203 protein-coding genes, 1 tRNA gene and 2 pseudogenes (2 of these 206 running past the window's edge) are annotated in these 230,686 nt (G+C 64.9%); 116 read left to right on the plus strand and 90 right to left on the minus strand.

Annotation, left to right across the window (positions count from 1 at the left end; genetic code table 11):
• The 7 genes from GFS60_RS18340 to GFS60_RS18370 all read left to right on the plus strand — a co-directional run.
• Positions 1-472, plus strand: partial view of a hypothetical protein gene (locus GFS60_RS18340; protein WP_159927326.1) — the end only. Its footprint begins 647 nt before the window's first position; the window shows 472 of its 1,119 coding nt (coding positions 648-1,119); its start codon lies beyond the left edge, outside the window; it ends in the stop codon at positions 470-472.
• 12 nt (positions 473-484) lie between these two features.
• Entirely contained in the window at positions 485-1,705 is a 1,221-nt protein-coding gene (locus GFS60_RS18345; protein WP_201453399.1) for an HpcH/HpaI aldolase/citrate lyase family protein, read from the plus strand.
• The gene (locus tag GFS60_RS18350; RefSeq protein WP_159923377.1) at positions 1,702-2,985 is read left to right on the plus strand and encodes a phosphoribosyltransferase family protein; all 1,284 of its coding nucleotides are present in this window, start codon (positions 1,702-1,704) and stop codon (positions 2,983-2,985) included. The genes GFS60_RS18345 and GFS60_RS18350 overlap by 4 nt, the downstream gene beginning before the upstream one ends.
• On the plus strand, positions 2,982-4,106 hold the full coding sequence (locus GFS60_RS18355) for a cysteine protease StiP family protein (protein ID WP_159923379.1): 1,125 nt from the start codon (positions 2,982-2,984) through the stop codon (positions 4,104-4,106). Before GFS60_RS18350 ends, GFS60_RS18355 begins: the two co-directional genes overlap by 4 nt.
• Entirely contained in the window at positions 4,103-5,011 is a 909-nt protein-coding gene (locus tag GFS60_RS18360) for an HAD family hydrolase (protein WP_159923381.1), read from the plus strand. Before GFS60_RS18355 ends, GFS60_RS18360 begins: the two co-directional genes overlap by 4 nt.
• A gap of 63 nt (positions 5,012-5,074) precedes the next feature.
• Entirely contained in the window at positions 5,075-6,304 is a 1,230-nt protein-coding gene (locus GFS60_RS18365) for a TerD family protein (protein WP_159923383.1), read from the plus strand.
• Between the two features lie 9 nt (positions 6,305-6,313).
• On the plus strand, positions 6,314-7,873 hold the full coding sequence (locus tag GFS60_RS18370; RefSeq protein WP_159923385.1) for a TerD family protein: 1,560 nt from the start codon (positions 6,314-6,316) through the stop codon (positions 7,871-7,873).
• A gap of 3 nt (positions 7,874-7,876) precedes the next feature.
• On the opposite strand, the gene GFS60_RS18375 is transcribed toward GFS60_RS18370, so the two are convergent.
• The 3 genes from GFS60_RS18375 to GFS60_RS18385 form a co-directional block, all read right to left on the minus strand.
• Complete coding sequence (locus tag GFS60_RS18375; protein WP_159923387.1) at positions 7,877-9,283, minus strand: ABC1 kinase family protein; 1,407 nt, start codon at positions 9,281-9,283, stop codon at positions 7,877-7,879.
• Positions 9,284-9,399: 116 nt separating this feature from the next.
• Entirely contained in the window at positions 9,400-10,254 is an 855-nt protein-coding gene (locus GFS60_RS18380) for an LLM class F420-dependent oxidoreductase (RefSeq protein WP_159923389.1), read from the minus strand.
• A gap of 58 nt (positions 10,255-10,312) precedes the next feature.
• Entirely contained in the window at positions 10,313-10,633 is a 321-nt protein-coding gene (locus tag GFS60_RS18385) for a GYD domain-containing protein (RefSeq protein WP_159923391.1), read from the minus strand.
• Positions 10,634-10,715: 82 nt separating this feature from the next.
• Between GFS60_RS18385 and GFS60_RS18390 the strand changes: the two genes are divergently transcribed.
• On the plus strand, positions 10,716-11,555 hold the full coding sequence (locus GFS60_RS18390; RefSeq protein WP_159923393.1) for a DUF72 domain-containing protein: 840 nt from the start codon (positions 10,716-10,718) through the stop codon (positions 11,553-11,555).
• 42 nt (positions 11,556-11,597) lie between these two features.
• Complete coding sequence (locus tag GFS60_RS18395) at positions 11,598-12,071, plus strand: hypothetical protein (RefSeq protein ID WP_159923395.1); 474 nt, start codon at positions 11,598-11,600, stop codon at positions 12,069-12,071.
• A 4-nt stretch (positions 12,072-12,075) separates the two neighbouring features.
• On the opposite strand, the gene GFS60_RS18400 is transcribed toward GFS60_RS18395, so the two are convergent.
• Positions 12,076-12,591, minus strand: coding sequence for a MarR family winged helix-turn-helix transcriptional regulator (locus GFS60_RS18400; RefSeq protein ID WP_374432977.1), 516 nt, complete (start codon positions 12,589-12,591; stop codon positions 12,076-12,078).
• Positions 12,592-12,666: 75 nt separating this feature from the next.
• Here GFS60_RS18400 and GFS60_RS18405 point away from each other — a divergent pair, with 75 nt between their 5' ends.
• The 3 genes from GFS60_RS18405 to GFS60_RS18415 all read left to right on the plus strand — a co-directional run bounded on the left by GFS60_RS18405 (position 12,667) and on the right by GFS60_RS18415 (position 16,399).
• Complete coding sequence (locus GFS60_RS18405) at positions 12,667-14,091, plus strand: FUSC family protein (RefSeq protein ID WP_159923399.1); 1,425 nt, start codon at positions 12,667-12,669, stop codon at positions 14,089-14,091.
• A 496-nt stretch (positions 14,092-14,587) separates the two neighbouring features.
• Positions 14,588-15,256, plus strand: a complete 669-nt coding sequence (locus GFS60_RS18410) for a SanA/YdcF family protein (protein WP_159923401.1) — start codon at positions 14,588-14,590, stop codon at positions 15,254-15,256.
• A gap of 63 nt (positions 15,257-15,319) precedes the next feature.
• Positions 15,320-16,399 carry a VIT1/CCC1 transporter family protein gene (locus GFS60_RS18415; protein ID WP_159923403.1) on the plus strand — a complete coding sequence of 360 codons (1,080 nt, stop codon included), beginning with the start codon at positions 15,320-15,322 and terminating at the stop codon, positions 16,397-16,399.
• Here the strand turns inward: GFS60_RS18415 and GFS60_RS18420 are convergent.
• Positions 16,363-17,016 carry a TetR/AcrR family transcriptional regulator gene (locus GFS60_RS18420; protein ID WP_159923405.1) on the minus strand — a complete coding sequence of 218 codons (654 nt, stop codon included), beginning with the start codon at positions 17,014-17,016 and terminating at the stop codon, positions 16,363-16,365. The two genes, GFS60_RS18415 and GFS60_RS18420, sit on opposite strands and share 37 nt — an antisense overlap.
• Before the next feature lie 60 nt (positions 17,017-17,076).
• Here GFS60_RS18420 and GFS60_RS18425 point away from each other — a divergent pair, with 60 nt between their 5' ends.
• Entirely contained in the window at positions 17,077-17,772 is a 696-nt protein-coding gene (locus GFS60_RS18425) for an enoyl-CoA hydratase-related protein (protein ID WP_159923407.1), read from the plus strand.
• Between the two features lie 165 nt (positions 17,773-17,937).
• Positions 17,938-19,413: a DUF4185 domain-containing protein gene (locus tag GFS60_RS18430; protein WP_159923409.1), complete on the plus strand. Its 1,476-nt coding sequence runs from the start codon at positions 17,938-17,940 to the stop codon at positions 19,411-19,413.
• A 58-nt stretch (positions 19,414-19,471) separates the two neighbouring features.
• Here the strand turns inward: GFS60_RS18430 and GFS60_RS18435 are convergent, their stop codons facing one another.
• From GFS60_RS18435 to GFS60_RS18445, 3 genes are all read right to left on the minus strand, one after another.
• A complete protein-coding gene (locus tag GFS60_RS18435) occupies positions 19,472-20,683 on the minus strand; it encodes an SfnB family sulfur acquisition oxidoreductase (RefSeq protein ID WP_159923411.1) in 1,212 nt (403 codons plus the stop codon).
• 90 nt (positions 20,684-20,773) lie between these two features.
• A complete protein-coding gene (locus GFS60_RS18440) occupies positions 20,774-21,997 on the minus strand; it encodes an acyl-CoA dehydrogenase family protein (protein WP_159923413.1) in 1,224 nt (407 codons plus the stop codon).
• Entirely contained in the window at positions 21,994-23,259 is a 1,266-nt protein-coding gene (locus tag GFS60_RS18445) for an acyl-CoA dehydrogenase family protein (protein ID WP_159923415.1), read from the minus strand. Before GFS60_RS18445 ends, GFS60_RS18440 begins: the two co-directional genes overlap by 4 nt.
• A gap of 100 nt (positions 23,260-23,359) precedes the next feature.
• On the opposite strand from GFS60_RS18445, the gene sfnG reads away from it, so the two are divergent.
• A complete protein-coding gene (gene sfnG / locus GFS60_RS18450) occupies positions 23,360-24,481 on the plus strand; it encodes a dimethylsulfone monooxygenase SfnG (protein WP_159923417.1) in 1,122 nt (373 codons plus the stop codon).
• Between the two features lie 68 nt (positions 24,482-24,549).
• On the opposite strand, the gene GFS60_RS18455 is transcribed toward sfnG, so the two are convergent.
• The 3 genes from GFS60_RS18455 to GFS60_RS18465 form a co-directional block, all read right to left on the minus strand.
• Complete coding sequence (locus tag GFS60_RS18455) at positions 24,550-26,199, minus strand: FAD-binding dehydrogenase (protein ID WP_159923419.1); 1,650 nt, start codon at positions 26,197-26,199, stop codon at positions 24,550-24,552.
• Positions 26,196-26,903: a TetR/AcrR family transcriptional regulator gene (locus GFS60_RS18460; RefSeq protein ID WP_159923421.1), complete on the minus strand. Its 708-nt coding sequence runs from the start codon at positions 26,901-26,903 to the stop codon at positions 26,196-26,198. The genes GFS60_RS18455 and GFS60_RS18460 overlap by 4 nt, the downstream gene beginning before the upstream one ends.
• A 108-nt stretch (positions 26,904-27,011) precedes the next feature.
• On the minus strand, positions 27,012-28,337 hold the full coding sequence (locus GFS60_RS18465) for an MFS transporter (RefSeq protein WP_159923423.1): 1,326 nt from the start codon (positions 28,335-28,337) through the stop codon (positions 27,012-27,014).
• A gap of 131 nt (positions 28,338-28,468) precedes the next feature.
• Here GFS60_RS18465 and GFS60_RS18470 point away from each other — a divergent pair, with 131 nt between their 5' ends.
• Complete coding sequence (locus GFS60_RS18470) at positions 28,469-29,638, plus strand: LLM class flavin-dependent oxidoreductase (protein WP_159923425.1); 1,170 nt, start codon at positions 28,469-28,471, stop codon at positions 29,636-29,638.
• 92 nt (positions 29,639-29,730) lie between these two features.
• Positions 29,731-30,146 (plus strand): annotated as a pseudogene (locus tag GFS60_RS18480) (VOC family protein).
• On the opposite strand, the gene GFS60_RS18485 reads toward GFS60_RS18480, so the two are convergent.
• The gene (locus GFS60_RS18485; RefSeq protein WP_159923427.1) at positions 30,066-30,581 is read right to left on the minus strand and encodes a CGNR zinc finger domain-containing protein; all 516 of its coding nucleotides are present in this window, start codon (positions 30,579-30,581) and stop codon (positions 30,066-30,068) included. The pseudogene GFS60_RS18480 and the gene GFS60_RS18485 sit on opposite strands and share 81 nt — an antisense overlap.
• Positions 30,582-30,844: 263 nt before the next feature.
• Between GFS60_RS18485 and GFS60_RS18490 the strand changes: the two genes are divergently transcribed.
• From GFS60_RS18490 to GFS60_RS18505, 4 genes are read left to right on the plus strand one after another with little or no spacing between them, the layout of a single operon-like run.
• Positions 30,845-32,695, plus strand: a complete 1,851-nt coding sequence (locus GFS60_RS18490; RefSeq protein ID WP_159923429.1) for a hypothetical protein — start codon at positions 30,845-30,847, stop codon at positions 32,693-32,695.
• Positions 32,692-32,907, plus strand: coding sequence for a hypothetical protein (locus tag GFS60_RS18495; protein ID WP_159923431.1), 216 nt, complete (start codon positions 32,692-32,694; stop codon positions 32,905-32,907). Before GFS60_RS18490 ends, GFS60_RS18495 begins: the two co-directional genes overlap by 4 nt.
• On the plus strand, positions 32,908-33,321 hold the full coding sequence (locus GFS60_RS18500) for a hypothetical protein (RefSeq protein WP_159923433.1): 414 nt from the start codon (positions 32,908-32,910) through the stop codon (positions 33,319-33,321).
• Positions 33,318-34,652, plus strand: coding sequence for a hypothetical protein (locus GFS60_RS18505; RefSeq protein ID WP_159923435.1), 1,335 nt, complete (start codon positions 33,318-33,320; stop codon positions 34,650-34,652). The genes GFS60_RS18500 and GFS60_RS18505 overlap by 4 nt, the downstream gene beginning before the upstream one ends.
• A 24-nt stretch (positions 34,653-34,676) precedes the next feature.
• Here the strand turns inward: GFS60_RS18505 and GFS60_RS18510 are convergent, their stop codons facing one another.
• Complete coding sequence (locus tag GFS60_RS18510) at positions 34,677-35,483, minus strand: family 1 encapsulin nanocompartment shell protein (RefSeq protein WP_159923437.1); 807 nt, start codon at positions 35,481-35,483, stop codon at positions 34,677-34,679.
• Entirely contained in the window at positions 35,480-36,532 is a 1,053-nt protein-coding gene (locus GFS60_RS18515) for a Dyp-type peroxidase (protein WP_159923439.1), read from the minus strand. The genes GFS60_RS18510 and GFS60_RS18515 overlap by 4 nt, the downstream gene beginning before the upstream one ends.
• A gap of 152 nt (positions 36,533-36,684) precedes the next feature.
• On the opposite strand from GFS60_RS18515, the gene GFS60_RS18520 reads away from it, so the two are divergent.
• Entirely contained in the window at positions 36,685-37,110 is a 426-nt protein-coding gene (locus tag GFS60_RS18520) for a pyridoxamine 5'-phosphate oxidase family protein (protein ID WP_159923441.1), read from the plus strand.
• Between the two features lie 27 nt (positions 37,111-37,137).
• Here the strand turns inward: GFS60_RS18520 and GFS60_RS18525 are convergent, their stop codons facing one another.
• Complete coding sequence (locus GFS60_RS18525; RefSeq protein ID WP_159923443.1) at positions 37,138-37,902, minus strand: maleylpyruvate isomerase family mycothiol-dependent enzyme; 765 nt, start codon at positions 37,900-37,902, stop codon at positions 37,138-37,140.
• A 191-nt stretch (positions 37,903-38,093) separates the two neighbouring features.
• On the opposite strand from GFS60_RS18525, the gene GFS60_RS18530 reads away from it, so the two are divergent.
• The 12 genes from GFS60_RS18530 (at position 38,094) to GFS60_RS18585 (ending at position 52,983) form a co-directional block, all read left to right on the plus strand.
• Complete coding sequence (locus tag GFS60_RS18530) at positions 38,094-38,609, plus strand: DoxX family protein (RefSeq protein WP_159923445.1); 516 nt, start codon at positions 38,094-38,096, stop codon at positions 38,607-38,609.
• 196 nt (positions 38,610-38,805) lie between these two features.
• Positions 38,806-39,423: a GTP cyclohydrolase I FolE gene (folE, locus tag GFS60_RS18535; RefSeq protein ID WP_159923447.1), complete on the plus strand. Its 618-nt coding sequence runs from the start codon at positions 38,806-38,808 to the stop codon at positions 39,421-39,423.
• 82 nt (positions 39,424-39,505) lie between these two features.
• Positions 39,506-41,008, plus strand: a complete 1,503-nt coding sequence (locus GFS60_RS18540; RefSeq protein WP_268962617.1) for an MFS transporter — start codon at positions 39,506-39,508, stop codon at positions 41,006-41,008.
• A gap of 146 nt (positions 41,009-41,154) precedes the next feature.
• Entirely contained in the window at positions 41,155-44,418 is a 3,264-nt protein-coding gene (locus GFS60_RS18545; protein WP_159923451.1) for a protein kinase domain-containing protein, read from the plus strand.
• 262 nt (positions 44,419-44,680) lie between these two features.
• Positions 44,681-45,808: an amidohydrolase family protein gene (locus tag GFS60_RS18550; protein ID WP_159923453.1), complete on the plus strand. Its 1,128-nt coding sequence runs from the start codon at positions 44,681-44,683 to the stop codon at positions 45,806-45,808.
• A 917-nt stretch (positions 45,809-46,725) separates the two neighbouring features.
• The gene (locus GFS60_RS18555; protein ID WP_159923455.1) at positions 46,726-47,898 is read left to right on the plus strand and encodes a thiolase family protein; all 1,173 of its coding nucleotides are present in this window, start codon (positions 46,726-46,728) and stop codon (positions 47,896-47,898) included.
• A gap of 410 nt (positions 47,899-48,308) precedes the next feature.
• A complete protein-coding gene (locus tag GFS60_RS18560) occupies positions 48,309-48,848 on the plus strand; it encodes a PaaI family thioesterase (RefSeq protein ID WP_236603195.1) in 540 nt (179 codons plus the stop codon).
• A gap of 27 nt (positions 48,849-48,875) precedes the next feature.
• Positions 48,876-49,271 (plus strand): Zn-ribbon domain-containing OB-fold protein, encoded by a 396-nt coding sequence (locus GFS60_RS18565; RefSeq protein WP_159923457.1) that lies wholly within the window; start codon positions 48,876-48,878, stop codon positions 49,269-49,271.
• On the plus strand, positions 49,271-50,416 hold the full coding sequence (locus GFS60_RS18570; RefSeq protein ID WP_159923459.1) for a thiolase family protein: 1,146 nt from the start codon (positions 49,271-49,273) through the stop codon (positions 50,414-50,416). Before GFS60_RS18565 ends, GFS60_RS18570 begins: the two co-directional genes overlap by 1 nt.
• Positions 50,417-50,670: 254 nt before the next feature.
• Positions 50,671-51,795, plus strand: coding sequence for an acyl-CoA dehydrogenase family protein (locus tag GFS60_RS18575; RefSeq protein WP_236603196.1), 1,125 nt, complete (start codon positions 50,671-50,673; stop codon positions 51,793-51,795).
• A 5-nt stretch (positions 51,796-51,800) separates the two neighbouring features.
• Positions 51,801-52,259 carry a MaoC family dehydratase gene (locus tag GFS60_RS18580; protein WP_201453400.1) on the plus strand — a complete coding sequence of 153 codons (459 nt, stop codon included), beginning with the start codon at positions 51,801-51,803 and terminating at the stop codon, positions 52,257-52,259.
• 7 nt (positions 52,260-52,266) lie between these two features.
• Positions 52,267-52,983, plus strand: a complete 717-nt coding sequence (locus GFS60_RS18585) for an SDR family NAD(P)-dependent oxidoreductase (RefSeq protein WP_159923463.1) — start codon at positions 52,267-52,269, stop codon at positions 52,981-52,983.
• 719 nt (positions 52,984-53,702) lie between these two features.
• Here GFS60_RS18585 and GFS60_RS18590 read toward each other — a convergent pair.
• The 5 genes from GFS60_RS18590 to GFS60_RS18610 form a co-directional block, all read right to left on the minus strand.
• A complete protein-coding gene (locus GFS60_RS18590; RefSeq protein ID WP_159923465.1) occupies positions 53,703-54,566 on the minus strand; it encodes an acyl-CoA thioesterase in 864 nt (287 codons plus the stop codon).
• An 82-nt stretch (positions 54,567-54,648) separates the two neighbouring features.
• On the minus strand, positions 54,649-55,797 hold the full coding sequence (locus GFS60_RS18595) for an acyl-CoA dehydrogenase family protein (protein ID WP_159923467.1): 1,149 nt from the start codon (positions 55,795-55,797) through the stop codon (positions 54,649-54,651).
• A 103-nt stretch (positions 55,798-55,900) separates the two neighbouring features.
• On the minus strand, positions 55,901-56,959 hold the full coding sequence (locus GFS60_RS18600; RefSeq protein ID WP_159923469.1) for an acyl-CoA dehydrogenase family protein: 1,059 nt from the start codon (positions 56,957-56,959) through the stop codon (positions 55,901-55,903).
• Positions 56,956-58,110 (minus strand): acyl-CoA dehydrogenase family protein, encoded by a 1,155-nt coding sequence (locus GFS60_RS18605; RefSeq protein ID WP_159923471.1) that lies wholly within the window; start codon positions 58,108-58,110, stop codon positions 56,956-56,958. Before GFS60_RS18605 ends, GFS60_RS18600 begins: the two co-directional genes overlap by 4 nt.
• Before the next feature lie 86 nt (positions 58,111-58,196).
• On the minus strand, positions 58,197-59,405 hold the full coding sequence (locus GFS60_RS18610; RefSeq protein WP_159923473.1) for an amidohydrolase family protein: 1,209 nt from the start codon (positions 59,403-59,405) through the stop codon (positions 58,197-58,199).
• Positions 59,406-59,771: 366 nt separating this feature from the next.
• Between GFS60_RS18610 and GFS60_RS18615 the strand changes: the two genes are divergently transcribed.
• Entirely contained in the window at positions 59,772-59,945 is a 174-nt protein-coding gene (locus GFS60_RS18615) for a hypothetical protein (RefSeq protein WP_159923475.1), read from the plus strand.
• Between the two features lie 27 nt (positions 59,946-59,972).
• Here GFS60_RS18615 and GFS60_RS18620 read toward each other — a convergent pair whose 3' ends face one another.
• The 5 genes from GFS60_RS18620 to GFS60_RS18640 all read right to left on the minus strand — a co-directional run bounded on the left by GFS60_RS18620 (position 59,973) and on the right by GFS60_RS18640 (position 65,646).
• Entirely contained in the window at positions 59,973-60,569 is a 597-nt protein-coding gene (locus GFS60_RS18620) for a TetR family transcriptional regulator (RefSeq protein WP_159923477.1), read from the minus strand.
• A gap of 94 nt (positions 60,570-60,663) precedes the next feature.
• Positions 60,664-62,130: a class I adenylate-forming enzyme family protein gene (locus GFS60_RS18625; protein ID WP_159923479.1), complete on the minus strand. Its 1,467-nt coding sequence runs from the start codon at positions 62,128-62,130 to the stop codon at positions 60,664-60,666.
• A complete protein-coding gene (locus GFS60_RS18630; protein ID WP_159923481.1) occupies positions 62,127-63,023 on the minus strand; it encodes an enoyl-CoA hydratase in 897 nt (298 codons plus the stop codon). Before GFS60_RS18630 ends, GFS60_RS18625 begins: the two co-directional genes overlap by 4 nt.
• Positions 63,024-63,175: 152 nt before the next feature.
• Positions 63,176-64,408 (minus strand): CaiB/BaiF CoA transferase family protein, encoded by a 1,233-nt coding sequence (locus tag GFS60_RS18635; RefSeq protein ID WP_159923483.1) that lies wholly within the window; start codon positions 64,406-64,408, stop codon positions 63,176-63,178.
• Positions 64,405-65,646: an acyl-CoA dehydrogenase family protein gene (locus tag GFS60_RS18640; protein WP_159923485.1), complete on the minus strand. Its 1,242-nt coding sequence runs from the start codon at positions 65,644-65,646 to the stop codon at positions 64,405-64,407. Before GFS60_RS18640 ends, GFS60_RS18635 begins: the two co-directional genes overlap by 4 nt.
• Before the next feature lie 105 nt (positions 65,647-65,751).
• Here GFS60_RS18640 and GFS60_RS18645 point away from each other — a divergent pair, with 105 nt between their 5' ends.
• From GFS60_RS18645 to GFS60_RS18690, 10 genes are all read left to right on the plus strand, one after another.
• Positions 65,752-66,543, plus strand: a complete 792-nt coding sequence (locus GFS60_RS18645) for an enoyl-CoA hydratase/isomerase family protein (protein ID WP_159923487.1) — start codon at positions 65,752-65,754, stop codon at positions 66,541-66,543.
• Positions 66,544-66,630: 87 nt separating this feature from the next.
• Positions 66,631-67,518 carry an amidohydrolase family protein gene (locus tag GFS60_RS18650; RefSeq protein WP_159923489.1) on the plus strand — a complete coding sequence of 296 codons (888 nt, stop codon included), beginning with the start codon at positions 66,631-66,633 and terminating at the stop codon, positions 67,516-67,518.
• 37 nt (positions 67,519-67,555) lie between these two features.
• Complete coding sequence (locus tag GFS60_RS18655) at positions 67,556-68,743, plus strand: acyl-CoA dehydrogenase family protein (protein WP_159923491.1); 1,188 nt, start codon at positions 67,556-67,558, stop codon at positions 68,741-68,743.
• Between the two features lie 128 nt (positions 68,744-68,871).
• On the plus strand, positions 68,872-69,672 hold the full coding sequence (locus tag GFS60_RS18660; RefSeq protein WP_159923493.1) for an enoyl-CoA hydratase/isomerase family protein: 801 nt from the start codon (positions 68,872-68,874) through the stop codon (positions 69,670-69,672).
• An 89-nt stretch (positions 69,673-69,761) separates the two neighbouring features.
• Positions 69,762-71,375, plus strand: coding sequence for a class I adenylate-forming enzyme family protein (locus GFS60_RS18665; protein WP_159923495.1), 1,614 nt, complete (start codon positions 69,762-69,764; stop codon positions 71,373-71,375).
• A 167-nt stretch (positions 71,376-71,542) separates the two neighbouring features.
• Positions 71,543-72,307, plus strand: a complete 765-nt coding sequence (locus GFS60_RS18670; protein ID WP_159923497.1) for an SDR family NAD(P)-dependent oxidoreductase — start codon at positions 71,543-71,545, stop codon at positions 72,305-72,307.
• 39 nt (positions 72,308-72,346) lie between these two features.
• On the plus strand, positions 72,347-73,606 hold the full coding sequence (locus tag GFS60_RS18675; protein ID WP_159923499.1) for an acetyl-CoA C-acetyltransferase: 1,260 nt from the start codon (positions 72,347-72,349) through the stop codon (positions 73,604-73,606).
• A 187-nt stretch (positions 73,607-73,793) separates the two neighbouring features.
• Positions 73,794-74,543: a FadR/GntR family transcriptional regulator gene (locus GFS60_RS18680; protein ID WP_159923501.1), complete on the plus strand. Its 750-nt coding sequence runs from the start codon at positions 73,794-73,796 to the stop codon at positions 74,541-74,543.
• Between the two features lie 302 nt (positions 74,544-74,845).
• A complete protein-coding gene (locus tag GFS60_RS18685; RefSeq protein ID WP_159923503.1) occupies positions 74,846-75,745 on the plus strand; it encodes an SDR family NAD(P)-dependent oxidoreductase in 900 nt (299 codons plus the stop codon).
• A gap of 2 nt (positions 75,746-75,747) precedes the next feature.
• Complete coding sequence (locus GFS60_RS18690) at positions 75,748-76,593, plus strand: enoyl-CoA hydratase-related protein (RefSeq protein ID WP_236603197.1); 846 nt, start codon at positions 75,748-75,750, stop codon at positions 76,591-76,593.
• A 122-nt stretch (positions 76,594-76,715) separates the two neighbouring features.
• Here the strand turns inward: GFS60_RS18690 and GFS60_RS18695 are convergent, their stop codons facing one another.
• From GFS60_RS18695 to GFS60_RS18750, 12 genes are all read right to left on the minus strand, one after another.
• Positions 76,716-77,681 (minus strand): PDR/VanB family oxidoreductase, encoded by a 966-nt coding sequence (locus tag GFS60_RS18695; RefSeq protein WP_159923507.1) that lies wholly within the window; start codon positions 77,679-77,681, stop codon positions 76,716-76,718.
• A gap of 433 nt (positions 77,682-78,114) precedes the next feature.
• Positions 78,115-79,107, minus strand: a complete 993-nt coding sequence (locus GFS60_RS18700) for an NAD(P)H-dependent flavin oxidoreductase (protein ID WP_159923509.1) — start codon at positions 79,105-79,107, stop codon at positions 78,115-78,117.
• A 37-nt stretch (positions 79,108-79,144) separates the two neighbouring features.
• The gene (locus GFS60_RS18705) at positions 79,145-79,903 is read right to left on the minus strand and encodes an enoyl-CoA hydratase/isomerase family protein (RefSeq protein ID WP_159923511.1); all 759 of its coding nucleotides are present in this window, start codon (positions 79,901-79,903) and stop codon (positions 79,145-79,147) included.
• A 4-nt stretch (positions 79,904-79,907) separates the two neighbouring features.
• Positions 79,908-81,188, minus strand: a complete 1,281-nt coding sequence (locus GFS60_RS39175) for a cytochrome P450 (protein WP_236603198.1) — start codon at positions 81,186-81,188, stop codon at positions 79,908-79,910.
• Positions 81,185-81,907, minus strand: a complete 723-nt coding sequence (locus GFS60_RS18715; protein ID WP_159923513.1) for an enoyl-CoA hydratase-related protein — start codon at positions 81,905-81,907, stop codon at positions 81,185-81,187. The genes GFS60_RS39175 and GFS60_RS18715 overlap by 4 nt, the downstream gene beginning before the upstream one ends.
• Positions 81,907-82,710 carry an SDR family NAD(P)-dependent oxidoreductase gene (locus tag GFS60_RS18720; protein ID WP_159923515.1) on the minus strand — a complete coding sequence of 268 codons (804 nt, stop codon included), beginning with the start codon at positions 82,708-82,710 and terminating at the stop codon, positions 81,907-81,909. The genes GFS60_RS18715 and GFS60_RS18720 overlap by 1 nt, the downstream gene beginning before the upstream one ends.
• Before the next feature lie 75 nt (positions 82,711-82,785).
• Positions 82,786-83,565, minus strand: coding sequence for an SDR family NAD(P)-dependent oxidoreductase (locus tag GFS60_RS18725; protein WP_374435841.1), 780 nt, complete (start codon positions 83,563-83,565; stop codon positions 82,786-82,788).
• Positions 83,566-83,822: 257 nt separating this feature from the next.
• Positions 83,823-84,578, minus strand: a complete 756-nt coding sequence (locus GFS60_RS18730) for an SDR family NAD(P)-dependent oxidoreductase (protein WP_159923517.1) — start codon at positions 84,576-84,578, stop codon at positions 83,823-83,825.
• 229 nt (positions 84,579-84,807) lie between these two features.
• Complete coding sequence (locus GFS60_RS18735) at positions 84,808-85,596, minus strand: SDR family oxidoreductase (protein ID WP_159923519.1); 789 nt, start codon at positions 85,594-85,596, stop codon at positions 84,808-84,810.
• 120 nt (positions 85,597-85,716) lie between these two features.
• On the minus strand, positions 85,717-86,820 hold the full coding sequence (locus GFS60_RS18740; RefSeq protein WP_159923521.1) for a Rieske 2Fe-2S domain-containing protein: 1,104 nt from the start codon (positions 86,818-86,820) through the stop codon (positions 85,717-85,719).
• Positions 86,821-86,893: 73 nt separating this feature from the next.
• On the minus strand, positions 86,894-88,540 hold the full coding sequence (locus GFS60_RS18745) for a class I adenylate-forming enzyme family protein (RefSeq protein WP_159923523.1): 1,647 nt from the start codon (positions 88,538-88,540) through the stop codon (positions 86,894-86,896).
• Between the two features lie 42 nt (positions 88,541-88,582).
• Positions 88,583-89,980, minus strand: coding sequence for an MFS transporter (locus GFS60_RS18750; RefSeq protein ID WP_159923525.1), 1,398 nt, complete (start codon positions 89,978-89,980; stop codon positions 88,583-88,585).
• Between the two features lie 231 nt (positions 89,981-90,211).
• Between GFS60_RS18750 and GFS60_RS18755 the strand changes: the two genes are divergently transcribed.
• Positions 90,212-91,357 carry a CaiB/BaiF CoA transferase family protein gene (locus GFS60_RS18755; protein WP_159923527.1) on the plus strand — a complete coding sequence of 382 codons (1,146 nt, stop codon included), beginning with the start codon at positions 90,212-90,214 and terminating at the stop codon, positions 91,355-91,357.
• Positions 91,341-92,078 (plus strand): TetR/AcrR family transcriptional regulator, encoded by a 738-nt coding sequence (locus GFS60_RS18760; RefSeq protein WP_236603199.1) that lies wholly within the window; start codon positions 91,341-91,343, stop codon positions 92,076-92,078. The genes GFS60_RS18755 and GFS60_RS18760 overlap by 17 nt, the downstream gene beginning before the upstream one ends.
• A gap of 26 nt (positions 92,079-92,104) precedes the next feature.
• Here GFS60_RS18760 and GFS60_RS18765 read toward each other — a convergent pair whose 3' ends face one another.
• Positions 92,105-93,073, minus strand: a complete 969-nt coding sequence (locus tag GFS60_RS18765; protein WP_159923531.1) for an alpha/beta fold hydrolase — start codon at positions 93,071-93,073, stop codon at positions 92,105-92,107.
• A gap of 508 nt (positions 93,074-93,581) precedes the next feature.
• Between GFS60_RS18765 and GFS60_RS18770 the strand changes: the two genes are divergently transcribed.
• Together GFS60_RS18770 and GFS60_RS18775 are read left to right on the plus strand one after the other, a co-directional pair.
• Positions 93,582-94,610, plus strand: coding sequence for a ferredoxin--NADP reductase (locus tag GFS60_RS18770; RefSeq protein ID WP_236603200.1), 1,029 nt, complete (start codon positions 93,582-93,584; stop codon positions 94,608-94,610).
• Between the two features lie 33 nt (positions 94,611-94,643).
• The gene (locus tag GFS60_RS18775; protein ID WP_159923535.1) at positions 94,644-95,255 is read left to right on the plus strand and encodes a TetR/AcrR family transcriptional regulator; all 612 of its coding nucleotides are present in this window, start codon (positions 94,644-94,646) and stop codon (positions 95,253-95,255) included.
• Positions 95,256-95,333: 78 nt separating this feature from the next.
• On the opposite strand, the gene GFS60_RS18780 is transcribed toward GFS60_RS18775, so the two are convergent.
• Positions 95,334-95,990: a TetR family transcriptional regulator gene (locus GFS60_RS18780; RefSeq protein WP_159923537.1), complete on the minus strand. Its 657-nt coding sequence runs from the start codon at positions 95,988-95,990 to the stop codon at positions 95,334-95,336.
• Positions 95,991-96,218: 228 nt separating this feature from the next.
• Here GFS60_RS18780 and GFS60_RS18785 point away from each other — a divergent pair, with 228 nt between their 5' ends.
• The 6 genes from GFS60_RS18785 (at position 96,219) to GFS60_RS38640 (ending at position 103,861) form a co-directional block, all read left to right on the plus strand.
• Positions 96,219-97,247, plus strand: coding sequence for a phosphotransferase family protein (locus GFS60_RS18785; RefSeq protein WP_159923539.1), 1,029 nt, complete (start codon positions 96,219-96,221; stop codon positions 97,245-97,247).
• A 1-nt stretch (position 97,248) separates the two neighbouring features.
• Positions 97,249-98,004 (plus strand): SDR family NAD(P)-dependent oxidoreductase, encoded by a 756-nt coding sequence (locus GFS60_RS18790; protein ID WP_159923541.1) that lies wholly within the window; start codon positions 97,249-97,251, stop codon positions 98,002-98,004.
• 17 nt (positions 98,005-98,021) lie between these two features.
• On the plus strand, positions 98,022-99,338 hold the full coding sequence (locus GFS60_RS18795) for an acyl-CoA dehydrogenase family protein (RefSeq protein ID WP_159923543.1): 1,317 nt from the start codon (positions 98,022-98,024) through the stop codon (positions 99,336-99,338).
• Between the two features lie 456 nt (positions 99,339-99,794).
• Positions 99,795-100,133, plus strand: coding sequence for a hypothetical protein (locus GFS60_RS18800; RefSeq protein WP_159923545.1), 339 nt, complete (start codon positions 99,795-99,797; stop codon positions 100,131-100,133).
• 485 nt (positions 100,134-100,618) lie between these two features.
• Positions 100,619-103,000 (plus strand): AMP-binding protein, encoded by a 2,382-nt coding sequence (locus tag GFS60_RS40130; RefSeq protein WP_159923547.1) that lies wholly within the window; start codon positions 100,619-100,621, stop codon positions 102,998-103,000.
• 537 nt (positions 103,001-103,537) lie between these two features.
• Complete coding sequence (locus GFS60_RS38640; protein ID WP_442972165.1) at positions 103,538-103,861, plus strand: ATP-binding protein; 324 nt, start codon at positions 103,538-103,540, stop codon at positions 103,859-103,861.
• A gap of 134 nt (positions 103,862-103,995) precedes the next feature.
• Here the strand turns inward: GFS60_RS38640 and GFS60_RS18815 are convergent, their stop codons facing one another.
• The 5 genes from GFS60_RS18815 to GFS60_RS18835 form a co-directional block, all read right to left on the minus strand.
• On the minus strand, positions 103,996-104,688 hold the full coding sequence (locus GFS60_RS18815) for a hypothetical protein (RefSeq protein WP_159923549.1): 693 nt from the start codon (positions 104,686-104,688) through the stop codon (positions 103,996-103,998).
• Positions 104,685-106,037: a phenylacetate--CoA ligase family protein gene (locus tag GFS60_RS18820; protein WP_236603201.1), complete on the minus strand. Its 1,353-nt coding sequence runs from the start codon at positions 106,035-106,037 to the stop codon at positions 104,685-104,687. The genes GFS60_RS18815 and GFS60_RS18820 overlap by 4 nt, the downstream gene beginning before the upstream one ends.
• A 663-nt stretch (positions 106,038-106,700) precedes the next feature.
• Positions 106,701-107,441, minus strand: coding sequence for an SDR family NAD(P)-dependent oxidoreductase (locus GFS60_RS18825; protein ID WP_159923551.1), 741 nt, complete (start codon positions 107,439-107,441; stop codon positions 106,701-106,703).
• 132 nt (positions 107,442-107,573) lie between these two features.
• Positions 107,574-108,473, minus strand: coding sequence for an SDR family NAD(P)-dependent oxidoreductase (locus GFS60_RS18830; RefSeq protein WP_159923553.1), 900 nt, complete (start codon positions 108,471-108,473; stop codon positions 107,574-107,576).
• Between the two features lie 127 nt (positions 108,474-108,600).
• Positions 108,601-109,518 carry an NmrA family NAD(P)-binding protein gene (locus GFS60_RS18835; protein WP_159923555.1) on the minus strand — a complete coding sequence of 306 codons (918 nt, stop codon included), beginning with the start codon at positions 109,516-109,518 and terminating at the stop codon, positions 108,601-108,603.
• 462 nt (positions 109,519-109,980) lie between these two features.
• Between GFS60_RS18835 and GFS60_RS18840 the strand changes: the two genes are divergently transcribed.
• From GFS60_RS18840 to GFS60_RS18910, 15 genes are all read left to right on the plus strand, one after another.
• Positions 109,981-111,120: an acyl-CoA dehydrogenase family protein gene (locus GFS60_RS18840; protein ID WP_159923557.1), complete on the plus strand. Its 1,140-nt coding sequence runs from the start codon at positions 109,981-109,983 to the stop codon at positions 111,118-111,120.
• A 154-nt stretch (positions 111,121-111,274) separates the two neighbouring features.
• Positions 111,275-111,859 carry a TetR/AcrR family transcriptional regulator C-terminal domain-containing protein gene (locus GFS60_RS18845; RefSeq protein WP_236603202.1) on the plus strand — a complete coding sequence of 195 codons (585 nt, stop codon included), beginning with the start codon at positions 111,275-111,277 and terminating at the stop codon, positions 111,857-111,859.
• Between the two features lie 510 nt (positions 111,860-112,369).
• The gene (locus GFS60_RS18850) at positions 112,370-113,530 is read left to right on the plus strand and encodes a thiolase family protein (protein WP_159923559.1); all 1,161 of its coding nucleotides are present in this window, start codon (positions 112,370-112,372) and stop codon (positions 113,528-113,530) included.
• A gap of 14 nt (positions 113,531-113,544) precedes the next feature.
• Positions 113,545-113,931, plus strand: coding sequence for a Zn-ribbon domain-containing OB-fold protein (locus tag GFS60_RS18855; protein WP_250776999.1), 387 nt, complete (start codon positions 113,545-113,547; stop codon positions 113,929-113,931).
• 1 nt (position 113,932) lies between these two features.
• Positions 113,933-115,486 (plus strand): AMP-binding protein, encoded by a 1,554-nt coding sequence (locus GFS60_RS18860; RefSeq protein WP_159923563.1) that lies wholly within the window; start codon positions 113,933-113,935, stop codon positions 115,484-115,486.
• 213 nt (positions 115,487-115,699) lie between these two features.
• Positions 115,700-116,749: an MFS transporter gene (locus GFS60_RS18865; protein WP_159923565.1), complete on the plus strand. Its 1,050-nt coding sequence runs from the start codon at positions 115,700-115,702 to the stop codon at positions 116,747-116,749.
• Positions 116,658-117,971, plus strand: a complete 1,314-nt coding sequence (locus tag GFS60_RS18870; RefSeq protein WP_159923567.1) for an IS256 family transposase — start codon at positions 116,658-116,660, stop codon at positions 117,969-117,971. Before GFS60_RS18865 ends, GFS60_RS18870 begins: the two co-directional genes overlap by 92 nt.
• Positions 117,880-118,662: an MFS transporter gene (locus tag GFS60_RS18875; RefSeq protein WP_268962519.1), complete on the plus strand. Its 783-nt coding sequence runs from the start codon at positions 117,880-117,882 to the stop codon at positions 118,660-118,662. Before GFS60_RS18870 ends, GFS60_RS18875 begins: the two co-directional genes overlap by 92 nt.
• A 198-nt stretch (positions 118,663-118,860) precedes the next feature.
• Positions 118,861-119,214: a YybH family protein gene (locus tag GFS60_RS18880; protein WP_159923571.1), complete on the plus strand. Its 354-nt coding sequence runs from the start codon at positions 118,861-118,863 to the stop codon at positions 119,212-119,214.
• Between the two features lie 557 nt (positions 119,215-119,771).
• Entirely contained in the window at positions 119,772-121,313 is a 1,542-nt protein-coding gene (locus GFS60_RS18885) for a Re/Si-specific NAD(P)(+) transhydrogenase subunit alpha (protein ID WP_159927343.1), read from the plus strand.
• 8 nt (positions 121,314-121,321) lie between these two features.
• Positions 121,322-122,737 (plus strand): Re/Si-specific NAD(P)(+) transhydrogenase subunit beta, encoded by a 1,416-nt coding sequence (pntB, locus tag GFS60_RS18890; protein WP_159923573.1) that lies wholly within the window; start codon positions 121,322-121,324, stop codon positions 122,735-122,737.
• Positions 122,738-123,735: 998 nt separating this feature from the next.
• Positions 123,736-124,683 carry an ABC transporter permease gene (locus tag GFS60_RS18895; protein ID WP_159923575.1) on the plus strand — a complete coding sequence of 316 codons (948 nt, stop codon included), beginning with the start codon at positions 123,736-123,738 and terminating at the stop codon, positions 124,681-124,683.
• The gene (locus GFS60_RS18900; RefSeq protein ID WP_159923577.1) at positions 124,683-126,662 is read left to right on the plus strand and encodes a dipeptide/oligopeptide/nickel ABC transporter permease/ATP-binding protein; all 1,980 of its coding nucleotides are present in this window, start codon (positions 124,683-124,685) and stop codon (positions 126,660-126,662) included. Before GFS60_RS18895 ends, GFS60_RS18900 begins: the two co-directional genes overlap by 1 nt.
• Positions 126,659-127,708, plus strand: a complete 1,050-nt coding sequence (locus tag GFS60_RS18905) for an ABC transporter ATP-binding protein (protein WP_159923579.1) — start codon at positions 126,659-126,661, stop codon at positions 127,706-127,708. Before GFS60_RS18900 ends, GFS60_RS18905 begins: the two co-directional genes overlap by 4 nt.
• Before the next feature lie 295 nt (positions 127,709-128,003).
• A complete protein-coding gene (locus tag GFS60_RS18910; protein ID WP_159923581.1) occupies positions 128,004-129,572 on the plus strand; it encodes an ABC transporter substrate-binding protein in 1,569 nt (522 codons plus the stop codon).
• Positions 129,573-129,821: 249 nt separating this feature from the next.
• On the opposite strand, the gene GFS60_RS18915 is transcribed toward GFS60_RS18910, so the two are convergent.
• The gene (locus GFS60_RS18915) at positions 129,822-133,316 is read right to left on the minus strand and encodes a serine/threonine-protein kinase (protein WP_159923583.1); all 3,495 of its coding nucleotides are present in this window, start codon (positions 133,314-133,316) and stop codon (positions 129,822-129,824) included.
• A 144-nt stretch (positions 133,317-133,460) separates the two neighbouring features.
• Between GFS60_RS18915 and GFS60_RS18920 the strand changes: the two genes are divergently transcribed.
• Positions 133,461-134,132: a cyclase family protein gene (locus GFS60_RS18920; RefSeq protein ID WP_159923585.1), complete on the plus strand. Its 672-nt coding sequence runs from the start codon at positions 133,461-133,463 to the stop codon at positions 134,130-134,132.
• Between the two features lie 41 nt (positions 134,133-134,173).
• Here GFS60_RS18920 and GFS60_RS18925 read toward each other — a convergent pair whose 3' ends face one another.
• The 3 genes from GFS60_RS18925 to shbA all read right to left on the minus strand — a co-directional run bounded on the left by GFS60_RS18925 (position 134,174) and on the right by shbA (position 136,217).
• Positions 134,174-134,464, minus strand: coding sequence for a ubiquitin-like small modifier protein 1 (locus tag GFS60_RS18925; RefSeq protein WP_159923587.1), 291 nt, complete (start codon positions 134,462-134,464; stop codon positions 134,174-134,176).
• Positions 134,461-135,564 carry a WD40/YVTN/BNR-like repeat-containing protein gene (locus tag GFS60_RS18930; protein WP_159923589.1) on the minus strand — a complete coding sequence of 368 codons (1,104 nt, stop codon included), beginning with the start codon at positions 135,562-135,564 and terminating at the stop codon, positions 134,461-134,463. The genes GFS60_RS18925 and GFS60_RS18930 overlap by 4 nt, the downstream gene beginning before the upstream one ends.
• A gap of 62 nt (positions 135,565-135,626) precedes the next feature.
• Positions 135,627-136,217, minus strand: coding sequence for an RNA polymerase sigma factor ShbA (gene shbA / locus GFS60_RS18935; RefSeq protein ID WP_159923591.1), 591 nt, complete (start codon positions 136,215-136,217; stop codon positions 135,627-135,629).
• Positions 136,218-136,393: 176 nt separating this feature from the next.
• On the opposite strand from shbA, the gene GFS60_RS18940 reads away from it, so the two are divergent.
• Positions 136,394-137,581, plus strand: a complete 1,188-nt coding sequence (locus GFS60_RS18940) for an ATP-binding protein (RefSeq protein ID WP_159927345.1) — start codon at positions 136,394-136,396, stop codon at positions 137,579-137,581.
• Positions 137,582-137,659: 78 nt separating this feature from the next.
• On the opposite strand, the gene GFS60_RS18945 is transcribed toward GFS60_RS18940, so the two are convergent.
• A complete protein-coding gene (locus GFS60_RS18945) occupies positions 137,660-138,088 on the minus strand; it encodes a CBS domain-containing protein (protein WP_159927347.1) in 429 nt (142 codons plus the stop codon).
• A 241-nt stretch (positions 138,089-138,329) separates the two neighbouring features.
• Here GFS60_RS18945 and GFS60_RS18950 point away from each other — a divergent pair, with 241 nt between their 5' ends.
• Entirely contained in the window at positions 138,330-139,016 is a 687-nt protein-coding gene (locus GFS60_RS18950) for a M50 family metallopeptidase (RefSeq protein ID WP_236603514.1), read from the plus strand.
• A gap of 16 nt (positions 139,017-139,032) precedes the next feature.
• On the opposite strand, the gene GFS60_RS18955 is transcribed toward GFS60_RS18950, so the two are convergent.
• Positions 139,033-140,040, minus strand: a complete 1,008-nt coding sequence (locus GFS60_RS18955; RefSeq protein ID WP_109333855.1) for an NAD(P)H-dependent glycerol-3-phosphate dehydrogenase — start codon at positions 140,038-140,040, stop codon at positions 139,033-139,035.
• A gap of 128 nt (positions 140,041-140,168) precedes the next feature.
• On the opposite strand from GFS60_RS18955, the gene GFS60_RS18960 reads away from it, so the two are divergent.
• Positions 140,169-141,773: an FMN-binding glutamate synthase family protein gene (locus tag GFS60_RS18960; protein ID WP_159923595.1), complete on the plus strand. Its 1,605-nt coding sequence runs from the start codon at positions 140,169-140,171 to the stop codon at positions 141,771-141,773.
• Here the strand turns inward: GFS60_RS18960 and nhaA are convergent.
• The 3 genes from nhaA to GFS60_RS18975 all read right to left on the minus strand — a co-directional run bounded on the left by nhaA (position 141,764) and on the right by GFS60_RS18975 (position 146,795).
• Entirely contained in the window at positions 141,764-143,065 is a 1,302-nt protein-coding gene (nhaA, locus tag GFS60_RS18965; protein WP_159923597.1) for a Na+/H+ antiporter NhaA, read from the minus strand. The genes GFS60_RS18960 and nhaA overlap by 10 nt on opposite strands.
• Positions 143,066-143,151: 86 nt before the next feature.
• Positions 143,152-143,979, minus strand: coding sequence for a class I SAM-dependent methyltransferase (locus GFS60_RS18970; RefSeq protein WP_159923599.1), 828 nt, complete (start codon positions 143,977-143,979; stop codon positions 143,152-143,154).
• Between the two features lie 116 nt (positions 143,980-144,095).
• Positions 144,096-146,795 carry a helix-turn-helix transcriptional regulator gene (locus GFS60_RS18975; protein WP_159923601.1) on the minus strand — a complete coding sequence of 900 codons (2,700 nt, stop codon included), beginning with the start codon at positions 146,793-146,795 and terminating at the stop codon, positions 144,096-144,098.
• A 123-nt stretch (positions 146,796-146,918) separates the two neighbouring features.
• On the opposite strand from GFS60_RS18975, the gene GFS60_RS18980 reads away from it, so the two are divergent.
• Both GFS60_RS18980 and GFS60_RS18985 read left to right on the plus strand, forming a co-directional pair.
• The gene (locus GFS60_RS18980; protein ID WP_159923603.1) at positions 146,919-148,853 is read left to right on the plus strand and encodes a 2-oxoacid:acceptor oxidoreductase subunit alpha; all 1,935 of its coding nucleotides are present in this window, start codon (positions 146,919-146,921) and stop codon (positions 148,851-148,853) included.
• Positions 148,854-148,858: 5 nt separating this feature from the next.
• Positions 148,859-149,923, plus strand: a complete 1,065-nt coding sequence (locus tag GFS60_RS18985; protein ID WP_159927349.1) for a 2-oxoacid:ferredoxin oxidoreductase subunit beta — start codon at positions 148,859-148,861, stop codon at positions 149,921-149,923.
• On the opposite strand, the gene GFS60_RS18990 is transcribed toward GFS60_RS18985, so the two are convergent.
• The 7 genes and pseudogenes from GFS60_RS18990 to GFS60_RS19020 form a co-directional block, all read right to left on the minus strand.
• Entirely contained in the window at positions 149,920-151,257 is a 1,338-nt protein-coding gene (locus tag GFS60_RS18990; RefSeq protein WP_159923605.1) for an MFS transporter, read from the minus strand. The two genes, GFS60_RS18985 and GFS60_RS18990, sit on opposite strands and share 4 nt — an antisense overlap.
• Before the next feature lie 74 nt (positions 151,258-151,331).
• Positions 151,332-152,126 carry a 1,6-dihydroxycyclohexa-2,4-diene-1-carboxylate dehydrogenase gene (locus GFS60_RS18995; RefSeq protein WP_159923607.1) on the minus strand — a complete coding sequence of 265 codons (795 nt, stop codon included), beginning with the start codon at positions 152,124-152,126 and terminating at the stop codon, positions 151,332-151,334.
• 14 nt (positions 152,127-152,140) lie between these two features.
• Positions 152,141-153,283 (minus strand): annotated as a pseudogene (gene benC, locus GFS60_RS19000) (benzoate 1,2-dioxygenase electron transfer component BenC); the annotation flags it as partial.
• Between the two features lie 37 nt (positions 153,284-153,320).
• Complete coding sequence (gene benB, locus GFS60_RS19005; RefSeq protein WP_159923609.1) at positions 153,321-153,830, minus strand: benzoate 1,2-dioxygenase small subunit; 510 nt, start codon at positions 153,828-153,830, stop codon at positions 153,321-153,323.
• Positions 153,831-153,844: 14 nt separating this feature from the next.
• The gene (benA, locus tag GFS60_RS19010) at positions 153,845-155,227 is read right to left on the minus strand and encodes a benzoate 1,2-dioxygenase large subunit (RefSeq protein ID WP_159923611.1); all 1,383 of its coding nucleotides are present in this window, start codon (positions 155,225-155,227) and stop codon (positions 153,845-153,847) included.
• A 171-nt stretch (positions 155,228-155,398) separates the two neighbouring features.
• Complete coding sequence (locus GFS60_RS19015; RefSeq protein WP_159923613.1) at positions 155,399-156,406, minus strand: 2Fe-2S iron-sulfur cluster-binding protein; 1,008 nt, start codon at positions 156,404-156,406, stop codon at positions 155,399-155,401.
• A gap of 2 nt (positions 156,407-156,408) precedes the next feature.
• Positions 156,409-157,620 (minus strand): cytochrome P450, encoded by a 1,212-nt coding sequence (locus tag GFS60_RS19020; RefSeq protein WP_159923615.1) that lies wholly within the window; start codon positions 157,618-157,620, stop codon positions 156,409-156,411.
• 211 nt (positions 157,621-157,831) lie between these two features.
• Between GFS60_RS19020 and GFS60_RS19025 the strand changes: the two genes are divergently transcribed.
• Positions 157,832-158,773, plus strand: coding sequence for an AraC family transcriptional regulator (locus GFS60_RS19025; RefSeq protein WP_159923617.1), 942 nt, complete (start codon positions 157,832-157,834; stop codon positions 158,771-158,773).
• Positions 158,774-158,793: 20 nt separating this feature from the next.
• Here the strand turns inward: GFS60_RS19025 and GFS60_RS19030 are convergent, their stop codons facing one another.
• Both GFS60_RS19030 and GFS60_RS19035 read right to left on the minus strand, forming a co-directional pair.
• On the minus strand, positions 158,794-160,410 hold the full coding sequence (locus GFS60_RS19030; RefSeq protein WP_159923619.1) for a 4-hydroxyphenylacetate 3-hydroxylase family protein: 1,617 nt from the start codon (positions 160,408-160,410) through the stop codon (positions 158,794-158,796).
• Between the two features lie 29 nt (positions 160,411-160,439).
• Complete coding sequence (locus tag GFS60_RS19035) at positions 160,440-161,000, minus strand: flavin reductase family protein (protein WP_159923621.1); 561 nt, start codon at positions 160,998-161,000, stop codon at positions 160,440-160,442.
• Between the two features lie 165 nt (positions 161,001-161,165).
• Here GFS60_RS19035 and GFS60_RS19040 point away from each other — a divergent pair, with 165 nt between their 5' ends.
• Positions 161,166-162,104 carry an AraC family transcriptional regulator gene (locus GFS60_RS19040; RefSeq protein ID WP_159923623.1) on the plus strand — a complete coding sequence of 313 codons (939 nt, stop codon included), beginning with the start codon at positions 161,166-161,168 and terminating at the stop codon, positions 162,102-162,104.
• A 30-nt stretch (positions 162,105-162,134) separates the two neighbouring features.
• On the opposite strand, the gene GFS60_RS19045 is transcribed toward GFS60_RS19040, so the two are convergent.
• A complete protein-coding gene (locus tag GFS60_RS19045; protein ID WP_159923625.1) occupies positions 162,135-163,082 on the minus strand; it encodes an acyl-CoA thioesterase in 948 nt (315 codons plus the stop codon).
• 229 nt (positions 163,083-163,311) lie between these two features.
• Here GFS60_RS19045 and GFS60_RS19050 point away from each other — a divergent pair, with 229 nt between their 5' ends.
• Positions 163,312-163,800, plus strand: a complete 489-nt coding sequence (locus GFS60_RS19050; protein ID WP_159923627.1) for a dioxygenase family protein — start codon at positions 163,312-163,314, stop codon at positions 163,798-163,800.
• 14 nt (positions 163,801-163,814) lie between these two features.
• Here the strand turns inward: GFS60_RS19050 and GFS60_RS19055 are convergent, their stop codons facing one another.
• The gene (locus GFS60_RS19055) at positions 163,815-164,585 is read right to left on the minus strand and encodes an IclR family transcriptional regulator domain-containing protein (RefSeq protein ID WP_159923629.1); all 771 of its coding nucleotides are present in this window, start codon (positions 164,583-164,585) and stop codon (positions 163,815-163,817) included.
• Positions 164,586-164,793: 208 nt separating this feature from the next.
• On the opposite strand from GFS60_RS19055, the gene catA reads away from it, so the two are divergent.
• Genes catA through catC form a run of 3 tightly spaced genes read left to right on the plus strand, consistent with a single transcriptional unit; the run spans position 164,794 to position 167,084 of the window.
• Positions 164,794-165,636 (plus strand): catechol 1,2-dioxygenase, encoded by an 843-nt coding sequence (catA, locus tag GFS60_RS19060; RefSeq protein WP_159923631.1) that lies wholly within the window; start codon positions 164,794-164,796, stop codon positions 165,634-165,636.
• 29 nt (positions 165,637-165,665) lie between these two features.
• Entirely contained in the window at positions 165,666-166,787 is a 1,122-nt protein-coding gene (locus GFS60_RS19065; RefSeq protein ID WP_159923633.1) for a muconate/chloromuconate family cycloisomerase, read from the plus strand.
• Positions 166,788-166,802: 15 nt separating this feature from the next.
• Positions 166,803-167,084 carry a muconolactone Delta-isomerase gene (gene catC / locus GFS60_RS19070; protein ID WP_109333824.1) on the plus strand — a complete coding sequence of 94 codons (282 nt, stop codon included), beginning with the start codon at positions 166,803-166,805 and terminating at the stop codon, positions 167,082-167,084.
• 70 nt (positions 167,085-167,154) lie between these two features.
• Here catC and GFS60_RS19075 read toward each other — a convergent pair whose 3' ends face one another.
• Positions 167,155-168,345, minus strand: coding sequence for an ROK family transcriptional regulator (locus GFS60_RS19075; RefSeq protein ID WP_159923635.1), 1,191 nt, complete (start codon positions 168,343-168,345; stop codon positions 167,155-167,157).
• 151 nt (positions 168,346-168,496) lie between these two features.
• On the opposite strand from GFS60_RS19075, the gene zwf reads away from it, so the two are divergent.
• The 5 genes from zwf to GFS60_RS19100 all read left to right on the plus strand — a co-directional run bounded on the left by zwf (position 168,497) and on the right by GFS60_RS19100 (position 175,316).
• Positions 168,497-169,993, plus strand: a complete 1,497-nt coding sequence (gene zwf, locus GFS60_RS19080) for a glucose-6-phosphate dehydrogenase (protein ID WP_159923637.1) — start codon at positions 168,497-168,499, stop codon at positions 169,991-169,993.
• Complete coding sequence (gene edd / locus GFS60_RS19085) at positions 169,990-171,843, plus strand: phosphogluconate dehydratase (protein ID WP_159923639.1); 1,854 nt, start codon at positions 169,990-169,992, stop codon at positions 171,841-171,843. The genes zwf and edd overlap by 4 nt, the downstream gene beginning before the upstream one ends.
• 12 nt (positions 171,844-171,855) lie before the next feature.
• Entirely contained in the window at positions 171,856-172,482 is a 627-nt protein-coding gene (eda, locus tag GFS60_RS19090; protein WP_159923641.1) for a bifunctional 4-hydroxy-2-oxoglutarate aldolase/2-dehydro-3-deoxy-phosphogluconate aldolase, read from the plus strand.
• 29 nt (positions 172,483-172,511) lie between these two features.
• Entirely contained in the window at positions 172,512-173,690 is a 1,179-nt protein-coding gene (locus tag GFS60_RS19095) for an ROK family transcriptional regulator (RefSeq protein ID WP_159923643.1), read from the plus strand.
• 171 nt (positions 173,691-173,861) lie between these two features.
• Positions 173,862-175,316, plus strand: coding sequence for a sugar porter family MFS transporter (locus tag GFS60_RS19100; protein ID WP_159923645.1), 1,455 nt, complete (start codon positions 173,862-173,864; stop codon positions 175,314-175,316).
• Between the two features lie 17 nt (positions 175,317-175,333).
• Here the strand turns inward: GFS60_RS19100 and GFS60_RS19105 are convergent, their stop codons facing one another.
• A complete protein-coding gene (locus GFS60_RS19105) occupies positions 175,334-176,059 on the minus strand; it encodes a FadR/GntR family transcriptional regulator (RefSeq protein ID WP_109333811.1) in 726 nt (241 codons plus the stop codon).
• 168 nt (positions 176,060-176,227) lie between these two features.
• Here GFS60_RS19105 and GFS60_RS19110 point away from each other — a divergent pair, with 168 nt between their 5' ends.
• Entirely contained in the window at positions 176,228-177,622 is a 1,395-nt protein-coding gene (locus GFS60_RS19110; protein WP_159923647.1) for a GntP family permease, read from the plus strand.
• Positions 177,623-177,633: 11 nt separating this feature from the next.
• A complete protein-coding gene (locus tag GFS60_RS19115; RefSeq protein WP_159923649.1) occupies positions 177,634-178,158 on the plus strand; it encodes a gluconokinase in 525 nt (174 codons plus the stop codon).
• A 31-nt stretch (positions 178,159-178,189) separates the two neighbouring features.
• On the opposite strand, the gene GFS60_RS19120 is transcribed toward GFS60_RS19115, so the two are convergent.
• Positions 178,190-179,614, minus strand: a complete 1,425-nt coding sequence (locus GFS60_RS19120; RefSeq protein ID WP_236603203.1) for an MFS transporter — start codon at positions 179,612-179,614, stop codon at positions 178,190-178,192.
• 208 nt (positions 179,615-179,822) lie between these two features.
• Between GFS60_RS19120 and GFS60_RS19125 the strand changes: the two genes are divergently transcribed.
• Positions 179,823-180,095 carry a MarR family transcriptional regulator gene (locus GFS60_RS19125; protein ID WP_236603204.1) on the plus strand — a complete coding sequence of 91 codons (273 nt, stop codon included), beginning with the start codon at positions 179,823-179,825 and terminating at the stop codon, positions 180,093-180,095.
• 3 nt (positions 180,096-180,098) lie between these two features.
• Here the strand turns inward: GFS60_RS19125 and GFS60_RS19130 are convergent, their stop codons facing one another.
• The 13 genes from GFS60_RS19130 to GFS60_RS19190 all read right to left on the minus strand — a co-directional run bounded on the left by GFS60_RS19130 (position 180,099) and on the right by GFS60_RS19190 (position 191,322).
• Positions 180,099-180,902 (minus strand): transglutaminase-like domain-containing protein, encoded by an 804-nt coding sequence (locus GFS60_RS19130; RefSeq protein ID WP_159923653.1) that lies wholly within the window; start codon positions 180,900-180,902, stop codon positions 180,099-180,101.
• 61 nt (positions 180,903-180,963) lie between these two features.
• On the minus strand, positions 180,964-181,803 hold the full coding sequence (locus GFS60_RS19135; RefSeq protein WP_159923654.1) for an alpha/beta hydrolase: 840 nt from the start codon (positions 181,801-181,803) through the stop codon (positions 180,964-180,966).
• An 87-nt stretch (positions 181,804-181,890) separates the two neighbouring features.
• Positions 181,891-183,504, minus strand: coding sequence for a phytoene desaturase family protein (locus GFS60_RS19140; RefSeq protein ID WP_159923656.1), 1,614 nt, complete (start codon positions 183,502-183,504; stop codon positions 181,891-181,893).
• An 83-nt stretch (positions 183,505-183,587) separates the two neighbouring features.
• Positions 183,588-184,805 (minus strand): cytochrome P450, encoded by a 1,218-nt coding sequence (locus tag GFS60_RS19145; protein WP_159923658.1) that lies wholly within the window; start codon positions 184,803-184,805, stop codon positions 183,588-183,590.
• Between the two features lie 115 nt (positions 184,806-184,920).
• A tRNA-Met gene (locus GFS60_RS19150) sits at positions 184,921-184,997 on the minus strand.
• A gap of 61 nt (positions 184,998-185,058) precedes the next feature.
• Complete coding sequence (locus tag GFS60_RS19155) at positions 185,059-185,697, minus strand: LON peptidase substrate-binding domain-containing protein (RefSeq protein WP_159923660.1); 639 nt, start codon at positions 185,695-185,697, stop codon at positions 185,059-185,061.
• A complete protein-coding gene (locus tag GFS60_RS19160; protein WP_159923662.1) occupies positions 185,697-186,170 on the minus strand; it encodes a DUF309 domain-containing protein in 474 nt (157 codons plus the stop codon). The genes GFS60_RS19155 and GFS60_RS19160 overlap by 1 nt, the downstream gene beginning before the upstream one ends.
• A 16-nt stretch (positions 186,171-186,186) precedes the next feature.
• The gene (locus GFS60_RS19165) at positions 186,187-186,948 is read right to left on the minus strand and encodes an ESX secretion-associated protein EspG (protein WP_159923664.1); all 762 of its coding nucleotides are present in this window, start codon (positions 186,946-186,948) and stop codon (positions 186,187-186,189) included.
• The gene (locus tag GFS60_RS19170; protein WP_159923666.1) at positions 186,945-188,294 is read right to left on the minus strand and encodes a hypothetical protein; all 1,350 of its coding nucleotides are present in this window, start codon (positions 188,292-188,294) and stop codon (positions 186,945-186,947) included. The genes GFS60_RS19165 and GFS60_RS19170 overlap by 4 nt, the downstream gene beginning before the upstream one ends.
• 3 nt (positions 188,295-188,297) lie before the next feature.
• The gene (locus tag GFS60_RS19175; RefSeq protein WP_159923668.1) at positions 188,298-188,888 is read right to left on the minus strand and encodes a DUF3558 domain-containing protein; all 591 of its coding nucleotides are present in this window, start codon (positions 188,886-188,888) and stop codon (positions 188,298-188,300) included.
• Positions 188,885-189,226, minus strand: a complete 342-nt coding sequence (locus GFS60_RS19180) for a hypothetical protein (RefSeq protein WP_159923670.1) — start codon at positions 189,224-189,226, stop codon at positions 188,885-188,887. The genes GFS60_RS19175 and GFS60_RS19180 overlap by 4 nt, the downstream gene beginning before the upstream one ends.
• Before the next feature lie 94 nt (positions 189,227-189,320).
• Positions 189,321-190,646: an HNH endonuclease gene (locus GFS60_RS19185; RefSeq protein WP_159923672.1), complete on the minus strand. Its 1,326-nt coding sequence runs from the start codon at positions 190,644-190,646 to the stop codon at positions 189,321-189,323.
• A 76-nt stretch (positions 190,647-190,722) separates the two neighbouring features.
• Positions 190,723-191,322: a TetR/AcrR family transcriptional regulator gene (locus GFS60_RS19190; protein WP_201453401.1), complete on the minus strand. Its 600-nt coding sequence runs from the start codon at positions 191,320-191,322 to the stop codon at positions 190,723-190,725.
• A 139-nt stretch (positions 191,323-191,461) separates the two neighbouring features.
• On the opposite strand from GFS60_RS19190, the gene GFS60_RS19195 reads away from it, so the two are divergent.
• The 7 genes from GFS60_RS19195 (at position 191,462) to GFS60_RS19225 (ending at position 198,086) form a co-directional block, all read left to right on the plus strand.
• A complete protein-coding gene (locus GFS60_RS19195) occupies positions 191,462-192,607 on the plus strand; it encodes an acyl-CoA dehydrogenase family protein (RefSeq protein WP_159923676.1) in 1,146 nt (381 codons plus the stop codon).
• A gap of 40 nt (positions 192,608-192,647) precedes the next feature.
• Positions 192,648-193,409, plus strand: coding sequence for an SDR family NAD(P)-dependent oxidoreductase (locus tag GFS60_RS19200; protein WP_159923678.1), 762 nt, complete (start codon positions 192,648-192,650; stop codon positions 193,407-193,409).
• 44 nt (positions 193,410-193,453) lie between these two features.
• The gene (locus tag GFS60_RS19205; protein WP_109333772.1) at positions 193,454-194,149 is read left to right on the plus strand and encodes a TetR/AcrR family transcriptional regulator; all 696 of its coding nucleotides are present in this window, start codon (positions 193,454-193,456) and stop codon (positions 194,147-194,149) included.
• A gap of 115 nt (positions 194,150-194,264) precedes the next feature.
• Complete coding sequence (locus GFS60_RS19210; protein WP_159923680.1) at positions 194,265-195,074, plus strand: SDR family oxidoreductase; 810 nt, start codon at positions 194,265-194,267, stop codon at positions 195,072-195,074.
• Positions 195,075-195,096: 22 nt separating this feature from the next.
• On the plus strand, positions 195,097-196,338 hold the full coding sequence (locus GFS60_RS19215; RefSeq protein ID WP_159923682.1) for an acyl-CoA dehydrogenase family protein: 1,242 nt from the start codon (positions 195,097-195,099) through the stop codon (positions 196,336-196,338).
• Positions 196,335-197,093 carry a 3-oxoacyl-ACP reductase FabG gene (gene fabG / locus GFS60_RS19220; RefSeq protein ID WP_159923685.1) on the plus strand — a complete coding sequence of 253 codons (759 nt, stop codon included), beginning with the start codon at positions 196,335-196,337 and terminating at the stop codon, positions 197,091-197,093. The genes GFS60_RS19215 and fabG overlap by 4 nt, the downstream gene beginning before the upstream one ends.
• Positions 197,094-197,096: 3 nt before the next feature.
• A complete protein-coding gene (locus GFS60_RS19225) occupies positions 197,097-198,086 on the plus strand; it encodes an NADPH:quinone oxidoreductase family protein (protein ID WP_109333764.1) in 990 nt (329 codons plus the stop codon).
• On the opposite strand, the gene GFS60_RS19230 is transcribed toward GFS60_RS19225, so the two are convergent.
• The gene (locus tag GFS60_RS19230; protein ID WP_159923687.1) at positions 198,083-198,550 is read right to left on the minus strand and encodes an SRPBCC family protein; all 468 of its coding nucleotides are present in this window, start codon (positions 198,548-198,550) and stop codon (positions 198,083-198,085) included. The genes GFS60_RS19225 and GFS60_RS19230 overlap by 4 nt on opposite strands.
• Before the next feature lie 214 nt (positions 198,551-198,764).
• Here GFS60_RS19230 and GFS60_RS19235 point away from each other — a divergent pair, with 214 nt between their 5' ends.
• The 5 genes from GFS60_RS19235 to GFS60_RS19255 all read left to right on the plus strand — a co-directional run bounded on the left by GFS60_RS19235 (position 198,765) and on the right by GFS60_RS19255 (position 203,601).
• Positions 198,765-199,892: an NDMA-dependent alcohol dehydrogenase gene (locus GFS60_RS19235; protein ID WP_159923689.1), complete on the plus strand. Its 1,128-nt coding sequence runs from the start codon at positions 198,765-198,767 to the stop codon at positions 199,890-199,892.
• Between the two features lie 23 nt (positions 199,893-199,915).
• Positions 199,916-200,536, plus strand: coding sequence for a TetR/AcrR family transcriptional regulator (locus GFS60_RS19240; RefSeq protein WP_159923691.1), 621 nt, complete (start codon positions 199,916-199,918; stop codon positions 200,534-200,536).
• 97 nt (positions 200,537-200,633) lie between these two features.
• Entirely contained in the window at positions 200,634-201,845 is a 1,212-nt protein-coding gene (locus tag GFS60_RS19245) for an acyl-CoA dehydrogenase family protein (protein ID WP_159923693.1), read from the plus strand.
• Entirely contained in the window at positions 201,842-202,867 is a 1,026-nt protein-coding gene (locus tag GFS60_RS19250; RefSeq protein ID WP_159923695.1) for a phosphotransferase family protein, read from the plus strand. Before GFS60_RS19245 ends, GFS60_RS19250 begins: the two co-directional genes overlap by 4 nt.
• Complete coding sequence (locus tag GFS60_RS19255; RefSeq protein WP_159923696.1) at positions 202,864-203,601, plus strand: SDR family NAD(P)-dependent oxidoreductase; 738 nt, start codon at positions 202,864-202,866, stop codon at positions 203,599-203,601. Before GFS60_RS19250 ends, GFS60_RS19255 begins: the two co-directional genes overlap by 4 nt.
• Before the next feature lie 7 nt (positions 203,602-203,608).
• Here GFS60_RS19255 and GFS60_RS19260 read toward each other — a convergent pair whose 3' ends face one another.
• Entirely contained in the window at positions 203,609-204,163 is a 555-nt protein-coding gene (locus GFS60_RS19260) for a ribulose 1,5-bisphosphate carboxylase large subunit (RefSeq protein ID WP_159923697.1), read from the minus strand.
• 137 nt (positions 204,164-204,300) lie between these two features.
• Here GFS60_RS19260 and GFS60_RS19265 point away from each other — a divergent pair, with 137 nt between their 5' ends.
• Genes GFS60_RS19265 through GFS60_RS19280 form a run of 4 tightly spaced genes read left to right on the plus strand, consistent with a single transcriptional unit; the run spans position 204,301 to position 206,763 of the window.
• The gene (locus GFS60_RS19265) at positions 204,301-204,813 is read left to right on the plus strand and encodes a methylated-DNA--[protein]-cysteine S-methyltransferase (protein ID WP_159923698.1); all 513 of its coding nucleotides are present in this window, start codon (positions 204,301-204,303) and stop codon (positions 204,811-204,813) included.
• Positions 204,804-205,310 (plus strand): RNA polymerase sigma factor, encoded by a 507-nt coding sequence (locus GFS60_RS19270; RefSeq protein WP_159923699.1) that lies wholly within the window; start codon positions 204,804-204,806, stop codon positions 205,308-205,310. Before GFS60_RS19265 ends, GFS60_RS19270 begins: the two co-directional genes overlap by 10 nt.
• Positions 205,307-205,912 carry a methylated-DNA--[protein]-cysteine S-methyltransferase gene (locus tag GFS60_RS19275; RefSeq protein WP_159923700.1) on the plus strand — a complete coding sequence of 202 codons (606 nt, stop codon included), beginning with the start codon at positions 205,307-205,309 and terminating at the stop codon, positions 205,910-205,912. Before GFS60_RS19270 ends, GFS60_RS19275 begins: the two co-directional genes overlap by 4 nt.
• The gene (locus GFS60_RS19280) at positions 205,909-206,763 is read left to right on the plus strand and encodes a DNA-3-methyladenine glycosylase family protein (protein WP_159923701.1); all 855 of its coding nucleotides are present in this window, start codon (positions 205,909-205,911) and stop codon (positions 206,761-206,763) included. Before GFS60_RS19275 ends, GFS60_RS19280 begins: the two co-directional genes overlap by 4 nt.
• Before the next feature lie 18 nt (positions 206,764-206,781).
• Here GFS60_RS19280 and GFS60_RS19285 read toward each other — a convergent pair whose 3' ends face one another.
• Complete coding sequence (locus tag GFS60_RS19285) at positions 206,782-209,010, minus strand: MMPL family transporter (protein ID WP_159923702.1); 2,229 nt, start codon at positions 209,008-209,010, stop codon at positions 206,782-206,784.
• A gap of 82 nt (positions 209,011-209,092) precedes the next feature.
• Entirely contained in the window at positions 209,093-210,637 is a 1,545-nt protein-coding gene (locus GFS60_RS19290) for a bifunctional 3'-5' exonuclease/DNA polymerase (RefSeq protein ID WP_159923703.1), read from the minus strand.
• Between the two features lie 119 nt (positions 210,638-210,756).
• On the opposite strand from GFS60_RS19290, the gene GFS60_RS19295 reads away from it, so the two are divergent.
• Complete coding sequence (locus GFS60_RS19295) at positions 210,757-210,966, plus strand: hypothetical protein (RefSeq protein WP_159923704.1); 210 nt, start codon at positions 210,757-210,759, stop codon at positions 210,964-210,966.
• A gap of 1 nt (position 210,967) precedes the next feature.
• Here GFS60_RS19295 and GFS60_RS19300 read toward each other — a convergent pair whose 3' ends face one another.
• The 3 genes from GFS60_RS19300 to GFS60_RS19310 all read right to left on the minus strand — a co-directional run bounded on the left by GFS60_RS19300 (position 210,968) and on the right by GFS60_RS19310 (position 213,450).
• Positions 210,968-212,311 (minus strand): YhgE/Pip domain-containing protein, encoded by a 1,344-nt coding sequence (locus GFS60_RS19300; RefSeq protein WP_159923705.1) that lies wholly within the window; start codon positions 212,309-212,311, stop codon positions 210,968-210,970.
• Between the two features lie 63 nt (positions 212,312-212,374).
• The gene (locus GFS60_RS19305) at positions 212,375-213,211 is read right to left on the minus strand and encodes a siderophore-interacting protein (RefSeq protein ID WP_159923706.1); all 837 of its coding nucleotides are present in this window, start codon (positions 213,209-213,211) and stop codon (positions 212,375-212,377) included.
• A complete protein-coding gene (locus GFS60_RS19310; RefSeq protein WP_159923707.1) occupies positions 213,208-213,450 on the minus strand; it encodes a phosphopantetheine-binding protein in 243 nt (80 codons plus the stop codon). The genes GFS60_RS19305 and GFS60_RS19310 overlap by 4 nt, the downstream gene beginning before the upstream one ends.
• A gap of 152 nt (positions 213,451-213,602) precedes the next feature.
• On the opposite strand from GFS60_RS19310, the gene entS reads away from it, so the two are divergent.
• The gene (gene entS, locus GFS60_RS19315; RefSeq protein ID WP_159927351.1) at positions 213,603-214,862 is read left to right on the plus strand and encodes an enterobactin transporter EntS; all 1,260 of its coding nucleotides are present in this window, start codon (positions 213,603-213,605) and stop codon (positions 214,860-214,862) included.
• Between the two features lie 13 nt (positions 214,863-214,875).
• Here entS and GFS60_RS19320 read toward each other — a convergent pair whose 3' ends face one another.
• Genes GFS60_RS19320 through GFS60_RS19330 form a run of 3 tightly spaced genes read right to left on the minus strand, consistent with a single transcriptional unit; the run spans position 214,876 to position 223,695 of the window.
• Positions 214,876-215,940, minus strand: a complete 1,065-nt coding sequence (locus GFS60_RS19320; RefSeq protein WP_159923708.1) for an iron-siderophore ABC transporter substrate-binding protein — start codon at positions 215,938-215,940, stop codon at positions 214,876-214,878.
• A complete protein-coding gene (locus GFS60_RS19325; protein WP_159923709.1) occupies positions 215,937-222,989 on the minus strand; it encodes an amino acid adenylation domain-containing protein in 7,053 nt (2,350 codons plus the stop codon). The genes GFS60_RS19320 and GFS60_RS19325 overlap by 4 nt, the downstream gene beginning before the upstream one ends.
• Positions 222,990-223,047: 58 nt before the next feature.
• Positions 223,048-223,695, minus strand: a complete 648-nt coding sequence (locus tag GFS60_RS19330) for an isochorismatase family protein (protein ID WP_109333727.1) — start codon at positions 223,693-223,695, stop codon at positions 223,048-223,050.
• Positions 223,696-223,892: 197 nt separating this feature from the next.
• Here GFS60_RS19330 and GFS60_RS19335 point away from each other — a divergent pair, with 197 nt between their 5' ends.
• From GFS60_RS19335 to GFS60_RS19370, 8 genes are all read left to right on the plus strand, one after another.
• Positions 223,893-224,489, plus strand: coding sequence for a DUF4178 domain-containing protein (locus tag GFS60_RS19335; RefSeq protein WP_109333725.1), 597 nt, complete (start codon positions 223,893-223,895; stop codon positions 224,487-224,489).
• Entirely contained in the window at positions 224,486-224,992 is a 507-nt protein-coding gene (locus tag GFS60_RS19340) for a DUF2617 family protein (RefSeq protein WP_159923710.1), read from the plus strand. The genes GFS60_RS19335 and GFS60_RS19340 overlap by 4 nt, the downstream gene beginning before the upstream one ends.
• A complete protein-coding gene (locus GFS60_RS19345; RefSeq protein ID WP_201453403.1) occupies positions 224,989-225,402 on the plus strand; it encodes a DUF4247 domain-containing protein in 414 nt (137 codons plus the stop codon). Before GFS60_RS19340 ends, GFS60_RS19345 begins: the two co-directional genes overlap by 4 nt.
• Positions 225,403-225,430: 28 nt before the next feature.
• The gene (locus GFS60_RS19350; RefSeq protein ID WP_159923712.1) at positions 225,431-225,901 is read left to right on the plus strand and encodes a DUF350 domain-containing protein; all 471 of its coding nucleotides are present in this window, start codon (positions 225,431-225,433) and stop codon (positions 225,899-225,901) included.
• A 4-nt stretch (positions 225,902-225,905) separates the two neighbouring features.
• Entirely contained in the window at positions 225,906-227,471 is a 1,566-nt protein-coding gene (locus tag GFS60_RS19355; RefSeq protein ID WP_159923714.1) for a polyamine aminopropyltransferase, read from the plus strand.
• Between the two features lie 150 nt (positions 227,472-227,621).
• Positions 227,622-228,821 (plus strand): DDE-type integrase/transposase/recombinase, encoded by a 1,200-nt coding sequence (locus GFS60_RS19360; RefSeq protein ID WP_236603167.1) that lies wholly within the window; start codon positions 227,622-227,624, stop codon positions 228,819-228,821.
• Between the two features lie 163 nt (positions 228,822-228,984).
• Positions 228,985-229,539 carry a MarR family winged helix-turn-helix transcriptional regulator gene (locus GFS60_RS19365; protein WP_159923716.1) on the plus strand — a complete coding sequence of 185 codons (555 nt, stop codon included), beginning with the start codon at positions 228,985-228,987 and terminating at the stop codon, positions 229,537-229,539.
• Between the two features lie 94 nt (positions 229,540-229,633).
• A protein-coding gene (locus GFS60_RS19370; RefSeq protein WP_159923718.1) for a homogentisate 1,2-dioxygenase crosses the window boundary here: on the plus strand, positions 229,634-230,686 show its 5' portion. It continues 147 nt past the right edge of the window; the window shows 1,053 of its 1,200 coding nt (coding positions 1-1,053); the start codon lies at positions 229,634-229,636; the stop codon falls past the right edge of the window.

A 230,686-nucleotide genomic window follows, 5' to 3' on the forward strand; every position in this document is an offset into this window, starting at 1 on the left:
CAACGCGAGAAGTTCGGCGGATCTCGTCCGCAACGAGCAGGACAGTCGCCTGCAGATCGAACAGGCCGAGGCCGATCTGCAGAAGGCGCGTGAGGCCCTGACCGCGGGCAACCCGGAAGGCGCGCTCGAGTTGACGAGCGCGGCGCGGACTCATCTGGCGGATGCCGAGGCGAAGGTGGACGGTGTCACCGACCGGTTGCGACTACTGCGGCATGTCCGCGAGAATCCGCGTGCGAAAGAGAACGAGATCAGATTTCGCCTGCGCGATGCCCAGATGTTGGCTGTCAATCGCGGGCTCGTGCGGGAATGGGGGTCGGTCCTCGACGCCCAGCTCGAGCGGATCGACCGGATCGCAGGGACACTGACGGGCAGGCACCCCGACTACTGGGCGTACATCACCCAGCTCGATGCGGTGTCGGCGTTCATTGCCGAGGTGGTTCAGAAGATGAGAGGACATACAGCGCAGCGATGACATGGGGGGACGATGAGTATTAGCGAACAGACCGCGGCAGGCGCCGTGACACCGGGTACCACGATGCCGCGGGTACGGCACTTTCACCACCTCGACTCACAGACCCACGAACGGTTGTTCCTGCACGCTCCGCAGTCGCTGGAACCGGACGAGGACAGGGTGGTGCTGGCCGTCGCCCTCGGTGCAACGTTGTACGTGCCGGCCACGCGGTCCGACCTGGCGGACATCGTGCTTCGCCGGTCCGCGGAGGGCGTGTGCTCGATGGTGCTCGACCTCGAGGACGCCGTTGCCGACGATCAAGTGGAGTTCGCGCTGCTCAATGCCGTCGACGCGCTCGACAGGCTGGCCGCTTCGGGTGGTGCCCGGCTGCAGCTGTTCGTGCGGGTGCGGGCGGCCGCGGATCTTCGGCGCATCGCCGAGCTGCTGACCACGGGCGCGGAGGTCCTCACCGGCTTCGTGATACCGAAGTTCGGGAGCGTCACCGGCCGCGAATTCCTCGACGAGCTGGCCGCCGCGTCCGATCGTCTCGGCAAGCACCTGTACGCGATGCCCGTGCTCGAATCGCCGGAACTGGTACACCGTGAGACCCGTGACCACGAACTCGCGCGTATCGGCGAGTTGCTGGCCGAGCGCCGCGATCAGATCCTCGCGGTGCGGGTCGGGGCCACCGACATGTGCGGCACCTTCGGGATCAGACGTGACCGCGACCTGACGATCTACGACGTCCGGGTGGTGGCCGACGCGATCGCCGCCATCGTCAACTACCTCGGGCGCAGCGATCACACCGGGCACGTCATCACCGGACCGGTGTGGGAGTACTTCGCCGATCACGAGCGGATGTTCCGGCCCACGCTGCGCGCCACTCCGTTCGAGGAACACGACGAGGTGCGGTTCCGTCAGCAATTGGTGAGCCGTGATCTCGACGGTCTGCTCCGCGAAATCGCCCTCGACCGGGCCAACGGTATCCAGGGCAAAACGGTCATCCATCCCACCCACGTGGCCGCCGTACATGCCCTGTCCGCGGTCACACACGAGGAGTACCACGACGCTCTCGACATTCTCGGCGCCGACGGCGTCGGCGGGGTGCGCGCCTCGGGATACCGCAACAAGATGAACGAGATGCGCCCTCATCGCAATTGGGCCGAGAAGACGCTCGTCCGAGCCAAAGTGTTCGGCGTGACAAACGAGGGGATCACATTCGTGGATCTGTTGACTGCTCTGGCCGTCCGATGACGTCATCGACCTCGCTACGCGAGCTACCCTGGGCCACCGAGCATCTCGGGCTGACGCTCACCCACGTCGATTCGGCGGTCGGGCTCACCGTTCCCGAGCTGATCGAGCCGGGGCTGCGCCGCAACCCGCGCCGTGCGCACCTGCTCGTCTCGACGGTCCTCGGCAAGCACCTGCCCACCGAACCCGGGGTCGTGATCTCCGCGGGCAACACCCTCGGTGACCTGGTTGCCGAGGTGCTCGGTTCGGACGCCGACCCGGTGGTGCTCGGGTTCGCCGAGACCGCGACCGGCCTCGGGCACTGTGTCGCCGCCCGGCTGCACGCCCGGTGCTACCTGCACTCGACTCGTCGTGACGTCCCGCAGGTGGTGACGTTCGCCGGGTTCGAGGAAGGGCACTCCCACGCCACCAGCCACCAGCTGCAACCGACCAGCGCCGAATTGTTCGCCAACGACCTGCCACTCGTCCTCGTCGACGACGAGATTTCCACGGGGGCCACCGCCGTCGACGCGATACGTGCACTGCACCGGCACAACCCGCGCAGCCGGTACGTGGTGGCGTCGCTCGTCGACATGCGTACCTCGGAGCATCGCGACGCCATGGACGTCGCCGCGGCGGAGTTGGATGTCCGGATCGACAGTGTCAGCTTGGCGCAGGGCCGCACCGAGCTCCCGGACGGGCTGGTGGAGTCCGTCACCGCTCTTCCCGACCCGGTGCTCAACGGAGTCGCCGAACGGGCGGGAACGGTCGAGCGCATCGACCTGGACTGGCCCACAACGGTTCCCGACGGAGGGCGTCACGGATTCCTGCGCGAAGACGTTGCCGCCTTCGATCACGCTGTCGGATCCGTGGCTGCCGCACTCGGTGATCGTCTCGATTCTCGGCGCCCCGTGATCGTCGTCGGGCACGAGGAGTTGATGTATCTGCCGCTGAGGGTTGCGGAAGCGCTCTCGGCATCCGGCCATCGCGTGCGATACCAGACGACGACGCGGTCGCCGGCGTACGTGCTGAACGAGGCCGGATATCCACTGCGCCGTGGATTCCGCTTCACCGCACCCGAATCCGGTGAGGAACAGCCCAGATTCCTGTACAACGCCCAGTGGCCGGACGAAGATGCCGTGGTGGTCGTGATGGTCGACGCGCCGGCCGATACCGACCGGCTCACTTCCGAAGGCGGCCTGCTCGACGTGCTCACCGCATCGGGCACCGACGTGGTGCTCGCCGTGGTGTCGGGAGCCGACCCCGCCCGGCTACGGGCCGCACGAGAAGGTGTGTCGTCGTGACGGGCCCGACCGGACCCGGCCCGTTGACCGGACCCGCATTCGGGTCGTACGCCGCCGAAGAGGTGGCGTGGCTCCTCAAAGACCTCTCCCACGTGAACCTCGAGGCGGACGTGGCCGAGCGGGAACGGCGCATCCAGGCGGGTGACGCCCACTACGCCGAAACCCTGCCGATCGAGTATCAGCCGGATGCCGAATACCGCGAGCTGTTCGAGAAGGTCCTGCAGGACAGTGCCATCCGGCTTGCAAGGGCGGTGGGGACCGTGACCGAACTGGTCCTGGCCGAACGAGGCCGGGACATCACCCTCGTATCGCTGGCGCGCGCCGGGACCCCGGTGGGCGTGTTGATGCGGCGGTGGGCGCGCGAGGTTGCCGGAGTGACGCTGCCCCACTACGCCGTCTCGATCGTCCGGGACCGCGGTATCGATGCGACCGCCCTCGACTATATTGCGGCGCATCATGATTCCCGCAACGTGGTGTTCGTGGACGGCTGGACGGGTAAGGGCGCCATCGCGCGCGAGCTGTCGCAGGCGCTCACCGAGTACCGCGACGCCGGGGGCGCCGTTTTCGACGACGACCTCGCCGTCCTCGCCGACCCCGGGCATTGCGTACGCACGTTCGGCACCCGCGACGATTTCCTCATCGCCTCCGCCTGCCTCAACTCGACGGTCTCCGGACTGGTGTCGCGCACGGTCCTCAACGACACCCTGATCGGGCCGGGCGACTTCCACGGCGCCAAGTTCTACGCCCACCTCGCGGGTGAGGACGTGTCCAATCATCTCCTCGACGCTGTCTCCGCCGCTTTCGCCGATGTGCGCGAACACGTTCCCGGTGACGTGGAGAAGCTGCTCCGCGGGGACAGGACACCGACCTGGGACGGCTGGAAGTCCGTCGAGGCAATCCGCGAGCAGTACGGAATTTCCACCGTCAACTTCGTCAAACCGGGAGTCGGCGAGACCACCCGGGTGCTGCTGCGACGGGTGCCGTGGCGTGTACTCGTTCGCGACCTCGACGCGCCTGAGCACGCGCACATTCGACTGCTCGCCGCGGCGCGCTCGGTTCCGGTGGAGGAAGTGCCGGATCTGGCGTATTCGTGCATGGGCCTCATCAAGGATGTGACATGAGCAGGCAGGACACGAAAAGTTCGGGCAGGACGGCGCTGATCGCCACCGACCTCGACCGGACCATGATTTATTCGCGTACCGCGATGGAGCTCGGTACGGCCGAGTCCGACGTGACGTCCACGCCGGACGCCGAGGACGTGTTGTGCGTCGAAGTGTACGACGGAAAACCGTTGTCGTACGTCACCTCCGCCGCCGAGGCCATGCTGAGGAAGCTCACCGCTTCGGCGGTGGTGGTCCCCACGACGACGAGAACCATCGTGCAGTTCCAGCGGATCGAGTTGCCCGGCGCGCCGTGGCGGTATGCCATCACCACGAACGGCGGGAACATCCTGGTCGACGGGGTACCCGACGAGCAGTGGCGCACCGGTGTCGAGACCGCGCTCGCAGCCGGCGGCGCCTCACTCGAGGAGGTCGGGGCCGAACTGGGTCGCCGGATCGACGACAGCTGGGTCCGCACTTTCCGCGTCGCCGACGAGTTGTTTTCCTACCTGGTGGTGGATCCCGAAGCGATGCCGTCGGGATTCGTCGAGGAGTGGGACGAATGGTGTGTGGCGCGGGGATGGGGGGCGTCGCAGCAGGGTCGCAAGATCTACACGATGCCGAACGCGGTCTGTAAGAGCCTCGCGGTCGCAGAGGTTCGTTCGCGGCTGATCGACGACGGGGTGCTTCCGCCGGATGCACCCGTTCTCGCAGCCGGTGACGGTGCGCTCGACGCCAACATGCTCAGCGCCGCCGACGCCGCGATCCGCCCACGCCACGGAGAACTCGAATTGGCGAACTGGCAGCATCCGACGCTGTCGATCACCGAGAGCAGCGGTATCGCCGCTGGTGAGGAGATTCTCCGCTGGATGTCGGCGCGCGTCGCCCACGGTGCGGCGACGACGTCTGTCGCCTCTCTTTTGTAGGTTGGTAGGCAAACCGGTCGAACGGGACGAACCCGACGCTCCCCACAGTGAAGGAATCACGCAGTGTCCACTCCGCTTTCCAAGGGTCAGAACGGCCCACTGAGCGTCAACGAGGTCGTCGTCTCTCTCGAACTGACGGCCGCCGCAGATCTGTCCGCACTTCTCGTGACCGAATCGGGGAAGGTGCGCTCCGACGCCGACTTCGTCTTCTTCAACCAGCCGAGCGGTCCGGGCGTCCAGCTGGTTCCGGGACCTGCCGGTCAGGCGGCCTCGCTGAAGGTGGCGCTCGGGTCGGTGCCCGCCGACATCGAGCAGGTGCGTGCGGTGATCACCCTCGACGACACGAACAGTAACTTCGGCCGATTCGCACCGCCGACCGCTCGGGTGGCTGATGGGTCAGGTAACCCGTTGTACGAGTACAAGATCGAGGGCCTGAACTCCGAGTCGATCGTGATCGCCCTCGAACTGTATCGGCGTCAGGGTGCCTGGAAGGTGCGGGCCGTGGGCCAGGGATACGCCGGCGGATTCGCGGCACTCGTCACCGACCACGGCGTGTCCGTCGACGACGCGCCCGCACCTGCACCCACACCGCCTCCGGCCGCACCGACACCGCCTCCGGCGCAGGCAGCTCCCACTCCGCCTCCGGCGCAGGCAGCTCCCACTCCGCCCCCGGCTGCGCCGGCCGCCCCGGCCGAGGTCAGTCTCACCAAGTCGCGGCCGGTCAGCCTCACCAAGGGGCAGAAGGTCACTCTCCGCAAGGAGGGGGGCGTCGCGCTCACGTACATCCAGATGGGCCTCGGCTGGGACCCGGTCGAGAAGCGTGGAATGTTCGGCAGCCGTTCCGCAGACGTCGATCTCGACGCGTCGGCAGTGCTGTTCGCCGACAACAACCTCGTCGACGTTGCCTACTACGGACAGTTGGCCTCCAAGGACGGTTCGATCCGGCACCAGGGTGACAACCTCACCGGGGAGGGCGCCGGCGACGACGAGGTGATCATGGTGGATCTCACCCGCATCCCGCCGCACGTGTCCAGCATCGTCTTCATCGTGACCTCCTACCGGGGGCACACCTTCGAACAGGTGAAGAACGCTTTCTGCCGGTTGGTCGACAGCACCTCGCAGGCGGAGCTCGCCCGGTTCACCCTGCAGGGCGGCATGCCGTTCACCGGGATGGTGATGGCCAAGGTGTACCGCGTCGGCGGCGAATGGAAACTCCAGGCGATCGGTGAGGGCATTCAGGCCAAGCACGCCGGTGAAGCGGCTCCGCAACTCACCCGCTTCCTCGGCATCTAGGGCAGGGCGGTGACGATTCACCTCGCGGCCGGCCAGAACACGGTGCTGCCTTCGCATTCGGTGCGTTTCCAGGCGGTGAATGCGAGTCCGATCGACGTGTCGGTGCTCGTGGTCGACGGGAACCTGCGCGCGCTCTCGTCCGATCACTTCGTGTTCTACAACGCTCGATGCGCGGCCGGCGTGACTCTCGACGACGGCAACGTGATTCGGCTGGATCTCGGCGGGGTGGACGGCACCGCTTCGGCGGTGCTCTGTGTGGTGAGTGTGGACCCGACGGCCGACGAGGGAACACCTCTCCCTCGTAGCGGTTTGTCGGCCACACTCTCCGACGAGCAGGGCGCTCCGCTGGTCGCTTTCGAGGTGCCGCTCGTCGGCAGCGAGACGGCGGCGATCTGCCTCGAGCTCTATCGCCGCGGCGACGAGTGGAAGGTGCGGGCCGTCGGGCAGGGCTACGACGGCGGCCTGGCGGAGCTGCTCACCCGGCACGGGGTCGAGGTGGACGAGCCGAAGCCGACAGTCCCTGCCCCTGCGCCTGCCGGGCCTGCCGCCGTGCCCCTCGACCCAGCCCACTCGTTCGAGCGGGCGTGGATGATCTTCGAGGATGCAGCTCGCTCTGCCGCCTCCTTCCGGGCATCCCGCGACTATGCCCAGGCCCGGCTGGACGATGAGCTGTCGGCGTCGGTGGCCGACCAGTCCACGAGAAACAGCCCCGCCGCGGCGGGATTGCAGGCCCGAGCCCAGGAGCGTCACGACGCGCTCCTCGCCGAGGCCCAGTCGAAATTCGCGGGTGAGACAACGCAGCTGGCCGAGGAACTCCGCGTCATCGACCCGCTGCTGCCGCGCTCGCTGGCCACCTTCGAATCGACCTCGTGGTCGGCTCGGGACGCGAGCAGGGCGATGACCGACGGTCTGCGGCTCGGCGAATTGTCCGCACCCGATCTCGGCGACCTGCGGGTGCCGTTCTGTGTGCACTATCCGCTGGCTCGCCCGCTGTGGATCGTCGGGGACTCGGCGGAGGCCGCGCCGGTCGTCGCCGCACTGGCGGTACGCATGCTGGTGGCATCCGCCGCGGCAACGCCCACACTCGAAGTCGTGGACCTCAGCGGTTCGTTGCGCGCTCTCACCGAGCCTCTCACCGCGCTGCTGGCTGCCCCGGTGGTGACTACCGCCGCCGACATCTCGGCACGGCTCGCCCCACTCTCGGACAGCGTCGACCTTGCAGAAATGGCCGCCCGCAACGGAATCGCGGATACAAGGCCGTCCCCGCGGCTGGTAATCCTCAACGATTTCCCGCACGGCTACGGAGCCGAGGATGCTGCGCGCATCGTCCATCTGGCCGACCACGGTCCTGCAGTGGGAACGTCCCTGATCATCGTCGGCGACGACAGTGCGGCGGAGACGGACCCCGGTGTCGCGGTGCTCGAGCGAATCGCGCAACAGGTTCCGTCGTCGGGGGTTCTCACCGTGTCCGACCCGTGGACGGGCAACCAGTGGATCCTCACGCCCGACCGGCTTCCCGCCGATCCGCTCCAGCGTGCATCGGTGCTCGAGTCGCTCACCGGGCGGTAACCCTTACTCGTCCGGTAGCTCGATCCCGAGTTCCCGCGACTTCGCGGCGACCGCGTCGGGAAACACGTTGCGGAACAAGAACAGGTCTTGCCCGAGAACCCACCCGGGCGCGAGTTCCGTCGCGTAGCGCTCGAAGTAGCCCAGCTGCTTGCCGAACAGCACCAACTCCTCGGGGCTCGCGACACCCCACTTCTTGCCGATCCCGACCAACGCCATGATCAGTTCGCTGAGGCGCAGTTCGCCGAGGTCACGCCCGAGGAGGGGCGCGAGGGCGGCCGCTACCTGCAGGCCGACCTCCTCGTCGGTCGCAGGGTTGTCCGTCACATATCCCAGGCTCCGGATACCGCGGGCCATCCGGGAGAAGTCGCCGTCGATCAGCGTCGCATAGAACATGTCGCGGAGAATCTGACGCCACGACTCCGGGAGCTCCCCGACGATGCCGAAGTCGAGCATCGCGATACGGCCGTCGTCGAGCACCCACAAATTGCCTGCGTGCACGTCGCCGTGGAAGGGCCCGTGGACGATGACCGATTCGAGCCAGACCTTCACGCCCCGACGGATCAGCATCCGGGTGTCCATGTGTGCGAGGTCGGGGAAACGGTCGAGGGGCAGTCCGTACATGCGTTCCATGCAGATCACGTGGGGACCGCAGTAGTCCCAGTACACCTCAGGGGTAGTGACCCCTTTGTTGTCCCCGAACGCCCCGATGTTGGTACGGAATCGGGCCTGGCGATCGGCCTCGACTGCGCTGTTGAGCTCCGTCATCGTGGCAGCGTGCAGGTCGCGGATGATGGCTGTGGCGTTGGCGATGCGGAAGAACTCGAAGAGCCGCTCGAGGATTCGCGCTCCCCAGTACGCGGTGCGCAGATCCACCACCATGCGGCGGAAGATGTCGGGGCGCTGAACCTTGATGACCGCTTCCCGGCCGTCGTGCAGAACGCAGGCGTGGACCTGCGCAACGGAGGCGGCGGCGAGGGGGATGTCCTCGAACGCGGCGAACAGTGCGTCCACCGGATGCCCCAGGTCTTGCTCGATGACCCTGCGTGCTTCGGCAGCGGGTACCGGTGGGACGTCGTCGAGACATCGCAGGCACGCGTTGGCCAGCGGGGCGGGGAACACCCCGGACGACGACGCCATCAATTGCCCGACCTTCACGAAGGTAGGTCCGAGCACCTCGAACCCGTCGACCAACCCTTCCGACGCCGCGTCCGCGAGGGTGCGGCCGCGGCGACCGAAGGGCCAGCTGGCGACGGAGAACAGCACGTAGGCCACGACGACGACGCCGATGACCACCGCTCGCCACAGTTCCGCGCCGCGAAACCGGTCGAGGGTGACGGCGTCGACGGTCAAGGCTGCTTCGGGCGGTCCCGAGGCGTAGGGGCCGACTGGACGTGCCGTTGGCTCTTGCACAGTTCCTACCTTGCGTTCAGTCCTGGCTGCCGTTCAGTGGGGACCCTACCCCGACCGATGAGCCGGACTTCTGCCGGTATGCGGGACGTGCTGTCACACTATTTCGTTAGCACAAGTCAGATCCCCAGCGCGGTCGCGAGTTCGCGAAGCGAGGGAACCGGATCGTCCCCGGCCGGCAGCACCTGAATAGCGACGTGGTCGGCACCGGCATCGAGGTGTTCGCGCAGGCGTCCGGCGATGTATTCCGTCTCCCCGTGAGCCACCAGGGCGTCGATCAGGTCGTCACTGCCGCCGTCGGCGATTTGCTCCTGGGTGTACCCGAGCCGTTCGAGGTTGCTCACGTAGTTGCGCAGGTGCAGGTAGGGGTTGTCGACGGCGGCGCGTCCGATGGGGCGGGCCCGCGCGGTATCGGTGTCGAGAACGACCTTCTGCTCGGGCGCGAGTATCGGACCTGTGCCGAGGAGTTCGCGGGCCTCGCGGGTGTGTTGAGGAGTGGTCAGATACGGGTGGGCGCCGGCGCTGCGTGCCGCCGACAGCTCCAGCACCTTCGGGCCGAGTGCGGCCAGAACCCGGCGATCGGCCGGCACTCCGGCTTCGTCGAGGACGTCCAGGTAGCTCACCAGAGAGGAGTACGGCTTGCTGTAGTTCAGTCCCGGCTGTTCGGGATGGCCGACGCCGATCCCCAGGAGGAAACGCCCGGCATGACGCTTTTCGAGGCGGTGGAACGATTCCGCGACCTCTTCGGCGGGCGCAGTCCAGATGTTGGTGATGCCGGTGGCCACGGTGATCGTGGACGTGGCGTCGAGCAGGCGCTCCGCCACCTCGAGGTCGGCCGGCGGAGACCCGCCGATCCAGATGGCGCCGTAGCCTGCCTTCTCGATTGCAGCGCCCACCTCGGGCTGTAAACCGCCCGCGTGTCGCCATACGCCGAACTGTCCGAGCTGCGGGGTATTCGCTGTGGTCTCTGTCATGTGGCGTGCAACCTCCCCTGTTCGTCATTCATTCCGGCGACTCGTACTCGGCAGACCGTCAGCTTCCCGGTGCGCGATAGTCGGCCTCACGCCGTACGGCGTCGTCGATCTGTTCGGGCGTCAACAGCATGACCGACTCCGACCGTGCGGCACCGGATGCGGCGGTACGGATGCCGAGAGCGGCGGCCGCGACTTCGTCGGGTACGTCGCCGATGACGAACAGATCTTGTCCGCCGAGCGCGAAGTAGCAGGATTCTACTGTCCCGCCGATGCTTTCGACCATCCGTGTGATCGCCTCGCGTCGGGCGGTGCCACCCTCGGTGAGGAGGCCTTGCGCGCCTTCGGATGAGTACGTGACCTGCCAGAGGTATTTCGGCATGGGGCCTCCTCGGTTGTGGTCCGTCCCATGCTTCTCCCCGGGAGCGATCGCGCGCAAGGGGCAACGCCGTTAGTGTCGTGATATGGCGCAGGCCCGAATAGGTATCTCCGGTTGGACGTATCCGGGCTGGCGTGGTGATTTCTATCCGGAGGGACTGGCTCACCGGAAGGAATTGTCCTATGCGGCGGGGCGTTTGACGTCCATCGAGATCAACGGGTCGTTCTATTCGTTGCAACGACCCACCAGCTACGCGAAGTGGCGGAGCGAGACACCGGAGAACTTCGTGTTCGCGGTCAAGGGTGGCCGCTACATCACCCACATGAAGCGGCTGGTGAATGCGGAGAGCGCAATGGTTAACTTCTTTGCCTCGGGTGTGCTCGCGCTCGGACCCAAGCTCGGGCCGTTCTTGTGGCAGCTCCCGCCGACACTCGCCTTCGACGAGTCGAGCCTGGCCGCCTTCTTCGACCAGCTTCCGCGTACTACCGCGGAGGCGGCGGCGCTCGCGGCTCACCACGACGAGAAGCTGTCCGGCGATCGAGTTCTGCTCGAGACCGATGCCGACCGCCCGCTACGCCACGCGCTCGAGGTTCGCCACCACAGCTTCGACACGGCGGAGGCGACCGAACTGCTCCGTGCCCACGACATCGCCTTCGTGGTGGCCGACACTGCGGGCCGATATCCGTTGGTGGAGGCGACCACCAGCACCTTCGTCTACATCCGGTTGCATGGCGACAAGGAGCTTTACGCAAGCGGTTACGACGACGAGGCGCTGGACGGGTGGGCACGCAAGATCGAGCGGTGGATGGAGCAGGGGCTCGATGTCTTCGTGTACTTCGACAACGACATGAAAGGGTATGCACCGTTCGATGCGCTCCGGCTGATCGACCGCGTGCGGGGGAATGGAGGTGTCGGGCCGCCGTGAGAGGGTGATGGCGCACTTCTCCCGGAGAAAGAGGATCACCCGATGTGGCCTACACACTGGCCGACGGTCGCCCGCGACATTGCCGAAGCGGTCGACACCGCACTCGCCGCTGCTCGCTCGTCGGACGCGGCAGCGCTGACCGAAGCAGCGGCGAAGCTGGACGGGGCACCGCCGGAACAGGTTCGGGTAGTGCTGGCAGCCGTCGTCCGGGAACTGCTCGAGACACTCCACCCCGACGGCCTGACCGGCGAAGATGTGCAAGACGTGCTCGGCCGCTGCGCTCGCGCGGCCGTGCTCTGGTTCCCCGCCGTCCCGGTCGACGCCTTCGTCAGCGTGCTCACGGGCGCACTCGGGGTGACCGAGGTGGAGGAGAACCCGCGATCACCGGAACGCGTGTTCGAGGCGGCGGTTCTGGTGATCGCCGACCTGTCAGCCACGGCCGCAGTGCCCCCTACCGACTACCTGCGGCGGGCGCTCGACGAGATCGCCCGCGCCGAAACCGTCGAAATGCCCTGATCAGCTAGGGGTGGACTCCGGACTCGACGTTGGTGGCGATGCGGCGGAGCAGCCCGGCCAGAACTGAGCGTTCGTCCTCGTCCAGACCGTCGAGCAGCCGCCTGTCGCGCTCGATTCGTCGCGGCAACTCGGCGTCGACGAGCGCGCGCCCGGCGTCGGTCAGGTGAATCAGGACCACCCGCCCATCGCGCTCGAATGGCAGGCGTTCGACGAGGCCGAGCCTGCCGAGGCGGTCGACGTGTTTGGTGGTGGATGCGCCGCTGAGCATGGTCACAGCTGTTACTTCACTGGCCCGCAACGGCCGCCCGCTCCGGGCCAGCACACACAGCACGTCGAATTCGGGGCGGGAGACGCCGTGTTCGTCGAGCGAATGGTCCAACTGCTGCAAAGCGCGCGACCCGATGCGGGTGATCCGTCCGATCACCTCGATCGGCGAGGTATCGACCTCGGGATAGGTTTCGGCCCACTCGCGTCGGACGCGGTCGGTGAAGTCCTCGTCCGGCCGGGAAGTGCTGCTCATGACAGCCATGGTAGCGACCGACCTCACACTAGTTCACAACTATTTTGCTAGTGAAATATACGCTATTCTCGAGCAATGCAGGTTCTCCCTCGATACGTGCCCGACAGCAGTCGACTCGCGCACTGCCGCACTGCGCTGAAGCATTCGGTGGCACCCACCACCTGGCGTCGAGCGCTCGAGGTCCACCCGGTCGACGCCACCATCGCGCCGGCGATACGCGTGGGTGCGGCTACGGCACTGGTGCTGGTGCTGGGCGGACTGCTCGGGCACGGAAACCTGGCGGGACTTGGTGCGCTCGGTGCGCTGACGGCGGCGTTCGGGCGGTACGAGCCGTATCCGCAGCTCGCCCGCAAGGCCGGTTTCGTGGGGATCGCCTTGGTTGTCTACGTCGCTGCCGGCGCACTGCTCGGTGCGGCCGGCTGGGCGGTGTGGTGGCAGATCGCCCTGATGTCGGTGGCCGCGGGTGCCGCTGCCTGGCTGCTGACCGCCTTCCGGATCGCCGGCCCCGGTCCCGTCATCCTGATCTTCGCCGCCACCGCTGCAGTCGGGTATGCCAGGAATCTCTCCGACGTGGGACCGGCTGTGGCCGCTGTCGCAGGCGGAGTGGTCGTCGGGTGGCTCGCCGTCATGACGCCCTATTTCTTCCTTCCGCTCGGACCTGCGCGGCTCGCGGTGGCGAGGGCCCTCGCGGCGGTGTCGGAACTGGGTCGGAAGTGCGACGGTGCAACTCTGACCTCTGCCCGCCGGGCCGTCGATCGTGCGTGGGAGGTGCTGACACACACCGGCAGACGCCAGGACGCGCACGTCCGTCAACTCGCCGCCCTGCTCGCCGACGCGGAAACGGTGGTCGAGCGGTGGACGTCGGATCGAGACTGCGCCACCCTGCACGCCCTCGCCGAATACGAGGGCGAACTTCGCAAGGTGAAGCGCCGCAGTGTTCTTCCCGGGATCGAGGGCCCCGATCGCGAACTGCCGGCGCCCGGACGTTTCCTTCCGGACGGCACGCGCCGGCTGCGGTCACGGGACGCGGCGGTCAGTGCTGCCCGCATTGCGGTGGCAGCGCTCCTCGCCGGATGCTTCTGCCTCACTGTGGGGTTGGAGCATCCGTTGTGGGCATCGATGGGTGCGATGGCGGCCATGCAGGGCATGACTTTCAGTCAGACGGTGCAGCGCGGGATCCAGCGTTTGACCGGAAATCTGGCCGGCGCAGTCCTCGCGGCAGCATTGATCGCCGCGGCTCTGGGGTACTGGCAGACGGTGGTCGTGATCGTCGTACTGCAGACGGCGACCGAACTCGTCGTCATAAAGAATTACGGCTTCGCGTCCGTCGTGATCACCCCGATGGCATTGCTGCTCACCGGTCTGGGGTCGGCAGTCACCCCCGGTATCGCGGTCAGTCGGGTGATCGACACCCTGGTCGGGGTGGTGATCGGCGTGATCGTGTCGGCCGTGGCCATCAGTCGCACGGACGACCACCACGTGTCCCGGCCGAGTGCGTAGAACTGCGAAATACCCTTCAAGTACGCGCCGATCGGGTGTGGAATGTCTGTATGGACACAGAACAACTTCTACCGACGGATCGTCGAAGGATTGCGCGGACAGCCGTGGAGTCGCTCGGTACGCAACGCAGTGATCACGCCATCGTCCGGGTGACCTGCCCGGCCAGTCACCGCGTTGCCACCGTGTACCGAACGGACGAGGGCCCTGTGGTCGTCGCCGGGGGTGGTCCCGGGGGCCACGGATCACGCGATCGGGCGGGCACCGGACATCATGGCGATCGACCCGGCACCGACTACATCGACATGCTCGACGCCTCCAGATTCGAGGACGATCAGATTCCGGCTCGGTGCGCGTGCGGTTCCCGCACACTTTCTCGGACGGAACTTCGGCAGGCGGTCCAGTCTCACACGCACGCCGTCTCGGTTCCCTGAGGGGCCGAGCCGGGGCAGTAGAAACATCCGCGGGTCGGCGAGTCGGCCTGTGGTTGGATACCCGCATGGGGAAACGACGGTGGGTCCGCCGCATGCTCGGGGTGGGAGCGGTGGCGGGGATCCTCGCCGGAATCGTCGTGGCCGCATCGACGGTCTGGGTGTCGCGTCAGGCCACCGGGCACATCTATGACCTCGAGGATGCTCCGGCAGCTCCCGTGGTAATCGTCCTCGGTGCGCAGGTGCGTGACGGCAAGCCGATGGCGTACCTGTCCGGCCGGCTCGACGTCGCCGTCCAGCTCGTGAGGGACGGCCGCGCGCGTGCGGTCCTCGTGTCGGGTGACGCGGGCGGGAGGTCCGGCGACGAGGTCGCGGCGATGACGGAGTACCTGGTGGAGAAGGGCATCGACCGAGATGTGATCGTCGGTGACCCCTATGGGCTCGATACCTACGACACCTGTGCGCGGGCCATACGTACGTATGGTGTGACGAAGGCTCTGATTGTCACCCAGGAATTCCACGTGCCGCGGGCCGTCGCGCTGTGCCGCGACGCGGGCATCGACGCCGACGGCGTCAACGCGGGCTGCGACTGCAGTGTGTTCGCGAGGGCCAGGAACACCATCCGAGAACCACTGTCCAGGCCCAAAGCCGTGCTCGACCTGTTGTCCGGCCGGGACCCCGCGGTGGTGTCCGCTCGGGACGATGCACTCGCGAAGGCACTCGCACGCCAGGACTGACTTCCGGCGTGAGTCACATGCCGCCTCGGTATCCTTCTCACAGTCGACGATCGGAGGCTGAGCATGGTGTCCGATTCCGGTGCCAGACCGGATCCCAGTTCCCAGGACATCCGGAAATGGCGTCGCTATCTCGCCGACGAGCGCGCGGAGGCGGCGGTCTACCGGGACCTGGCAAAGCGTCGAACGGGTGAGGAACGCGCGATCCTCCTTGCACTCGCCGATGCCGAGGGTCGTCACGAAGCGCACTGGCGGACGCTCCTCGGGGAGCACGTCGGCAAGCCTGTGCGCGGTGACCTCCGGACTCGAATCCTGGGTGTCCTCGCGAGAAGATTCGGCTCGGTGTTCGTGCTCGCCCTCGCACAGCGCGCGGAGACGCGATCGCCCTATCCGACGGACGTCGACGCGACCGATGCCATGGGCGCCGACGAACGCATCCACGAAGAAGTGGTACGCGCACTGGCTGCGCGAGGACGGAATCGGCTCTCCGGCACCTTCCGTGCCGCCGTGTTCGGTGCCAACGACGGTCTGGTCAGCAATCTGGCGCTCGTGCTCGGCATCAGCGGAAGCGGCGTCTCCAATTCGATCGTTCTTTTGACCGGTCTTGCGGGTCTGCTCGCCGGCGCACTCTCGATGGGAGCAGGCGAGTACGTGTCGGTCCGATCGCAGCGCGAGCTGCTCGAGGCCTCCACGCCGGGGCGTGCCGCCCGTGAGGCGGTGGCTCTCCTCGACGTCGATGCCAACGAGCTGGCCCTCGTCTACCGGGCGCGCGGAATGTCAGTGGAGGAGGCCGAGAACCGCGCGAACGAGGTGCTGCAGACCACGCATCACCCTGAACCTGCCACCGAGAGCGTCGACCAGCACGAGGCCGTCGGCACCGGCATCGGTGCTGCCGCGGCGAGTTTCAGCTTCTTCGCCTCAGGTGCCATCATTCCGGTACTGCCGTACCTGTTCGGGCTGGAGGGCACCGCAGCGCTCCTCGTCGCTGCTGCGCTCGTCGGCGTGGCGCTGCTCGGAACTGGTGTGGTGGTCGGGCTGCTCTCGGGTGGCCCACCCGTCAAGCGGGCTCTACGCCAACTGGCAATCGGTTACGGCGCCGCGGCCGCGACCTACGTGCTGGGGATGCTGTTAGGGACGGGCAGCTGAGACTCGCCGGGACCTTGCGCGGGGACATTCGGGTCCGTCAGGACCGCGCGTACAGCGTCCGGAAGCTTCTCGCGACGACTGCGCGGCGGCTTCTTCCCCGACTGCAGATAACGCTGCACGAAACTGTGCGGAAGGTCGATGACGGCGAGCACGACGAGGTCCGACTCTCTTCGGCCTGCACGCCCGAACACGTTTCGGGTCAGTGCCGCCATGAGTGCGGCCGTGTCTCTGTCGGTGGCCTGGACCTCCGCTCGCAGCGCCGGGTCGAGATCGAGGTGCAGCACGTCCTCCCGGCGCAGGCGATCGAGTAGGAGTGTGTCCTGCGGCGTCTCGACGCAGTGGTCGTAGAACGCGAGCGCGAGCCGCACGGCCATCTCGACCGGATCACCGGCGGCGTCGCTTCCGTCGGGCCGCACCTGCTGGGTGCGCTGTACCGCCCGTAGCCACACGCGTACCAGCAACTCGTCGACGGACGCGAAGCGGTGATAGATCGAACCGGTCGGTGCACCGGCCCGGGCAGCGATCGCCGTGATGGTCGCCGCTCGGGGGCCGCGCTCGAGTATCACCTCGCGGGCGGCGTCGAGGAGGTCATCAGTGGAGAACGTCGTCCGGGCCATGTGCGCATTCTCTCAGATCGGCCGCTGGACATCTCCAGTTCTAGAATATAGTTTCTAGAAATGACTTTCTCATCGACAACTGGTCCGGCACTGAACCGGGTGGGCGACGTTCTCGTCCTGCATCTCGGCTCGGACGAGAACCGGATGAATCCCGACTGGCTCGACGCCGTCGAATCGCAGCTCGATGTCGTCGCGGCCGAGAGCGGGCCGATCGCACTCGTCACGACGGCATCCGGCAAGTTCTGGAGCAACGGGCTCGACCTGGAATGGCTGATGGCCAACGCGGATGCGATCCCCGGCTTCAGTGCACGCGTGGAGGCATTGTTCGCCCGGGTGCTGGGGCTCGGGGTACCCACGGTCGCGGCGATTCAGGGCCACGCTTTCGGTGCGGGCGCGATGTTCGCCCTCGCACACGATCAGCGCGTGATGCGTGCCGACCGCGGCTACTTCTGTTTCCCCGAGGTCGATATCCAGATCCCGTTCTCCGTCGGCATGACCGACCTCATTCGCGCAAAACTGCCCGTCCCCACCGCGAATGCGGCCATGACCACGGGCCGCCGATACAGCGGCGCCGACGCGGCGACCGCCGGCATCGTCGACCGGGTCGCCCAGGAAGACGACGTAGCCCCCGCGGCTATGGAACGGGCGACAACACTGGCGCCGAAGGCCGGCCCCACCTTGCGAACGATCAAGGAGCGCCTCTACCGCACGGCCCTGGAAGGGCTGACCCAACCGGAGGCGTCAGGTCACCAGTGAACGGATAACGACGTCCTGTAGCGACAGTCGACGCCGCGGAATGTTACCCCCGGGTATGGCGTGTGGGAATCGGTGGACGTAACCCGGCGATGCTAAGTTGCCCTCGCCAGGTGTGGCCGAGACGGACCTGCGCGCGGAAAGAGTGGACAGCGGAGGGGTTCGGGGATGTCGAAGAGATGGGTCGCGTCGTTCGCGGCGGTGGCTATCGGTTCGGGCGTGATCGTCTACTCGAATCAGAGCTCGGCCGGCGCCGAACCCGAAACGGTGTCCAACGGGGTGCCGGGTAGTGGTTCGTGCGCCAGCGATAGCACCAACGAAACCGCTTCGCTCATACCGGAAAAGCTCGAAATTCCGATCCCGTACCCGAAGATCACCACCGTTCCGTACCCGGCGCCCACCACAGAACCTACGCGTATTGCTTCACCGCCGCTGCCCGCGGACCCGTGCATGGATCCCTGCCCCGACCTCACCGACGACACCGAGCTCGATCCGGGAAACCTGTCGAGCGTGTTGAACATTCCGGATGTCAGCGTGAAATTCACGCCCTTCCACCTCGGCATTCCCGTCCCCGGCGCAGACGTGGCCTTACCGCCTCCGCCGCCGCTGGTGCATCCCGCGACCGAGGAAGCACCCCGCAGCCCCGCTCCGGCAACCCCGAAGATCGGGGACGTGACCCGGGTGGCCAAGGTGACCGGGGCCGGCTCCGTCAGCCGGACCGACAAGCGCTACCAGGTCAACGGCACCGACCTGGGCATCATGTGGGAGAGTGCGCCCGACCAGGTCGCGGTCGCCTTCGGTGACACCGTCGGCAAGGGCTTCATGCCGCCCGGTGGCCAGGGCGGCGACTGGCGCAGCAATGTCCTCGGCTTCAGTTCCGACCGCAACCTCGCAGACGGTATGAGCCTCGACAGCATGGTGCAGGACAGCCGTTGTCACGCGGCGGAACTGCTGGACAGCCGGAAACTCGACAACGTCGAGATCACGACCATTCCGACGTCGGGATTCGCGGTCGGCAACAGGCAGTACATGAGTTACATGTCGATTCGGACGTGGAACAGCATTCCCGCAACGTGGTGGACGAACTATGGCGGCATCGCCTACTCGGACGACGGCGGGTCCACGTGGACCAAGGACCCCTACGCCAAGTGGGACAACATTTTCGGCGTCACCAAATTCCAGGTGGCCTCGATGGTTCCGGTCGGCGACTTCGTCTACATGTTCGGCACCCCCAATACCCGGCTTGGTTCGATCGGCCTCGCGCGGGTTCCCGCCGATCAGGTGCTCAACAAGTCGGCCTACCAGTACTGGCAGCACGGAAACTGGACCCCGGTCGGTGGTTTCAACGAGGCCACCCCCATTGTGAACGCGCCGGCCGGCGAACTGTCCGTGCGGTACGAGGAGGCCACCGGCAAGTGGCAGATGTCCTACCTCGACACCTCCAAGGCGGCCATCGTTCTCCGGGAGTCCGATTCGCCGCAGGGTGAATGGTCGGACGGTGCCCCGATGGTCAGCGCCATGGAATATCCGGAGCTGTACGGCGGTTTCATCCACCCGTGGTCGAGCGGTGAGGATTTGTACTTCACCCTGTCGACGTGGTCCGACTACAACGTGTTCCTCATGAGGGCGAAGCTGGGCGGCTAGCGCCCGTGAGTGGCTGACGAGTCCTAAGACTCCTTAACCACTCACGAGCCCGGAGGGCCTACAGCAGCCCGTGCCGGGGCGGAATGGTCCCCGACAGCGTCCACCGGCCGATGTGCTGGATCTTCCAGCGTGTCGGGTCGTGCAGGGTGTGGGTACGCGCGTCGCGCCAGAAACGGGAGAGATTGCCCGACTCCGACGCACTGCGCGTGCCACCGAGCTCGAACAGCACGGACGAGGCCTCGAGTGACGCTCTTGCCGACGCCACCTTGGCAGCGGCCGCGTCGATCGAGGCGACGGCGGCCGTCGACTCGGTCAGGTCTCTGCGTGCGGCATCGATGCTTCGGGCCCCCTCTCGCAGCAGAGCGGTGGCCGCCCGCACCCCGAGCGACGCTTCACCGGCCAATTGGATGAGCAGGGGGTCGTCGACGGCGTCGCCGACACCGGCTTCGAAGTACGGCCGCGCCCGACGTGCCGACCGTACCGCCTCGTTCAGCGCGGCGGACGCGATGCCGGCGTCGATGGCTGCGTGCAGAATCTGCGCCTGGGCACCGTACGTGGTGGGTGCGTCGAAGATTGGGGAGAACGGCACGACGTGGGTCGCGGGCACCCGCACGGATTCGAGGGTGACCGTGCCGCTCGCGGTGGTTCTCTGACCCATGCCGTCCCAGTCGTCGACGATCGAGAGTCCCGGTGCGGTCCTCGGGACGTAGGCAACAGCTTTGGCCGGTTTTCCGGTTGCTGTGGTGGCCCCGGTAAGTGTGGCCCGTACTGCGATCCAGTCGGAGAAGAGGGCGCCGGTGCTGTAGAACTTCGTTCCGTCGACGACAAAGTCGGCGCCCTCCTCGACCAGAGTGGTGGCGTCGACGTCGATGGTCGTCGTCCCGCGCTCGCTTTGCGCATTGGCGAACTGCGCACCGGCGAGAACTTCGCTGTAGAAGAACTTGCGCTGATCGGAAGTCCCTTGAAGCCGCAACACCTCGAGGAACGTGTAGTGGCTGTGCGGGATCTGCGCAATACTCGGATCGGATTCTGCCAGAAGGCGAAACACCTCCGTAAGCGTCTCCGTTCGCGCGTCGATTCCACCGTGCTCGCGCGGGACACTCAGCGCGAGAAGGCCGGACTGTGCCAGTGCCCGAATCTGGTCGTGCGGCAGTGTCCGTTCCGCGTCACGGGCCGAGGCGTCGACGGCGAATTGTGCGGCGAGATCGGCGGCGACGGCCAGGGCCTGCGCCTCGTCGGTGATCCGGTGAGCGTTCTGGACGGCGGTCATGATCCTCCGAGTGGTCGTGACGTGCCGAGTCCGGCTACCGGATGTAGGTAGCCGGACTCGGCGATCAGTGAAACGTAGATGTGCGAGATCCTAGGTGTACCAGGTAGGTTCGGGAATCTCGCCGGTCAGGACGTAGCCGCCCACCTCGCGGCGCTTGTACGCCACGGGATCGTGCAAGGTATGCGTTCGGACGTTACGCCAGAAGATGTCCAGCCCGACACTGTTGGAGGTGGCGCGCGCACCCGTCAACTCGAAGACTCTCGTTCCGATTTCGAGGGCAACGTCGGCAGCCCGTAGTTTCGCTGCGGCAATCCGCACGGCGAGATCGCCGCGGGCCTGCTCGGTGAGGTTTTCCCGTGCGTCGTGCAGGACCGCGTCGGACTCGCGATTGACCTGATCGACGAAGGCCTCCGCCGCCCACAGCTTCGCCTGCAGGTCGCCATAGCCTTCACGCAGGTACCACTCGTCTGTGGAGAGTTCCTTGTTGTCGCCCCCGTACGGCCATGGGCGGGTGCGTGTTCGGGTGTACTCGGCGGCGGTGTCGAGGGCGCCGCGGGCGATTCCGACGTAGAAGTTGGCGAACACGATCTCGAGTGCCGGAAAGTTCAGCGTGTTGTAGACGAGGGGCTGGAACTCCTTGTCCACGAACCCTGCTGCGCCGGCCCAGTCCACCTCGACGTCATTGATTTCCACCGAACCGGAATCGGTGAGACGCTGACCGAGGTTGTCCCAGTCACCGCGGAAGACGATACCGTCCTGAGCGGTCGGAACGATGGCGAACACATGGGTGGTGGTGCCCTCGATGATGCCCTCGAGCACGGTGAGGTCGGTGGCACGTCCTCCGGTGGAGAACGATTTCACGCCGTTGTACACCAGGGTCTCGCCACGGTCGACGATGGTGAGGTCGGTGTCCCGCGGGTTGACCGCACCGCCGAAGAGGAAGTTATTGCTGGTGTACAGCTCCTCGACCGCGCCGATCTGCGGTTCGGTGCCGACGAGCCGCACGGCCCACGCCCACAGGTAGTGGTATCCGAGGAGCTGCCCGATCGAACCGTCGCCGCGGGCGATCACCCGGACCACCTGATACGCCGTCTCCCAGCGCTGTCCGCCGCCACCGAACTCGGTGGGGCCCAGGAGGGTGACCAGTCCGCTGTCCTTGAGGAGCTGGACCTCCGCGTAGGGGGCGGCTCCGACGCGGTCGCGTTCGACGGCGTCGCGGGCGAGGATGTCGCTCACCTTCTGTGCGCGGGCAATCCACTCGGCGCTCGTGGTCGGGGTCTCTGCCCAGACTGTCTCTCCCGTGGTTACTGTCATGACTGGTCTCCTGTGTCGTTCCGTGCGGTTCCGATGGCCCAGACGTAGATGGGTTCGGTTCCGTTGATTTCGTAGTCGCCGACGACCTTCGCCTTGAACACCACCGGGTTGTGGCTCGCCACGGTGCGCGCATTTCTCCAGAACCTGTCGAGGTCCCAGCCGCGGTCGACACCCGAGGCGCCGAGTGCGTCGAAAATCTTCGCCGTGGCCGGGACGACGAGGGACGTCGAGGCGACCTGTCCTTGCGCGGAGGCAATTTCGGCGGCGATGTTGGCCGCCTTCTCCTCGTCGGGGTCGCTGCCGAACGCGGCCTCGTAGGCCCATTGCGCCGGCTCCGCGGCATGAATCGCGATGGCCTCGGCTGCGTGCGCGGCAGCGGACACCTCACCCACCACCTGCTGGATCTGGGCGTCCTGAGCGTAGGTGGGTGCGTTGCCATGACTGAACGTGCGGGTGCGGGCGGCGACGCGTGCGGCAATGGCGTCCGTCGCAGCCCGGGCAATCCCGGCCAGAGTCGCCAGGTGGAACAACTGGTAGAAGGCGGTCTGATACCTGAAGCGCGTGGAGAAGTCGAAGATGTTCTCCGGCCGGACCACTGCGTTCTCGTAGGTCGACGTGCCCGAACCGGTGGTCTGTTGCCCGAAACCGTTCCAGTCGTCGCTGTGGGTCACGCCCGGTTGGCGTGCGTCGACGGCGGCGATGACGAAAGCGCCGGTGTCGGTGCGCTGCGAATACAGATCGATCCAGTCGGCGAAGATGGACCCCGTGCTGTAGTACTTGGCGCCGTTCGCGAGGAAGTGATCACCGTCGGGTGAGGGCGATACCTTGGTGTTGGCTTCCCCGAGGGCGACGTCCCCTATCTCCGTCCACGCGTTTCCCACGAGTTGGCCGTCGACGAAACGCTGCAGCCACAGGTCGCGGTCCACGCCTTCGGCCGCCACCAGACGGTCCTCGACGAATGCGAAATGGCCTCGCAAGGCCTGCGTGACATTGGAATCTGCAGCGGAGAGTTCGACGAGAAGGCGGAACAGCTGCGGAATGCTCGCGCCGAAACCGCCGTGCGACGTGGGGACCCGGACTGCGCCGAAACCAGCTCTCTTCAGGGCGTCGATCTGTTCGTAGGGAAGAACATGGTCGCGCTCGCGCTGCACCACCCCCTCGGCGATGTCGGAGAAGATGGGGCGGAATGTATTGGCGAGCGTGTTGTAGTCCGTCTCGCTTGCGATCGGGGAAGCAGCTCTTCGCTCCTGTACGGCTGTCATGTCAGCGAAGCTCACACGCCTCCGCAGGAAGGAGGAAGGGTTGCACGCGTCATGATCGGAAGGGTGGGCGCCACCGCGGTGAACAGGTTCGATCCTGGGTATGTCAACGGAACACATCGCCGATCAGATCAAGTTCGCCTACTGGGTGCCCAACGTCAGTGGCGGACTGGTCACGTCCGACATCGAACAGCGCACGAGCTGGGACTACGAATACAACAAGAAGCTCGCCCAGACGGCGGAGAACAACGGTTTCGAGTACGCACTCAGCCAGGTGCGCTACGAGGCGAGCTACGGCGCGGAGTTCCAGCACGAATCGACCAGTTTCAGTCTCGCGCTGTTGCTGGCCACCGAGCGGCTGAAGGTGATCGCGGCGGTGCACCCCGGGTTGTGGCAGCCCGCCGTACTCGCGAAGCTGGGAGCCACAGCAGATCACCTGTCGAACGGCAGGTTCGCGGTGAACGTGGTGAGCGGCTGGTTCAAAGACGAGTTCACCCACCTCGGAGAGCCCTGGCTCGAACACGACGAGCGCTACCGGCGCAGCGCCGAGTTCCTGCAAGTGCTGCGCAAGATCTGGACCGAAGACGACGTCGATTTCCGCGGGGACTTCTACCGCATCCACGACTTCACGCTGAAGCCGAAACCGTTGAACACGCCGGAACGGCCCAACCCGGAACTGTTCCAAGGCGGAAACTCTTCCGCGGCCCGGGCGAACGGAGGACGCTACGCGGATTGGTACTTCTCCAACGGCAAGGATTACGACGGTGTCACCGAGCAGATCGTGGACCTCCGCCGGCACGCGCGTGAGGCGAACCGCGAAGTGAAGTTCGGCCTCAATGGATTCATCATTGCCCGCGACACCGAAAAGGAAGCCCGCGACACCCTCCGGGAAATCATCGACAAGGCCAACAAGCCGGCCGTCGAAGGGTTCAAGTCGGCCGTCCAGCAAGCGGGTGCGTCCACCGCCGACAAATCGGGTATGTGGGCGGATTCGACATTCGAAGATTTGGTGCAGTACAACGACGGGTTTCGTACCCAGCTGATCAGCACACCCGAACAAGTCGCCGAGCGCATCGTCGAATACCGTCGCCGCGGCGTCGATCTCATTCTGGGCGGCTTCCTCCACTTCCAGGAGGAGATCGAATACTTCGGCGCCAAGATCCTGCCTCTCGTCCGCGAACTCGAGGCGGCCGAGTCGGGAAATCGGACCCTCGCCGGAGTGTAGGCGCTTCGCGCCCGTGCGCCTTTCTGGTAGCAGTAACAACCAGAAAGGCGCACGAGCGGCGGAGCCGCCTACCGGGCGAGGGCCCGGCCGGCGGCGCGCCCGGAGAAGATGCAGCCACCGAGGAAGGTGCCCTCGAGGGCGCTGTAACCGTGCACGCCGCCGCCGCCGAATCCGGCGACCTCACCCGCGGCGTAGAGGCCCTCGAACGGCGTGCCGTCGGGCTTGATGACCTGTGAGTCGAGATTGGTTTCGAGACCACCCAGTGTTTTGCGGGTGAGGAGGTGCAGCCGGACAGCGATCAGCGGGCCGTTCTCGGGGGCGAGTATCTCGTGTGGGGCGGCGACGCGAGTGATCTTGTCGGCGAGAAGGTTTCGTGCATTGTGGATAGCCATCACCTGGAAGTCTTTGCTGTAGCTGTTCTTCACCTCGCGGTCTCGGGCCACGATTTCGTGTTCGAGGTCCTCGTACTTGATCAGGGGCTGGTCGGTGAGCGCGTTCATGCCGTCGACGAGGTCGCGAAGGTTGTCGCGGACCACGAAATCGACCCCGTGCTGTTTGAATGCTTCGACCGGTCCGGGCGCACCCTTTCTCAGGCGCGCGGCGAGGAGCTTGAAATCCCGTCCGGTGATGTCGGGGTTCTGTTCGGAGCCCGACAGCGCGAACTCCTTCTCGATGATCTTCTGGTCGAGCACGAACCACGTATGGTGGTGGCCGCTGTTCATGATGTATTCCAGTGTTCCCATGGTGTCGAACCCCGGGAAGTTGGGGCTGGGCAGCCGTTTCCCGTTGGCGTCGAACCACATGGACGACGGGCCGGGAATGATCCGGATCCCGTGATTGGGCCAGATGGGGTCCCAGTTCTGGATGCCCTCGGTGTAGTGCCACATGCGGTCGCGGTTGACGATGTTGCCGCCCGCGTTCTCGGTGATCTCCAGCATTCTGCCGTCGACGTGCGCCGGGACCCCGGCGAGCATGTTCTCGGGCGCCTTGCCCAGCCGGGCAGGCCAGTTCTTCGCGACCAGTTCAGGGTTTCCGCCGATGCCGCCGGAGGTGACGACCACCGCCTGCGCCGAGAATTCGAAGTCCCCGACCGCCGTTCTCGAGCTCTTCACCCCGCGCGGCTCGGTGGACGGTTCGAGGACGGTGCCGCGCACCCCGGTGGCGGCGCCGTTGGTGACGACGATCTCGTCGACCTGATGCCGATGCTTGAATGTGACCAGCCCCCGCTGTGAGGCGGCGATGACACGGGTGAGGAAGATTTCGACGACACCCGGTCCGGTGCCCCAGGTGATGTGGAAGCGGGGCACCGAGTTGCCCTGCCCGAGTGCAGATCCCCGACCGCGCTCGGCCCATCCGACATTGGGCATCAGACGCAGGCCGAGGTCGTGCAGGTATTGGCGCTTCTCGCCGGCGGCGAACTCGACGTACGCCTGCGCCCACAGGCGGGGCCACTGGTCCTCTCGTTCGCGGTCGAAGGCGGCGGTGCCCATCCAGTCCTGGATCGCGAGCTCGTACGAGTCCTTGATACCGAGACGCCGCTGCTCGGGCGTGTCGACGAGAAACAACCCGCCGAGTGACCAGAAGGCCTGCCCGCCGAGGTTCGAGGAACTCTCCTGCTCGACCACCAGGACTTTGCGGCCCGCCTTCACCAGTTCATAGGTGGCGACGAGACCGGCCAAGCCGGCGCCGACGACGATGACATCAGCCTGTTCGGTCACGAAGACTCCTCTTGTCGGGCGGTGCGTGGTGGGGTGGTGTCGGGCCGGCTGTATGCCGTGACGACGTGGGTGAACAGGTCGACGCGCAGTTCCCGGGCGGACGCGCTGGCGTCCTCGATCAGGCACTGGACGCTGGTGCCGTCGTGTACGGCGACCAAGGCGCGGCCCAATGTTTGTGGGTCGCCGACAATGGTGCGGCCGAGTCGGCCTAGGGCACTCTCGAGGATCGGCACTATCGTGTCGAGGATCGCTTGTTCGCGCGCCGCGAGGGCCTTCTTCAAGGCGGGATTACGTAGCGCATGCGCGGTGAATTCGGCGTTGATCCGGTACCACTGGTCGTCGACGGGAACGACGTCGAGTATGAGGGCGGTACCGGCACGCACCTTCTCCGACGGCGGAAGATCGGTCAGGTCGATGTCCGACGACTCGGCTGCCAGTCGAATGTGCTCGAGCATGGCGGTGGATCGCTGCTCCCACATGGCGAAGAACATCTCGTCGAGGGAGGCGAAGTTGGAGTAGAAGGCTCCGCGCGTGTATCCGCCGCGCTCACAGATCTGCTCGACCGTCGATCGCCCGAAACCGTTCTCCGAGAACACCTCGCCGGCTGCGTCGAGCAGGCGCCGCCGAGTTTGGCCTCGCCGTTTCGTCACCCTTCTCGGCGCGTCGGTGGCATGGTGAGGGGTGGGCGCCGAAGATGTCGGCATGTTCCCTCCTCTGCGCCGGGGTCGGTGGACTCACTCGATACACTAACGTATCGAATACGCTGGTGTATCGAAGTCGGTGTACCGAGTGAGTGCCGACGGATGCCCGGGTCAGAGGTAGAGATCTTGCTTACGGATCGCAGATGTGGCAACGACGCTGACGATCGAGGTGGCGACGAGGTAGCCGCAGGCGAGCCACGGGGCGCCGCCGCCGACTGCGATGAGGGCGGTGAGGATCATCGGCGTCACACCGGAGGCGTAGATCCCGGAGAATTGATACACCACCGACAGTCCGGTGTAGCGGATCTCGGTGGGATAGAGACTTGCATAGAGAGTGCCCTGCGCTCCGTAGAACAGAGCGTGGATGATCCCGAATACCAGCACCAGCGCGACGGTGAACCAGAGCATGTTTCCCGTGCCGAACAGGCCGAAAGTCGGGAACACCGCCAGGCCGTACGCGGTAATACCGATGATGTAGATCCTTGCGGCCCCGTAGCGGTCCACCAAGAGCCCGGAGAACGGAAGCAGGGCCGCCATGACGACTGCCGCGATCGTGACGGCCAGCAGGACGGGCACTTTCGCGAAGTCCAGACTCTTCGTCGCGTAGGTGATTGCGAAAACGCCCCAAGTGTTGAACGCGGCCCCTTCACCCCAGCGCGAGAGTAATCCGAGCACAGTGTTGCGGCGGACGCGGCCGCGAAACACGTCCTTCAGCGGAGCGGAGGAACGCGTCTGCAGTTCGTGCACTTCCCGGAAGGCCGGGGTCTCCTCGACCTTCAGTCGCACGACGAAGCCGATGACGACGAGGATCAGGCTGAGCAAGAACGCGATTCGCCATCCGTACGACAGGAATTGGGCGTCGTCGAAGATCACCTGCAGGGCCGCGAAGACTCCGGTCCCCAGTGCGAGACCCAGGGCGAGGCCGATCTGCGGGATGCTCCCGAACAGCCCGCGTCGCCGCGCGGGGCTGTGCTCGACGGCGAGAAGCACGGCGCCCGCCCATTCGCCACCCAGGGCGAACCCCTGCAGAATCCGGAGCAGGAGCAACAGCACGGGGGCGAGAACACCGACCTGCTCGGCGGTCGGCAGCACGCCCATCAGGGCGGTCGCGATGCCCATGATGAACATGGTCAGCGCGAGCGTCTTCTTGCGCCCGATGCGGTCGCCGATATGGCCGAACACGACTCCACCGATCGGGCGGACCACGAAACCGACTGCGAACGTCGCGAAAGCCAACATGGTGCCGACGAAGGACGTCTGGTCGGGGAAGAAGAGTTGGTTGAAGACCAGGCTGGCGGCCGTTGCGTAGAGGAAGAAGTCGTACCACTCCACTGTCGTGCCCAGGAGGCTGGCTGCCACGACGGTGCGTAACCGCGTGCGCCGCTCGAGGTCGGACTCGGTCGACGGCGAGGAGGCGGGTTGGGAGAGCGTGGTCATGGGCCGGTGACGTTATCGGTGTCCGCCGCCGGCCTTCACCCTCCGAATCACGGTGAATGAAACCCTCCCGCCGGGGCCGCGCGGTTGATGAACTGGGCAGCGCTGCCCATCTTCGTCGACAAGGATCCCGCGTGTCTCTGCATTTCCACTGGTTCCTGCCCACCTACGGTGACTCCCGCAACTTGATGGCAGGCGGCCACGGAAGCTCGATGGCGGGGGACCGTCCCGCAACGCTGAAATACCTCAACCAGATCGGCGCAGCCGCGGAGGCGAGCGGTTTCGAATCGGTTCTCACTCCCACCGGCGCCTGGTGCGAGGACGCGTGGCTCACGACGGCGATGATGGTGGAGACCACTGAAACATTGAAGTTTCTGGTCGCATTGCGGCCAGGCTTGCTCAGCCCGACGCTCGCCGCTCAAATGGCGTCGACGTTCCAATGGCAGTCGGAGGGACGTCTGCTGCTCAATGTGGTGACCGGTGGAGAAGACCACGAGCAGCGGACGTATGGCGATTACCTCGACAAGAACCAGCGATACGCACGGTGCGGAGAGTTTCTCGACGTCATCCGGCGTCTGTGGTCGGGCAACGGTCCGGTCGACTACGCCGGCGAGTACATCCGGGTCGAGAACGCTTCGCTGCAGCGGATTCCCGATCCCGTGCCACCGATCTTCTTCGGCGGGTCGTCACCTGCGGCCGGTACCGTCGCGTCCCAGTTCGCCGACACCTACCTCACCTGGGGTGAGCCGCCCAGTGCTGTCGCCGGGAAGATCGCGTGGATCCGGGACCTCGCCGAGGTGCAGGGTCGCACGCTCGACTACGGCATCAGACTGCACGTGATCAGCCGCGACACTTCCGAGGAGGCCTGGGCCGAAGCCGACCGGCTGTTGGCAGCGCTCGATCCGGCCACGGTCGAACAGGCGCAACAGAGCCTCGCCCGCTCGGGCTCGGAGGGACAGCGACGCATGCGTGAGCTTCACGGCGGAGGCAGCGCGTATTCACAGGCGAGTGACGCGCGGAGTCTCGAGGTGGCGCCCAACCTGTGGACAGGTGTCGGACTGGTGCGGGGTGGCGCCGGCACCGCGCTGGTCGGCTCGCACGAGGAGGTCGCCGACCGCATCGCCGAATACGCGGCACTCGGACTCGACCATTTCGTGCTGTCCGGTTATCCCCACCTCGAGGAGTCGTACCGCTTCGGTGAGGGTGTGCGGCCTATTCTCGAGCGCCGCGGGCTCGTCCAGCCACGCAGCCACCGCCCGGGCGACCTGTCGGGCTCGACGGCGTTCCTGTCCTCTCGTCGGTAGGTCCTGCCAGACTGGGAGCATGACGGCGGCTGCTCGAGTTCCCGAGGAGCTTTTCCCGCACCTGCGCCGCGCCCGCGACCTCGTCGACCGCAATTACGACGCTCGGCTTCGTCGAGGGCACCGACGTCACGATGGGTGACGGGTTCCGCTGGGTGACGATCATGCACCCGGACCACCCCGAGCTCGAGGTCACCCTCATGAAGCCGGGACCGCCGCTCGACGCCGACATGGCAGAGGCGATCCGGCGCGCACTGGCGAGTGGGACGAGGGCGGCTTCGGATTGACCACCACCGACTGCCGCAAGACCTACGACGAGCTGCGCGCGAAGGGGGTCGAATTCACTCAGCCTCCGGCCGAACGCCCCTACGGGGTCGAGGCGGTGATGCGCGACAATTCGGGGCAGAGCAGTCAGCTCGCCCCAGGACGATCAGCAGCGCGACCGGTGACGGCGGACGGCGTCCCGGTTGGCGCAGCGAGGCGAGCAGTAGCGTTGCCGCCCGTTCCGTGAGGTGTCGGCATAGATCACTGTGCATTCCTCCACCGCGCACCGGCCGAGGCGGCTCATCCCTCGGCCGACGAGATGCAATGCGGTTCCGACGGCAATGAGTGCCTCGAGCACTCCGGCGAGGGAATGCTGGTCGTCGCGATAGTGCAGATGCCAGCCGTCGCCGGCGTGGTTGGTCAGACGTGGGTAGGCGGACGCCTTTGCGAGGAGGAGATTGACCTGCTCTGCGCGGTCCTGCTCGTGTGCGGCGTCCACGATGACCACCCACCGGTCGAGCACGGCGAGTACGTCGCCGAGGTCGTCCTCGGAGACCGGGAAATCGACCACGACTCCGGCCTCGATGCATCGGGCTACCAGTTCGTCGATGGTCCGGGGTCGGCGATTCGCCAGATCAGCGGCGAGTTCCACCGCATACTCGCCGTAAGGGTTGAGATGCACAATGCCATTACATCACGCTGGAGCCATGAGTGAACGGCACGAGCACGCCTGGCAGGAAGTATCGCGGCATCGGACGAGTACAGGGGTGGTGTCCTACACGGGCTGCAGTTGCGGACGTTGGCGATTAGTCCTGGTAGAGACTGCGATAGCGGCATCTACGCAGATCTACGTCTGATCGCAGAAAGGCATAGATTCGTCTACGGAACGGTGACCTCCCCGACGAGGGGCTGGCATTTTCGGCGCGGGACGCACATAATCACCACGTGAGCCAAGTTACTGTTACTTCGAGTTCACTCATCTTCGCGCAGTCTGGCGGAGAGGGTGGCGGCGCAGCGTTCGACCAGATGATTGCGATCACGGTGGCGACGGCGGTCATCACGATCGGCCTGCTGTGGATCGCGTACCTGCACCGTGCGCGGAAGATCACGTGGCTACAGTCGATTGCCGACGCCGCGGGTCGCACGCTGGACCGCCCCGCGTGGGTGGCGCTCCCGCTGTTCACCTTCGTGGGCACCATTCTCACGGCGTTCTTCGGCTTCATCTGGGACGTGAGTCTGCATATCGGACGCGGGCGTGACGACGGCCCGCTGGCGAACCCGGCGCACTACTTCATCCTCGTGGGTCTCTTCCTGCTGTTCATCACCGGCATGCTGGCGATGATCCTGCCCCGCGACGAGAATCCAGGTCCGGCCGCGCTGAAGATCACCCGCACCTGGTACGTCCCGGTCGGCGGGGTACTGGTCGCCGGGGCAGGCTTGTACGCCCTCATCGGTTTTCCGCTCGACGACGTCTGGCACCGCATCTTCGGTCAAGACGTCACGCTGTGGGGCCCCACTCACCTCATGCTGATCGGCGGAGCGGGACTGTCCCTGATCGGCGTTCTCCTCCTCGACTTCGAGGGTCGCGCCGCCAAGACGGGGGAGACGGTCGCCGACAGCCGGCTCATCTGGTTCCTCCGGTGCGGCACCTTCGGTGGTCTGATCATCGGCTTGTCCGTCTTCCAGATCGAGTACGACTTCGGTGTCGAACAGTTCCGGTTGGTCCTGCAGCCGATGATGATCGCCGGTGCTGCCGCATTCGCCCTGGTCGCTGCGCGCATCGTCCTCGGTCCTTTCGCGGCACTCGTCGCAGTCGCCGTCGCCGGAGTGGTGCGCGCCGCCACCGCGTTGATGGTGGGCCCGGTACTGGGAGCCCCGACCAACGTGTTCGAACTGTGCCTCGGCGCAGCCGTGGTCATCGAATTGCTGGCCCTCACCCCGCTGATCAAGAATCGGGTGGCGTTCGGCGCCGTGGGCGGATTCCTCGTCGCCACGGTCGGACTCTGGCTCGAATCGTTGTGGATCGACGCCATGTACCTCTACCCCTGGCCCACCAGTATGTGGCCGGAGGCACTGGCGATGGCCGTGCCCGTCGGTATCGCGGCGGGAGCCTGTGGTGCGCTGCTCGGCCGGGTGTTGCGGTCCGAGGGTTTGCCGCGTCCCGCGCTCAGCCGGACCATCGTGGTCGCCACCGTTCTGGTGATCGGCGGTGCGACCGCCAACGGCCTGATCGCCACCGTCCCGGAGAACGCCACAGCCACAGTGGTCCTCACCGACGCGGCACCCAATGGCGGCCGAATGGTCAATGCCGAGGTCACCATCGATCCGCCCGATCTGGCGAGCGACGATCCGGCCTGGGTGTCCATCCTGTCCTGGCAGGGCGGGCCCGACCTCGACAACGGTTTCACCGTGGACAACCTCGAACGCACCGGGCCGGGAACCTACCGGACCAACGAGCCCGTGCCGGTGCACGGAACGTGGAAGACTTTGCTGCGCGTGCAGGACGGGCGCACCATGACGGCGGTGCCGATCTTCCTGCCGAGCGACCCGGGGATCGGTGCCGAGGAACTGCCCGCGGAGTCGTCGTTCACCCGTGAGTTCGTCCCGGAAATCACCATCTTGCAGCGGGAGCGCAACTTCGATCATCCCAGCTGGTTGTTCGCCGCCGCCTCCCTGGTCGTGTTGGCCTGCACGCTCGCACTCGTCACCGCCCTGGCCTGGGGCGCCGGACGGATCGGCAAGTACACCCGGGGACAGGCGACCGCCGACACCCGCGAGGACGTGAACGTGACATGAGTCCGGCGAGCGACCCGAATGTCGTGTATCTCGCGGACCACTCGGTGTTGTTGGCGATTCCCGCCTTCGTTCCGGCATTCCTCGTCGTCGGTCTGGTCGTCTATCTGGCGGTCCGGGACCGTAAAGCCGAGGCAGCCGAGAATGCCGAGAACACGGAGAATGTCGAGAACACCGGCGACGAATCAACGAAGCGGAAAGAGGAGGACGTCTAGGTGATCAGGCGGTTGACCGCCGTGGTGGCGGTGTCCGCGGGTGTTCTCGTCGGAGCTTCCGGGTGCGGTACCGAAACCGAAGCCCCAGGCACCGGTACGCCGGCCAGTGAGACCTCGGCAGAGACCACACCGGACGCGGCCGAGGACAGTGTCGTGATCGACGTCCGGATCAGCCAAGGCACGGTGACTCCCACCAACGAGCGCATCGACGTCGCGGTAGGACAGACCGTGACCGTGCGCGTCGACAGCGACGCCGACGACGAACTGCACGTACATGCGGTGCCGGAGCACTCGTTCGAAATCCACCCGGGGACGGGCCAGCAGACCCAGTTCTCGGTAGAGGTTCCGGGCCAGGTCGCCTTGGAACTGCACGAGAGCGGCAAGACGGTGGCCACCCTGCTCGTGCGTCCATGACCGCTGTGCTCGCACACGGGCTCGGTGGGTCCACCGATCTTCCGATTCCCTTCACCTTTGCGCTGATCGGCGCGAGCTGGGCGCTGACCGTGTCGTTCGTCGTTCTGGCCTTCGCGTGGAAGACCCCGAAACTCGATCCCGACCGCCCCGGCCGCGCCCTCCCCGACTGGGTCACGCGGTTCGCGGACTCGCCCATCACCCGGAACGTTCTGGCGGGTGTAGCGCTCGTCCTCACCGCGTGGGTGGCTCTGGCCGCGTTCTTCGGCCCGTCGACGTCCGCGGATAATGCGTTGCCCGGTGTGTTCTACGTGCTCCTGTGGGTGGGCCTGGTCGCGGTGTCGCTGGCGTTCGACCCGATCTGGCGGGTGCTGTCCCCGGTGCGGACAGTGCATCGAATGGTGTGCGCCGCGCTCGGACGCTCACCCGGAGAACGGAACCGGCGGTACGGCGACTCCTGGGGATATCGTCCGGCGGTGGTGGGTCTGTTCGCTTTCGTGTGGCTCGAACTCGCCTATTCGGATCCGGGTTCCGTTGCCGCCGTGCGCACCTGGTGTGTGGCCTACCTCGTCGTGACGTTGGCCGGCGCTGTTTTCGCAGGGGAGCGCTGGTGCGAGCGAGGTGATCCGTTCGAGGTCTACAGCACCCTCGCATCCCGGTTGTCGCCGCTGAGCCGCAACCGCGGTGACGGCCGGATCGCCTTACGTAATCCGCTCGACCATCTGGGGTCGATGCCCGTGCGCGCCGGGTCGGTGGCGTTGATGGCGACCCTGCTGGGGTCGACGGCGTTCGACAGCTTCTCCGCCTTTCCATGGTGGCAGCGAACCCTCGACGCAGCCGGCGGACCAGTAGCCGAGACGCTGGCGCGCACCGCCGGACTGCTCGTCTTCATCGGCTTCGTCGGAGTGTCGTTCTGGGCGGCCACCAGGGCGACGGGCGGCCTACGTCCCCAACAGCGCGCCGCCCTACCCGGATTGCTCTCGCACTCGCTGATCCCGATCATCATCGGCTACGTGTTCGCCCATTACCTGACGTACCTGGTGGAGAAGGGTCAGGCGACGGTGATCCTGCTGGCCGACCCGCTGGGCCGCGGATGGAATCTGCTCGGGCTGGGCAACGCCGAGGTGGCGTACATACTGTCCGAGCACCCGTCCGCGACCGCGTCGATCAAGGTGCTCTGTGTGCTGATCGGGCACGTCCTGGGCGTTGTTGCGGCACACGACGCATCGGTGCGGATCCTGCCGCGGGGGCATCAGCTCACCGGACAGCTGGCACTGCTGCTCACTATGGTCACGTACACCTTCGGCGGGCTGTACCTGCTGTTCGGCGGCTGAAGCGCACGCTCGGCGTGGAGAGTGTCAGCGTTGGAGAACCACGGCGGCCTCGGCGGTGAGCGATGAGAACGTGAACGTCTCTTCCAGGTACAGCGTCACGTCGGTCGCGGTGTGGCTGTCGTAGCCGATGGACAGGTCGGCGCCGAGGGTCAGCTGGTTGTCACCGCCACGGGTGGAGAGCACGTACCCGCCGCGGATCGCCGGGGCCCAGATGATGTCGCCGGTGACCAGGGCGTCGAGGTGGTGGAACACCGGGTGCCCGGCGTCGCGGGTCTCGCTGACTGCCGTGTATGTGTCGGCGTCGAGCACCACCGAGTACGGTCCCTCGACACCGGCGAGACGCAACGCCGACAATGCCGAGGCCACGGCGTCGGGAACGAGCAGCGGATCTTCGGGCAAACTCAGGACGGGATTGTCGCTGGACGCGCCGATGCCGCGAATCCCGGCCTGCTCGAACCCGTCGAAGATCGACTGGTCCTCAGCGAACGCGAGGGCCTTCGCGGCGTCCTTGACGGGCTGCCAGTCGGAGTCGAGAGAGCCCCTGGCCACGTCGTCGACCTCCGCGCGACTGAGCGTGAACGGGAAACGCATTTCGACGAGGGGATGAACCTGGCGCAGCTGTGCCCGAATTCGGCTGTCGGAGGTACTGATCGGGGTGACCCGCCCGATGTTGTGGGCAGAGTAGGAGTAACCGAACGGTCCCGCGACGTCGACGACCCGTCGCCCGGCGACATGGCGCTTGAACGTACGGGCCGCCTCCTCGCTGATCTGCTGCCACGCTGCCTCCGTCACCGGGGCGAGGTTGCGGTGCAGATTGCTCGAATCACTCATTGCGATACTCCTTTGAGACCACCGATGTTCAAGGACAGGTCGTACGGGTCCGGCTGTTCGGCTTCGCCGGTGGCATTCGATGGCGCCTCGGCGCTCTCCGGCTCATCGGCGAGGGACTCGAGGACGTCCCGGCTCGGAACGAAGAACAGCGTGCCGGTGACGGCCGTGGAAAAATCGAGGATGCGGTCGTAATTTCCGGGCGGTTCGCCGAGGAACATGCGGCGCAGCATCAGTTCGGTGACGCCCGGATCCCTGGCGTAACCGATGAAGTAGGTGCCGAACTCACCGGCCGCCAGGCTGCCGAACGGCATGTTGTCGCGGAGAATCTGGTGTTCGACACCGTCATCGTCGACGATCGTGTTGAGGGCGACATGGGAGTTGCCGGGCTGTGCGTCCTCGTCCAGCTCGACATTCTCGAGCTTGGTACGCCCGATGACGCGTTCCTGCTCGGTGACGCTGAGCGACGTCCAGGCGCTCATGTCGTGCAGATACTTCTGCACGATCACGTAGCTGCCACCACGGAAATCCGGATCCTCGTCTCCGATGAGGGCGGCCTCGTCGGCGTCGGCGTCCGTGGGGTTTTCGGTGCCGTCGACGAATCCGAGGAGATCGCGGGCGTCGAAATACCGGAAGCCGGACACCTCGTCGACAACGGTGGCAGCGGACCCGAGCGCGGCGACGAGCAAGCGGCCCAGCTCGAAACAGAGGTCGGCGCGGGCAGCCTTGATGTGGAACAGAACGTCACCGGGAGTGGACGGGGCGCTGTGGACGGGTCCGGACAGGGGGAGGAAGCGGTGCAGCAGAGCCGGTTTGGCCGCTGGGCTCACCCGGTCCCAGAACTCGGACCCGATGCCCACCACACACGACAACGATCCCGACAGTTCCCGGAAACCCACGGCCTTGAGAAGACTTTCGAGGTCGGCGACGACGTCGCGGACCGTCAGCGCGTCCTCTCGCGACCCACCCGCCACCACGACGAGGAAGAGCGATGCCGCACTCGGTGGTGTGAGAACGGCTTGCGCAGCCAATCTCGGCACTGGACCCGGCATCACGGCCTCCGATCATCTCGACAACGACGCTGCACCGACCGACGGGTCCCATTCAACACCCTCGGCTGAATCCGTCGACTCGGGACCGCAGCCACGCGGAACCACAGTGCTTACCGGAACACGATGTCGGTGGGTTCCTCTACCGTCGGGATATGCCACTCTCTGCGCACGAGCGCGAACAGTTCCTGGCCGAGCCGCACATCGCGGCGCTGTCGGTGTCCGCGGGCGAGCACCGCGGACCCCTGGCAGTCCCGATCTGGTACCAGTACCACCCCGGTGGCGAAGTGTGGGTGCTCACCGGCCCCGGGTCGGAGAAGGCGCGCCTCATCGAGGCGGCCGGGCGATTCACGATGATGGTCGAACGAGTGGAACCCACCGTCCGATACGTCTCCGTCGAGGGCGCGGTGACGCGAACCGTCCCGGGAACGGACGACATGATGCGGGAGATGGCTCAGCGTTATCTCGCGCCGGAGAAGGTCGACGCCTACCTCCACTTCGCCAAGGCTCAACTCGGCGAGCAGGTTGCGATCTACCTCCGGCCCGAGCACTGGCGATCGGCAGACATGGGATCGAGCTGACTCGCTCCGGTGCCCGGGTGGAAGGCCTCAGACCTGCACGGTGTCGAGGAGGGCTTCGGCAACGGCTTCGTCGCCGAAGAGTTGGAGGCTGTCGAGCGGCCGCCGCCGCCACACTGCGAGGAGTAGTTGTTGCGCGGAGCCGCGCAACGCGACGTCGGCTTTCGTGTGTTCGGTCGTGACGGACATGCCGTCGTCGGTGAAGGCCAGCAGCCACTCGGCGTCACCGGTGTCGGTGCCGTGCATGTGTACGGTGCGGCCGAGCAGGCTTTCGGGCACCTGTCCCGCGCCGAGGAATCGTGAGGCCATGGCCTGAATCCACTCGTCGACGCCGTCGGCCGCTGCGGTGGGGTCTGCGGGTTCGGGCAGTGGCCCACCGGCCGTGTGGACGGCATCGGCGGCGTCGAAACGATGGACCGTCGCCTCGTGGGCCTGTCGGCGAACCCACCACCGCGCGGTTGCCGGTCCGACGAAGGTGGGTGCGGGCTCATCGAGATCTCGCTGCTCGAACTCGGCCATCATCGCCTCGTGAGCCGAGCGGTAGGCGTCGAGACACTCCGGTCCCCGTGGCATCTGCCGCGCCGGTCGAGCCTGGTCGAGGGCGGCTCCGGGGCCTGCCTGCATCACGGCGGTCACCCATAGGTGGACTTTGCCGGTGTGCCGGACCACGTGTTCGAGCGTCCAGCCCGGGCACGACGGTACCGGCGCGGCAAGGGCGTCGGCCGGCATCGACGCGATGCGCTGCCCTTCGGTGCGCAGGACATCGAGAAGGAGGGGCGTGCCGGGGTTCGTCATCCGCTCACGGTAATGCCCCGAGCCGTTTGGCAACGCGAAAGCACGGCCGCGCTAGAACACCGCCGGTTGTTTGGAGATGTAGTTCCGCTCCGACGCCTGAGAAACGTACGGCCGAACGTGTAGCGTAAGATTTACGCTGTAAAGTAAATGGTGGCCCTTGTCGGCACCCGGTCCCAGGGAGGGCGAAACACATGACGACTGCCATCGACGTAGGACTGTTGATCCTGAGAGTCACCGTCGGGGTGACGCTCGCCGCCCACGGCTACGCGAAGATCTTCCGTGGGGGTCGCCTGGCAGGAACTGCCCGCTGGTTCGATTCGATCGGGATGCGGCCGGGGCGGTTGCACGCACCGTTGGCGGCATTCACCGAAATCGGCGCCGGCGTACTGTTCGCCCTCGGGTTGCTCACCCCGTTGGCGGCCGCGGCGATGATCGCGCTGATGGTGGTTGCTGCCTGGACGGTGCATCGCGACAGCGGCTTCTTCATCGTCGGTAACGGGTGGGAATACAATTTCGTGTTGGCCTGCGTGGCGCTCAGTGTCGCTGTCACCGGTTCCGGCAGGCTTTCGGTGGATCATCTGATCGGCCTCGGCTCCGGGGTCGATCAGTGGTGGGGTCTGGTCATCGCCCTGGTCATCGGCCTGGGTGCGGGTGTCGGACAGGTCGCCGTGTTCTTCCGCCCTCCCGTGCCAGCGGAGGAGCGCTGAATTCCAGTTTCAGCTGTTCCGCGGGGCACGGCTCGTCCGGCGATGACACTAGCGTGCTCCGGTGTCGCGCGACCTCACACCATCTCACCTCCCGGACGCCGGTGCATGGCGGATCCGGGTCGCGTACGCCGTTCGGGCGGGCAGTCCAAATGCCTTTCCGGTGACGCCCTGTCGTTGACGTCTCGAAGGAGTCGGTATGTCGGTGAATCGCCACCCCTCTGAATCCGGAACGCTCGTGAAGGATCGAGTGTTCGACCAACCGCGTGCCGAAAGGGCGGTACGAGAACTGCTCCTGGCCGTAGGTGAAGATCCCGACCGCCCCGGGTTGATCGACACTCCCGCCCGTGTTGCCCGCTCCTATCGGGAAATGTTCGCCGGTCTTTACACCGATCCGGACGATGTTCTGAGCACCACCTTCGACGAAAGCCACCGCGAGTTGGTTCTCGTTCGGGATATTCCGATCTACTCCATGTGTGAGCATCATCTGGTCTCGTTCCACGGCCTGGCGCACGTCGGATACATCCCGGGTAGCTCCGGCCGGATCACCGGCCTCTCCAAGATCGCCCGGGTCGTCGACCTCTACGCGAAGCGACCGCAGGTGCAGGAGCGTCTCACCAGCCAGATCGCCGACGCCGTGATGCGCAAACTCAGCCCTCAGGGTGCGATCGTGGTGGTCGAGGCCGAGCACTTGTGTATGGCGATGCGCGGAATCCGCAAGCCGGGAGCGGTGACGACGACCTCGGCGGTCCGGGGGCTTCTGCAGTCCAGTGCCGCCTCGCGGTCCGAGGCGCTGAGCCTGATCCTACGCAAGTGACCGCGGTGGTATGAGTACAGTTTCGCGCGCCGGCGCAGCGGGGGAGCGGTCGAGTCGATGGCATCCGCCGGCCTCTCGAGAAGTGCAGCGGCGGCCCTCTCTCCTCGCACGTCCATCTCGGAGAAAGGCCCGTGCTGGGTCAGGCAGGCTGGTCGTCCTCGCCCTGGCATCGTGCGGCATTGCGGTCTCGCTGATGCAAACCATCGTGATGCCACTGCTGCCGGAGTTCCCGCGGCTGCTGCACACCACACCCGGCGGGGCCGTGTGGCTGGTGACGATCAACCTCATCGCCGGCGCCGTCTGTGCACCGGTTCTCGGTCGGCTCGGAGACATGTACGGCAAGCGGCGGCTGTTGCTGATCGCGCTGGCGGTGATGGCGACGGGTAGTGCCCTCGGCGCGCTTTTCAACACCTTCGCCGCAGTGTTGATCGCCCGTGCCCTGCAGGGTGCGGCGGTCGGAGCCGTACCACTCGGCATCAGCATCATGCGTGATGAACTCCCACCGAGGCGGGTGGCCGGTGGGATCGCGTTGATGAGTTCCACGCTGGGCGCAGGCGGGGCAATCGGGCTGCCCTTGACCGGTGTCGTCGCCGAACATCTGAGCTGGCATTGGCTTTTCGGTGGTGCCGCGGTGATCGGAGTGCTCGGAATGGGCGCGATCTGGACGGTGGTGCCCGAATCACCGGTCCGTTCCGGCGGCAAGTTCGACCTGCTCGGCGCCCTCGGGTTGACCGCGGCATTGGTGTGCCTGCTGCTCGCCATCACCCAGGGCAACGGATGGGGCTGGGGGAGCAGACCGGTACTCGGACTGTTCGCCGGGGCGGCAGCGCTGTTCCTGGTGTGGGGTAGTTACGAACTACGGCTCACCTCGGCAACGCGTGCGGCCGGAGTTCGGCAGCCGTTGGTGGACCTGCGCGTGTCCGCACGCCGTCCGATACTTCTGACCAACATCGCCTCGATCCTCGTCGGGTTCGCCATGTTCACGTCCTTCATGGTGAGTGCCCAGATCTTCCAGGCCCCCCTCGAGACCGGTTACGGGTACGGGATGTCGTTGACCCTCAGCGGTCTCGCGCTGCTCCCCGCCGGTCTGATGATGGTCGCGTTCTCCCCGGTGACCGCCTACCTGTCCCACCGTTGTGGTCCCCGAAGGACCTTCCTGATCGGCACCACGATCCTCATGGCCACCAATCTCGTCCGCGCCGTCACCCCACCTCATCTCGTCGTCGTGATTGTGGCGGCAACGGTGACCTCGGTCGGTGCTGCGTTCGCCTACGGCGCGATTCCTGCGATGATCATGCGCGCGGTCCCCACCACGGAAACTGCCGCGGCAAATAGCCTCAATACCTTGGCTCGGTCCCTCGGTACGTCGACGTGCAGCGCGGTCGTCGCAGCTTTGACGACCGCATCGGTGATGCACATTGCGGGAGTTGAGTACCCCACGGCCGCCGCCTACGCGGCCGTCTTCGGGATCGCCGCGGCCGCCGGGTTGCTCGCCGTCGGCATCGGCATGTTCATCCCCCGGGACGGTGACCTCCTCGTCGAGGGACCACCCGCCGCCGATGTGTGGGACTCGGCCGGAAAGTAGACATGCGCGGAGGCCCACACCGATCTCCGTCAGGGATATCCTCGAGAGGGCGCCATCGAAAGGTGAGTCCACGGGTGAATGGGCGCTGGACGTACCGTCGGGTCCAGTGTCTTATGACGTGAGCGACGGAGTGAGTAGACCGTCCGATGGGTGCAGGTGATCCGCTCGACACTCAGCGGTATCCGCCGTCGCCCGCCGCGGAGCTGGCGCGCATCGGCTTCGACGATGCCGAGGAGATCGGTCGCGGCGGTTTCGGCGTCGTCTACCGGTGCATCCAGGCGGACCTGGACCGCACGGTCGCGGTGAAGGTTCTCACCGTCGAGCTCGACGAGGAGAACCGGGCGAGGTTCTTCCGGGAGCAACAGGCGATGGGCCGGCTGACCGGTCACCCGAACATCGTGGGCATTTTGCAGGTCGGCGCCACCGACCGCGGTCGTCCCTACATCGTGATGCCGTATCACCCGCAGGATTCCCTCGAAGTGCGGATCCGTCGCCGCGGTCCGCTAACTTTGGGGGAGGCACTGCGGCTCGGGGTGAAGATGGCGGGTGCGATCGAGACGGCGCACCGACTCGGCATCCTCCATCGCGACGTCAAACCAGCGAACATCCTGCTCACCGACTACGGCGAACCCGAGTTGGCGGATTTCGGTATCGCGCACATCACCGGTGGATTCGAGACCGCCACCGGTGCGGTCACCGGGTCGCCTGCGTATACCGCGCCGGAGGTCCTCGGTGGTGATCCGCCGAGCCGGGCCGCCGACGTCTACGGCCTGGGCGCGACCCTGTTCAGTGCGCTGACCGGTCATGCCGCGTACGAGCGTCACAGCGGGGAGCAGGTGATAGCCCAGTTCCTGCGGATTACCACTCAGGAGGCGCCCGATCTGCGAGAACACGGGATCCCCGACGATGTGTCCGACACGATTGCCTGGGCGATGTTCCGGACTCCTGGTCAGCGTCCCGCCAGTGCCGCCGAGTTCGGGGAGGAACTGCGCACCCTACAACGGCAACACGGTCTGCCGGTTGACGAGATGGCCCTGCGCGAGGAGTCCGATGCTCAGGGAAACGGACGGCATGTGTCTACGCTCAGCGGGCAAGGGCCACCTTCTTCCGTGCTGGGGGCGACGGGACATTTGCCCCTGGAACTGAGCAGTTTCATCGGCCGCCGACACGAGCTGACCGAGACGAAGAACCTGCTCACCGGGTCCCGGCTCGTCACCTTGACTGGGATCGGGGGTGTAGGCAAGACGCGGCTCGCACTTCGGGTCGCGGCAGCGGTGCAACGCGACTACGCCGACGGTGTGCGCCTGGTCGAGTTGGGGGAACTGCGCGACGAGTCGGCGCTGGTCGACGCCGTCGCCGGAGCAGTGGGATTGCGGGACCACTCGACGAGGCCGCTGCGGGAGGTGCTGATCGAGTTCCTCACCCCGCGAGAACCTCTGCTGGTCCTCGACAACTGCGAACACCTGGTGGACGCCGTGGCGGAGCTGTCCAGTCTGCTGCTGCAGACCTGCCCTGGTGTGCGGATTCTCGCCACCAGCCGCGAACCTCTCGGTATCGGCGGGGAGGCGGTGTTCCGGGTCCCCCCACTGTCGGTCCCTGATCCGGAGCGGCAACCCTCGCTGCGAGGGTTGCCCAGATACGATGCGGTGACGCTGTTTACCGAGCGCGCCGCTGCCGCCGTCCCCGGATTCATGCTCACCGAGGACAATGCGGCGCCGGTGGCCGGAATCTGCCACCGCCTCGACGGGCTTCCGCTGCCGATCGAACTGGCCGCGGCTCGGTTGCGGGCGATGTCGCCCGCACAGATCCTGCAGCGGCTGACCGACCGCTACGCCCTGCTCACCCGCGGCAGCCGAGGCGCGCCGACGCGGCAGCAAACCCTACGATGGTGTATCGACTGGAGCTTCGAGTTGTGCAGCCCCGGTGAACAACTGGTCTGGCGGCGGGTAGCGGTGTTCGCGGGTAGCTTCGAACTCGACGCCGGCGAGCATGTGTGCGGCGAGGGCCTCGACCGGGACGAGCTCCTCGATACCCTGACCTCCCTGGTAGACAAGTCCATCCTCATCCGGGAAGAAACCGGGTCGGTGGTGCGGTTCCGGATGCTCGAGACCCTCCGGGCATACGGCTACGACAAACTCGTGCAGACCGGCGAGAGCAACGCATTGCGTCGCCGGCACCGGGACTGGTACGAGGCATTGGCGCTTGAATCGGAAGCCGAATGGATCAGCGCCCGCCAACTCGACTGGATCGCCCGCCTGCAGCGGGAGCAACCGAACCTGCGAGAGGCCCTCGAATTCAGCCTCGACGACAATCCCGCCGCCGGTCTGCGTACCGCTGCCGCGCTGTTTCTGTTCTGGGGAACTGAGGGCTTCTACAGCGAGGGGCGGCGCTGGCTGGGGGATCTGCTCGTCCGCCAGAGCGGCCCACCGACGCTCGAGTGGGCAAAGGGACTCTACTGCGCCAGCGTGACGGCGATCATGCAGCGCGACCTTCAGACTGGAGCGAAATTTGTCGAGGAAGGACACGCGCTCGCCGCGCACACGGATGACCCGATGATACGGGCGTTAGGTCTCTTCGCCGAAGGAACGTTGGCACTCATCAGTGGCGATCCTGACCGCGCGTGCACTCTGCTCGAAACTGCCCTGCCCACATTCAGTGAACACCCGGAGCGCACCCTCGAAGTCAGCCTGCTGTACTCGTTAGGGCTTGCCCGTGGAATGCGCGGTTTGACGGAGCAGGCGATCGAGACCCACGAACGAGCTCTTGCGATCACGGAAGCCCACGGTGAGTTGTTGTTTCGATCCCTCTCACTGTGGGCCCTAGGCATCGCCGTGTGGCGGCAGGGCGACACCGATCGCGCAGTGCGGCTGCTGAGGCAATCATTGGAGCTGACCCGGCGCATCCACAGTCCACGCGTCGCCGTGTCTTCCCTCGAAGCGCTCGCTTGGATCACCTGCGAACAACGTGACGCAACTCGGGCCGCAGTTCTGATGGGGGCCGCAGACGGGTTGGCGCAGTCGATGGGAAGTGCTGTGGTCATACATTCCAACCTACTTCTCTACCAGCAGGAATCTAGGCGGAATGCCCGGCGCAAACTGGGTGATAAAGCATTCTCAGCGGCGCACCACAAGGGTGAACAGCTCGGCTTCGACGCGGCAATCGCCTACGCCCTCCACGAGCAACCGCCCAGTAACCCGGCCCCCACCTCCGAGGCGTCGACGCGGCTGACCAAGCGGGAACGCCAAGTCGCTGATCTGATCGCCGAAGGCCTGACCAACCAGGCCATCGGCGACCGCCTGGTGATCTCCCCCCGCACCGCGCAAGGGCATGTAGAGCACATCCTGGCCAAACTGGGTTTCACCTCCCGGACACAAGTGGCAGCCTGGGTCGTGGAGCGGACGCACGATTAGCGCCGGGTAGTACGCCGTAGCTACCACAGTCCGAGGGAATTTCGGCGCCCTTGGGCGCCCGGACTCGTCCTTCGCCCGTCGATGGCAGGGAATCAACGCGAAGCCTTTACAAGACCGGTCAGATCCATTAAATTACAGTGTAAAGTAATACGCTATCCGCTCTGAGTCTCCCGCGCCCGTTCATGCGCCGCCCGCGTTCGCTGTGCGAAGGGCGGGTGTTTCACAGGACAAGGGCAGACACAACTACCTCAGGAGGTACGTAATGCCGACCAAGATATGGGCAAACTCCGCCGATTCGCATTTCCTCGAGCCTGAGGATCTTTGGCGGGATAATCTCCCGGCGCGGCTTGCCGACCTGGTTCCTCGAACTGTCAAGGATGCCGATGGTCAGTGGGAGACCGTGCACATCGATGGCATGTCGTTCCGGCGCAAGCTCCCGACGATGAAGGCTCAGGAGTTCATCGAATCGTCGATGCGCGCTCCAGGTGCTCGTGACGTGGACAAGCGGATGGCCGACCTCGATCAAGAGGGCATTTGGGCAGAACTCGTGTTCCCTTCACTCGGCATGTGGAGTTCATCGTTCAGGACCCCGGAGGTGCTGCGTGAAGCTCTGCGAGTGAGTAACGACTGGGCGTGGGAAACAATCGAGAAGCCTCACGATCGGCTGGTTGCAACTGCGCAGGTGTCGACGTTGGACGTGGGCGACGCGGTAGCTGAACTCGAGCGTGTTGCTGAGATGGGTTACCGCGCAGTCTTCTTGCCGGTCACCCCGCACCCGATGCAAAAGGACTACCACCACGAGGATTGGGAACCGTTCTGGGCTGCCGCAGAGCGGGCGCGTATCGTGATCGCGTTTCATATCGGTACTGACCCGGTCGATCTTTCGACCGGAAACACGAACGGCGAGATCAAATACCGTGGTCCGGGCGGGTTCATCCTCAACTTCACCGAAACTTCTTTCGGCGGGCAGCGGGCCGCGATGAAGATGGTCGCCAGTGGAGCGCTCGATCGTCACCCAGACCTGAAGGTTTTGGTTGCCGAGGGCGGTGCCACGTGGGTGCCGTTCATCGCAGACAGGATGGAGGAGGGCTATCGTCAACATGACTCCGCCATCCGGCACAAGCTGAAGCGCTCGGCGCGCGAAATCCTTTACTCGCAGGTTTATGCGTCTTTCCAGCATGACGCAACCGCAGTAATGGCCGCCACCCATATGGGTTACACCAATGTGTTGTGGGGTAGTGACTATCCGCATATGGAAGGCACCTACGGCCACACGCAAGAAACGCTTCACGGACTCTTCCGCGATGCCGACCCGGTGGTCAGAGAGAGGATCACGGTCGGGGCGTTCAACGAGCTGTTTCCCGGACTGCCGGCAGTTCCCGCGGCATGACAGGCGAGGCTGATATGTCCGAGAACGTCATGTACGACTCTCCGCTCGAGATGATGCAGGATGCGATCGCCGACGGCAGTTGCGACGTGCAGTCGGTCGTGCCGCTCACCGAGGGAGGGTTTCGGTGTGCGTGCTCGTGCGAGCGGTGGCAAACAGTCGCACCGACTCGCGACGAAGGGCTTCGGCTCGCCAGGTTGCACGCCAACTGAGAGTCGCGCAGATAATCCGTGCGGCCGACCGGATCGGATTCGTCGGTCCTGCTCGGTGGCGCGAGATTCAGCTCGTCGTCGAGTCGCGAAATATGACTGTCTGCGCGGACGTTGGGCCAAGCTGTAACCATACCCCGTCGAGCACGTCGGGCCCACGAAACGTTTGCCTCGTCACCACCGCTCGTTGCCGCATCGTCGCCGACGAGCGGTGGCGCGGCATCACTTTTGATGAGCAAAAACTGAATCTCGCGCAATCTTTGACCCTATTGCGGCGCTTCACTATCGGGTGTGGAGGAGGCACGTGCGAAGTACGTCGAGGTCTTCGCGATAGCCCGGTTCGCTTGCTGACGTTGGCGGTGTAGACACTCGTCACCGCTGAGGACTCTTCTGCTATGTGGATGGTGAGCGTTTCGACCAGAATCGCGGTCGGGACTTCGTGGCGAGCGTGAACCGCGCGGTGTCAGGTCGGGAGTGGCCGTTCAACTCGCGTTAGTGCCGCCTCAGCAGTGTGACAAATTGGGTTCGGCGTTTTTCGATATAGTCCGCACAGTCTGCATGGCGAGCAGCGGGTGGCCCACCGGCACCGCTCCTGACACGGCCCGCCCAGTCTGGGAGGCCGTCCTGGTTGACGCACACCCCTTTCGCTATATAGTGAACTGATTAAGCTGAAACCCGGCCGTCGATCGGCCGGCTGAGGACGGGAAAATTATGAGGGATGCAGTTGTAGTTGCGCTGGCGCGGACGCCGATTGGAAAGCGTGGGGGAGGATTGTCGGCCCTTCATGCGGTTGACACGACTGCACAGGTGTTGAACGCGCTCGTCGAACGGGCGGGAATCGACCCCTCCATCATCGAAGACGTGCACTGGGGCAATGTAATCAGCGTGGGCCAGCAGTCCGGGAACGTCGCACGAATGGGTGTGCTGGCCGCAGGCTGGCCCGAGAGCGTCCCCGGGTTCACAGTCGATCGTCAATGCGGCTCCTCACAGCAGGCCATCTCCACCGCCGCGGCAACAGTGATTGCCGGTCATGCCGACGTCGTCGTCGCGGGTGGAGTCGAGATGATGTCGAGTGTTCCGATGGGCGCGGCCACTGTGGAGGGAACAGGTGAAATGGGTGGGCCGGCGGTGCGTCGATACGCCGACGCACTTTCGGCTCCCGGATTCGGCGGACGGTTTAACCAGGGTGCCGGAGCCGAGCTGATCGCTCGCGAGTGGGGGTTGTCCCGCTCACAGCTCGACGAGTACTCCGTGCGTTCACACGAACGGGCCGCACAGGCGCAGGACAGTGGATACTTCGACGACGAGATCGTGCCTGTGAGGGTTCAAGACAATATTGTCAGCGCTGATGAAGGTATTCGACGCGGGTCGACGGTCGAGAAACTGGCGACCCTCAAGGCTCCATTTTTGGACGGGGGAGTGATCACCGCCGGTAACGCGTCACAGATCTCCGACGGTTCGGCGGCACTGCTGATCACCACTTCGGAAAAGGCTATGCAACTGGGGATCCGGCCTTTGGCACGGATCCACACTGCCGTCGTCACGGGTGACGATCCGGTCAAGATGCTGACCGGTCCGATCCCCGCGACACGACTTGTGTTGAAGCGTGCGGGATTGTCTATCGAGGATATCGATGCTTTCGAAGTCAATGAAGCTTTCGCGTCGGTTCCACTGGCGTGGCAGGCAGAGACTGGGGTGCCGGACAGTGCGCTGAACCCACTTGGAGGCGCTATCGCACTCGGGCATCCGCTCGGGGGATCAGGCGCTCGCCTGGCCGCAACGCTGATCAACCATCTCGCGCACACCGGTGGCCGATTCGGACTCCAGACCATGTGTGAGGGTGGTGGAACCGCGAACGCCACCATTTACGAGAACCTCCGATAGCAGGCGGTGCGGCGACCGCCGCAACCCGCCCGGAGACAGCTCAGTGCACACAATGCGGGCAGGACTGATGTCGCATTCCGAGTCCGCCAAGGTGTGGTGATGAGCGACCGAGTCGGGGACCGGATAGACCACAGCAGCCGGACGCACGGCATCCCGTGCGTCCGGGGCAGGTATCCCGGTTGTCGCCGCACTCACCGGCAGGTGAGCCTTGGCTCCTGCGCCGCCCTCGCATCGGTGCTCGTCAGCGCACTCGAGCACATCTAGCTGCTTCTTGCTTCACTGGCCAGTTGTAGCCCCGAGATTATCCGATTGTTTCCGGTCTCCAAGAGGCTCCCTCGGTTATGGCCTACTTTCCGTATCTCCACGCTGCACTTGAATCGGTGCGGCGTCTCAGCGTCGAAAGGGGCCTTGTGTCCACGACCGGCCGGAACAATGTCGAACAGCCGCCAGCATCGGTGGACCAGAGCGATCCATCCTCACCGTTCTATGCGCCAACTTCGCCTGGCGGAATGAGCCTGTGCCACGGGTGCCGTCGGTTGAATCGCTGCAGGCTCGGGATCGAGAGCGAACAACTCAACGAGACCGGTGCCGTGATCAGCCGTGTGGTGTGTCCCCCGACCGAAGAAGGAGGTCCGAAGGTCGCGCATGGCGGGTGGACGGCTGCGGTCATGGACGAACTGGCTGGGCACACGCTGACGATGAACGCAGAATTTGCAGTCACGGGGACGCTGACTGTCAGGTTCGTTCGTCCGGTGCCAATTGGTTGGCAGCTGATTGGTCGGGCGTGGATCACCGAACGCGAGGGCAGAAGGGTGTTCATCAAGGCGACCCTGGAGCTCGAGAGTTCAGAGACGATCGTGGCGGAGGCCGACGCCATCATGATCAAACGTCCAGCCACCCACTTCGAGTCGCATTACAAGTGGTTGGAAGGCCAACGGCGTATAGATTAATAGTTTAGCTGATGATACTGTTTAGACATGACGACGTTCGTAGCGCCGGCCGACTTGTTCAGGGTCGACGGTGACCGTGTGTATTTAATCGCTTCGAGGTCCGCCACGTCGGATCACCTGGTCTTTCCTGCTGAGCCCGATCAGGAAGTCGTAGAGCTGGCACCGGAAGGCCTGCTCTACACGTGGACAAGCCAGGAGTTTCCGCCTCCGTCTCCCCCGGCGCTGCCCGACGGAGAATTTCGACCATTCGGTGTGGGTTATGTGAAGTTCCCGGAGGGGCTCCTCGTCGAGGGCAGGCTGACGACGTGCAATCCCGACGAGTTGACGATCGACGGCCGTATGCGCGTTGTCGTCGTGCCTTTTGCTGGCGGTGACACCTTTGCTTTCGCTCCGGTGACGGACAGCGCAGAAGGAGAACAGTGATGGCGGCGGTATCAATCATCGGGGTGGGGATGCACCCCTTCGGGCGGTTCCCGGGTAAGTCCGCTCTCGACATGGGCGCGGAGGCCCTGCATTCGGCGCTCCGTGATGCCGGGATCTCCTGGTCTGACGTGCAGATGGGATTTGCGGGCAGTCTGGAGGTTTCCAATCCAGACTCGATCGTCGGGAAGATGGGACTCACTGGGATCCCCGTCTACGGCGTATTCAACGGCTGCGCGACGGCCAACACCTCACTCTCGATGGCAGCCAAAGCAATCGAACACGGTGAGGCCGATATCGCGGTCGCCGTCGGATTCGACAAGCATCCGAAGGGTGCCTTCTCCGCGGATCCCTCCGTGCTCGGGCTGCCGGACTGGTATGCGCAGACCGGGCTCTTCCTCACCACGCACTTTTTCGGGATGAAGATCAATCGTTACATGAGCGATTACGGCATCTCTCCGCGGACCCTCGCTCGGGTCGCCGCCAAGAACATGCGTAACGGTGAACACAACGAGATGGCATGGCGCCGGAAACCGATGTCCGAAGAGGAGATTCTGTCGGCGCGGTACCTGAATTACCCACTCACACAGTATATGTACTGCGCCCCGGACGAGGGTGCAGCCGCTATCGTGCTGTGCAGATCCGATCTGGCGCGCAAGTACGCCTCGACGCCGATTACACTGAGTGCGTCGGTTCTCAGGAGTCGGCGAGAGGGAGCGTTCGAGATGCAGAGCACCTCGCTTCCGCTGACCGGAGCGCCGAGCCCCACTGTCGATGCCTCGCGTGCAGCATTCGAGATCGCCGGAGTGGAACCGAGTGATGTCGGGGTCGCGCAACTGCAAGACACGGACGCCGGCTCCGAGATCATGCATCTGGCGGAGAACGGATTCTGCGCCGACGGCGACCAGGAGAAGCTCATCGCTGAGGGACACACCGAGATCACCGGCGTACTGCCGGTCAACACCGATGGCGGGCTGATCGCGAACGGTGAACCGATTGGTGCCTCGGGCCTCCGTCAGATCCGCGAAGTCGTCTTGCAGATGCGTGGCCAGGCCGGCACCCGTCAGATCGAGGAGGTTCCCTCGGTGGGGTACACCCACCTGTACGGTTCGCCAGGAACCGGCGCGGTCAGCATCCTGGTCCGATGAGGGCATCGCCGGTTCCGCTCTGGCGGAACCGGGACGTCGCTGGCTTGCACAGAGATCAAGTCGTGTCGGCACCCCACGAGACGCTGGTGGGATTCGAAGTGCCGATCAAGTTTCGAAGAGTCAACGGGTGACACGTCCCTCGGGGTGCCCTCGCCGCACACGCGAACGGTTCCCAGACGGAGTCGCCGACACGCGGTGCATACGCACGTGAGCACACGTCGACGAGAGCCGAAAGGGTATTCATGGGATTCACGGTGACCGCAGAACAACAGGCACTGCGCGAAGTCATGCAGGCGTTCACGACCAAGCACTCGTCCGAGGCGCAGGTGCGAGAACTGATGGGCACGACGGAGTCTTTCGACCCGGTTGCATGGTCGGCTCTGTCCGAACAGATTGGTGCTCCGGCACTGGTGATACCCGAGAAGTTCGGTGGTGCCGGATTTGGATTCGGCGAATTGGGTATCGTGCTGGAGGAGAGCGGGCGGTCCCTGCTGGCCGCGCCGCTGCTCTCGTCGAGCGTGCTGGCGACGTACACACTCCTGCTGTCGGAGGATGACGTGCTGTGCGCCGAGCTGCTGCCCGGGTTGGCAGAAGGTGCGCGACTGGGCACCCTGGCCGCCGGCGATGACGACTTGGTGATCGCCCCGAACGGACGGACCACCGCTCGACACAGCGACGACGGGTGGCGCGTGACCGGCGCGAAGGCGTACGTACTCGATGCGATGTGTGCGGACTTCGTGATCGTAGCGGCCAATACCGAATCCGGACATTCACTCTTTGTCGTCGATCTTCCACAGACGGAGGTCGACATCACTCCACTGACGGTAATGGACCAGACGAGGAGCTTCGCACGGGTGGAGCTCGGCGAGGCGCTCGCGCGTCCGTTAGGGCGCGCTGGTGCCGCGGGAGAGATCCTGGAGCGGGTTGCCGACGTCGCCTCGGTCGCGCTGGCGTGCGAGCAGGTAGGTGCGGCCGCGGAGGTATTGGAGCGAACAGTCGAGTACCTGAAGGTGCGGAACCAGTTCGGGCGCCCGATCGGCTCCTTCCAAGCACTCAAGCATCGGTGCGCGGACATGCTCGTCGAACTCGAGTCGGCGAGATCCGCAGCCACCTACGCAAGTACGGCCGTCGAGGAGAACTCTCCCGACCTTCCTCAGGCAGCGGCCATTGCGAAGACCTACTGTTCGGAGGCCTTCTACCACATCGCCGCCGAGAGTATTCAGATGCACGGCGGCATCGGGTTCACCTGGGAACATCACGCCCACCTCTACTTCAAGCGAGCGAAGGCCTCGGAGTTGCTCTTCGGGTCTCCAGCACACCATCGTGCACGACTGGAAAAACTGATCGGCCTTGTTCCGCACACGACCGCGAAAGGATAGTTCACATGCGCACATTCACCTCGATTGACGACATCTGCGCCGCAGTAGGCGACGAACTCGGCATCAGCGAGTGGATCCAGATCACCCAGGACCGCGTCGACCGATTTGCCGATGCGACCGGTGACCACCAGTGGATTCATGTCGACGTCGAACGCGCGACAGCGGAGAGCCCGTTCGGCGGCCCGATCGCACACGGCTATCTGACGCTGTCGCTGGTACCGATGCTCGGGTGGCAGATCTTCGAGATCAAAGGTTCGAAGATGGGCATCAATTACGGTTCGAACAAGGTGCGGTTCATCAACCCTGTGACAGTCGGCTCGCGCTTGTGCCTTCGTGCGAAGCTGCTATCGGCAGAAGCATTGCAGGATGGATCACTCCAGATGATCGTCGGTCAGACGATGGAGATCGAGGGGCAGGACAAGCCTGCACTCGTAGCAGAAACTGTGAGCAGGGTCGCTTTCTGAACGGCGAATGGCTAAGGACTCGAAGGGAAGACCGGTGGCGAAGCACACGGTAATCGTGTCGGGAGGCAGCGGGGGACTGGGTGTCGCTGTCGTCAGGAAACTCATCGACACCGGATGGCATGTTGTTGTGCCATGGATCGCTGAGGCGGAACTCGAACGGTTGCCGCAGTCGGAACTAATTACTCTGTGCAGGGCAGACCTGTTCGTTGAAGAGCAGGTCCGGGCCGTCATCGTTGCAGCGCAACGTAACTCAGAGGCACCGTTGAAGGCCGTCGTGAACCTGGTCGGAGGGTTTGCCATGGGCGACTTAATTGCTGATACGTCGATCGATGATTTCGACCGCATGATGCAGCTGAATCTTCGGCCACTCTACCTGCTCACGCAAGCCGCACTTCCGTCGCTGATCGAAGCGGGCGGTGGCTCGATCGTGGGAGTCTCGGCGCGTTCTGCCTTCACTCCGTTCGCGGGAGCCGCCGGCTATATCACGGCCAAAGCGGCCGTGTGGGCGTTCGTGAACGCGCTTTCTGTGGAGTATCGCGACTCCGGAGTCAGAGCCAATGTCATCGTGCCGTCGGTGATCGACACCCCCGGTAACCGTGCATCGCAACCAGAGGCCTCACGTCATGGATGGGTGTCACCCGAGCGGGTTGCCGAGACGATCGAATTCCTGGTATCCGACGCAGCGAGTTCGGTGAACGGTGCTCGAGTGCCGGTCTCCGGATAAAGCTCGGCAAAAATATGGTGGACGGCCGATGTGGCCACTCGCCGATACGTTCCGATGTCAGTCGCAAGATGTTGCCCAATTCATCGAGACCAACAATCTGGCGCTCATTCGTCTGATGCGTGAGACGAGGGACTTGCTGAGACCCGGTGGCCGCTTCATCACGATGGCGATCAGTTTCGGTCGTCTACGTCGTGAAGCGGCAATTGGGCACCCGCGTCTCGAGGTTTTCGCTGACGCGTTCGGACTCCTCCGGGGCCCGAGCCCCCTCCGTGCGTAGAGGGAAAGTGATGGCAGCCAATGGATGTGTTGGATACCGACTGGAGTCGAACTGCCGCGGAGCCATATTGGCCGAGCAAGGAATCCGCGATGCCTGCATGCGTTACTGGGCTGGAGTGGACCAGCGCAAGCCTCTCACTCGTCTCATAGGCTGGCGAGTCAGTCGACTACCCTCGGCCACGCAGGAACCGCCTCAGCCATCAGCTTTACGGTCGCTGCTGCAGGTTCACCGTCGATCGATGGCCGAAACCGGGGTGGGTCTACGGGAAGTGCCCCGTTCGATGCGAAGGCATGTCAAGTAGTTGAGGCTTGCCGGTCGAACAGTCGAACGGCACAGAAGGCCACCGTCTCCATCGCGCCGCTGGCTCCCGCTACAAAACATCTCGGAAGAGCCACTTGGATGTGCCTGTGCTCGACATCGTCGCCTGCAGCCCCACTGAGTCTCACGACACAGGGCGAATGAGGCCCTCCTGAAGTACCGAGGCCACGTGGACCCCGTCCGCGGTGTAGAACGCGCCCCGGCACAACCCCAGCCCGCCGTAGGCCGTGGGCGACACCTGGTCGTAGAGGAGCCACTCGTCGACCCTGAATGGCCGATGAAACCACACGCAGTGATCCAGGGAGGCGATCATCACGCCTGGATGAGTGGGAGGAAGGCCGTGAGGGAGGAGCGATGTAGAAAGGAATGTCAAGTCTGCGATGCAGGCCAGTAGGGCATTGTGTGTGTTCTGTCTGGAGGTAGGGAGTGGCTCGACCGCCCGCATCCATACCTGAGAGTGTGCAGTAAGACCGGTAGTGCTCGCCGGGGCGCTCGCTGGTCCCGTGGGCACGATCCGGATGTCGAGTTGCTCCCACTCGCGGTAGAACTGGGGCCACTCGTCGGGTCGATCATGGGCCAGTTCGGCTGCGCTGTGCAGGTCGTCCGGCGGCGTGGTGCTCGGGACCGGAAGCTGGTGGTCGAATCCGTCCACTTCCTCGCGATGATAGGACATGCGTGCCGAGAACAGTCGAACATCGCCCTGGTACGCGTCGACATTCCGGCTCGCGAATGAACCGCCGTCTCGTACGCGTTCGACGGCGAATCGGATCGGCCGGTCCGCGCTACCCGGACGCAGGAACTGGCACTGGACCGAGTGTGCCGGCCAGGGTTCGGACAGAGTCTGTGATGCGGCCTCCATCGCCATACCGGCTACCTGGCCACCGAACACTCGGGGAAGCCGGTAACGGGTCGGTTGGCCTTCGAAGACCGTAGGCGCGATCTGTTCGATTTCGATCAGCTCCAGCAGATCACGGTGCTTCACGGACATGAGTGCTCCTCGGGGCGTGTTGATCCACGGCGGCGGTTACGGGTGGGTTGGCGTCGGATCGCGGCCTGGGATTGCCGAGGCGTCAGTAGCCGAGTTTGCGGCCGACCAGATCGAGCATGATCTCGTTCGTGCCACCGTAGATCCTCTGGACACGCGCGTCGCGCCACAACCTGGCGATTTCGTACTCGTTCATGTAGCCGTAGCCACCATGCAGTTGGAGGCAGCGGTCGACGATCTTCCACTGGGTCTCGGTCGTCCACCACTTCGCACCGGCGGCCTCCTCGGCCGTCAACTCGCCCGAGTTCACTCGCATGATGCACTCGTCGACATAGATCTGCATAACATCGATCTCGATCTTCATCTGTGCGAGCGCGTGACGATTGATCTGGAACTTGCCGATCTCTTGGCCGAAGGCCTTGCGTTCGTGTGCGTATTCGCTGGCGAGAGCGACGGCACGGCGTGCCTGCGCGACGGCGTGGATTCCGATCGCCAGTCGTTCGGCCGGCAGGTTACGCATCAGGTGGTAGAAGCCCCGGTTCTCTTCGCCGAGGAGGTTCTCCACCGGAACTCGCACATTGTCGAAGAATAGTTCGGCGGTGTCCGCGGCCTTCTGGCCGATCTTGTCGAGATTGCGGCCGCGGGTGAAGCCCTCCATGCCGGTTTCCAGGACGATCAGACTGATGCCCTGGTGGGGCTTCTCGGCATTGGGATCGGTGCGGCAGACGACGACGACGAGGTCGGCCAGCATTCCGTTCGAGATGAACGTCTTCGCGCCGTTGACGACGAAATGGTCACCTTCGCGTCGGGCGGACGTCTTGACGTTCGCCAGATCCGATCCGGCGCCTGGTTCCGACATCGCGATCGCCGTGATGTACTCACCGGACATGTACTTGGGCAGCCAGCGCTGCTTCTGCTCATCCGTTGTCAAATCGCGGAAGTATCCGGCGAGAATGTCGTTCTGCACACCAAGGCCGATTCCGACAGAGCCGGTCGCGTGGTACTCCTCGTTGAGGATCGCGTTGAAGCGAAAATCGTCGATGTCGGAACCCCCGAACTTCTCCGGCATGTCCCACCCAATGAGGCCCAGCTTCCCGGCCTCGAGCCAGGCGTCGCGATCGGCGTAGCCACGTTCCTCCCATTCCACGGAGTGGGGTGCGCAATGGGTCTCGAAGAACGCTCGTGCGGTTGCCCGAAACTCGTCGTGTTCGGGTTCGAAAATTTTACGTTGCATCGGTTATCCCTCCGTCTGGAACTGGAACGGTGACCGCTGTGCGGTCTCGGTAATCAGCTGAATTGAGTTTCTGTTAACAGTTGTGGAAACGTCCTGCAGGGAGTCAGTGGGAAACCGCGAACTCCCACACCGACCCGTCTGAGCGCATGGCGCGACGTCCGAGGTCGGTCGACCACTCGGTCGGTGTCCCGAAATCACGGTTCCAGGACAGGGCACGAGTGGTGAAGTGCCGCAACTGGTGGTCGAGGGTGAATCCGATGGCACCGAACGCTTGGTGCACGTTGCGGCCGACTCCCACCGCGGCTCGCCCGGCCTGAATCTTTGCCACGGCTGTGGCAATCGAGGTCGTATCGGACACGAACCCGTCCTCAGCGGCGACGGTGACGGCGTGTGCGGTCGCGGCCTTCGCTGTCGTCAACAGGCCGACGGAGCGAGCGATCAGATCCTGCACCGCCTGGAACCTGCCGATCGGCCGACCGAACTGATGCCGTTCCGAGACATGAGTGATCGCGAGATCGAGGGAGCGCTCCAGCGCACCGCAGATTTGGATCGATCGAGCCCATGCTCCCCGTGTCCGCAGCTGCATGCGAAGGTCGGACGACACCGAGGTGACATCGAGGTCCCGGCCGGCGAAACGGACGACGGCGCAGTTCTCGCCGGCTAGGTCGCCGACGGGCGTGATCGTCGCACGATCCAGCGGAAGGTACCCGATGAAGTCCTTCCCGACGATCAGGATGTCCGCGGCCACCGCTGCCCACGGAACTGCAGGCAAGCGGATGTCGTCGGCGGAGATTTGCGAACGTGCCAGATCGACGCAGACGGCGGTGCTCGGAGATCCCGATGGGGTTTCGCCGAGCTCGGTGAGTAGCCAGGCGCCCAGCAGATCGGTTTCGGCGAGGGGGGCAGGAAGTGCATGGAATCCGCCGCGATCGAGCAGGATGGATGCTTCCATGAGTCCGGCGCCGCTACCGCCCGAAGACTCGGGTGTGGTCAACAGTGTCAGACCTGCCTCGCCGAGAAGGTCCCATGCGTCGACCGAAAATGGGAGGGACACAGTCGGACTGTGGAGGTGGGGCTCGACGATCGATGCGAACATGTCGTCGGCCAGTTCGCGCAACGCGTTGATTTCGTCCGCGGTGGGTACGTGCAAGGTCGATGTCATCGAAGTCCCAATCCTCGGGCGATGACCCCGCGGAGAATCTCGCTGGTGCCACCGCGAAGTGTAAAACCGGGGGAGTGCAGCAGAGCTTCGGCAAGCAGCCGGGAGATCTCGTCGTCCGACTCCAGATCAGGACGGACCTCGGGAATCAGCTCGGCGCACTCGCTCACGAGGCGTTGTTCGTAGGACGTGCCGATCTCCTTGACCACGGCCGCGCTCAGATCGGCCGACTCGTTACCGGATAGCGCACGCGCGACGGAACCGGAGAGGTGGCGCAACGTCATCAGGTCGGCGACGAGGCCGCCGAGTGTCGTCATCGCACCGCTGTTCTCGGGGTCCAGTCGGGTCGCGACACTGTCGAGTAGCGGTTGCGGTGAGAGGAACCGCTCCGGCCCACTCCGTTCGAAACCGAGTTCCGACCCGACCTGGCCCCAGCCCGAACCTATGGCGCCCACGACCATGTCATCTGGTACGAAGACGCGGTCGAGGACGACCTCGTTGAAGTGGTGCTGTCCGGTCAGTAATTTGATTGGTCTGATCTCGATGCCCGGTGAGTCGAGGGGGACGAGGAATTGGCTCAGGCCGTCGTGGCGGTGGGTCGGATCGAGTTCCGACGTACGAGCGAGGACGAAGAAGGCTTCGCTGTGGTGAGCTCCGGAAGTCCAGACCTTGGTCCCGGTGACGTGCCATCCGCCGTCAGCGCGAACGCCCCGGGTGCGAACTGCGGCCAGGTCGGAACCAGCCTCAGGTTCGCTCATTCCGATCGCGAAGTGGCAAGTGCCGTTGGCGATTCGGGTCAGATAACGCTCACGTTGGACGGTGTTCCCGTGCCGGACCAGTGCCGGGGCGACCTGCCGGTCAGCGACCCAGTGGGCGGCGACGGGGGCACCGTGGGCAAGGAGTTCCTCGGTGACGACAAAACGTTCCAGGTGGGTACGTCCCGGACCCCCGAAGTCGGTAGGGATTGTCATACCGACCCAACCCTGACGGGCGAGACGTTGGCTGAATCCGGGATCCCACGAGGAGATCCAGGAGTCCACACGGGACTCCCACCGGTATTGCTCGCGATCCGCGGCGAGGAATTCCCTGACCGCTCTGCGGAGGTCAATTGTCTCCGCAGGGAGCGGGACAACATCCGGGACTAATCCAATCATGGTCGGAACCACCTCTTGCTCGATAGGTGTTGCGCGGCGCCGTGGATTCGGGAGGGACCACGGCGCCGCGCTCGATCAGCCGACGGTCAGGCGCCGGTGAACAGTCCTATTCCGTTGTCGCGCAGGAACAGTTTTCGTCGTTCTTCTCCGAGCCCTTCGGCCTTCTGGAAGAAGTCGGCCGGTTCGCGCAGACCCTCGGCGTGTGGCCAGTCCGAACCCATGACCAAGCAGTCCACCGTGCCGAGCTTGTCGGCCATGGTGACCGTGTCGTCCTCCGGGTACGGGACTACGCGGATGTGGTTCTTGAAGATCGTGCTCGGCCGCTCGGACAGCTGGCCTCCGAGCCAGCGGCCGTTCCGTGCCATGCCGCGACTCTTGTCCATGTGCCGGATGAAGTGCGGAACCCACTCGGCTCCGAACTCGCTGACAAGGACCCTGATATTCGGGAAGCGGCCGAACAGGTTGTCGAAGATCAGGGCCGATAGGGTGTCGGTGATTGGCCGCTCGCCGTAGGTGTTCTGCCACTGCCATGCGGAGAACTGGAAGGGCGGAACCAACTTCCAACCCCAGTCTGCGGCGACATTGGCCTGATAGTAGAACTCCGAGATGTGGTACGAGACGACAATCTTCGCCTCGTTGACGCGGGCCCAGAACGGGTCGAAGTAGGGATCACCGGGGGATCGGCCGTAAGCGGGGCCGGCAGGGAGCATGATGAACCGCGCGCCCGCGTTCAGAACTCGGTCCAACTCGGCACAGGCCCGATCAAGGTCGCGCAACGACAGCAACGCAGGAGCGTGGATTGTGTCCTTGTAGCAAAAGCCCCAGTCCTCATCGATCCAACGGTTGAACGACTCGAGGTTGTCGTAGAGAACCTCCGCGTCGTCAAGGTAGGCCTCCGCGAGCAGTCCCCAGCCGCCCGGGTACATCACGGTCTTCTCGATCTGCTGCTCGGCGAGCTGGATGAGACGCTTGTCCCGGTCGCGGTACTCCGGCTGGATGGGCTCGTAGAACCGCTCGGCGTCGGTAGCGTTACCTGAAGCCCGTTGTTTGAGCATCTCGACCAGAGATCCCGGTACGTAGGCCTGTTCGAGGTCTGCTTCGAGGGCGGTGACGATGCGGTCGTTCGCAAGCAGGACCTTACGGTCGAACCCGGGTGCTTCGATCGGCCGTACCGCCGTGTGCAGCTTGTTCTTCGGCATGAAGCGTGTGAATGCGTCCGGTGCCTCGTAGGAGTGCTGGTCGAAGTCTGTCAGTAGGTAGGGGAGCTTTCCCACAGAGTTCTGGATCAGCGCCATTGCTCACCTCCGGGTGTGTCGTCTCGGCAGGACGATGTTTGGTGGAGATCTCCACCGTTGATTTGGTGGAAGAGTTCCACCGTAGATTTGGTGGAAAAGTTCCACCGATGTGAGACAGAGTATCAGTCTGAGAACTTGTCGCGCAATGGCTATACCGGTATATAATTAAGCTTATCAGCGAGGGTGTTCTGCCGGAACGCCATGACCGGTGGACGTACTTTTGGAGGTATGCACATGGAACCTAACCGAGTCGGAAGCGACTCCGTTCTTCGCCACGCGTGCAGGGATTTTCGCCCAGTGGAAGGCGGCCGAAGGCTGGCGGTGCCGCGTGCCGGCGTCCTGCCGGGCCGGCCTGCGAACGAGATTATGGCGTTCGCTCGGATGTGGTTGCCCTACGGTGGGGCTCCCGCCGACGAGATCTTCGAGCAATTCGGCATGTCGACGCGCCGCTTCCGTGAAGCGCTCTGGGCAAGTGTCCGTGCTACCGGTGCGAATTTGAGCGACCAGATAGCCCTCGCCGCCGTCTATCCGCGCGTATAGGCGCGGATCAGACCTCGCGCGTCGGGCTCACCGGCCCTCTAGGCCGCACAGACGAAGTGCGTCAGCGAACTGATCCCCGAGAATCCGTTCGATGGTGGTGTCCTCCGGGCTGGCCTGCCACGCCCAAAGGGCGGCCGCGAGGCAGGCCACGGCGAGGTTGGCGAGAAGAATATCCGTTGTGGCGGGAGACTGCTCATCGCGTTCCCGCGCGAGCTGCCGGGCGATGCCACGTTCCCACCGCAGTCGCATTCGCATGCTGCGTGCCTCGAGTTCGCGGGTGGTCATGACCAGACGTGTCAGGCGCTGTCCCTCCGAAGAATCGTCGTCGAGCAGACCGCGACCGAAGCGGGCCACCGGTGATGCCAGGGCGGCGAGGTTCTGGCGCGGGTCTTCCCGTTCGGCGATGTGTGCCACCATCTCGGCGACCGCGTCGGTCTCGTTGGTGAACAGCACTTCCTCCTTGGACCCGTAGTAGCGAAAGAAGGTCGCGCGTGACACCCCTGCCAGTTCCGTGATCTCGTCGACACCAGTGGCGTCGTAGCCTTGCTTCTCGAAGAGCTCCAAAGCGGCATTCTCGATGTCGCGGCGCGTCCGGGTTCGGTTCCGTTCGCGAAGCGACGTCATGATGTCTACTCTCCTGTTCGGGTGCTGTGCCATGCACGATGGGATAGAGCGACGATAGCAACGTCGAGCTGTCGAGGATGTGGTCGTCGGGTGGCTAGCTGCTACCGCTGCGAAGAAGCGCCCGTTGCAGCTTGCCTGCCGAGGTGCGGGGGAGCCGGTCGACGAAGACGACCTTGCGAGGGAGTTTGTAGCTTGCTAAGCGATCCGCGAGGTCGGCCAGCAAATCGTCCGGCGAGACCGGCTCGGAAGCGACCACGAATGCGACAACCTGTTCGCCGCGCCGTTCGTCGGGGCGCCCGATAACTGCGGCGTCCGTCACTGCGGGATGGCGGAGGAGCTCGATCTCGACCTCGGCCGGCGCTACCTGGAATCCCGACACCTTGATCATGTCCTTCCGGCGGTCGACAATCCACAGACGGCCATCGGGATCGATCCGGCCCACGTCCCCTGTGCGGAGCCACCCACCGGGGAGAAACGTCTCGTCGGCGGCATCCGCGGGTTGCGTCGTGTAGCCGCTCGCCACACACGGGCTGCGCACCTCGATTTCATTGTCCACACCGAGCCGGATCTCGGTGCCTGCGGTTGGGAATCCAGGTGAGTCCAGGCGCCACAGGGCAGGCGAATCGACCGGGTTGAACGCAGTCGCAAATGCTTCGGTCATGCCATACGAGCAGAGAAATCCGATTCCAGTTCGGGACGTGATCACCGACGCAAGGTGCTCCGGAACGGCGCTTCCTCCCCACATGAAGAACCGAAGACCGGGAAAGTCTCGCCGGCTCAGGGTGGGGAGTTCCGCCAAGCGGTTGGCCACACTTCCGGCAAGAGGCCACACTGTAACGGCGTCCTCCCTGAGTTGTCGGATGCACTGGTCGAAGTCGAACCGCTCGAACAGGGTGACCTTCGCCCCCGCGGATACTGCGGCGCCCATCATGGACGTACCGAAGATATGGCACAGCGGCAGGGAGATCTGGAGTCGATCCTTTTCCGTCAGGTGCAGGTGCCGTACGAGCTGGCCGATGCCGCCCGCCAGGCTTGCGTGGGTGTGCACCACACCTTTAGGGAGGCCAGTCGTGCCAGAGGAGAATGGGATGCACAGTTCACGGCGCGAATGCCCCGAGCCGGGATCGTGGTCCGTCGAGATCACCGGAATCTCGGTGCCGCACGGACTCGTGCGGATCTCCTCGGCGCGAATGCAGACAGGAAAACCGCCTGCCATCCGCTCGTGCCGTGCCGCGACGATCGCTGCTTGCGCGCCGACCGGCGCAAGCGTACGCCGGAGCTCCACGTCGGTCCAGTAGGGGTTCGGTGTCACGAACGCCGCGCCGATCCGGGCGAGTGCGAACTGCGCGAAGACATACTCAGGGCTGTTCTCCAACAGAAGCACGGTACGCATTCCGGCACGTATACCGGCGTCGAAAAGTAGAAGTTCAGTTCGATGGACGGCGCGGTCGAACTCACGGAATGTCCATCGCTCTCCTTCGAATTCGAGAGCGACCCGCTCAGGCCACCGTTCGGCGGCTCGTGCCGGAAGCGATGCATAGTGGGTGAATCGTTTGATCATGCGCGGTGTGGATTCGCGGTCTGCAGCGGTCCGGCAGCTTTCCAGTCCTCGATGTCAGGGCCCGGTTTCGCCGCCGGAAACTTGTCCTCGTGCAGCGCCGTCCAGTGTGCATGACCCAGCTGGTGCAGACCGAAACTGTGGCGGAGCGACTCCTGAAATCCCATCGCATCCACTGCGCCATTGACCGAGTCCTTGATCAGGAGGCGGGCCATCGCCGGCCGGCGGGCGATGCGACTCGCGAACTCGACGGTACGCTCGCCGAGTTCCTCCCCGGGGAACACCTTGGACACCATGCCGATCCGGTGCGCCTCCTCCGCATCGATGGCATCTCCGGTCAGGAGGAGCTCCTTCGCCCTGCGCGGCCCGAACTCGAACGGGTGCGCCATGTACTCCACCCCGGGCATCCCCAGCCGAACCGCCACGACATCGGCGAACAACGTGTCCTCCGCCGCCACAATGAGGTCGCATGCCCACATCAGCATGAGCCCGGCCGAAATCACCTTGCCGTGGACCTGCGCGATGGTGATCTTCCGCAACTCCCGCCACCGCCGGGTGCACTCGAAGTAGTAGTGCCACTCTTGCCTCATACGGCGCTCGACGTGAGACTCCGCCGTACCACCGTCGATGCGGAACGTCGGATGCTGGCGGGGCCCGGGCAACTCCTCGAGTGCCGCGATCTCGGAGCCCATATCGTGACCGGACGAGAATCCGGCTCCGCTGCCGGACAGAATGATCACATCGATCGAATCGTCCTGCTCGGCTCGCCGGAACGCATCGTCAAGCTCGGTCAGCAGACCTCGGTTCTGTGCGTTCCTCGTCTCGGGACGATCGAGGACGATGCGAGCGATGTTGCCCGCACCCACCCTCTCGTACCGGATGAATGTGTAGGTCATCTCGAGTCCTTCATTCTGTTTCTGACATCACAATTGCAGCGGGCGCCGTTGGATACTCGGTTAGGGGACGCGTACCGGTGGTCGTCAACTCACACCGCGCAGCTCGTGTGGTGGCGAGCGATGCAGCCGGAGTCGACTATCCCAGGGTTCCATCAGACGACGCCCAATTTGTGCAGACGGGCCACATCTTCCGGACCCTTGCCGAGGACTCCGGTCAGAATTTCGTCGGTGTGCTCACCGAGATTCGGCGGCCGACGGTACTCCGCGATCGGCGTCTGCGAGAGCCGAATCGGGTTCCGGAGCAAGTCGAGCTCGTCGTCCTCGTCGCGCTGGAGCATCCCACGGTGGACAACCTGAGGATTCGCGAACACCTCGGGGATCGAGTTCACCGGACTGCATGGAACGCCCGCCTCCTCCAACCGTTTCACCCAATGCGCGGACGGGTGCTGCCGGAAGATCGCTGACAGCTCGTCGAGAACGAGATCGCGATTCTCGATGCGGGCCGAGACGGTCGCGAACCGCGGATCGTCGACGAGTTCGTCCCGTCCGAGAGCCCGTGCGAGTGCCGCGAATTGAGGTGCTGTGCTCGCGACGACGAAGATGTCCTCACCATCCGCGCACTCGAAGGCCTGGGACGGGATGCCGCCGAAGCCACCGTTGCCGCGGCGAGGGGCGGGAACCCCGGAGACGAGGTAGTTCTGCACGTAGTGCGAGAGGGAGGCCAGCCCGCAGTCGAGCAGCGATATGTCGATGTACTGACCGGCACCGTCCGAGACATCGCGATGCCGAAGAGCAGCCAGGATGGCGGAGGTCGTGTAGAGGCCGGTGATGACGTCGACCATCGAGACACCGACCTTCATCGGGCCCGCTCCGGGCTCGCCGTCAGGATGGCCGGACACGCTCATCATGCCGCACATTGCCTGGAAGACCCCGTCGTATCCGGCCCGCGATGCATAAGGGCCGTCCTGACCGAAGCCCGTCACGGAGCAATAGATCAGGCCGGGATTGACCTTACGCAGTTCGTCGTAGCCGAGCCCGTACTTCGACAGCACCCCGGTTCGAAAGTTTTCGATAAGTACGTCGGACTCGGCGGCGATCGCGCGAATCAGATCGGCACCCTCCGTCCGTGAGTGATCGACCGTGATGGATCTCTTGTTCCGGTTGGTGCTCAAGTAGAAGCCGGACGTGCGATCCTCGGGATCGCCCAGGAACGGGGGGCCGTACTGTCGGGCGTCGTCACCGGAGCCTGGGCGCTCCACCTTGATGATGTCGGCGCCGAGATCGCCGAGGAGCTGCGTGGCGAACGGAGCGGCCAGGATGCGACTGAGATCCAGAATGCGTATCCCGCTCAGCGCGCCTGCGACTGGATTGGCAGAGCTGGTCATCGGCGGGGCTCCTTCGGAAGATTCAGCACACGCTCACTAATGATGTTTTTTTGGATTTCACTGGCGCCCGCATAGATCGTTTCTGCGCGACTTCGGATGAATGCGCGACGCATCGCCGTCGCCTCGTCGATGGTCACTTCCTGGGTGTTCGGATCACCGTCCGTTCGCCAGTCCGTTCCGAGCAGAGCCTCCGGACCGAGCACGTCCATTGCTACGTCGGTGAACTTCTGGTGCCATTTCGACCAGTAGTACTTGCCGATCGATGCCTCCGGGCCGAACTTGCCCTCGCGCAGCGCGGTGGTCAATGTCCGCAGATTGTTGTATGCCATGATCTGCAGGCCGATATACGAGTCGACAATCCGGCTCCGCAGCGCCGGATCGTCGAGTGCACCGCGATGCCGTGCGAGCGTCTCCAGATGCTTCATCTCGCGGACGAACGAGAACTGGTAGTTGAGTACCGACGTGGCCCGCTCGTGTCCGAGGGTGGTCATCGCGGCGCTCCAACCGACACCCACCGGACCGAGGACGTTGTCCTGAGAGGTGCGGGCATCGTCGAAGAAGACCTCGTTGAAGCCGCTGTCCCCGAGCATTGTTCGAATGGGCCGAACGGTGACGCCTGGTTGGTCCATTGGAATGAGCAGATAGGACAGACCGGCGTGCTTAGAGGAGTGAGGGTCCGTCCGCACGATTGCAAACATCCAGTTCGCGTGGTGGGCGAAGGTGGTCCAGATCTTCTGACCGTTGATCACCCACTCCGTTCCGTCGAGCTGCGCCCGAGTTCCCACATTGGCGAGGTCGGAGCCTGCACCGGGCTCGGAGTACCCCTGGCACCAGACCACCTCGCCGCGGGACATGGGTAGCAGGAGTCGCTTCTTCTGTTCCTCGGTGCCGTAGCTCAAGGCCGTCGGCGCCATCAATGTCTCTCCGTGAAAGGCGGCACGTGGGGGGGCTCCGGAACGCGCATACTCCATCGCGAAGATGATTTCCTGGGTCATGGTGGCGCCGCGGCCACCATATTCGGGCGGCCACGAGAGGCCGAGCCAGTTGCCGCGGCCGAGTTCGTGCTCCCAGGCGCGACGCAACTCCCAGTTGTCATCATCGTCGGGGCCGCCACGGTCGGCCTGGCCGGCGAACTCCCCGGTCAGGTGGTCGGCGAACCAGGTCCGCACCTCCTCTCGGAAGTCGCGGTCGGCGTCGGAAAGGGTGAGCCCGCCGAAACTGTCTACTGAGGCATCCATGGCCGTATAGTACAATTAGTTATCGAATTAGACGAGATGCGTGGGTGGATAGGTCGGAAAACCTGAAGGCCCGGACCCAAGCGGAGTGGTGTGGAGGAGTGATCGATGCAGGAAATTTACTGGACGTTCGACGAGGGCGTCGGCACGATCACGCTTAACCGGCCGGATGCCCGTAACGCTTTCACTTTCGCGATGATTCGCGAGTGGGAGCGTCTGATCCGTCATGCAGGCGACGATGACGACGTCCGTGTCGTCGTCCTGACCGGGGCAGGCGACAAGGCGTTCTGCTCGGGTGTGGATCTGGGACAGATCTCCAATGCCGATTCCGGACTGACTCCGATCGAGCGAAAAGCACAGTTACACGACGAGATACATAGAGTGGCCCGGGCAATGGCAACTCTCGACAAACCGGTGATCGCCGCGATCAACGGCGTGGCGGTCGGAGCAGGCCTCGACATGGCCCTCATGTGTGACATGCGGATCATGTCGTCGACCGCATCACTGTCCGAGGGATATATCCGTGTCGGGCTGACGCCCGGCGACGGTGGAGCCTATTATCTGCCGAGAATCGTCGGCACGTCCAAGGCGCTGGAGATGCTGCTGACCGGCGACTTCGTCTCGGCGGACGAGGCCCTTCGTATCGGATTGGCCAACCGAGTAGCGCCTGCGGAAGACTTCGCAGATGAGACCCGTGCGTTCGCGCAGTCCATCGCACGGCACGCGCCGCTGACGAGCCGGATGATCAAGCGGATCACTTACCAATCGGCCGGCGCAGATCTGAATACCGCACTCGATCTTGCGTCCTCACACTTCGCCGTCATTGCGGCGACCGAGGACTCGGCCGAGGCGTTATCGGCGATGAAGGAGAAGCGGGCACCGGTCTATCGAGGCCGGTAGCCCTCTGATGAGACCGCCGCAAAGTCGGTCAGGCCAAAGGGGATCGTGCGGCGATGTGCCGACCCCGACGATAGCGAGGAGATGGACATGACAGATCAAACGGCGGGGTCCGCGGAGCCGGAAGTGTTCGATGCCTGGATCAACCTGCCTTACCAGCCGGGAGAGGTCACGCCCGACCCCTCCGTTGTGGCGAGGTTCAAACGGGGAAACAGCGCCTACGAGGGCGGTGAGACGATCGCCGATGTAGTAGCCGAGATGGACCGACTAGGTATCGCGTCCGGCGTGCTGACCAAGGTGCCACGCGACATCACGCCCCCGTTCGTGCACGGCACGAAGTCCGGCGAGCAGGTGCTGCGTGAGACGTGTACGCGGCTGGCCGAGATTCAGCGTGACTACCCGGGCCGCTTCGTCACCTCGGTCGGCATCGACCCACGACTAGGTTACGATGCTGCACGCCATGTTCGTATCGCAGTGCGGGAGTATGGGATCAAGTGCATCCGTATCATTCCGATGTTCACCGGCATCGCCATCGACGACAAGCTGGCCTACCCGGCCTACACCGCCGCCTGCGACGAGGGTGCGGTCGTCTCGATCAATGTCGGCGTACCGGGGCCGATGAAGCCCGCGAAGCTTCAGCGCACGATTCTGATCGATGAGGTCGCCCTCACCTTCCCGGACCTGAAGCTCGTGATGAGCCATTTGGGTGACCCGTGGATCAGCGAGACGATCGCCATGCTGATCAAGCACCCCAACGTTTTCGCCATGACGGCGGGATGGGCTCCGAAGTACGTCCCCGAGGAAATTCTCACCTTTGCGCAACGCCGCAATCCGCGCAAGCTCATGTGGGCCTCGGACTATCCGATCCTGCCGATCGAACGCACGATCGAGGAGGGCCGCGCCCTGCCTCTTGCCGGTGCCGCCCGGGACGGCTACCTCGGTGCCAACGCAGTCGAGGTATTCGGGAAGCCGAGTTGATCATTTTACCGCCCGTCTAGGATCAGGATTCCACGACATGGACAACGATTTCGCCCCGAACGTCGCCGACTTCCGCGAGGAGGTTCGAACGTGGTTCTCCGAGCATCTGGTCGGAGACTTTGCCGCGCACCGCGGTATCGGCAGTCCCACCGACGACACCGCGTGGGATCTCAGGGTCGAATGGGAGCGCGAACTCTCCCGAGACGGCTGGCTGGGTCTGACGTGGCCCACTCGCTACGGCGGTAGAGGGCTCGGCCTCGCCGAGGAGATTGTATTCGAGTACGAGTACGCGCGTGCTGCTGCACCGGCGAGGGTCAGCACCCAGGCGCTCGATCTGCTCGGTCCGACCCTGATCGCCTGTGGCACCGAAGAGCAACGCCAACGCTTCCTGCCGAAGATCCTCGCGGTCGAGGAGATGTGGGGGCAGGGGTGGAGCGAACCCGGTGCGGGTTCGGATCTGGCCGACGTGCGCACGCGCGCCACTCTGGATGCCGAGAATGTATGGCACGTCAACGGCCAGAAGATCTGGACCACCTTTGGGCATAACGCGGACTGGCTCTACGTGCTCTGTCGTACCGATCCGGATCTGTCGTTGCGCCACCGGGGATTGTCGCTGCTCCTGATCGACGTCGCCCAGGACGGAGTCGAGATCCGGCCGATCGAGAACATCGTCCGGTCGACCGAGTTCAGCGAGTGCTTCTTCAACGATGCACAGACTCCGCTCGATCTCACCGTGGGTGAGGTCAACGGTGGATGGCCGGTCGTGATTACGACCCTCGGGTTCGAGCGAGGGAGCGCCCTGATGCCGATACAGCTCGGTATGGAGCGGGAGTACGACGCCATGCTCGACCTGGCCCGACGCGGTGGTGCGATTGACGATCCCGCGATCCGTCGACGCCTCGTGGACGTGTATATCGGCGTCAAGCTCATGCGCGCGACGAACCTGCGGGTGGTCGCGGACCTCCTCGACGACGAAGCCCCGCAGCCGGGCGCAGCGACGGCCGCCGCTTCCGTTACGACGAAACTCTTCGCCTCGACGCACCATCAGCGCATGGGCGAGCTCGCCATGGACATCGTGGGAGCGGAATCATTGTTCGAGGGAACCGAGCCTGCCGCAGGAATGCGAAAGCTGTTCCTGTCGTCACGCGCGGAGACCATCTACGGTGGCACCGCCGAGATCCAGCGCAATATTGCCTCCGAGCGCCTGCTGGGACTTCCGCGCTGATCGTCCCCTACCACCCGGACGGCGATCGAACTCTGATGGCTGTGGCGACTGCGATAAGCCGATCCGGACCGCCTCTTCGATCCGAACCGCAAACTCTGCGCTACACAGCGCGATTGAAAGGACTGACCATGGATGTCGACGAGTCGCTGCTCCTGGTGTCGGAGCCCGCAACGGGTGTTGCAATGATCACCCTCAATCGTCCCGAGAGTCTCAATGCCCTCACTTGGCCACTGATCGACGAGCTACGCAGGGTCCTGTCGGAGGTGCACCGGCAGCACGATGTGCGCGTAGTTGTCCTTACCGGTGCCGGTCGCGCGTTCTGTGCTGGCTCCGATGTGGGGGGTGCCCGAGGGCGCAGTGACGTGGATATCCCGACCCGTTTCGAGGCACAGCGCCGCACGTCCGGTCTGGCGCTGGCCGTGCGTCAGCTTCGGCAGCCGGTAATCGCGGCGATCAACGGTCCGGCCGTCGGCGCGGGCCTCGGACTCGCACTTGCTACCGATGTGCGGATCGCCGGCGAGTCGGGTTCGTTCCGTGATGGTGCGATCCGAATGGGGCTGAGCGCGTGCGAGGGCGGGATCAGCTGGAGTCTCCCGCGTCTGGTGGGGACGTCCAACGCGCTCGAGTTGATGCTGACCAATCGGTTGGTTTCGGCGGGGGAGGCGGAGCGGCGCGGGATCGTCTCGGCTGTCCACCCCGACGACGAGTTGCTTCCTGCAGCCATTGACATGGCCGCGCAGATCGCGGGTTTCTCACCGTTCGGGCTCGAAGCGACGAAGGAAGCATTCTGGGCGAACCAGAATTGTGGCTTCGGCGAGGCGGTTGACCGGGAGAACCGTACTCAGATACTCGCGGTGAATACCGCGGATTCACGGGAAGCGATGTCGGCCTTCCTCGAGCACCGAAAGCCGGTGTTCGAGGGCCGGTGACGGTTCGGACCGGGGCGGCAGTTGGCCGGTGTACACGATCTCGGAGCCCGGACACCCGCGATCGGCGAGCGAGTGAGGTGTGAGTAATCGTGACTGAATTATGCAGGCTACCCGAGCTGGGCGAGAGCGCCCGTCCCGGTTGGTCGTATCTACCTCATGGTGCGGTCGACCACAACCCGACCGGCACAGCCAGGACCGTCGACGACTGGTTCTCCGATGTCGCGAGGCGGCATCCGGCTCGGGTTGCGATCTCCTGGCTCGACGGGACGACGGTGTGCAAGTTGACCTGGGGTGAGCTCTTCGCTCGGGCCACCTCGGTGGGTGCGGCTCTCCGCGATCGTCCCCTCCGGCATCGGAGGGTGGGGTTGTTGGGGCGTGAGCGGGTTTCGTGGATGGTGGCGATGTATGGTGCCGCTCGCGCCGGATGCGCGGTCGTGCCCATGCCGTCCGGTGAGACGGCGGAGGGTCTCGCTGCCCGTGGTGCGCAAGTCGGCATTGATCTGCTCGTTACGGTCGGGGAGGTACCCATCGCCGACTCCACGCTGCTGGTACCGGAAGTGGTGAGCGTGGGCGAACTCGAAAATGTCGGAGTCGGTTTCCGAGATCATTCGGATGGCGCGCACGCTGATGACCCATTCCTTTTGCAGTTCACATCGGGTACGACCGGACAACCCAAGGTGGCCGTGCTATCCCATCGAGCCGTGCTGGGGTCGGCTCGGCACTATGCGGCCGCTGCCGGCGCCACCGACGGAGCCGTTCTACTCAATCCGCTGCCCCTCGAGCATGTCGGCGGCGTCGTCGGAGGGGTGATGAGCGCGCTGATGACTGCGGGAACCTATGTCGCAGTGGAACGGATCGACCCCCGCTCGACGGTCGAAGCCATCCGGAGACTCCGGCCTGGCATTGTCGGGATCGTGCCGACAATGGTCATCGACATCCTGTCCTTGGACGGTGTCGTGGCGGACGACTTTGCCTCGGTCGCGGCCGTTGTTGGCGGTGCGACCAGTGTCGATCCGGTGCTCATCGATTCGCTCGAGGAGCGACTGGATACCAGGTTCCTCGTGGCGTACGGCCAGAGCGAGGCTCCGTGCATGACGATGAGTTCGCCCGATGATCCGCCCTACGAACGAACTCGTACGCTCGGTCGGCCGCTACCGGAACGGGATTACTGCGTAAGCGCGGATGGACGTCTCGTCGAGGAGGGAACGGTCGGTGAGTTGTGTGTTCGTGGGCCGCTCATCATGTCGGGCTATCTCGACTCCAGTGGGCAAACGGTCTCGGTGTGCGACGAGCATGGATGGATGCGCACCGGGGATCTGTGCTCGATGAGCCAGGGGGTTGTCACCTTCCACTCACGCATTCGAGAGGTCGTGATCCGGGGTGGCGAGAACCTTTATCCCGCGGAGATCGAGTCCGTGATCGCCCGCATGGCGGGTGTGGAGGAGGTGGTGGTGTTCGGCATGCCAGATCCGAGGCTCGGGGAGCAGCCGGTCGCAGCGGTGCGACTCGTGCCGGGATCGACGATCACCGACACCGACCTCGCGGAGTACGTGAGCGCGTGTTTACCCCGGCAGAAGCAGCCGACGCGGTGGTTCCTCGTCGAGGACTTTCCCCGTACCTCCACCGGCAAGGTGCGCAGGCTTGCCCTTGCCGGGCAGCTCGGACGACGGGATGGGCAACCGGTAGTCCGGGGCCAAGATTAGTGCAATAATTAATCTGTATTCCCGAGCGGAGGCATGGTCGACCAGATCGTGCCGGCTTGGCGGTGGGATGCCGCGAGCGTCTCGCTCCGAGACACAGTCTGTGCCGCATCGCCGGACACCGGTGCGATGCGGAAGAGTCGAATTCAATCAACAAGCGAGGAGTGCAGATGTCGTCGTTGTCCGGGCGCGTAGCCCTGGTCACGGGTGCCGCGGGGGCTGGGATAGGCAAGGCGATCGCCACCAGGCTGGCAGCGGAAGGTGCGACGGTCGTCGTCACGGATTCGCACGAGCGTCGGCTGGCGGAGGCAGTGACCGACATCCGCCATGCGACCGGAGGTACCGCCGTCGGGCACGTGCTCGACGTCGGTGACCGCGAGCAGATCGTGGCCGTGACCGACGCCGTTCGCGCGGAGTTGGGACCGATCTCGATCCTGGTGAACAACGCGGCGGTGAACGTGATCGGGTCGATCTTCGATTACGAGCCGGCCTCGTGGGACCAGGTGCTCGCGGTCAATCTAACTGGTCCGTGGATGCTTTCCCGGCAGGCCATGAACCACATGCGTGATGCTGGAGCGCCTGGAGTGATCCTTAACGTGTCGACCTACGCTCCGGATGTCGGTGGTGAAGGGATCGAGACGCCCTATGCGGTCAGCAAGGGCGGCCTCAGCGTGTTGACCCGTTGCTGCGCCCATGAGGGAGGGCCCCACGGGATCCGGGTCAACACCCTGTCGATGGGCATGGTGACCGGGACCCGCTTCACCGACACGCTGCATCCGGAGATGCAGGAGGGCGAGCGGGTCAAGACGGCCCTGGGACGGCTGCCGCGCGTCGAGGACATCGTCGAGGCCGCGGCGTTCCTGGTGTCGGACCGCTCCGCATCCATCACCGGCGAGATCGTGAACATTTCTGCGGGATCGCACATGCGGTACTGACTCGATTTCATAGACGAGAAACTCAACTGGAGGAGACCAATGGCAGAGGCAGTGATCGTCGCCGCCGCGCGCACACCGATCGGGCGCGCGTACAAGGGCGCCTTACGTGACATGCGCCCCGACGACCTGGCTGCGACAGCGGTGCGGGCCGCTGCGACGCAGCTCCCTGCGCTTGACCCGAGTGAGATCAAGGACCTCATGCTCGGGTGCGGCGCGCCGGGAGGTGAACAGGGCTTCAATATGGGACGGGTGGTTGCCACGCTGCTGGGGTGGGACACCGTCCCCGGAACGACCATCACCAGGTACTGCGCGTCCAGCGTGCAGACGACGCGGATGGCAATGCACGCAATCCGTGCGGGCGAGGGCGACGTCTTCGTCGCAGCGGGCGTCGAGGCAATCAGCAGGGGACGGCGTGGCCACGCGGACACCCCACCCGTCGACGAGAATGCAGATCCCCGGGATCGCTCCGCGAATCCGTGGACGAATCCACTCTTCTCGTCTGCCCAAGCACTGACCCGCGAGCGCACGCAGGGTGATGCCCCCGTTTGGCAGGATCCCCGGACGTCCGGTGGTCTGCCGGATGTGTACATCGCAATGGGACAGACCGCGGAGAATGTCGCTCAGGCGTACAACGTTTCGCGGCAGGAACAGGACGAGTTCGCGCTGCGTTCCCAGACGCTCTATCAGCAGGCCGCCGAGGCCGGCTTCTGGAAACGGGAAATCACTCCGATCACGCTGCCTGATGGCCAGGTGCTGGATCGTGACGAAAGTCCCCGTGCCGGAACCACGCTCGAAAAGCTGGCGGCATTGTCTCCGGCATTCCGGCCGGACGGAACCGTCACCGCAGGCAACGCGTGCCCACTCAATGACGGCGCTGCGGCGCTGATCATCATGTCCGATCGGAAGGCTGCAGAGCTGGGAATCACCCCTCTGGCACGTATCGTTTCGACAGGGGTGTCCGCCCTGTCGCCCGAGATCATGGGACTCGGGCCGATCGCCGCCACCCGCAACGCACTCGCGAACGCCGGGATGTCGGTCGGGGACATCGACCTCTTCGAGATCAACGAGGCGTTCGCTGCTCAGGTGATCCCCTCCTACAAGGAACTGGGGATCCCGCTCGACCGGCTGAACGTCAATGGCGGCGGCATCGCTGCAGGTCACCCCTTCGGAATGACCGGTGCTCGCATCGCGACAACGTTGATGAACTCCATGCGGTGGCATGACAAGCAGTTCGGGCTCGAGACGATGTGTGTGGGCGGCGGTCAGGGTATGGCAATGATCTTGGAGCGCCTGAGCTGAGGACCCGCTGCGTCCGCCAGTAGCTCGCCCCGTCGAGGCATCGGTGACCGATGCGCCCTTGTCATCCCTGCAGAGCAGGGGGCGGGACTGTTCTCTCTTCTATGGCCCTAGGTGGGCGATGGCCCCGGCCGACCTGTGGGTTGATATGATTGAATGATTGCACGATTGACCGCCGAATGGAGGGCATATGTCGGTTGGTACAGAGTCGTCGTTGGTGCGGGTTCCGAAGGCCGGTGAACTGGTAGCGGCCAAGTTGAGGCGACAGATCGTGACCGGCGAGCTGAAGCCCGGGGACCCGCTCCCCGGTGAGTCCGCGCTCATGGAGCGGTACGGTGTGTCCCGGCCGACCATGCGTGAGGCATTTCGCATCCTCGAGTCGGAATCCATCATCGTCGTGCTGCGAGGCGCCCACGGAGGCGCGCGGGTTCTGGCGCCTGACGAGTCGGTTGCGGCGCGTCACATGGGCTTGCTCTTGCAGTACCAGGGAGTGGCACTGGCCGATGTCTATCGCGCTCGCACAGAGGTCGAGATTGCCGCTCTGCGCGCGTGGGGAGGCAACGAGCCGGACCTGAAGAGGCTGACCGAGCTCGTTGAGGAGGGGCGTAGTTTGCTCGGGGATCCGGTCGGGTTCGCGAAACTCGACACTCGGATCCATCAGGCGATCGTGGACCTGGCTGGGTCTCAGACAATGTCCATCATGATGGGGATGCTCCTGCACATCATGGATGCGCACAACCGTCTATACATTGTCACTCACGGCCCCGAGCATGAGCTCGTCGTCGACCAGTTGGCGTACCGGTCCTACCGGCGGCTGTTGAAACTGTTGAGAGAGGGCGACGTCGACAGCGCAGTAGCCCACTGGCTTCGCCACCTTCGCAAGGTGGCCAACGTCATGCTCGACGATTCCGGGACGACACTCGTCGAAGTACTGTCGTAGAACCACCCTGCGATTCGCAAAGGGCGCGTGATGTCATCACGCGCCCTTTTTCTTTGTCCGATAACGACATCCGGAACCGCAACCGTCGCGGCCTGCCTAAGGTCGCGAACGGTTGGCTCCAGCTCGAGATTAAGGTATAAATAACTAACTGATTAAGCTCTTGGTTGTATGGGCCGCAGATCTTCGGCCGAATGCGGTTGGAAGGTCGCCGCCTCCCTGGACCCCCGGTTGACCGAGGGCGAGCTCAGTCAATTCCAGATTCGGAAGAACCCACGAGTTCGGTATACACAAGGAGAAGTTGTATGGGTCTGCATGATAATCGTGTCGTCGTCGTGACAGGTGCGGGCCGCGGCATCGGCCGTGAGCATGCCCTCGAGTTCGCCCGCCAGGGGGCCAAGGTGGTCGTCAACGACCTAGGGTCGGTGGACGAGACCGTCGCCGAGATCCGGGACGCCGGGGGCGAGGCAATCGGAAACAACGACGATGTCTCCGACTGGGACGGTGCCGGCCGCCTCATCCAGTCCGCACTGGACGCCTTCGGCGATCTGCACGTTCTGGTCAACAACGCCGGAATTCTGCGTGACAAGATGTTTGTGAACATGGATGTCGACATGTGGGATGACGTCATGCGGGTCCACCTTCGGGGAACGTTCTGCCCGACCCGGCATGCCGTGAACTACTGGCGGGCCAAGCACAAGGAGGGCGACCCCGTGCAGAATCCCAGCATCGTCAACACGTCCTCACCCTCAGGTCTGTACGGCAATGTCGGCCAGTCCAACTATGGAACGGCGAAGGCGGCGATCGCCGGGCTCACGGTGATCCTTGCGGATGAACTCGCGCGGCTGGGAGTTACGGTCAATGCGATTGCCCCCAGCGCACTCACACAGATGACTGCCGGACTCGACGCCTACGTCGCGCATCTGGAGCAGATCAAAGAGAAGACGGGCTTCGACTACGGTTCACCGGCAAACATCGCTCCGCCGGTGGTGTGGCTGTCCTCGCCGGAGGCTGCGTCCATCACCGGCCGCGTCTTCAACGTCAAGGGCGGCAAGATCGGTGTGGCGGAGACCTGGGTTGCGGGGCCGGAAGAAGAGCGGTTCGAAAAATGGGATTCGGCCCAGCTCGGCGAGGTCATTCCCCGCCTGGTGGCCTCGGCTCGCCCCAATTCCGACGGTTCCGGCAACCCGCGTGTGGGCGGCTGACAGTGCCGACCCACGGGATCAGCATCGAGCGGGACGGGGCGGTCGCGGTCGTGTGGCTCGATCGCCCCGACCGTGGCAACGGGTTCACCTCCGCGATGCAGGTCGAGTTGCATGATCAGCTCGCTACACTCGACTGCGAAGATGACGTTCGAGCGATCGTCGTCACCGGCCGAGGGCGGTTCTTCTCCACCGGCGCTGACATGGACCCCGAGGGCACGAACTTCGCTTTCGATGAGGACCGGACCCGGCGAGCACGCCTCATGATGCGCCATCGACCACGCCCATGGAAGATGCGCACCCCGATTATTGCCGCGATGAACGGATCAGCGGTCGGTCTCGGTCTGACCTTCCCTCTGCAGTGGGATATCCGGGTCGTCAACGAGGAGGCCAAGTACGGGTTCGTATTTACCCGGCGCGGTCTTATACCGGAACAGAATTCGCTGTGGCTCCTGCCGAAACTGGTTGGTCTTGCGACTGCAACGGAGCTTCTCCTCACCGGTCGGCTCTTCAGTGGTGCCGAAGCCCGACAGATGGGAATCGCCACCCACGCGGTACCTGCTGACCAAGTGCTTGACACCGCCATGGGACTGGCCTCTGAGATCGCCCGCTGTACTAGTCCCGCTGCGGTCGGCGTGACGAAGCAGTTGCTCTACTCGCTTCTCTCAGAAGCCGACCGAGAGGTGGCCTTCCACCAGGAATGGGAGATCTTTCGCGATCTGGGGAGTCAGCCCGACTCGGCGGAAGGAGTGGCCTCGTTCATCGAGAAACGTGATCCGAACTTCACCTCCGGAAAGCATTACGAGATCGCTGGCGTCGGCTCCAGGGCCTGGGAGCGCCCCAAGATCTGACCGCCAGTGCCCGGTACCCATATATCTCATGCCTGACAGATAAAGTGCCCGGCTCCGCGGATGCGGAGCCGGGCACTTCTCGCTGTGTCCCCCGACGATATCGACTGGGAAACGCCCTGGAGTCAGAGCTCGAGAACGAGCCGGGGACAGGCGGCACGCGAGACACAGATGTACATTCGGTCGTTAGCTGCCTGCTCCTCCGCGCTGAGAATCGAATCGCGATGCTCCACTTCGCCGGCCAGGACCGTAGTCTCGCAGGTTCCGCAGGTTCCGTCCTGGCACGAAGAGTACACATCGACGTCGGCGTCCTGTAAAACCTGGAGAACCGAGCGGTCCGGGGGAACGACGAGAACCGTTCCGCTATCGGACAGTTCGACTTCAAACGAGCCCGTGGAGGTCTCCTGGTCGAACTCCTTGGGCTCGAAGCGCTCCATGTGCACCGATCCGACCGGCCAGCCAGCAGTGCGCTCCTCGATCGCCTGCAGCAGGCCGCTGGGTCCGCAGGTGTAGACCAGTGTCTCTGCGCGATGCCCGTCCAGCACAGTGGCTAGGTCGATAAGTCCGACCTCGTCCTCCGGATAAAGCCGGACTCGATCGCCGGACAGCGTGGTGATCTCGTCCAAGAAACCCATCGACTGCCGCGAGCGACCGCCGTAATGCAGTTCCCATTCCGCACCGGAGGCCTCGGCGGCGGAGATCATGGGAAGCAACGGCGTAATACCGATACCGCCGGCGATGAACACGTAACGGGGGGAGGGGAGCATATGGAAGTGGTTCCGCGGCCCCTTGACCTCAATCGCGGCCCCGACGCCGACCTCGTCCACTATGTAGGACGAGCCACCCCTGCTGGCCGGATCCCGCAGGATTCCGACACGATAAGTGCCGTTGTCGGAGGGAGTGCCACACAGGGAGTACTGGCGTGTCATGCCATTCGGGAGACAGAGGTCGATGTGGGCGCCCGGATCCCAGGGGGGCAGAGGGGCTGATGTGGAATTCTCGAGTTCCAGCACCACCACGCCCTCGGCGACCGCGTCACGTCGGCGAACTCGAAGGTGAAGATGGGCCTCGTCTCGGCCGGATACTGCCATGGTGGCTCCTTGGACTGTTGCGGTATTTGGAAGTGTGCGCGACACCCGCGCGGCTCAACGTCATTGACATCGAAGGATTACAGTCGGCTTTTCATCGACGTGAAAATCCAGATTGACCCGGCACTGTGGTGGACGTCAACACCAGATTGTCGGCAGTGCGTCGCTGCTACCTCTGCCGGCGACTCCGACGCGAGATCGATTTCGCGACCGTCGATGACCCGTCGGGTTCAGATCCGCTCGGCTGCCGGGTCTATGGTCGATCTGATGACGCCGCCGGACAGCTAGTGGGTACACCGCCGGAGCACTGTCGACTACGCCCTGTGCTTCGGCCTGCCTATCACCAGTACGTTCTTCGGCACGGTTATCGCTTCTCCTTTGCGGGCCAGCGGAACTCCGTCACCGCGCCTGGTGAAGTGTCGATGATCTCAGGGTGTCAGACCGAGACGGGTGAATCGGTGGCGACCAGGTCGAATAGACGGGACCGGATCAGCGACTCGGCGTCACCGACTATTCCGTTCACCAGGTCCGCGACCGTGGGTATGTCGTGGACCAGGCCCTGTGCCATTCCCGCAGTCCAGATGCCGTAATCCAGGTCTCCGGTGACGTACACCTCCCGTCCCCGCTTGCCCGCCACAAGATCACGAACATGATCGAACGTCGCTCCGCCGCGCAGCATCTCGACCACGCGTTCGCTGACGGCATTGCGAGCCACCCTCGAGGTGTTCTTCAGCTCGCGGAAGATGAGATCGGTCTGACGGATATCGGCCTCGAGAATGCGGTTCTTTACGTTCGGGTGTATCTCGGCTTCGGCGGTGCACATGAATCGCGTGCCCATGTTGATGCCGTCCGCGCCCAGTGCCAAGGCGGCGACGAGACCACGTCCGTCCGCGAATCCGCCGGAGGCGATGATCGGAATCTCCAGTTCGTCCGCGGCTGCTGGGATCAACACCAGGCCGGGGATGTCGTCCTCGCCTGCGTGTCCCGCGCATTCGAAACCGTCGATACTGACGGCATCGACGCCGAGTTTCTGAGCGGAGACCGCATGGCGCACGGTGGTGCACTTGTGCACCACCGTGACTCCGGCTGCCTTGAAGTCGTCGAGGTGTTCCACCGGGTTGGAGCCGGCGGTCTCGACGATCTTGATCCCGGACTCGATGATCGCGCGCCGGTACTCGGCGTACGGTGGCGGCGAGATGGACGGCAAGATCGTCAGGTTTACGCCGAACGGTTCGGAGGTGAGAGACCGGCATCTCTCGATCTCCTCGCGCAGCGCTGCCGGTGTGGGTTGAGTCAGCGCGGACAGGAACCCCAGTGCGCCGGAGTTCGCCACGGCGGCCACCAGCGGAGCGGTTGCTACCCACTGCATTCCGCCCTGTACCACTGGGTGACGGGTACCGACGAGATCGGTCAGGCTGGTTCTGATCATAGGAGCTCCAGTTCGATTCGAGAGTGCATCGTGACAGTCACGACTTCGTCTGTCCTTCTACGAAGATGCGATGCTCAGCGGAAGCCATGCTGTATCGCTCGGTCATCAGAGAGTGGCCGACGGGTCCGGTCAAACTCGATTCCAGGTACATATTGAGGGCACGCTTCGTGTCTTGGAGCGCACCCGGCGGCTGCGCGGCCAGACGGTGCGCGATCGTGGTGGCCTCGGTGAGAACGTCGTCACGTGGTACGACCCGATTGGCGATGCCCATCGACTTCGCCTCCTCGGCGCCGATACGCCCTCCCAAGAGCAGCATCTCCTTTGCCCGGAGCAGGCCGACATGCAGCGGCCAGGCCACCCCGCCGTCTCCACAGACCAACCCGACGGCGATGTGCGGATCGGCGATGAAAGCGGATTCCGACATCACCACGAAGTCGCTGAAGGCGAGGAAGCTCGCGCCCAGGCCGACGGCCGGACCGTTGACGGCAGCGACAATTGGAAGCGGGAAGTGGACTAGTTCGACGAGAAGACGGCGGGCTTCATCGACATTGCGCCAGCGACCTACCGGATCCAGCGATAGTTGCATCATCTCGTAGTCCCCGCCGGCGCTGAACGCCTTGCCGGCTCCGGTCACGACCACAGCTCGCGCCTCGCTGTCGTCGGCGAGCTGTCGCCACAGCGAGAGAAATGCGTGGTGCATCGTGACGCTGGTGGCGTTGCGACTCTCGGGCCGATTGAGTGTGACGATTCGCACGGGCCCGTCGGACTCGATGAGGATCTCGGGTTCCTCGGTCATGAGATCAGGCGCCTTCCGAATCGAGGTGTGGAGCGTCCCATCGGACCGGGAGGGTCTGACGGCCCCAAAGGTGGAACTGAGGGATCCGCTCGGACTCCCCGTCGAGCCGAAGATGGGGCAGACGGGTACGGAGAAGCTCGAGAGCCCGGTTCCCTTCGGCGCGGGCCAGCGGCGCACCGAGACAGAAGTGTGCACCCCCACCGAAGGCCAGATGCCGACGAAGAAACTTCATGGGGCGGTCGAGGCGGAACTCGTCCGGATCCTCCCACTGTTGCGGATCCCGATTCGCAGATCCGAACAGCAGCATGACCTTCGACTTCTCGGGGATCGGGCAGCCGGAGACAGTCACGTCGTCGGCGGTGGTACGAAACAGTCCCAGGACGGGCGGATCCATCCGGAGACTCTCTTCGATTGCCGGTTGAATCAGTTTGCCGTCCTCAACGATCCGATCCCACAGCGACGGCGTCGAGAGTAGGCGATATGTGACGTTCGTGAGCATCGAGGTGGTCGTGTCGTTACCCCCGGTGAGGGCGGTGGCCAGCACGTAATCAATCTCGGAAGGCGTCAGGGTACGGTCGCCGTACTTCTTGACGAGCATGAAGCTCAGCAGGTCGTTCGGAAGGACGGTTCCGAGATGTGTCTCGTCGGGCACCTCGATCGAGGCGCCTCGAAGCAGTTCCCGCCGGCGCTCCAGGTGTGGCTCGAAGTACGCGTGAAGTCGGCGGGCCGCGGGGGCTACACCGTTCTGTTCCGGAATGCAGAAGGCCCCGAGGAACTCGTCGGTCATTTCCTTGATCTCGAGTGCGTCCTCGGGGGGGACGCCGATGAGCTGCGCGATGATCCTGATCGGGAGCAACACCGCGAACTCGGATGCGAAGTCACCCTGTACCCGGTCGTCGGCTGTCATCTCGTCGATGAGATCGTTGATCGTCGAGTCGATGAGATCGGCGTAGACGACACCGGCATTGGCCGGCAACCAGGTTCGGAACAGCGCGCGGAAGTCACGACTGTCCTCGGCGTCCTGATTGAATCCGATGGCGCGGTGGAACTGGGGGCTGCTCCCGTACCGGGCAGACCATCGCGCGGCCTCGGCGTCGTTCAGGGCGGCAAAGATGTCCGAGAACCGGGTGAGGCTGTAAAACTCGGGCGAGAACTCGGCAGTGTGGCGAACGGGACACTCTTCTCGCGCCTTGCCGAACGCGGCGAACGGATCGTCCGCGAACTCCGCCGACATCGGATTGAAATCTTCGTCCACCATCGGACCTGTGAAGTCGTGATTACTCATGTGGCTGTCTTCCATGCTCGGCCCCTCTTTTTGTGCTCCTGAAGTGCTGCTGCTTCCAGCCGTAGACCTTCTGCCGGCGATACCCGGACGATGTCGACGCACAGTTGTTTGACCGTCGACGCCAAGTCGGGGTCCATCGCGGCGATCCGGCTCGCCAACGCGACTGCGTGCTGGCGGAGGTGCTCTGCCGGAACTACTTCGGTCACCAACCCGAGCCGCAGAGCGACGTCCGCCGGCAGCGGATCATTTGCAAGGATCATTCTTCTGGACCAGCTCTGCCCGACGGCCCGGGGCAGGTGAACGGTCAGCCCGCTTCCGCTCATCGCACCGATCTTCAGGTGTGTATCGCGGAACACTGCGTCAGGAGTTGCGATCAGCATGTCGCATGCGAGGGCGAGCTCCAGTCCACCGGTGACCGCAGGACCGTTGATTGCGCCCACCAACGGCTTCGGAAATGAGTGCGCGCGCCGGATGGCGTCGCCGACAACTCCGCGGGGCGCATCCGGTTTGCTGAATTCGGCGAGGTCGAGGCCGGCGCAGAAGCCCTTGCCTGCGCCGATCAAGACGACGGAGTGGACGGCGTTCTCCGTTGCAGCTCTGTCCATCTCGGCGACCAGCCGACGCGCGAGCGTGCTGGTGAGTGCGTTGCGTGCATCGGGTCGATTGAGGGTCCAGACTTCGACGCCGCCGGGCTGTCCCTGGACAAGTAGCTCGCTCATCAGTACGAATCCCAGAGAACGGAGTACCCACCGTCGACATTAACCGTCTGCCCGTTGATGTAGCCGCCTGCTTCGGAAGCCAGGAGCAGGGCGAGACCTGCGAATTCGCGCGCCTCACCTACTCGTCCCGCGGGGCAGCGATCCAGATACCGGCGCAGCCGACCCTCGTCGGACAACACCGCCTCAGCCTGCCGCGTCTCGAACAGCGCTGGCGCGATTGCATTCGCGCGAATCCCGTGTTTTCCGTACTCGCACGCAAGATTGCGGGCCATCTGGGCCAAGGCTGCCTTGGTAATGCCGTAGGGGCCGTTGTCCGAACTTCCGAGGGTCGATCCGATGACGGACGACGTGAAGATGATCCTGCCCCACCCCTGATCCACCATATGTGGCAGCACCTCGCGACAGAACCAGTGGGCCGACATGATGCTGCTGTCGATGAACTTGGTCAGAGTGCGATCCTCGAGGTCGGTCGTTTCGCCGACCCAGATGTTCATTCCGGCGTGCAACAGCAGCGCATCGATCTGGCCCACCTCTGCACGTGTCCGGGCCATCAGGTCGGTGACCGAGTCACGGTGGCCGATGTTGGCCACGATCGGGTGGGCGCGGTCGGCGCCGACCGCCTCGTTGACCTGGGCGGCCGCAGCGCCGGTACTTTCGGTGTCACGCCCGACGATGACTACGTCGGCACCATGCCGGGCGAGTTCGTGAGCCGCGGCGAAACCCATGCCGCGAGTGGATCCGGTGACGAGGGCGACGCGCCCTGTCATGGAGAAGATGTCTGAGTCGGTAGAGGCGATTGCCATCGCGGCGACGTCCTGTTCGTAGGGAGTTTTGCGTCGGGGTCGGGTTATGGTCGACAAGAGCTCGGTGGACACCGGTCAACGTGGGGTGAAGCGCTGCGCGCCGTCGAGGCGAACGACCTCCCCGTTGAGGTAGTGGTTGGTCAGCATGCCGAGCGCGAGATCCGCGAACTCCGATGTTCTACCAAGCCGTTTCGGAAAGGGAACGTTGGAGCGGAATTTCTGCAGTGCCTGCTCGCCGACGGTTTCCATCATCGCTGTCTGCATGGTGCCAGGGGCGATCGTGTTGAGTCGAATACCGAAGGTACCGAGGTCGCGGGCACCGGCCAGCGTCAGTCCGATGACGCCGGCCTTCGCCGCCGCATAGGCGCTCTGGCCGATCTGACCCTCGTACCCAGCGATCGACGCCGTTTGAACTATGGCACCGCGCTCGCCGTCGTCGTCCGGATCATTGGTGGCCATGTGCGCGCTGACCAGTCGCAGAACGTTGTAGGTTCCGGTGAGATACAGGTCCAGCGTCCTGGTGAATCCGTCGAGAGAGGCAGGGGAACCGTCCCGCTGGACGATGCGCTCGGCAACGCCCCATCCGCCGTGGGCAAGGACAGCGGAACGCAGGTGGCCGAGACGGGATGCGGCCTCGATCGCCGCCGAGACGCTGTCGGAATCGGTGACGTCGGTGCGTGCGTACACCACGGAACCGGCCAGCTCGTCGGCCAATTCACGGGACCGATCGTCGGCGAGGTCGGCGATGACTACTGCTGCGCCGTGCTCGTGCAGTCGACGGACGACCGCCTCGCCCAGGCCCCCGGCGCCACCGGTGACGATGGCAGCGGTGCCGGACAGATTCATCGAGGTCATGGTTTCCTCCCTTCGTCTCGATTCGACCGGGTGCGGATCGCGGTCGAGCCGCGACGCCCTCAATAAGACAAACTATCTACCGGATTAACTTCGGTCAAGGCAAGCGGTAGAGACCGTCCGGAACCCGGGCATCGTCCACGACGAGGTCACGCACCGGGCGTGGGAGGCGCACGGTGCGTGACAGGGTCGGGCGCGGAAGGGGCGGACGTGTGGGTGACCGACGGCGACGCGGTTCCGATGTCGATGTCTTCCGGTGACTACCGGAACTTCGACCGGCCCCCGTCGGCGAACAGCGTGCGTCCCGTCATGTAGTCCGAGTACGGACTGCTGAGGAACACGACGATACGGCCGATGTCGTCGACGGGGTGCCCCATGCGCTTGATCGGACGCTCTAGCATCTTGTCGAGCTGCTCGTCGGTGAGACCGGCCTTGACGCGTTCCCACGCGGGTGACGAACCCGTCGGGACGATGACGTTCACGGTGATGCCGTACCGCCCCCACTCTGTTGCGACCGCCTTCGTCAGGCCACGAACCGCTTCCTTCGCAGCCGCATAGGTGGCCATGGTAGCGCCACCCTCGGTGCCGGCGTTCGAGCCGAAATTGACGACCTTCCCGCCCCTTTCGCGGAGGTGCGGGAAACATGCCTGCATGCAGTTGAAGGTTCCGAGAACCGAGGACCGATAGGCATCGAGGAGGTCGTCGGAGGTGGCGTCTTCGAAGGGCACGAACCGGAGGGTCATCGCGTTGTTGACGAGTATGTCGAGCCTGCCGAACTCGGACACAGTGGTGGCCACGGCGGCGTCGACCGCAGTGCGGTCCCGGACATCGCAGGCGACGGCCAGGGCGGAGCGGCCGGCCGCAGTGAGGTCGTCGGCCACCTTCCGTGCGTTAGCGGGCGAGATGTCGGCGATCACTACGGCTGCGCCGTCCGCGGCCAGTGCGTGAGCGGTTCCTTCACCCAAGCCCTGCCCCGCACCCGTGATCAAGGCGACCTTGTTATCCAGTAAACCCATTGTGATTCCCCTAGATTCATCGTTGTGACGTGGTCACGGATGCCTGAGCCACAGGGCGGTGCGTATCGGTGCGTATCGGTACGTCGAGGTTCCGATATCCCAGATGCGTCAACTACCGCTGCATTCGGTCGGGCGTTTCCGGCATTGGCAAGGTCAAAGTCGCTCTTGTATGCCATGGCCCAGTCGGCGAAGGCAGCTGCGGCGATCCGGCCGATGTCCCCGGCAGCAATCAGGAGGTCGCGGGCAGTCCGAAGCCGGGCACCAGCCTGCGGTGCGTGTCCTGCAGTCCGGCGATGTAGGCGTCGGGATCGGTCGCCCGGAGGGCATACTCCTCCATTACGGGCGGGTAGGTGGTCGAGAGGAAGCGGTCACTCTCGATGAGATCGATCAGCATCGTCGCGGCGGCCTCCGATGTCACCGCGGTGCGGACGGACTCCCGCACGTATTCGTTGTCGTCCGCATGAGCAATGAGCATCGGGGTGAGCATGCCCTTCGGGCAGAAGCAACTGGTGATCACCCCTCGCGGACCGTAGGTCATGGCCATCCACTCGGCGAGGGCGAGTTCGGCGTGCTTGGAGGCTGCGTAGGCGGCCGACATGGGGTTGGTTGTCAGCGCGTTGGCCGAGGCGACCATGGCGAAGTGTCCCTCGCCGCGCTCGATCCAGGCGGGAAGCAGGGCGCGGGTGGCGTACACGACTCCCATGACGTGCACATCCCACATCCGCTGCCAGATGCCGTCATCGCTGAAGGGGGTGGTCTGCGCGCCGATCCCGGCGTTGTGCACCCAGATGTCGACGCCACCGAGTTGATCGACGGCGGCGCGGATCTGTGCCTCATCGGTGACGTCGGCGGTGATCGGGATCCCGCCGACCTCGGCAGCGATTTTCTCCGCTGCCTCGGCGTTGAGATCGATCACCCCGATGCGCGCGGCGCCTCGTTCACGGGCGATGCGGCAGGCCTGCGCGCCCAGTCCTGCTCCGCCGCCGGTGATCGCGACTATGCGACCGGACAACTTCATTTCGATTCCTTCACTGGTGGGGACGTCTGGACTGATTCCGTGGTCCGAGGCTCACTGCGACCACTGTGGGTGCCGAAACAATGGTGGGCGCCCCGGAAAGCCCGGGTACCCACCACATGATCAGCGCGCGGCGCCCTGCGCTTCGAAGGCCGCACGCTCGGGCGCATCGGGGCCCGCGTCGGTTCCGGCGGTCTGCAGGTGCGGAGTCGACGCACTGCCGAGTTCCCCGTCCGGGTAGAACTGCATGGCCCACTTGCGGATTGCACGGAAGCCCTTACCCTCGGCCGTGGCCAGCGCCGGCGGGTCGGAGTACTTCTGGTGCTTCCAGATGACGATATCTGCCTCGAACTGGTTGTTGGCGTAGCGCTGCCGTCGCTCGAGCGATGCCGGTTGGTGCGGAGAATCGTCGCCAGGGATTCGGTCCAGCCACACCGATGACCGGATGTCCGAGGTCTCGTCGTCGACCGGCGTCACAGTGACAATCACCCGCTGGTTGTCCGGGCCCTCGAACGCGGCCATGCCGATACCGAGACCGATGTTGATCACGTGGCCGAAGCCGTGGACGGCCCCGTTCGGTGTGAGCACCGTCTTGTCCTTTGTTGCGCCGAAGACCATCTCGAAGTCCACGTAGGCGATTGGTCCTTCGAATTCCTGGCGGAGGGATACCGGAAGATTGGCGGCACGATGCACGAACTTGAAGTGCGCGAGGTCGACGCTGTTTTCCATCACGTACTGCGGGTGAAGCTCGAGCCCGGAGTACGACAAGGTGCCCTCCGGGTAGGTGCGGTAGAAGTCCTTGGCGGTGCGGCCGTCCGAGTAGGCCTCGAACACATCCAGCACGTCGAAGAATGGTTCGCGCCCCTCGAGGTCATGCCAGATGTAGACGCTTTCATTCTTCTCGACCACCGGCCAGGTGCGCATTCGACGCGTCGGGTTCGGACGATCCTGGTAGGGGATGCATACGTTGCGTCCCTGCCCGTTCCACTCCCATCCGTGGAATGGGCAGATTATCCGGTCTTCCTCGATCCGGCCCCCATGACCGAGGTGGGCGCCCAGATGCTCGCAGTAGGCGTCCATGACTGTGAGGTTTCCGGAGGTCGACCGCCAGGCGACCATCTCCTGACCGAAGTACTTCATTCGATGGACTTGGCCGGGTTCGATCTCGGCGGACCAGGCAACCTGGAACCAACCGGTGGGTTTCATCGACAATGCGGGCTTGACCATGTATACGTTCCCTTCGAACTAGTGCGAAATAGGCCGCTGTCGGCCGGTGGAGTCAACGACTCTGGATGGGGGCTTATCGCGTCGGGCTCCAGTCCGGTGCCTCGACGAGCCTGTCCCAGGCGTTCTCGGGCAGACCCTTTTCCCGGAGCTTGTACTTTTGCACCTTGCTGGTCGGTGTCATCGGGAACTTCTCGACCTGGTGGACGTAGCGTGGGACGAAGAAGTAGGGAGCATGTTCGTCGATGTAGCGGCACAACGCGAGCGGGTCGATCGTCGTCCCGGGCTCGGGGAGCACGTAGAGCAGCAGCTCGTACTCGTGCAGCTGGGATGCGTACTCGATGTCGGTGGGTCGGACACCCACCGCGGCGGTGTCCACGACACCGGGGAAGGCTCGAGCAATGTGCTCGACCTCGAAGGACGACAGGTTCCGGCCCTTGAACCGCAGCGAGTCCTTCTTGCGGTCGACGAAGAACATCTCGCCGTCTGCGTCCTTTCGCCCCAGGTCGCCGGTGTGGTACCAGAGATTGCGGAAGGCCTCGGCGGTCTTGTCGGGTGCGTGGAAGTAACCGTTGAAGATGGTGAAAGGCTGGCGAGGCCGGATGCAGAACTCGCCGACCTCGTCGACACCGACCTCCCGATCGTATTTATCCAAAAGCGCCGTTTCCACCAGATCATCCGGCTTCGGGACGCCGCAGGCTCCTGCCTTCAGGCCCCAGTCGTCCCGGTACATGACCGCGCCCAAAACCTCGCTCTGCCCGTATCCGGAGAACACGGTCTCGATGCCCCAGCGCTTCTTTGCCACCTCGATCAAATCCGGCACCGGCGGATTCATCACTAGACTGCGCAGGGTGTTATCGCGTTCCGCCGCAGTCGGCTTCTGCTGGGACAGGAACACGTGCATCGTCCCGAGCATCATGGTGTGGTGCGCGTCGTAGAACCTGATGCGGTTCCAATAGTCGCGCACCGAGAAGCGCTTGTCGATGCCCGCCTTCGCTCCGGTGACCAGGGCCGCGTAGACGTTCATCGACCAGCCGCTGGAGTTGTACATCGGTACGCAACCGTAGAAATTCTCACCTTCGCGCACGCCACCACGAATGTCGTTGTGGTGCAGGGCATGGGAGATCCAGGCGTTGTGCGGCTGCTCGACGCCCTTGGAGCGGCCGGTGGTCCCGGAGGTCCACATGATCGAGTTGGTGTCACCGTAGTACCAGTCCGGGGTGGTCGTGATCCCGGCATGCTCAGCGAAATCGACCAGCCGGTGCACGGTGACACCCGGGAGCCGGGTGTCGAGATCGGTCGGAAGATCGCCATTCACGACCAGATGATCGAAATTCGTCTCGGCCAGGCTCGTGATCGTGGGCAGTAGGTGGGCGTCGACGACCAGAACGCGGGATCGGATGTCCTGCAACAGCTCCTGCAGCCATTCGCCGCGGTACTCGGTGCTGACCGGCGACCACATCGCGCCGGCCTGGTTGGCCCCGAAGGCGGTGATCGCCATCTCGGGCGAGTTGTCCATGAACATGGCGACCGTGTCACCCCGGCCGACCCCGAGCTCGGACAGCGCTCCTGCGTTGCGCCGGGATCGTTCCCACACCTCGCCGTAACTGTGAGTGCCGTGTTCTCCGGCCAGGAAGATCTGGTCCGGTACGGCCTCCGCTTGTCGGCGCAGGACGGTGGTAACTACCCGCTCGTCTGGGTCGGTGAGGTTGACAAGGTGCATGGGGGCGAGCCTCTCGCAGGGAAGGATCTTGAAGGGAGGAGGTTAGGAACTTGGCTCAGCCGATCGGGAGCTGATGCTGCCGCGTAATCCGAGGCCGAGGAGGGCGATGGTTACCCACGCGGCCAGCAGGACCCAGCCGATGATGCCGGCGCCGTACGCGTGGAGCGCGGCCGCAACGGTGAAGGGGAAGACGATGCTCCACAGTCGGCCGGAGGAGTATGCCATGCCAGCACCGGTCGAGCGTAGTGCCGAGGGGTACTCGTCCATCATTGCAGCATTCAACACTGGCGAGAACCAGGCGATCAACACGAAGTGGACGAAGGCCATCACCGCGATGACTCCAGCCGCCGGCACGATGCCAAAGAGCAGGCCAACGATGCCCGCGACCACTGCGACGCCGAAGAACTGGGCCTTACGAGGCAGCCGGTCGGCGAACGCGAAGGCGAGGAGCATGCCCACCGGGGCACCGACGATGGCGACCATGGTGATGGTGAGTAGCGTCTCGCTGTCGAATCCCCGCATTTGCAGGATGGTCGCCAGCCAAACCGAGAACACCTGGGTAACAGTCGAATACACGATCCATATCGCCATGAGGATGATAGTCGGCCGGAGCAACTTCCCACGGAAGGCTGCGCGCCAGCCACTGCCCTGAACCGATTCCTCCTCCGCGGCGACCTCGGCCATACTGTGCTTGACCACCGCTGGGGGGAGAGCCGTGCCGACGGCCTGCTCGACGCCGCGCTCGAGCCGTTGAAGCTCTCGTTCGGCATCCTCGGGACGGCCTCGGGAGAGCAACCACAGCGGCGACTCGGGGAGGCGGAACAGCAGGCCGAGGGCGAGCAGGCCAAGGCCACCGATGGCGAACAGCCAACGCCAGGCGTGGGGGTCCAGCGGAATGATGGTCCGGCCCAGGATCGCCACCGTGGCGCCGCCGATACCGCCGAAGAAGGCGGTCAGGGCGACACGTGAGCCGCGGCGGTGGACGGGCGAGACCTCGACGAGGTAGGTCATAGCCACGACGAAGATGATGCCCATACCGATCGCGGTCACCAGGCGGAGGACGCCGAAGGCTATCAGGCCGCTGGCGAAGACGTGGGCGAGCGAGCCCAGAGACGCCAAGACGAGGCCCACTCTCAGGATGGGCAACCGTCCGTGCCGGTCGGCCACTCGGCCACCGATCAGCGCGCCGATCAGCATGCCGGTGAAGGTCACGGAGACCAGGGTCGCGATGTTGTTGAGGGAGAAGCCTTCCCCGGCCCGCATCGCTGGGGCCACGATTCCGAAGGCCGACTGGTCGTAGAGGTCGAAGAAGTAGGCGGCCGCGGTGGCGACCATGATGCGCAGCGCAATGCCCTTGGCGGGGAGTCGGGACAGGCGTGCGGCAATTGCGGCGGCATCCAGCGAGGCCGGAACGGTCTCGCTGGTGGGGGTACTCGACATTGATCGCTCCAGTGGGTGAGGTAACCGAAGAGTGGAGGGGTTGCCGAAAAGGGCGCACGTTCTCTTGACAAATCGCGCGTCCTCGAGCGGTGTCTGCATCGACTTGAGGTGGCGGAGGCCGGGTGGATTCGGTCGAATCCACGAACCGGATCTCTAGTCACATCACTCCAAGCGATGGGATCTACGCTACTGACTTGACAGCTATGTCGCAAGTGCAACATTGTTGTCACCATGAATGGATACCAACCACTGGCAGGCATCAAGGTCCTCGATCTGGGGATTCTCATTCCTGCGGCATTGACCTCCGGAAAGCTCGCTGCTCTCGGCGCCGATGTGGTGAAGGTTGAGCAGCCGCCCGCCGGCGACCGCATCCGCAAGATCCCCCCATTCGCTCCCGACGGCGGCAGCCCCCAGCACATGAGCCAGAACTGGGGTAAGCGGTCGATCGCGCTGGACGTCCGGGACAAGGCCGACCGGGAGACCCTCATCGCCCTGGTGCGTGCGGCGGATGTCGTCGTCGAGAATCAGCTCGCGGGTTTCTGGCTGGAGGCGGGCGTCGACTTCGCCGAGCTCCGGAAGGAGCGACCGGAGTTGGTGATCTGCTCGATCACCGGTTTCGGGCAGACCGGCCCCTGGGCGGGCCTGCCTGCACACGGCCTCAATGTCGACGCCCTCGCTGACGGGATCAACCTCGTCTGGGAGGACGGCAGGCCGCACCGCGGCTGGGCCTTTACCTCTTGGGGCAACGAGCTTGGTGCACTCTCGGCGGTGGCCGGCACGTGTGCGGCGATCGCGTCCGTCCGGGCCGGTGGCGAGGGTGCCTGGGTCGACGTATCCTGCTGGGATGCCCTGGTCGAAACCCATCGCACCGAGATCGCGATGACGCACCGCACCGGCAAGGCATTCTCCTATCGGGACACTCCGCGGCAGGCGCTCTACACCACCTACCTGTCTTCGGACGGAGTGCCGATCCTCATCGGCGCGCTCGAGCATAAGTTCTGGAAGCGTTTCTGTGCGGGCATCGGTCGGGAGGACCTGGTGTCCCACCACGAGGGCGGCGAACTCGAATACGGCGACGCGGATGCGGCCCTCGAAGCAGAGCTCGAAACCGTGTTCGCAAAGGAAGACGCGGCGACCTGGATGGAGCGCTTCCGAACCTGGGACGTGCCGGGCGGGCCAGTGCTCGATGTCCAGGGCTTCATGGCAAGTGATCACTTCGCCGCCCGCGAGATCATGTCGGGGTCGGAGGGTGAGTGGCCCACCGTGGCCACCGCGATCCGATGGCACCACACCGGAACGCGCGCCGGCGACAGCCTGACCCCCCCGCCGGACTTCAATGTGCACGCGGATGGGATTCGCCGTGACTGGCTCGGCTGAGCCCGCCGAGCCCCGAGACCTCGGCCGTTCGTCAGCGCGCACGGAGCTGATGAGGGCCGAGGTCAGGCGCGTCGCGGCGGAGGTGTTCGCCACCCGCGGGTCCGACGCGACCGGGCTGCAGGACGTCGCGGACAGGATGGGGATCAGCAGATCCGCCCTGTACCGCTACTTTCCGAGTCGGGACGCCTTGGTGAGTGAGATTGTCGCCGAGCACGCCGAGCGGGCGGCGAAGATCATGGCCGAGACCATTCCTGACAGCTCGCCCGAGGTGCGGCTGCACGACCTGGTCCGGAGCCTCGCCTCCTTCGCGATTGAACACCCACAGACGACGCGGATGGTCGACACCATCTGGCCGGTGCTTCCAGAGGCTGCCCAGACGATCGTGCGGGACTTCAACCGGTCGTTCTTCGCCTCCCTGCGCGGAGTCATCGTGGTCGGAATCGAGACCGGGGTTTTCCGGGACGTCGATCCCGGTGTAGCGGCGCAGACGATGGCCTCGGTGACACGTTCGCTGGCGATCTGGTTCGATGCCGGAGGCCGACTCAGCGCGGAGCAAGTCGCCGAACAAATCGCTTCGATCGCGGTGGCCGGGTTGCTCGCCCCGTCGGCGGCGACGTCGGCGGTTCTGGATTCGGCACAACGGGCAGCGACGGCAGTCCGATCCGAACTGGACCGACTCGAGCGAATTCTCGGGCAGGCGAGGCCCGTCGACGACGCGTAAGGATGTGCGAGCGGTCGGCACGAGAATCATCGTTCTTGCACCGACCGCTCGTTCGTGGATCCGGCAAGTAGTTGTTCCGCGAAGGACAGCACGCGCAAATGGTACGAGCGCGCACCGAATCCCAGGGACAGATTGTGTCCCGAGCCCGGAACCGTGAACAGCTCCGATCCGGGACGCCGTAGGATCTCTGCGGCCCGCGTGAAAACCTCTGTGGCGGATGCCATGGTGGATTCGAGTTCGGCCACCGCGAACTGCACCGGAACATGCGCTTCCGAGAGTAGCTCCGCCAGCAATTCGGGCGCGTTCGCCGCATCCGCCATCTCGCCGGACGGCACCCGGGAGACGACCTCGTGGAGATGCTCGCGCAGCTGAGACGGGTAACTTCCCTCCGGTCCGAGCCAGTCATCCGGGTCGCGCGGGGCGCCCGGTGGCCGCCGGATGGTCGTTCCGCTGGCGTCGACGGTGGCATGCATGGCGCGCTGCTCCGCGGTGTACACCAGTGGTGCGCCGCCGACGGCGACGCCGAGCAGTCGGATGTCTCCGGGTCCCCGCTCGATGTGACGGGCGAGTTGAAGTGCGGTGATGGCTCCCAGTGAGTGGCCGACGAGAATCACGGGGGCGCCGGCGGCGAGCCGAGCTGCCACTGCTCGCAGCAGCCCGGCCTGCGCAGCGAGGTCCAGTCGGCGTTCCTGGAGGCCGGTCGATGCCCCGTACCCGGGGCGATCCAGCGAGACCGCGCGCCAACCGGTGGCGGCGGCGAGCGCGAGGAGGGAAGATTCCGGGCACACCGGGGAGTGGAAGTACGCCGCACCGGATCCACCGCCGTGCAGGGCGACGAGCAGCCCGCGAGGTGACACCGCCGGCTCGGCGGTGATTCCGGAGAGCGTGCCGTACGCCGTGTCGATTCGAATCGGTCGTGGCGGGCCGCCGACGCCACCCGAGGAGGCGAGGCCAATGTCACGGGCGCCCATGTCATGGTCGGTGAAGAACGACACGCGAATTACCATACCATGGTGGACTAAATTGCAATAGTAGATGAAAGTTATTCGCAGTCATGTGATTCCATGAGGTGGCGCACGGCGTGCCGGACCGGCTGGTCGGGTGTCCGCCCTCGCCGGAAGGGGTGTTGGGATGCGTTTGCACACCGACGACGTCGCGGTCCTGACCGGCGCAGCCAGCGGCACCCACCGTCGCGCGGTTAGGTTCGGTCCTGGATCCGGCCGCGGTCGCCGAGATGGTTCTCGCAGGCATAGAGGCGGACCTGCTGCGCATCGTGACCGATCGTGACGGTGCGTCTCTGGTTCGTCGCCGCCTCACCTCGATCGCGGCGGACTTGCCGGACTGACTCGGAAATGCGGAGACGCTGGGGTCCATGGACATCCACTCACCGATTCTCCTGTGCCTGAACGATACTCGGCTGCCTCTACTTCTAGGAAATACCAGACCATGCTGGTATGCTTTGTGTGAGTCCGGATGAGTGCGGAGAATCGCTAGGAGATGGCCATGAGCGGGACAGCAAAGTCCCTGCGGTTGCGGGTCGCAGATGTCGTGCACGAGACGCCGGATGCGGTGTCGATCCTGTTCGAGGAGGGTGGTCAGGCCCTCGACTATCGCCCGGGTCAGTTCCTGGTGTTGCGAGTGCCCAGCGAGCGGACGGGCTCGGTTGCCAGGTGCTATTCGCTCGCCAGTTCGCCCCACCGTGACGAGCCTGCCCGGGTGATCGTCAAGCGCACGCCCGCCGGCTATGCGTCGAACTGGTTGTGCGACAACATAACAAGCGGAGACGAGCTGGACGTACTTCTCCCGTCTGGTGTATTCACTCCGAATTCGCTGGATGCGAACCTGCTATTGTTCGCGGCGGGCAGCGGAATCACACCGATCCTGTCGATCGCGAAGTCCGTACTCAGCGTGGGCGGCGGCGCCGTCGATCTCTTCTATGCGAACAGGGACGAGTTGTCGATCATCGCGGCCAATGAGTTGCGATCGCTCGAGGCCGAGTTTCCCGAGCGCCTCATGGTGCACCACTGGCTGGAATCCGTTCAAGGGTTGCCTCGATCACACACGCTGGCCCGAATCGCACAGTCGTTCCCAGACCGGGAGGCGTACACCTGTGGCCCGGGCCCCTTCATGGAGGCAGTTCGTGCGGCCTGGACTGCGGCGGGGCGCGACCGGGCCTCTCTACACCTCGAGGTGTTCATCTCCCTCAGCGGAGACCCATTCGAGGAATCTGTGACCGTCGGGGAGATCGATGGTGGCGAGATGGTGCCACTCGAAGTGAGCGTCGACGGCGAGACCCACGACCTGCAGTGGCCAAAAGGCGTCACGTTGGTCGACTTCCTGCTTGCACGCGGCATCGAGGTCCCCTACCTCTGCCGCGACGGCGAGTGCGGAACCTGTCTGGCTACCTGTTCGTCGGGGCAGGTGACGATGGCGGGTAACAATCTGCTGGAGCCGGAAGACGTCGCGAACGGTGATGTGCTGGCCTGTCAGTTGGTGTGCGCCGGGGATGAACCCGTCAAGGTTGTATTCTGACGCGGCGCTGGAGGGACTCGACTCGGAGGTGCGATGACAGGCGAAGTGGGGGCACGGGAGGCCGTCGTGCACCCCCGTGTGGGACGGCCGCGTGACTCGTCGCTGGAGGAGCGACTGCTGCGGGCGGCTCGCGAGGAGTTGACGGACCGAGGTGTCGCCGGCTTCAGCATGCGTAGCGTGGCGAAACGGGCCGGCGTCGCGCGATCGAGTCTGCTGCTGCGCTGGACCGAGGCGGAGGCGCTGATCGTCGACGCGATCGACGCGATCGTCCTGCCGGAGATTCCAGAATTGCCCGGCACTCTCCGGGGGGACCTGCTGGTGCTGCTGGGCGCTATCGCCGATCAGATGGGGACCGAGACGATGGACCTCCAGATGCGGGTGATGGCTGATGCGAGCTCGAACCCCGAATTGCTGGCTCGTTTCCAGGAGCGGTTGCTGCACCCCACTGCGCGGCGGTTCGCGGAGGTCCTTCAGGCGGCGGTCGACCGTGGTGAACTCGCGGCCGACGTCGATCGGGCACTCTTGGCGGACAGCCTGGTCGGGATTGTGTACATACGGACAATGGCCTCGCCGAAGCGCAGGCCGCCGGGTCCGCATGCGCGACGAACTCTGATCGACCGGATGCTTCGGATGGTCCAGCGCTGAGCCGGATTACGCGCCGGGCGAGTTAGGCGTCCAGCGGTCAGATCCGCCCGAGGCGGGGCAATCACGCGCGGGGCGCGCTCAATCGGTCAAACCGAGCAGATCGATGGCGGCAGCCACGATCGTGCTGGGGTCATCCTCGCCGGTGGAGCGCGCCCAGCAATTCCACCCAGTTGCGGCCGCGGCGGACACGGCCGCGGCCAGAACGGTTGGCTGCAGGTCTGAGGCAGCGACATCCATTCGTCGGGCCAGCTCAGCGACCACCGAGGTGTCGGTGATCGTCTCGCCCAGGTCCTTGGCCCAGATGGCGGTCGTGGTCGCTAGGAGCCGTTCGAGTGCGTGGACCTTGGGCCGTTCGCTCTCGGGAACGTGCGAGCTCTCGAGGTAGGCGCCGCGCAGGGCAACGAGTGGGGATTCGTCGCTCGGCCGCGCCTCGAACAACCGCAGAAACCTCGCTGAGAGCGAGTGGCGATATCGACGTAGTACTGCCTCTTTGGACGGGAAGTATCGAAAGAACGTCCGCTCTGACATCCCAGCGGCGGCGGCCACCTCTTCGACGGACACCGCGTCGTAACCGCGGTCGAGGAAGAGGTGCAAGGCGATCCGGGCCAGATCATCCTGTACCCACTGTCGGCGGAGCGCGCGCAAGTTCTGCGGCATCGACTGATCGGCATGCGAGCCGTCGGGTCGAAAGCCGGCGGCGGACTGCAGATCGGACGTCAGGTCATCGCGCTGCATTGTCCTCGTCACTTCCCTTCGCGGTTGCTGGGCGGCAAGTCGCAAGTCTGTCATTGATCGTCGGCGGGGAGGACCGGCGAATCACTTGACTCGATGTCATACACACAATAATGTCAGCCTCTGTCAACTTGTGTCAGTCACTGTCATCGGCTGGCAGTCACTGTCAAATAGAACCTTTCTGGAGGTCCGGTGTCGGCTTCGAGTGGAACCACTGAGGACGCGGTCGTGATGGATGATCCCCAACTCGACCTGGCGGCCCTATCCGCCTGGGCGGGCGATGCGCTGGGCGTTGCGTCCGAGCCCATCAGCGCGACTCGGATCGGCGCGGCGACCGGCATCGCCAATGCGCTGTACGAACTGCGGCGCGGCAACGATGTCTTCGTTCTCCGTCGTCCGCCCGCGGTGCTGAATGACAAGAGCGCGGGCGACACGGTCCGGGAGTGGCGAATCCTCCAGGCTCTGGAGGGCACGCCAGTTCCGCACCCCACGCCGCGGCTGCTCTGCGAGGACGCCAAAGTCATAGGTGCCCCGTTCATGATCATGGACAAAGTCGACGGCTTCACGCCGGGATACGAGCTGGCCGAGCCGTTCCATTCGGATCCGAGCTTGCGGCGTGGTCTCGCCGAGGCATATGTCGACGGTCTGGTCGAACTGGCCGCGGTCGACTGGCGGGAGCGAGGCCTGGAGGGACTGGGCAAGCCGGAAGGATTCTTGGAACGGCAGGTGTCGCGCTGGCTCGCGCAGCTGGATCGGTACCGCACGCGAGACCTGCCCGAACTGGACTTCGTCACGGACTGGCTCGAGTGCAATCGGCCGACCATGAGTCCCGCCGCGATTTTGCACGGCGACTACAGCCCTTTCAATGTGATGGTCGCGCCCGAACCGCCGGCCCGACTGGCGGCGATCATCGACTGGGACACGGGCACCATCGGCGATCCACTGCTCGACATCGGTCATCTTCTGGCTCGCTGGACAAACCCCGGCGAGGAGCCGGTCCTCACTTTGCAGGCCGGCGGTGTCGATCACTATCCCACTCGCGCCGAGCTGGCAGCCCGTTACGCGGAGCGCTCCGGCCGGGATCTGTCGGCTCTGCCGTACTACCAGTGCCTGGCGCTGTTCAAGCTCGCGGTCATCCTCGAGGGTCGCGTCGCCCGGGCGGTGGCGAACGGGGTTCCCGACAAGGACAACACCATGGCGCCGCTCGTGGAGCGCCTCATGGTTGCCGCGGCGGAGTTCGCCCGCGAAGAAAGGATCTGAGATGAATGAGTTGGCGGGGAAGGTTGCGATTGTCACCGGCGGCAGCCGGGGGATCGGCCGTGCGATCGTCGAGGGGTTCGCCGCCGCAGGCGCGGATGTCGTGATCGCCAGTCGAAAGTTCGACGCATGTGCAATCGCGGCTGAGCAGATCGCCGAAAAATTCGGAGTCCGCGCACTTCCGGTCGCTTACCAAGCCGCGAATTGGGAGGAATCCGACCACCTCGCCGAGACGATCGACCGCGAGTTCGGTCGGTGTGACGTGCTCGTCAACAACGCGGGCATGACCCCGCGCTATCCGGATCTTCTGTCCATCGACGAGTCCTACTACGACAAGGTCGCCGGGGTGAACCTCAAGGGTCCGTTCCGGCTGTCGGTTCTGCTGGCCGAGCAGATGAAGGCAGGCGGCGGTGGCTCGATCATCAATATCAGCACTATTGGAACGCTCCGGCCCGGAACCGACGAGCTGGTCTATGCCTGTGCGAAGGCCGGACTAAACGCGCTGACCGTCGGTCTCTCGGGTGCATACGGGCCCACAGTCCGAGTTAATGCCCTGCTCCCGGGGCCGGTTGCCACCGACATTTCGGCCGGGTGGAGCGATGAGCTTCGCGCCCGCGCGGTCGACGGGATGCCGCTGGCTCGGATGGGCACCCCGGAGGACTTCGTAGGACCGGCCCTCTGGCTGGCCACACCGGCATCGGCCTTCGTTACCGGCACCCTGATTCGGGTCGACGGCGGCCTTTACCGACAGAACCCCTGACAAGGAGTAGTGCAAGTATGTGGAATTTCAGCACGGAACCTGAGTTCGAAGAGCAGTTGGAGTGGATGCGGCGTTTCGTGGTTGAGGAGGTCGCCCCTCTCGACCTGCTGTGGCCGCACGATCACCATCGGACGCCTCCGAAGTGGCTCAAAGATGTCATCGACCCGCTCAAGGACGAGGTCCGCAAGCGTGGGCTGTGGGCCTGTCACCTGGGCCCGGAGCTGGGCGGCCAGGGTTTTGGGCAGGTGAAGCTCAGCCTGATGAACGAGATCCTCGCCCCGTACCAGTGGGCACCGACCATTTTCGGGGTGCAGGGGCCGGACACCGGCAATGCTGAAGTCATCGCGCACTACGGCACCCAGGAGCAGAAGGACCAATACCTACAGCCGCTCCTCGATGGCGAGCTGTTCTCCGCCTTCTCGATGACCGAGCCGCAGGGTGGTTCGGATCCCACAGGCTTCCGCTGCCGGGCAGAGCGAGACGGCGACGGCTGGGTAATCAACGGCGAGAAGTTCTTCACCTCGAACTCCGAGGAAGCCGCCTTCCTCGTGCTGCTGGCCGTGACGGATCCCGAGGCATCGACCTACAAGCGCATGTCGATGTTCCTCGTCCCGCGGGATACCCCGGGAATCGAGACGGTTCGCCGCACGCAGTTCATGGGTGAAGCCCAAGACGCGATGGATCACGCACTCGTTCGCTACACGAACGTCCGGGTTCCCGCTGAGGGCCTGCTCGGTGACCCCGGCCAGGGCTTCGAGATTGCACAGACCCGTCTCTCGGGTGGTCGCATCCACCACGCCATGCGTGGTGTCGGCCAGGCACGCTACGCCTTCGACATGGGCTGCGAGCGAGTGCTGAGCCGAATCAGCCGTGGCTCCCAACTGGGGGACTTCCAACTGGTGCAGCAGGCGATCATGGAAAGCTACGCCCAGATCGAACAGTTCCGGCTGTTCGTCCTTCGGACCGCATGGATGATCGACCAGGGGCATGGCTACAGCAAGGACATCCGACGCGACATCGCCGTCGCAAAGGTGCTGTCTGCCCGTGTGGTGCGCGATGTAGTCGAGCGGGCGATGCACCTGCACGGCGCGCTGGGAGTCTCCAACGAAATGCCATTCGGTGAGTTGTGGGCTCTGGCGGCTGCGTACGGAATTTGGGACGGCCCCACCGAGGTGCACACGATTACAGCGGCTCGCCTGATTCTTCGGGACCATGAGCCGGCGCCGGGCGACTACCCGACCGAGTGGTTGCCTGCGCGGGTCGAGGCTGCGCGTGCCAAGCACGCCACGGCACTCGCGGCGCAGGCTGCCACCGAGGCCGAGGTACACGCGTAAGGGTCTTGAAAGAGCAATTCGCGCATTCCGACACCGGACCCAGCCGGGGTAAGTGTTGTCGGGCCACCGCCTGAAAGCCTGTTGGCCCGACAGCATTGGAGTGTTTTCAGTTATGGGGTCCTCCGATGTCAGTATTGATGCGCGCAGACAATGTCGTGCGTGTCCCGATGTACGTGGGTTCGGCAGATGACGATTTGCGAGTAGCGTCGGATGCCAGGCGCTGAACTAAGTGGCGGTCCATTGTCGAGAAGGCCTGCGGGAAACTCTCCGCATCAACGAGTGCGAGCCGGACTCGAGGATCCTAGCCGTGGTTGCGGAGCATCTAGTGCGTCGTGGGATGAGAACCTTGACTGCCACGGTGAAAACGACAGGCGTCCCCCAGGCATAGTCCTCGCTGGGATAAGACCTCCACGAGTTAGCAGACTTCTTCAGTCACGATCAGAGGGGTGAAATCCCGTGAACTCTCGTGAGTATCGCCAATTGCGTCAGAGGCGTCGAGCCGCTTTGCTCGCGGCCAACCGCACACGCAATCACCGTGACATCGAAGCGGAGCGCCTCATCGAGTTCGCCATCAAGTGGGCGCCGTACGGGGGGGCGACCGAGGAGGAAATCCTTGTGCAGTTCGGAATGACGCGGTGTCGATTTATTGAGCGATTGTGGCAGGTTGTCCCTGAGTCGAACTGCGTCGACGACGAAATGAGCTGTTTGGCGAGCGCGTACCCTACCGACAAGCAGAGTTCCTCCTTCGTTCCCCCAGCAGTCGGCGATCTCTTTCATGGGCAACAAAATAGCTGACGATCCGACAGGTCCCGCGAACTTGCGAGTGGCACCAGAGGAAGAAGAATCAGGTAGAAAGACGTGTGGCACAGCCGTATCGACACTGACATTCTCGATTCTGCGCTCCTCTGGGATCCGCTTGGCGGGCCAGCCCCGGAAGGCAATGCAATGGCATTCTCCATAGAGATGAGCGAGTCGAAGCAGAGACTCCGAGGTGCTGCGAGGCTCCCGTTAGCCCACCTTCGAAAATGGACCGCCTCTCCGCCGCACATCTATAGGCCGTCGGCGCATGCAGTGCGCGCGCAAGATTCCGCAACGTCACCACACGAGGTGACCGGCTTGTCGGTGACAACTCGACCGTTGAATGCCTTACCCCACGCCGCACTAAGAGCACAGCGAGCTCCGGCACTCCTTGCTGCAGTGGCTGGCAGGGGTGCCGGCCCGCTTCGAGTCCAGGCTGCCACGGATCCCCGCACCCATATCGAGGAAGGAGCGGAATCTTGATGGACACCGACGTCCTGACCCGTTTCGACGGCAACCGGGCAGCGATCATCGTCGAACCGGACTTGCACGTGGTGACGTTCGCCGAGCTGGAGGCACGGTCGAACCAGATTGCGCACTACCTCCGCGAAGCAGGTCTACGTCCGGGCGATCGCATTGGCATCATGTCCGAGAACTCGGCTGAGTACCTCGAGATCGCGTGGGGAGCCCAGCGTGCGGGGCTCTACTACGTCGGGATCAACACCCATCTAACCGCCCCAGAGGTGTCCTACTTGGTCGGCGACAGCGGTGTGCACGTGCTTTTTGTGTCTGCTCGCTTCGTGGACCTGGCTGAGAATGTCCTCACCGCCCCAAACCTGCAGCCACGCCGGATCGTTATCGGTGACCGCTGCGAGGACTGGGAGTGCTATGCGGACATACTGACTAGCTACCCGACGACAACGATCGATGACGAGTGCGAGGGTGACTTCCTTCTGTACTCCTCGGGCACGACCGGACAACCCAAGGGGATCAAACGCCCGCTACCAGGCGGACCGATGGGCACCTATTCCGATCTGCCCGGCCGGTGGCTGCGGGAAACGCTCGGATTCAATCCTGGCGACGTCTACCTTTCTCCTGCGCCGCTCTATCACGCTGCGCCGCTGGCGTGGTCGATGTCGACCCATCGCAGCGGCGGCACGGCAGTAATTTTGCGCAACTTCGATCCAGAGCTCTCGCTCCGGACCTTGGAGAAACACCAGGTGACCCATAGCCAATGGGTGCCGACCATGTTTGTCCGCATGCTCAAACTGCCCGAAAAGGTGCGCACAGGTTATGACCTCTCCAGCCTGCGCCATGTGATCCACGGAGCAGCGCCGTGCCCGGTCGAGGTGAAACACCGAATGATCGAGTGGCTCGGCCCGATCCTCTACGAGTTCTACTCCAGCACGGAGGGCATGGGTGCAACCGCGATCACTTCTGAACAGTGGCTGCTCAAGCCCGGGTCTGTCGGGCTTCCGGTGATGGGAACGCCCTACATCAAGGACGAGGACGGCAATACGCTCCCAGCGGGTGAAGTCGGCACGATCTGGTTCACTGGTTGTGAGCAGTTCGAGTACCACGGAGACCCGTTGAAGACTGCAGCCAGTCGCGACTCGAGTGGTGGTGTCACGGTAGGCGACCTCGGATATTTGGATGAGGATGGTTATCTGTTTCTCAGCGATCGTCGCCCGCATCTGATCATCTCCGGTGGTGTGAACATCTATCCACAAGAGATCGAGGACGCACTCGTGCTGCATCCGCGGATTCTCGATGTCGGCGTCATCGGACTTCCCGACCAGGAGATGGGTGAACGTTTGGTCGCGGTCGTTCAACCGGTCTCGAAGGACGATGTCGAGGGGTTAGCCGAGGATCTCCGTGCCTACGTCAGGGAACGGTTGGCCGGGTTCAAGGTCCCCCGCGAGTTTCGGATCGTCGACGAACTGCCGCGGACACCAACTGGGAAGCTACGCAAGCATGAGTTGAGGGACCAAGTAATCGCCCCTGAACTCGCTGGCGGCACCGTACTGACCCAGTGGCCCAGGACCTTCGACGGAATCCGAGTAGACGTCACCGACCGTGTCGCCACACTGACACTGGACCGCGAAAAGCACCGCAACGCCTGGACCATTCCCATGGTCCGAGCTTTCAGTGATGCCCTCCGCCGCTGTGCTCACGACGATGAAATTCGAGTCGTGGTTCTCACCGGGGCTGGCGACTCGTTCTCCGTAGGCGCTGACCTTGCGGCGGGACTAGAACCCTCTTCTGACACGGCGACGAACCCGTCAGATGTACTCCAGAACCTTTTCACACCACGTGATCTCGACAAGCCAGTCATTGCAGCGATCAACGGCGATGCGATCGGAATGGGAGTCACGCTCAGCCTCCTGTGCGACATTCGCATCGTCGCCATCGATGCGCGCCTGGCAATCCCGATGACCCGCCTCGGGGTCATTCCGGAACTGGGCTCCCACTGGACTCTTCCACGGATCGCGGGCCTGGCAGTCGCCTCAGATCTACTCCTGACGGGTAGACGCTTTTCCGGCGCGGAGGCCGAACGCCTGGGAGTATGCAGTCACGCGGTACCCAGGGGCGAGGTGCTCGAGAGGGCTCTGGAAACGGCCAAGGACATAGCGAACCACACAGCACCTCGTGCTGTCGGGCTCGCCAAGCGACTCATGCTCGATAGTCTGGAGACCTCGTATGGGCCGTCGTTCGCGCGAGAGTCCGACCTGTTTGTCGCCCTCGCGCGCGAGCCAGATGCGACGGAAGGGGTGAACGCGTTCCTCGAGAAGCGTGCGCCGCGCTGGACTGGGAGCGTCAACCGCCCGTTGCCGCAGGTGGGCCTCTCGGACTTCTCGGAGTAGTTCGAGAAACCCGGTTTGGACACCATCTGGCGCGACGCGAGAGCGCGGCGCCGCGTAGGCCACCCGTAGTGGTCCTGCATCAAGGGCGAGGTCGTGGCGAACGTGGTGATGAACCGTCTCGGGTTTCTTGCCGCTCTTATATCGGTGATAGCTCCGGTTCTGGAGCCGACAGATGAGCGTAGTACGCCGCCTAGAACTCATCCGGAGGGGTATATCCGAGCCGACAGTGCCCGACGACTGCGTGTGAACCAGTGAACCCACTCCATCGCGGTGTACTCGACGTCCTCCAGACATTTGTAGGGACCCGGATGGAACGGGTTGTCCGCCGGGAATGGGCGCGGACGTGTTACACCGCGCCCATTCCCGGCGGGACCACCCACCAGCACGACATCGAGCGAGGTCGAACCGTCGGCTGCAACGGCCTCAAACGGTCATCGACCTGTCCATCTGCGCGGACGCCTGGCTGTCCTCAAACTTAATGACGCTGCCGAAGCCCTACCGGGCGTCCTCGACCGCGCCCACTAGGACAACCTGTCGATGAGCGCGACCCTGGAGGAGTCGCTCTCGAACCTGCCGCTGATCGGCCCAACGGGGGTCGGCAAGATGCACCTGGCGGTCGGGCTGGCGCGGGCCGCGGTGCACGCCAGCCGCCGCACCTACATCCCCCACGGCGGCCAACCTCGCCGCCCGCTACCACCGGGCGCGGCGGCATCCGCGCTGTTTCAGGTGGTTACTTGGGCGGTATGTGAAGACATCGATCATCATGACGACAAACCGCAGTGGCATGTGGGCACTTTTTCACCGAGCATGTCTGAGCACTTTGTCGAGCGTCGTCATCGCCACCGCCGAGTCGGAGCGTAGACACGATTTCCGTAGAAGAACCACACACTCGAGGCGTCTTCAACCGGCCCACGACATCGAACAATCCACCGCGCCGGTGGGCGGAGAACCCGACGTGGGCACCGCCGCGCCCACTCACGGTTCCGGAGTCGAGGTCAGGACAGCTGAACCAGGGTTCCGCCTTCCTTGGTCGCGGTGACCGTAGCGCGGACCCCTGTAGGCACATCCACCAGGCCGGTCCTCCGCTGCGTCGTAGCGGAGACGATCAGTTCTCCGTCCCGGGAGCAAAACTCCCACTCGTTCCCGTTGACCTGCAAGTCATCGTTGTCGGGCAACCCGAGCCCCACAGCAGGACCCAGCAGTGCGAATGGCAAAGACTGAACTCCCGCGGCTGACAGCTGCCGATTGGCCTCGGGCCTAGCCCATATCAGCCGGGTGTCGGAGAACACCCTCTGAAGGTCGGGCCTACTGTCCGTGATCGCAGCCAGGGTCTCTGGCCACAGTCCGAACACGACCGTGATGGGAAGTCTGTCGAGGATCGCAAGGAAACGGCGGGAGTCCCAACTATGCTGCTCCGCTGGAACGTACGTCGCGCCGATCTCGCGAAAGGCGCGGATGAACGGGCTGGTCCACGGAAGTTCGTGGTTGGGCGTTGTGCACAGGATGTAGTCATCCGAGGTGACGCCCGCGCGCCTCAGAAGTCGCAGAGCCCACTGGAAGTCTCGCTCAGAGTCATCCCAGCCCAACTCGTATTCGTATGGCTCGCCGCCGAAATCAGTAACGACTATGCCGTAAATGGGGGCTGCGGGGACTTTGCGGATCGCCTCAACCATTGAACGCCGACTCACTGCTTCACCACTCTCGGGAACTTGGCCACACTTGAACTGAACTTAAGAATCTCGTCGACAGTCATCAAAGTGACGTCCACTCCAACCCGGAGCTTCTGCTCGAGGAGAGAAATAACCCGCGCACCCAGGTCGTCAATATCAGCGGTTCGCTCCGGTGCATAACCGACGCGCAGCTCGAGTCGATCCATCTTCGATGCATACTGCACGATCTGGAACATCCCGTCGCTGGTTTCGCTCAGGGTTTCGATGGCTGCCCAGATGTCGCTGACAACGACGGCTCGTCCGTCAATTATAGTCTGGTCGCCCATTCGCCCGATTACCCACATCCGAGCATGGTGGCGGCCGAGCGACGATTCCATCTTGGTTCTGCGGACGAGATCACCTGACCGAAATCTGATGTATGGCGCGACTCGATTGTCGAAATCAGTCGTCACCAGTTCACCAATTTCGTCGTCCCCGACCTCATGGTGAGTCACAGGGTCGATCACCTCAGGAAGAATCGTGTCCTCCCAGAGGTAGAACCCGTCCTGATCCGTGCCTTCCCACGCCAGACCACAATCGCCGGCGCTCGTGAACGTGGCGATCTGCACACCCCAGTCCTCAGTGATCTTTCGCCGGAGTACTGCGCCGAGTGGCTGACCGGAGAAGGACACGTACTTGAGCGACGACAGCATCTCCCGCAGGTCGTAGCGATCCTCGAGAGCTTCGAACTCGAGAATCAGAGGCATCGGCAGCAGCATGTACGCCACGTTGTGGCGCTTGATCACGTTCAGGACCCGTTCACCGTTCCCGATCCATGTGTCCACAAAGATCGGAACCAGACCCATGGCGTTGTAGAGCGTGTCCCAGTAGTTCTTGAATGTCCCCGCCGGGACGATAATGCGATCGCCGGGTCGCAATCCCCACTCCCACTGGTCACGAAGGCACGCAGCCGGGATGGGTGGAATCTCGTCCCAGATCTCCGCCACCGGCTCAGCCTCGCCCGTCGTACCCGAAGTTGTGATGACAGAAGTAAGTTCAGAAGGATTGACGCACAGGAGCCCGCCGAACGGATCACCAGTGCGTGCGCGAAACGCGCGAATGTCGTCTTTCGTCATCAGGGGCACCTTCTCGACGAAGTCGCGAACGGATTTTATGTCGTCCGGTGTGATGCCACTAGCCCCCCAAAACTCGCGGTAGAAGGCTGAACGATCCCAGGCATACTGGACCAACTCCAGAATCTGCTGTTCCTGGTTCGATTCAATCGCAGCACGAGACGCCAGCTCTACCGCTGGCTCCAGCAGTGCGTCGCTTCCATGCCGCCGAACGCTCACCCTGCCTTCGATGAGTGGGCTACGTTGTGCTGTCAAGATCAACTCCGTCCGTGGGTGCTTAAAGGTCGCGCGCTTCGTCCAACGCACGCGGAGCGGCAACCCCAAACGTAGCGTAGTGTGACGCAAGCAACGATTCAATAAGCTTAAGTATCTATCGGATAACGGGTTCGGGCGACCCCCTCGAACGTTGTTCGGAGTGCTGGAAAACCGGTCCCATCGGGTCTTGTAGCCCCCAATGGGACCTCGTGCAGCACCCGAGATCGACTGTTGGGCGGTCAGTTTCTTAAACTGATCACTGAGAGTCAGTTACCACGCCGCTGCGAAACGGGCCGCCGGTCCGTGGTGAAACCTATCGGGACTCCGAACATCTACGGTGATCAGAATCTGTTTAATTCTCCTTGTCTCCCCGCCCAGGAGTATGATCGCGCGCCCATATCTGCGGATGGTATGGGAAATTGCGTTGAGCGGGGAGCGGGCCAGGTCCCACTTACCCATGTCATGCTTGTGCCGACGGCAAGCACGAACGCGAAGCGAAGGGAGTCGGCGACCAGGAAGCGCCTCCTGCCCGGTACTTTCGACAGGCCGGGCCCGGTGTGCACTCAGCGGATGGGCGTGGGGCCGGACGTGCACGGGCTTTCGGTCGCGACATGGGTCCTCGGCGGCTTCATGGTGAGGCGTTCGAGGTCAGGGTGACCACATCTAACCAGCTGTACGACCGCCGTCGATCAAATAGCACTGCCCGATGATGTGGGTCGATTCGTCCGACGCGAGAAAGAGGGCCAGCGAGGCGACTTCCTCCGGCCGACCCAGTCGCTTCTCCGGTGAACGGGATTGAAGCTCTTCCATAAGCTCGTCTGAGATGCCGTCGAGTATGGGTGTCTGGATGGTCCCAGGGGCGATCGCGTTCACGCGGATTCCCTTGTCTGCGTACTCGTACCCGGCTTGCCTCGTCATCATCACCACACCGCCCTTCGAGATGACGTATCCGGAGGACCCTGGGGTGGCTCGAAATCCGGCGGTCGATGCGGTGTTTACGACCGTTCCACCGCCGCTATCGAGCATGAGGCGGATTCCCGCCTGAAGCACCATGAAAGCACCGCGGACGTTTACAGCGTGCGCTCTATCGAATGCTTCGATCGGGTATTCGTGAAGCGGCACTCCGCTCAAGCCGCCGATGCCGGCGTTGTTCGCCAAGATGTCGAGGCCCCCGAATCGCTTTCGGGCCTCCTCTTCCAGGCGTTGAACCTGTTCGTGGTCGCTTACATCGCACAAGATGGGACTGATCGCGTTCGACTGCGATGCAGTTTCTTTGACACCATCGCTAATGTCAGCCGCGAGAACCTCAGCGCCTTCTGCCGCGAATCGCAACGCGATGGCGCGTCCGATACCAGAACCGGCACCAGTAACGATCGCAGACTTTCCTGCGAGTCGACCTCCCATGTCGAGCTCCCTTCATTTTCAGGATGGCGTCAGGATTGATAGATGTGGACGCCTAACGGCGAGGACCTGCCGAAGCGGTTCGGCAGGTCTGTCGACTGAAGTTGCCGGAGCAGGATTAGTCGACTTCACGGATCAGCGAGTCGCGTCTGCCCCTGTTCGCCTTCGAGCCTTTTCTACTGCTTCGGTAGATTCTCGCGAACTGGGATACGCGCTCTGTGCCGCCGTGTCAGTTACTTCGGGCCAATGTTCAAGAATCGACTCGGGTGTCTGGTCGCGGTCGTAATAACCTACGTTTGTGAAAGGAGTGACCATGCCAACCCGACCCGACCCTACGTCGAAATTGGCGCCCGTCGTGGGGCACTGCTCACTGCACAGCAGGGCAACGAGAGGGGACACTAGGCTGGTGGGTGACTCCATTCGCATCTTTTCCGCCCATTCTTCACTCACGTAAGACTCGGCCATTGGCGTAAACGCGGTTGGGCAAATGGAATTAACCATGATTCCGAAGGGCTTGCCGTCGAGTGCAGCCGAACGCATCATGCCGAATATCCCGCCTTTAGTGGCCGAATAACTGATGGAGTTATTCCCGCCCAGCAGACCGTGGCCTGAAGTGGTCATTACGATTCGCCCATACTCCCGGGCGGCCATGATCGGCCACACCGCTCGGGTCACGTAGAATGTGCCGTCCAGTCCGACTTTGCGCACCAACTCGTACTCGTCGATTTCTACATCCAGAAAGCTGGAATACCGACCAATAGCGGCATTATTGACAAGGATGTCGACGCCTCCGCATTGCTCTTCGGTGAAATCGACCAAGCCTTTGGCTCCCGTTGGTGTCGAGATATCGTGGTCGCTAGCGATAGATAATCCGCCGGCGCTTCGAATGGCGTCTGCAGCTTCGCCGGAGTTCGTCACGTCGTTGACGACCACTATCGCACCACGTGCGGCCAGTATTTCCGCATAGGATCGTCCCAACCCTCGGCCGGCGCCGGTAACGATCGCAACGCGGCCGCTGAAATTGATGTTTCGCAACGGTCTCTCCCTAAGAGGCTCTGCATGTGGGTCAAGATAGAATCGCCCGGGAGTGGACCACTCGACCCGATGGCGTGTAATAGCGGAATGTTGTAGCTTCCCCGCGGTTTACAGACTTCCGAGGAGATCACTGGTGTGAAGAAAGCCAATCTCGGAAGCTTGTGTCGATATCGATCCCGTATGCGGCAGCGTGTTCAGGTCGCGCTGGGTAGCCGACAGCGTCGAGCCAAATTTGCATGCCGGACCAGTACCTGTGGCCCAACCGCTCCTCGATTTCCTCTGGAGACGCCGAACACGCCTTGGTTCGAACCCCTGTTACATCGCCGTAGGTGTCGGCAATCTCCGCAAAGCTCAGTGCGGTGGAGGAAAGCTCGATTTCCGCCTTTGCAAAGCGGGCGGGGTCGGCGACAACAGCGGCAGCTGCTTTGCCGAAGTCGTCACCCGAGACCATCGCCAGGGTCGTGCCGGTATCACAGGCTAGGACGATCTCGCCACGGCTCAGGAAGGGAAACATGTGAGCCACTTTGGGCGCCACGAAGTTTTCCATGAAGAATGCTGGCTTCAGTATGGTCCAGACTGGGAACCCGGCGCTGCGTACGGCGTCCTCGACGGCCTCTTTACTGTCCCAGTAGGCATCTGTCCCACCAGAATTTGCTTCCGGATGAGACTTTCGCCAGCCCGTTCCGGAAACTGAACTGTGTACAAAGTGCGCGACATTCGAGTCTCTCGCAGCCGTAATCAGGTTGTTCGCTTGATCTCGCTCGGAGGTTGGGTTGGCTGGACTCGGGGCGAGCTGGACTGAAAAGACGGAGTCGTGTCCCGCACATGCTGCCCGAAGCGAGGAGCTGTCCTCGAGGTCGCCCTTAATCAGACGTATTCCGGACTTCTCGAGCTCCACGGCAGCCTCGGAACCAGGTTCGCGGACAAGAGCTGACACGGAAGCGCCCTCGCGGCTGAGATTACGAGCAACGGACCCGCCCTGCATCCCGGTTGCGCCGGTCACAAGGACCGACCGATTCTTAAGGTCACTAAGATCTACTGTCACAATGACTCCTTCATGATTTGGCTGTGCCGCAATCTTGGCGTCTCCGGAACCTGCCTCCTGAGTGAGCCATGATTTCCTGACTCGGCGCCGTCTTCCCTAACAGTAGTTCGTCACGCCGGTCAAATGAGCCCTCCTTGGGCAGATGTTTCCTCCGTGGTGACGGCCGCGGGTATAGCGTGAACCTAGATACTTTACAGCGTAACGTAAAGGGTTCATTCTGTGAAGGTACCGTCCGAGACCCCTCCTGGAGAGCTGATGACGCACACGACTGCCACCGCGGTGATGACATCTGAACAGCGCGCCGACTACCTCGATCGACTCGATGTCGAGACATTGTCGGCGCTGATGCGCTCCACGTGGACCTTGGACGATCGCGCTCTGCGGCGACAGCTCAGCAAGATCCTGGTCGGTCTCGCTGCGGTCCGCGAACTACGCACTGGAATCGTCGACGGCCCGGTTCCCGTGATCGAAGCCGCAGAGTGCGGTGTACTGGCGACCGCTGGCGAGTTCATCGCCGAGGTCCTCGGTCCTCGCCTGCTTGCAGATGCCGGGAACCCGTTTCGTGGTCCGTTCTTGCCGCTGGTGTCGGCGACGGGTGGACTGGTCTATCAGGCAGAGCAGGCGCTGAATGCGATCTCTGTTGAAGTCACAGGTCATGTGATCGAGCGCAACGAGTCTCTGTCGACTATCCTGCCCGAAACTGCGTGGTCTGAGAATTCCTCGTCTGCAAGGGGGCTCGCGCAGGTCGCATACTCAGCCGGCTTCACACTGTCGTCGACCGACTACTTCGCTTCGGCAGGGCTTGCCGCCCAGGCGTACTCCTTGGTGTCCGCATCCAACGGCGATTATGCCGATCTCGGAAAGGCAACTCTGGCTGTGGCTGAGGAGTCCGGGTCGTGGGACCCAGCGCTCGTTCGCGCCCGAGCGTCTTCAGGTGGCGATTCCTGGAGGGTCTCCGGTGAGAAATGGTTTGTCCCCAGTGCCCTGGGGTCAGACACGATCCTCACGATCGCACGCACGGTTGATGGCCCGTCCTTGTACCTCGTCGAATCCTCAGCCCAGGGAGTGAGCATCAATTCGCTCACCACACTTGATGCTGATCGGCCTTTGGCTCGGGTCGGATTCGACGATACGCCCGCGGTGATGATCGGCAGGGAAGGTGCTGTCGGACAGGTCATGAACAGTATCGTGGACCGGGCGACAACCGCCCTGGCTGCCGAGCAGGTGGGCCTGGTGGATCGTGGCCTGAAGACGTTGTCGCAGTTGCCTCCGTCGTGTGGTGACAGCGAAGCATGGCGCCGGTACACCCGCGAGATTGCGGCGATGGAGGTTCTGCGATGGAGTGCAACTGCTCTGTTGCTCCGAGCGATTAAGCTCCAGGGAGACAACAGGAGCGGTCAGAGCTCAGTTGCTTCCGCGATGGCGCACATCGGGTGTTCTTCGGCGGCTCGTCGTGTGTTCCGCCGGCTTCATACGGCCGGCTCCAGCGAGTTCGACCCAGCGGTCGCCCAAGCAATCGGCCTGCGCGTTCAGACGACAGACCTGCTTCTCGGGGGCCCGACAGCGGCGCACGAGAGGCTCCTTGAACGCCTCGGAATCTAATGCGTGTGGTGATGGCGGCACAGGCCTGTACTCGTCGTCCCCCGGGTGCGGGCGGGACGGTGAGTACACTATCGCTGTGAATTCGAACGAGCGTTCATCTTCCTCGCGCGCTACGAAGGACGCGGTTCGGCGCGGCAAAGGACGGCCGCCGTCGTTGACCGAGGATCAGATCGTCGATGCAGCCCTGACGATCATTCGAGCGGACGGGCTCGATGCGCTCTCGATGCGGCGCCTGTCTCGTGAGCTCGGACGCTCCCAGATGGCTGCTTACTCTCATGTTACCGACAAGCAGGAGCTTCTTGACCTCGTCGCTCGGCGAACCCTCGAGGAGGTTCGCATCCCCACTGCGGACGATGGGCCGTGGGACACTCGGCTCCGGCTGCTGATCGAGAGGAGCGATGCGCAGCTGCGCCGACATCCTGGGATCGCCAGCCTTCTACTCCAGCGCATGTTGTACTCCGATTGGAGGTTGGTCGACGCGCTGATGGCGATCCTGCTGGAGGCGGGGTTGGAAAAGAGGCAGGTCGTTCTGACGTACGCGATGATCCACACTTATCTGTTCGGGCGTTACCAGGTGGCGTTGGACGTCGTGCCTCAACCCGAAGACCAGGTGGGGGTACCGTCTGCGTTGGCGCAGATCATGCCGTACCTCGATGAGTTGCGGGGCGCCGACTACTTCAGTTTTGGTATCGATACTTTGATTGAGGGAATCCGAGCCCGCGCTGGTAAGCCCAGCTGAATGCGGAGACCGACCGCGCAGGAGGATCCTCTCAAACGCCTCGCACATCCGATGCGAGGCGGCAATCGAGTGAATGCCACCAGCACCTGATGGGCCGGCATGTGTGAACCGAGGCCTTCCTGATCCCAGGAATCGCGATGACCTCGACGCAGGGGGACGAAGCCAAGCGCGATGTCCTAAAAGGTTTGCCGTGCCCACCGTGCCCCTTGCCGGATACGGTACTCGGCCGCGGCTGGTGGGAGGTACTGCTGCGGTCATGCCGGGCTCCCGGCAGCTTGATCGACATCGGCTGTGGGCTACCGGTGGGTCCGGCCCGCGGGGTAACTCATCTTGGGTCTCCGGCTGTGTGAGCTGCGAAAACTCGCTTTCTACTTTACACTGTAAGGTGACGTGGTGCACACTTACATCAGTTAAAGTATCTATCTATATGGGTTCGACCGGTTTGGAACGCCGGGTGGGCCAGTTGGTGAAGGTCAGTTATCACCTTCGCCGAGATCTGGAGGAACACTGATGCCGCTACAAGACGTCGCCGTGGTGGGGATCTATGCCACTGAGCAGTCTCGGGCACTTCCGCACCGCACGTCGCTGGAACTTGCACAAGAAGCTGTCTTCGGTGCGATCGCGGACGCGGGCCTGAAGCCATCAGACGTCGACGGAGTCGCCGCGGAATGGCCGGGTGCGGGGGGTCGTCCGGGGGAGGGCTCTTTGTGGGCTCGCGCCCTCGGTGGCTCCGTTCGGTGGATCGCCGATTCGCTGCTCGACACGTCCGGCGTGCGGGGTGTCCTCAAGGCGGCCGCAGCGATCAACGCCGGCCTGTGTGACGTCGCGGTGGTCGGCGGAGGCATGGCGGGGATGTTCGGGCCGGGCGCAACCGTCAGCGCAGGAGTCGAGCCGGGGGAGTTCACCGACGTCTGGGGGGCCTATGTCGTCCCTCTCTTCGCCCTGGTTGCGGCCGAGCACATGCATCGTTTCGGAACCACGTCCGAGCAGCTCGCTAGTGTGTCCGCGACAATCCGGAACAATGGTCACACGAACCCGGAGGCGATCATGTTCGGACGGGGACCGTACACCGTTGACGATGTTCTGGCCTCGCCCATGGTGGCTTCGCCCTTGCACCGGCTCGACGTGTGCCTCTCCGGCGAAGGAGGTGCCGCAGTCGTGCTGACATCGATGGCACGTGCACGGGATCTTCCACACATACCGGTGTCTGTACTTGGTGGGTCCATGGAAGCCATCGGGGGACCGTATTTCACGCCTCCCTCCTACGGTGCGGTAGGCAGGCTGGGCGCCGCCGCCGCCGAGCGTGCCTTCGCCATCGCCGACCGGAGCCGTGATGACGTCGACGTCCTGAGTCTCTACGACCCGAATTCGTTTGAGATCATTCGGCAGCTCGAGGTGCTGGGGTACTGCCCTGAGGGTGAGGGAGGCCGCTACGTGACCTCCGAGTCGATCGGAATCGTCGGACCTCGTCCGGTAAATCCCGACGGAGGATGCCTCTCGTATGCTTGGAATGGCACTCAACAGATGACACTGAAAGTGATCGAGTGTGTGCGGCAGATCAGGGGTACCGCGGTGCATCAAGTTCAGGGCGTCGAGACCGCACTGGCAGCGAACGCTGGTTCGGCTGCCGGTCACTACGAGCTCGCACTCCTCGGAAAGGGACCGCGTTGAGAAGCCTTGCTGCAGTGCCTTCCGCTTGGTCGTCCGAGTTCTGGGAAGCCGCGCGGGACCACCGCTTCGTGACACCACGATGCAACCGGACCGGTCGGTACTTCTTCCCACCCGAACGATGTGTACCCGGAACGGACTCGACGGACTGGTCCTACGTCGAATGCCGTGGTGTTGGGACGATTACCACATTCACTGTGGTGCACAGACCTCTTTCCGCCGACCTCGAAACGCCATATGTCCTTGGCGTCGTCACAGGCGACGAAGGCTGGACGTACCTCACCAATATTGTCGGGTGCCCACCAGAAGCCATCAGTATTGGCACGCGGGTGCGAGTTGTCTTCCACGACGTCGAGGGCGCGTCGCTTCCGATGTTTACGCCCGTCGAGCTCATAGGAGCGTGACATGGTCTATCAACCGACGATCTCCGATATCTGCCGGGAGAACAGTCACAGTTATCCCGCGACCGCGGCTGTTGTCGACGGGGCCACCAGATTCACCTGGCAGCAGTTCGATCTCCGGGTCGATCGTGTGGCACACGTGCTGGCGCAGTCGGGTGTCTCGCACGGCGACCGCATTCTCTGGTTGGCGCAGGGGTCGTTCCGTTTCCTCGAGTTGTTGACCGCCGCCGGGCGGTTGGGAGCAATGATCTGCCCCGTGAACTGGCGTCAGCCGGCTGAAGAGATGGCGTTCGTCATCAACGATCTCGAGCCGTCAGTTGTCTTTTGGCAAGAGGAAGAGATCGGCGATGCAGTACAGGCCGCCCGGCAGACTGCGCAGTTCGACGCGATCTGGATTCAACACGACGGCGCCGGGCCGGACGACTATGAGGCGAGAGTCGCTGCAGCGCTGTCAATTCAACCTCCGAATGCAGATGTCAGCCCCGACGATGCACTGCTGGTGATCTACACCGCCGCAACCACTGAGCGCCCGCGCGGTTCGATGCTGAGCCATCGCAACCTCATCTCCATGGCACTGCTGACCGGTGAGGTTACGGGCGCCGCTCACGATTCGATATTCCTGAACTCGGGTCCGCTGTTCCATACCGCCAACTTCCAACTCGAATCTCTGCCGGTATACGTGCGGGGCGGGACCAACGTCTACACACCCCGTGTCGATGCCGCCAACGTCCTGCAAATCATCGCCGATGAGAAAGTGACCTCCGCCTTCCTCATGCCGCCCACCATTGCGGAGATCAAGCAACTCAACATGGAGGCCCGACTCGACATCTCCACGCTGAGAGCGGGTGCGTTCGGATCGATGTGGGGTGACGACCTGCCTGCCGATACATCACGATGGGGACAGCGCCCGGGCGGCTACGGACAGACAGAGCTGACCGGCTTGGCCCTCCTGAAAGCAATCGGACCGGATTGCATCGGCAATGCGGGTAGACCGTTCCCGGGGACACAAGTGAAAATTGTGGACCCTGCAGGGGCGGTGGTACCGGACGGCGAGATGGGGGAGATCGCGATTCGTGGGGACACCGTCCACAGCGGGTACTGGAACCGCTCGGAGACGAATGCTGCGCGGTTCCTCGACGGTGGATGGTGGCGAACGACAGATGCCGGCCGGCGGGAATCCGACGGATCCGTGTCATTTCTGGGCACGATGGTCCGGGTAATCAAGTCCGCGGCCGAGAACATCTACCCACCGGAGGTCGAGGGTTGTCTGAAGACCCATCCCGCCGTGAAGACAGCCGCAATCATCGGCGTGCCCGACCCTGTTTTCATTCAGTCCGTCAAGGCGATCGTTGTTTTGGAGAGCGGTGAGACGGTAACTGAAGGCGAGCTGCGGGAGTACTGCAGGACACGCATAGCCTCCTACAAGAAACCCAAGTTTGTAGAGTTTGTCGACTCGATCCCGACGGTCGGCGGCGCCATCGACTACGACTCGCTCGATGCCACCTTTGGAGGCGGCGGTTACCCGGGTGAGTCCGACATTACGAAGGCCAAGGTCTGATCTCCGGCTCACCTGTTGATCGGTTGGTCATCCCTGAACCGCCAGTGTGGAGGCGCTCGTGAGTTGGATCCACCTTTCGGATAGTTGTCAGCGTTTTTGAAGTTCTAATGTGAGATTCACATCGCAGGACCGCATGCGCGTGGCGAAGATTCTTTTCACCTCCGTTGCGGATCGTCTCAGGCGACTGCTGATGTCCAGAACAGGAGCGAACGAATGAAGCACTCAGACGGAGAGCCGGTGCACTCATCAGAGCGTACCCGGGTTCACGAGAACATCGCCGCACGTCTTGAAAATCTACCGGCCCGCGGTAGATCGAGGATGGTGGTTGTGGTCGCTGCCCTAGCCGTATTCTTTGATATTGGTGACGGTGCCTCGCTTGGGCTCGTCGCTCCGACGTTGCGGGATGCTATTGGGCTGACCACTACCATGTTCGCTCTCACGATGTCCGCAACCTTTATCGGGTCCTTCCTCGGTGCTTCGATCGGTGGCTATTTGTCGGACAGATATGGTCGAATTCGATTCTTCCGTTTGGCATTGGCTATCACGACGCTCTTCACTCTGGCGCAATCGGTCATCCAGACGCCGGTTGAACTGGTCATTCTTCGCTTCCTGGCGGGAATCGGAATCGGATCACTATTCGTTGTCGCGTTGATCTATCTCGTTGAGATGAGCCCACCGTCTCGAAGGACTGCGCGCACAGCGATTGTGGCAGGCATTGGTGTAGGAGGCTCGGCCGTTTTCGCAACGTTGGCTCGACTCATCATTCCAGTCGGGCCTGAGGGCTGGCGTCTCGTGTTTTGTATCAGCGCCTTGGCGATCCTCTTGTACATTCCGTTGCGACTGCTCCCCGAATCTCCGCTGTGGTTGGTTACGCGGGGGCGCCTGGACGATGCGAAAGCGGCAATGACCTCGCTGGAACGAAACTCGGGTGTTTCCTCAACGCAATCGCCGGCAATCGCTACCTGTGAAGAGGTTTTCACCTCGGACACTCCAGGTTCGACTGCCACGGAATCGGTGAATGCAGAACCTGATACCGTAGATATAGCTGGTGGGGAGAGCAATGATCAGAACCTGTGTATCCCGGGAGGGCGCACCTTCCCGGAAGATGATCTTCGACGAAACAGGATTCTGATCAAGACCAGCGCGCCAACGCTGGCGGGAAGGTACGCCCGTGCTCACGGTAGTGGACAGCAGCGACGACTCCAACGAGACCCACGATGCAGCGCGTGTGGGCGGGTCGTTGCTCGACGAGATCGTCCGTGACGGCGCCCGGCAGATGCTCGCCGCAGCCCTGCAGGCGGAGGTCGCCGACTACATCGCTCGGCATGCCGGTGAGATCGACGACAACGGTCACCGACTGGTGGTTCGCAATGGCTACCACGCCGAGCGCGAGGTGGTCACCGCCGCTGGCGCGGTGGCGGTGAAGGCGCCGCGGGTCAACGACAAGCGCGTCGACCCCGACACCGGTGAACGTGAGCGGTTCTCCTCGGCGATCCTGCCGGCATGGGCCCGCAAGTCATCGCAGGTGTCCGAGGTGCTGCCGCTGCTGTACTTGCACGGGCTGTCCACCAGCGACTTCGGGCCCGCCCTGGAACAGTTCCTCGGCTCCGGCGCCGGTTTGTCGGCCAGCTCGATCACCCGCCTCACGACTCAGTGGCAGGACGAGGCGAACGCCTTCGCCCGGCGGGATCTCTCGCAGGCGGACTACGTGTATCTGTGGGTGGACGGCATCCACGTGAAAGTACGGCTCGACCAGGAGAAACTCTGTCTGCTGGTGATGATCGGGGTCCGCGCCGACGGGCGCAAGGAACTCGTCGCCCTCGCCGACGGGTACCGGGAATCGACCGAATCCTGGGCGGACCTGCTGCGGGACTGCCGGCGGCGCGGGATGCGGGCCCCGGTGCTCGCGGTCGGTGACGGTGCCTTGGGGTTCTGGCGGGCGCTGCGGGATGTGTTCCCGGAAACGCGGGAGCAGCGGTGCTGGTTCCACAAGCAGGCGAATGTTCTTGCTGCGCTGCCGAAGTCCGCGCATCCTGGTGCGTTGGCGGCGATGAAGGAGATCTACCTCGCCGAGGACATCGACAAGGCGCAGGTGGCGATCAAGGCATTCGAGATCGATTACGGCGCGAAGTACCCGAAGGCGGTCGCGAAGATTACCGACGACGCCGATGTGCTGGTCGAGTTCTTCCGGTATCCGGCCGAGCACTGGGTACATCTACGCACGACAAATCCCATCGAATCTACTTTTGCGACAGTGCGTTTGCGGACCAAGGTGACCAAGGGGCCGGGGTCGCGGGCGGCCGGGATGGCGATGGCCTACAAGCTGATCGAGGCCGCCCAAGCCCGCTGGCGGGCCGTCAACGCCCCACATCTGGTGGCGTTGGTGCGGGCAGGTGCGCTGTTCCACAAGGGCAAGCTCCTCGAACGGCCTGTCGAGCTCACCCCGGAACCGTCACCGGACAGCCCGGAGACCGAAGTCGCCTGATGACCCCCGATCCACAGGATTTGACGATTCCTCTGGTGGGGAACCGGTTCGACTGACACGCGGACCCCTACTCGTCTCCCTTGTTCTGGTGTCGGTGATGTTGATGCTCTATTCGACCGCGGGGCAGTCGTTCTCCATGTGGCTTCCCACGATTCTTGATGCTCGGGGATTCGACTCCTCATTAGCGCTCACGGTCACCGCCGCGTCGTTGTACGGAGCGCCACTGGGATGCGCAATTGTGTACCTGTCCAGTCGTTTTGTTTCGCGGTGGACGATGATGTTTGCAATGGCTGCGCTGGCCTGCATCAGTATCGTAGTCTTCTTTGCATCAGATGCGACGTCTGTCGTAATCGCTTCTGCATTCGTTGTTATGGCGGTGAGTGGTGGCTACTCGCCACTGACCAACGTGACAGCCGGCGAGGAGTTTCCGACCTCTGTGCGAGCGAGTGGAATGGGCTTCGCCCACTCGACGACCCGAGTATCAAATGCCGTCGCTCCTTTCTGGCTTGCTATGGTGCTCAATTCGGGCCTGTTTGTGCTTGGGTCGTTCCTTGTCGGCCTGTGGGTCGGAATTCTGGCCGTGGTGTCCATGCTGCGGGCTCGCCACATCGCAGCGCAACGACGCGCGTCGAGACAGCAAGATGTCGATGCGTTTTCAACCGTTGCTGGGGGCGACAAGCCGCTCAACTAGGGCAGCACCATATTTTCTGGACGCAACTTTTGCTGACCGAATCGGTGACGGTCACCATCTTGAGGTTGCTGGTCATATCCCGGCCTCGCCGGCGGATACTTACGCACCGGCGCGAGGAATGGAGCCCGAGGCTTGGAAGATGGCCCAATCAAGGATGAACCAACCGATATAGAATCACACTGGAAGGATTTACTGAACATGACGACTCCTACCCGCGCGTTCGCCGAACGATACGTGGAGTTCACCAATGCCGGCCAATACAACCGGCTTGCATCCTTGTTCGCAGAAGATGCAGTCTTTCTCGCTCCGAAGGGGCGCGAGCTGCGAGGACGGGAACAAATTAGCTCGTTTTACGAAAATTTCCTGCCCTCCATCAAGTCCAGACTCCGACTCGCCAGCTTCGTCGAGCAGGGCGACATGTGCGTCTACGAGTTGGATGCGCAGATCAACGACGAGACCGAGTACTTTTTAAGTGCCATCGACCACGCGACGCTCGACGGCGACGGTTTGGTCAAACGTTTCGTCGTGTACACGCGGGAGACTGGTCGATAGCCGGCGCCTTCGACGGAGTGGTCGGGCGGGCTGTGTCCCGTGCGCGGTCTGCGAACCGGCTTTGCGATGAATCGTGGCGGTTGGTGAGCGCGGACTGTTGTAAGGGCGTCTTGGTCGACGACGAGACAGCGCTTCCGAAGAACAAAATGCGCTCGGCGGTGCCCGACAATATTCGGTACGGCGAATTGCGAACATCCCGGACGGAGGCTACACCTACGCCTCCGTCCGGTCGGGCGTTTATCGACCGTGATTCGTATCTGCGCGAGCCCTGGCCTGAGGACCGCAGCGATGCCGTGCCGCCGGAAAGCTGGTGACTTCGCCTGCCTGACGATCCTGCGGGGTCCTCCAGGGAAATCACCAACGGTGTACGCGACCTGAATCACCCTTCATGCAAGCAAGAAGCAGAGTTCCCCAGCATGGGCTGCAGACCAACGGTTAGTGCCCAGATCAAACTGCACGCGCTCGAGTGGCGCCTGCACGCCGCTGATCAAGGAGTACGAATGAGTGAAAGTCCACCAGCGCCCACCTTCCCGGCGCCAACTCCCGCCCCATCACCGATGCGAATCGGGCTGGTCGCGGAAACCGTCAAGGCCGAGACGCGGGTCGCTCTCACTCCGGAGGCGGTGCGCAAGATCGTAAGCCTCGGTTATACGGTGACCGTGGAGTCCGGGGCGGGGGAGCGAGCTGGATTCGACGACACCGCCTACCTCGACGCTGGTGCCGAGATCTCGGCAAGTCCTGTGTGGGACGCGGACGTCGTGGTGATGATCAACGCCCCGCAGCCCGACGAGATCACCGCACTGCGTGCCGGCAGTGTCCTGATCGCGATGCTCGCCCCGGCGCTCGATCCTGAACGCCTGGCTGCGCTGGCCGAGCGGGGAGTCACCGCACTGGCGATGGACGCGGTACCGCGCATCTCGCGGGCGCAGTCGATGGACGTGCTCAGCTCGATGGCGAACATCGCCGGCTACCGCGCCGTGGTCGAGGCAGCACACGCCTTCGGCCGATTCTTCACCGGTCAGGTCACCGCGGCGGGCAAGGTCCCGCCCGCGAAGGTGCTCGTTGCCGGTGCCGGCGTGGCCGGGCTGGCCGCGATCGCGACCGCGAACAGCCTCGGCGCTGTGGTGCGAGCCACCGACCCGCGGCCCGAGGTCGCCGACCAGGTCAAGTCGCTGGGCGGCGAATATCTGGCTGTCGAGGTCGCTCAGGAGAAGAGCGCCGACGGCTACGCGAAGGCGACGTCGCACGAATACGACAGACGCGCATCGGAAATCTACTCTGAGCAGGCCGCAGACGTCGACATCGTGGTCACAACCGCCCTGATCCCGGGCCGTCCGGCCCCGAGGCTACTCGACGCCCAGCAAGTCGCGTCCATGAGACCCGGCAGCGTGATCGTCGACATGGCGGCCGCGCAGGGCGGCAACGTGGCGGGCACGGTCGCCGGTGAAATCGTCGTGACCGACAACGGGGTCACGATCATCGGCTACACCGACTTACCCGGCCGACTTCCCACGCAGGCCTCGCAGTTGTACGGCACGAACGTGGTCAACCTCCTGAAGCTGCTCACCCCGGGCAAGGACGGGCACATCGTGCTCGACTTCGAGGACGTGGTGCAGCGCGGACTGACCGTCACCCACCAGGGTGAGACCCTCTGGCCGCCGCCGCCGGTATCGGTGAGCGCCGCCCCGGCCGCGGCGCCGCACGCCGTCGACACCCAAGCCGAGCTGAAGAAGGCCCCGTCACCGTGGGCGCGGGCGTCGGTGGGGATTTTAGGGGCGCTGGTCTTGTTCCTGACCACCGCATTTGCGCCCCCCGAACTGGCCGGGCACCTGACGGTGTTCGTGCTGACAGTGGTGATCGGCTTCTATGTGATAGGCAACGTCCATCACGCCCTGCACACCCCTCTGATGTCGGTCACCAACGCCATCTCCGGAATCATCGTGGTCGCTGCGATCCTGCAGATCGGCACCGGCGGCGCGAATGCCGGCGGGGAACTGGTCACCGGGCTGGCCGCGTTTGCGGTGTTGCTGGCCGCCATCAACATCGTCGGTGGCTTCGCGGTGACCCGCCGCATGCTGTCGATGTTCTCGAGGAGCTGAGAATAGGTATGAGCGTTTCGACGTGGACTGCGGCGGCCTATCTGATCGCCGCCCTGCTATTCGTGGTCAGTCTCGCGGGACTGTCCAAGCACGAGACCTCCCGCTCGGGTGTGGTGTTTGGTGTGGTCGGCATGACGATCGCGCTGGTCGCCAGCGTGCTCACCGCACTCGACTCGGCGTCCGGTCTCGGGATCGCCCTGCTCCTGATCGCATTGGTGGTCGGCAGCGGAATCGGGCTCTGGCGGGCCCGGGTCGTCGAGATGACCGGCATGCCGGAGCTGATCGCGCTGATGCACAGCTTCGTCGGCCTTGCCGCGGTGTTAGTGGGCTGGAACGGCTTCCTCGAAGTCGAGAGCGGTCACACGGAGCTGGTCGGGTCCCTGCTGGGGATCCACCACGCCGAAGTGGTGATCGGGGTGTTCATCGGCGCCGTGACATTTACCGGCTCGATCGTCGCCTACCTGAAGTTGTCGGCACGGATCCCGTCGATGCCGCTGCAGCTGCCGGGGAAGAATCTGCTCAACCTCGGTGCGCTGGCCGGGTTCGTCGTGCTCACGGTGATCTTCGTGAATGGCCCTACCCTGTGGCTGCTCGCCGCGGTGACGATCCTGGCGATGCTCCTGGGAATCCACCTGGTCGCATCGATCGGCGGCGGCGACATGCCCGTGGTCGTGTCGATGCTCAACAGCTACTCCGGCTGGGCCGCAGCGGCATCCGGTTTCCTGTTGGCCAACGACCTGCTGATCATCACCGGCGCACTCGTCGGGTCCTCGGGCGCGTACCTGTCCTACGTGATGTGCAAGGCGATGAACCGGTCGTTCCTCTCGGTCATCGCCGGCGGCTTCGGAGCACCCACCTCCTCCGGCGGGGCGAGTGTCACCGGTGAGCACCGGGAGATCAACGCCGACGGGGTCGCCGAGTTGCTGGCGGGCGCCAAATCGGTTGTCATCACTCCCGGCTACGGCATGGCCGTCGCGCAGGCTCAGTACCCGGTCGCGGAGCTGACTCGTCGCCTGCGTGAGCAGGGCGTCGAGGTCCGGTTCGGAGTACACCCGGTGGCGGGGCGGCTGCCCGGACACATGAACGTGCTGCTCGCCGAGGCGCAAGTGCCCTACGACATCGTCTTGGAGATGGACGAAGTCAATGACGATCTCGCCGACACGGACGTCGTCCTTGTCATTGGGGCCAACGACACGGTGAATCCGGCCGCCGCCGAAGACCCTGCCAGCCCCATTGCTGGAATGCCGGTGCTGCGGGTCTGGGAGTCCGCCGACGTCGTGGTGTTCAAGCGATCCATGGCCACCGGATACGCGGGCGTGCAGAACCCCCTATTCTTCCGGGACAACACCCAGATGCTGTTCGGTGACGCCAAAGAGCGTGTGCAGGACATCCTCGCCGCCCTGAAGACCCACGCGAAGGTCTGAACAACCTCGGGATTTCTTCGAAACCTCGCTGCGGCAGTAAATGTCGAGTGAGGGTCTCGACCAGGTGGTCGGTGCTGTGCCAGAGTTGGGGCCGTGCACCGACCACCTCGTCGTCGAGGGACCGTCCTACCGTCTACGCACCCGATCCGGCCGTGTCCCGATTGACAGCAGAAGGCCAGGTCGATGCTCGATGACACATTCGGGTGGTCCCATGTTCGTGGCAACGAGGTGGTCCCATCACCCTGGCAAGCGACACGATCGCGGGCCGTGAGTGATCGTGCTGGTCGCTTGCCCGCGTCCATCAGGGCACGACCTGAGACCGCGTCTGGCACCTGTTTGCGGATGCGGTTGGCGTTGCGGAGTTCTTCTGCTGCCGTGATCAGGTGGGACGCCGCGTATACGGTGATCATCACCGGGCGGGCGCGCATGCGCGCCTGAGCGTGCAGATCGACGAATTGGGTGTACGGCCAACCCTGATGTCCGCGGATTAGCCACCGCAGGAGAGATATTCGGCTGGAGTAGCTCGCTCGTCTGACGTCGAGCGTAGTCCCCCGAGCCGTTGAACGTCGGTGTCCAGGTCCACGATCACGAAGACATAGGTGTTGCCCGCCGCACCACGGGTATGCGCCCAGCGGATTCCGCGACCTACTTCACACCCGGATTCGTTCATTGCAGCACTGCGGCAACGTCACCCGCGGAATCGATGCACTTTCAAGCCACAAGAGCCCGCATAGTTTCGAGTTTCGAAGAGTGCATCGACTAATCGTCGCCAGCGGATCCCCCGTTCATCGGGCACCTCCACTTCCCGGGAATGCGGTGAGGAATAACTCACACTTTACAGCGTAAGGTGATGTAGTGCACACTACGCTCTAACGAGGCCGTGTTCGGGAAAGCTACCGATGCCTGCCTCGGAACCCATTACGCTTCTACACTTCCAGGCTGGAGTCCAGCATGCTCAACCATTTTCTCCATGGCGAAACGGCCGAGCGGAGACCGCAATGGCCGCGCTGATACTGAGGAGGCTCGGGGCCGTAATCCCCGTGATGTTGTTGGTGTCGTTCGTCGTCTTCATGCTGTCGACGCTTATTCCCGGTGACGCGGCCGCTGTGTTGGCCGGCGGCGAGAACGCTACGCCGGAGCGCATCGCCCAAGTTCGTGCTGAGTTGGGTTTGGACCAACCCTTGCCGGTTCAATACTGGGACTGGCTGCGTCACGCGATTGTCCTGGACTTCGGTGACTCGCTGGTCGACCGGCGTCCCGTGACCGGAACGATCCAGGATCGGTTCCCGGTGACGCTGACGCTTGCGCTCGCCGCGATCGCTTTTGGTGTGGTTGTCGGCGGTGTGGCCGGATTTGTGGCAGGCAAGCGGCCAGGCAGTGCACGCGACCGGTTCGCAACGGTCGGCTCCAGCATCGGTATGGCGGTGCCCAATTTCTGGCTAGGAATGCTTCTCATCTCGGGGTTGTCCTTGCAGCTCGGCTGGTTCCCACCGGGGGGTCTCCCGATGTTCAGTGAAGACCCCGTCGGCTGGGCCCGGTCACTGGTGCTGCCGGCCATCGCGCTCGGGCTGCTCCCTGCGGCGATCATCATGCGGCAATTGCGGGCATCGCTGGTTGACGTCATGGGATCGCACTACGTCCGCACTGCCTGGGGCAAGGGTGGGGGAGTCGCCCGCGTCGTCGGCAAGCATGCTTTGAAAAACGCGGCGATGCCGACAGTTACGGTGCTGGGGCTGACCTTGGGATCGCTTATCGGAGGCTCCGTGTTGGTCGAGCAGATTTTCAGTATTCCCGGTCTCGGCACCCGACTGCTGCAGGCCGTCCTCGACTCCGACTTGCCAATGATTCAGGGCATCGTGGTCTTCTTTGCCCTCATCCAGGTGCTGCTCATGCTCCTGGTCGATATCGCCTACAGTTTCCTCAACCCGAAGGTGCGTGCCTCTTGATGGGTCAGACACGTGAAGTCGTCGACGTTACGGACGCCATTGCAGCACCGCCGGCCGAACGTGGCAGCCGCGGTTCGTCGGGGCCACTCGCGAAGGCCATGCGACGATTCAGGAAGAACAACGCGGCGATGCTTGGCCTTGCCTGGCTGATCGTGATCGTTGCCTGTTCCATATTCGCCCCCCTCATCGCCCCCCACGATCCAGCGACCCAAGACTCCGTTCCATTCCTGGGTCCGTCATCGGACCATCTCTTGGGCACCGACGAACTCGGGCGCGATGTCTTCAGCCGACTGGTGTACGCATCGCAGGTTGCCCTGCAGGCAGCGTTCACGATCGTGGGTCTGGCTCTAATCATCGCGCTCGCTCTGGGTTTGACGGCTGGATACGTGGGCAAGAAATTCGACTACAGCGTCATGCGCGCGATGGACGCGCTCTCCAGCTTCCCTCCGCTGGTCTTCGCGATCGCCATCGCCGCAATGCTCGGCGCGAGTCTGGGAAGCACGACAATCGCCATCGCGGTCATCTTCGTCCCCGGACTCACCCGCCTAATTCGTGCCCAGACGCTTGCGGTCAAGGAGGAGACGTTCGTCGAAGCCTCACGTGCGATCGGAACCCGCACCCACACCATCCTGATGCGCAGAATTCTGCCGAACCTGGCGTCACCCTTGATCGTCCAGGTCACCGTGCTCCTCGGCGCCGCGCTACTGGCCGAAGCATCGCTGAGCTTCGTCGGGCTGGGTGTGCAGCCACCCGATCCCAGCTGGGGTCAGATGCTGCGACGCGCATACGATGCGATCTTCGCCCACCCGTGGCAGATGCTGGCGCCCGGAATTGCGATCGCCCTGACAGTCCTCGCCTGGAACGTCATCGGAGATGGGCTGCGCGACTCCCTGGGCCACCAACCAGTGAAGGCGCCTCGCGCCATCCGACGGAAGGCGGGGCTGGGGGTCACGTCCGTCAAGGAGAACCGGATAGCCACCAAGCAGCCGTCGTCGAGTGCGGTGCTCTCCGTCCGTGATCTCGAGATCCGCTTCGCTACGGAATCGGGAGCGGTCACCGTGGTTGACGGCGTGAGCTTCGATATCGAGCCGGGCGAGATCGTGGGGCTGGTCGGCGAGAGTGGATGCGGCAAGTCCATGACATCGCTCGGCATCATGCGGCTGGTTCCCACGCCGCCGGGATGGATCGAGCGCGGATCGGTGATTTTCGACGGCCGCGACCTCACTTCGATGTCGGCCAAGGAATTACGGGCGGTCCGCGGCAAGGACATCTCGATGATTTTCCAGGACCCGATGTCGAGCCTCAACCCCGCATTCACCATCGGCAATCAACTGACTGAAACCGTGCGACTCCACACCGACCTGACCGCGAGTGCGGCCAAGACCCGCTCAGTTGAATTGCTCGACATGGTCGGCATCTCCGATCCGCATGTGCGCCTTGACCAGTACCCTCACCAGCTCTCTGGCGGCATGCGGCAGCGAGTGATGATCGCCCAAGCTCTAGCGTGCGAACCGCGATTGTTGATCGCAGACGAACCAACCACAGCCCTGGACGTGACCATCCAGGCAGAAGTGCTCGATCTGTTGCGCTCGCTGCAACGAGAGCTTGGCATGTCGATGATCCTCGTGACCCATGACCTCGGGGTCGTGGCGGACATCTGTGATCGGGTGGTGGTGATGTACGCCGGTCAAGTCGTGGAGCAGGCACCGGTTGACGAGCTCTTTCGGCAGCCCAGGCACGTGTACACCCAAGCACTGATGAAGGCGATGCCCCAGCTGGCCGGGCGTGGGGAAAGGCTCACCGCGATCCCCGGAACGGTGCCGCTGCCCTCCGCGTTCCCGGAGGGGTGCCGATTCGCGCCGCGCTGTCCGCACAGCCGTGTCGAGTGCGACCGACCCATGCAGTTGACGCAACCGGAACCTGCGCACCAAGTCCGCTGTATCCGCTCCGACGAGCTGCTGGAGGTCGTCTCCTCATGAATGACAACGTCCTCGAACTTCACGATGTGCGAAAAACCTTCACCGTCGACAAGAACCTTATGGGGCGAGGTACCCGGCACGTGACGGCCGTTGCCGGCGTCAGCTTGTCGCTCAGGCCAGGGCGAACGCTGGGGCTGGTAGGAGAGTCCGGTTCGGGAAAATCCACCCTTGGTCGGTTGGCCCTGCGGCTGGATGCGCCCACGAATGGCCACGTCATGTTTGACGGGAAGGAGATCACTTCCCTACGCGGTGCGGCGCTACGTGCATTGCGGCGTCAGATGCAAGTTGTCTTCCAGGATCCCTACTCGTCCTTTGATCCCATGGCCACCGTGGGGTCCAGCGTCGCAGAGCCGTTGCGGACCCACCAATTACTCCCCCGGTCCGCTCATCAAGATCGAGTCGCTGAACTACTGGCCACCGTCGGCCTGCAACCGTCTCATGGGCAGCGCTATCCACAGGAGCTCTCGGGTGGACAGTTGCAGAGGGTGGCGATCGCGCGTGCTTTGGCCTGTGGGCCCAAGCTGCTGGTGCTCGACGAGCCGGTCAGCGCACTCGACGTTTCCACGCAGGCGGACGTCATCAATCTACTCACCGATCTTCAACGCGACCGACATGTCGCGTATCTCTTCATCGCACACGACCTGGCCGTTGTGCGACACGTCAGTCACGAGATCGCAGTCATGTACCTGGGACAAGTGGTGGAATACGGGGCCGCAGAGGAGGTTTACACCCGTCCTCGTCATCCATACACGCAGGCACTGCTCTCCGCGATCCCGGTAGCCGATCCCGTGGTGCAGCGGGCTCGGGAGCGGATCGAGCTGAAAGGCGAGATTCCCTCGCCTGCGAACCCGCCTCAGGGCTGCCGATTCCATACCCGTTGTGCTCATGTCATGGAAATTTGTCGGACAGTCGAGCCGGAGGAGTATGTCGGGCCCGTCGGTGTGATGGCACGCTGCCATCTGCACACACATGGCCCTCAACTCGCTGGGCGATCTGTCACCGACCTCCCCATGCCGCAGTCGGAATCCAGCTCCGGGCGGGCATAGGAATACGGGTGTTCACTCGCAGGTCAGAGGGTCACGTGCCGAGTCATCACTCACATGACCACCGCCCCAGGAATGCGAAATCAGCTGACATCCAAGAATATTGATCAAACACTCGAGCGGCCTGGTCATCGGAAATCCGCCACTCCGGCGCCGCAGATTGAACCCACCGTTACCTGTTGCCAGCATCGCAGTTCCCAACCAGGGCTCCGGGCCGATAAATCAATGTGACATATCACGGCTTCGGACCCCAGCTTTCGCCGCTATGAATTTTTCTCTTACCAGGAGGCCAGCAAGGATGAGACGTCATATCACCGCCCTAGGGATCGGGCTGCTCTTAAGTTTCGCCATGTTGTTGTCCGCGTGCGGATCCGGCGGCAACGCAAGCTCCAGCGGGGAGTACGATCCCGACGGAGTGTTCGTCCGGGGTGTCGACCTGACATTTCAGGGAGGCATCAGCTTCGATCCAGCCACCATCGGGCCCGGTTGGTACGGATACGTTTATCCGGTGACGAACTCGTGGCTGAAGATTGACGAAAACGGCGAGTACGTCATGGATCTTGCAGAGGAAGTTACTGTCGCCAACCCTACGACGGTCAGCGTGACCATGCGCCCCGACCTGAAATTCAGTAACGGTGAGACGCTGGACGCGCAGGCCGCCATAAACAGCATCAAGCGCACCATCGAGGCTCAGCCCCCGGGGTTGCGCTTGTCGGAACTCAAACTTGTCAACTCGATGACAATAGACTCGCCTACCAAGTTCACCATTCAGCTGACCGAGCCGAGAATGGCATTGTTCTACCCACTGTTGGCGGACGCCGAGACCGCCCCAGTGTCGCCGAAAACCATCAGCGCGCCAGGCAATCACAACGGGGACATCATCACTGCGGGTCCATTCAAGCTGGAATCGTTCGAGCCGGGTGCCAGAGTGCGAATGGTCAAGAACGACTTGTACTGGAATGCGGACAACGTTAAGTTGGCGGGCATCGAATATCGGCACATCGGCGACGGGGCAGCCGGGATGAACGGGCTGCGCGGCGGTACCATCGATTTCGTCGCCGGTCTCAACCTGGTCTCGGAATCTGATGCGTCCGCGTTGGGTGGAGCCTTACAGGGCTATTCCAACCGCCTCCCGGGTACGGACTCTGCATTGTTCTGCATGCGAGAGGGCGAGCCGCTCGGCGACCTCAGGGTGCGTCAGGCCCTCAACTACGGTACGGACCGTGACAGGGTCAACGAGCTGTACACGGGCGGAAAGAGCGAGGCGGCTGTGGGTCTCGTGCCGAGTGGTCACCGGTTGTTCGCGGAGGAACTCGCAAACGCCTACCCCTACGACGTTCAGAAAGCCAAGGACCTTCTGTCGGACGCCGGCTATGCCAACGGCCTGAATCTCAAGGCCGTCGTTATGCCGAACGAGTCCAAGCACTTCGAGATTCTGCAGGCCCAATGGAAGGAGATCGGCGTTGACCTTCAGCTCACCGCCGCAACTGACCTCAATGAGCAGTGGTATCAAGCAAAGGGAGCGAACGGAGAGGTGGCGGGAGTGCCCATGCTCCGGGGGATCCCGGGAACGTTCTTCCGCTTGTTGACCAGTAACGCCGTCTCCAACGCTTGCTCGTACCCGGTGCCCGCGCTGGACACGTGTGCCGAGGCTCTGGCCGCGCTGGACCCGGCGAGTGACGAGTTCGTTGCCAAGGCGGTGGAGTGCCAGGAGGTTGCATTCAAGGATTCTGCGCTCACCGTGAACACGATCTTCATCCTGGATAACGGTGGCTACAACAAGAGCCGGATCGGTGACTTGCCTATGCAGAGTGATCCGCTCGGGCAAATGCAGCCCGACGTGACGAAGTTGTACATGACGAGGTAGTGAGACGCACATAGTGCAGGTGGCCCGCGTCAGCATTGGCGCGGGCCACGCTACGGCAGTCGCCGAGGTGCTATGAGCAGAACAGCGTGACCGCGTTACGCTTACCGAACAACGTCACGGGCGAGAGCACCTTGGAAGTCGCCGGAGTGTGTGTTGCAGTTGGGCACGACTTGCGCAGCCTCGTCGATCGAATCCATCGGCAGGCCATCACTGCCCCGGCCAGTGGCTGCTCCGCGATGAATGATCCACTCACAAGGTGTACGGGGCAGTCGACGACTGGATCTGTTCGAGGAATTCGGGTGGGACGGCAGGCCACTCCGGCTGCCAGTCACCGGCCAGTTGATCTGCCCGCAGATCCGCGGAGAGGGCGACGACGAGCGGTCCACCGTCGGGGAGAATGCGGCGAAGGCCCCGGACGGCGCAAATGGACGCCACGGAAGCGAGTACTTTCTTGGCCTCGTCTTCGCGGCCCGCCGCGGCAAGGCACGCCACCAGCAGTCGATCGGCAAGGAGCAGCGCCCGTCGGCGTCCGCTGCCCTCCAGCCTGGAGGTCCACTCGTGCGCCCACGTGCACGCCAACTCGATGTTTTCGTCGGAACGAGTGGCGAGAAGGAGACGAATGGCGGTGGCTTCTTCGACTTGCGCCGTGATCGAGTCCAGCCCGTGCACCGGTCGGCGCCGCTCTGCATAGGTGATCGGTGTGGCTGCTCCGAGTGCGGGATGGGCGGAGATCCCCAATCTTCGGCGTTCGTTCTCCACGCGGGCCTTCAGGCGCGGAAGTCGATGCGCAGTGGCGATTTCGTAGCCTTCGTGCAACCGCCGGGCGGCTTCGTCGCGGTCGTTCCGGAGTGCCTTGATATGGGCCCCCGTGACGTACCGGGCGATCTTGAAGTCCACGCCGCCGCTTTCCGCGCCGAGGCGGTACCCGTCGTCGAGTAACTGCTCCGCCTCGTCGAGTTCGCCCCGCTCGTAGAGGAGCTCACCGAGAAGGGAACCCGCGAGCCGGCCCGAGGGCGCGTGCACTCCGCCGGCTTTCCGCGCGCCACCCCTTGCCTTGCGGAAGCGCTTCTCGGCCTCGTCGACGTCGAGTTCTTCCTGTGCGCAGATGCCGACGTAGCATTCACCGTGAACCATGTTGTGTGGTCCCTTGTTCCGCTGGTAATAGGGTTGGGCGCGTTCCTGCAGCCGTCGCGCTTCGGCGAAGTCGAATCGATACACTGCGGCGAAGGTGGCGACGTTGGAAGCGGCCGACACCACCCAGGGGTGCAATGATTCCGGCTGGGCGAGGCTCTCGACGACGAGTTCGTCGATGTCGTCGATCCGGTCGGCGCGCAGTTCACCGACCCCGCGAACCGCACCGATCTCGGCGCGGAGATCCGCGATGTCCCCCGGGTCGAGTGCGCTGTGTTCGAGGGCACGCTCGGCCAGTTCGAGTGCCCGCCGCGCCGGTTCCATGCGGCTCAACATCATGTCTGCCCAGGCAACGGTGATCTGCAGTCGGGCGCTGCGCTGCACCAACCGCGGCGGGAGCTTGCCGACCAGGGAGAGCAGCGTCGCGGTCTGCGAATGCTCGAAGAGCGACAACCCGTCGGCCTCCACCAACTCGACGGCCCGTTGTTCGTCACCGGCTGCCAGAGCATGATCGACAGCCTCCCGGAGCAGTCCGTGGTTGCAGAACCAATTCGACGCTGCCCGATGAAGTTCCCGAAGGCGTTCCGGCTGATCGCGTTCGAGTCTCCTGCGGAGAAATTCGGCGAAAAGGGTGTGGTAGCGAAACCACGTCCGCTCGTCGTCGATGTGACGGAGGAACAGATCCCGGTCCTCCGCCTCCTCGAGCATGGCCTGCCCCCGCGCCGTGTCTGCGAGGGTGCAGGCGAGGCGTCCACAGATGCGGTCGGTGATCGACGTGGCGAGCAGAAAGTCGAGCATCGCCGGTTCGAGGGTGTCGAGGACGTTCTCGGCGAGAAATTCGCCGATCGCGTGATGCCGTCCCGACAGCCCGGCGATGAGTTCCCCGGGATCGGATCGGCCCCGCAACGACAACGAGGCCAGCTGCAGCGCCGCCACCCAGCCGTCGGTGGAATCTCGGAGTTCGGTGACGTCGTCGTTCTCGAGGGGCAGGCCACCGAGGTCGACGAGGAACTCTCGCGCCTCACCGTTGTCGAAACGGAGTTCGGCATAATCGATTTCGACCAGTTCGTCCTTGACTCTCATCCGGCTCATCGGCAGGCCCGCCCGGGTTCGGCTCGCGACGATCACCTGCAGGTGGTGACACCCGTTGTCGAGGAGGAACTCCAGGGCGGCGATCGTCGCCGGATCGGACACCCGTTGCCAGTCGTCGATGATCAGCGCGACGCGCTCACCGCTCGAGTGGATCTGATTGACGAGGGAGGTGAGTACGTACCGTTCGGCCTCGTTGTCGTGCTCCTCGAGAACCTGACCGAGTTCCTCGGCCAAACTCGGCCGCACGTGCCGGATCGCCTCGATGAGGTGCGCGACGAACCAGACCACGTTGTCGTCGTCGTTGTCGACGGTCAGCCATGCGACGGCCACACCGTCCGCGGTCAGGACATCACGCCACTGCACAGCCAGGGTGCTCTTCCCGAAACCGGTCGGGCCGTGGATGACTGTGAGTAGCCGGCGACGGCCGGCCCGCAACAGGTCGATGAGGCGTGCACGCTCCACCAGTCGCCGGGTGGGCACCGGCGGCCGGAACCGGGTAGCCGGCGTCGGCGGAGGCGTCGAGGTGTCCCGTCGCCTGCCGGTGGTGGAACGAGGGGTGTCACCGGTGCCGGTGCCGGACGGTGCGGCATCGGCGGGATGGACGACGACGATGCCTTTGTCGACGGGCATCGCCATCTCGTCGACGGTCAGCCCGTGACGGCGTTCGATGTCGCGGAGTTCGTCTCCGAACGCGGCGGCGGAGGCCGGACGCTCCTCCGGGTTACCGGACATCGCCCGTTGAATCACGTCGCTCACGTCGTCGGGAAAGCCTTCCTGGCGCAGATCGGGCACGGGCTGGGTGGTGATCCGCAGGAACTGGGCGATCACTTCCTCGCCGTGGTGCCGCTCGAACGCGGCATGACCGGTGATGGCGCTGAACAGCGTGGCGCCCAGGCTGTACACGTCGGACGCCGCGGTCGGTGCCCGTCCCGACAGCACTTCGGGCGAGGTGAACGCCGGTGATCCCGTGACTGTGCCGGCCGACGTCTCGAAAGCCCCGGACATCCGTGCGATGCCAAAGTCGGTGAGCTGCGGCTCGCCGTATTCGGTGAGGAGGATGTTGCCGGGCTTCACGTCGCGGTGGAGTATCCCCACCCTGTGGGCGGTCTCCAGGGCGCCGGCGAGTTTGACGCCGATTCGGAGCGCCTCGCTCCACGGCACGGGACCCCTTCTGCGGATCTGCATGTCGAGCGAGTCGTGGGGATGAAATTGCATCACGATGAAGGGTTTGCCGCTGTCCGTAGCGCCGACCTGCATGATGTTGACGATGTGCGGGTGTCCGCTCAATCTGCCCATCGCGCGTTGTTCCCGCAAGAATCGTTCGAGGTTCTCCGCGTCGAGTTCCGCGGTGAGCACCTTCACGGCGACGGTCCGGTCGAGCTGGGGTTGCACGCAGCGGTAGACCACACCGAACCCGCCGCGGCCGATTTCTACGGCATCCTCGAGCCCGACAGCGGAGAGTTCGGCTGCGAGCGTGGGGGCAGCGCCACGCTGAGTCGCGAGCGGATCAAATTCGGCCATCGTCTGCCTCGACCTGACGTTGTGGCGTCAGCAACCGCGCGGGCATGCAACCACCTCTTTGCTCGTCGTCGAGCATATCGTGGCGCGCAGGGCCGTGCCGCCGCCACAGCGTGCACATGCCCGCGAACCGTGGACAATCGAACGATGCCACACGTGCGGAGAATAGTGGACCTTTCCCACACGATCGGTCCCGGAATGCCGGTGTATCCCGGTGATCCGGTGCCGATGCTGACGCCGCACCGCACGATCGAACGCGATGGCTACAACGTCATGGGTGTCCGCTTCGGATCGCAATCCGGCACCCATGTAGATGCGCCCGCCCACATGGATGCGACCGGCGCCACCGTCGACGCCCTCCCGCCGGAGCTGTTCGTCGGCCGCGGAGTGTTGTTCGACGTCCGCGATCTCGGTGCGCGCGAACGTATTACCGTTGATGCGATCCGGGCCGCTGCCGAACGCGTACGGCCCGGCGACATCGCCCTGTTTCATACCGGATGGTCGCGTTATTACGGCAGCGACGCCTATTACACGCACCCATACCTCGATCCCGATGCCTGCGAACTACTGCTCGATCGGGGGGTGCGGACATTCTGCGTCGACGCACCGAGTGTCGACGAGACGCCCTCCGCCGGACAGGCCGGCAACGGATATCCGGTGCACCACCTGATCGCCGCTGCCGGGGGAGTGATCGGCGAGAACCTGTGCCGCCTCGACCTCATCGACTTCCCCGACCCCTTCGTCAGCCTGTTGCCGATCACCATCGAGGGCTCGGACGGCGCCCCCACCCGTGCGGTGGCGCTCGACCTCGGATACTGATGTCGACGGCGGGCCAGAACGACGTGCACGCGCGGTGAGTGTCAGCCGCCGGCGACCGACTGCAGAATCTGTATTTCCTGTCCGGGCGCCACTTCGGTGCTAACGCCGCCCAGTAGGCGAACGTCCTCGCCGTCCACGTAGACGTTGACGTACCTGCGCAGGGCGCCGGTCTCGTCACGAATGCGCCTGCCGAGCACCGGGTACCTCTCGGCGAGAACGTCGAGAACGGCGGCCACTGTCGCCACGGAGTCGAGAGCCACGTCGACGGTGCGTTCACCGCCCACGATCGAGGCGAGGGCGCGCGGAACCCGAACGGACACCGCCCCGGTCACGGCGCGGCCACCACCACCGCCGCGCGCACACAGAGGACGTCGGGAAGGTGTCCGACCACCTCGGTGAACGTGGCGCCCTCGTCGGCGCTCGCATACACGGCACCGCCGCGCGTACCGAAATACACTCCCGCGGGGTCGGCGGTATCGACGGACGCGGCGTCACGCAGCACCACGTTGTACTCGCGTTCGGGTAAGCCGCGGTCGAGCCGGGTCCAGGTGTTGCCGGCATCCTCGCTGCGGTACACGGCGAGGCGGCCGTCCGGTGGGATCCGTTCGGCGTCCGCCTCGATCGGCACCACCCACACCATGCCCTCGCGAGACGGGTGGGTGAGCATGACGAAACCGAAGTCCGACGGCAACCCGTCGGCAATCGACTTCCACGTGTCGCCGTTGTCGTCGGATCGGTACACGCCGTGATGGTTCTGCGCGTACAGCCGATTCTCGGTCACCGCGTCACGGGCGATCTTGTGGACGCATTGCCCGAACTCCGGATTCGGATCCGGCAGGAAGCCCGCCGAGATGCCCGCATTGCGCGGCTGCCAGGTGCGGCCGCCGTCGGTGGTGCGGTAGACGCCGCCCGTGCTCATGGCGACGTGCACCGTGTCCGGGTCGCGGGGATGCGGAACCACGGAATGAGCTGCAGCGCCGCCGAACCCGGCACCCCACTGCGACCGGTGCGGGTGGTCCCACAGTGCGCGCTCGAGTTCGAAGTGCTCGCCGTTGTCCAGGGATCGCCACACCGAAATCGGTTCACAGCCCGCCCATACGACACCGGGCCGGTCTTCGCTGTCCGGTTGGAGTTGCCAGATCCGCTCGAGCGCGGCGTCGTCGGTGTCACCGAATCGGATCGCCCCGTGGTCAGGTTCGACCCATGTGGCGCCCAGATCGTCGGAATGGGCGACGGTCGGTCCCCAGTGCTCCGACCGGACCCCCACGAGAATGCGGGTGCGGCCCGCGCGGGTGTCGATGCCGATGCTGGGGATTTCGTGCATCAAGAAGTGTGGGCCCGAAAACGACCACGTGGTGCGGTTTCGGCTGGTGGCCAGCCAGAGGCCCTTCTTGGTTCCGATCGCGAGCAAAACTGTGTCGGCTGCGCTCATCGTTACATCGGACCACTCGGTCCGGCGAATGGCAATGGTGCGATCACACCTCGGCGGTCAGGTCAGCTGGAGAGGGAATGTGACGCGTGGATCCGGGACCGCAGGTGGGCGAGCGCGCGGTGCTGGGCGACGCGAATGGCCCCGGGCGTGGTGTCGAGTACGCGAGCCGTCTGTTCGGCGGACATCCCGACCACGATGCGCATGAACACGATCTGCTGGTGCCGGACCGGGAGCGTCTGCACCAGTTCGTCCATCTCCCCCCGAAGTTCGGTGCGCAGCACGTGGTGCTCGGGCCCCTCGTCGATATCCACCGTGTGATGCGCGGTGGCCGAGCGTGCGGTGGGCACCGACAGGCGATTGGCGCGCCGACGGGCATCGGACACCTTGTGTGCGGCGATACCGAAGATGAACGACAACAGGGATTTACCTTCGTCGCGGTAGGTGCGCAGTGCGCTCATCAATGCGAGGGAGACGTCTTGGGTGACGTCGTCGGCCGAGGCGTGCGGGTGTTTCACCGATTCGAGTCGGGACGTGCAGTAGCGATGCACCACCGGGTGGGCGATGCGGAGAATCTCTTCCACAGCCTCCTCGTCCCCGACGGCGGCGAGGGGTGCGAGGCGCTCGAGCTGCGCTCTGACGTCCGTCTCGATCATGGTGTTCTCCCGTTCCGTGTGACTGCTTCCAGCCTCGGCGGAACGGGCGCCCGTCGATAGGCACCGAAGGGTGACGAACACCCACCCCTCGTGCGCGTCGTGGACTTCATAGTGGGATCTAGGACACGCGCTAGATGTCCGCAGATTCGGCTATCGAGGTTGTTACCTTCGAGGCCATGGACCCCGTCCGTAATCCCTACGCCCCCGGTGCAGGCCAGCGTCCACCGGAGCTCGCGGGCCGAAGCAGACAGCTCGACGCGTTCGACGTGGTGCTCGAGCGGATCGCCCGCGGCCGTCCGGAACGCAGCGTGGTGCTCACCGGCCTCCGCGGAGTCGGGAAGACGGTGCTGCTCAATCATCTGCGGTCGGCGGCCATCTCCCGCAGCTGGGGAACCGGCAAGATCGAGGCCCGACCCGACCAGGACGTGCGCCGACCGCTGTCGTCGGCGCTGCACATGGCAGTGCGCGAGATCGCGGGGGCACACCGCAACCCCGATCGGGTCGAGGAGTTCCTGGGCGTTCTGAAGTCGTTTGCGTTGCGGGCGACGGCGGACAAGGGCATGCGGGAGAGATGGCAACCCGGGATCGACGCCCCGGCCGTGAAGGGTCGGGCGGATTCGGGAGACATCGAGATCGATCTGGTGGAGTTGTTGCTCGACGCCTCCTCGCTGGCGCGAGATGTGGGCGTCGGGATCGCGCTGTTCATCGACGAGATGCAGGACCTCGGTGCCGCGGACGTCTCCGCGATCTGCGGCGCGTGCCACGAACTCAGCCAGGACGCGGCGCCGCTCATCGTGGTCGGTGCCGGTCTCCCGCACCTGCCTGCGGTGTTGTCGGCATCGAAGAGTTACTCGGAGCGGCTCTTCAGTTACCACCGCATCGACCGGCTGGACCGGGCGTCGGCGGATCGCGCGCTCATCGCGCCCGCGGAGCGGGAAGATGTGAAGTTCGCCGACGAAGCCTTGGATGCCTTGTACGCGGCCGCCGACGGTTATCCCTATTTCGTGCAGGCGTACGGGAAGGCCACCTGGGATGTGGCTGCGGCCAGTCCGATCACCGAGGAAGACGTGCGGGTGGCGGCACCGACCGCGGAAGAGGAACTCGCCGTGGGGTTCTTCGGTTCCCGCTACGAGCGCGCGACCCCCGCCGAACGCGAGTACATGCGGGCGATGGCGGATCTCGCGGGCGACGACGGCCCCGTCGCGACAGCAGCGATCGCCGCCGAACTCGGTCGTAAGCCGGCCTCGTTGTCACCCGCCCGGGACGGCCTGATCAAGAAGGGCTTGATCTATTCGGCCGAGCGTGGATCCATCGGGTTCACCGTCCCGCATTTCGGCCGGTATCTGCGCGGCCAGAGCGACTGAGAGATCGGTAGCGCAATCTATCGCTTTCTAGGCTCATCGCTAGATAGTCGAATACGACGCTAGCGGGAGTCGTGGAGTTCAGCCCTGATCGATGTAGTGCTCGAGCTGGTCGCGTTCGCTCTGCAGCTCGCCGATCCGGCTCTTCACCACGTCACCGATGCTGACGATGCCGACGAGCTGCCCCTCCACCACCACGGGCAGATGCCGGATCCGGCGCTCGGTCATGGTCTCGGCGAGGCTGTCCACACTGTCGGTGGGCAGGCAGGTGAACACCGAGGTGCTCATGATGTCCGCGACCCGTGCCTTCAGCACGTCGGGTCCACGCTCGTGAATCTTGCGCACGACGTCGCGCTCGGTCACGATGCCGACCAGCGAGCCCTTCTCCAGCACCACCAGCGCGCCGACATTGTGCTGGGCGAGCTCGTCGACGACGCTGCTCACCGACGTATCGGCGTCGACCGTCGCTACCGCCGTACCCTTGCTCCGCAATACATCCGCGATCCGCATCTGGACACCCCGATCCATCCGCACTCGTACCCGCCGGGTCGATCGCGGGTAACTATCGAGCCTAGGCCAGCGCTACGGCAGCTCTCCGCATGTTTACCTACTCGTGACCGTAGGCTTGCGAACGATCCTGCTCCTCGGGCAACGCCGCTCCTCCGTACACTCGGCGCCGATGACTCAGGTGAGCGGGGCCGCCGCATACGACGCGGCGGGTGTAGACGGTATTCGATCGCTGTGGGAGCGCGTGAGCGCGATCAGCCCCACCCCGGCGACATGGATCGTCCAAGTGGTAGCAGTGGTCGCGGTGGTGCTCGTTCTCGAGCCCCACGCCTGGCGCATCACGCGCAACGTGGTGACGATCATCCACGAGGGTGCGCACCTCGTGGTCGCGCTGCTTTTCGGTAGACGACTGAAAGGTGTCCGGCTGCACTCGGATACGTCCGGGGTCGCGATCTCGTCGGGCAAGCCCACGGGACTCGGTGTCGTTCTCATGACCTTTGCGGGGTATGTGGGTCCCGCGGTCCTCGGCCTCGGCGCAGCCTGGGTGCTCGGGACCCGCCATGCCGTCGCGGTGCTCTGGATCGGCGTGGTGGCACTCGCCGCCATGCTGATCCTGGTTCGGAACCTCTACGGGCTGTTCTCCCTCACCGTCGTCGGAGCCCTGCTGTTCGGATTGGTCTGGCTCGGCACGGAGCAGCAGCAAGTGGCGGCTGCCTACCTGATCACCTTCTTCATGCTGGTGGCGTCACCGCGGCCGGTCATCGAACTACAGCGGAGTCGGGCACGGCGGGCCGCCCCCGACTCCGACGCCGATCAGCTGGCGCGGCTCACCCGTGTTCCCGGCATCGTCTGGGTGGGTCTCTTCCTGCTGGTCAACATCGGATGTCTCCTGCTCGGGGGCTGGTGGATCCTCCGTCCGGTCGGGGCGTGATCGCCGGCCCCGCTCGTTACGCGACCTCGTGCTCGCTGCCCGCCGCGACCTTGCGCAGGCCGCGGTAGGCACCTTCCGCCGTCTGTCGCCCCGCCACCACGGCTTCCACCTCAGCGGCGATAGGCATGTCCACGCCGTGGTCACGGGCGAGTTCCATGACGGTCGGTGCGGTCTTGACACCCTCCGCGACCTGACCGAGTTGGGCGACGGCCTCCTCCACGGTCAGCCCGCGGGCCAGCGCTTCGCCCACCCGGCGGTTACGGGAACTGGGGCTCATGCACGTCGCGATCAGGTCACCGACACCGGTGAGGCCGGCGAAGGTTCGTGGGTTGGCGCCCATCGCCTCGCCGAGCCTCGTCATCTCGGCCAGCCCTCGGGCGAGCACCATGGCCCGCGTGTTGTCGCCGACGTCGAGTCCGTCGGCCATGCCCGACGCGATGGCCACGATGTTCTTGAGCACGCCACCGAGCTCGCACCCGAGCACGTCGGTGTTGCGGTAGACGCGGAAGACGGGGGACGCGAACAGTGGCTGCAGGGCGGTGGCTACTCGAACGTCCTGGGTGGCCACGACGGAAGCCGCGGCAAGTCCGTCGACGATCTCCCGAGCGATGTTCGGCCCCGCGAGGAGCCCGACGGGATGGCCGGGGAGGCATTCCGCGATCACCTCGGTGGGACGCAGCCGGGTGCCGGGCTCGAGTCCCTTGGCCAGCGACAGCACCGGTACCCACGCGCGCACCTCGTTGGCGATCTGCGAGAGGGTGCCGCGGACGGCATGTGAGGGCACCCCGACGACGAGGACGTCTGCCTCCTGCGCTGCCTCGACGAGGTCGGCGGTCGCGCGCATCGAGTCGGGGAGGACGCGGTCACCGAGGTACCGGGAGTTCCTGTGGACGGTGTTGATCTCGTCGGCGGTGTCCGAGCTCCGCGCCCACAAGAGGGTCGGTGTGTTCCGCGCCGCCAGTCCGGCCACCGTGGTTCCCCACGAGCCCGCTCCGAGAACGACGACGCGAACCGGCCGGGCCATTATCGATCACTCCTGTATCGATCACTCCTGGGGCGAATAGGGTTCATACCGTCAAGCGTGGCACCGGAAGCCGGCGACCACACCGAAATCGCCAACGGAGCCCCCGGACCGCGACGTACGGTGGCTTCATGAAGTGGTCGAACGCCCTCGGGATCCCGGCCGCCGCGCTGGCCGCCGTGGCCTCGTATGACCTGCTCCAGCGGCGGCACGCTCTGCTGCGCAATTTTCCCGTCCTGGGCCACGGCAGATATCTGCTGGAGTCGCTCGGGCCGGAGCTTCGGCAGTACATCACGACCAATAACGACGAGGAGCGTCCTTTCACCCGCGATCAGCGTCGCTGGGTGTACGCGTCGTCGAAGAAGGAAACCAACACGTTCGGCTTCGGCACGGACAACGACATCGAGTTCACCGACGGCTACACCATCATCAAGCACCGCACGTTCTCCGACATCGCCCCGTCGGCCGTCCCCGGGGGTGGTGACACACTTCAGCTCCCGTCGGCCAAGGTTCTGGGGGCGGCACGCGGCCGGGCCAAGGCCTTTCGTCCGCACTCACTCGTCAACATCTCGGCCATGAGTTTCGGCTCGCTGTCGTCGGCGGCGATCACCGCCTTGAATCGCGGTGCCACGGCGGCGGACTGCCTGCAGAACACCGGTGAGGGTGGGCTGTCGCGGTACCACCGGAACGGTGCGGATCTGGTGTTCCAGATCGGTACCGCCTACTTCGGGTGCCGGGACGAGGACGGCCGGTTCGATCTCGATCGACTGGTATCCCTCGTCGACTCCGCCCCCGTACGGGCCATCGAGATCAAACTCAGCCAGGGTGCGAAGCCCGGGCTCGGTGGCCTGTTACCGGGTGCGAAGGTCACGGCCGAGATCGCCGAGATCCGCGGCGTCCGGGAAGGCAGCGACTGTGTCAGTCCTTCACGGCACACCGCGTTCCACGACGTCGACAGCATGCTCGACTGGGTGGAACTCGTCGCGGCCGAGACGGGACTGCCGGTGGGCATCAAGTCGGCCGTCGGAGACTCCCGGTTCTGGGAATCGCTGATCGAGGAGATGACCCACTCCGACCGGGGCGTCGACTTCGTGACGATCGACGGCGGCGAGGGTGGCACGGGTGCGGCACCGCTGGTGTTTTCCGACGCGGTCTCGTTGCCGTTCCGCAGTGGATTCGCCCGGGTGTACTCGATGTTCGCCGAGGCGGGACTCACCGACGGCGTCACGTTCATCGGCTCCGGGAAACTCGGTTTGCCCGACAACGCAGTGGTGGCCATGGCTCTGGGTTGCGACATGATCAACGTTGCCCGCGAGCCGATGCTCGCGATCGGCTGCATCCAGGCCCAGAAATGTCACACCGATCGATGCCCCACGGGAGTGGCCACCCAGAGCAGCTGGCTGGAACACGGCCTCGACGCCCAGGCGAAGTCGGTGCGGGCCGACAACTACATCCGGTCGCTGCGGCGGGACGTGTTCAAGGTGGCCGAGGCGTGCGGAGTCGCTCATCCCGGACTGATCACGGCTTCGGATGTTGAAGTCGCGGACGGCAACCGCCGCGCGACTACTCTCGCCGAGCTCTACGGTTACCGGGACGGGTGGGGACTTCCGGGACTCGCCGATCGCGACGAGATCACCCGGCTGATGGCCGAATACGCGGCCGGCCCGGTCGGGGAGACCGGCTCACCCGACGCGCAGACGAAGCCCGGAACAACCGGGGCAGACGGTCACCGCTGATACACGTCGGGGATGCCGTCGCCGTCGTCGTCCCGGCTCTCCGCAAGCGCGATGGTGCGGTAAGCGCCGTTGCGCATTCGAAGGACCGCCGCGGCCAGGACCGCGGCGGTCAACGATCCGGTCAGTACGCCGACCTTGACGTGATCACCCCGCAGGGAGTCCATGCCGAAAGCGAGGTCGCCGACGAGGAGAGAGACGGTGAACCCGATGCCGCCGAGCAGGGCGACTCCGAGGACGTCGAGCCAGGCGAGGCCGGAGTCGAGGGTCGCCCGGGTGAACCGCGACATGAGGTACGTGGTGCCGAATATTCCGACCGCCTTGCCGATCACCAGGCCGGCGACGATACCGAGCGCGACCGGGTCGCGTAGTGAGGTGCTCAGTCCGGAGAATCCGCCGATGGTGACCCCTGCGGCGAAGAAGGCGAACAGCGGCACTGCGAATCCCGCCGAGATGGGCCGAATCCGATGCTCGAAGTGCTCGGCCAGACCGGGTCCGGCCTCGGGACCGCCGGCCTTCTCACTGCGCATCACGGGAACGGCGAAGCCGAGGAGGACGCCTGCCACGGTCGCGTGAATCCCCGACTCGTGCACGAGGATCCACGTGGCCGCGGCGAGGGGCAGCAGGATCCACCAGGAGCGGACGCGTCGTTGCACGGCAACGGTGAACAGTGCCAGCGGGATCAGCGCGAGAAGCAATGGGCCGAACGCGAGCTCATCGGTGTAGAAGACGGCGATCACGGTGACGGCCAGCAGGTCGTCCACGACTGCGAGGGTGAGGAGGAAGGTGCGCAGGGCCGCCGGAAGGTGAGTGCTCACGATGGCGAGGACGGCCACCGCGAACGCGATGTCGGTGGCCGTCGGAATCGCCCAGCCGGCGAGCGCCCCCTCACCGGTGCGGGCGTTGATCAGAACGAAGACCAGCGCGGGGACGGCCATGCCACCGACGGCGGCGGCGATGGGAAGAGCGGCGCGGCGAGGATCACGCAGGTCTCCGGCCACGAACTCCCGCTTGAGTTCGAGGCCCACGACGAAGAAGAAGATCGCGAGCAGCCCGTCGGCGGCCCACGTCCCGAGCGAGAGGTTCAGGTGCAGGGAGGCCGGCCCCACGGTGGTGTCGCGCAGCGCCGTGTACCCGTCGGACCACGGCGAGTTCGCCCAGACCAGAGCGATGACCGAGCCGATCAGGAGCAGCGCTCCGCCGACCGTTTCCTTGCGCAGGATGTCGGAGATCCGCGCGGTCTCCGCCCACGATCCGCGGGAAAACAGCGTCGATCGGGTCTGGGATTCGCTCACGGCACACTCCTGGAAATCGGGTCGACAATATACTTGCCGACCAGACTTCCCGGCGCACCGTTGACTACCCTACCGTCCCGGGGTGGTCACCGTCTGCGCGCGGTCACCAGGAGGTACTCCCATTCCATGGCGGTCCCGTCGAAGTGGCGTCGCGCGAGGTCGGCGAGTTCACCGTCCAGTGCGGCCACCCGTTCCGGGTCACCGGCGATGTTGCGGTACACGGCGATCGTGGGGCCGTACCGCTCCTTGAAATAGTCGCGGAACTCCTCGGGCGTCGGAAACTTCTCGACGTGCAACGTCTGCCGCGTCGCCGTCAGATCGGTCACCCTGTCCCCGAACAGTTCGCGGACGTGTTCCTCGCGACCCCAGAGCGGTGGGGGTTGCGCGCCGGGTGGGGGAGCGGGAGCATACGGTTTCATCGTCGCGAACATCTGACCGATGAAACCCTCCGGCGTCCAGCTGAGTAGTCCGATCCTTCCACCCGGACGACAGACACGGACGATCTCGTCGGCGCTCTGCTGGTGGTGCGGCGCGAACATGACGCCCACACAGGACATGACGACGTCGAACTCCTCGTCGTCGAAGGGCAGTGCCTCGGCGTCCGCTTGCTGCCATTCGACAGCAGCCCCCGCCGCGGCAGCCTCACGGCGTCCCACGTCGAACAGCTCCGGGGTGAGGTCACTCGCGACGACGTGTCCCCCTGCGAGCGCGGCAGGAATAGCGGCATTGCCCGACCCCGCTGCGACATCCAGAACGTGGTCGCCCGACCGCACCTCGCACGCTGCCACCAGTGCCGGTCCGAGGTCCGGGATCACCTCGCCGGCCAGCGAGGGGTAGTCGCCGAGCGCCCACATGGCGCGGTGCCGGGTTTTCAATTCGCGGTCGGCCTCGACTGCGTCGATCGTGTCCTTCATCTCGAAGACCTCCTGTGGTCGGATGGGCGCCTGGTTGTCAGGACGCTCAGGTGCCAGCCTTCGCGCAACGGGTGCCCGGGAAAAGGCACCCTGGGGTGGTTTCCGAACCCCCGACCTCAGCCGTCGTTGCGGAACTGCGCGGCGAGTTCGCTGCGGGAGCGCACGCCGAGCTTCGCGTAGACCCGTGTCAGGTGGTACTGCACCGTCTTGACCGACAGGAACAGTTCTCCCGCTGCCTCCTTGTTGCTGGCACCACCTGCGACGAGTTCCGTCACCGCCTGTTCCTGAGGCGTCAGGTCCGCGAGTGAGACACGACTGCGCTCGAGGTTGAGTCCGCCCGCCTTGATCTCGCGGTCACACCGCAACACGTACGACGTTGCACCGAGGGCCGAGTATCCCTCCCGCGCGGCCTGGATTACCGCATCGGCCTCACGGCGTTTACCGGCCCGTCGCAGGGTCTGGCCGTACGCGAAGTTGACCCGGGCGCGGTCGTAGGGCAGCGGCAGCGTGTCGAGATGCTGCAGTGCTTGCTCGAAGACGGCTCGGGCGGCGTCGATATCCCCGCGGGCGCCGAGTATGCGTCCGCGGGCATAGCCGAGCCGCGCCTGGGCGGAACGGTGCTGTCGCGCTGCGGCCCGTTCCTCGTGGGGGATGAGGAAGGTGTCGGCGTCGTCCACCCTCCCGACCATGACGAGCGCATTCGCGTAGACGTCCGGCCAGTGCCAGAATCCGGGTTCGTCGACGCCCTCCCGCGGCTGGAGCCGGGTGAGGGGTTCGAGTGCGCGAATCACCGTGGGGTAGTCGGCTTCCACTTCGGCGCACTGGGCGCGTGCCAGCGAGGCCGGTAAGAACATGATCGGGTAGTCGTGGAGGCTCGCGGCCGCCCGCCGGAGGTGGTGCTGTGCGGCATCGCGATTGCCACGCAGCGCCTGCGTCTGGGCTCCCGTCCAGTGCACGAGTGGCCGCAGTAGGTCCAGCCCGACATCCTCCAGCTGACGCGCGGCACGTTCGACGGTGGCCACGGCCCCACTCCAGTCACCGAGGGCGAACTGGGTGCGAGCCAACCAGGCCTGCGCCCACAGCGAAATACGGGCAGAGCCCATCCGAAATGCCGTCGGTACGGCACTTTCGAGTTCCTGCCGCGCCGCCTCCGGTTCGTCCAACGCCAGGTCGAGCCAGCCCCGGGCCATCTCGAAGCGTTGCGACTGGGCGCCCAGTGCGACTGTGGCCGACAGGTGGTCGTACGCGGCCCGCGCCTCGGCTGTCTTGCCCGTCGCTGCCAGTCCGAGGCCCATGATCGCCGCGGATTCGACGGCCGAAGGATCGCTCGGGTCGACGAGGGATACTGCCCGCGAACCCCACTGGACGAGGTCGGGCCCGTGCCACCGGGCCAGGGAGTCGAGGACCCGGCGCTGACAGATCAGTGCGGCAGTCGCCGGATCCGTTGCGGGGTCGCAGGCCGACCACGACTGCGTGAGCAGCAGGTCGGCCTCCGCGGGGCGGCCCCGCTGGATGGCCAGATAGCCGAGGACGGCGTCACGGAGCGGGCTTGCGGGGAAGCTTTCGATTTCGGGTGCGAACGCGATCGCCTGCGGCAGATTTCCGGTCCCGACCAGGGCGTCGACGGCGCGGATCAGGCGTTGCTCTCGAATGCGTCGGTCTGCGCTGAGGCGGCTCGACTTGATCAGGGCGTCCGCGACGGCGGACCAGGCCCCGACCGTGGCCCGGTGGACGGCGTGGCGGTCGAGTTCATCGGCGAGTTCGGGGTGGGGAAACGGTGACGCGGCAGCCAGATGGTCGAGGCGCTGACTGTCGTCGTCGACGATGCGTGCTGCGTGCTCGTGCAGGTCGCGCAGTCGGATCGGGCCGAGGTCGCGGTAGACGGCGGCCCGGGTGAGTGCCGAGGGGAACACGAGCACGGTGACGCCGCGATGCTCGCCCATCGTCAGCAGTCCCGCTCGGTGCGCCTCGTCGAGTGCTTCGACGGGATTCGCGATGTCCGCAAGTTCGGCGGCATCGGCGAAACGCGGATCACCGACGAGGACGGAGGCCGATTCGACCAGGGCGCGCGCGGGCGCCGAGCACGCCGTGAGCCGCGAGCGCACCGATGCGGTGACGGCCCGGGGGACGGGCAGCACGGGTTGCCAGTGGGACCAGGCGTCCGGCTCCACTTCGTGGAGGAGTTGCGTGACGTGCCGGGGATTTCCGGCCGTGTGCTGCCTGAGCTGGTGCGCGACGGGCGCTGGAAGGTCCACGTGCGCAATGTGGTTCGCGAGTGTGCGAATGTCGGACGCATCGAGGGGCGGGACGCACAGCCGGTGACGGTGATGTCGGTCGAGGAGCTCGATCACGTCGGGCGAGACGTCGGCGGCCGGTTCCGACGTCGTAATCAGCACCAGCATGGCAGGGCGGTCGAGAAGAGGAGTCGCCGACGTGACGGCCTGCAACGATTCGAGGTCGGCCCAGTGTGCGTCGTCGAGTACGACCACGACCTTCTCCCCGGGAAGTGCGGTCACCGCGGCGGCGAGCTCGTGGGCGACGTCCAGAGGATGTCGTGCGGTCACTGCGGACCCCAGCAACTGCTCGACCACGCCGAACGGGTGCCCCGTCGCCCAGGGCGTAGACACTGCGGCAAGCGTCGGCACCTCGGAGTGCGCTGCAAGGAACGCCTCGACGAGGGTGGTCTTGCCGATGCCGGCGGCCCCTTCGACCACCACGACGGCCGGCAGGTCGGGAGTTGCCCCGCGCAGGAAAGCCTCGAGACTTGCGAGCTCACGCGAACGGCCGACGAGTTCGCTGTTGGCTGGGTCACTCACAAGGCTCACCGTATCGCGACGCGATTTCGGGCGGGTGCCTGGCAGAACGGCGGAACGCTTGTAACGTGAGGTGAGAAGCAGCTGATCGACACGGACGCAGCAGTCGAGAGATCCGGTGCACTTATGACGACGGACGCGAACTCCACCAAGCTGGAGCGGGTGGTCATCCGCTTTGCCGGCGATTCGGGTGACGGCATGCAGCTGACCGGGGACCGGTTCACCTCGGAGGCGGCGGCATTCGGCAACGATCTCGCCACGCAACCGAACTTCCCCGCCGAGATTCGTGCGCCGCAGGGCACGTTGCCCGGGGTGTCGTCGTTCCAGATCCAGATCGCCGACTACGACATTCTCACCGCGGGTGATCGCCCCGATGTGCTGGTGGCAATGAACCCGGCCGCGTTGAAGGCGAACCTGCCCGACCTGCCGCGCGGCGGGATGATCATCGTCGACATGGACGGGTTCACCAAGCGGAACCTGTCGAAGGTCGGGTACGCGGCCAATCCGCTCGAGGACGATTCCCTCGCGGACTACACGGTGCACCCGGTCCCGATGACGACGCTGACGGTGGGCGCGGTACAACCTGCGGGCCTGAGCCGAAAAGACGGTGAGCGGGCCAAGAACATGTTCGCGCTCGGATTGCTCTCGTGGATGTACAACCGGCCCACACGCAGTATCGAGCAGTTCCTGCGCACCAAGTTCGCGGCGAAACCCCAGGTTGCGGAGGGTAACCTCCTCGCCTTCACGGCGGGGTGGAATTACGGAGAGACGACGGAAACCTTCGCCACCACCTACGAAATCTCGGCCGCGACCCTGCCGCGGGGCACCTACCGTCAGGTGACCGGCAACACCGCGCTGGCCTACGGAGTGGTGACGGCGGCGCAGTTGGCCTCGCGCGAGGTGTTCCTGGGTACGTATCCGATCACTCCGGCGTCGGACATCCTGCACGAGCTGAGTAAGCATCGAAACCTGGGTGTCACCACCTTCCAGGCGGAGGACGAGATCGCCGGTATCGGGGCGGCCCTCGGGGCGTCGATCGGCGGGGCGCTGGGGGTGACGAGCACGTCCGGGCCGGGCCTGGCGCTGAAGAGTGAGGCGATCGGGCTGGCGGTGATGACGGAGGTGCCGTTGCTGGTGATCGATGTGCAGCGCGGTGGGCCGTCCACCGGACTGCCGACCAAGACGGAACAGTCGGATCTGCTGCAGGCAATGTACGGGCGCAACGGTGAATCGCCCGTCGCGGTGCTGGCGCCGCGGTCACCCGCCGACTGCTTCGACACCGCCGTCGAGGCCGCGCGGATAGCCCTCACCTATCGCACTCCGGTGCTTCTGCTCTCCGACGGTGCCATCGCGAACGGCAGTGAACCGTGGGCTGTTCCGAATGTGGCGGACATGGACCCGATCGACGTGGACTACGAGAAGGCGCCTCCGTCGGAAGGGGTGTTCGCGCCCTACGCGCGCGACCCGGAGACGCTGGCCCGCGCCATGGCGGTGCCGGGCACCACCGGGCTCGAGCACCGGATCGGTGGGCTCGAGAAAGCCGACGGCAGCGGTGACATCTCCTACGATCCCGCCAACCACGACCTCATGGTCCGGCTGCGGCAGGCGAAGATCGACGGCATCACCGTCCCGGATGTGGTGGTCGACGATCCGTCCGGTCAGTCGGAGTTGCTGTTGATCGGGTGGGGCAGTTCGTACGGTCCCATCGCTGAGGCGTGCCGCCGGGCCCGGCGGGAGGGGAAGAAGGTGGCCCGGGTACACCTGCGACACCTCAACCCCCTGCCGTCGAATCTCGGTGCGGTGCTCCGCAGTTATCCCACAGTGGTGGCACCCGAAATGAACCTGGGCCAGCTGGCGATGATTCTGCGGTCGAGGTACCTCGTCGACGTGCAGTCGGTCACCAAGGTGCAGGGTCTCGCATTCCTCAGCGACGAAATACACAGGGTGATCGACGCGGCGCTGGCGGGAACGTTGCGCGAGCAGGAGCTGGCCAAGACCTCCGACGCGCTCGCTTCGGCCACCTATCGGACGAACCGCCCCCGGCAGGAGGAACCGGCGTGACCCAGATGATCAATCGCATCGGGAGGACTCTCGGGATCAGCGCGACCGCGGACGTCCCACACACCGATGTAGCGCAGAAAGCCAAGGACTTCACCACGGACCAGGAGGTGCGGTGGTGTCCGGGCTGTGGTGACTACGTCATCCTGGCCACGATCCGCAGTTTCCTGCCGGAGCTCGGCCTGAAGCGCGAGAACATGATGTTCGTCTCCGGCATCGGATGTTCGAGCCGGTTCCCCTACTACCTCGACACGTACGGCGTGCACTCGATCCACGGCCGTGCCCCGGCCATCGCGACCGGGCTGGCGGTTACGCGTCCGGACCTGTCGGTGTGGGTGGTCACCGGTGACGGTGATGCCCTCTCCATCGGTGGCAACCACCTGATCCACGCGTTGCGGCGCAACGTCAATCTGACGATCTTGTTGTTCAACAACCGGATCTATGGCCTCACCAAGGGCCAGTACTCACCGACGTCGGAGGTCGGAAAGGTCACCAAGTCCACCCCGCTGGGGTCGGTGGACCACCCGTTCAACACGTTGTCCCTGGCGCTCGGTGCCGAGGCGACGTTCGCGGCACGCGCCCTGGACTCCGACCGCAAGGGCCTCACCGAGGTGCTGCGCGCGGCCGCGGCGCACCGGGGCACGTCGTTCGTGGAAATCTTTCAGGACTGCCCGATTTTCAACGACGGCTCGTTCGACGTGCTCCGCAAGGAGGGTGCGGAGCAGCGGCTGATTCCGTTGACCCACGGAGAACCGATCGTTTTCGGTAACGTCGGCGAATACTGCGTCGTGCGTGCCGGTTTCGGCCTGAAGGTGGTCGAGACCGCCGACGTCGACCGTGGCGAGATCGTCGTGCACGACGCCCACACCGATGATCCCGATTACGCGTACGCCCTCTCGCGGCTGTCCGACCAGGACCTCACCCACACGGTGACCGGCGTATTCCGCAGCGTTGTGCGCGACACCTACGACGATGCGGTGCGCAGGCAGAACGACCTCGCCCGCGAGAGGGATCCCGTAGACGAGGGCTCGCTCCAGCGGCTTCTGACCGGTCACGACACCTGGACCGTTTAGGCGGTGACGGGCGCAACCTCGGCGCGGAGGGCGACTCGTGCGCGCGGTACGAAGAACGTGACGAAGGCGCCGAGTACGGCAATGCCCGCGAACACGGAGAATGCGACCTGGCTGCTGATCCCTGCACTGATGAGCGCGCCGCCGATGAGGGGTCCGAAGATTCCGCCCAGCCGGCCGAATCCGGCGCACCATGCCACTCCCGCAGCGCGGGCGGAGGTCGAATAGTAGTTGGACACGAAACCGTAGATCAGCACCTGAGTTCCGATCGTGCCCACTCCGGCGACCGCGACCGAGGCGAGCAGCACCGGGAGTGGGAATCCCAGGGTGAGCACCACCAGCGCGACCGCAGCGAGGAAGAACGTGGTGGCCACGACGCGCTGGGGGCCGATACCGTCGGCGATCTTGGAGGCGATCAGACCGCCGATGATGGCGCCGCCGTTGAGGACCAGCAGGAAGGACAGTGACCCCTTGGCGTTGAAGCCCGCGTCTCCCATGATTTTCGGCAACCAGGTGTTGAGTCCGTAGGTGAGGAGGAGACCGGAGAAGCTCATCACACCGAGAAGTCCTGTCGCCCAGGCATACCGTCGGGTCATGAGGGCTGCGAATCCGACCTTCTCGACCGATGCGTGTTCGAGGGCGATCTCCTCTGGGTCGGGCATGGGGATACCCGTGTGTTCGGAGATGCGGCGGGCCTTGTCCTCGTGCCCGCGTGCGACGAGCCACTTCGGGGACTCCGGCAGCTTCATGAGGGCCAGTGGCAGCAGCGTGACGAGCGGGAGTGCGCCGATCCAGAACAGGCCGCGCCAGCCGATCGCGTCGCGGAGCACTATGGCCAGCAGAGATGCGAGTACACCGCCGGCGGGTACTCCGCTGTAGGCGATGGCGTTGTACAGATTGCGTTTTCCGGGAGGCGCGAATTCGGCGACCATCGCGCCCACGGTGGCGACGAGTCCGCCGACACCGATCCCGGTGAAGAATCGGAGCAGTCCGAAGGTGGTGATGCTCGTGGCAAGCGCCGCGAGCCCCATACCCACGGAGAACCACACGATATTGATCAGCATCATCCGGCGGCGGCCGAGATAGTCGCCGATGGCGCCCGACGCCAGCGCGCCGACCATCACACCGACGAGGGCGTAGGAACCGAGCGCGCCCGCCTGGGCCGGCGAGATCGCCCCGAGTTGTGTGGGGTCGTCGAGCAACATCGGGAGGATGGTGCCGTAGACGACGAGGTCGTAGCCGTCGAAGACGATGGCGATGGTCGCGAGTGTGACGATCCAGGTGACAGCCCTGCGATGTCGGAGGCTTGCCCAGCTGTCGGTCGTGGACGGGTTCATGACGATCTCCGCTCGGGAAGTGTGACGGCGAGCCGGATTGCCCGCCGATGAGGCGGTGGAGATATGTGGGGCTGCTAGCCGAGGTCGCCACCGGCGACGGGCAGTACCGAGCCGGTGATGTAGGAGGCCTCGTCGGAGGCGAGGAAAAGGATCGCAGCGGCCTGTTCGTCGAGGGTGCCGTACCGCTTCATCAGCGACGAAGAGACGGTCTGGTCGACGATGTGCTGGTACCACGCCTTCTCTTGCTCGGATTCGGTACCGGGACCGCGTGGGACGCGGCGCGCCGGTGCCTCAGTTCCTCCGGGAGCGGTGGCCACCACGCGGATTCCGTACTGTGCCACCTCGAGCGCGAGCGACGCGGTGAGAGCGTTGACCCCGCCTTTCGCGGCTGCATAGGGCACCCGATTGACTCCGCGGGTTGCAACCGACGACACGTTGACGATCGTGCCGCTATGCTGCGCGATGAGATGCGGCAGTGCGGCGCGGCACGTCCACAGCGTCGGGAACAGCGACCGCTGCACCTCCGCGGCGATCTGTTCCGGCGTGTAGTGCTCGTACGGTTTGGTCCAGATCGTTCCGCCGACGTTGTTGATCAGCACGTCGATCCGGCCGTGCTGGGCGCGGGCATCATCGATCGCGCCCTGCGCGTCGGTGAACTGTTCGAGGTCCGCGGTGATGCTGTGTGCCTCGGCCCCTTTCTCCCGCAGTTCCTTGGCGACGTCGTGGACGAGTTCGGCGCGGTCGACGAGGACGACGGACGCGCCCTCGTCGGCGAGCCGGGTTGCGACGGCAAGCCCAATTCCCTGTGCGGCGCCGGTGACAGTGACGGCCCTGCCGTCGAACCGATTCGCGTAGAACGCCGGCCTCATGCGACTGTGCTGTTCTCGAGTGCCATGGGGGCGTCGAACTGCGCACCCGACTCGGACAGCGGCTGGTGCTCCTCGCCGATCTCGTGCTCGGGCACAGCGGATTCGGGCGTGTCGGCCGGTCGCGGTGCGGGCGTCTCGGATCCGTGGGGGGTCGCCGCGTTGTTGAACTTCTCGAAGTAGAAGTTCGCCGGCGTGATCCCCTCGGACTTCAGGTGGTCGCGGACGGCTTCGACCATGGGCGGCGGCCCGCACAGGTACACGTCGACGTCACCGTCGTTCAGATGCGCCGGTTCGAACAGCCCGGTGACGTATCCCTTGTTCGGCGCGCTGCTCGCCGGATCGGACACGCAGTAGTCGAATGTGAACTGCGGCAGCGACTTCGTGTATGCCTCGAGCTTGTCCAGCTCCACCAGGTCCGCGTCGGACGAGACTCCGTAGACCAGGTGCACGGGGTGATCGGCGGCGTCGGTGCGCATCTTGTCGAGGATCGACAACAGCGGGGCGAGCCCGGTGCCGCCGGCGAGTAACAGGGCGCGGCGCTTCTGCTCGCGGAGGAAGAAGCTTCCCATCGGGCCGGTGAACTCGAGTGTGTCGCCGACCTGTGCGCGGTCGCGCAGGTATTCCGACATCAGGCCGCCGTCGGTGATCTTGACCAGAAACGACAGTTCCTCGGACGTGGGCCCGGCGCTGAACGAGTACGAGCGGGTCGCCTCGGTCCCGGGCACGGTGATGTTGACGTACTGCCCTGGGAGGAACACCAGATCTTCGCGGTTTGCGATCTCGATCGTGAACCCGATGGTGGTGTCGGAGAACCTGCGGATCTCCGTAATCGTCGACGAAAACGTGCCTGCGGCGGTCTTGGCGACGTCGGAGGTCGTCGGGATCTGCAGCACCAGATCGCTTTCCGGCATCATCTGGCACGGAAGGCAGTAGCCCTGCTCCGCCTCGTCGTCGGTGAGTGCTTCCTCGATGTAGTCGCCGCCGTCGTACGTGCCGGATTCGCAGAGCGACTTGCAGGTGCCGCACGCCCCGTCTCGACAGTCGAGGGGGATGTTGATGCGCGCGCGGTAGGACGCGTCGGCGACCGTCTCGTCGCCGTCACACTTGATGAAGCGGGTGATCCCGTCCTCGAAACTCAGTGCAACTTGGAAAGTCATGAAAAACAGCTCGATTCGCGAAGAATGGGGAAGAAGATCAGATGTGATAGATGTCGACCACGTGGTGGATGTAATCGTTCTTGAGCACGACCTTCTTCTTCAGGATCAGTGGCTGCTCACCGGAGAAGTCGATGGTGTAGAACGAATTTCCGAAGTACGTGTCGACCGTGTTGTAGCGGAAATAGAGCGTGAACCAGTTGAACCGGACGTCCACGACCTCGCCGCGGCGCTCGGTCACCTCGACGTTCGAAATGTTGTGACCGGTACGCGGTTCCGGCAGGCTCGTCACGCTCGACCTGTCCGTCTTGATGCGGAACACCCGATCCTCGATGCCGCCGCGGTTGGCGTAGTAGATCAGGGAGATTTCGGTCATCGGGTCGGTGGTCAGTTCACCGTCGTCGGCCCATGCAGGCATCCAGAACTCGGAGTCGGGGTGATAACACTCGATCCACTTCTCGAATTCGCGGTCGTCGAGGTAGCGGGCCTCACGGTAGAGGAACTGCTCGATATCGTTTTGGGTGACCGTGTTTTCGGCTACTGCAGTCATGTAACTTTTCTCCCTCAGCGGTTGTTCGCAGCAGCGGCAGCGTCGGCGTTGAGTGCCTTGGTGAGCGCCTGCACCCAGTACCCGTGCTGGATCGGGTAAAGGCCCTCGTCCTCGGTCTTCACACCACTGGAGATGGGATTGATGCCGATCCTCTTCGCACCCTCGTCGGGGCCCTGGAGTTGGTGGGTGACACCGCGGCTGAGGTCGTTGAACGGTGCGGCGGCGGCCTGGTACGTCTTCTGGCAGGAGCGGAACTCCTCGAGATCGTCCGGGGTGGCCATGCCGGTGGCGTTGAAAAAGTCTTCGTACTGGCGGATGCGGGCGGCACGTGCCACCCGGCTCTCACCCTTGGGCGCGATGCAGTAGATGGTGACCTCGGTCTTGTCGACGGAGATCGGACGGAAATGCCGGATCTGCGAACCGAACTGGTCCATCAGGTACACATTCGGGTACAGGCACAGGTTGCGGGACACCCCGATCATCCAGTCGGCGCGGTCCTCCCCGTACTCGGCGACGAGTTCGTCACGACGCTCGTTGAGGGGACGGTTGGCGGGGTCGGCCCACTTGGTCCACAGCAGCAGGTGCCCGTTGTCGAACGAGTAGTACCCGCCCTGCTGCTTCGACCACTTGCCGGCGTCCATCGCCTTGGTGGCGTTGGTGGATTCGCCCGACTCACGACGCGAGGTGGTCGCGGCGTAATTCCAGTGGGTGGCGGACACGTGATAACCGTCGGCGCCGTTCTCGGTCTGCAGCTTCCAGTTACCGTCATAGGTGTAGGTGGACGCACCGCGCAGCACCTCGAGGCCCTCGGGTGACTGGTCGACGATCATGTCGATGATCTTCGTGGTGTCACCGAGGTGTTCTTCGAGCGGCGGGACATCGGGGTTCAGGCTGCCGAACAGGAATCCGCGGTAGTTCTCGAACCGCGCGACCTTGGTGAGGTCGTGGGAACCGTCCTTGTTGAACTGTTCCGGGTAGCCGGCCTCGCGCGGGTCCTTGACCTTGAGGAGCTTGCCGGAGTTGTTGAACGTCCAGCCGTGGAACGGGCAGGTGAACGTGGTCCGGTTGTCCGTCTTCCGCCGGCAGAGCATGGCGCCGCGGTGGCTGCACGCGTTCACCAGGGCGTTGAGTTCGCCCTCCTTGTTCCGGGAGATGACGATCGGCTGACGGCCCATGTACGTGGTGAAGTAGTCGCCGACGTTCGGGATCTGGCTCTCGTGGGCCAAATAGATCCAGTTGCCCTCGAAGATGTGCTTCATCTCGAGTTCGAACAGGTCCTCGTCGGTGAAGACGCTGCGTCGCACCTGGTAGCGTCCGGTTTCCGCGTCCTCGATCAGTGCGTCGGCCAGCTTGGCGCGCACGTCGTCGGACGGCGCTGTGTACAGGGTTTCAGTCATGGGATCCTCCAAGATCTCCGGGGGCTTGCGCCCTGCGAGGGCGCCCGGGTCCGGCAATGGATTCCACTCTTGCAGCCTGTGCGCTGCATCACACTAGGCATTTGCCGAGTACTGCCTAGGACATGTTCGCGATGCGCACACCGGGGCCGGCGACCCCGGTGTGCGCAACGATCAGACGGCCGGGGTGAACTTCTCGCGGAAGATCCGCCGCGGAGCCATACGCCGGCGCTTGAACGCCTTGACGCCGGCGTCGACCATCGCGGGTGGCCCGCACAGGTAACCGGAATAGCCGCGACAGCTGTCGAAATCGTCGACGAATGCATCGGTGACGTAGCCGGTCCGCCCGGGCCACGTCTGGTCACTCAGGCATGGACGGTAGCGGAAGCCGGGGTGCGCGCGTTCCCACTCCTGGAACAGGTCCACGTCGTAGAGGTCGGCTTCTTCGCGCACGCCGTGATACAGATGAACCGTGCGGTCGGGTGTAGACCTAAGAGCCTGGGCTGCAATCGATTTGAGCGGCGCGAGCCCAGTTCCGCCGCCGAGCAGGATTATCGGCCCGTCGTCGTCGGTGTCGAGGCAGAAGTCGCCGAGCGGACCCACCATGTCGACGCGATCGCCCACACTCAACGGTCCGAAGATCCAGTTGTCGGTGGCCAGCCCGCCGGGTTGGCGGCGAATGTGGAATTCGAGCACTTTCGATTCACTGGGGGAGTTCGCCATCGAGTACTGGCGCCCCTGATCCGAGCCCGGCACCCGTAACTCCACATACTGCCCCGCCGAGAACTCGAGCGGACTGTCGAGAGTGACGAGTAAGCGCCGGGTGTCGCGGGCGACGTCCTCGATTCCGCTGACCGTGCCCACCAGATCCCGCAGGGCATGAACGGTCGTCGCGGGTGCCGAGTCCAGCCGCTCCACCACCGTGTCACCGCGGGGAGCGGCCTGGCAGGCCAGCGCGAACCCGGCGTCACGCTCGGCCGCACTCAGTGTGCTGTCGGGCGATCTCCGATGATCCACCGAACCCGACACGACCCGCAGTTTGCAAGTCCCGCAGGTGCCCTGGTTGCATGAGTTGGGCATCCAGACGCCGCCGCGGAGAAGCGCGTCGAGGATGGCCTGATCGGGACCGCACTGGACTGTGTCGGTGCCGACGGACACGGTGTGTGTCTCGGTGCGGGTCATGGTCATACCTCCCAGGTCGTGTGCAGTGCTGTCGGGCCGCGGAAACCCCAGCCCCAGAATTCGACGTCGGCGCCGGTGTCCCGTTCGAGGTTGGGGATCGCCTCGAAGAGCTCCTCCAGCCCGATGCGGCACACGTGATTGGCGAAGTAGATACCGGCGCAGGCGTGCTGTCCGGCGCCGAACGCCAGATGGGGCAGCGGTGGGCGGGTCATGTCGTACTCCGTCGGAGCGTCGTAGACCTCGGCGTCGTGGTTGGCGGAGCCGTAGGACATCAGGACGACCGAACCCTCGGGCAGGAAGACGTCGCCGACCGTGACGTCCTTCGTGCTGATGCGGGCCGTCGCCGACCAGATCGGGGAAGTCCAGCGCATCCCCTCGGAGATGGCGCGCGGGATCAACGCGGGTTCGTCGATCACCGCCTCGAGCTGCTCCGGACGGCTGAACAGGCCGACGAGGGTCGACGCCATGGCGTGCCCGGGCTCCTGCATCGCGCCGAGCAGGAAGACGAAGAGTGTGGGATAGATGTAGTCCCGCTCCCGTACCTGTCCCTCGGGCATGCCGTCGTGCAGCCAGTGGGAGATGGCGCTGTCATCGGGATTGACGATCCAGTTGTCGATCAGGGGGTCCACGATGGCCCGGATCTCGGCCTTCGCCTCGTCGCCCTGGACGAAGCCCTCCGGATTGGTGAACTCACCGTTCTCGTCCACGCCGGCATTCGTGAAGGAGTTCGACAGCCGGTGGAACCAGTCGCGTAGCGTGTCCGAGCTGACGTCGTTCAGACCGAGCAGGTCGCCCAATGCCCGCACGCTCACCGGCTCGCAGTACTGCGACACCAGGTCGGCCTTGCCGTCGTTCTCGAACTGCTCCACGTAACGCCGGGCAATGGGGCGAACGAGTGAATCGACCCAGCGGTCCACCTCCGACGGCTGCAGAGCGGGGTCGACCATCGAGCGGAGGTCGCGGTGGATATCGCCGTTGACCCCGATCACCGCGGGGTGGCCGAACGTGCGGCCGCCGGCCTTGGTGATGATCCCCTCGAAGTCGGGGCTGGTGGCGATGGCTCGGCACAGCTCCGCAGTGGTCGCCACGTAGGAGCCGAGAACCGGGAGGTATGCCAGTGGAGCCTCGGCGCGCAACCGCTCGTACACGGGGTAAGGGTTGCGTTCGAGTTCCGTCATGGTGATCTCGTCGATCCAGGAAAGGGTCGCAGTCATGTGATTCTCCTTGTTCGGTAACAACTTTCGCTGCAACGGCGGGTGAAGGAGAATGTAGGGGCCGGCTCTCGGGCGCGTCTAGCCGATTCGCGCGACGGCTGGACGATGTGCGCGACTAGTTGTGATTGGTATCTCAGTTATCCTCGACTCAGCGGGACGGCACAGCTTCAATGGAGGTCGAAACGACGTGTGGACGAGGCAGGTGTAGGCGATGGCATCGACGATTACCGAGACTCATGACTGGGACGCGGCGTCGAGGGCGGTGGCCGGTGCGTACTTCCCGCACACGTTGACGGACCTGTCTCCGGACGGCTCCCTGAAACTGTCGATGCGCACCGTCGATTTCGGGCCGGTCACCCTCGGCAGACTGGGCTGGGGTGCGGACGTATCGATCGCCTGCGACTACCCGGGCGCGTACGAGGTCAACATCCCGCTCTCCGGCTCCCTGGAGTCGCGCTCCCCGGTGGGCGACGTGGTGTCGCGGCCCGGCCAGGCGACGGTGTTCCGGGCGAACGAACCCACCCTGATCAGCCGGTGGAGCGGTGATTGCTCGGTGCTCGGCGTCAAGTTCGACAGCGAATACCTCGAACGGGAAGCGGATCGCATACTCGGCACCGACGTGCGCCCGAAGTTGCTGCTGCCCTCCCAGATCGACCTCACCGACGCCTCGGGCAACAGCTGGTTCCGACTGTTGAGGTCGCTGACCGCGCAACTGCGCGAACCGTCCGACCTGCTCGCCAATCCGGTAGTGGGACCGCAGCTCGCCGGCGCCATCACCGCAGCCTTCGTCCTGGCAGTCACACCGGATCAGGACGTGCGCAGGACGGCGCCGCGTCCCCGCATCGTCAAGCGCGTACTCGACGGGCTGAACGACGACCCGGCCCGCGCGTGGACGGCGGCAGACATGGCCGAGCTGGCGGGCACCAGCGTTCGCCGGCTGCAGGAAGGGTTTCGCGAGTACGTCGGGCGCAGCCCGTCCGAATGCCTCCTCGACATCCGCTTGACTCGCGCCGATGCCGATCTGAGGGCGCGGGAGCCAGGTGTCACGGTTTCCGACATCGCTGCCCGGTGGGGGTTTACCCACGCCGGCCGGTTTTCCGCTGCATATCGTCGCAGGTACGGCAAATCCCCGTCAGAGCTCGTGCGCTTCTGACGGGGATTGCGCGTGTGTAGTTACTTGTTGCCGAAGTACGAGACGTCGTCGTTGCCGATGAGGTCCGGCACCGTCCAGCCGTCGAGGTCGTACTCGGCCAGGCACTGCTCGGCCAGACCCTTCATGGAGGCGACGTCACCACGGTTCTCGGCGGCGAAAAGCAGCTCCGCCTTGACGTTCTCGTGGTTGCCGGAGTAATTCCGCTCGTAGAGTTCGTGGCGGCCACCGAACTCGGTTCCGATCGAATCCCACAGCGCCTTCATGATTTTTACGCGGTCGACCGCGGTCATGCCGTCCGAGCCGCGAACGTATTTGTCGAGGTACGGACGGACGTCGGGACTCTTGAAGTCGGCGGCCGATGACGGCAGGTAGATCAGCCCGGATGCCACATCTTGTTCGATGATCTCTTTGATGCGGGGGTAGCCCTGGATCATGAACATGCGGTAGGTGAGGCCGTATTCGAGCTTGGGGATGACGGTGTCGCCGATCCAGGGCTCCGGGTTGCGTGCCATCGATTCAGTGAGGGACCAGAACAGGTTGCGCCAGCCGATCACTTCACCGACGCGGGTCTGCACGCCTCGGAAGCCGCCCGCTCCGGTGGCGTCGAGTGCCTTCATCAACATGCCGGCGATGAAGTCGAGCTTGACGGCGAGGCGGGTACAGCCCTGAAAAGTGAAGCGGGGCAGGAAGCCCGACTGCGGGAAGAAGCCGTTGATCTTGTCGACGTCGCCGTACATGAAAACGTTTTCCCACGGCACGAGGACCTTGTCGAAGATGAAGATGGTGTCGTTCTCATCCATCCGGCTCGACAGCGGGTAGTCGAACGGGGTGCCCATCACCGCGGCGTTCTGGGTGAACGAGGACCGGCAGATCAGCTTCACGCCCGGTGCGTCCATCGGCACCGTGCAGATGAGCGCGAATTCCTTCTTCTTGATCGGCAGACCGTAGTGGGCGATGAAGTTGTAGTTGGTGATCGCCGAGCCCGTGGCCACGACCTTGGCGCCGGAGACGACGATGCCCGCGTCGGTTTCCTTCTCCACCTTCATGAACACGTCGCCGACCTCGTCCGGCGGCAGCTGCCGGTCCACGGGAGGATTGATGATCGCGTGGTTCCAGTAGAGAACCTTTTCCTGCGACTCCTTGTACCAGCGCTCGGCGTTGTCCTGGAACGGCGAGTACAGCTCCTTGTTCGCGTGGAGGGTTCCGAGGAAGGACGCCTTGTAGTCCGGGCTGCGACCCATCCAGCCGTACGTCATCCGCGCCCAGGTGGCGATGGCGTCGCGCTCCTTCAGGAGGTCGTCGGACGAGGTCGGCGCCTTGAAAAACGGCATGGTGACGCCGCCGTTGCCGGTGTCGGTGGGGGTGGTGACCTTGTCGACGTGCTCACCGGTGTGCATCGAGTCGTACAGACGGGCAGTCATGCGAATGGGGTTCCGGAACGCCGGGTGGGTGGTCACGTCCTCGACACGCTCGCCGTGTAACCAGATCTCGCGATCGTCACGCAACGATTCGATGTACTCGTCGCCGGTCATCGGCCGCGACGCGAAGTTCTTCGTGCGATTCACCTCGCTGTCGGCGGCGACGTTGACCTTGGTGCGGTCGACGGCGGTGTCGGGGGCGGATTCGGTGGTGGTCATCGAGATGGCCTTTCTTCAGGAAATCGGTATCAGGAGACGGTGTGGAGATGGAACGGAGTGAACGAGGTGGTGGCGTCGAACCAGCCACTGTGCGGGTCGTCCATGGAACCGTTCCAGGCGGCCGAAGCCGACGGGGCGCCGAGGTCGTGGAATGTGCTGCGGTAGAACAGCAACGGATCCTTCCCGGTGGTCTGCGCGTCGACGATCTCGCCGATGAAGATGAGATGGTCGCCGCCGTCGTACTCGGCCCACGGCACGCACGACAGCGTGGCGGCCGAGCCGCAGAGGACGGGGGCGGTGGGGCCGTCCGTCCACGTCGGCTGCGGCTCCTGCGGCCGGCCGGCGAAATGCAGTGCTGTGTCGACCTGGTCGGCGGCCAGGATGTTCACCGCGAAGGGCGCGTTGCTGAGGTAGCGGCACGCCTTCGACTTACGGGTCAGCGTCACCTGGCACAGCCGTGGCTCGAGGGAGACGGCGGTGAAGGCGGTGACGGTGGCCCCGTGCGGTTCGCCGTCGGAGTTGCTGCACGTGATGACAGTGACTCCGCTGGCGAACTGTCCGAAAATGTTCCGGAGTTCGCGCTGTTCCATGATCGGAAGCCTCCCTTCGTGTCGGGGCGCTGTTGCGGTGAACACGAAGGTACGACCAGGTCCACCGCGCGTCGATCCGCTGTGCGAGGTGCCGATCCACTTTGCGCAGTGACTCGGATCACGGCGGAAATTGCAATCGATGGTGTCCGCGGTCACACTTGTGCCATGTCGACCACGTCCAGGTTCGTCCGTTCCGATGATTGGGACGAGGCGTCGCACGTGGTGTCGGACGTCTACTTCCCGCACCGCCTGACTCCGCTGAGCAGAGAGACCGCCAGCAATACGGTCGCGGAAGCCGTGGAGCTGGGCCCGGTGAAAATCACCCGCATCGGATGGGGAGCCGACGTGTCGATCCAGTCGGATCACCCGGGTGCGTACGCGGTGAACGTGCCGTTGTCGGGACACCTGGAGTCGGTGACCGGGAAAACCGAGGTGTCGTCGGCGCCCGGGTCGGGGACCATCTGTCCACCCGACACCACGACGCTCATCACCGACTGGAGTAAGGACTGCTCGATCATCGGGGTGCGGGTCGACCGCGACTACCTACACAGGGAGATGGCGCGGATTCTGGCGCGGCCCGGACTGCGCCTGCCCCCGAAATTCGATCTGACCAGCGAGAACGGTGCCAGTTGGTTGGCGTTGGTGCGGTCACTCCTCGATCAGATGTTGCGTTCGGACGGTGTCTACGCCAACCCCCTCGTCGCCGAGCAGCTGTCGGGGGCGGTCACCACGGCACTGGTCCTGGCAGCGATACCGGACGACGAGACGGCCGGTGCCGGTACCCGGCCGCGCATCGTCAAGCGCGTCATCGACGAGATCCACGCCGACCCCGCGCGGGCGTGGACGGCGGCCGAGATGGCCGAGATCGCGGGCGTCGGGGTTCGGCGCCTTCAGGAGGGATTCCAGGAGTACGTCGGCGTGAGCCCCCGCGACTACCTGCTCGACGTGCGGCTCGAGCGCGTCCACGCCGACCTGCTCCGCGCCGACACCTCGGCCACGGTGTCCGATGTCGCGATGCGGTGGGGGTTCACCCACACCGGCCGGTTCGCGGCGGCGTTCCGGAAGAAGTACGGGGCGGCGCCGTCGGACGTGCTGCGCGGCTGACGTCGTCTGGTCAGTCGCTGTTCGGCCTGGCTACGACAGGGCACCGATCCGGGCGCGGGCCCGCAGCGCGATGAGTTCCCGGGCGTGTGCCTCGAGCCCGCGATCCTCGTCGGACTGCGGAATCCATTGCCGCACTGCGGTTGCGGCGCCCTCCTCGTCGATCGCGGCGACCACGGTGAGGCAGTGGGTGGTCAGATTCATCTCGCCCGTGCGCGGATCGCCCGATCGCACGTGCACCGAAATATGCATGGTCTGCGCGCCGGTATGGAGCAGTCGGGCATCGACCTCGACGACGTGACCGATCTGGATCGGCCGGTAGAACCGGACCCCACCGGCGTACACCGAGACGCACGGACCGCCGCTCCAGGCGGTACCGCAGAGGTAGGCGGCCTCGTCGATCCAGCGCATCACCGTGCCACCGTGGGTTTTGCCACCCCAGTTGACGTCGGTGGGGGCTGCGAGGAATCGCATGACCGACACGGGTGCCGTGCCCTTGTCCGTGTATTCCTGTCTGCTCATCGCCTCTTCGATGTCGGCGCGGAGCCCGACCCGCATGATCGCCTCGTCGGCTTCGGCGTGGTCCTCGGCGGTGACAGGCAGCCACGGCGGGACGTTTTTCGGCTTACCGGAATCATCGACGGCCACGAAAATCACCAGACAGTTACTGGCCTCGGTGAACTCACCGGTACGCGGGTCTGCGGAAGACACCGTGCACTGGATGTGCATGCTCGATCGGCCCGTGTGCACCAGCCTTGCCTCGACTTCCACCAGGTGACCGGACTCGATCGATCGGGTGAAGCGGATGTTTCCCACGTAGGCGGTGACGCAGTAGCCGCCACTCCAGCCGACCGCGCACGCGTAGGCAGCCTTGTCGATCCACTCGAGGATGCGTCCGCCCTGGATCGATCCGCCCAGGGTTGCCACCTCTGTGGGGGCCGCGAGGAAGCGGAGTGTGATGCTGCGGGGAGGGGTGTTCATCGATGTAATCCTCGGGGATGCGAAGTGGCCGGCACAAAGCGCGAACCGGGGCGGCGAAACGTCGTTGTCCGCCGATGGCGGAGCAATTATCCCACGGATGCCCTGGACCCACCCGTCCCGATGTGAACGGGCCGCGGGTTGACGAACCGTGTGACTACAAGCACACTCGGTAATGACCGCACAGCGTTCTCACAGTACGCACAGCGTACGAGAGTGATCGGATCTGATAATGACCTCGACGTCGACCACGTCCGCACCGCACGTGGATCGGGCAAGCCTCGACCATGTCGACCGGGAGTTCTACCTCCCCGCCCAGCGAGTGCTGCCCTGGAAGGCAAACCTTGCGGCACTCCCCGGTGAACCCGGAACTCCGCTGCGCATCACGGGAGTGGTGCGGTCGCGCGACGGCGAAACGTTGTCGGGTGCAGAGCTCGAGGTGTGGCACGCGGACGCCGACGGCTGCTATTCCGGGTACTCCGTCGAGATTCTGCGCAACAATCTGCGCGGCATCGTCGTCACCTGCGCCGGGGGTCGCTTCGACATCTCCACCATCAAGCCCGCGCCGTGCGAATTCTCCAGTGTCCCAATCGGTAACGAGGTGGGTCACATCAACGTGATCGTGCATGCGCGCGGTTACCGCTCGCTCGGGACGCGGGTGGTGCCGCCGCCCGGCGCAACGCAGGAGATGTCCTGCGAATTCGTGCTCGACCCGCTGTAGCCGGACCGCAGCTGTCAGCCCGCGAACCCCATGTCGGAGCTGAGGGCGGCTGCGGCGGCGAGGACGCACGGCACGGCCTGTTCCCGGAATTGCGCGGGCGTATTGCGTGCAGTGGAGGTGGAGCAGGCCACCACGCCCACGACGGAGCCCGCCGCGTCCCGGACCGGGGCGGCCAGCGAGATGAGTCCCTTTTCGAGCTCCTCGGACGTCAACGCGAATCCCTGCTCACGAACCTTGGTGAGTTCACGTTCGAACTCTGCGGCGCTGCCGATGGTGTCGGGTCCGAGTTTGGCGAAGGTCGACTCGCTGACCACGCGTTCGACGACGTCGGCGGGCGCCCACGCGAGCAGTGCGCGACCCATCGACGTGGCGTACGCGGGGACCCGGGTGCCCACCGACACGTTGATGCTCATGATCCGGCGGACGGGAACGCGCGCTGCGTAGACCACGTCGGCCCCGTCGAGTACGCCCAGCGAGGCCGACTCCTGCGTCTTCTCCGACACCTCGAGCAGTCGGGGCATCGCCGCCTCGATGAGGGCGTGCGACTCCGAGTAGTGCTGGCCGATGCTGAGCACGCGGGGGGTGAGCGACCACCGGCCCCCCGAGCCGGCGACGTAACCGAGCTTCTGCAGGGTGAGCAGGATCCGACGGACCGCGGGACGCGAGAGCCCCGCTTCGGTGGCGAGTTCGGCCAGTGTCGGGTTGGGGCGCTGCGCATCGAAGGCCAGAAGCACCGCGAAGCCACGCTCGATGCTCTGGATGTAGTCGCGATCGTTCTCGGGCATTGCGGCCTCCACCAGCGGTCTCGTCAGGGTGCACGGAAGTCGGGGTTGACATTTCAATGTGACTGCGCGCACAGTAGGTATGTACGCACAGCGTGATAGTAGTACGCACAGCGTACATACGCAAGACCTCGGCGCGTGAACACCCACCGTGTCGCCCACAACTCGATATCAGCCTTATCCGCTTCCCTCCAAGCCCAAGGAGAAACAGATGACCACCACCGAGAGCCCCACCGCCGCCGGATCCGGCTCCGCAGCCACCGACAAGTTCAAGTCCGAACGCGTCAGCGCCGACACCTCACCGGAGCGCCTCGCGGCGATCGCCAAGGACGCCCTCGGCGCGCTCAACGACGTGATCCTGAAGCACGGCGTCACCTACCCCGAGTACCGCGTGTTCAAGCAGTGGCTCATCGACGTCGGTGAGGGCGGGGAGTGGCCGCTGTTTCTCGACGTGTTCATCGAGCACTCCGTCGAAGAGGTTCTCGCCCGCACCCGCAAGGGAACCAAGGGCAGCATCGAGGGCCCGTACTACATTGCCGGTGCGCCGGAACTGCCCTCCACCTGCACCTTGCCCATGCGCGAGGAAGACAGGAAGATCACCCCGCTGGTCTTCTCCGGCCAGGTCACCGACCTCGAGGGGAACGGGCTCGCCGGCGCGAAGGTCGAGCTGTGGCACGCCGACAACGACGGCTACTACTCGCAGTTCGCCCCGCACCTGCCCGAGTGGAACCTGCGCGGCACGATCATCGCCGACGAGGAGGGCCGCTACGAGATCACCACGATCCAGCCGGCGCCCTACAAGATTCCGACCGACGGCCCGACCGGTCAGTTCATCGAGGCGCAGAACGGTCACCCGTGGCGTCCCGCGCACCTGCATCTCATCGTGTCGGCTCCCGGTAAGGAGTCGGTGACCACGCAGCTGTATTTCAAGGGCGGCGAGTGGATCGACAGCGACGTCGCGTCCGCCACCAAGCCCGAGCTCATCCTCGACCCGAAGACCGGTGACGACGGCAAGAACTACGTCACCTACAACTTCGTGCTCGACCCCGCGTGAGCTGTTCCACCCGTAGAGAGAGTGATTCGATGACCGACCTGTCTATCGTTTCCGTCGAAACGACGATCCTCGATGTGCCGCTGGTGCGTCCCCACAAGTTCGCCACCACGTCGATGACGGCGCAGCCGCTGCTGCTCGTCGCCGTCACCACCGCGGGCGGCGTGACCGGCTACGGCGAGGGTGTCGTCCCGGGCGGCCCGTGGTGGGGCGGCGAATCGGTGGAGACGATGCAGGCGATCGTCGAGCGTTACCTCGTCCCGGTCCTGCTGGGGCGGGGTGTCGACGAGATCACCGGCATCATGTCGGACATCGAAAGGGTGGTCGCGAACGCGCGTTTCGCGAAGGCCGCCGTCGACGTCGCACTGCACGACGCCTGGGCGCGGAGCCTCGGTGTGCCGGTGCATACGCTGCTCGGCGGAGCCTTCCGGGACAGCGTCGAGGTCACCTGGGCTCTCGGCGCCGCTCCCGCCGAGGAGATCGTCGAGGAGGCCCTCGGCATGGTCGAGTCGAAACGGCACTTCAGTTTCAAACTCAAGATGGGCGCCCTCGACCCGGAGGTCGACACTGCCCGGGTCGTCCGGATCGCCCAGGCACTGCAGGGCAAGGCCGGCGTCCGTATCGACGTCAATGCCCGCTGGGACCGGCTCACCGCGCTGAAGTACGTGCCCCTCCTCGTCGAAGGCGGCGTCGAACTGATCGAGCAGCCCACCCCCGGTGAACAGCTCGAGGTCCTCGCCGAACTCAACCGGCTCGTCCCCGTCCCCGTGATGGCGGACGAAAGCGTCCAGACGCCGCACGATGCTCTCGAGGTCGCGCGGCGCGGCGCGGCCGACGTCATCGCCGTGAAAACCACCAAATGCGGTGGGCTCAGGCGCAGTCGGGAGGTGGTGGCCATCGCCAAGGCGGCCGGCATCGCCTGCCACGGAGCCACGTCCATCGAGGGGCCGATCGGCACAGCGGCGTCCATTCACTTCGCCTGCTCGGAACCCGGCATCAACTTCGGTTCCGAACTGTTCGGACCCCTGCTGTTCAGCGAAGAACTGCTGCAGCAACCACTGCGGTACGGCGACGGCAAGGTGCATCTGCCCGAAGGTCCCGGGCTCGGAGTCGAGCTCAACATGGATGCCGTCAAGACTTGGACCAGGAACTGAGGAGAACACCACCCGATGGCACTCTTTCACGTCCGGATGGACGTCAACATTCCCCGCGACCTCGACCCGGACGTCCGGGACGAGACCATCGCCAAGGAGAAGGCCTACTCTCAGGAGCTGCAGCGCTCCGGTAAGTGGCCGGAAATCTGGCGAATCGTCGGAAAATACAGCAACATCAGCATCTTCGACGTCGACTCGGCCGACGAACTCCACGAAATACTGTGGAATCTGCCGCTGTTCCCCTACATGAACATCGAGATCACCGCGCTCACCCGGCACGGTTCCGACGTCAAGTAGGCGGCTCCGCCGCCCGTGCGCCCTTTTGGTAGCTGGGGCAACCAGAAAGGCGCACGAGGCGCGGAGCGCCCTATTTCTGCTGCGCGAGGAGCCGGTCTACGGCCCGGACGCTGAGGACGTGGTCGAGCGCCATGGTGGCGCTACCGACCACCCCGGACAGCTCCCCGTGCGTCCAGGGCAGAATCTGTAGCTGCTGTGTGGCCACGGCAATAGCGTTGCCGTACAGGGTTTCCCGAAGTCCGGCGACAAAGGTGTCGTAGGCCTGTGCCATGTCGCCGCCGACGATGACGACCTCCGGGTTGAGGAGATTGACCACGCCGGACAACACTTCGCCGATCTGACGCCCGCTCTCCCGAATCATCCGCCGCGCTTCCGCGTCGCCCGCGAGCGCCAGCGTGATCACGTCGCGGATGTGGGTGACGTTGCGCCCCTGTCCCTGAAGGTTGCGGACCAAGGCCCACCCGCCCGCAACGGCCTCGACACATCCCACGTCACCGCAGCGGCACACCACACCTTGTGCCGCTGCGGTTTTCGTATGCCCGATTTCACCGGCAGCGCCGAGAGCGCCCCGCTGAAGGGCTCCTCCGGACACGATCCCGGCGCCGAGGCCGGTGGATGCCTTGATCAGGAGCATGTCGGCGAAGTCCCGGCGCTCTCCACGCCGCTCCGCCAGAACCATCACGTTGGCGTCGTTGTCGACGAAGACGGGCGCATCGGTCACCTCGGCGAGAAATGGTTGCAACGGCACCCCGTCCCACCCCGACATCATCGGTGAGTTGAGGCTGCACCCGCGCTCGATGTCGACGGTGCCGGGCAGGCTGATCCCGACTCCCACGGTGCGGCGGGCCGTCTCACCCAGGCTCTCGCGTAGCGCGATCAGGCGTTGCGCAATGACCGGCATCAATTCCGCTGGGCTCGTGCCGATTTCCTGCTCGACGTCCTCGACGACGAGGACGTCCCCGGCCAGGTCGCAGATCGCGAGCTGGGTGCGACTCCGGCCGATCGCGGCGGACAGCACCACCCCTGCCTGAACGTGGAAGGAGAGCTTGACCGGTGGCCGGCCGCCGGTCGAGACGCCTTCTTCTCGTTCCACGACGAGTCCGGACGCCTGCAGTGTCGAGACGCGGGCCGCCACCGCCGTGCGGGACAGGCCGGTGAGATTCCCGATCTCGGTTCGGGTGGTTGCTTGGCCGTCGCGGATGAGCGCGAAGACGTCGCCGCCCGTCGCCGGGGAAGTGGTCGATCGTGGCGTCGTCCGCATACGGCCATTCAACCAACCCGGACGCTCGACTGACAACGTAAGCAAAGCGCCTTTGTTCTCAAAAATACTTAAGTTTGTATTGATTGAGCGCCGAAGTTGCCCTACTCTCGTCTGTGACGGCCCACACATTGGCTTTCAGAGGGAGAATGACATGCCACCTGCGAACACGGTCTTTCCAGCCAAGACGGTGGATCCCTGCGACTTCGTCGTCTTCGGCGGAACAGGCGACCTCGCCGTCCGAAAGCTGCTTCCGGCGCTCTACCTGCGCGATCGCGACGGACAGCTTCCACCGGAGACCCGGGTGATCGGCGCCTCGCGAGCGGGCCTCGATACCGAGGGCTACCGGGACAAGGTCCGGGGGGAACTCGCGCGTTTCGTCCCGAATGATCAACTGGATGCGCAGACGTGTGACCGATTTCTCCGTCGGCTCGAGTACGTGAGCGTCGACCTCGCCGATCCCGACACCTGGACGGGCATCACCGAATGTCTCGCGGGCCGGGAGGAGCTCATCCGAGTCTTCTATCTAGCCTGCGCACCGGGACTGTTCGGGCCGATCTGCGAGAACCTGCAGTTGCACGGCCTTGCGAGTGCGCAGTCCCGGGCGGTACTCGAGAAGCCGATCGGACACGACCTCGCCTCGGCACGCGCCGTCAACGACGCGGTCGGCGCCGTATTCGACGAATCGCAGATCTTCCGCATCGATCACTACCTCGGCAAGGAGAGTGTGCAGAACCTCCTGGTCACTCGCTTCGCCAATACGTTTCTCGAGCCGTTGTGGAATTCCACGTCCGTGGACCACGTGCAGATCAATGTCGCGGAATCGCTGGGTGTCGGGAGTCGTGGGGGGTACTACGAGTCGGCGGGAGCGCTGCGCGACATGCTGCAGAACCACCTGCTGCAGCTGCTGTGCCTCGTCGCGATGGAACCCCCCACCTACGTCGATCGTGAGACTGTGCGCGACGAAAAGCTGAAGGTGCTGCAAGCGCTGAAGCCCATGAGTCCGGACGACGTCGAACGGTGCACCGTCGCAGGACAGTACGGTCCCGGACTGGCTGAGGGTGTGGCCGTTCCCGGTTACCGAGACGAGGTCGAGAACCCCCACAGTCGCACCGAGACGTTCATTGCCGTGAAGGCCGAGATCCAGAACTGGCGGTGGGCGGGTGTGCCGTTCTACCTGCGCACCGGTAAGCGGATGGACCGCAGATGCTCGGAGATCGTGGTGCAGTTCAAGCCCGTCCCGCACCCGATGTTTCCCGGCAGTGAAGGCCACAGCGAACCCAACCGTCTCGTGATCCAGCTCCAGCCCCACGAGGGTATGCGATTGCACATGACGGCCAAGGAACCCGGCCCCGGTGGTATCCGCCTGCGGCCGGTGTCGTTGGACCTCAACTACATCGAGACGTTCAAGCGGCCGTCGCCGGATGCCTACGAGAGGTTGCTGATGGACGTGGTTCGGGGCAACCCGACCCTGTTCATGCGCCGCGACGAGGTGGAGGCGGCATGGGAATGGGTGGAACAGATCCTTGTCGGCTGGGACCGCTCCGAACGGCTCCCGCGCCGGTATCCGGCGGGTACCAACGGACCCACCGACGCCACCACTCTCATCGAGCGCGACGGACGCACCTGGCACGAAGGAGTTCCCGCATGACCGAAACACCCACACCGACTGCCGACGTGCACCCCGTCCTCGCCGCCGTCACCGAGCGGATCATCGAACGCAGCAGGCCCGAGCGCACTACTTACCTGAACCGGATCCGGCAGGCGGGCGACCACGGACCGGCCCGCGGCAAACTGGCCTGCGCGAACCTCGCGCACGGCTTCGCCGCGTCCGGCCCGGCCGACAAGAAGGCGCTGCGCAGCTTCGTCAAGCCCAACATCGCGATCGTCTCGTCGTACAACGACATGCTGTCGGCGCATCAGCCGTTCGAGCATTTCCCGCGACAGCTGAAGGCCGCGGTCATGGAGGCCGGTGGCATCGCCCAGTTCGCCGGTGGTGTTCCCGCGATGTGCGACGGCATCACCCAGGGCCGCGACGGCATGCAGTTGTCGTTGTTCAGCCGTGACGTGATCGCGATGGCGACGGCGATCGGACTGTCACACGACATGTTCGACGGCGCGCTGATGCTGGGCGTGTGCGACAAGATCGTGCCGGGAATGCTCATCGGCGCATTGGGTTTCGGGCACCTACCGACGATTTTCGTTCCGGCCGGACCGATGACGTCCGGTCTGCCGAACAACGAGAAGTCCCGCGTTCGCCAGCTCTACGCGGAGGGCAAGGCCGAACGTGAGGAACTGCTCGACGCGGAGGCGGCGAGCTACCACGGCGCAGGCACCTGCACGTTCTTCGGCACGGCCAATTCCAACCAGCTCCTCATGGAGGTCATGGGCCTGCACTTGCCCGGATCGAGCTTCGTGAACCCCGGTACCCCGCTGCGTGATGCACTGACGTCCGAAGCGGGGAAGCGCGTCACCGGGCTCACCGCACTCGGCGACGATTACACGCCGGTCGGCGAGGTCGTGGACGAGCGTGCCGTGGTCAACGGCTGCGTCGCGTTGCTCGCGACCGGCGGATCGACCAACCACACCATGCACCTCGTCGCGATCGCCCGGGCCGCGGGAATCACGCTGACCTGGGACGATCTGGCGGAGCTGTCCGCGGTGGTGCCGTTGCTCGCCCGCATCTACCCCAACGGCTCGGCGGACGTGAACCACTTCCACGCCGCCGGCGGCCTCGGCTACGTGGTCTCTTCCATGCTGGATGCGGGCCTGCTGCACGAGAACGTCAAGACCGTTGCCGGTCCCGGACTCCGGCGCTACACGGAAGAGCCGAAGCTGTCCGGTGACGGCGTCGAATGGCAGCCGGGTACGCGAATCAGCCTCGACACCAGCGTGTTGCGCGGACCGGAAGACCCGTTCGACGTCAACGGTGGGCTCAAGATGCTCACCGGGAATCTGGGTTCGTGCGTGATGAAGACGTCGGCCGTCCACCCGGACCACCGCGTCGTGACCGCGCCGGCCAGGGTGTTCGACGACCAGCTCGACTTCCTCGCCGCGTTCGAAGCGGGCACGCTGACAGGCGATTTTGTGGCTGTGCTCCGGTACCAGGGCCCACGCGCCAACGGCATGCCCGAATTGCACAAGCTCACACCGGTACTCGGTGTTCTGCAGGACCAGGGCCGGAGGGTCGCATTAGTCACCGACGGCCGGATGTCCGGCGCCTCGGGAAAGGTGCCGGCAGCTATTCACCTCACCCCGGAGGCGGCCGCAGACGGACCGCTCGCGCGTGTGCGTGACGGCGACCTCCTCACCGTCGATGCCGTGACCGGAACTGTGAACGTGCATCTCGACGACGAAGAACTGGCCGCCCGCCCGGCGACCGGTCGTGCGCTCGGTGTCGACGAATGGGTCGGCACGGGGCGTGAACTCTTCGCCGGACTCCGCGCCGCCGTCGGACCGGCCACCCAGGGCGCCAGCGTCTTTCATCCCCAACCCGCTTAAGGAGCAATTCCAGTGACTGCCAATCCTTCTCTCCTCGACCGTGTCCCGGTCATCCCTGTCGTCGTGATCGACGACGTTGCACATGCCGTCCCGGTGGCGCGCGCGCTGGTGGCCGGCGGCATCCCCATGATCGAACTGACCCTGCGCACATCCTGCGCACTCGACGCCATCAAGGCGATCGCGACCGAGGTGCCGGACATCTGCGTGGGTGCAGGCACCATTGTGGAACCGGACCAGGCGGCGCGTGCAGCAGAAGCCGGTGCCCAGTTCCTGGTGTCGCCGGGTAGCACCGAGTCGCTGCTGAAGGCGATGACCGACACCGGTCTGCCGCACCTCCCCGGTGCCGCGACCGTGTCCGAGGTGTTGTTCCTCCTCGAACACGGCTACCGGGAGCTCAAGTTCTTCCCGGCCGAGGCGTCCGGGGGTGCCAAGTTCCTCGGCTCGATCCATTCGCCCGTTCCCGCGGCCAGGTTCTGCCCCACCGGCGGGGTGTCGACCTCGAATGTGCGGGACTACCTGGCACTGCCCAACGTCGGGTGCGTCGGCGGATCCTGGCTCACGCCCTCCGACGCCGTGAAGCAGAAGGACTGGGACCGGATCAGCGCGCTGGCCAGTGAGGCGGCAGCACTCGCTCGTTAGGCCGAGAACGCGCGCGGTACGGTGAGGTCGTGCGAGACAAGGAAAACGGTGATCCAGGACGGCCGGGCTCGCAGTCTTCGCTGAAGTCCGCCAATCAGCATCGAGTGGTGCGCGCCCTGCAGATGTCGGGCGAGCTGACCCAGGCAGAGATCGCCCGGCGCACCGGTTTAGCTCCCGCCACCGTCTCCAACATGGTCAAGGAACTGACCGCGGCCGGGATGGTCACCGTGCCTGACGGCGACCATCCCGGCCAGCGCGGTCGGGCGGTGCGACTGACGCGAAAGATGGGGCTTGCGGTCGGGATCGACTTCGGGCACCGCCACCTCACCGTCGCAGTCGCCGACATGGCACACGATGTCCTGGCCGAGGAAAGAGTCGAACTCGCAGCCGGACATCGCGCCGAAGAAGGCGTGGTGCTGGCGGGCAGCCTTCTCGACGCTGCCCTCGACCGTCTCGGCTGCGACCGCGCGTCCGTCCTGGCCGTCGGGATGGGCCTGCCCGCGCCGCTCGAGGCCGATACCGGTGAGGTCGGTGGCCCGTCGATCCTCCCGGGTTGGGTGGGTGTCGACGCCGCCGCCATCGCGTCCGATCATCTCGGTATCGCCGTCCACGTCGACAACGATGCCAACCTCGGTGTATTGGCCGAGCACATGTGGGGCGCAGGCCGGGGAACCACCGATCTCGCATACATCAAACTGTCCGACGGTGTGGGCGCCGGCCTTGTCCTCGACGGCCGGCTCTACCGTGGAAGAGGCGGCACCGCAGGCGAAATCGGCCACGTCACTCTCGACGAGTTCGGTCAGGTATGCCGTTGCGGCAACCGAGGATGCCTCGAGACGCTCGTTGCCTCCCACGTCGTCATCGCCCTCCTCGAGCCGAGCCGCGGCACCGGCCTGAGTATCGCCGACGTCGTCGCCATGGCCGAGAACGGTGATGCCGCATGCGTCAGGGTGCTCGCCGACACCGGCAGGCATGTCGGCGTCGCAGCCGCGAGCCTCTGCAACCTCCTCAACCCTGAGCGTCTCGTCATCGGCGGGGAACTCGCCCTGGCGGGCGATTTGCTGCTCGGTCCCCTCCGTGAGGTCCTGGCGCGTTACGCCGTGCCCAGCGCAGTGCGATCGCTCGAGGTGCGTGTCGCCGAGTTGGGCTCCCGGGCCCAGGTGCTCGGTGCCGTCGCGCTGGGCTTGCGTTCTGCACTACCTGCCTGACTCGATGTATTCATTCCCGAACATCAGGCTAGGTATTTTCGGTTTCCTATGTTCATAGGTTGACGATTCGCGGCTTTCTTGCCTACTGTGGTCCACGCCACATTTACTGCGTGCGCCTTCGCCGCGCGGCGGGTCTCGGCCTCGCATACCCCCTTCCTCCCGAGGAGTCCCATGACCGAAAACGTTCTGTCACCCGGCGCAAACGTGCAGCCCGGCGACACAGGGGAGGGCGCAGCTGTGCCCTTCCGGATCGCGGCTGTCGCTGCCCTGGGCGGCCTCTTGTTCGGATACGACAGCGCGGTGATCAACGGCGCGGTCTCGGCGATCGAAGGCAAGTTTCAGGTCGAGTCGGCCTTGCTCGGCTTCGCCATCGCTTCGGCCCTGCTGGGCGCGGCCGCGGGCGCCATGGTGGCCGGCCGCATCGCCGACCGGTACGGACGGCTCGTCACGATGCAAGCTGCCGCGGTGATGTTCCTGCTCAGCGCGCTGGGGACGGGGTTCGCCCCTGATGTCGAAGTCCTCGTGGTGTTCCGCATCGTGGGCGGCCTAGGCGTCGGCTTGGCCTCGGTGATCGCCCCCGCATACATCGCGGAAATCTCTCCGGCCCGGGTGCGGGGACGTCTGGGTTCACTGCAGCAGCTCGCGATCGTCACCGGCATATTCGTCTCGCTCCTCGTCGACTACGCACTGGCCGCGCTCGCCGGCGGGTCCCAGGAGGAATTGTGGTTCGGACTCGAAGCCTGGCGATGGATGTTCCTCGCCATGTGCGTTCCGGCGCTCGCGTATGGACTGCTGTCGCTGACCATCCCCGAATCGCCCCGCTACCTGATCGCCCAGGGTCGTCTCGGTGAGGCCCGCGGCGTTCTCGCAGTGCTTCTCGGGGAGAAGGGTCTCGACCTCAAAGTCGAGAGCATTCGTGCCACTCTTGCTCGCGAGAACGAACCCTCCATCAAGGACCTGAAGGGGCCGGCGTTCGGTCTCCTGCCGATCGTGTGGATAGGCATCGGTCTGTCGGTCTTTCAACAGTTCGTCGGCATCAACGTGATCTTCTACTACTCGAGCGTGCTGTGGCAGGCGGTCGGTTTCGACGAGGGCAGTTCGCTGCAGATCACCGTCATCACCTCGGTGGTCAACATCGCGACCACTCTCATCGCGATCGCATACATCGACCGGGTGGGCCGTCGACCGCTCCTGATCATCGGCTCGGCCGGCATGGCCGTGACACTCGCGACCATGGCCGTCATCTTCGGCACCGCTTCCACCACCGTCGTGAACGGGGTGACAACTCCCCAGCTCACGGGTCTGCAGGGGCCGATCGCGCTGATCGCCGCCAACCTCTTCGTGGTGGCCTTCGGAATGTCGTGGGGACCCGTGGTCTGGGTTTTGCTCGGAGAGGCCTTTCCCAACCGCATCCGGGCGGCGGCCCTGTCCCTGGCCGCCGGTGCACAATGGGCGGCGAACTGGCTGATCACCGTGAGCTTCCCGTCGATGAAGGACTTCTCGCTCGGCATCTCCTACGGCTTCTACGCCGTGTGCGCGGTGCTGTCGCTCGTCTTCGTCCTCCGTTGGGTCAAAGAGACCAAGGGCGTGGAACTCGAAGCCATGCAATCGGATCCGGTGGTGTAGAGACTCAGCGTAGATACTCAGCGCTCGGCGTCGTCCTTCAGTTCTTCGATCGCGGTGGCGGATTCGGTGACGATCGCCCGCATGGCCGCCTCCGCGGCAGCCGCATCGCCCCTCTGAACGGACGAAGCGACGACGCCGTGGAGCGCAATGGCCTCGTCTTCGGCGACGTGCGGCATGAGCGAATGCCGGGTCCTGCCCTCGAGAACCTCCACCACGATCTGCGACATCGCCCTCAGTAAGGGATTGCCCGAGGCGGCCAGCAACGTCCGGTGAAAGTCGGAGTCGTGGCCGAGATAGGCGTCGGTGTCCGCAGCCCGGGCGGTGGACGCCATGCCGATCACTGCCGCTGTGAGCGCGCCACACTGTTCCGGTGTGGCGCGCTCTGCTGCGAGACGGGCCGCGAGAGGCTCGATACCCGACCGCAACTCGCTCAGACTGGACAGCTGCTCGAAGCGCTGTGGCCCGGCCAGCTTCCATCGAATGACGCTGGGGTCGAGGGAGTTCCAGTGGTCCTCGCCGAGGACGGTGATGCCTACTCTGCGCCGCACCGCGAGAAGTCCCAATGATTCGAGTACGCGTACCACTTCCCGGACCACGGTGCGGGAGACGGAGTACTGCGTCACCACGTCGTCGGCCGAGATGCGGGTGCCGGGCGCGACGACACCCGCCACGATGTCGCTTCCCAACCGGTCGAGCACCGTCTCGTGCAATTGCCGGTACTCGACGGCGTCTGAGTTGGTCATTCGCCGATGCTCCCATGGTCGCCCGCACTGAACACACATTGACGCCCATCTTGCCCTTCTAAGTACTACGTAATAGCTACGCATCTTGTAATCGTAGGATTTATGAGGCAAAGTGACGGGCATCACGAACATGGGTCGAGTCCACCACCGATAACCCGGGAGCAACAGATGGGTACCGCTTCACTACTCGCCGCCGCGGACAGCGCCGGTCATGACGCGCGCTTGATCACGGCCGCCGTCGTCGGCGTCGCCGCCATCATCGCGATGATCACCTGGCTCAAGCTGCATCCCTTTCTCGCGTTGGCGATCGGTGCCGTCGGTGTCGGAATCGCTGCCGGGCTCGGAGCCACGGATTCGGTGACCGCTTTCGTGGAGGGCTTCGGCGCGACGATGGGAAGCGTCGGCATCCTCATCGGGTTCGGCGCGATGTTCGGAAAGTTGCTTGCCGACTCCGGTGGCGCAGATCGGGTGGTCGACACGCTCGTCGGACGTTCCGGGCCACGCACACTGCCCTGGATGATGGCTCTGGTCGGTGCGGTCATCGGATTACCGATGTTCTTCGAGATCGGCCTCGTGCTGCTGATGCCGGTGATCATCCTGGTAGCTCGACGGTCGGGCCTGTCGTTGATGCGCATCGCCATCCCCACCCTTGCCGGTTTGTCGGCCATGCACGGCCTTGTCCCACCGCACCCCGGACCACTCGTCGCGGTGTCGGCTCTCAACGCCAATCTGGGGCTCACTCTCGCGCTCGGTGTGGTCGTGGCCATTCCCACCGTGATCGTGGCCGGCCCGCTGTTCAGCAAGCTGGCGGCGCGCTGGGTGGACGTGCCGGTACCCGAGCTGTACGTCACGACCGAGGACCTCGAGGGTGCCGAGGCAGCCGCAGAGCGTCAGCGCCCCGGTTTCGCGGCGACCCTCGCCGCCATCCTGCTGCCCGTCGTTCTGATGCTGGGTAAGGCCATCGCCGACGTCATCGCCCCCGATTCGGAGACCGCTGCCAAGAACCTGCTCGACTTCCTCGGAACCCCGGTCGTCGCCCTCGGTCTGGCCGTGCTCGCCGGGATGGTGCTACTCGGCCGCGGTGGCGGTATGGACCGCAAGGCCATTGCGTCGTCGCTCGAGAGTTCGCTGCCCCCCATCGCGGGAATCCTTCTCATCGTCGGAGCGGGCGGCGGATTCAAGCAGGTTCTCATCGACACGGGTATCGCCGATGTGATCGCCGAGGCCATCAAGGGCAGCGCCCTTCCGGTGCTGTTCCTCGCCTGGCTGGTCGCGGTGTTGATCCGCGTCGCCACGGGCTCGGCCACCGTTGCGACCGTCACCGCATCAGGGATTCTCGCCCCGGTCGCTGCCGAACTGACGTCCACACACGTGTCGTTGATGGTTCTCGCCATCGGCTCCGGTTCACTCTTCCTTTCCCACGTCAACGACGCCGGCTTCTGGCTCGTCAAGGAGTATCTGGGAGTCACGGTGGTCCAGAACCTGAAGACATGGACGGTGATGGAGTGCATCATTTCCGTGACCGGCCTGGCCGGTGTCCTCGCGCTGAGCGCGTTCATCTGAGGGACAGACCAATGACGCGTAACGACAAGACAATTCCGGTACTGGTACTGATGGGTGTGTCCGGGTCGGGGAAGTCGACGGTGGCCGGAATCATCGCCGGCGCCATGGGATGGGACCTGCAGGAGGGTGACGCCCTGCATCCACCGGCGAACGTCGCGAAGATGGCGTCCGGGCAGCCGTTGACCGACGAGGACCGGTGGCCGTGGCTCGACCTGATCGCGGCCTGGATCAAGGACCACACCGACAAGGGTCTCCCGGGAATCATTACGTGCTCGGCCCTCAAGCGCAGCTATCGTGACGTGCTGCGCGGCGATCGGGTCGTGTTCGTCCATCTCGCCGGATCGAGAGAACAGATCGGGCAGCGACTGACCACCCGGCTCGACCATTTCATGCCGGCTTCGCTCCTCGACACGCAAATTTCGACGCTCGAGCCGATCGAACCGGACGAGAACGCCATCGTCGTCGACGTGGGCGGTTCGCCCACCGAGGTGGCCGCCGACATCATTACGCAGCTAGAGCGCCGATTGGCGAGCTGAACTTCGCCCTGCAACTTCCTGGCCGTCATCGCTACGCCGGGTTGATCACCCGGCGAAGCAACGGTGAGACGGTGACCAGGAGGCCGGCCAGCGCGACCCCGGTGACAAGTACCAGACCCGAATGGAACTGGTGGAAGCCGGTACCGCTGATGCTGGACGCGGCATGCGAACCGGCGGTGACCAGCGCAGTCGTGAGTGCGAGAACGAGTGCGGCACCCACCTGTGCAGAGGTCTGCACCAGTCCCGACGCCAGGCCCTGCTCGGAGTCGTCGACGCCCGACGTGGCCTGGGCCATGATCGACGTGAATCCGAAAGCGAACCCCACCCCCAGCAGAATCACACTGGGCAGGATGGCGAAAACGTAGTTCGGATCGTCACTACCGGCGAAGAGGAACCACAGGTAGCCCAGGCTCAGGGACGTCAGCGCGGCGATGATCATGCGTGCCGTGCCGAAAGCATCGATGAGCCGTCCGACGAACGGTGATCCGAAGGCCACGATCACGCCGGCGGGGAGCAGGCCCAGGGCCATCTCCAAGGGCGACCAGCCCAATACCGACTGCAGGAAAATTGTCATCATGAACTGGAAGCTCAGATAGGAGCCGAACAGCGCGACGATGCTGAGGTTGGCCCGAACGATCGTTCCTACCCGCAGGATGCTCAGTCGCACAAGTGGATGTGCCACCCGCTGCTCCGCCACGAAGAACGATGCGAGAAGTGCTGCGGCCAGCGCGAAGGACCCCAGAGTGAGCGGTTCCGACCATCCGCGCGCCGGCGCCGACACGACGGTGTACACGGCGAGCAGCATCCCGGACACCAGTGTCGCTGCTCCGACCATGTCGTGCCCGCCCGTGTCGGCTGCTCGGTCGCGCGGAATCAGGATGGTGCCGGCAACCAGTGCGAGAACTGCGAACGGCACGGGCATGAGGAAGGTCCAACGCCAGCCGGCGCTGGTCAGGAGGCCACCCAGGATCAGCCCGGACGAGTAGCCGCTTGCTCCGAACACCGAGAAGATCGACAACGCCCGGTTGCGCGCCGGGCCCTCCTTGAACGTCGTCGTGAGGATCGACATCGCGGTCGGCGCGGTGAACGCCGCGGCCAGTCCCTTGACGAAGCGGCTGGCGATGAGCAGCGTGCCGTTGTCGACGAGACCGCCGACCAGGGACGCGACGGCGAACACGGTGAGGGCGGTCAGGAACACCCGACGCCGCCCGAGCAGGTCGGCGGTGCGGCCACCGAGTAACAGCAGTCCGCCGAATCCCAGGACGTAACCGTTGATGATCCATTGCAGCGAGGTGGTCGACAGTCCTAGTTCGGTGCCGATGGAGGGCAGCGCGACCCCCACCATCGACACGTCCAGACCGTCGAGAAACATTACGAGGCACAGCACGGCGAGGATGCCCCAGAGGCGGGGAGTCCAGGTCTGCTCGGTCGGCGGGGTGGTCTCGAGGATAGTCACAGAAGGAAATGTAGATGCACATGCAATCAATGCGCAAGCACTAATTTCGTCTGCATTTAATGCCTTTGCATCTAATTCGTTCGCGCGCTAGGATGCGGACATGGGATCGAATGCAGACCTGCGCGACACGTGGAGGCTGCTTGCAAGCAGGTACAACGACATAGCCTGCGAGTTGGACCGTGAGATGCAACACGCTCACAGCTTGAGCATGAGTGATTTCGAGACGCTCGACCGCCTCATGGACGCCACCTGCGACCGGCCTCGCATGCAGGACCTGGCCGCAGAGATGTACCTCAGCCCCAGCGCGTTGTCCCGCAGCGTGGCCCGACTCGAGAAAGCCGGCCTCGTCGCCCGTTCCTTGTGTGAAGCAGATCGGAGGGGCGTGTTCGTGGACGTCACCGAACACGGGCGGCAGGTGCACGCCGACGCGAAGAAGATTCAGTTGGCCGTTCTCAACGAAAAGCTCTCGGACGCAACCTGACCGTCAGGTCAGTGAGGTCGGAGTGCGGTAGTCGTCGGAGGGGAATTCGCCGTCCACCACGGCGGTGACAACCGTGTTCTCGAGGGTGATGGCCCCGCCGTGGTTGTCGAGAAACGCTGTGTCGGCGGCGTCGCGACCCGTCGCGATCCGCATCAAAGATTCGCGCGGGGCGAGTTGCGTTGGGTCGACCACCCGCCACTGCTCGTCGACGAACGCCTCGACCACGGCGTGAAAATCCATCGGATCGCACCCCGGTGCGTACACCGCCACGAGGCGGGCAGGAATGGTGACGGCGCGCAGAAGCGCCACGGTGAGGTGGGCGAAGTCACGGCATACCCCAGCGCCGGAAAGCATGGTGTCTACCGCGCTGTCGGTGGATCTGCTCGATCCACCTTGGTACAGCAACCGTGACCCGACCCAGTTCGTGATGTCCTGCACGAGTTCGGCCTTCGGCTTGGATAGATCGAACTCGCCGCCGGTGAATCCGAAGAACTTGTCCGCCTCGGCATATCGACTGGGCCGCAGGTACTTCGAGATGTCGTAATCGGTGACCGGCGGCGGATCGCCCTTGCCCGCAACCGAAGCCGAGTACTCGACGTGCAGTGATCCCGGCGCTACCTCGAGCAGGTGCACGCGAGTACCGTGCTCTGCCAAGATCTCCCGTGCATCGATACGGTCGCCGTCGAGAGTGAACGTCAGCGACTCCGACAATTCGGAGGCCGGATTCCGCGCCACCGCAATCTTGAACTCGAGACTGGTGGCGTCGGTGACCTCGATGTCGAGAGTGGCGGAGACGTGACGTTTCATCAGCCCATCCTGGCATCCCCCGAACAGGTGTGCAGTGCACCCCTGCCGCGGACGCGCGTGATCAGCTCTGAACGCGGGGACGCAACCAGTTCAGCAGGTCGTCGAGAACCTCTTCGTTCTCAGGTTCGTTGTACACCTCGTGGTAGAGGTTTTCGTAGATCTCGACCGTCAGATCCGGAGAACCGGCGTACTCGGCAATCAGTTCGGTACCACGGACGCTGGCGAGTCCGTCCTCCTTGCCGTGCTGGAGGAGGAGCGGGATGGTCAACGACGGCAGCCGCTCGGGCAGCTTCTCCGCGGTGACGATCATGCCGCGGGCGATGCCGGCAGGGACCTTCCCGTGGTGCACCAGCGGATCATCCTCGTAGGCCGATACGACAGCCGGATTGCGGGAAATGAGTTTCGCGTCGAGTGACTCCACCGGCAGCCCGGGGAGGAAACGGCCCACGAGCTTGCCGATCTCGACGACCACCCGCGGCGTCCCGCTGGTGATGTCGACGGCGGGCCCCGACAACATCAAGGCCTTCAAGTCCTGCTGATGATCGAGCGCGTAGGACAGGGCGATGGCACCCCCCATGCTGTGGCCCAGGAGGAAACGATCGGTGCCGGGCCAGTCGGTGGATGCAATACCGAACAACTGGTGCAGGTCGTCGGTGAACTCGGTCCAATCTCGCAGATGAACTCGCTTGCCCCCCGATCGTCCGTGGCCACGATGATCGGGAGTGTAGATCGCGAGGTCGAGTTCGCCGAGCCGTTCGATCACGTGGTCGTAGCGACGGGCATGCTCGCCGAATCCGTGGCAGAGGACCAGCACGCCGCGGGGGCGACGGTCCGGGAGCCACACGTCGTAGGCGATGCGGACTCCACCGACACCGGCGAAGGATGATTCTCGATGGTGCATGACGCCCCTTCGTTGTCCCAGTTCGACGACTCAGATCATCGCACGGTAAGGGGGCTCGGCAAGGCGTGAATCACGGGACGCGCGGGATCATTTCTCGAAGGGTTTCCCTTTCGGGCCCTTCGACAAGAGGTCGATGACACTGGTCGAGGTGCGCCGTCGCAGCCAACCACGCGGGCCGTCCGCACTCAGCGCGGCGTGGGCGGCATTCAACCCGCAGACGCCATGGACGCCACCGCCCGGGTGAGCCGAGGAACTGCCCAGGTAGAGACCGCTGATCGGCGTCTCTGCGCGGGCATTGCCCGGTCCTGGCCGAAACACCAGCTGCTGGTGGAGCTGCGCAGTCCCGCCGTTCACGGCGCCCCCGACGAGGTTGGCATTGGACGCCTCCAAATCGGAGGGTCGCTGGACGACGCGCCCGACGACGATGTCCTTGAACCCGGGCGCGTGCGCCTCGAGCACGTCGTCCACCCGCTGTGCCAGCAGTTCGGCGGACGCGTCGTCGCTGACGCCGCGCGGAAGATGCGTGTATGCCCACGCACTTTCGGTGCCCTCTGGTGATCTCGTCGGATCCGAGGTGGTCATCTGACCGAACAGCAGGAACGGAGTCTCGGGGACGGTTCCGGTGGTCAGATCGGCCATCCAATGCACGAGTCCGTCGTCGCCGGCCCCGAGATGGACGGTGCCCGCCCCGGCAAGGCTGGCGGAACGCCATGGGATCTTGTGCGACAGCGCATAATTCACCTTGACAACCGGTGTGTCCCATTCGAAGTGCCGGAGATCGTCGCGCAGCCGGGACGAGACGGCGGCGTCCGGGAGCAGCGATCCGTAGAGGGCCGGTGCCGAAACGTCGGCGACCACGGCCCGGCGCGCGAGGAAGTGTGCACCCGACGCCGTTCGCACGCCGACGGCGCGCCCTGCACGCACGTCGATGGCGGTGACGGCGTCGTTGTAGTGATACTGCGCCCCGGCGCGTTCTCCTCGCCGCACCATGGCGGCTGCCAGCTCACCCGCCCCACCCATCGGCACGGGGTAGCCGTGGTCCTGGGCGAGCATCGTCAGGATGTAGCCCATGACGCCGCTGCCGGCGGAGTCGGGCGGAACGTCGGCGTGCATCGCGTTGCCGAGCAGCAGCACGCGGGCAGCCTCGCTGCGGAACAGCTCGTGAGCCATCCGCCGGGCAGGAAGCAGGAGGAACCGAGCCAGCCGCAGAGTGTCCGCAGTGCCCAGTTGCCGCAGCAGGCGACCCGGGCCGCGCACGGGCGGGAACGGGCTGAACAAGGTGTTGATCAACGGGTCCTTGATGTCGTGCCATTGCTCGATGAGCTGCATCCACGCATCACCGTCGCCGGGCTGCCTGCGTTCGAGATCCGCGGCGGTGTCCGCGGGATCCGGATGAATGACGGGCGCATCCTCGTCGTCCGCTGATCGGGCGTGCCCGAGGGCTTTGGGTGCGTAACTCCACCGCAGCCCGTGCGCTTCGAGGTCGAGCCCGCGGATCGCAGGGGAGACCGCGGACAGCGGATAGAAGGCGCTGAACAGGTCGGAACAGTATCCGGGCACGAGCTCCGCGGATCGCACGGCGCCACCAGCGGTGGGCTGTGCCTCGACAACTGCGACATCCCACCCTGCGTCCGCCAGAGTCGCGGCAGCGACGAGGCCGTTGGGGCCGGATCCGATGACCACTGCGTCGACGTTGTTCACTCTCTCAGCCTGACAGAAAAACCGGAAGGCCGCAGCCTGCCCGTCGAATAGCTATGGCTGGTCGGTGTTTTCGCGGCCCCCCGTCACGAAGGAGCCGCCGGCGCGAACTGGACGGGCAGGTGTTTCAGGCCGTTGATGAAGTTGGATCGCAGTCGCTGGGCGGGCTCGGTCTGCTCCATGTCGGGCATACGACGCAGAATTTCCGCGAGCATCACCTTCATCTCGGCCCGTGCGAGGTTGGCGCCCAGACAGAAATGGTGACCGCCGCCGCCGAAGGCAACGTGGTGGTTGGGGGAGCGGTCGATGTCGAACGTATAGGGGTCATCGAATACCGCTTCGTCGCGATTGCCGGACATGTGCCAGATCACCACTCGATCACCCTCTGCAATCTCCACACCACCGAGCACGGTGTCGGTGGTCGCGGTGCGCCGGAACTGCATGACCGGGGTGGCCCAGCGCAGACCCTCCTCGATGAGGGAGTCGAGCTTGGCTGGATCGTCGAGTACCTTCCGGCGCTGGTCGGGGTGTTCCATCAGGGCCAACTGCGTGTGCGAGATTGCGTTGCGGGTGGTCTCGTTGCCGGCGACCGCGAGCAGCATGAAGAACATGTTGAAATCGAGTTCGCTGAGTTTCTCACCGTGGACGTCGGCCTTGATCAACGCGGTCGCGATGTCGTCGCGCGGATGCTGCTGACGGTCCTCGAACATCGACTGGCTGTACGCGAACATCTGAGCGGCGGCATCGCGCTCCTGACCTGCCTCGCCATGGAACTCCGGGTCGCTCGAACCGATCATCTGGTTGGTCAGATCGAAGATGAGCTTACGATCCTCCTGCGGTACACCCAGGAAGTCGGCAATCGCCTGCAAAGGAAGTTCTGACGCCACATCGACGACGAAGTCGCATTCGCCCCGTTCGATCACCGCATCGACGATCGTGGTGGCCCGGCGCGCGAGGATGTCGTGGAGTTCACCGATCCGCCGCGGTGTGAAGCCCTTGCTGACGATTTTGCGCAATGCCGTGTGGTCGGGCGGATCCATGTTCAGCATCATCAACTGCTGGCCGGCCAGATCCGCGGGGTCGAGGTCGTCGAGGTAGGTGGCGCCTCGCCAGGACGAGTAGGTGGTGGCATCCCGGTTCACTGCCACGATGTCTGCGTGGCGGGTGACGCACCAGAACGGTTGACCTCTGTGGTCGTAATGCCGATAGATCGGTGCATCTCGTCGAAGCGCGGCGAACATCTCGTGCGGCACGCCGTTCACATACGTGTCCGGGTCGTAAAGATCCACGTCTTCGAGCTGCACGGTACCTCCTGAGCCTCCCCATCGAGAATACGTTCTAGTTCGGGAGGATGGGGCGGCATGAGCGCACGCATGCAAAAACGGCCCCGGAGATCGAAATCTCCGGGGCCGTTCTCTGTGGTAGCGGGGACAGGATTTGAACCTGCGACCTCTGGGTTATGAGCCCAGCGAGCTACCGAGCTGCTCCACCCCGCGTTGCATTTCCTACTGTACACGCTCTCCGGACCACTCTTGACCACCCTCGGGGAGGGGTGGATCACAGCAGCCGGAACTGCACCATTTCGATGGCGTTCTCGATGGCCTCGGACACCACCCTGGTCCGTTCGTCGGCGCCGGCAGCGGCGAGAATTTCGAGGCGATCGGCGTCGCCCATCGGGATGTAGGTGGCCAGCTCGTAGAGCCGCGCACCTAGGTCACCTCGGAAACCGCTGACCACGGGAACCTCGGGTGGGACGTTGTCGGTGGCGATCGCCAGCCGTCGCAACAGGCCGTACAGGAACTCGAGTCGCTCGACGAGGGCCGGAAATTCGTAGTCGGCGGTCTGTGTGCCGGTGTTCTCGTCTGGCCACAGATCGACCTCGGCGATCGGATAGGGATTGTCGGGCAGCCACTTCGACACCTTGATGCGATCTTCGGTTCGGCAGAACAGCTCGTAACGCCCGTCGCCGACAGTGGCATGGGATTCGATGCGGGCGATGGTCCCGACATCATGGCGGACGTCACCACCACCCACCTCGTGGCCGCGGGCGATCAGAACGACACCGAAGCGGGGGCCGTCAGGTGAAGCGAGGCAGTCGCGAACCAATTCCTGGTACCGCGGTTCGAAGACGTGCAACGGCAGCTGCTGGCCGGGCAGCATCGCCGATCCCAGCGGGAACATGGGGAGCAGTGGCATCAGGGGATTCGCAATCGGGGGACGGGCGTCGCCGGCAGCGGGTCGACGCGATCGATCTCATCGGTGAGGTGTTCGGACCACGTCAGCAGTCCGGAGATGTCGAGGCCGTGCGGTGCCTCGACCTCGTAATGCCGGATACGGTCGTGACCTTGGCGCAGAAGTGAGCGGGCGCCGGTCTTGTTGCCGCGCATCAGATGCGTCAATCCGACGGCGAGCTGAGCGAGTCCTTGCCACAGTTCCCGCTCGTCCTCGGGCGCGATTTTCCACGTGCCTTCCAGAACTTCATGGGCGTGGAAGGGCATACCGTGGTCCAGGAGGCGTTGCGCTTCGGTGATCGACTCGTCGGGTGGTAACCGCAAGTCATCGGGGATGCGGGGCACACCCTCGGCGTCGTGCGGCAGCGGGCGGCCGAGTTCGTCGCGGGGGCGCGCATTGACGGGTTTGCCTGTTCCGTCCCTGTCCCGATCGGCCATGCGACCAGAGTAACGCTCAGCGCCGTCTCGGCGAAGGTGCGGCCAGGGCAGTGCCCAGACGTTTCCCAAGCTCCTCGCGGACTGTGTGAACGGTCGCCGATCGCAGATGGACGCAGTGATCCTGGTGGTAGAGGTATCGTCCGTCGGCTTCCACATCGATCCACGTCAGTTCACCGAGCACCGGTTCGTCGAGCTCCCGACGCTGTCCGCGGATGCAGATGTATCCGATGCCCGTCCGTGGTCGAGTGACCAGTCGCCTCAGTAACGCGCCGTCCGAAGCCTGAGCATTCTGGAGCACCGAGGAACGGTGGCCACCGGTATCGAGGTCGTCGGGGTGTGCCGTCAGCGAGGGGGTTCGTCCGGGTGTGCAGTCGGGAAGATCGAGCAGCAACCGGGTAGTGAGCCAGTCGAGGTTTGCGCTGTCCGTGGCGGTGTTCAAGTCGAGTCGTATGTCTCCCCGCCCGGGGGCACCACGCAACTGTTCGGCGACGACCGCAACCCGGCCGCGGATGCTGCCCCTCCGCCGCACCCCAGAGTCGGCTTCGGCGGAGGGGGCGACGACGGTAACCGACATGTCGGGGTTCCGTAGGGCGGCTATCGCGGCGTCGAGTTCCGGCTCGCGGAGGGCGAGCCGCCACTCTTCCAGTTCGCGCTGTTGGCGGGCGTACCCGTCCGCGGTCGCAGCGGCCGAACGATACAACAACGGGTACGGCATTCTGTCGAGATTTGTTGCCTCCCAGAGAGACATGAACTGCGCCGAGGACAGCTGCCAGTTCATGCGCCGATGACCGGTGGGGCTACGGGATCGAGTTTGCCGATCAATTCGTTGCCGTTGTCGACGTTGATCAGGTAGCTGGGGGTTTGGTGTTCGGTGTCACCATCACCGTTGCCGCCGACCCGTCCGGGTGCACCCATCATGCCCGGACCCATGCCCATTCCGGGTCGGCTCATGCTCGGCTTCACCGGTGTCGCGGCAGCTGCGGCGGCCGCAGCTCCAGCTCCTGCTGCTGCCCCGCCTGGTGGTATCGGGTTACCCGATACCACGGCGCTTCCCTGTGATTCGCTGTCCCGCTTGTCATTGCGCTTGCGAGTGCTCGATCCGCCAGCGCCACTGCCACCACTACCCGGGCCGGAGCTGCCCGACCGCGAGCCTCCACCGTGGCCGCCGACACCGCCGGAATTTGCGGAACCACCCACACCCGAACCGGCCGCCCCGGCGTTCGGGCTATTCGCGGCGGTAGTCGGGACCGCAGTACCTGCTGCTGATCCGGATCCAGTACCTCCGCCCTGTCCGGCACCCTCGGCACTCGCGGCAGACGTAGCCGCCGGGTCATTGGCGTTAGGTTGTCCGTCCGTCGCGGCATCACCGTTCGCGGGGGAGTCGCCGGTGCCGGACGTGAACCCTCCGTCGCCATTCAGCACTGATCGGTCAGTCGCACCCGGAGAACCCGCGCCGTCCACGCCGAGGATTCGCGCACCGTCAGCAGCTGCGCCTGATGGGGAGTGCGGCGCAGGAAGCACCGGCACGTTGGTGCCTACGTCCTGATAGTTGGGGACGTAAATGTTCTGCAGCTTACGTACAGCTTCTTCGCGCGCGGCTTCCCGTGCTTCTTCCTGGGTAGCCGCCGCAGTTGGTGTCAAGGGAAGAAGGCTGAGAGGTTGGTCGGACGTCGGTGCCGGGATCGAGTTTTTCACGTCCTGCGCGGCGCTGCTCAGAATGTCGAGTTTCACCCCTATTGCCTGCACGCCCGCGGTGAGTTTGTCGCTCGCGCCCGCGAGGGTCTCAGTCGCGGCGAGGGCGGCGTCGGCGGCTGCGCCCTCCCACTTCTCGGCAATCGTGCTTTTGAGAAGCGCGAAGCCGAACCCGATAGGCAGAGAGCCGACGATGGCGTGGCAAGCCTGCGCGAGATCGCCAATGACGCTCGGATCTATCTCCCGCGTCTTCGCGTACATCTCCGCGTGCTGCCAACCCTCGAAGCTCTCCATCATGGTGATGTACGGGGGATCGATCTCCTCCGACCCGAGCTGATCCGCTGAATGCTGCAGCTTGGTGCGGTGCTCCGCCCCTGGACCCGACGGCAAGAGAGCATCGAAAAGGGAAGCGAGTGGATCCTGCGGCGCCATCGGTCAGTCCCCCTTCGGGATGAACGGCTCAAAGACCCGGGCGGTGTCCTCGAGGCCGGCGCACCACCCGGATTCGGGTGTCGCACCAGGGCGATCTGAGAAGATGCTCCGCGTGAAACCTAGTACGCCGTATGAGGTCTCGATGCTCAACTCGCAATAATCGGTCACCGTACTGTCGAAGATTAGTAGCGCACGTCGGCCATTGATATCGATGGGTGCAGCGTGGCCGCGCTTCTTCTCTTCTTCATCGGCGAAGGTGATGTTGCCCGAGAGAACGTTCATGCCATAGTAGAAGCCCTCAGGCTTGCGAAAGCTGTCGTAGCTACAGCCCAAGAAGGTATACGAGTCAGGTGTGAAGTCGGCGTTCTTCTTACTTTTAGGGTCGTACCCGGCTGCGGTCAACGTCGCATCGGATAGATCTAGGCAGGGATCAAAGACGACTTGAGGTCTGTCGGACTGATCCACATGCCGGGGTACCCGCATCGTTGAAGTGGGCATATCGACCGGATCGGAATCGCCGCTCGCGGATTCGGTGCCACATCCCCCCAGCAGGACAGTGAGTGCCGCGGCTCCGCAGAGTGCCTTGCGTATCATTGGTCGGCTCCAGTTCGAATGCTTGCGAGCGCGAGACTGATCGCGCTATCCGTGTCGGCGAACGCTTCACCCCCCGCTGTGAATGTGTCACGCATCGTGAGGATGACATCGCGAAACTCCCTCAGGCGCTCACGCACCGAACCTGAGCCATCTCCACCGTTGAACTTCTCGTCGTAGCGAGCCTGGAGCTGTTGAGCGGAGTCGAATCCTCCGAAGCCCGAAACAAACCTCAACTGGTCGGCGTTCTTGATCGCCTGGTCCACCTGCGCGACCATTGCGTTGCAAATACCCACACATCTTTCGATCGCGTCATCTTCCAGACGCAGTGTGTTGCTCATTCCCCATCCCCCTGCTCGACTGGACCCCCACGGTCGCGTGCGGTGATGCTACCGCACGCGTGTGTTGGGGTCGGATTGCAAATCTTGATGATGTTCAGGCCGCGTGAAGGTAGTGGATGATGAGGCGCTCGACCGGTGAGGTGACCTCGGTTCCGCGGATTCGTAGGGGCCTGGGCAGCGGGGGTGCGGTTGACCGGTATCGGTGTCCGGTGGGCGTGCGCAGTTCGATTTCGTGTGCCTTGCCGGGTTGCTGGTGCGCACTGGCGTTCCACCCGACCCCCTGTTCGGCGTAGTTGCACGCAGCACAAAGCCCGGCACCGTTGTGTGCGGTGGTGGGGCCTCCGGTATGCCGGGACTGGATGTGGTCGTGGTGTCGTATCGGCGCGTCACACCATGGCGTCCGGCATGTTTTGTCGCGTAGATCGATCAGCCTGGCCAGACCCGTCGGGAAGCACCGTGCCTGCGACTCCGTGGCGGTCAGGGCACCCGACTGCGGGTTGGCGTACACCCGTCGCAACAACGCTCCCGACTCGGACTCGGCGCTGGCGGCGTCCGAAACCCATTGCCTGGCAAGCGCTGCGGGAACAGGACCGTACCCCTGCACGTGAGCGGGTTCGCATCCGCCGCCGAGAAGGGCTTGGTCGGAGATCACCAGGTTCACTGTGATGACAGGCCGTTCGGCAGCGGTGGTGTTGCCGGTGACGCGGGAGACCAGGAGGTCCGCCATGATCTGCGACCTGGTTCGTGCATCGCCTGCGGCCAGGATCGCGTCGGCATCGCGGGCGAGGGTGGCATGTACGGCTACTCCCTGCGCCACTGGAAGGAGGGCGCTGACGTAGGCCATGGTGTCGGGTGCCGGTCGTGAGGTGACCCGCCGATCGGACACGGCCTTCCGTGCTCGACGAACTACCGCCTCCGCATCGATCCGCGCGGCGGCGGCCCGGACCTTGGCGCACACGGCTTGGTCGCCGAGTCCGTCGAGCGTCGAGGAATCGGCACAGAGCAGGAAGTCGAGGGCAGTGCGATCTTCCCGGGTGAGACAGGCGGTTTCGCGGACGAGGATGGTGGCCCGACACTCACTGAGGATCCCTTGCTCGAGCAGCCTGAGCGTGCGAGGCATCTCGTGGACCAGCGCGGTGGCCATTCCGAGATGGCGCCCACCGCGAAAGGGGGAGTCGCGCCGCGCCAACGCCACCTGGTTGGCGATGCCCCGCCCTTGCTGATTCCTGGGCACTCCCTGATCGGCGCGGGATGCGCGGATGGAGGCATCGAGGTCGGCCGTCACTCGGGCCTGTGCCCCGGCGCATGCGGCCTTCAGTTCTTCCAACGTGCGGAGTAGGTCGATTCGCGCAACATCATCGATATCGCTGCCCAGTTCCGGCAACTCGGCCAGAAATGTAGACACTGATGCTGAATCCACCGAAAGCCCCCACCGTCGAATCCCCCGAATCGAACCTATGTTCGATCTTACTCGGCGGGCGAGGCAAGGGCAAGAGTCAGTTAGCTCCCACCATGCGCATGGCAAGGTCTGCGTAGAGGTCGGCTACTACATGGGGTTCGGTATAGGCGCCGGCCGGAAACCATCGGCAGATATCAACGCACAGGGACATGAGCGCGAGAGTGACGCCTTCGCCGTCCGGAACGGTGAACTCGCCGGTGGCGGCGCCGGCATCGACGACGGCCCGGACGACGCGGGTGATGTCGCGCCGAAGTTTGACGACGTCGCGATAGTGCTCGGGGGTGAGGGCGTTGAGTTCGTACTGGACGACACGTGCCTGGGCGTGATGGGTGGCCTGCCAACTGGCGAAGGCTCCGATCAGCGCCTTCAGTCGGGTCGACGGCGACTCGTCCGGTAGATCGGCGCCGGTCACGACGTCGAGGGCTGCGGTGTGTCCCTCGTAGCTGATGGCGAAGAGCAATTCTTCCTTGGACCGGTAATGCGGGTACATGGCTGCCGGGCTCATGTCGAGCCGGGCCGCGATCTCGCGGGTAGTGGTTCCGCCGTACCCATTGGCGGCAAAGGCGTCGACAGCAGCAGCGCGGATGCGCGCGGCAGCCTTGGAGGGGCTGATCACCTGACTCGGTGATTCGCTCATGACTCTCTCCATCCTCGGCTCTGCGGCGGTTGACAATACCGTGTCGCAGTATCACTATAAGCAAGCGCTTAGAAAATAAGCAGACGCTTACATGCCCGAAGCGTCACACAGCGAGAGTTCGAACCCAGAAGGATTGGTCATGCGACGCACCCTGTACGGCCCCGATCACGAGGCGTTCCGCGAGTCCGCCCGCGAGTTCGTGAACCGCAACATCTTGCCGGTGGCAGACAAGCTCATCGAGCAGCGCTTCATCGACCGCGAAATCTGGCTCGAGGCCGGCCGTAACGGCCTCCTGGGACTCGAAGTACCCGACGCCTACGGCGGAAGCGAAGCCGGCGACTACCGGTTCAACGCTGTTCTCGCCGAGGAGCTCTCACGTGCGAGTGCTGCTGTGTCGTCGAGCTTCGGGATTCACGCCGACGTCGTCGCGCCCTACCTTGTTCAGCTCACCACGGAGGAGCAGAAGCAGCGCTGGCTGCCGAAGTTCTGCACCGGCGAGCTGCTCACCGCAATCGGGATGACCGAGCCGTCCGGCGGTTCCGACCTTGCTGCGCTGAAGACCACCGCGGTCAAGGACGGCGACGACTGGATCATCAACGGCTCCAAGACCTTCATCACCAACGGCTTTAACGCCGACCTGGTGATCGTCGCGGCACGCACGAGCCCGGAGAAGAAGTCCAAGGGGATCACCCTGTTCGCGGTCGAGACCGGGATGGCGGGCTTCGAGCGCGGCCGCAAGCTCGACAAGGTCGGCCAGCACGAGGCCGACACTGCGGAACTGTTCTTCGAGAACGTCCGGGTGCCGTCCACCAACATCATCGGCGAGATCGACCGCGGCTTCATCCACATGATGGAGATGCTTCCGCAGGAACGCGTCGGTGCCGCCATCTCGAACATTGCGCACGCAGCGCCGATCCTCGAGGAGACGATCCAGTACGCCAAGGAGCGCAAGGCGTTCGGTCAGTCCATCGGATCGTTGCAGTGGAACAAGTTCCTTCTTGCAGATCTGGTGACGCGCGTCGAGGTGACCCAGGCTTTCGTCGACAACTGTGTCGCCGCCCATGCCGCCGGTGAGCTGACTGCTGTGGACGCGGCCAAGGCGAAGTGGTGGACTGCACAGGTGCAGAACGAGGTCCTCGACCACTGTGTCCAGCTCCATGGGGGATACGGCTTCATGACGGAATACCGCGCCGCCCGCGCGTGGATGGATGCGCGTGTCACCAAGATCTGGGCCGGTTCCAACGAGATCATGAAGGAACTGATCGGCCGCGACCTCGGCCTCTGAGCCCGTACCCCGTAGCCCTACGACAAAGGAGTCGCTTCGTATGTCCGTTCTCGACAAGTTCAGCTTGACCGACCGGGTGGTCGTCGTGACCGGTGCGTCTTCGGGTCTCGGGGTGGCGTTCGCGCAGGCTGCGGCGGAGGCGGGCGCCGATGTGGTGCTCGCCGCCCGGCGCACGGACCGTCTCGAGAAGACCGCAGAGCTGGTACGGGCCGCGGGGAGGACGCCGCTCAGTGTGGCGACGGACATCGCGGACCCGGCGCAAGCGCAGAACATGATCGACAAGGCCATGGAGCAGTTCGGTCGAGTCGACGTGCTCATCAACAACGCAGGCGTCGGTACCGCCGTGCCTGCGACGAGGGAAACCCCCGAGCAGTTCCGGCAGGTCGTCGACATCAACCTGAACGGCTCCTATTGGGCGGCTCAGGCGGCCGGCAAGGTGATGAAGCCGGGCAGTGCCATCGTCAACATTGCGAGCGTGCTCGGGTTGACCACCGCGGGACTACCCCAGGCCGCGTACGCCGCGAGCAAGGCCGGGGTGATCGGTTTGACCCGCGACCTCGCGCAGCAGTGGGGTACCCGCAAGGGCATCCGCGTCAACGCGATCGCCCCCGGATTTTTCGAGACGGAGATGACAGACCAGTACCAGGACGGGTACCTCGAATCGATGCGGCCGCGGCTGGTGCTCGGCCGACTCGGTGACCCGCAGGAGCTGGCTGCGACCGTGGTCTGGCTGGCTTCGGACGCTGCCGCTTACGTCACGGGACAGACGATCGCGGTGGACGGCGGCATCACAATCACCTGACCGTCGGATTGGGCGGCGTCGGTGCGCTGGCGTATAAGTAGGAAATGACCACGCGCACCGCCCACGAAGACTGGGACGATCAACCCGCCCCGTCGATGGCGGCCACCGCTCTGCTGCGGGAGCCGCCCGCCACCCCTCGGGGGGCACGTACTCGTGCGGCTCTGGTGGCGGCAGCGCGCACGGTGTTCGAGCGGTCCGGGTACCTCGACGCCCGACTCACCGACATCACCAAGGAAGCCCAGTGCTCGACGGGGTCGTTCTACACCTACTTCGACAACAAGGAGCAGGTGTTCGCCGCTGTCCTGGAGGCGGCGCAGGAAGACATGATGCATCCCGGGATGAAGCGGGTGCAGGACACCGATGATCCGTACGCGGTGCTCGAGGCCAGTAATCGCGCATACCTCGAGGCCTATCGTCGCAATGCCAAGCTCATGGGACTCCTCGAGCAGGTAGCTCACATCGACCCGGCATTCGCGGATCTGCGCCGGCAGCGTGCCGATGCCTTCATTGCCCGCAACGCCCGGGGCATCGCCGAACTGCAGGCGCGCGGAATCGCCGACACGAAGCTGGACCCGATGCTGGCGTCGCGGGCGCTGTCCGGGATGGTCAGCCGCCTGGCCTACAGCGCCTTCGTGGCGAACGAGCACGGCTCGGGAGGCACCCCCATCGAATTCGACGACGTCGTCTTCACCACTACCCGAATCTGGGCGAACGGCCTGCGGTTCCCCGATCGGGACTGAACCGGTGGCTCGGTGACGGCAACACCAGGTTCGCAAATCTGAATCCGACACCGGATTCAGGTATGTTCTGTGGAAGACTGGGGCTCATCAGCCTGTCCCCCGAGGGAGGAATCTCGTGCAGATCGCGCAGAAAGTTGCCATCGTCACCGGAGGTGGAGGCGGAATCGGTGGTGCTCTGGCGGAGCGGCTGGCCGCGGAAGGCGCCCGCGTGGTCGTATCCGACCTCGACGCCGCGTCGGCGCAGTCCGTCGTCGACCGGATCACCGCCACCAGTCCGGGTGCCGCTATCGCGGTGGGAGCCGACGCCTCGGACACGACGCAGATCGCATCGCTCATCTCGGCAGCGGAAAGCGAATTCGGTCCCGTCGACCTCTACTTCGCCAATGCAGGTGTGGCGGCAGGCAGCGACCTCGAATTCGACGACGCAGTGTGGGACCTCGCCCTGGACGTCAACGTTCGCGCGCACATTCGGGCCGCGCGTCTGCTGGTACCGGGCTGGGTCGAGCGCGGCGAAGGATACTTCGTCAGTACGGCGTCGGCGGCCGGACTCCTGACGCAGATCGGCTCGGCGCCCTATTCGGTGAGCAAACATGCGGCCGTGGGCTTCGCCGAGTGGCTGTCCGTCACCTACGGCGATCAAGGTGTGCGCGTCAGTTGCCTGTGCCCGATGGGTGTCAACACCAAGCTGTTGACGGACGACGCTGCGTTGTCGGCCACGGCTGCACGCGCTGTCACCACTGCCGGAGCGGTACTCGAACCGGCCGACGTGGCCGAATGTGCTCTCGCGGCAATCGAAGCGGAGCAGTTCCTGATCCTTCCGCACCCCGAGGTGCTGGAGATGTATCGACACAAGGGCGCCGACTACGACCGATGGATCCGGGGAATGCGCCGCTATCAGGCCGCACTACTCGGCCAGTCTTCCTGACCCACCTCCACGAGGAGTTCGCATGTCTGTGTTCGACGTATCCGACCGCGCGAAGAAGTACCAGACCGATCTACTGGAGTTCATGGACTCGCACGTGTATCCCGCCGAGAGGGTGTACGACGCGCAGATGCGGGACGCGGGTGATCCGCATTTTCAGCCGCCGATCCTCGAGGCGTTGAAGGCGGAGGCGCGTAGCCGGGGTTTGTGGAATCTGTTTCATCCGCATCCGGAGTGGGGTCCGGGCCTGACGAACCTCGAGTATGCGCCGTTGGCGGAGATCATGGGCCGCAGCCACCTCGCGTCCGAGGCCTGTAACTGCAACGCACCCGACACCGGGAACATGGAAGTGCTCACGCTGTTCGGCACCGACGAGCACAAGGAGAAGTACCTGAAGCCGTTGCTGGACGGGACGATGGCGTCCGCGTTCGCGATGACGGAGCCCGCGGTGGCGAGTTCGGATGCGACGAACATCGAGATGTCGATGGTCCGCGACGGCGACGACTACGTGCTCAACGGTCGGAAGTGGTTCGCGTCCAATGCCTTGCATCGCAACTGCAAGGTAATGATCGTGATGGGGAAGACCGATCCGTCGGCGGCGCCGCACCGGCAGCAGTCGATGATGGTGGTGCCGATCGATGCGCCCGGTGTCACGGTGATGCGGGGCCTGCCGGTGTTCGGATATCAGGACCGGGAGGGGCATGCGGAAATCGACTTCGCCGACGTGCGGGTTCCGGCCAAGGACGTGCTCAAGGGTGAGGGAGAGGGTTTCGCGATCGCCCAGGCCCGGCTGGGCCCGGGACGCATTCACCACTGCATGCGGGCGATCGGGATGGCCGAGCGGGCGCTCGAGCTGATGTGCCGGCGGGCGTCGTCGCGGGTGACGTTCGGGAAACCGGTCAGCGAGAACGCCAATATTCAGGACTGGATCGCCGAGGCCCGGATCGAGATCGAGATGGTGCGCCTGTTGACACTGAAGGCGGCCTACCTGATGGACACCGTCGGGAACAAGGAAGCGCGCACGGAGATCGCGGCAATCAAGGTCGCGGCGCCCAACATTGCGCTGAAAATTATCGATCGGTCGATCCAGGTGCACGGCGGCGCAGGTGTCACCGATGACTTCCCGTTGGCGATGATGTACGCCCATATGCGGACGCTGCGCCTCGCGGACGGTCCGGACGAAGTGCACAAACTTTCCATCGCAAGACGAGAACTGCGTAAATACCGTTCGACAACCGACGACAACCACCATGGAGGAAACAAGTGAGCCAGGACCGTAGAACCGCCATCGTCACCGGATCGGCCCGCGGTATCGGTGCCGCCGTCGCACAGCGGCTGGCGAGCGACGGACATGCAGTCGCCGTCCTCGACCTCGACGAGTCCGCCTGTGCCGGGACGGTCGACGCGATCACGTCGGCCGGCGGCGAGGCCCTCGCCGTGGGTGCCAATGTGGCGGACGAGGCCTCGGTCACGGCGGCTGTCGAGCGCGTAGCATCCGAACTGGGCGCACCGACGATCCTGATCAACAACGCCGGGATCACCCGCGACAACCTGCTGTTCAAGATGTCGGTCGACGACTGGGACGCCGTGATGAACGTGCATCTGCGTGGCGCCTTCCTGATGTCACGTGCCGTCCAGAAATACATGGTGGACGCCAAGTTCGGCCGCATCGTCAACCTGTCCAGCACGTCGGCGCTCGGCAACCGCGGCCAGGCCAACTACTCGGCCGCCAAGGCAGGCATGCAGGGCTTCACCAAGACGCTGGCATTCGAGCTCGGCAAATTCGGCGTCACCGCGAACGCGATTGCACCCGGATTCATCGAGACGGAGATGACCGCCGCCACGGCCGAGCGCGTCGGTATGAGCTTCGAGGATTTCAAAGCCGCCGCGGCGTCACAGATTCCTGTCGCTCGTGTCGGTCAGCCCGCTGACATCGCCCACACCGCGTCGTTCTTCGCGAGTGAAGGCGCCGGATTCGTCTCGGGGCAGGTCGTCTACGTCGCCGGCGGACCGAAGGACTGATCGATGAAGGCATGGCGTGTGCACGAAGTAGGACAACCCAGGGAGGTCCTCACTTTCGAGGACGTCGCCGACCTGGAGCCGAAGTCCGGGGAGCTGCTGGTCAAGGTTCTTGCAGCTCCCGCCAACTTCCCGGACGTGCTGTTGTGCCGCGGCGAGTACCAGATCAAGCCGCCGCTGCCTTTCACTCCCGGGGTGGAATTGTGCGGCGAGGTGGTGGCGCTCGGTGAGGGTGTCACCGAGTTCGCGGTCGGTGACCGGGTGATCGGCATGCCCAGCCTGCCGAACGGCGGTTTCGCGGAACTCGCCGTGATGTCGGTGGCCACGGCCTTCCCGGCACCGGCCACATTGGACGACGCGGAGGCGTCGGCGTTGTCGATCGGGTATCAGACGGGATGGTTCGCGCTCCACCGCAGGACACAGCTGCGGGCGGGCGAGACACTTCTCGTGCAGGCGGCAGCCGGTGGAGTGGGTAGCGCGGCCGTGCAGTTGGGCAAGGCGGCCGGCGCAAAGGTGATCGGTGTGGTGGGCGGCCCTCAGAAGGCCGAGTACACCCGGGCTCTCGGCGCCGACCTGGTTGTGGACCGGCACAGTGAGGACTTCGTCGCCGCGGTGAAGGACTTCACCGGGGGACGGGGCGCGGACGTCGTGTTCGATCCGGTGGGTGGTGACTCGTACGCGAAGTCCACGAAGTGCATCGCGTTCGAGGGGCGAATCGTCGTGATCGGTTTCGCCAGTGGCACTATTCCCTCGCCCGGCCTCAATCACGCGCTGATCAAGAATTACTCGATCATCGGACTGCATTGGGGTCTCTACAACGCCTACGATCCCGCGGCGATCAGGGAATGCCACGCTGAGCTGACACGGTTGGCCGATGCCGGTGACATCAAGCCGATGATCAGTGAACGCCTCGGACTCAGCGAGGTAGCGGACGGACTCGCCCGACTCGGCGAGGGAACGACGGTCGGCAGGCTCGCTTTCCTGCCGGGCCGCTAGCTGCCGTCGGCGTCGCGTTTCTCGTACAGCTCCTCGAGGTTGTGCCGCAAGGTCGCCTCGGTGTTCTTCACGGCCGTCTCGACGAACGGTTCGACGATGAGACCGAGGGCCTTGCCGGCCAAACCTCCGGGGAGCTTGTACGCGAAGTCGACGCCGAGTTCGGTCTTGTCCGGGCCGAGCGCCACGAAGGTCCATGTAGACGAGTTGGCCGCGCCGTCGAGCGATGCCAACGTGATCACCCGATCCTTTTCCCAGGCGGTGACCTCGAGGCGGGACCGCAGGGTGGTCGGGCCGATGTGGATCGACGCATCGAACGTCGAGCCCAATCCCTGATCGAATCCGCCGATGGGACGGAAGTCCGACACGCCGAACATCCAGTCGGGGACCGTCCTGTAGTCGTCGATGTACGTGAACGCCACGTCGATGGGGACGGCGGCTACCGCGGAATGACGGACGTGGATCATCGGGTGGTCCCTGGCTCTCTGTCGGAAATGACTGTCGATCTGGGCGACCTCGCTCGACTCTAGTGAACTCCCGGTACCGAAGCAGGGCGTCGCCGGGTCCCCCCTTCCTTCCGCGCCGTCGATGCGCGGCTGATTTTGCTGCACGACGAGAACGGTTCGGGCAGACTCCGAAGTAGGTGTGATCCAGGCCATATTTCCTTCCTGAGGAGTCGGCGTGAAGACGAAAGCAGCGGTCATCAAAGGCATCGGGCAGCCCTGGGAGATCGAGGAGATCGAACTCGGCGATCCGGTTTCGGGGGAGGTGCAGATCCGTCTGGCGGCATCAGGGTTGTGCCACTCGGATGAGCACCTGCGAACCGGGGCCACGCCCCTGCCCTTCTTTCCGGTCCTGGGCGGCCACGAGGGCGCAGGCGTGGTGACCAAGGTGGGCCCGGGAGTGTCGAATCTTGCCGAAGGGGACCACGTGGTCCTCGCCTTCGTCCCGGCGTGCGGACGGTGCCGTTCCTGTGCGAAGGGTATGCAGAACATCTGCGACGAAGGGGCCGGTCTCCTCACCGGGCAGGCGATCGCCGACAAGACGTTCCGGGTCACCCTGGGCGGTGAGCCTGTTCTGCAGATGTGTCTACTCGGCACCTTCTCCCCCTACGTGACGGTGAGCGAGGCGTCGGTCATCAAGATTGACAACGACATCCCTCTCGACAAGGCGGCGCTCCTCGGTTGCGGCGTCTCGACCGGATGGGGCTCGGCCACGCAGATCGGTGGAACGCGGGTCGGTGACACCGTCGTGGTGATCGGCGTCGGCGGGGTCGGCATCAATTCGGTGCAGGGCGCGGCCAGTGCCGGCGCGCGTTTCGTCGTCGCCATCGATCCGGTGGAGTTCAAGCGGCAGAAGGCGAAGGAATTCGGTGCCACCCATGTGTTCGCGTCGCTCGAGGAGGCGGCTCCGACGATCGGCGAGATCACCTGGGGGCGGATGGCCGAGGTCACGATCATCACGGTCGGTGAGATCGAAGGCGACATGATTCAGCCGGCGATGAGCATCACCGGCAAGGGCGGCCAGGTGGTGGTGACGGGTATGGGTAGCGCGGCAGACACGCAGGTCACCCTCAGCCTCTTCGAGCTCACCTTGCTGCAGAAGCGGTTGCAGGGCGCCATCTTCGGCGGCGTCGGCCCGAGGTCGCAGATCCCCGCTCTCCTCGACCTCTATCGCAACGGAACGCTGAAGCTCGACGAGCTGGTGACCCGGACATATCGCCTCGAGCAGGTCAACGACGGATACCAGGACATGCTCGACGGGAAGAACCTGCGTGGGCTGATCGTGTACTCGGACGACGACTACTGAGGGGACGCTCTACCGTATGTCCCATGACGGTTAACGGCACGGAGGCCGGTAGTTCGTGGCGCGAATACACGGACCAGGGGTTGTCCAAGGTTCTGGCGGCCGCCCTGGCTGCGTTCGTCGAGAAAGGGTACGACGGCGCCTCGATTCGTGAGATCGCGGCCCGTGCCGGACTGTCCGTACCCGGCCTTTACCATCACTACCCCTCGAAGCAGGCACTGCTCGTGGGGTTGACCAACGCGGTGATGCGTGACCTGCTCGACCGCAGTCGCGCGGCCGTCGCCGAGGCGGGGTCGACTCCTGGCGAGCGATTCGACGCGGTGATCGAATCCCTGCTGCGTTTTCACATGTATCGGCGTGAACAGTCCTTCGTTGCCTCTCGGGAGACGCGGAGCATGGAGCCGGACAGCAGGCAGGCTTACATAGCCCTGCGGGACGAGCAGCAGCAGCTGGTCGACGACATCGTGCGCGACGGCGTCGCAGCCGGCCTGTTCCGAACACCCTTCCCGGAGGATGCGAGCCGCGCTGTCGTGACGATGTGTGTCTCGGTCGCCACGTGGTACCGCGAGGACGGGCCGTTGTCGCCCGATGAAATCGTCGAGCGGTATCTGGTGATTGCTCGTAGCACGGTAGGGGCCGTCGACTGACGTCTTGACCAGGTCGTGTTCCTGTGGGATTGTCGACTCTGATGCGACCGAGCGAGTGATCGGTCGGTCCCGGTGTTCGTATTGACTGGAGGTAGTGGTGGCGATCGATCTGACCTATGCGCCGGAGGTGACGGCGCTGGTCGAGAAGACCAGGGCGTTCACCCGTGAGGTGGTGCTGCCTGTCGAGGACGAACACGGCGGCGACATCACCGCGGCAGGTGGCGACACCCTGCGAGTCGAGCTGCAGAAGGCCGCCAAGGAGGCCGGTGTCTTCGCCCCGCACGCTCCCGTCGAATACGGCGGACACGGGTTGAACATGACGGACCGCGCCCCGGTCTTCGAGGAAGCCGGCTACTCGCTGTTCGGCCCGATCGCGTTGAACATCGGCGCGCCCGACGAGGGCAACGTCCACATGCTCGCGCACATCGCCAGCGCGGAGCAGAAGGAGCAGTTCCTCGCTCCCCTCGCCCACGGTGACGTGCGGTCGGCTTTCGCCATGACCGAGCCCTCCCCGGGCGCTGGGTCCGATCCGTCGGCTTTGACCACGAGGGCTGAGAAGGTGCCCGGTGGGTGGAAGATCAACGGGCACAAGTACTTCATCACCGGCGCCGACGGTGCCGGATTCTTCATCATTTTCGCGCGCACGTCGGGGCAGCCCGGCGACCGCGGTGGCGCCACGATGTTCCTCACTCCAGCCGACGTGCCCGGTCTGAAAGTGGGCCGGCACATCGACACGCTCGACAAGTCCATGATCGGAGGCCACTGCGAGGTGTTCTTCGACGATCTGTTCATACCCGACAGCGGTGTGCTCGGGGAGGTGGACCAGGGATTCGCGTACGCGCAGGTGCGGCTCGGCCCGGCCCGGATGACGCACGTCATGCGCTGGCTCGGTGCGGCGCGGCGCGGTCACGATGTCGCGGTGGCCCACGTTGCTCGGCGTGAAGGGTTCGGCGGAAAGCTGGGCGATTTGGGCATGGTCCAGAAGATGGTCGCGGACAACGAGATCGACATTGCCGCTACTCGGGCGTTGCTGACACAGGCGTGCTGGGAACTCGATCAGGGCGGGCACGCGAGCAACGCCACGTCCATCGCCAAGACCTATGCCGCAGAGGCGATCTTCCGGATCGTCGACCGCTCGATCCAGATGTGTGGTGGTCTCGGTGTGTCCGGCGATCTGCCTCTCGCACGGCTCTCCCGTGAGGTGCGTCCCTTCCGGGTGTACGACGGCCCGTCCGAGGTGCATCGCTGGGCGATCGCCAAGCGCGTCATCGGTGCCGCGAAGAAAGCGGCGCGCGAGGCGGGGGCATGACCGAGCATCGCGGGCTCGACCTCGTTGCCCTGGAGAAGTTCCTGACGGAGTCGCAGGTTCCGCTCGACGGCGAACTGCGGGCCGAACTGATCTCCGGCGGAAAGTCCAACCTCACCTACACAGTTTTCGACGACTCCTCGCGGTGGGTGCTGCGAAGGCCGCCCACCGCGGGGCTCACACCGTCCGCGCACGACGTGGCCCGCGAGTATCGGGTCACGTCGGCGCTGCAGGGCACGAGCGTTCCCGTCGCAGCCACGGTGGCGCTGTGTGAGGACAACAGCGTGATGGGAGCCCCTTTCACCGTTGTCGAACATGTCACGGGACAGGTAATCCGCACCCAGTCGGAGTTCGATGCGCTGTCCGACAACGAAATCGACTCCTGTGTGGACGAACTGGTCCGGGTGATCGGTGAACTGCACAACGTGGACTATCAGGCCGTCGGCCTGGGAGAGTTCGGGCGCCCGGACGGATACGTCACCCGGCAGGTGAAGCTGTGGGCGGGCCAGTGGGCCAGGGTCAAGACGGAGGATTCGGCCGACGTCGATCGTCTGCACGCCGCTCTCGCGGAATCCGTGCCCGACGGGTCGGAGTCGTCGATCGTGCACGGCGACTACCGAATCGACAACACCATCCTGTCGGCCGCAGACGTGACCAAGGTTGCGGCGGTAGTGGACTGGGAACTGTCGACTCTCGGCGACCCTCTCACCGATGTGGCGCTGATGTGCGTCTATCGCGCACCCGCCTTCGACCTCGTGCTCGGTGAAGCAGCGGCGTGGACGAGTCCGCGGATGCCGTCCGCTGACGATCTGGCCCAGCGGTACACCGCGGCGTCCGGACGTGAACTGAAGAATTGGAATTTTTACCTGGCGTTGGCCAATTTCAAACTGGCCGTCATTGCCCAGGGCATCCACCACCGGTACCGCGCGGGTGCCACTGCAGCCGAGGGATTCGACAAGGCAGGTGAGGCGGTGCCCGCGCTCGTCGACGCCGGACTACGCGCACTGAAGGGGAGGTCCGCATGAGCAGGTCTGCACTGATCACGGGAGCGTCGCGCGGAATCGGTCGCGGTATCGCCACCCGCCTCGCCGAAGCGGGTTACGGGCTGACCCTCAGTGCTCGTGACGTCGAGCGTCTCGAGGTCGTGGCAGCCGAGCTGCGCGCGGCCGGCGCGAAAGAGGTGGTCGTCGTGGCCGGCGACCTCGCCGATGAAGCCTCCGCCGGTCGCGTGGTAACCGCGCATGCCGACACCTTCGGTTCACTGAATGCGTTGGTGCTCAACGCGGGTGTGGGGACGGCCGGGCCGATCGGCGAGTTTCCGATGCGCCGCTTCGCCAAGAGCGTCGATGTGAATCTGCGGGCCCCGTTCAGCTTGCTGCAACAGGCGCTGCCGATGCTCCGGACCGCGGCGACCGAGAATCCGGCGAAAGGCGCCAAAGTCATCGCCCTGGCCTCGATCACCGGCGTCTACGCCGAAGCGGGACTGGCCGTCTACGGGGCCACCAAAGCCGCCCTGATGTCACTGGTCGAGACACTGAACGTGGAGGAGTCGGGCAACGGAGTGTCCGCTACCGCCCTGGCTCCCGCGTTCGTCGACACCGACATGTCCGCGTGGACCCACGACAAGATTCCGCCGGAGTCGATGATCGAGGTAAACGACATCGTCGAACTGGTCGACGCGCTGCTGCGACTGTCGTCCCGCGCGGTGGTGCCCAAGATCGTCGTCGGGCGCGCGGGAACGGACGGGTACCGGGCCTGAGCGGGCGTCAGACCTCGTCGTCCTCTTTCGATTCGCCGCGCTTACGGAAGAACTTGAAGCCGGGAACGCCCTGGATCGCCTGACGCACACCCTGCACTTCCTCGAGGAGCAGGTGAATCTCCGGGGACACCGTGTCGAGGCTCGCCAGAATGGGCAGCAACCCCTCCATGCGCAGTGTCAGCTCGGGCAGATGATTCACCAACCCGATCGCCGCGTGAATCTCGTCCTCCGACAGGTCGTCGACGAACCGTGCCGCCATCGGCGCCGCCTTGGTTGCGAGCGGCTCGTACAGGCCGATCAGGGTCTGGGCCGAAGTGGACACCTCCGTGCTCGAGGTGACCACGGTCGCGGCTCGGTCGGCTACCTCGTTCGCCTTGGCGACGGCCATTTCGGCGCGTTCGCTGATCGCCTCGATCCGGGTGATGAGCACCTCCACTCGGTCGAGCAGCGCGGCGACCCGATCGGGGAGTGAGGCAGCGAAACCAGCAGTGTCCATCGACCAGCGGGCCATACCCGTGGCGGTGCGCACGAGGTCGTCGGGGCTGGGGAATGCGAGAGCCATTCCCACATCCTGCCTGATGCCCTCGCGGGGCCGTCTCACGACGGTCCCGCGAGAATGGGACATCGGGGTGATCTCACGTTTCGGCGTTCCCAGGCGTCTACCTGTCAGAGGTCAGCACACCTGGAAGGATTGTTCCCGTGAATGCCGAACGAGCAGCACACACCGTCATCGATTCCCCGATCGGTCCCCTCACGCTGGTCAGCGTGGACGGGATTCTCAGCGGCATCTACATGGCCGAACATCGGCATCAGCCCGATGTCGCGACTTTCGGTGAACGCGGCGGCGGCGGTTTCGAAGCCGCCGCGACACAACTCACCGAGTACTTCGACGGTGGACGCACCGAGTTCACGCTGCCCCTCGCCGCCCGCGGCACACCGTTTCAACAGCGGGTATGGGACACGCTGCGGACCATCCCGTACGGGCAGACGTGGACGTACCGCGAATTGGCGGAGGCGCTCGGCAGTCCCACGGCGATCCGGGCGGTGGCCGCGGCGAACGGCAAGAATCCGATCAGCATCATCGTTCCGTGCCACCGGGTCGTCGGAACCGACGGCAGCCTCACGGGGTATGCGGGAGGGCTCGACCGCAAGCGTTTCCTGCTGACCCGCGAAGCGGAACGGGCGGGAATCCGGCTGAGCCGATGGGCCTGATTCCGTTCGAGCAGATCGTGGCCGAGCACGGCCCCACGGTGTTGCGGGTCTGCCGGGCGGTGGTCGGTCCGATAGACGCCGAGGACGCCTGGTCGGACACGTTTCTCGCCGCCATGCGCGCGTATCCCGATCTGCGGCCTGGAAGTAACGTCGAGGCCTGGCTCGTGACCATCGCGCACCGCAAGGCGATCGATCACATTCGGGCCCGGGAACGCCGGGCAGTTCCCACGAATCACGTTCCCGAGCAGACCACCGACCGCGGGCTGCCCGGAAGCGGCGACCCCGAATTGTGGGAGGCGGTGGGCGCCTTGCCCATGAAACAACGCGCAGCCGTGGCCTACCGCTACTTGGCAGGATTGCCCTACGCCGACATCGCGGTGATTCTCGGCAACTCGCCGGACGCTGCCAGACGCGCCGCGGCCGACGGTATTGCGGCACTGCGTAGGTCCCGCTCGATCTCGATTCGGGGAGACAGAGTGAGTGGAGAAAGAGGATGAACACCATTCCGGACATCATCGACGCGTTGTCGGTATCGGATTCCGATGTCGAACGACGACTCCGCACCAAGCTCACCGCCGCCGCCGACGACGCCGGACTCCTCGACGTCGCGTACCGGACCGTGGACAGTCCTGTCGGTTCGCTGCTGCTGGCCGCGACCGACCGGGGCCTGGTGCGTGTCGCCTTTGCCGGCGAGGGCCACGATGCCGTGTTGCAGACACTCGCCGAGCGCATCAGTCCCCGGATACTCCGCGCGCCGGCCCGGCTGGACGCGGTGGCCCGCGAACTCGAGGAGTACTTCCGGGGGGAACGCATGTCGTTCGACGTCCCGCTCGACTTCCGCCTGGCCAAGGGCTTCCGGCGGGAGGTGCTCACCCACCTACCCGAGATCCACTACGGCCAGACGTGGAGCTATGCCACCGTCGCGGCCGCTGCGGGCAGTCCCCGCGCCGTGCGGGCCGTCGGAACCGCCTGCGCGACAAACCCTCTGCCGGTGGTGGTGCCCTGCCACCGAGTGGTGCGCAGCGACGGCAGCCTCGGCCAGTACGTGGGCGGGACCGCAGCGAAGTCCCTGCTACTGACGTTGGAAGCCGCAGCGTGAGGGTTCTCCTGCCCTACCGCGACCCCTTCACCCACGCTCCGCTGTGGAGTGCATTGCGAGCCCACACCATCGCCGGTCTCGAGCGGCACGATCCCGACACCGGCGCCCACACACGCGTGGTGAACGCCGCGCACGGACCCGCCCTGGTGACCGTTGTCGTCCGCCCCGAGAAACGGCATGTCGAGACCCACATCGTCCCGGCGCATCCCACCGATGTCGGGGAGTTGACCGCTATCGTTCGCCGCTGGCTCGATCTGGACGCAGACCCGCTCGCGATCGACGCCGCACTCGGCCGGCACCCGGAACTCGCTTCGCTGGTGACCTTGCGGCCGGGACTCCGCCGGCTGGGCAGCGTCGACGGCTTCGAGACCGCAGTCCTCACCGTGCTGGGCCAGCAGGTATCGCTCGCCGCGGCGCGGACGTTCGGTGCCCGGTTGGTCGCTGCCTACGGGCCGCCGGTGCACGGCGAGTTCCGTGCGTTTCCCGCACCCGAGGTACTGGCCGATCGATCGCCGGAGGAGTTGCGTTCGGCGATCGGTCTGACCGGCGCCCGGGCACGCACTGTGCATGCGCTTGCGCACGCCGCCGCGGACGGGTTGCAGCTCGATGCCGACACCGAACCGGCGAAGTTCCGGGCCGGTGTACTCGCGCTGCCCGGAATCGGACCGTGGACGGCGGACTATCTGACGGTGCGAGTGCTCGGCGACCCGGACGCGTTTCCTGCCGACGACCTCGTTCTCAGGCGGGCACTCGGGGTGGGTAAGGGCAGCGAAGCTGCCGCTCTCGCCGAGGCGTGGCGGCCGTGGCGTGCGTATGCCCTCTTCCACCTCTGGACCGCAGAGGCGTTCTAGCCCTTCGCTTTCGGGAACCTAGTCCTTTGCCTTTGCCAAATCGGACGGCCACCAGATCTTCTTGCCGATGTCGTGCGAGAGGGCGGGAACGAGGATGCTGCGCACGATGATCGTGTCGAGGAGCACGCCGAAGGCCACCGCGAAACCGACCTCGGCGAGGAACACCAGAGGTAGCACACCCAGCACCGCGAACGTTGCTGCGAGGACGACACCGGCCGACGTGATCACGCCACCGGTGACCGCCAGTCCGCGCAACACGCCCGACCGTGTGCCGTGCTCTTGGGTTTCCTCGCGCACACGGGTCATCAGGAAAATGTTGTAGTCGATGCCCAGTGCCACGAGGAATACGAACGCGAACAGCGGGAACGCCGGATCGGCGTTGGCGAAGTGGAAGACGTGTGTGAAGAAGAACCCGCATACGCCCAGAGTCGCGGCGAAGGACAACACCACCGTGGCGATGAGGATGACCGGTGCCAGCAGTGCGCGCAGGAGCACGGCCAGCACCAGGAAGATGACGACGAGCACGATGGGGATGATCAGGTTCCGGTCGTGCACGGACGCCGTCTGCACGTCGAGGGTGGTTGCGGTGCCTCCACCGACCAAGCCGTCGGCGCCGGGAACGGCGTGCACCGTCTCACGTAGTCGCTCCACGGTCGCCAGGGCTTCCGGGGAATCGTACGAGTCGGCGAGAGTCGCGTTGACCACCATGCGACCGTCGATCGGCGCTGCGGTGAGGAAGTCGGGCGGGCAGCCCGTCTGTCCTGCTGCGGCCGACGCCACCGCCTCGGGGTTCGCCTTGACCAGTGCGGACAGCTTCGCCACGTCGACCTGTGGACACACTGCGCCGGGCTCCTTCGATACCCCGTCGACAGCACTGACCGCGTCGATGACTGCCTGCGTCTGGGCGGCGTTGGTGAGGATGACGGCCGGAGCGCCGGCGCCCGGATCGAACTTGGAGTCGTAGAGTTCCTGCCCGACGACGGCGTCCGGGCGGTTGGTGAAGCTTTCCGAGGACGTCAGCCCCTCCGTCTTCAAACTGCCGATGCCCACCAGGAACAGTGCGGCCAACAGCACTGTCGTACCGATCCAGAACGGCCGGTCCTTGCTGCCGACCTGGGCGGCGATCTTGCCCCACAGACCGTGCGTGGTGAGATCCGCTGCCTCGTCCACCCGAGGTTTGCGTGGCCAGAACACCCATCGGCCGGCGGTGGCCAGAGCCACCGGCAGGAAGCTCATCATCACCAAATACGTGCAGGCGATGCCGATGGCCGCCACGGGACCGAGACTCTTGTTGGAATTGAGCTCCGAAAATGTCAGGCACAGCAGGCCCAGGATGACGGTGACCGCGGACGCCGTGATGGCGGGAGCCGACTCCCTCCAGGCCTTGGCCATCGCGTCGAACCGGCTGGGATAGAGATGGAGCTCCTCTCGATACCGAGAGATCAGGAGCAGGGCATAGTCGGTGCCCGCACCGATGACCAGGACGAAGAGAATGCCCTGGCTCTGACCGGTGAGCGTGAGCACCTCCGCCTTCGCGAGGAAGTAGATCACCATCGACGCCAGGCCCAGGGCGAGTAGCGCCGAGAAGAGCGGGAAGAACCACAGCACCGGGGACCGATACACCACCAGCAGGATCAGGACGACGACGAGCAGGGCGGCACCGAGTAGGGCGCCGTCGAGCCCGGCGAACGCGTCGATGAAGGCAACGAGGAGACCACCTGGCCCCGCGGGAAGCACCTCGAGCCCGACGGCCGCGTTCTCGGCTGCGGTGAGCACATCCTGTTCCGTGGTGGCGAGCACGTCACCGGCGACGGCAGTGCCGTTCTCCTTTGCGACGAGGGGAACGAAAATCGACGCGGTGGTGCCGTCCTCGGAGTACTGGGGTTGCGACATCCCCTCCGCATCGACGCCCTCGACGGCGGCAATGTCCTCGCGGGCCTGCGCGATGGCAGCCTTGTCCTGATCGGTGAGTGCCGAGTCGCGGTGAAACAGTACGAAGCCGGGAATCGTCTCCACTGTGAGGAACTTCGACGACTCGTTGGTGACGACGGTCGACTCTGCGGTACTCGACAGGTAGGCGGCGTTGTCGTTCTTCTGGACCTCGGTCAGCTTTCCCTGGAACGACCCACCGAATCCCCCCGCGAAGAAGGCGATGATCGCGATGGCCACGATGGTGAACGCGGGCCAGCGGAATTTGCGCGGCGCCTCACCGCTTGTGCTCGCGCCCGTCGAATCCAACTTGGTCATGGGTTCTCCTTCGCCGCCCCCACCAGCAATGGGTCCCAGTACACCACGCGTAGCCCGTCGGCGACACCGGAAATTGGTGTGGTCAGGGCTCGATAGAACTCTCGCCGTAGCAGTCCCGCACCGCCACGTCCATGGGAAACCGCACCCGCGTGTCACCGAAGAGAAGGCGGGTGGCCACGTCGACGGCTCCGAGAACGTGCCGGGTAGCCGTCTCCGGGTTCCGGGTGTGCACCATCACCTCGTCGTGCTGGAAGAAGACGAGCTCGCTGTCGAAATCGTCGGCGAGCCGGCGTCGCAGATCGGCCAGCACACAGAGCGCCCATTCGGCGGCGGTGGCCTGCACGACGAAATTGCGCGTGAACCGCCCACGCGAACGGGCGTCACCGTGTGACCAGAAATCGGGTGCGGGCGGTGGGCAGGCCCGGCCGAGCCACGAATGCACCACCTCACCCCGTTCGCCTGCCCGGGCTGCCTTTTCCACGTACTCGACCGCGACAGGGAAACGCGTGCGCAGCAGGGTGAGTAGCGAACGGGCTTCACCCGCCGTGGCACCGTACAGAACGCCGAGGATCGCCACCTTGGCCTTGGCGCGGTCACCGTCGAACGTCTCTGCGGCTACCGGCGCGTACAGGTCGTCCGCGCCCGCCGCCGCCACCATGCGCGGGTCACCCGACATGGCCGCCAGAATGCGGGGCTCGAGCTGACCGGCGTCGGCGATGACGAAGGTGTGACCCGGGTCGGCGATCACGCTCGACCGGAGCGGCTTCGGAATTTGCAGCGCCCCGCCACCACGACTTGCCCAGCGGCCGGACACCACACCACCGGGCACGTAGACCGGCCGGAAGCGGTTGTCGCGGACCCAGCTGTCGAGCCACTGCCAGCCGTTGGTGCTGAACAACTTCGACAGGTCGCGGTGATGCAGGAGAAGGGGCACGGCGGGATGGTCGATCTCGCGCAGCAGATGCTTGCGCGTCGACACCAGTTCGATGCCCTCGCGGCGGAAGGCGTCGATTACCTCCACATGGGACGCCGGGTTGATGCTGCGGCCGAACGCCGCACCGATCTCGGCGGACACTGTCTGGATGCGTTGGGGAAGGTCGTACCCCACCGGGCGCGGTCCCAGTGCGGCTTCGAGGAACGCCTCGTGGGCGGGAGTCGAGAAGGGTAATCCGTCGAAACCCATTTCCGCGGCGGCGAGCGCGCCTGCCGACTCCGCCGCCACCAGCAGATCCAGCCGGGAATCGGTGCCGATCGTTTTCCGTTGTGCAGCGAAATTGGCGACCACCTGTTCAGGATCGGCGACCGGTGTGGTGTCGAACAGGCCGAGACGATCGTCGGTCAGCGGTTCCTCGGCGGGCGGCGCCGGAACCCCGTCGCGCATGCTCAGGATCGCGTGGGTGAGGGCGAGGTCGTGACAACGCCCCACCCGTATTCCGGCCCGCAGCAACGAGGGGTAGACGGCCGCGGTGCCGGCCCAGATCCAGCGGGGATGATCGGCGGCTTCGATGTCGCGCACAACAGCCGCGGCGTCGGAGTGATGTCGTGGCGATTCGAGCGGAACCCCGGCCGGATCGGTGCGGATCGTCGTCGCACCACCATCGGCGTCCGGAACCATCACCACTCTCACGGGCCCAGTCTGCTCCCCACCTCCGACAGGGCCGGGACGTCCCCGTCGGCAGCGAGGAAACCCGCAGGTAGGGCAGTACACTGAGGCAAGATGCTTCTCGCCGGAAGGAGGCGCATCCGATGGCAACCATCGAGGAGTTCGAGCGGTCGGTCACCGACAAGGTGATCGCCGGACTCCACTCCACATTCGCCGACTACAAGGCTCGGGGAGTCAGAGTGTCCGAACTCGGCGATCCCGATCAGTTCGTCGAAAGGATCCTGGCGGCCGCGCCGGCCCTGCATCCCTGGTACGAACAGTTCGGAACGTACTGGTCGAGTTCCTCCGCCTGATCTACGCTCCGGCCACGTCCACCGGTTCGGGTGCGTTCGGTGCCTTGTGTCGGCGATGCAGGCCCTTACGGTCGTAGAACCGGGTGACGACGGCCCCGAAGATCAGGCCGATGAGCAGACCTCCGGCGGTCATCCACACTGCATGGATGAGTCCTGCGTCGCCCTTCGCACCGAAGAACAAGATGGCGCGCACCCCGATGTAGATCTGGTGCATCGGCTCGAATTCGCCGAGCCAGGTGTACAAGCGTGGTGCAGCCTCGAGCGGGATGGTTCCTCCCGAGGAGGGCAGCGCGAGGACGACGAAGATCATCAGATTGATGAGCAGCCCGAGATTGCCGAACGCGGCCATCACCGACATGGCCGTGATACCCACAGCGGCGATGGCGAAAGCGCCGTACTCCCACAGGGCCAGCGGGTCCGTGATCGGCAGTCCCAGGGCCGAGCTGATCCACAAGTACAGCCCGGAAACGATTCCCGCGAGCAGTGTCATGAGGGCCCACTTGACCAGCAAGGTATTGAAACGCGAAATAGGCACCGCCTCGTTGTGCAGGTACAGCGGCCCGACCTCCGTAGGGGTGAATCCCAGCATGCCGTCGACGAGAGTGCTCGCGATGGTGGCGCCGGTGAATCCCGCAAGAACGAGGAGCAGGGCGTAGTAGAACGCCGCCAGACCGTATCCGGTGCCTTCGGGCAGCGGGTTGTGAGCGACGGTCCGGACGTCGATGGGGTCGGTGAGGACGAGCCGGCTGGCCCCCGACAGCTGGGCATCGGGTGTGGTGGCCGCGAGTTGCTGCGTCACCTGGGCGGTGAGTTGCTCGCCCATCGTCTGATTGGCCTTGTCCATCGCCATCTGACCGATGTTCGACACCAGATTGGCGCTGATCGTTCCTGCGCGCGGATTGGTGTAGATGGTGATGACAGGCCGCTCCACGTCACCGGGAATCACACTCGCCTGAGCCAGGATGAACGTGCGTTTCGTGAAGTCGCTCGGAATGACGATGGCACCGTAGAGGTCACCGTTGTCGAGTTTCGACTGCGCCTCGGCGATTCCGATCTGCCGGAGTTCCACCTTCTCGGGGTCGACACCCTCGATCAGCCCTGCCTCGATCTGGTCGCCGAGGTTCTGCTGCTGGGGCGGAGTCGAGCCGGGTAACGTGTCACCCTCGTCCTGGTTGACCAGCGCGATCGGGAAGTGGTCGAGATTCTTGGTGGGGTCGAGCATGCCGCCCATGTACAGCGCGGCCAACAGCGAAATGACGATCGACACCAGCAGCAGTGGTGCGATCCAGAAGCGTGGTGTCCGAAGCACGCTCGTCTTGCCGGACCCGCTCGTCTCGTGTGCCATTGCCCCTCGCGTCCTCCCGTGTCGACACCGGTCGACCCGCACACCCGACCAGCCGGGTCAAGCCTAGGCGGTCGTCCGGGAAATGCCGGGTCGACTCGAGGACTCGGCCGGGTCCCGGTCGTTGTCGGCGGCCGCCTTGTACGCCGATTCGGACATGCCGCGGTGCCAGTACCCGATGAGCAGCACCTGGGACCGATCGAGCCCGACCTCGGTGCGCAGGTATCGGCGGAGTTCGCGGACCGTCGCGGATTCGGCACCCACCCACGCGAACATCGCGGACCGGTCCGCGGGCAGGACAGTGGCACGGACGGAGTCGGCGAGGCGACTGGTACCGCCGCGGCGGTACAGCCATTCCACCTCGACACCGGCCGGATGACGTAGATCCTGGCGCTCGTGTTCGTCGGCGACGTCGATCAGCACCCGTCCCGACGCATCGGCGGGCAGGTCCTCGAGGATGGTCGCGATGGCGGGAAGTGCCGACTCGTCACCCGCCAGCAGGTACCACTGCGCGGGACGGATCGATTTACCGCCGCCGCCGAGCACACCCAGCCGATCACCGGGCGCGGCGCTCCGGAGCCACTCTGCAGCGACACCGTCGTCGCCGTGGTCGACGAAATGCACGTCCAGTTCGGCATTCTCCCGGCTGAGCCGTCGCACCGTGTACGTGCGTACCAGTTGCCGTCCCTCGGGCTCCGGCCACTGGTAGCGGCCGTCCACGTCGGGATCAGGAAGTAGCAGTCCGTGCACGGGATGCGGAAAGCACAACTTGATGTTGGGTACACACGATCCCGCGGCGTAGTCGAGTACCTCCGTCCCGGCGAACCGGACACACGTCATCCGTGGGGTGACCGGGCGAATGTCGGCGACCCGCAGAACAAGTGGGAGGCGGGGCGCGCTCATCGGGCCGCAGTGACGTCGAACCAGGCGTCGAGGGTCGGTTCGCCGACGAGGTCCACCAGATCGACGGAGGCGCCGGCCATCCGCCACCGCTCCACCAGCGCCATGACGCGCACCGAGTCCATGCCCTCGTCGAGGAGGTTCGCCGAATCGTCCAGTTCGGTCACCGGAACGCCGAGCACGTCGGCGACGTCCTCGCGAATCCGGTTCCGGCTGAGTGCGGTCTTCGGGGCAGAGCTCACTGGTTTCCCTCCGGTTCGTCGCTCGGAACTCGACTCGTTGAGCGTCTTCGGCGACATGGGGTAGGTTGCTGGGTTAGTGAAGCCTAAGCATAGTTCGTCGCTTCCGCGAGCGGGAACGGCGAACTGCTGCAACCGAGTGTGAATGGATGACGATGGCTGGATTCTCGAGGTACGCAATCGACTTGACACCGTTACGGACGAGTCGCGAATTCCGGTACATCTTCGTTGCCCGTACCATTTCGATCTTCGGCCTGGGACTGCTGCTCGTGGCGGTGCCGCTGCAGGTGTACGACATGACCGGTTCCACACTCTCGGTCGGCGCGGCCAGCATCGTCGTCGGATCGTCGGTGTTCATCGGAACGTTGTTCGGTGGAGTGATCGCGGACAGGTACGACCGACGACCCGTGATCGCCCTCGCGCGAGCCAGTGCGGGTATCGCCTTCGCGATCCTGGCGGTCAACGCGTTTCTGCCGACGCCGCAGCTGTGGGTGATCTACCTGTGTGGCGTGATCGAGGGACTGGCAGGCGGGATCTCGTCGACGGCTCTGATGGCCGTGATCCCGTCGCTGCTGCCGAAGGACAAGATGGCGGCCGCTGGGGCACTGATGACGGTCATGGCCGACCTCGGCACCGTCGCGTCGCCGGCGATCGGCGGCGTGATCATCGCGACCACGTCGGTGGGCACGAATTACGTGCTCGCCGCTGTCTCCTCGGCGATCACCGCCTACTGCATCGCTCGGTTGCCCTCGCTGCCACCACCTGTCAAGAACACCGAGGGTCCCCTGCGTTCGATCGCCAGCGGGTTCACCTACGCCGCCAAGGATTCCGTGGTGGGCGGCACTCTGCTCGTGGGCTTCTGCGCGATGATGCTGACGGGTTGGAACGTTCTGCTGCCCGCCTATGCGAGCGAGGTGCTCCACACCGGCCCCGCCGCAACCGGATTCCTCTACAGCGCCCCCGCCGTGGGCGCTCTCACCGGATCGCTCACCAGCGGCTGGACCGGGACGGCCCGTCGAGGCGGACTCGTGGTATTTCTGGCCGCGATGATCGCAGCGGGAGGCCTGGTGGGAGTCGGCGCCGTGCCGATGTTCGCCGTCACGTTCCTCGGCCTGGCGGCACACGGATTCGGGCGGGTAGTCGGTGACATCCTGCGATACGCCGTGATTCAGACCGAGACGCCGGAGGAATACCGGGGCCGCGTCGCCGGTGTGTGGGGTGCGCAGATCTCCACCGGTTCGGCAGCCGGAGCACTTGTCGCCGGTGCCGTCGGTGCCGCAGTCGGGCCGCGGGAAGCATTCCTGCTCTACGGAGCCGGTGGCATCGCCGTGCTCGCCGTCCTGGCACTCGTCCTGAAGGGACTGCGCACCTACAGCAGTGCCGCCGCCGAGGACGTCTCGGCGGCGGCACAGTGACTCTGGGAAGAAACTAGCTGGTCGAGACGTTGTTCGCGGCCTGCGAGAGCTGCGGAACCAGCTTCTCGAGCAGCCACGGCATGCTCAGGACATTCGGTGAGCTCGACGCGAACACCAGCGGCGGGTCGGTCAGGCCGAGGTAGGAGTTGGTGCGCACCGACTTCAGACCGGCGAACAGCGGGTTCGACTGCACCTCGTTCTGCAACTCCGGCGACAGATACCACGCGAGCAGTACATCCGGGTTGTACGTGGGCAGCAGTTCGAGGCTGACCGGAGCCGCGAACTTGGTCTGGTCGCTCTTCTCCCGAAGCTGTTGCGCGAGTGGGTCGACGGTGAATCCGAGGCTGGCGAGCATCTTCAGCCGCGGATCGGTGTCGAAATAGAAGTTGTACGAGCCCGGCTCGGTGCCGCTGCCGAACGCCACGGTCTTGCCGGCGAACTCGGGATGCTGCGACTTCTGCTCGGCCAGCGTCTCCTGCGTCTTCGTGACCAGTTCCTCGGCCTGCGCGGACCGTCCGAGAGCCTTTCCGACGGTGGTGATCTGGTCTTCCCAGCTGGTCGCCCAGCGCCGTTCCGGATATGCCACCGTGGGCGCGATGGCCGACAGCTTGTCGAACTGCTCCTGGTTCAGTCCCGAGTGCACGGCGAGGATGACATCAGGATCGAGCGATGCAATCTGCTCGTACGGCATCTCCTTGCTCGACGCCGTCAGCAGTGTGGGCTCGGCGTTCGGGTCGAGTTCCTCGAGGCGTGCGCGCGACCACGGCAGGAGGCCGTCGTCGGTTCCGGTATCGGACTTCATGTTCTGGACGGCGACGGGAACGACGCCGAGCGAGAGTGCGGCATCTTCGCTGCCCCAGCCGAGCGTGATCACACGCTGGGGGGCTTCCGCGATCTCGGCGGTGCCCAGTGCCGACGAAATCGACACCGGGAAGGCCGACGCATCGGCCTGTCCGGTGGCGGATGCCGTCGAGTCGGTCGAGTCGGATGTCGACTCGCTGCAGGCACCGGCCAGCAGAGCGGTTGCCGCGAGCATCACGATCCCGGCTCTGCGCCAATATCTTCCGGACGTTGTCATCGATCTCCCTGTTCTCTTACTTGATGGGTCTGTGGGGTGTGTGAGCCGAACGCGGCCAGTGCTTCGTTCACCACCGTGCCGACCTCCCCGATCCAGCGGGGTTGGGTCATGTCCTTGTGCTCACAGTCGAGGTCGTGATTGACGATCGTGCCGTTCACGAAGGGCTCCCAGAGTCGGTGCGTGGCCGCAGTGGCGGGATTGCGTGCCGCCGTGAAGAAGAGCAGGTCGGAATTGACGACGATCTGCGAGGGCTCGGACTCGAGGCGCACGGCGTTGGCGAAGTTGTCGATCATCGCAGCGGGGGTGTGCTCGTTGATGCCGGCGAGGGCGCTGCCCTCGCCGCGGAGGATGTCGATCACCTGCTGCCTCGTCAGTCCCTCCGCGAGAAGCGGTTCCGGGTCGTACCCGACCATGTACAGCAGTGCGGCCAGCGCGTCCTGCTCCGTCGGCATGGACGCCCAGGCGTCGGACGGGAAGGAGTCGAGCATCACCAGCATGCCCAGCTCGTCACCCTGCTCCTGGAGCGCGCCCGCGATGGCGTGTGCCACCACGCCGCCGAGCGACCAGCCGAGGAGGTGGTACGGCCCGGTCGGTTGCACCGCGCGCATGTGCTCGAGGTACTCGGCGGCCATGTCCTGAAGGGTCTCGGGTGGGCGGGACGAGGTCGACAGGTTCGACGCCTGCACCCCGTACAGCGGGTAGTCGGGGTCGATGTGCCGCAGCAGTCCCGAATACCCCCAGCTGATCCCGCCTGCAGGGTGGAAGCAGAACACGGGCGGCCGGGAGCCCTCGGTGCGGAACGGCAGCAGGACGGCGAGCGCGTCGGCGTCGGAATCGTCGTCGAGGCGGCCGGCGAGTTGCGCGACGGTCGGCGCGGCGAACAATGACGCCACCGTCGCGGTCACGGACAGCCGTTTCGAGATCTCACTCATCAGCCCCGCGGCCATCAGCGAGTGGCCGCCGAGGTCGAAGAAGCTGTCGTCGATACCGACTCGCTCGAGACCGAGTGCCTCGGCGAACAACTGGCACAGCACTTCCTCGCGTGCCGTGCGGGGACCACGCTCGGACACCTGCAACGACAGGTGCGGGATGGGCAGCGACGACTGGTCGAGCTTGCCGTTCGGGAGGGTCGGGAACTCCTCGACCGCAATGAATGCCGCGGGAATCATGTAGTCGGGCAGGCGGCTGGCGGCACGGCGGTGCAGTTGGTCGGGGTCGATGCGGCCGCCGGGAACCGACGTGGCATACGCGACCAGACGTTGATCTCCGGGCCGGTCCTCACGCACCACGACAACGACGTGCTCGACGTCCGGGTCGCCGGCGAGCACGGACTCGATCTCGTTGAGTTCGATGCGGAACCCCCGCACCTTGACCTGCGTGTCGGCGCGGCCGGTGAAGTAGATCTGCCCGTCCCGGCCCCACCACACCACGTCCGATGTCCGGTACATGCGGGTGCCGGGGTCACCGAACGGGTCGGCGACGAATCGTTCGGCGGTCTTGGTGCTCTGGTGACGATAACCCTGGGTGACGCTGGCTCCGGCAAGATACAGCTCACCGGAGACCCCGGGTGGCACCGGCCGCAATCCCGAATCCAATACGTACGCATGCTTACCCGGATCGATGACGCCGATCGGCACCGGGCCCTCGTGTCCCGGCCGCACCAGGGCCAGCGTGGAATTGACCGTGCACTCGGTGGGACCGTAGGCGTTGAACAACCGCCGGCCGGGCGCATACCGCTCGATCAGCTGGGCAGGGAGTTTCTCGGCACCGAGCATGAGATCGACTCCGTCGGGGATCGAATGCTCGGGCGGGAACGCGGCCGCGAAAGATGGCGGGACACCCACGAAGTTCACGCGGTGGTCGCGGATGACGCGCGCGAGCGGTTCACCCGGAACCCGGTCTGCGTCCGTGGCGACCACCAGCGTTCCGCCCGACAGCAGTCCCCACATGATCTGCCAGAACGCGAGATCGAAACTGATCGAGGAGAAGTGCAGTGCCCGGGTAGTGGAGTCCATCCCGATCACGTCCGACTGCAACGACAACAGGTCCGCGATACCGCGATGCGGAACCACGACGCCCTTCGGCACACCCGTCGAACCGGACGTGTAGATCAGATACGCCGCGTCGTCGAGTCGCAGTGGCCGGGTGCGATCACGGTCCGTGACAGGTACGGCGGGGTGCGCGGACAGAAGCGTCCGAACCTCGGGGTCATCCAGGTCGATCAGCGGAATGCTGCTGCCCAGCGGGCTGCGATCCGGTACCCCGACGGACGAGGTGACGACGGCGACCGGGGAGCCGTCGGCGAGCATGTGCGCGATCCTGTCCGCCGGATACGTGGGGTCGATCGGTAGGTAGGCGGCACCGCTCTTCAGCACGGCGAGAACGGCGACGATCAACTCGGCTGATCGGTCGAGCGCGAGGGCGACCACGTCTCCCGGTCCCGCACCCCGCGCAATCAACAGCCGCGCAAGCATATTCGCGCGCGTATCGAGCTCGCCGTACGAAAGGGACGTCGCCGGCCGGACACCGCGTCCCACGGCGAGAGCCTCGGCGTGCGGCGTGCGGGCCACCTGCGCGGAGAAGTACTCGTCGAACGTGCGGGCCTCGATGCTGTGGCCCCGGTGTGACCACGTGCCGAGCACCTGCGCACGCTCGACGTCGGTGAGGATGTCGAGTCTGGTGATGGATTCGTCAGAACGGGCCACGAGTCGCTCAATCACCACGGCGAGGCGATCGGCCAGTGAATCGACGGTGACGTCGTCGAACAGTTCGGTGGAGTACTCGATGGTCACGTCGACCCCGCCCCGACCGGCGTGTTCCTGGAAGCGAAGTGCCAGGTCGAATTTCGCGGACGTGGCGTCGAGCATCCGCACCGACGATTCCGCGCCGTCGAACCGCTGCGGTGAACCGTCGTCCTTCCAGTGCGACAGCATCACCTGGAAGAGCGGATGGCGGGCGCTGGACCGCGGCGGGTTGACCAGTTCGACGATACGGTTGAAGGGGACGTCGGAGTGGTCGACCGCCTCGAGGTCGACCCTCCGCACGCGGTCGAGCAGCTCGTCGAATGTGGGAGCCCCCGACACATCGGTGCGAAGGACGACGGTGTTGACGAAGCAGCCCACCATGCCGTCGAGGTCGGGGTGGCTGCGGCCGGCGACGGGGACACCCAGCGCGATGTCTTCACCGGCACCGAGTCGCTCCAGCAGCACCGCGACTGCGGCGTGGACGATCATGAAGAAACTGGCGCGCCGCTCCGTCGCGAGCGCTTCGATCGCGGCGTGCAGCGACGGCGGCAAGGTGCGGTGCACGCTGGCACCGCGATGGGTCGGCAGCGCTGGGCGCGGCCGGTCCGTGCGCCAACCGAGCTCCAGCGGCAGCCCTGCCAGTTGCTTCTCCCAGTAGTCGAGCCGGCCGCCGGAGGCACGTTCACGCTGCCAGACCGCGACATCCGGATACTGCAGGGGGAGAGGTTCGAACACCGGCGGGCGGCCGGCGCGGCGGGCGTTGTAGGCGAAGGCCAGGTCGCCGAGCAGTTTCGACTGCGACCACTCGTCCCCGATGATGTGATGGATCAACAGGACGAGGGTGTGCTGCGGTTCGTACAGGACGGCGCGCAGCGGTGGTTGCTCGGCCAGTCCGAGGCCCACCGTGGTGATTGCCGAGATGTGGGCTTCGATGTTGCCGATGTTGCCGACCCGTTCGAGGCGGACCTTCGATTGCTCGGCGGGCAGCACCACCTGCTGCGGAACGGAGTCGACGAGGGGGAAGACCGTGCGCAGCGACTGATGCCTGGTGACGACGTCCGTGAGTGCAAGGGCGAGAGCGTCCGAGTCCGGCGCGACGTCGAAGTCCACCGCCAGGCCGAGGAGATACGTTCCGCCGCCCGCGGCGCTGTCGAGGAACCAGAGCCGTTCCTGCGCGGGAGACAACGGCACAGCCGTGCCCTCGGGAATGTTCCGCGCGAAGGGGCCGGACGCGGTGCCCGTTCTCCCGGTCTCGTCGACGCGCGCGGCCACTCCGGCCACGGTGGGATTGTCGAAGATCGTCGCAACTCGCAGCGCGACACCGAGTTCCGCACCGATCGACGACACCAGGGCGGCCGCCAGCAGGGAGTTGCCGCCCAGCGCGAAGAAGTCGTCGTGAATGCCGATCTGCTCGGCCCCGAGCGCAGCGATGAACAGGGGAAGGATGCGGTGTTCGGTGTCCGTGCGGGGACCTTCAGCGGATGCCCCACGCCAACGCGGGACGGGCAGTGCCGCCTTGTCGACTTTGCCGTGGGACGTCAGCGGCAACCGCTCGAGAAGCGTCAGCGTGGACGGTGTCATGTACCCGGGGAGCGTGCGTATCAGGTGCCCCCGCACCGCGTCCTCGATGTCGTCCGGATCGGTCCCGGGTTCGGGCACGACATACCCGACGATCCTGTCGTCCCCGGCCTTCGGTGCATAGACGGTGGCGACGGCGGCACGCACCCCGGACACCGCGGTCATCGCGGCCGCGATCTCGCCGAGTTCGACGCGGTACCCACGCAATTGGATCTGGTCGTCGATCCGGCCGCGGTAGTCGAGGGAACCGGTGGCGTCGTAGCGCGCGAGATCGCCTGTGCGGTACATCCGTTGCCCGCCCGGCACGAACGGGTCGGCGACGAACCTGCTCGCGGTCAGCCCGCGACGGCCGAGATACCCCGGCGACACACCGGGCCCCGACACATAGATTTCTCCGGTGATGCCCGACGGTACCGGACGCAGCCCCGGTCCGAGGACGTAGGTGCGCAGATCACCGAGGGGAACCCCGATGTCGACGGAATCGGGAGTGGTGACCCGAGCTGCCGTGACATGCACCGTGGTCTCGGTGATGCCGTACATGTTGATCAGTTCGGTGTCACCAGGTGAGCCCGCGGCGAACCAGGAACGCAGAACGGCGGGATCGAGTTCCTCCCCGCCGAAGACGACGTAGCGCAGGCGAAGTCGCTCCCGCGCACCCTCGGCGTCGAGTGCATCGACCAGATGGCCGAAGGCCGACGGTGTCTGGTTCAGCACGGTGACACCCTCGTCGACCAGCAGCGCCGCGAGGTCCGCGGGCGAGGTGACGACATCCTCCGGGACGGTGACGAGACGCCCGCCGTAGAGCAGGGCTCCCCACATCTCCCACACGGAGAAGTCGAAGGCATACGAGTGCAGCAGTGGCCAGCAGTCGTCGGCGGTGAAGGTGAACCACTCACGGGACGCCGCGAACAGGCGCATCACGTTGCGGTGCGGGATGGGAACTCCCTTGGGCACACCGGTGGAGCCGGACGTGTAGATGATGTACGCGATGTCGTCGGCGCGAACCGTGCTGTCCGGGTAGGTCGAGTGTTCGGTCTCGGTGACGTGGTGGTAGATGCGGGGTAGGTGGCCCAACAGTTCGGTGGAGCCGATGGCCAGAGTCGGTTCGGCGTCTTCGAGGATGAAGCGGACGCGTTCTGCCGGTGACGAGGGATCGATGGGGAGATAGGTCGCACCGCACCGCAGGACAGCGAGGATCGCGACGATCAGGTCGGTGCCCCTCGGCAGGCTGACGGCCACCACGGTGCCGCGGCCGGCGCCTGCGTCCTGAAGTCGACGCGCGAGAATCCCGCTGCGGCAAGCGAGTTCCCGGTACGTCAGCTCGTTCACCGCCCGACGATCCGCGTGACGGCCCGCCTGCGCAAGGAAGGTGGAGACGATCGTTTCGGCATCGGCATCGGCATCGGCCTGCTTACTCCGGTGCAGTCCGGCCGACGACTGCCACAGCGCCCACTCGTCGGCGGCGCAGAGGTCTACGGTCGCTACCGGCCCGGGCGCGGACGAGATTCGCTCGAGGTACTGCGCGAACCGGTGCAGGTGGACCCGCATCTCGTCTGCGCTGTATACCAGCGGATTTCCGGCCCATTCGAGGGTGAGGTGGTCGCCTGCGCCGGTCACCGAGATCACCACGTCATCCACCGGGCCGGTGGCCACCTGATGGATCACACCGTCCGACGGGCCGAAACGTAGAGCCGCGTCGAAGGGTTTGACGTTGACCACCGGCCCGCCGCCTGCACTCCGATGGGTGCTCCGGACCCGCTGGAACGGGCGCGCTTTCGTCAGCTCGGCCGTCGTCCTGGCGATCACGTCGGCGAAGGTGGGGTGCCCGCCGAGTGAGAGACGGAGCGGCACGACGTTCGTCGCGGTGACCGGCGACGCGAGTTCCACGCCTGTGCGTGCGAGCACCGGGACCCGGAGAGTCACCTCGTCGGCGCCGGTGTGGGCGGCGAGGTAGCCGGCGGCCGCAGCGTAGACCGCGTCCGCCCACGTGGCGCCGTGTGCGGAGGCGGAGTCGCGCAAACCGGTCGACACGTCCGGCCCGAGTGTGAGTGCGACGCGGTGCGGATCCGCAGTCGGGCGGCGGGTGCTGTCGGAGAAGGTGACGGAAGTGCTCGCTCGCGGCTGCGGTTCGGGTAGGGCGGAGTCGAGTTGCCGGGCCTGCTCGACGTGATCCCGCAGTGTGGGAAAACGGGCGGGCCGTGGATCGGTGCCCTGGTGGAAAGCGGTGTAGAGGGCGGCGACCCGGCGCGTGAGAAGCGAATAGCCGTACGCGTCGAGAAGAACGTGTGGGGCCCGCAGATACCAGAGGGCACCGGTGTCCACGCGGATGACGGCAGTGCGCACCAGCGGACCGGCCGAGAGGAGGTCGAGCGGTCGGCGGACATCCGCCCGCATCCACTCGAGGGCGGCGTCTCGGCTCAGCTCCAAGGTCTCGACCTCGGGACTGCGATCGTGCAGCTGCAGTACGTCGACGGGTTCGGCATCGGGCTCGGCGTCGAACCGAACCGACAGCACCTCGGCCTCGTCGATCACCGTGCGTACGGCCCTCGTCAGCGCCCCGATGTCCACGGTTCCGTCGATGTCGACGTACTCGGCTGTGGTGTAGGCCGATCCGGTCTCGTCGAGCTGATGCCCGGCCCACAACTCACATTGAGCAGCGGTCAGGCGCAGTGCTGTAGTGCCCTCCGCGGTTTCCGCGGCGGACGGCGACGATATCGAGAGGGACATCTGACGGTGCTCCTGGTATTTGTCGGCGTGGGTTTCCGGATTGCGACCTCTGCGGTGGTCAGCCGACTTCGAGGGGGGCGAGCGCGGATACCAGGGCGTCGGTGGTGAGCACCGAGCCGCATCGCTTAGACGCGTATGTCAATGCCATCAGATGTTCTTCACGACTGAAATCCGCGGTCGCGTCGGAAACGAGGAAGGGTTGGACGTCCGACATGAAAGCCTCGGCCGCGCTGAGCATGCACCCCATGTGCGTGTAGACGCCGGTGACGATCAGCTGATCACGACCGTGGTGGCCCAGCAGCTGCCGGAGGTCGGTGCGCTGAAATGCCGAATACCGCCACTTCGTCACCTGGATGTCGCCGGCGCGTGGTGCCAGCGGTTCGATCACCTCGGTGTCGCGGCCCGACGAAAGCCCGGGTCCCCAGAAATCGGCGAGAATGCCACGTCGTGAGGGGTGTTGGTCGCCCGGTTGCATCGTGTAGACGACAGGAATCCCTGCAAGCGAGCATGCTTCGCGGATCCGGATCATGTTGGCGAGCGCGGTCGACATCGGCTCCGAGTGCACGTCGTAGGCGTCGATGAAGTAGTTCTGCATGTCGTGGATGAGCAGTGCGGACCGTCGAGGGTCGAGACGCCAGGAGACTTTCGATTCGGGTACTTCGGAAACATCCGGAATCGGGTACGTCGCGATCGGCGGGATGGCCATGTATTCCCTCACTGTCGGTCGAGCCTTGGAAGAACCCCTCGGACATTCGGTTAGGCTAACCTTTGCTACATCGCTTGTGCAATCGGTACGTCCTGCGCTCGGGGAAGACCGGAGGAGGCGTCGCACAGTAAGGTGACACACCGGTGGGGGCCGGTCACGGGCCTCACGTGCCGGAGCCGCCGAGCCAGGAGAGACCGTTGACCAAGCTGCTGTTGTTGCTGCTGATCGTTGTCGTGATCGTCGGCATCGTGCTGATTCTGCGGAGCCGGACAGGCAAGAAGTCTGCGCCCCCAGCCCGCGTCGATCCGCTCGCCGACTACCCCGAGGTATACGACCCGTACAAGATCGGTGTCGGCGACATCATCACGTACGCAGGCATCGACCACGTGGTGCGCGGCACGATCACCCTCGACGAAGAGGGATACATCTGGCACGAACACCTGCTCGACGGCTCGACCGGGCAACGGTGGCTGACCGTCGAGAACGACGAGGGCAACCTCGAGATGACGCTGTGGATGCGGCGTGAAGGCACCGGACTCGAGCCGAACGGTGACGTCATCCTCGACGACCGGGTGCACCGGCAGATCGAGCGTGGTACCGCCTCGTTCACCGCGGAAGGCACTACCGGAACGGCGCCCAGCGGCATCGTCGACTACGCGGACTACGAGACCGCCGACAAGACCGGACTGCTGTCGTTCGAGCGCTGGGCCCGGACGCAGTCGTGGGAGGTATCCACGGGCCGCGCCGTCACCCGCAGTGAGCTGACCGTCATCCATTCGGGTCCACCGCAATGACGTTGCACATCCTGGACGTCGAGTCACGGGATGTGACGGCCCGCGCACTCGGTCTCGTCGTGAACGCCGAAATCCCGGTTCCACTGGCACAACTCACCGTCGTGAACGGCGACGACTCCGTCGTCCTCGGTGTGCTCGGTGCGTCACACGCGGTCAAAGCCTCTCTCGGCGGGCACCACATCACCGAGCAGGTGTCGTGTGATGCGGTGCGGGTCGGCGGGCAGCCGCTGCCCGTGTCCGAGAGGGCGAGTGGATACCACTTCACGTCCGACACCCGGACGGTCGACCGCGTCCACCTCGAAGAAACTGCCGACTGGCTGCGCCGTCAGGCCACCGAGGCGGACGGATGGATCTGCGGATCGTTCCCCGGCGACCCCACCGCGTTGACGGCCCTGACCGCACAGTCGGGGCACGCGGGCGGGTGGGCCTGGCAGACGTGGCACCTGTATCCGGGCGAGAAGGACGGGGTAATCGTGGAGACGCGAAGCAGGTGGCAGCCATGACACGCAACGCCAGGCGAGCGCTGATCGCCCCGCTCCTACTCGTGATGCTGGTGCTCACCGCCTGCGGCGGCAACATCCGCGACTTCATCGGAGACACGTACGCGCTCCAGAACACCTCCGGCGACGCCAGGACGTACACATCCAAGGATCCCATCGGAACCACGGTGTCGAAAATTGTCAGCGAAGAAGCGCCGGCCGCCCGCAAAGCCGACGGTGGCAGCGAGTACCTGCGCTACGACGACGACATCGTCACCGTCAGCGGGGCTCCGGGCGGCGGCAGCCTCATCCGCGTCGAAGACATCGACGGCCGATACCGAAGCGGTGGATTCGCCTACCTGGGGCCGGGATTCAACCCCGGCTCACCGGCCGGTGGCGCGGGCGGCAGTGGCGGATCCGGCGATGCCAAATGACCATCGACTTACAACTCGGGAGTAGTGCGTGAACATCACCTATACGGCCGCAGCCACCGAAATCGGCACCGTCGACGCCGGGCTCCTCGTAGTCGGCATGCTCGGGACCCTGGCGTACTTCGTGGTCGGGATCGCCGTCCTCGGGGTCGGCTTCCTGGTTCTCGACCTGGCCACGCCCGGCAACCTCCGGCACCAGGTGTACATCGACAAGAACCCGAATGCGGCCATCCTGCTCGCGTCCAACCACCTTGCTCTCACCGTCATCGTCGTCGCGGCCATCCTCACGAGCGACGACGGGTTCGCCCAGGGGCTCGCCGATTCCGCGGTCTACGGTCTGTTCGGGGTGCTTCTGCAGGTGATCGCGCTGCGTCTCATGAACCGCCTACTGCCGGGGCAGCTCGTCGAACTGGTCGGCAACCCGAAGATGTGTGGTGCCGCGTGGGCGGTCGGAACGTCGCTCTTCGCCATCGGGCTCGTCAACGCCGCCGCGCTCACCTGAACCGATGACCACGGTGGCGGCACAGTCCGAGGCGAAGCGGGCGCTCGACGGACGTTCCCGCGTCCTCCTGCTCGCGGCGGTCGCCGCCTGCGCCGCCTGCGGATTGATCTACGAACTGGCACTGCTCACCCTCTCGATCAGCCTCACCGGCGGCGGCATCACCCAGACCTCCCTGATCGTTGCCGGATTCGTGGCGGCCCTGGGTGTGGGCGCTCTCGCGGCCAAACCACTGCTCTCCCACGCCGCCGTGTCGTTCGTCGCCGTAGAGATCGTGCTGGGCCTCGCCGGAGGATTCAGCGCAGTCACGCTGTATGTAACGTTCACGTTCTTCGGTTCCAGCGCAGTGGTTCTCGTCCTCGCCACAGCGCTCATCGGTGTCCTGGTGGGCGCCGAAGTACCCCTGCTGATGACCCTGCTGCAGTCGGGGCGGAGCGACAACGACGCCGAAACGACGGGCAAGGTGCTGGCCGACCTGAACGCCGCCGACTACGCGGGCGCACTCGTCGGGGGATTGCTGTGGCCGTTCGTCCTACTTCCGATCGCCGGCATGATCCGCGGCGCCGCCATCACCGGGATCATCAATCTCGTGGCGGCTGCGGTCGTGGCGCTGATCCTGTTGAGGTGGCAGCTGAGCGTGCGCACCCGACTGCTCGCGGTGGTCGCGCTGCTCGTGGCCGCCGCAAGTATCGCCGTGTTGCTGGTGCGCGCCGACAATATCGAAACCACATCACGGCAACGGCTGTACACCGACCCGGTGGTGGCTGCCGAACGGTCGCAATACCAGGAAATCGTCATCACCGAACGCGGCGGGGACGTGCGTCTGTTCCTCGACGGCGACCTCCAATTCTCGAGCGCCGACGAGCACCGCTACACCGAATCCCTCGTCTACCCGGCGATGGCCCGAAACCCGGAGAGGGTGCTGATCCTCGGCGGGGGTGACGGTCTCGCCGCCCGGGAGGTACTGCGGCTGAACGGTGTGCGAGAGATCGTGCAAGTAGAACTCGACCCCGCCGTGATCGAACTCGCCACCACCCGCCTCGCCGACCTCAACAAGGGTGCACTGCAGGATCCCCGCGTGCACGTGGTGATCGACGACGCCTTCCGGTGGCTGCGGGATCCACCCGTCACCGGTTTCGACGCCGTCATCGTCGATCTTCCGGATCCCGACACCCCGGCACTCGGACGCCTGTACTCCACCGAGTTCTACGGGCTCGCGGCCCGGGCGCTCGAACCCGGCGGCCTGATGGTCGTGCAAGCGGGAAGCCCCTATTCGACACCGGACGCGTTCTGGCGGACCACGTCCACGGTCGCGTCGGCGGGCCTGAGTGTCACGCCGTACCACGTACTGGTGCCCAGCTTCGGCGACTGGGGGTTCGTCCTCGCCTCCCCGGAGTCCGAGGCGCCGTCGCTACGCCTCCCGTCGGACGCGCCCGAACTGCGATTCCTCGACGGCCCCACTCTCGCGGCGTCCGCGGTCTTCTCCCGTGACCGCCCACCGCGCGAACTCGAGCCCTCCACGCTTGACAGGCCGCTCATCGTCGACGACATGCGTAGGGGCTACCAGCGCTGAGCGCTGCGGCTCCGCCGCCTGTGAGTACTTCTTAACCACCGAGTGTTTGTTGAGTCTGGGGACATGTGAGACAGATGATGTCCACCCAGATGTGAGACACGCTGCTGTCGATTGAGGTATGAGGCACCTGACTGGTCGTGGACTTGGTTCATGACCGGAACGGAAGCCGTCATGGAACTGCTACACGCCCTGCTGGTGGTCTCGCAGACCACCGGCGCCGACATGTTCGACGGGAACTTCGCCCGCTGGTGCACCGACCACGGGATCTCCCGCGCCACCGCCTACCGGCACAAGAAACGGATCGAGGAGGACGGCCGGTGGACCGCCCGGTCCCGCCGGCCCACCTCCTGCCCACACGCCACCGCGTGGGAGGTGGAGGCCGAGATCGTGCGGCTTCGCCTCAACCTGCCCCATCACGAGCGCGGCGCCGACACCATCGCCTACCACCTGAACGCGGTCGCCGAGAAACAACACTGGTCCGAGCAGGGCTGGACCATCCCGTCCCGGGCCACGATCAACAAGATCCTCTCCCGCTACCACCTGGTCGTCCCCGAGCCGAAGAAACGCCCGAAATCGTCCTACCGCCGGTTCTGCTACCGCAAACCCCGCGACTGCTATCAGATCGACGCCACCGAAGTTCGGTTGGCGACCGGAGCCAAGGCCACCGTCTTCGAGGTCCTCGACGACTGCACCCGCACCCTGGTCGCCACCCGGGTCGCGGACGCCGAGACCGCCGCCGGGGCGATCGCGGCGATCACCGCCGCGTTCACCGACTTCGGGGTTCCGGCACTGGTACTCGCCGACAACGGCAGCGCGTTCACCTCCCGCCGCACCAAGGGCGGCACCTCGGGCTTCACCCGGGTCGTGAAGCGGGCCGGGGCGCGGCTGATCCACTCCACCCCATACCACCCACAGACCTGCGGGAAGGTCGAACGCCACCACCGCACCTTCAAGCAATGGTTGGCCACTCACCCCACCCAACCGACCACTCTGATCGAACTGCAGCAGCTCTGCGACACCTACCAGCGGTTCTACAACACCGACCGCCCGCACAGTGCGGTCAAGATGCCGCCACTGCAGGCCTGGCAGAACGCGCCACTCCTCGGTGGGCCACAAGCACTTCCGATCCAACACGACGCCACCGTGCACGCCCTGATCGTCTCCTCCGCCGGCACCGTGTGCATCGACTCCCACACCCGACTGAGCGTCGGCCGGCGCAGAGCCGGGCAGACCATCACCCTGCTCCACGACGACGACCACGTCACCGCCTACACCGCCGACGGCAACGTGATCGGACACCTACACCTCGACCACACCAAGCGCTACCAAGGACAACTCCAACCCGCCTAAAATCTGTCTCGCATCTACGTAGACACCCGTGTCTCATATCAACGTAGACAGCACAAACCACCGAGTGTTAATAAGTACTCACGGGCGCAGTTGGTTAATAGATATACTAAATGCGACGGTGGCAGGCAGTCGGCTCGCCACCCGGTCGCGATAGGGTTCCCTCATGACCGATGACGCTGCGCCGGTGCCTGTCGAGGTGCCTGAGCGCCTCGACTTCTGGTCGTTCATCGAGCTGGCCAATCGGCGTCTGAGCACCGAGTACGGTTCGACGCACCAACTGGCGACGCAGGTTTTGCTCACGCTGAACCGAGCGTCCAATGTGGTGACCTACGACCTCGAGTCGTCGATCCACCGTCCGCGAGGGCTGTCGTGGTCGTCGTTCCGGCTGATGTTCGTCACCTGGCTGGCCGGGCCGATCGATGCGAAGAGTGCGGCCGAGCTCACCGGCATGAGTCGGGCTGCGGTCTCCAATCTCACGAAGTCCCTGGTCGGCGCCGGTCTAATGGAACGAACGCCCGATGAGCGGGACGGCCGATCGGTGCAGCTGTCGCTCACCGAGCGCGGTCGCCGGGAGATCGGGGAGATTTATCGTGAGCAGAACGAGCGCGAACATGCGTGGGCGAGCGTGCTCACCGAACCTGAGCAGCGCATCCTCGTCATGCTGCTCGACAAGTTGATCACCAACCGTAGCCAGTTCGACGTTCGCGGACGCAACTAGATCCTTCTGGCGTCGTTATCGGCCTGTGCTTGCCATCACGCCCTCAAACTAGTTAATGTGTTTACTAAGCGACGACACATCGAGGAGGCCGGTCATGGCGTTCTATCGGCAGGCGGGCAACATCCCGCCGAAGCGGCACACGCAGCACCGTGACGAGGACGGTCAGCTCTACTTCGAGGAGTTGATGGGCGAGGAGGGCTTCTCCTCCGATTCGTCGCTGCTGTATCACCGGCACATTCCCTCGGCGATCGTCGACGCCACGGTGTGGGAGCTGCCGGATCAGGCCACGACGCCCAACCATCCGCTCTCGCCGAGGCATCTGAAGCTTCACGACCTCTTCCCGGAGTCGGTATGGGCGGGAACCGACGTCGTAACCGGACGTCGGTTGATCCTCGGCAACGGTGACGTGCGCATCTCGTATGTCGTCGCCGGCAAGGAATCGCCGCTCTACCGCAACACTCTCGGCGACGAGATGGTATACGTCGAATCCGGCGCGGCCACAGTGGAAACCGTTTTCGGTGCGCTCGAGGCGAAGCAGGGCGACTACGTCCTGATCCCGATGTCGACCACCCATCGGTGGATTCCGACCGGTCCGGACCCGTTGCGCGCCTACGCAATCGAGGCCAACAGTCACATCGTCCCGCCGAAGCGGTACCTGTCTCGGTTCGGGCAGCTACTCGAGCACGCACCATATTGTGAACGCGACCTCCACGGTCCGGGGGAGACGTTGCAGGCCGAGGGCACCGACGTCGAGGTGCTCGTCAAGCACCGCACCTCGCACGGCATCGTCGGCACCCGGATGGTGTACGCCAACCATCCGTTCGACGTGATCGGGTGGGACGGTTGCCTCTACCCATATACCTTCAACATCTCCGACTACGAGCCCATCACCGGGCGCGTGCACCAGCCGCCGCCGGCGCATCAGGCGTTCGAGGGCAACAACTTCGTCATCTGTAACTTCGTGCCCCGCAAGGTCGACTACCACCCGTTGTCGATTCCGGTGCCGTATTACCACTCCAACGTGGACTCCGACGAAGTCATGTTCTACTGCGGCGGCGACTACGAGGCCCGCAAGGGTTCCGGCATCGGACAGGGTTCCATCTCCGTCCATCCCGGCGGGCATGCCCACGGTCCGCAACCCGGTGCC

The organism is Rhodococcus sp. WAY2 (assembly GCF_009859915.1).
Classification (GTDB): Bacteria; Actinomycetota; Actinomycetes; order Mycobacteriales; family Mycobacteriaceae; genus Rhodococcus_F; species Rhodococcus_F oxybenzonivorans.

Coding starts and splice junctions, on each gene's coding strand:
- GFS60_RS18345 (WP_201453399.1), top strand. CDS start 485: ATGAGTATTAGCGAACAGACCGCGGCAGGCGCCGTGACACCGGGTACC.
- GFS60_RS18350 (WP_159923377.1), top strand. CDS start 1,702: ATGACGTCATCGACCTCGCTACGCGAGCTACCCTGGGCCACCGAGCAT.
- GFS60_RS18360 (WP_159923381.1), top strand. CDS start 4,103: ATGAGCAGGCAGGACACGAAAAGTTCGGGCAGGACGGCGCTGATCGCC.
- GFS60_RS18380 (WP_159923389.1), bottom strand. CDS start 10,254: ATGACAGAGACCACAGCGAATACCCCGCAGCTCGGACAGTTCGGCGTA.
- GFS60_RS18385 (WP_159923391.1), bottom strand. CDS start 10,633: ATGCCGAAATACCTCTGGCAGGTCACGTACTCATCCGAAGGCGCGCAA.
- GFS60_RS18390 (WP_159923393.1), top strand. CDS start 10,716: ATGGCGCAGGCCCGAATAGGTATCTCCGGTTGGACGTATCCGGGCTGG.
- GFS60_RS18395 (WP_159923395.1), top strand. CDS start 11,598: ATGTGGCCTACACACTGGCCGACGGTCGCCCGCGACATTGCCGAAGCG.
- GFS60_RS18400 (WP_374432977.1), bottom strand. CDS start 12,591: ATGAGCAGCACTTCCCGGCCGGACGAGGACTTCACCGACCGCGTCCGA.
- GFS60_RS18405 (WP_159923399.1), top strand. CDS start 12,667: ATGCAGGTTCTCCCTCGATACGTGCCCGACAGCAGTCGACTCGCGCAC.
- GFS60_RS18410 (WP_159923401.1), top strand. CDS start 14,588: ATGGGGAAACGACGGTGGGTCCGCCGCATGCTCGGGGTGGGAGCGGTG.
- GFS60_RS18415 (WP_159923403.1), top strand. CDS start 15,320: ATGGTGTCCGATTCCGGTGCCAGACCGGATCCCAGTTCCCAGGACATC.
- GFS60_RS18420 (WP_159923405.1), bottom strand. CDS start 17,016: ATGGCCCGGACGACGTTCTCCACTGATGACCTCCTCGACGCCGCCCGC.
- GFS60_RS18425 (WP_159923407.1), top strand. CDS start 17,077: ATGACTTTCTCATCGACAACTGGTCCGGCACTGAACCGGGTGGGCGAC.
- GFS60_RS18430 (WP_159923409.1), top strand. CDS start 17,938: ATGTCGAAGAGATGGGTCGCGTCGTTCGCGGCGGTGGCTATCGGTTCG.
- GFS60_RS18435 (WP_159923411.1), bottom strand. CDS start 20,683: ATGACCGCCGTCCAGAACGCTCACCGGATCACCGACGAGGCGCAGGCC.
- GFS60_RS18440 (WP_159923413.1), bottom strand. CDS start 21,997: ATGACAGTAACCACGGGAGAGACAGTCTGGGCAGAGACCCCGACCACG.
- GFS60_RS18445 (WP_159923415.1), bottom strand. CDS start 23,259: ATGACAGCCGTACAGGAGCGAAGAGCTGCTTCCCCGATCGCAAGCGAG.
- sfnG (WP_159923417.1), top strand. CDS start 23,360: ATGTCAACGGAACACATCGCCGATCAGATCAAGTTCGCCTACTGGGTG.
- GFS60_RS18460 (WP_159923421.1), bottom strand. CDS start 26,903: ATGCCGACATCTTCGGCGCCCACCCCTCACCATGCCACCGACGCGCCG.
- GFS60_RS18465 (WP_159923423.1), bottom strand. CDS start 28,337: ATGACCACGCTCTCCCAACCCGCCTCCTCGCCGTCGACCGAGTCCGAC.
- GFS60_RS18495 (WP_159923431.1), top strand. CDS start 32,692: ATGAGTCCGGCGAGCGACCCGAATGTCGTGTATCTCGCGGACCACTCG.
- GFS60_RS18505 (WP_159923435.1), top strand. CDS start 33,318: ATGACCGCTGTGCTCGCACACGGGCTCGGTGGGTCCACCGATCTTCCG.
- GFS60_RS18510 (WP_159923437.1), bottom strand. CDS start 35,483: ATGAGTGATTCGAGCAATCTGCACCGCAACCTCGCCCCGGTGACGGAG.
- GFS60_RS18515 (WP_159923439.1), bottom strand. CDS start 36,532: ATGCCGGGTCCAGTGCCGAGATTGGCTGCGCAAGCCGTTCTCACACCA.
- GFS60_RS18520 (WP_159923441.1), top strand. CDS start 36,685: ATGCCACTCTCTGCGCACGAGCGCGAACAGTTCCTGGCCGAGCCGCAC.
- GFS60_RS18525 (WP_159923443.1), bottom strand. CDS start 37,902: ATGACGAACCCCGGCACGCCCCTCCTTCTCGATGTCCTGCGCACCGAA.
- GFS60_RS18530 (WP_159923445.1), top strand. CDS start 38,094: ATGACGACTGCCATCGACGTAGGACTGTTGATCCTGAGAGTCACCGTC.
- folE (WP_159923447.1), top strand. CDS start 38,806: ATGTCGGTGAATCGCCACCCCTCTGAATCCGGAACGCTCGTGAAGGAT.
- GFS60_RS18545 (WP_159923451.1), top strand. CDS start 41,155: ATGGGTGCAGGTGATCCGCTCGACACTCAGCGGTATCCGCCGTCGCCC.
- GFS60_RS18550 (WP_159923453.1), top strand. CDS start 44,681: ATGCCGACCAAGATATGGGCAAACTCCGCCGATTCGCATTTCCTCGAG.
- GFS60_RS18555 (WP_159923455.1), top strand. CDS start 46,726: ATGAGGGATGCAGTTGTAGTTGCGCTGGCGCGGACGCCGATTGGAAAG.
- GFS60_RS18565 (WP_159923457.1), top strand. CDS start 48,876: ATGACGACGTTCGTAGCGCCGGCCGACTTGTTCAGGGTCGACGGTGAC.
- GFS60_RS18570 (WP_159923459.1), top strand. CDS start 49,271: ATGGCGGCGGTATCAATCATCGGGGTGGGGATGCACCCCTTCGGGCGG.
- GFS60_RS18580 (WP_201453400.1), top strand. CDS start 51,801: ATGCGCACATTCACCTCGATTGACGACATCTGCGCCGCAGTAGGCGAC.
- GFS60_RS18585 (WP_159923463.1), top strand. CDS start 52,267: ATGGCTAAGGACTCGAAGGGAAGACCGGTGGCGAAGCACACGGTAATC.
- GFS60_RS18590 (WP_159923465.1), bottom strand. CDS start 54,566: ATGTCCGTGAAGCACCGTGATCTGCTGGAGCTGATCGAAATCGAACAG.
- GFS60_RS18595 (WP_159923467.1), bottom strand. CDS start 55,797: ATGCAACGTAAAATTTTCGAACCCGAACACGACGAGTTTCGGGCAACC.
- GFS60_RS18600 (WP_159923469.1), bottom strand. CDS start 56,959: ATGACATCGACCTTGCACGTACCCACCGCGGACGAAATCAACGCGTTG.
- GFS60_RS18605 (WP_159923471.1), bottom strand. CDS start 58,110: ATGATTGGATTAGTCCCGGATGTTGTCCCGCTCCCTGCGGAGACAATT.
- GFS60_RS18610 (WP_159923473.1), bottom strand. CDS start 59,405: ATGGCGCTGATCCAGAACTCTGTGGGAAAGCTCCCCTACCTACTGACA.
- GFS60_RS18615 (WP_159923475.1), top strand. CDS start 59,772: ATGGCGTTCGCTCGGATGTGGTTGCCCTACGGTGGGGCTCCCGCCGAC.
- GFS60_RS18620 (WP_159923477.1), bottom strand. CDS start 60,569: ATGACGTCGCTTCGCGAACGGAACCGAACCCGGACGCGCCGCGACATC.
- GFS60_RS18625 (WP_159923479.1), bottom strand. CDS start 62,130: ATGATCAAACGATTCACCCACTATGCATCGCTTCCGGCACGAGCCGCC.
- GFS60_RS18630 (WP_159923481.1), bottom strand. CDS start 63,023: ATGACCTACACATTCATCCGGTACGAGAGGGTGGGTGCGGGCAACATC.
- GFS60_RS18635 (WP_159923483.1), bottom strand. CDS start 64,408: ATGACCAGCTCTGCCAATCCAGTCGCAGGCGCGCTGAGCGGGATACGC.
- GFS60_RS18640 (WP_159923485.1), bottom strand. CDS start 65,646: ATGGATGCCTCAGTAGACAGTTTCGGCGGGCTCACCCTTTCCGACGCC.
- GFS60_RS18645 (WP_159923487.1), top strand. CDS start 65,752: ATGCAGGAAATTTACTGGACGTTCGACGAGGGCGTCGGCACGATCACG.
- GFS60_RS18650 (WP_159923489.1), top strand. CDS start 66,631: ATGACAGATCAAACGGCGGGGTCCGCGGAGCCGGAAGTGTTCGATGCC.
- GFS60_RS18655 (WP_159923491.1), top strand. CDS start 67,556: ATGGACAACGATTTCGCCCCGAACGTCGCCGACTTCCGCGAGGAGGTT.
- GFS60_RS18660 (WP_159923493.1), top strand. CDS start 68,872: ATGGATGTCGACGAGTCGCTGCTCCTGGTGTCGGAGCCCGCAACGGGT.
- GFS60_RS18670 (WP_159923497.1), top strand. CDS start 71,543: ATGTCGTCGTTGTCCGGGCGCGTAGCCCTGGTCACGGGTGCCGCGGGG.
- GFS60_RS18675 (WP_159923499.1), top strand. CDS start 72,347: ATGGCAGAGGCAGTGATCGTCGCCGCCGCGCGCACACCGATCGGGCGC.
- GFS60_RS18680 (WP_159923501.1), top strand. CDS start 73,794: ATGTCGGTTGGTACAGAGTCGTCGTTGGTGCGGGTTCCGAAGGCCGGT.
- GFS60_RS18685 (WP_159923503.1), top strand. CDS start 74,846: ATGGGTCTGCATGATAATCGTGTCGTCGTCGTGACAGGTGCGGGCCGC.
- GFS60_RS18695 (WP_159923507.1), bottom strand. CDS start 77,681: ATGGCAGTATCCGGCCGAGACGAGGCCCATCTTCACCTTCGAGTTCGC.
- GFS60_RS18700 (WP_159923509.1), bottom strand. CDS start 79,107: ATGATCAGAACCAGCCTGACCGATCTCGTCGGTACCCGTCACCCAGTG.
- GFS60_RS18705 (WP_159923511.1), bottom strand. CDS start 79,903: ATGACCGAGGAACCCGAGATCCTCATCGAGTCCGACGGGCCCGTGCGA.
- GFS60_RS39175 (WP_236603198.1), bottom strand. CDS start 81,188: ATGAGTAATCACGACTTCACAGGTCCGATGGTGGACGAAGATTTCAAT.
- GFS60_RS18715 (WP_159923513.1), bottom strand. CDS start 81,907: ATGAGCGAGCTACTTGTCCAGGGACAGCCCGGCGGCGTCGAAGTCTGG.
- GFS60_RS18720 (WP_159923515.1), bottom strand. CDS start 82,710: ATGGCAATCGCCTCTACCGACTCAGACATCTTCTCCATGACAGGGCGC.
- GFS60_RS18725 (WP_374435841.1), bottom strand. CDS start 83,565: ATGACCTCGATGAATCTGTCCGGCACCGCTGCCATCGTCACCGGTGGC.
- GFS60_RS18730 (WP_159923517.1), bottom strand. CDS start 84,578: ATGGGTTTACTGGATAACAAGGTCGCCTTGATCACGGGTGCGGGGCAG.
- GFS60_RS18735 (WP_159923519.1), bottom strand. CDS start 85,596: ATGAAGTTGTCCGGTCGCATAGTCGCGATCACCGGCGGCGGAGCAGGA.
- GFS60_RS18740 (WP_159923521.1), bottom strand. CDS start 86,820: ATGGTCAAGCCCGCATTGTCGATGAAACCCACCGGTTGGTTCCAGGTT.
- GFS60_RS18745 (WP_159923523.1), bottom strand. CDS start 88,540: ATGCACCTTGTCAACCTCACCGACCCAGACGAGCGGGTAGTTACCACC.
- GFS60_RS18750 (WP_159923525.1), bottom strand. CDS start 89,980: ATGTCGAGTACCCCCACCAGCGAGACCGTTCCGGCCTCGCTGGATGCC.
- GFS60_RS18755 (WP_159923527.1), top strand. CDS start 90,212: ATGAATGGATACCAACCACTGGCAGGCATCAAGGTCCTCGATCTGGGG.
- GFS60_RS18770 (WP_236603200.1), top strand. CDS start 93,582: ATGAGCGGGACAGCAAAGTCCCTGCGGTTGCGGGTCGCAGATGTCGTG.
- GFS60_RS18775 (WP_159923535.1), top strand. CDS start 94,644: ATGACAGGCGAAGTGGGGGCACGGGAGGCCGTCGTGCACCCCCGTGTG.
- GFS60_RS18780 (WP_159923537.1), bottom strand. CDS start 95,990: ATGCAGCGCGATGACCTGACGTCCGATCTGCAGTCCGCCGCCGGCTTT.
- GFS60_RS18785 (WP_159923539.1), top strand. CDS start 96,219: ATGGATGATCCCCAACTCGACCTGGCGGCCCTATCCGCCTGGGCGGGC.
- GFS60_RS18790 (WP_159923541.1), top strand. CDS start 97,249: ATGAATGAGTTGGCGGGGAAGGTTGCGATTGTCACCGGCGGCAGCCGG.
- GFS60_RS18795 (WP_159923543.1), top strand. CDS start 98,022: ATGTGGAATTTCAGCACGGAACCTGAGTTCGAAGAGCAGTTGGAGTGG.
- GFS60_RS40130 (WP_159923547.1), top strand. CDS start 100,619: ATGGACACCGACGTCCTGACCCGTTTCGACGGCAACCGGGCAGCGATC.
- GFS60_RS38640 (WP_442972165.1), top strand. CDS start 103,538: ATGAGCGCGACCCTGGAGGAGTCGCTCTCGAACCTGCCGCTGATCGGC.
- GFS60_RS18825 (WP_159923551.1), bottom strand. CDS start 107,441: ATGGGAGGTCGACTCGCAGGAAAGTCTGCGATCGTTACTGGTGCCGGT.
- GFS60_RS18850 (WP_159923559.1), top strand. CDS start 112,370: ATGCCGCTACAAGACGTCGCCGTGGTGGGGATCTATGCCACTGAGCAG.
- GFS60_RS18860 (WP_159923563.1), top strand. CDS start 113,933: ATGGTCTATCAACCGACGATCTCCGATATCTGCCGGGAGAACAGTCAC.
- GFS60_RS18865 (WP_159923565.1), top strand. CDS start 115,700: ATGAAGCACTCAGACGGAGAGCCGGTGCACTCATCAGAGCGTACCCGG.
- GFS60_RS18880 (WP_159923571.1), top strand. CDS start 118,861: ATGACGACTCCTACCCGCGCGTTCGCCGAACGATACGTGGAGTTCACC.
- GFS60_RS18885 (WP_159927343.1), top strand. CDS start 119,772: ATGCGAATCGGGCTGGTCGCGGAAACCGTCAAGGCCGAGACGCGGGTC.
- pntB (WP_159923573.1), top strand. CDS start 121,322: ATGAGCGTTTCGACGTGGACTGCGGCGGCCTATCTGATCGCCGCCCTG.
- GFS60_RS18895 (WP_159923575.1), top strand. CDS start 123,736: ATGGCCGCGCTGATACTGAGGAGGCTCGGGGCCGTAATCCCCGTGATG.
- GFS60_RS18900 (WP_159923577.1), top strand. CDS start 124,683: ATGGGTCAGACACGTGAAGTCGTCGACGTTACGGACGCCATTGCAGCA.
- GFS60_RS18905 (WP_159923579.1), top strand. CDS start 126,659: ATGAATGACAACGTCCTCGAACTTCACGATGTGCGAAAAACCTTCACC.
- GFS60_RS18910 (WP_159923581.1), top strand. CDS start 128,004: ATGAGACGTCATATCACCGCCCTAGGGATCGGGCTGCTCTTAAGTTTC.
- GFS60_RS18915 (WP_159923583.1), bottom strand. CDS start 133,316: ATGGCCGAATTTGATCCGCTCGCGACTCAGCGTGGCGCTGCCCCCACG.
- GFS60_RS18920 (WP_159923585.1), top strand. CDS start 133,461: ATGCCACACGTGCGGAGAATAGTGGACCTTTCCCACACGATCGGTCCC.
- GFS60_RS18930 (WP_159923589.1), bottom strand. CDS start 135,564: ATGAGCGCAGCCGACACAGTTTTGCTCGCGATCGGAACCAAGAAGGGC.
- shbA (WP_159923591.1), bottom strand. CDS start 136,217: ATGATCGAGACGGACGTCAGAGCGCAGCTCGAGCGCCTCGCACCCCTC.
- GFS60_RS18940 (WP_159927345.1), top strand. CDS start 136,394: ATGGACCCCGTCCGTAATCCCTACGCCCCCGGTGCAGGCCAGCGTCCA.
- GFS60_RS18945 (WP_159927347.1), bottom strand. CDS start 138,088: ATGCGGATCGCGGATGTATTGCGGAGCAAGGGTACGGCGGTAGCGACG.
- GFS60_RS18955 (WP_109333855.1), bottom strand. CDS start 140,040: ATGGCCCGGCCGGTTCGCGTCGTCGTTCTCGGAGCGGGCTCGTGGGGA.
- GFS60_RS18960 (WP_159923595.1), top strand. CDS start 140,169: ATGAAGTGGTCGAACGCCCTCGGGATCCCGGCCGCCGCGCTGGCCGCC.
- GFS60_RS18970 (WP_159923599.1), bottom strand. CDS start 143,979: ATGAAGGACACGATCGACGCAGTCGAGGCCGACCGCGAATTGAAAACC.
- GFS60_RS18980 (WP_159923603.1), top strand. CDS start 146,919: ATGACGACGGACGCGAACTCCACCAAGCTGGAGCGGGTGGTCATCCGC.
- GFS60_RS18985 (WP_159927349.1), top strand. CDS start 148,859: ATGATCAATCGCATCGGGAGGACTCTCGGGATCAGCGCGACCGCGGAC.
- GFS60_RS18990 (WP_159923605.1), bottom strand. CDS start 151,257: ATGAACCCGTCCACGACCGACAGCTGGGCAAGCCTCCGACATCGCAGG.
- GFS60_RS18995 (WP_159923607.1), bottom strand. CDS start 152,126: ATGAGGCCGGCGTTCTACGCGAATCGGTTCGACGGCAGGGCCGTCACT.
- benB (WP_159923609.1), bottom strand. CDS start 153,830: ATGACTGCAGTAGCCGAAAACACGGTCACCCAAAACGATATCGAGCAG.
- benA (WP_159923611.1), bottom strand. CDS start 155,227: ATGACTGAAACCCTGTACACAGCGCCGTCCGACGACGTGCGCGCCAAG.
- GFS60_RS19015 (WP_159923613.1), bottom strand. CDS start 156,406: ATGACCCGCACCGAGACACACACCGTGTCCGTCGGCACCGACACAGTC.
- GFS60_RS19020 (WP_159923615.1), bottom strand. CDS start 157,620: ATGACTGCGACCCTTTCCTGGATCGACGAGATCACCATGACGGAACTC.
- GFS60_RS19025 (WP_159923617.1), top strand. CDS start 157,832: ATGGCATCGACGATTACCGAGACTCATGACTGGGACGCGGCGTCGAGG.
- GFS60_RS19030 (WP_159923619.1), bottom strand. CDS start 160,410: ATGACCACCACCGAATCCGCCCCCGACACCGCCGTCGACCGCACCAAG.
- GFS60_RS19035 (WP_159923621.1), bottom strand. CDS start 161,000: ATGGAACAGCGCGAACTCCGGAACATTTTCGGACAGTTCGCCAGCGGA.
- GFS60_RS19040 (WP_159923623.1), top strand. CDS start 161,166: ATGTCGACCACGTCCAGGTTCGTCCGTTCCGATGATTGGGACGAGGCG.
- GFS60_RS19045 (WP_159923625.1), bottom strand. CDS start 163,082: ATGAACACCCCTCCCCGCAGCATCACACTCCGCTTCCTCGCGGCCCCC.
- GFS60_RS19050 (WP_159923627.1), top strand. CDS start 163,312: ATGACCTCGACGTCGACCACGTCCGCACCGCACGTGGATCGGGCAAGC.
- GFS60_RS19055 (WP_159923629.1), bottom strand. CDS start 164,585: ATGCCCGAGAACGATCGCGACTACATCCAGAGCATCGAGCGTGGCTTC.
- catA (WP_159923631.1), top strand. CDS start 164,794: ATGACCACCACCGAGAGCCCCACCGCCGCCGGATCCGGCTCCGCAGCC.
- GFS60_RS19065 (WP_159923633.1), top strand. CDS start 165,666: ATGACCGACCTGTCTATCGTTTCCGTCGAAACGACGATCCTCGATGTG.
- catC (WP_109333824.1), top strand. CDS start 166,803: ATGGCACTCTTTCACGTCCGGATGGACGTCAACATTCCCCGCGACCTC.
- GFS60_RS19075 (WP_159923635.1), bottom strand. CDS start 168,345: ATGCGGACGACGCCACGATCGACCACTTCCCCGGCGACGGGCGGCGAC.
- zwf (WP_159923637.1), top strand. CDS start 168,497: ATGCCACCTGCGAACACGGTCTTTCCAGCCAAGACGGTGGATCCCTGC.
- edd (WP_159923639.1), top strand. CDS start 169,990: ATGACCGAAACACCCACACCGACTGCCGACGTGCACCCCGTCCTCGCC.
- GFS60_RS19100 (WP_159923645.1), top strand. CDS start 173,862: ATGACCGAAAACGTTCTGTCACCCGGCGCAAACGTGCAGCCCGGCGAC.
- GFS60_RS19105 (WP_109333811.1), bottom strand. CDS start 176,059: ATGACCAACTCAGACGCCGTCGAGTACCGGCAATTGCACGAGACGGTG.
- GFS60_RS19110 (WP_159923647.1), top strand. CDS start 176,228: ATGGGTACCGCTTCACTACTCGCCGCCGCGGACAGCGCCGGTCATGAC.
- GFS60_RS19115 (WP_159923649.1), top strand. CDS start 177,634: ATGACGCGTAACGACAAGACAATTCCGGTACTGGTACTGATGGGTGTG.
- GFS60_RS19125 (WP_236603204.1), top strand. CDS start 179,823: ATGAGTGATTTCGAGACGCTCGACCGCCTCATGGACGCCACCTGCGAC.
- GFS60_RS19130 (WP_159923653.1), bottom strand. CDS start 180,902: ATGAAACGTCACGTCTCCGCCACTCTCGACATCGAGGTCACCGACGCC.
- GFS60_RS19135 (WP_159923654.1), bottom strand. CDS start 181,803: ATGCACCATCGAGAATCATCCTTCGCCGGTGTCGGTGGAGTCCGCATC.
- GFS60_RS19155 (WP_159923660.1), bottom strand. CDS start 185,697: ATGCCACTGCTCCCCATGTTCCCGCTGGGATCGGCGATGCTGCCCGGC.
- GFS60_RS19160 (WP_159923662.1), bottom strand. CDS start 186,170: ATGGCCGATCGGGACAGGGACGGAACAGGCAAACCCGTCAATGCGCGC.
- GFS60_RS19165 (WP_159923664.1), bottom strand. CDS start 186,948: ATGAACTGGCAGCTGTCCTCGGCGCAGTTCATGTCTCTCTGGGAGGCA.
- GFS60_RS19170 (WP_159923666.1), bottom strand. CDS start 188,294: ATGGCGCCGCAGGATCCACTCGCTTCCCTTTTCGATGCTCTCTTGCCG.
- GFS60_RS19175 (WP_159923668.1), bottom strand. CDS start 188,888: ATGATACGCAAGGCACTCTGCGGAGCCGCGGCACTCACTGTCCTGCTG.
- GFS60_RS19180 (WP_159923670.1), bottom strand. CDS start 189,226: ATGAGCAACACACTGCGTCTGGAAGATGACGCGATCGAAAGATGTGTG.
- GFS60_RS19190 (WP_201453401.1), bottom strand. CDS start 191,322: ATGAGCGAATCACCGAGTCAGGTGATCAGCCCCTCCAAGGCTGCCGCG.
- GFS60_RS19195 (WP_159923676.1), top strand. CDS start 191,462: ATGCGACGCACCCTGTACGGCCCCGATCACGAGGCGTTCCGCGAGTCC.
- GFS60_RS19200 (WP_159923678.1), top strand. CDS start 192,648: ATGTCCGTTCTCGACAAGTTCAGCTTGACCGACCGGGTGGTCGTCGTG.
- GFS60_RS19205 (WP_109333772.1), top strand. CDS start 193,454: ATGACCACGCGCACCGCCCACGAAGACTGGGACGATCAACCCGCCCCG.
- GFS60_RS19215 (WP_159923682.1), top strand. CDS start 195,097: ATGTCTGTGTTCGACGTATCCGACCGCGCGAAGAAGTACCAGACCGAT.
- GFS60_RS19225 (WP_109333764.1), top strand. CDS start 197,097: ATGAAGGCATGGCGTGTGCACGAAGTAGGACAACCCAGGGAGGTCCTC.
- GFS60_RS19230 (WP_159923687.1), bottom strand. CDS start 198,550: ATGATCCACGTCCGTCATTCCGCGGTAGCCGCCGTCCCCATCGACGTG.
- GFS60_RS19240 (WP_159923691.1), top strand. CDS start 199,916: ATGACGGTTAACGGCACGGAGGCCGGTAGTTCGTGGCGCGAATACACG.
- GFS60_RS19250 (WP_159923695.1), top strand. CDS start 201,842: ATGACCGAGCATCGCGGGCTCGACCTCGTTGCCCTGGAGAAGTTCCTG.
- GFS60_RS19255 (WP_159923696.1), top strand. CDS start 202,864: ATGAGCAGGTCTGCACTGATCACGGGAGCGTCGCGCGGAATCGGTCGC.
- GFS60_RS19260 (WP_159923697.1), bottom strand. CDS start 204,163: ATGGCTCTCGCATTCCCCAGCCCCGACGACCTCGTGCGCACCGCCACG.
- GFS60_RS19270 (WP_159923699.1), top strand. CDS start 204,804: ATGGGCCTGATTCCGTTCGAGCAGATCGTGGCCGAGCACGGCCCCACG.
- GFS60_RS19275 (WP_159923700.1), top strand. CDS start 205,307: ATGAACACCATTCCGGACATCATCGACGCGTTGTCGGTATCGGATTCC.
- GFS60_RS19285 (WP_159923702.1), bottom strand. CDS start 209,010: ATGACCAAGTTGGATTCGACGGGCGCGAGCACAAGCGGTGAGGCGCCG.
- GFS60_RS19295 (WP_159923704.1), top strand. CDS start 210,757: ATGGCAACCATCGAGGAGTTCGAGCGGTCGGTCACCGACAAGGTGATC.
- GFS60_RS19300 (WP_159923705.1), bottom strand. CDS start 212,311: ATGGCACACGAGACGAGCGGGTCCGGCAAGACGAGCGTGCTTCGGACA.
- GFS60_RS19305 (WP_159923706.1), bottom strand. CDS start 213,211: ATGAGCGCGCCCCGCCTCCCACTTGTTCTGCGGGTCGCCGACATTCGC.
- entS (WP_159927351.1), top strand. CDS start 213,603: ATGGCTGGATTCTCGAGGTACGCAATCGACTTGACACCGTTACGGACG.
- GFS60_RS19320 (WP_159923708.1), bottom strand. CDS start 215,940: ATGACAACGTCCGGAAGATATTGGCGCAGAGCCGGGATCGTGATGCTC.
- GFS60_RS19325 (WP_159923709.1), bottom strand. CDS start 222,989: ATGTCCCTCTCGATATCGTCGCCGTCCGCCGCGGAAACCGCGGAGGGC.
- GFS60_RS19330 (WP_109333727.1), bottom strand. CDS start 223,695: ATGGCCATCCCGCCGATCGCGACGTACCCGATTCCGGATGTTTCCGAA.
- GFS60_RS19340 (WP_159923710.1), top strand. CDS start 224,486: ATGACGTTGCACATCCTGGACGTCGAGTCACGGGATGTGACGGCCCGC.
- GFS60_RS19345 (WP_201453403.1), top strand. CDS start 224,989: ATGACACGCAACGCCAGGCGAGCGCTGATCGCCCCGCTCCTACTCGTG.
- GFS60_RS19355 (WP_159923714.1), top strand. CDS start 225,906: ATGACCACGGTGGCGGCACAGTCCGAGGCGAAGCGGGCGCTCGACGGA.
- GFS60_RS19360 (WP_236603167.1), top strand. CDS start 227,622: ATGACCGGAACGGAAGCCGTCATGGAACTGCTACACGCCCTGCTGGTG.
- GFS60_RS19365 (WP_159923716.1), top strand. CDS start 228,985: ATGACCGATGACGCTGCGCCGGTGCCTGTCGAGGTGCCTGAGCGCCTC.